Origin of the sequence: Roseibium aggregatum, from assembly GCF_017309185.1 — a bacterium.
Lineage (GTDB): Bacteria > Pseudomonadota > Alphaproteobacteria > Rhizobiales > Stappiaceae > Roseibium > Roseibium aggregatum_B.
In genome coordinates this window covers 1609694-1840379 of the sequence record NZ_JAEKJZ010000001.1, presented here as the reverse complement: position 1 = coordinate 1840379, position 230686 = coordinate 1609694, and the positions used below count along the sequence as shown (strand labels likewise).

207 protein-coding genes, 3 pseudogenes and 2 riboswitches (2 of these 212 cut by a window edge) are annotated in these 230686 nt (G+C 60.6%); of the genes and pseudogenes, 88 read left to right on the top strand and 122 right to left on the bottom strand.

Annotation, left to right across the window (positions count from 1 at the left end; genetic code table 11):
* A protein-coding gene (locus tag JF539_RS07955) for a sensor histidine kinase (protein ID WP_207139766.1) crosses the window boundary here: on the top strand, positions 1-249 show its end. The gene continues 1302 nt to the left of window position 1, outside the view; only the last 249 of its 1551 coding nucleotides appear in the window; the start codon falls outside the window, past its left edge; its stop codon occupies positions 247-249.
* A 17-nt stretch (positions 250-266) separates the two neighbouring features.
* On the opposite strand, the gene cobT is transcribed toward JF539_RS07955, so the two are convergent.
* On the bottom strand, positions 267-1292 hold the full coding sequence (cobT, locus tag JF539_RS07950; protein WP_207139765.1) for a nicotinate-nucleotide--dimethylbenzimidazole phosphoribosyltransferase: 1026 nt from the start codon (positions 1290-1292) through the stop codon (positions 267-269).
* Positions 1293-1458: 166 nt separating this feature from the next.
* On the opposite strand from cobT, the gene JF539_RS07945 reads away from it, so the two are divergent.
* The 4 genes from JF539_RS07945 (at position 1459) to JF539_RS07930 (ending at position 4457) form a co-directional block, all read left to right on the top strand.
* Positions 1459-2271 carry an adenosylcobinamide-GDP ribazoletransferase gene (locus JF539_RS07945; RefSeq protein WP_209017042.1) on the top strand — a complete coding sequence of 271 codons (813 nt, stop codon included), beginning with the start codon at positions 1459-1461 and terminating at the stop codon, positions 2269-2271.
* A gap of 28 nt (positions 2272-2299) precedes the next feature.
* Positions 2300-3493 (top strand): alpha/beta hydrolase, encoded by a 1194-nt coding sequence (locus JF539_RS07940; RefSeq protein WP_207139763.1) that lies wholly within the window; start codon positions 2300-2302, stop codon positions 3491-3493.
* Between the two features lie 86 nt (positions 3494-3579).
* Positions 3580-3747 carry a DUF1289 domain-containing protein gene (locus tag JF539_RS07935; RefSeq protein WP_328809212.1) on the top strand — a complete coding sequence of 56 codons (168 nt, stop codon included), beginning with the start codon at positions 3580-3582 and terminating at the stop codon, positions 3745-3747.
* A gap of 14 nt (positions 3748-3761) precedes the next feature.
* Positions 3762-4457, top strand: coding sequence for a retropepsin-like aspartic protease family protein (locus JF539_RS07930; RefSeq protein ID WP_207139761.1), 696 nt, complete (start codon positions 3762-3764; stop codon positions 4455-4457).
* 17 nt (positions 4458-4474) lie between these two features.
* Here JF539_RS07930 and dusA read toward each other — a convergent pair whose 3' ends face one another.
* Positions 4475-5497 (bottom strand): tRNA dihydrouridine(20/20a) synthase DusA, encoded by a 1023-nt coding sequence (dusA, locus tag JF539_RS07925; RefSeq protein ID WP_419247666.1) that lies wholly within the window; start codon positions 5495-5497, stop codon positions 4475-4477.
* Between the two features lie 120 nt (positions 5498-5617).
* On the opposite strand from dusA, the gene JF539_RS07920 reads away from it, so the two are divergent.
* Positions 5618-6688: a site-specific integrase gene (locus JF539_RS07920; protein ID WP_209017041.1), complete on the top strand. Its 1071-nt coding sequence runs from the start codon at positions 5618-5620 to the stop codon at positions 6686-6688.
* A gap of 425 nt (positions 6689-7113) precedes the next feature.
* On the opposite strand, the gene JF539_RS07915 is transcribed toward JF539_RS07920, so the two are convergent.
* The 6 genes from JF539_RS07915 to JF539_RS07890 all read right to left on the bottom strand — a co-directional run bounded on the left by JF539_RS07915 (position 7114) and on the right by JF539_RS07890 (position 12641).
* A complete protein-coding gene (locus JF539_RS07915; protein WP_207139759.1) occupies positions 7114-8844 on the bottom strand; it encodes a SulP family inorganic anion transporter in 1731 nt (576 codons plus the stop codon).
* A 94-nt stretch (positions 8845-8938) separates the two neighbouring features.
* Positions 8939-10618 carry a bifunctional protein tyrosine phosphatase family protein/NAD(P)/FAD-dependent oxidoreductase gene (locus tag JF539_RS07910; RefSeq protein WP_207139758.1) on the bottom strand — a complete coding sequence of 560 codons (1680 nt, stop codon included), beginning with the start codon at positions 10616-10618 and terminating at the stop codon, positions 8939-8941.
* A gap of 27 nt (positions 10619-10645) precedes the next feature.
* Positions 10646-11527 (bottom strand): MBL fold metallo-hydrolase, encoded by an 882-nt coding sequence (locus tag JF539_RS07905; RefSeq protein WP_207139757.1) that lies wholly within the window; start codon positions 11525-11527, stop codon positions 10646-10648.
* 29 nt (positions 11528-11556) lie between these two features.
* Positions 11557-11988, bottom strand: coding sequence for a DUF6691 family protein (locus JF539_RS07900; RefSeq protein ID WP_207139756.1), 432 nt, complete (start codon positions 11986-11988; stop codon positions 11557-11559).
* Positions 11989-11991: 3 nt separating this feature from the next.
* Complete coding sequence (locus tag JF539_RS07895) at positions 11992-12423, bottom strand: YeeE/YedE family protein (protein WP_207139755.1); 432 nt, start codon at positions 12421-12423, stop codon at positions 11992-11994.
* Positions 12424-12425: 2 nt separating this feature from the next.
* Positions 12426-12641 (bottom strand): YgaP family membrane protein, encoded by a 216-nt coding sequence (locus tag JF539_RS07890; RefSeq protein ID WP_207139754.1) that lies wholly within the window; start codon positions 12639-12641, stop codon positions 12426-12428.
* Positions 12642-12896: 255 nt separating this feature from the next.
* Between JF539_RS07890 and istA the strand changes: the two genes are divergently transcribed.
* From istA to JF539_RS07875, 3 genes and pseudogenes are all read left to right on the top strand, one after another.
* Positions 12897-14423, top strand: coding sequence for an IS21 family transposase (gene istA / locus JF539_RS07885; protein WP_207140887.1), 1527 nt, complete (start codon positions 12897-12899; stop codon positions 14421-14423).
* Positions 14413-15225, top strand: coding sequence for an IS21-like element helper ATPase IstB (istB, locus tag JF539_RS07880; protein WP_207139753.1), 813 nt, complete (start codon positions 14413-14415; stop codon positions 15223-15225). The genes istA and istB overlap by 11 nt, the downstream gene beginning before the upstream one ends.
* Before the next feature lie 52 nt (positions 15226-15277).
* A pseudogene (locus JF539_RS07875) lies at positions 15278-15571 on the top strand (transposase); the annotation flags it as partial.
* A gap of 460 nt (positions 15572-16031) precedes the next feature.
* On the opposite strand, the gene JF539_RS07870 reads toward JF539_RS07875, so the two are convergent.
* On the bottom strand, positions 16032-16994 hold the full coding sequence (locus tag JF539_RS07870) for a phosphonate dehydrogenase (protein ID WP_207139752.1): 963 nt from the start codon (positions 16992-16994) through the stop codon (positions 16032-16034).
* A 38-nt stretch (positions 16995-17032) separates the two neighbouring features.
* Complete coding sequence (locus JF539_RS28110; protein ID WP_207139751.1) at positions 17033-17923, bottom strand: LysR family transcriptional regulator; 891 nt, start codon at positions 17921-17923, stop codon at positions 17033-17035.
* A 715-nt stretch (positions 17924-18638) separates the two neighbouring features.
* Between JF539_RS28110 and JF539_RS07860 the strand changes: the two genes are divergently transcribed.
* From JF539_RS07860 to JF539_RS07815, 10 genes are all read left to right on the top strand, one after another.
* Positions 18639-19520: a phosphate/phosphite/phosphonate ABC transporter substrate-binding protein gene (locus tag JF539_RS07860; protein ID WP_207139750.1), complete on the top strand. Its 882-nt coding sequence runs from the start codon at positions 18639-18641 to the stop codon at positions 19518-19520.
* 102 nt (positions 19521-19622) lie between these two features.
* A complete protein-coding gene (gene phnE, locus JF539_RS07855; protein WP_207139749.1) occupies positions 19623-20531 on the top strand; it encodes a phosphonate ABC transporter, permease protein PhnE in 909 nt (302 codons plus the stop codon).
* A complete protein-coding gene (gene phnC / locus JF539_RS07850; RefSeq protein WP_207139748.1) occupies positions 20528-21334 on the top strand; it encodes a phosphonate ABC transporter ATP-binding protein in 807 nt (268 codons plus the stop codon). The genes phnE and phnC overlap by 4 nt, the downstream gene beginning before the upstream one ends.
* Positions 21335-21416: 82 nt before the next feature.
* Positions 21417-22811: an NADH-ubiquinone oxidoreductase-F iron-sulfur binding region domain-containing protein gene (locus JF539_RS07845; RefSeq protein ID WP_207139747.1), complete on the top strand. Its 1395-nt coding sequence runs from the start codon at positions 21417-21419 to the stop codon at positions 22809-22811.
* Complete coding sequence (locus JF539_RS07840) at positions 22808-25540, top strand: molybdopterin-dependent oxidoreductase (protein ID WP_207139746.1); 2733 nt, start codon at positions 22808-22810, stop codon at positions 25538-25540. Before JF539_RS07845 ends, JF539_RS07840 begins: the two co-directional genes overlap by 4 nt.
* A 707-nt stretch (positions 25541-26247) precedes the next feature.
* The gene (locus JF539_RS07835; protein ID WP_207139745.1) at positions 26248-27816 is read left to right on the top strand and encodes a cbb3-type cytochrome c oxidase subunit I; all 1569 of its coding nucleotides are present in this window, start codon (positions 26248-26250) and stop codon (positions 27814-27816) included.
* A complete protein-coding gene (locus tag JF539_RS07830) occupies positions 27813-28433 on the top strand; it encodes a cbb3-type cytochrome c oxidase subunit II (RefSeq protein WP_207139744.1) in 621 nt (206 codons plus the stop codon). Before JF539_RS07835 ends, JF539_RS07830 begins: the two co-directional genes overlap by 4 nt.
* Positions 28430-29674 (top strand): c-type cytochrome, encoded by a 1245-nt coding sequence (locus tag JF539_RS07825; RefSeq protein ID WP_207139743.1) that lies wholly within the window; start codon positions 28430-28432, stop codon positions 29672-29674. The genes JF539_RS07830 and JF539_RS07825 overlap by 4 nt, the downstream gene beginning before the upstream one ends.
* Positions 29671-30699, top strand: a complete 1029-nt coding sequence (locus JF539_RS07820) for a c-type cytochrome (RefSeq protein ID WP_207139742.1) — start codon at positions 29671-29673, stop codon at positions 30697-30699. Before JF539_RS07825 ends, JF539_RS07820 begins: the two co-directional genes overlap by 4 nt.
* 7 nt (positions 30700-30706) lie before the next feature.
* Positions 30707-32839 carry a heavy metal translocating P-type ATPase gene (locus JF539_RS07815; protein ID WP_207139741.1) on the top strand — a complete coding sequence of 711 codons (2133 nt, stop codon included), beginning with the start codon at positions 30707-30709 and terminating at the stop codon, positions 32837-32839.
* A 324-nt stretch (positions 32840-33163) separates the two neighbouring features.
* Here the strand turns inward: JF539_RS07815 and JF539_RS07810 are convergent, their stop codons facing one another.
* The 5 genes from JF539_RS07810 to rsgA all read right to left on the bottom strand — a co-directional run bounded on the left by JF539_RS07810 (position 33164) and on the right by rsgA (position 37715).
* Positions 33164-33544 (bottom strand): GFA family protein, encoded by a 381-nt coding sequence (locus JF539_RS07810; protein WP_207139740.1) that lies wholly within the window; start codon positions 33542-33544, stop codon positions 33164-33166.
* Positions 33537-34106 carry a DUF2087 domain-containing protein gene (locus JF539_RS07805; protein ID WP_207139739.1) on the bottom strand — a complete coding sequence of 190 codons (570 nt, stop codon included), beginning with the start codon at positions 34104-34106 and terminating at the stop codon, positions 33537-33539. The genes JF539_RS07810 and JF539_RS07805 overlap by 8 nt, the downstream gene beginning before the upstream one ends.
* Positions 34107-34653: 547 nt before the next feature.
* Positions 34654-35574, bottom strand: coding sequence for a serine hydrolase domain-containing protein (locus JF539_RS07800; RefSeq protein WP_207139738.1), 921 nt, complete (start codon positions 35572-35574; stop codon positions 34654-34656).
* A gap of 384 nt (positions 35575-35958) precedes the next feature.
* Positions 35959-36456 carry a GNAT family N-acetyltransferase gene (locus JF539_RS07795; RefSeq protein ID WP_207139737.1) on the bottom strand — a complete coding sequence of 166 codons (498 nt, stop codon included), beginning with the start codon at positions 36454-36456 and terminating at the stop codon, positions 35959-35961.
* A gap of 176 nt (positions 36457-36632) precedes the next feature.
* Entirely contained in the window at positions 36633-37715 is a 1083-nt protein-coding gene (rsgA, locus tag JF539_RS07790) for a ribosome small subunit-dependent GTPase A (protein WP_207139736.1), read from the bottom strand.
* A gap of 466 nt (positions 37716-38181) precedes the next feature.
* Between rsgA and JF539_RS07785 the strand changes: the two genes are divergently transcribed.
* A complete protein-coding gene (locus JF539_RS07785; protein ID WP_419247665.1) occupies positions 38182-38649 on the top strand; it encodes a transposase in 468 nt (155 codons plus the stop codon).
* Between the two features lie 107 nt (positions 38650-38756).
* On the opposite strand, the gene JF539_RS07780 is transcribed toward JF539_RS07785, so the two are convergent.
* The 5 genes from JF539_RS07780 to dsbD form a co-directional block, all read right to left on the bottom strand.
* Positions 38757-39368 (bottom strand): L,D-transpeptidase, encoded by a 612-nt coding sequence (locus tag JF539_RS07780; RefSeq protein WP_207139735.1) that lies wholly within the window; start codon positions 39366-39368, stop codon positions 38757-38759.
* A gap of 4 nt (positions 39369-39372) precedes the next feature.
* Positions 39373-39924: a L,D-transpeptidase gene (locus JF539_RS07775; RefSeq protein ID WP_207139734.1), complete on the bottom strand. Its 552-nt coding sequence runs from the start codon at positions 39922-39924 to the stop codon at positions 39373-39375.
* 69 nt (positions 39925-39993) lie between these two features.
* Positions 39994-40617, bottom strand: a complete 624-nt coding sequence (locus JF539_RS07770) for a DsbA family protein (protein WP_207139733.1) — start codon at positions 40615-40617, stop codon at positions 39994-39996.
* Positions 40617-41489, bottom strand: a complete 873-nt coding sequence (locus JF539_RS07765; protein WP_207139732.1) for a TlpA disulfide reductase family protein — start codon at positions 41487-41489, stop codon at positions 40617-40619. Before JF539_RS07765 ends, JF539_RS07770 begins: the two co-directional genes overlap by 1 nt.
* A complete protein-coding gene (gene dsbD, locus JF539_RS07760) occupies positions 41486-43285 on the bottom strand; it encodes a protein-disulfide reductase DsbD (protein WP_209017039.1) in 1800 nt (599 codons plus the stop codon). Before dsbD ends, JF539_RS07765 begins: the two co-directional genes overlap by 4 nt.
* Before the next feature lie 75 nt (positions 43286-43360).
* Here dsbD and JF539_RS07755 point away from each other — a divergent pair, with 75 nt between their 5' ends.
* From JF539_RS07755 to JF539_RS07745, 3 genes are all read left to right on the top strand, one after another.
* Positions 43361-44044 (top strand): response regulator transcription factor, encoded by a 684-nt coding sequence (locus JF539_RS07755; protein WP_207140885.1) that lies wholly within the window; start codon positions 43361-43363, stop codon positions 44042-44044.
* A 17-nt stretch (positions 44045-44061) separates the two neighbouring features.
* Positions 44062-45366 (top strand): ATP-binding protein, encoded by a 1305-nt coding sequence (locus JF539_RS07750; protein ID WP_207139731.1) that lies wholly within the window; start codon positions 44062-44064, stop codon positions 45364-45366.
* 210 nt (positions 45367-45576) lie between these two features.
* Positions 45577-46542 carry a LysR family transcriptional regulator gene (locus tag JF539_RS07745; protein ID WP_207139730.1) on the top strand — a complete coding sequence of 322 codons (966 nt, stop codon included), beginning with the start codon at positions 45577-45579 and terminating at the stop codon, positions 46540-46542.
* Here JF539_RS07745 and JF539_RS07740 read toward each other — a convergent pair.
* From JF539_RS07740 to tnpA, 14 genes are all read right to left on the bottom strand, one after another.
* A complete protein-coding gene (locus JF539_RS07740) occupies positions 46475-46714 on the bottom strand; it encodes a DUF2274 domain-containing protein (RefSeq protein WP_207139729.1) in 240 nt (79 codons plus the stop codon). The two genes, JF539_RS07745 and JF539_RS07740, sit on opposite strands and share 68 nt — an antisense overlap.
* Before the next feature lie 2 nt (positions 46715-46716).
* Positions 46717-47838 carry a TrbI/VirB10 family protein gene (locus JF539_RS07735; protein ID WP_207139728.1) on the bottom strand — a complete coding sequence of 374 codons (1122 nt, stop codon included), beginning with the start codon at positions 47836-47838 and terminating at the stop codon, positions 46717-46719.
* Positions 47835-48845 carry a P-type conjugative transfer protein TrbG gene (gene trbG, locus JF539_RS07730; RefSeq protein ID WP_207139727.1) on the bottom strand — a complete coding sequence of 337 codons (1011 nt, stop codon included), beginning with the start codon at positions 48843-48845 and terminating at the stop codon, positions 47835-47837. Before trbG ends, JF539_RS07735 begins: the two co-directional genes overlap by 4 nt.
* Complete coding sequence (gene trbF, locus JF539_RS07725) at positions 48842-49531, bottom strand: conjugal transfer protein TrbF (RefSeq protein WP_207139726.1); 690 nt, start codon at positions 49529-49531, stop codon at positions 48842-48844. The genes trbG and trbF overlap by 4 nt, the downstream gene beginning before the upstream one ends.
* Positions 49528-50877, bottom strand: coding sequence for a P-type conjugative transfer protein TrbL (gene trbL, locus JF539_RS07720; protein ID WP_207139725.1), 1350 nt, complete (start codon positions 50875-50877; stop codon positions 49528-49530). The genes trbF and trbL overlap by 4 nt, the downstream gene beginning before the upstream one ends.
* Before the next feature lie 3 nt (positions 50878-50880).
* Entirely contained in the window at positions 50881-51168 is a 288-nt protein-coding gene (trbK-alt, locus tag JF539_RS07715) for a putative entry exclusion protein TrbK-alt (RefSeq protein WP_207139724.1), read from the bottom strand.
* 18 nt (positions 51169-51186) lie between these two features.
* The gene (gene trbJ / locus JF539_RS07710) at positions 51187-51963 is read right to left on the bottom strand and encodes a P-type conjugative transfer protein TrbJ (protein WP_207139723.1); all 777 of its coding nucleotides are present in this window, start codon (positions 51961-51963) and stop codon (positions 51187-51189) included.
* Positions 51960-54470, bottom strand: a complete 2511-nt coding sequence (gene trbE / locus JF539_RS07705) for a conjugal transfer protein TrbE (protein ID WP_207139722.1) — start codon at positions 54468-54470, stop codon at positions 51960-51962. The genes trbJ and trbE overlap by 4 nt, the downstream gene beginning before the upstream one ends.
* A 6-nt stretch (positions 54471-54476) precedes the next feature.
* Entirely contained in the window at positions 54477-54770 is a 294-nt protein-coding gene (locus JF539_RS07700; protein WP_207139721.1) for a VirB3 family type IV secretion system protein, read from the bottom strand.
* Between the two features lie 66 nt (positions 54771-54836).
* Positions 54837-55169 carry a TrbC/VirB2 family protein gene (locus JF539_RS07695; RefSeq protein ID WP_207139720.1) on the bottom strand — a complete coding sequence of 111 codons (333 nt, stop codon included), beginning with the start codon at positions 55167-55169 and terminating at the stop codon, positions 54837-54839.
* Positions 55166-56164 (bottom strand): P-type conjugative transfer ATPase TrbB, encoded by a 999-nt coding sequence (gene trbB, locus JF539_RS07690; protein ID WP_207139719.1) that lies wholly within the window; start codon positions 56162-56164, stop codon positions 55166-55168. Before trbB ends, JF539_RS07695 begins: the two co-directional genes overlap by 4 nt.
* A gap of 855 nt (positions 56165-57019) precedes the next feature.
* Positions 57020-58570, bottom strand: a complete 1551-nt coding sequence (gene tnpC, locus JF539_RS07685) for an IS66 family transposase (protein ID WP_207139718.1) — start codon at positions 58568-58570, stop codon at positions 57020-57022.
* Positions 58571-58624: 54 nt separating this feature from the next.
* Positions 58625-58978, bottom strand: a complete 354-nt coding sequence (gene tnpB / locus JF539_RS07680) for an IS66 family insertion sequence element accessory protein TnpB (RefSeq protein WP_023001579.1) — start codon at positions 58976-58978, stop codon at positions 58625-58627.
* A complete protein-coding gene (gene tnpA, locus JF539_RS07675) occupies positions 58975-59358 on the bottom strand; it encodes an IS66-like element accessory protein TnpA (RefSeq protein WP_209017038.1) in 384 nt (127 codons plus the stop codon). Before tnpA ends, tnpB begins: the two co-directional genes overlap by 4 nt.
* Before the next feature lie 12 nt (positions 59359-59370).
* Between tnpA and JF539_RS07670 the strand changes: the two genes are divergently transcribed.
* Entirely contained in the window at positions 59371-60192 is an 822-nt protein-coding gene (locus JF539_RS07670) for a methyltransferase (RefSeq protein ID WP_207139717.1), read from the top strand.
* A gap of 344 nt (positions 60193-60536) precedes the next feature.
* On the opposite strand, the gene JF539_RS07665 is transcribed toward JF539_RS07670, so the two are convergent.
* The 18 genes and pseudogenes from JF539_RS07665 to JF539_RS07585 all read right to left on the bottom strand — a co-directional run bounded on the left by JF539_RS07665 (position 60537) and on the right by JF539_RS07585 (position 74086).
* Positions 60537-60992 (bottom strand): CopG family transcriptional regulator, encoded by a 456-nt coding sequence (locus JF539_RS07665; protein ID WP_207139716.1) that lies wholly within the window; start codon positions 60990-60992, stop codon positions 60537-60539.
* A gap of 2 nt (positions 60993-60994) precedes the next feature.
* Positions 60995-62980: a conjugal transfer protein TraG gene (locus JF539_RS07660; protein ID WP_207140883.1), complete on the bottom strand. Its 1986-nt coding sequence runs from the start codon at positions 62978-62980 to the stop codon at positions 60995-60997.
* 26 nt (positions 62981-63006) lie between these two features.
* Positions 63007-64761 carry a relaxase/mobilization nuclease domain-containing protein gene (locus JF539_RS07655; protein WP_207139715.1) on the bottom strand — a complete coding sequence of 585 codons (1755 nt, stop codon included), beginning with the start codon at positions 64759-64761 and terminating at the stop codon, positions 63007-63009.
* A gap of 243 nt (positions 64762-65004) precedes the next feature.
* A complete protein-coding gene (locus JF539_RS07650; RefSeq protein ID WP_419247664.1) occupies positions 65005-65715 on the bottom strand; it encodes a lytic transglycosylase domain-containing protein in 711 nt (236 codons plus the stop codon).
* A 56-nt stretch (positions 65716-65771) separates the two neighbouring features.
* Positions 65772-66107 (bottom strand): DUF736 domain-containing protein, encoded by a 336-nt coding sequence (locus tag JF539_RS07645; RefSeq protein WP_207139713.1) that lies wholly within the window; start codon positions 66105-66107, stop codon positions 65772-65774.
* A gap of 67 nt (positions 66108-66174) precedes the next feature.
* Positions 66175-66717 (bottom strand): S26 family signal peptidase, encoded by a 543-nt coding sequence (locus JF539_RS07640; protein ID WP_207139712.1) that lies wholly within the window; start codon positions 66715-66717, stop codon positions 66175-66177.
* A complete protein-coding gene (locus JF539_RS07635) occupies positions 66714-67235 on the bottom strand; it encodes a DUF2840 domain-containing protein (protein WP_207139711.1) in 522 nt (173 codons plus the stop codon). Before JF539_RS07635 ends, JF539_RS07640 begins: the two co-directional genes overlap by 4 nt.
* Complete coding sequence (locus tag JF539_RS07630; protein ID WP_207139710.1) at positions 67232-67486, bottom strand: hypothetical protein; 255 nt, start codon at positions 67484-67486, stop codon at positions 67232-67234. The genes JF539_RS07635 and JF539_RS07630 overlap by 4 nt, the downstream gene beginning before the upstream one ends.
* Positions 67483-67614, bottom strand: a pseudogene (locus tag JF539_RS07625) (cobyrinic acid a,c-diamide synthase); the annotation flags it as partial. The pseudogene JF539_RS07625 and the gene JF539_RS07630, both read right to left, overlap by 4 nt.
* A gap of 29 nt (positions 67615-67643) precedes the next feature.
* A complete protein-coding gene (locus JF539_RS07620; RefSeq protein WP_207139708.1) occupies positions 67644-68816 on the bottom strand; it encodes a replication initiator protein A in 1173 nt (390 codons plus the stop codon).
* A gap of 19 nt (positions 68817-68835) precedes the next feature.
* A complete protein-coding gene (locus JF539_RS07615) occupies positions 68836-69117 on the bottom strand; it encodes a helix-turn-helix transcriptional regulator (RefSeq protein ID WP_207139707.1) in 282 nt (93 codons plus the stop codon).
* Positions 69118-69254: 137 nt separating this feature from the next.
* Entirely contained in the window at positions 69255-69764 is a 510-nt protein-coding gene (locus tag JF539_RS27625) for a DUF2285 domain-containing protein (protein ID WP_209017037.1), read from the bottom strand.
* A complete protein-coding gene (locus JF539_RS28105) occupies positions 69721-70029 on the bottom strand; it encodes a transcriptional regulator domain-containing protein (protein ID WP_419247663.1) in 309 nt (102 codons plus the stop codon). The genes JF539_RS27625 and JF539_RS28105 overlap by 44 nt, the downstream gene beginning before the upstream one ends.
* Before the next feature lie 107 nt (positions 70030-70136).
* A complete protein-coding gene (locus tag JF539_RS07605; RefSeq protein WP_207139706.1) occupies positions 70137-70412 on the bottom strand; it encodes a DNA -binding domain-containing protein in 276 nt (91 codons plus the stop codon).
* Positions 70413-70505: 93 nt separating this feature from the next.
* Positions 70506-70754, bottom strand: coding sequence for a helix-turn-helix domain-containing protein (locus JF539_RS07600; RefSeq protein WP_207139705.1), 249 nt, complete (start codon positions 70752-70754; stop codon positions 70506-70508).
* Positions 70755-70948: 194 nt separating this feature from the next.
* Positions 70949-71272 carry a DUF736 domain-containing protein gene (locus JF539_RS07595; protein ID WP_207140881.1) on the bottom strand — a complete coding sequence of 108 codons (324 nt, stop codon included), beginning with the start codon at positions 71270-71272 and terminating at the stop codon, positions 70949-70951.
* A 557-nt stretch (positions 71273-71829) separates the two neighbouring features.
* The gene (locus JF539_RS07590; protein WP_328809210.1) at positions 71830-72222 is read right to left on the bottom strand and encodes a hypothetical protein; all 393 of its coding nucleotides are present in this window, start codon (positions 72220-72222) and stop codon (positions 71830-71832) included.
* A gap of 451 nt (positions 72223-72673) precedes the next feature.
* Positions 72674-74086 carry an MFS transporter gene (locus JF539_RS07585; RefSeq protein WP_207139704.1) on the bottom strand — a complete coding sequence of 471 codons (1413 nt, stop codon included), beginning with the start codon at positions 74084-74086 and terminating at the stop codon, positions 72674-72676.
* 68 nt (positions 74087-74154) lie between these two features.
* On the opposite strand from JF539_RS07585, the gene JF539_RS07580 reads away from it, so the two are divergent.
* The gene (locus tag JF539_RS07580; RefSeq protein WP_207139703.1) at positions 74155-74565 is read left to right on the top strand and encodes a helix-turn-helix domain-containing protein; all 411 of its coding nucleotides are present in this window, start codon (positions 74155-74157) and stop codon (positions 74563-74565) included.
* 38 nt (positions 74566-74603) lie between these two features.
* Positions 74604-75584, top strand: coding sequence for an alpha/beta hydrolase family protein (locus JF539_RS07575; protein WP_207139702.1), 981 nt, complete (start codon positions 74604-74606; stop codon positions 75582-75584).
* Positions 75585-75827: 243 nt separating this feature from the next.
* Here JF539_RS07575 and JF539_RS07570 read toward each other — a convergent pair whose 3' ends face one another.
* The 5 genes from JF539_RS07570 to JF539_RS07550 all read right to left on the bottom strand — a co-directional run bounded on the left by JF539_RS07570 (position 75828) and on the right by JF539_RS07550 (position 83635).
* Positions 75828-76754: a DUF2493 domain-containing protein gene (locus JF539_RS07570; RefSeq protein ID WP_207139701.1), complete on the bottom strand. Its 927-nt coding sequence runs from the start codon at positions 76752-76754 to the stop codon at positions 75828-75830.
* Between the two features lie 309 nt (positions 76755-77063).
* Positions 77064-78110: a DUF7146 domain-containing protein gene (locus JF539_RS07565; RefSeq protein WP_207139700.1), complete on the bottom strand. Its 1047-nt coding sequence runs from the start codon at positions 78108-78110 to the stop codon at positions 77064-77066.
* Positions 78110-82432 (bottom strand): strawberry notch family protein, encoded by a 4323-nt coding sequence (locus tag JF539_RS07560; protein WP_207139699.1) that lies wholly within the window; start codon positions 82430-82432, stop codon positions 78110-78112. The genes JF539_RS07565 and JF539_RS07560 overlap by 1 nt, the downstream gene beginning before the upstream one ends.
* Before the next feature lie 149 nt (positions 82433-82581).
* Positions 82582-83226: an antitoxin of toxin-antitoxin stability system gene (locus tag JF539_RS07555; protein ID WP_207139698.1), complete on the bottom strand. Its 645-nt coding sequence runs from the start codon at positions 83224-83226 to the stop codon at positions 82582-82584.
* The gene (locus JF539_RS07550; protein ID WP_207139697.1) at positions 83219-83635 is read right to left on the bottom strand and encodes a hypothetical protein; all 417 of its coding nucleotides are present in this window, start codon (positions 83633-83635) and stop codon (positions 83219-83221) included. The genes JF539_RS07555 and JF539_RS07550 overlap by 8 nt, the downstream gene beginning before the upstream one ends.
* A gap of 1148 nt (positions 83636-84783) precedes the next feature.
* Here JF539_RS07550 and JF539_RS07545 point away from each other — a divergent pair.
* Positions 84784-85920 (top strand): MFS transporter, encoded by a 1137-nt coding sequence (locus JF539_RS07545; RefSeq protein WP_207139696.1) that lies wholly within the window; start codon positions 84784-84786, stop codon positions 85918-85920.
* Positions 85921-86531: 611 nt separating this feature from the next.
* Here JF539_RS07545 and JF539_RS07540 read toward each other — a convergent pair.
* The 4 genes from JF539_RS07540 to JF539_RS07525 all read right to left on the bottom strand — a co-directional run bounded on the left by JF539_RS07540 (position 86532) and on the right by JF539_RS07525 (position 90718).
* Entirely contained in the window at positions 86532-88637 is a 2106-nt protein-coding gene (locus tag JF539_RS07540) for a ParB/RepB/Spo0J family partition protein (RefSeq protein WP_207139695.1), read from the bottom strand.
* A gap of 116 nt (positions 88638-88753) precedes the next feature.
* Positions 88754-89242 (bottom strand): RadC family protein, encoded by a 489-nt coding sequence (gene radC, locus JF539_RS07535; protein WP_207139694.1) that lies wholly within the window; start codon positions 89240-89242, stop codon positions 88754-88756.
* A gap of 121 nt (positions 89243-89363) precedes the next feature.
* Entirely contained in the window at positions 89364-89759 is a 396-nt protein-coding gene (locus tag JF539_RS07530) for a DUF2958 domain-containing protein (RefSeq protein WP_207139693.1), read from the bottom strand.
* Positions 89756-90718 (bottom strand): ArdC family protein, encoded by a 963-nt coding sequence (locus JF539_RS07525; protein WP_207139692.1) that lies wholly within the window; start codon positions 90716-90718, stop codon positions 89756-89758. The genes JF539_RS07530 and JF539_RS07525 overlap by 4 nt, the downstream gene beginning before the upstream one ends.
* 361 nt (positions 90719-91079) lie before the next feature.
* Between JF539_RS07525 and JF539_RS07520 the strand changes: the two genes are divergently transcribed.
* The 11 genes from JF539_RS07520 to JF539_RS07470 all read left to right on the top strand — a co-directional run bounded on the left by JF539_RS07520 (position 91080) and on the right by JF539_RS07470 (position 105342).
* Complete coding sequence (locus JF539_RS07520; protein ID WP_207139691.1) at positions 91080-91397, top strand: H-NS family nucleoid-associated regulatory protein; 318 nt, start codon at positions 91080-91082, stop codon at positions 91395-91397.
* Between the two features lie 14 nt (positions 91398-91411).
* A complete protein-coding gene (locus JF539_RS07515; RefSeq protein WP_207139690.1) occupies positions 91412-92029 on the top strand; it encodes a plasmid pRiA4b ORF-3 family protein in 618 nt (205 codons plus the stop codon).
* Positions 92030-92358: 329 nt separating this feature from the next.
* On the top strand, positions 92359-92622 hold the full coding sequence (locus JF539_RS07510) for a pyocin activator PrtN family protein (protein WP_076695323.1): 264 nt from the start codon (positions 92359-92361) through the stop codon (positions 92620-92622).
* A 135-nt stretch (positions 92623-92757) separates the two neighbouring features.
* On the top strand, positions 92758-93351 hold the full coding sequence (locus JF539_RS07505; RefSeq protein WP_118138266.1) for a DUF6088 family protein: 594 nt from the start codon (positions 92758-92760) through the stop codon (positions 93349-93351).
* Entirely contained in the window at positions 93344-94387 is a 1044-nt protein-coding gene (locus tag JF539_RS07500) for a nucleotidyl transferase AbiEii/AbiGii toxin family protein (RefSeq protein ID WP_207139689.1), read from the top strand. Before JF539_RS07505 ends, JF539_RS07500 begins: the two co-directional genes overlap by 8 nt.
* Positions 94388-94726: 339 nt before the next feature.
* Positions 94727-97030, top strand: a complete 2304-nt coding sequence (locus JF539_RS07495) for an AAA family ATPase (protein ID WP_207139688.1) — start codon at positions 94727-94729, stop codon at positions 97028-97030.
* On the top strand, positions 97017-98939 hold the full coding sequence (locus JF539_RS07490) for a UvrD-helicase domain-containing protein (RefSeq protein WP_207139687.1): 1923 nt from the start codon (positions 97017-97019) through the stop codon (positions 98937-98939). Before JF539_RS07495 ends, JF539_RS07490 begins: the two co-directional genes overlap by 14 nt.
* Before the next feature lie 377 nt (positions 98940-99316).
* The gene (locus JF539_RS07485) at positions 99317-100477 is read left to right on the top strand and encodes a DUF2235 domain-containing protein (protein WP_207139686.1); all 1161 of its coding nucleotides are present in this window, start codon (positions 99317-99319) and stop codon (positions 100475-100477) included.
* A 67-nt stretch (positions 100478-100544) separates the two neighbouring features.
* On the top strand, positions 100545-102413 hold the full coding sequence (locus JF539_RS07480) for a hypothetical protein (RefSeq protein WP_207139685.1): 1869 nt from the start codon (positions 100545-100547) through the stop codon (positions 102411-102413).
* 93 nt (positions 102414-102506) lie between these two features.
* Positions 102507-104048 carry a nucleotidyltransferase gene (locus JF539_RS07475; RefSeq protein WP_207139684.1) on the top strand — a complete coding sequence of 514 codons (1542 nt, stop codon included), beginning with the start codon at positions 102507-102509 and terminating at the stop codon, positions 104046-104048.
* A 163-nt stretch (positions 104049-104211) separates the two neighbouring features.
* Entirely contained in the window at positions 104212-105342 is a 1131-nt protein-coding gene (locus JF539_RS07470; protein WP_207139683.1) for an SAVED domain-containing protein, read from the top strand.
* 260 nt (positions 105343-105602) lie between these two features.
* Here JF539_RS07470 and nrdF read toward each other — a convergent pair whose 3' ends face one another.
* From nrdF to JF539_RS07425, 9 genes are all read right to left on the bottom strand, one after another.
* Positions 105603-106592 carry a class 1b ribonucleoside-diphosphate reductase subunit beta gene (gene nrdF / locus JF539_RS07465; protein WP_207139682.1) on the bottom strand — a complete coding sequence of 330 codons (990 nt, stop codon included), beginning with the start codon at positions 106590-106592 and terminating at the stop codon, positions 105603-105605.
* Between the two features lie 12 nt (positions 106593-106604).
* Positions 106605-108755, bottom strand: a complete 2151-nt coding sequence (gene nrdE / locus JF539_RS07460) for a class 1b ribonucleoside-diphosphate reductase subunit alpha (protein ID WP_207139681.1) — start codon at positions 108753-108755, stop codon at positions 106605-106607.
* Complete coding sequence (nrdI, locus tag JF539_RS07455; RefSeq protein ID WP_207139680.1) at positions 108737-109141, bottom strand: class Ib ribonucleoside-diphosphate reductase assembly flavoprotein NrdI; 405 nt, start codon at positions 109139-109141, stop codon at positions 108737-108739. The genes nrdE and nrdI overlap by 19 nt, the downstream gene beginning before the upstream one ends.
* Positions 109142-109162: 21 nt before the next feature.
* A complete protein-coding gene (nrdH, locus tag JF539_RS07450) occupies positions 109163-109384 on the bottom strand; it encodes a glutaredoxin-like protein NrdH (protein ID WP_207139679.1) in 222 nt (73 codons plus the stop codon).
* A 105-nt stretch (positions 109385-109489) separates the two neighbouring features.
* Positions 109490-109698, bottom strand: a riboswitch (cobalamin riboswitch).
* A 123-nt stretch (positions 109699-109821) separates the two neighbouring features.
* Positions 109822-110478 (bottom strand): energy-coupling factor ABC transporter ATP-binding protein, encoded by a 657-nt coding sequence (locus JF539_RS07445; RefSeq protein ID WP_207140950.1) that lies wholly within the window; start codon positions 110476-110478, stop codon positions 109822-109824.
* A complete protein-coding gene (cbiQ, locus tag JF539_RS07440; protein WP_207139678.1) occupies positions 110462-111259 on the bottom strand; it encodes a cobalt ECF transporter T component CbiQ in 798 nt (265 codons plus the stop codon). Before cbiQ ends, JF539_RS07445 begins: the two co-directional genes overlap by 17 nt.
* Positions 111260-111262: 3 nt before the next feature.
* On the bottom strand, positions 111263-111913 hold the full coding sequence (locus JF539_RS07435; protein ID WP_207139677.1) for a cobalt ABC transporter permease: 651 nt from the start codon (positions 111911-111913) through the stop codon (positions 111263-111265).
* A complete protein-coding gene (gene cbiM / locus JF539_RS07430; RefSeq protein WP_207139676.1) occupies positions 111910-112536 on the bottom strand; it encodes a cobalt transporter CbiM in 627 nt (208 codons plus the stop codon). The genes JF539_RS07435 and cbiM overlap by 4 nt, the downstream gene beginning before the upstream one ends.
* Before the next feature lie 26 nt (positions 112537-112562).
* Positions 112563-113360: a DUF4198 domain-containing protein gene (locus JF539_RS07425; RefSeq protein ID WP_207139675.1), complete on the bottom strand. Its 798-nt coding sequence runs from the start codon at positions 113358-113360 to the stop codon at positions 112563-112565.
* A 158-nt stretch (positions 113361-113518) separates the two neighbouring features.
* Positions 113519-113737, bottom strand: a riboswitch (cobalamin riboswitch).
* Positions 113738-114020: 283 nt separating this feature from the next.
* Here JF539_RS07425 and JF539_RS07420 point away from each other — a divergent pair.
* From JF539_RS07420 to JF539_RS07390, 7 genes are all read left to right on the top strand, one after another.
* Positions 114021-114938, top strand: coding sequence for a DMT family transporter (locus tag JF539_RS07420; RefSeq protein WP_207139674.1), 918 nt, complete (start codon positions 114021-114023; stop codon positions 114936-114938).
* A gap of 257 nt (positions 114939-115195) precedes the next feature.
* Positions 115196-116281, top strand: coding sequence for a TRAP transporter substrate-binding protein (locus tag JF539_RS07415; RefSeq protein ID WP_207139673.1), 1086 nt, complete (start codon positions 115196-115198; stop codon positions 116279-116281).
* The gene (locus tag JF539_RS07410; RefSeq protein WP_207139672.1) at positions 116278-116814 is read left to right on the top strand and encodes a TRAP transporter small permease subunit; all 537 of its coding nucleotides are present in this window, start codon (positions 116278-116280) and stop codon (positions 116812-116814) included. The genes JF539_RS07415 and JF539_RS07410 overlap by 4 nt, the downstream gene beginning before the upstream one ends.
* Positions 116815-116819: 5 nt before the next feature.
* Complete coding sequence (locus JF539_RS07405) at positions 116820-118145, top strand: TRAP transporter large permease (protein WP_207139671.1); 1326 nt, start codon at positions 116820-116822, stop codon at positions 118143-118145.
* Between the two features lie 14 nt (positions 118146-118159).
* The gene (locus JF539_RS07400) at positions 118160-119746 is read left to right on the top strand and encodes a gamma-glutamyltransferase family protein (protein WP_207139670.1); all 1587 of its coding nucleotides are present in this window, start codon (positions 118160-118162) and stop codon (positions 119744-119746) included.
* 27 nt (positions 119747-119773) lie between these two features.
* Positions 119774-120517, top strand: a complete 744-nt coding sequence (locus JF539_RS07395) for a GntR family transcriptional regulator (RefSeq protein WP_207139669.1) — start codon at positions 119774-119776, stop codon at positions 120515-120517.
* 63 nt (positions 120518-120580) lie between these two features.
* Positions 120581-121564 (top strand): bile acid:sodium symporter family protein, encoded by a 984-nt coding sequence (locus JF539_RS07390; protein ID WP_207139668.1) that lies wholly within the window; start codon positions 120581-120583, stop codon positions 121562-121564.
* 62 nt (positions 121565-121626) lie between these two features.
* On the opposite strand, the gene JF539_RS07385 is transcribed toward JF539_RS07390, so the two are convergent.
* The 3 genes from JF539_RS07385 to JF539_RS07375 are packed head-to-tail and all read right to left on the bottom strand — an operon-like array spanning position 121627 to position 124741.
* Positions 121627-122691 carry a TRAP transporter substrate-binding protein gene (locus JF539_RS07385; RefSeq protein ID WP_207139667.1) on the bottom strand — a complete coding sequence of 355 codons (1065 nt, stop codon included), beginning with the start codon at positions 122689-122691 and terminating at the stop codon, positions 121627-121629.
* A 23-nt stretch (positions 122692-122714) separates the two neighbouring features.
* Positions 122715-124271, bottom strand: a complete 1557-nt coding sequence (locus JF539_RS07380) for a TRAP transporter large permease (RefSeq protein ID WP_207139666.1) — start codon at positions 124269-124271, stop codon at positions 122715-122717.
* Positions 124268-124741: a TRAP transporter small permease subunit gene (locus JF539_RS07375; protein WP_209017035.1), complete on the bottom strand. Its 474-nt coding sequence runs from the start codon at positions 124739-124741 to the stop codon at positions 124268-124270. The genes JF539_RS07380 and JF539_RS07375 overlap by 4 nt, the downstream gene beginning before the upstream one ends.
* Before the next feature lie 34 nt (positions 124742-124775).
* On the opposite strand from JF539_RS07375, the gene JF539_RS07370 reads away from it, so the two are divergent.
* Both JF539_RS07370 and JF539_RS07365 read left to right on the top strand, forming a co-directional pair.
* On the top strand, positions 124776-125159 hold the full coding sequence (locus JF539_RS07370) for a hypothetical protein (protein ID WP_207139665.1): 384 nt from the start codon (positions 124776-124778) through the stop codon (positions 125157-125159).
* Positions 125160-125230: 71 nt separating this feature from the next.
* Complete coding sequence (locus tag JF539_RS07365; RefSeq protein WP_207139664.1) at positions 125231-125773, top strand: peroxiredoxin; 543 nt, start codon at positions 125231-125233, stop codon at positions 125771-125773.
* Positions 125774-125866: 93 nt separating this feature from the next.
* Here JF539_RS07365 and cydX read toward each other — a convergent pair whose 3' ends face one another.
* The 7 genes from cydX to JF539_RS07330 form a co-directional block, all read right to left on the bottom strand.
* Positions 125867-125986: a cytochrome bd-I oxidase subunit CydX gene (cydX, locus tag JF539_RS07360; RefSeq protein WP_207139663.1), complete on the bottom strand. Its 120-nt coding sequence runs from the start codon at positions 125984-125986 to the stop codon at positions 125867-125869.
* Positions 125987-125998: 12 nt separating this feature from the next.
* The gene (gene cydB, locus JF539_RS07355) at positions 125999-127156 is read right to left on the bottom strand and encodes a cytochrome d ubiquinol oxidase subunit II (protein ID WP_207139662.1); all 1158 of its coding nucleotides are present in this window, start codon (positions 127154-127156) and stop codon (positions 125999-126001) included.
* 5 nt (positions 127157-127161) lie between these two features.
* Entirely contained in the window at positions 127162-128766 is a 1605-nt protein-coding gene (locus JF539_RS07350; protein ID WP_207139661.1) for a cytochrome ubiquinol oxidase subunit I, read from the bottom strand.
* 263 nt (positions 128767-129029) lie between these two features.
* Positions 129030-129395 carry a hypothetical protein gene (locus JF539_RS07345; RefSeq protein ID WP_207139660.1) on the bottom strand — a complete coding sequence of 122 codons (366 nt, stop codon included), beginning with the start codon at positions 129393-129395 and terminating at the stop codon, positions 129030-129032.
* Between the two features lie 26 nt (positions 129396-129421).
* On the bottom strand, positions 129422-131071 hold the full coding sequence (gene cydC, locus JF539_RS07340; RefSeq protein WP_207139659.1) for a thiol reductant ABC exporter subunit CydC: 1650 nt from the start codon (positions 131069-131071) through the stop codon (positions 129422-129424).
* Positions 131068-132852, bottom strand: coding sequence for a thiol reductant ABC exporter subunit CydD (cydD, locus tag JF539_RS07335; RefSeq protein ID WP_207139658.1), 1785 nt, complete (start codon positions 132850-132852; stop codon positions 131068-131070). Before cydD ends, cydC begins: the two co-directional genes overlap by 4 nt.
* Positions 132853-133029: 177 nt before the next feature.
* Positions 133030-134529, bottom strand: coding sequence for a CoA-acylating methylmalonate-semialdehyde dehydrogenase (locus JF539_RS07330; protein ID WP_207139657.1), 1500 nt, complete (start codon positions 134527-134529; stop codon positions 133030-133032).
* A 321-nt stretch (positions 134530-134850) separates the two neighbouring features.
* Between JF539_RS07330 and JF539_RS07325 the strand changes: the two genes are divergently transcribed.
* Positions 134851-135732 (top strand): LysR family transcriptional regulator, encoded by an 882-nt coding sequence (locus JF539_RS07325; RefSeq protein WP_207139656.1) that lies wholly within the window; start codon positions 134851-134853, stop codon positions 135730-135732.
* Positions 135733-135748: 16 nt separating this feature from the next.
* Here JF539_RS07325 and JF539_RS07320 read toward each other — a convergent pair whose 3' ends face one another.
* Both JF539_RS07320 and JF539_RS07315 read right to left on the bottom strand, forming a co-directional pair.
* Positions 135749-136354: a thiamine phosphate synthase gene (locus JF539_RS07320; protein ID WP_207139655.1), complete on the bottom strand. Its 606-nt coding sequence runs from the start codon at positions 136352-136354 to the stop codon at positions 135749-135751.
* Positions 136355-136370: 16 nt separating this feature from the next.
* Positions 136371-136925: a DNA topology modulation protein FlaR gene (locus JF539_RS07315; RefSeq protein WP_207139654.1), complete on the bottom strand. Its 555-nt coding sequence runs from the start codon at positions 136923-136925 to the stop codon at positions 136371-136373.
* Between the two features lie 145 nt (positions 136926-137070).
* Between JF539_RS07315 and JF539_RS07310 the strand changes: the two genes are divergently transcribed.
* From JF539_RS07310 to JF539_RS07300, 3 genes are all read left to right on the top strand, one after another.
* Complete coding sequence (locus JF539_RS07310) at positions 137071-138006, top strand: pirin family protein (protein WP_207139653.1); 936 nt, start codon at positions 137071-137073, stop codon at positions 138004-138006.
* Between the two features lie 173 nt (positions 138007-138179).
* Positions 138180-138887, top strand: coding sequence for a class II aldolase/adducin family protein (locus JF539_RS07305; RefSeq protein ID WP_207139652.1), 708 nt, complete (start codon positions 138180-138182; stop codon positions 138885-138887).
* A 1-nt stretch (position 138888) separates the two neighbouring features.
* On the top strand, positions 138889-139782 hold the full coding sequence (locus tag JF539_RS07300; protein ID WP_207139651.1) for an ROK family protein: 894 nt from the start codon (positions 138889-138891) through the stop codon (positions 139780-139782).
* Between the two features lie 9 nt (positions 139783-139791).
* Here JF539_RS07300 and JF539_RS07295 read toward each other — a convergent pair whose 3' ends face one another.
* Positions 139792-140772 (bottom strand): DMT family transporter, encoded by a 981-nt coding sequence (locus tag JF539_RS07295; protein WP_207139650.1) that lies wholly within the window; start codon positions 140770-140772, stop codon positions 139792-139794.
* Positions 140773-141015: 243 nt separating this feature from the next.
* On the opposite strand from JF539_RS07295, the gene JF539_RS07290 reads away from it, so the two are divergent.
* The 3 genes and pseudogenes from JF539_RS07290 to JF539_RS28100 all read left to right on the top strand — a co-directional run.
* Positions 141016-141522 (top strand): MarR family winged helix-turn-helix transcriptional regulator, encoded by a 507-nt coding sequence (locus tag JF539_RS07290; protein WP_209017203.1) that lies wholly within the window; start codon positions 141016-141018, stop codon positions 141520-141522.
* A 152-nt stretch (positions 141523-141674) separates the two neighbouring features.
* Entirely contained in the window at positions 141675-142439 is a 765-nt protein-coding gene (locus JF539_RS07285; protein ID WP_207139648.1) for an FKBP-type peptidyl-prolyl cis-trans isomerase, read from the top strand.
* Between the two features lie 814 nt (positions 142440-143253).
* Positions 143254-143454 (top strand): annotated as a pseudogene (locus JF539_RS28100) (SH3 domain-containing protein); the annotation flags it as partial.
* Positions 143455-143496: 42 nt separating this feature from the next.
* Here the strand turns inward: JF539_RS28100 and JF539_RS27620 are convergent.
* The 3 genes from JF539_RS27620 to sthA form a co-directional block, all read right to left on the bottom strand.
* Positions 143497-143994 carry a hypothetical protein gene (locus tag JF539_RS27620; protein WP_236042353.1) on the bottom strand — a complete coding sequence of 166 codons (498 nt, stop codon included), beginning with the start codon at positions 143992-143994 and terminating at the stop codon, positions 143497-143499.
* 266 nt (positions 143995-144260) lie between these two features.
* Complete coding sequence (locus tag JF539_RS07275) at positions 144261-145682, bottom strand: 8-oxoguanine deaminase (protein WP_207139646.1); 1422 nt, start codon at positions 145680-145682, stop codon at positions 144261-144263.
* Between the two features lie 27 nt (positions 145683-145709).
* Positions 145710-147110: a Si-specific NAD(P)(+) transhydrogenase gene (sthA, locus tag JF539_RS07270; protein WP_207139645.1), complete on the bottom strand. Its 1401-nt coding sequence runs from the start codon at positions 147108-147110 to the stop codon at positions 145710-145712.
* A gap of 286 nt (positions 147111-147396) precedes the next feature.
* Here sthA and JF539_RS07265 point away from each other — a divergent pair, with 286 nt between their 5' ends.
* The 3 genes from JF539_RS07265 to JF539_RS07255 all read left to right on the top strand — a co-directional run bounded on the left by JF539_RS07265 (position 147397) and on the right by JF539_RS07255 (position 151788).
* The gene (locus JF539_RS07265; RefSeq protein WP_207139644.1) at positions 147397-148248 is read left to right on the top strand and encodes a substrate-binding periplasmic protein; all 852 of its coding nucleotides are present in this window, start codon (positions 147397-147399) and stop codon (positions 148246-148248) included.
* A 226-nt stretch (positions 148249-148474) separates the two neighbouring features.
* The gene (locus JF539_RS07260) at positions 148475-150661 is read left to right on the top strand and encodes an anthranilate synthase component I (protein WP_207139643.1); all 2187 of its coding nucleotides are present in this window, start codon (positions 148475-148477) and stop codon (positions 150659-150661) included.
* Positions 150662-150858: 197 nt separating this feature from the next.
* Complete coding sequence (locus JF539_RS07255; protein ID WP_209017034.1) at positions 150859-151788, top strand: hypothetical protein; 930 nt, start codon at positions 150859-150861, stop codon at positions 151786-151788.
* Between the two features lie 293 nt (positions 151789-152081).
* On the opposite strand, the gene amt is transcribed toward JF539_RS07255, so the two are convergent.
* The 5 genes from amt to JF539_RS07230 form a co-directional block, all read right to left on the bottom strand.
* On the bottom strand, positions 152082-155279 hold the full coding sequence (gene amt / locus JF539_RS07250; protein WP_207139642.1) for an ammonium transporter: 3198 nt from the start codon (positions 155277-155279) through the stop codon (positions 152082-152084).
* A 366-nt stretch (positions 155280-155645) separates the two neighbouring features.
* A complete protein-coding gene (ilvD, locus tag JF539_RS07245; RefSeq protein WP_207139641.1) occupies positions 155646-157490 on the bottom strand; it encodes a dihydroxy-acid dehydratase in 1845 nt (614 codons plus the stop codon).
* Positions 157491-157792: 302 nt separating this feature from the next.
* Positions 157793-158899 carry an alkene reductase gene (locus JF539_RS07240; protein ID WP_207139640.1) on the bottom strand — a complete coding sequence of 369 codons (1107 nt, stop codon included), beginning with the start codon at positions 158897-158899 and terminating at the stop codon, positions 157793-157795.
* Between the two features lie 112 nt (positions 158900-159011).
* Positions 159012-159611, bottom strand: coding sequence for a TetR/AcrR family transcriptional regulator (locus JF539_RS07235; protein WP_207139639.1), 600 nt, complete (start codon positions 159609-159611; stop codon positions 159012-159014).
* Positions 159612-159704: 93 nt separating this feature from the next.
* On the bottom strand, positions 159705-160892 hold the full coding sequence (locus tag JF539_RS07230) for an ABC transporter substrate-binding protein (RefSeq protein WP_207139638.1): 1188 nt from the start codon (positions 160890-160892) through the stop codon (positions 159705-159707).
* A 681-nt stretch (positions 160893-161573) separates the two neighbouring features.
* Between JF539_RS07230 and JF539_RS07225 the strand changes: the two genes are divergently transcribed.
* The 3 genes from JF539_RS07225 (at position 161574) to JF539_RS07215 (ending at position 164367) form a co-directional block, all read left to right on the top strand.
* The gene (locus JF539_RS07225; RefSeq protein ID WP_207139637.1) at positions 161574-162398 is read left to right on the top strand and encodes an SH3 domain-containing protein; all 825 of its coding nucleotides are present in this window, start codon (positions 161574-161576) and stop codon (positions 162396-162398) included.
* 156 nt (positions 162399-162554) lie between these two features.
* On the top strand, positions 162555-163028 hold the full coding sequence (locus JF539_RS07220) for a hypothetical protein (protein WP_209017033.1): 474 nt from the start codon (positions 162555-162557) through the stop codon (positions 163026-163028).
* 142 nt (positions 163029-163170) lie between these two features.
* The gene (locus JF539_RS07215) at positions 163171-164367 is read left to right on the top strand and encodes a lytic murein transglycosylase (protein WP_207139636.1); all 1197 of its coding nucleotides are present in this window, start codon (positions 163171-163173) and stop codon (positions 164365-164367) included.
* Between the two features lie 146 nt (positions 164368-164513).
* Here the strand turns inward: JF539_RS07215 and JF539_RS07210 are convergent, their stop codons facing one another.
* Entirely contained in the window at positions 164514-165059 is a 546-nt protein-coding gene (locus JF539_RS07210) for a cupin domain-containing protein (protein ID WP_207139635.1), read from the bottom strand.
* A gap of 77 nt (positions 165060-165136) precedes the next feature.
* On the bottom strand, positions 165137-165841 hold the full coding sequence (locus tag JF539_RS07205; RefSeq protein ID WP_207139634.1) for a metal-dependent hydrolase: 705 nt from the start codon (positions 165839-165841) through the stop codon (positions 165137-165139).
* A 231-nt stretch (positions 165842-166072) separates the two neighbouring features.
* On the opposite strand from JF539_RS07205, the gene ruvX reads away from it, so the two are divergent.
* The 12 genes from ruvX (at position 166073) to rpmG (ending at position 179594) form a co-directional block, all read left to right on the top strand.
* On the top strand, positions 166073-166558 hold the full coding sequence (gene ruvX, locus JF539_RS07200; protein WP_207139633.1) for a Holliday junction resolvase RuvX: 486 nt from the start codon (positions 166073-166075) through the stop codon (positions 166556-166558).
* A 93-nt stretch (positions 166559-166651) separates the two neighbouring features.
* A complete protein-coding gene (locus JF539_RS07195) occupies positions 166652-167578 on the top strand; it encodes an AEC family transporter (RefSeq protein WP_207139632.1) in 927 nt (308 codons plus the stop codon).
* 121 nt (positions 167579-167699) lie between these two features.
* Positions 167700-168656, top strand: coding sequence for an aspartate carbamoyltransferase catalytic subunit (locus JF539_RS07190; protein WP_209017032.1), 957 nt, complete (start codon positions 167700-167702; stop codon positions 168654-168656).
* 13 nt (positions 168657-168669) lie between these two features.
* Positions 168670-169971 (top strand): dihydroorotase, encoded by a 1302-nt coding sequence (locus JF539_RS07185; RefSeq protein ID WP_207139630.1) that lies wholly within the window; start codon positions 168670-168672, stop codon positions 169969-169971.
* A gap of 87 nt (positions 169972-170058) precedes the next feature.
* Positions 170059-170838, top strand: coding sequence for a DUF3108 domain-containing protein (locus tag JF539_RS07180; protein ID WP_207139629.1), 780 nt, complete (start codon positions 170059-170061; stop codon positions 170836-170838).
* 129 nt (positions 170839-170967) lie between these two features.
* Complete coding sequence (gene plsY, locus JF539_RS07175) at positions 170968-171633, top strand: glycerol-3-phosphate 1-O-acyltransferase PlsY (protein ID WP_207139628.1); 666 nt, start codon at positions 170968-170970, stop codon at positions 171631-171633.
* Positions 171630-172766, top strand: coding sequence for a DNA-processing protein DprA (dprA, locus tag JF539_RS07170; protein WP_207139627.1), 1137 nt, complete (start codon positions 171630-171632; stop codon positions 172764-172766). Before plsY ends, dprA begins: the two co-directional genes overlap by 4 nt.
* A 176-nt stretch (positions 172767-172942) precedes the next feature.
* Complete coding sequence (topA, locus tag JF539_RS07165; protein WP_207139626.1) at positions 172943-175621, top strand: type I DNA topoisomerase; 2679 nt, start codon at positions 172943-172945, stop codon at positions 175619-175621.
* A gap of 62 nt (positions 175622-175683) precedes the next feature.
* A complete protein-coding gene (rnr, locus tag JF539_RS07160) occupies positions 175684-177939 on the top strand; it encodes a ribonuclease R (protein WP_207140878.1) in 2256 nt (751 codons plus the stop codon).
* Complete coding sequence (locus JF539_RS07155; protein ID WP_419247662.1) at positions 177936-178406, top strand: DUF983 domain-containing protein; 471 nt, start codon at positions 177936-177938, stop codon at positions 178404-178406. The genes rnr and JF539_RS07155 overlap by 4 nt, the downstream gene beginning before the upstream one ends.
* Positions 178403-179149: an NUDIX hydrolase gene (locus JF539_RS07150; RefSeq protein ID WP_207139625.1), complete on the top strand. Its 747-nt coding sequence runs from the start codon at positions 178403-178405 to the stop codon at positions 179147-179149. Before JF539_RS07155 ends, JF539_RS07150 begins: the two co-directional genes overlap by 4 nt.
* A gap of 277 nt (positions 179150-179426) precedes the next feature.
* Positions 179427-179594: a 50S ribosomal protein L33 gene (gene rpmG, locus JF539_RS07145; protein ID WP_094070346.1), complete on the top strand. Its 168-nt coding sequence runs from the start codon at positions 179427-179429 to the stop codon at positions 179592-179594.
* Positions 179595-180133: 539 nt separating this feature from the next.
* Here rpmG and JF539_RS07140 read toward each other — a convergent pair.
* The gene (locus JF539_RS07140; protein WP_207139624.1) at positions 180134-180505 is read right to left on the bottom strand and encodes a response regulator; all 372 of its coding nucleotides are present in this window, start codon (positions 180503-180505) and stop codon (positions 180134-180136) included.
* Positions 180506-180668: 163 nt separating this feature from the next.
* Between JF539_RS07140 and JF539_RS07135 the strand changes: the two genes are divergently transcribed.
* Genes JF539_RS07135 through JF539_RS07125 form a run of 3 tightly spaced genes read left to right on the top strand, consistent with a single transcriptional unit; the run spans position 180669 to position 182950 of the window.
* The gene (locus JF539_RS07135) at positions 180669-180941 is read left to right on the top strand and encodes a DUF3572 domain-containing protein (RefSeq protein ID WP_209017031.1); all 273 of its coding nucleotides are present in this window, start codon (positions 180669-180671) and stop codon (positions 180939-180941) included.
* Positions 180934-181602 (top strand): hypothetical protein, encoded by a 669-nt coding sequence (locus JF539_RS07130; protein ID WP_207139622.1) that lies wholly within the window; start codon positions 180934-180936, stop codon positions 181600-181602. The genes JF539_RS07135 and JF539_RS07130 overlap by 8 nt, the downstream gene beginning before the upstream one ends.
* 52 nt (positions 181603-181654) lie before the next feature.
* On the top strand, positions 181655-182950 hold the full coding sequence (locus tag JF539_RS07125) for a DNA polymerase IV (protein ID WP_207139621.1): 1296 nt from the start codon (positions 181655-181657) through the stop codon (positions 182948-182950).
* 14 nt (positions 182951-182964) lie between these two features.
* Here the strand turns inward: JF539_RS07125 and JF539_RS07120 are convergent, their stop codons facing one another.
* The gene (locus tag JF539_RS07120; protein WP_209017030.1) at positions 182965-183843 is read right to left on the bottom strand and encodes a cell envelope integrity EipB family protein; all 879 of its coding nucleotides are present in this window, start codon (positions 183841-183843) and stop codon (positions 182965-182967) included.
* Positions 183844-184158: 315 nt separating this feature from the next.
* Between JF539_RS07120 and JF539_RS07115 the strand changes: the two genes are divergently transcribed.
* From JF539_RS07115 to JF539_RS07105, 3 genes are all read left to right on the top strand, one after another.
* On the top strand, positions 184159-184626 hold the full coding sequence (locus JF539_RS07115) for a RidA family protein (RefSeq protein ID WP_207139620.1): 468 nt from the start codon (positions 184159-184161) through the stop codon (positions 184624-184626).
* 54 nt (positions 184627-184680) lie between these two features.
* The gene (locus JF539_RS07110; RefSeq protein WP_207139619.1) at positions 184681-185460 is read left to right on the top strand and encodes a glycerophosphodiester phosphodiesterase family protein; all 780 of its coding nucleotides are present in this window, start codon (positions 184681-184683) and stop codon (positions 185458-185460) included.
* An 80-nt stretch (positions 185461-185540) separates the two neighbouring features.
* Positions 185541-186857 carry a GNAT family N-acetyltransferase gene (locus JF539_RS07105; RefSeq protein ID WP_207139618.1) on the top strand — a complete coding sequence of 439 codons (1317 nt, stop codon included), beginning with the start codon at positions 185541-185543 and terminating at the stop codon, positions 186855-186857.
* 22 nt (positions 186858-186879) lie between these two features.
* On the opposite strand, the gene JF539_RS07100 is transcribed toward JF539_RS07105, so the two are convergent.
* The 13 genes from JF539_RS07100 to JF539_RS07040 form a co-directional block, all read right to left on the bottom strand.
* Positions 186880-187734 (bottom strand): GNAT family N-acetyltransferase, encoded by an 855-nt coding sequence (locus JF539_RS07100; protein WP_207139617.1) that lies wholly within the window; start codon positions 187732-187734, stop codon positions 186880-186882.
* Positions 187735-187790: 56 nt separating this feature from the next.
* The gene (locus tag JF539_RS07095) at positions 187791-188111 is read right to left on the bottom strand and encodes an antibiotic biosynthesis monooxygenase family protein (RefSeq protein ID WP_207139616.1); all 321 of its coding nucleotides are present in this window, start codon (positions 188109-188111) and stop codon (positions 187791-187793) included.
* A gap of 131 nt (positions 188112-188242) precedes the next feature.
* Entirely contained in the window at positions 188243-189718 is a 1476-nt protein-coding gene (locus tag JF539_RS07090; RefSeq protein WP_207140875.1) for a succinate-semialdehyde dehydrogenase, read from the bottom strand.
* Between the two features lie 83 nt (positions 189719-189801).
* Complete coding sequence (locus tag JF539_RS07085) at positions 189802-190746, bottom strand: cyclase family protein (RefSeq protein WP_209017028.1); 945 nt, start codon at positions 190744-190746, stop codon at positions 189802-189804.
* 81 nt (positions 190747-190827) lie between these two features.
* The gene (locus tag JF539_RS07080; protein WP_207139614.1) at positions 190828-192000 is read right to left on the bottom strand and encodes an iron-containing alcohol dehydrogenase; all 1173 of its coding nucleotides are present in this window, start codon (positions 191998-192000) and stop codon (positions 190828-190830) included.
* An 8-nt stretch (positions 192001-192008) separates the two neighbouring features.
* Positions 192009-192665, bottom strand: coding sequence for an ABC transporter ATP-binding protein (locus tag JF539_RS07075; protein WP_207139613.1), 657 nt, complete (start codon positions 192663-192665; stop codon positions 192009-192011).
* Positions 192665-193465: an ABC transporter ATP-binding protein gene (locus tag JF539_RS07070; protein WP_207139612.1), complete on the bottom strand. Its 801-nt coding sequence runs from the start codon at positions 193463-193465 to the stop codon at positions 192665-192667. Before JF539_RS07070 ends, JF539_RS07075 begins: the two co-directional genes overlap by 1 nt.
* Position 193466: 1 nt before the next feature.
* Positions 193467-194447: a branched-chain amino acid ABC transporter permease gene (locus JF539_RS07065; RefSeq protein ID WP_207139611.1), complete on the bottom strand. Its 981-nt coding sequence runs from the start codon at positions 194445-194447 to the stop codon at positions 193467-193469.
* The gene (locus JF539_RS07060) at positions 194444-195340 is read right to left on the bottom strand and encodes a branched-chain amino acid ABC transporter permease (RefSeq protein WP_207139610.1); all 897 of its coding nucleotides are present in this window, start codon (positions 195338-195340) and stop codon (positions 194444-194446) included. The genes JF539_RS07065 and JF539_RS07060 overlap by 4 nt, the downstream gene beginning before the upstream one ends.
* 151 nt (positions 195341-195491) lie before the next feature.
* The gene (locus tag JF539_RS07055) at positions 195492-196817 is read right to left on the bottom strand and encodes an ABC transporter substrate-binding protein (RefSeq protein WP_207139609.1); all 1326 of its coding nucleotides are present in this window, start codon (positions 196815-196817) and stop codon (positions 195492-195494) included.
* 232 nt (positions 196818-197049) lie between these two features.
* The gene (locus JF539_RS07050; RefSeq protein ID WP_207139608.1) at positions 197050-198285 is read right to left on the bottom strand and encodes an ABC transporter substrate-binding protein; all 1236 of its coding nucleotides are present in this window, start codon (positions 198283-198285) and stop codon (positions 197050-197052) included.
* A complete protein-coding gene (locus tag JF539_RS07045; protein ID WP_207139607.1) occupies positions 198282-199616 on the bottom strand; it encodes a sigma-54-dependent transcriptional regulator in 1335 nt (444 codons plus the stop codon). The genes JF539_RS07050 and JF539_RS07045 overlap by 4 nt, the downstream gene beginning before the upstream one ends.
* On the bottom strand, positions 199613-201286 hold the full coding sequence (locus JF539_RS07040) for a sensor histidine kinase (RefSeq protein ID WP_207139606.1): 1674 nt from the start codon (positions 201284-201286) through the stop codon (positions 199613-199615). Before JF539_RS07040 ends, JF539_RS07045 begins: the two co-directional genes overlap by 4 nt.
* A gap of 237 nt (positions 201287-201523) precedes the next feature.
* Here JF539_RS07040 and JF539_RS07035 point away from each other — a divergent pair, with 237 nt between their 5' ends.
* Genes JF539_RS07035 through JF539_RS07025 form a run of 3 tightly spaced genes read left to right on the top strand, consistent with a single transcriptional unit; the run spans position 201524 to position 207614 of the window.
* Positions 201524-203140, top strand: a complete 1617-nt coding sequence (locus JF539_RS07035; protein WP_207139605.1) for an SEL1-like repeat protein — start codon at positions 201524-201526, stop codon at positions 203138-203140.
* Entirely contained in the window at positions 203140-205356 is a 2217-nt protein-coding gene (locus JF539_RS07030) for a hypothetical protein (protein WP_207139604.1), read from the top strand. The genes JF539_RS07035 and JF539_RS07030 overlap by 1 nt, the downstream gene beginning before the upstream one ends.
* Positions 205353-207614 (top strand): PAN domain-containing protein, encoded by a 2262-nt coding sequence (locus JF539_RS07025; RefSeq protein WP_207139603.1) that lies wholly within the window; start codon positions 205353-205355, stop codon positions 207612-207614. Before JF539_RS07030 ends, JF539_RS07025 begins: the two co-directional genes overlap by 4 nt.
* Before the next feature lie 37 nt (positions 207615-207651).
* On the opposite strand, the gene JF539_RS07020 is transcribed toward JF539_RS07025, so the two are convergent.
* The 5 genes from JF539_RS07020 to JF539_RS07000 form a co-directional block, all read right to left on the bottom strand.
* Positions 207652-208401, bottom strand: a complete 750-nt coding sequence (locus JF539_RS07020) for a DUF6969 family protein (RefSeq protein WP_207139602.1) — start codon at positions 208399-208401, stop codon at positions 207652-207654.
* A 160-nt stretch (positions 208402-208561) separates the two neighbouring features.
* Positions 208562-209278, bottom strand: coding sequence for a fused DSP-PTPase phosphatase/NAD kinase-like protein (locus JF539_RS07015; RefSeq protein WP_207139601.1), 717 nt, complete (start codon positions 209276-209278; stop codon positions 208562-208564).
* Positions 209275-209931 (bottom strand): DUF6691 family protein, encoded by a 657-nt coding sequence (locus tag JF539_RS07010; protein WP_207139600.1) that lies wholly within the window; start codon positions 209929-209931, stop codon positions 209275-209277. Before JF539_RS07010 ends, JF539_RS07015 begins: the two co-directional genes overlap by 4 nt.
* Positions 209928-210443, bottom strand: coding sequence for a YeeE/YedE thiosulfate transporter family protein (locus tag JF539_RS07005; protein WP_207139599.1), 516 nt, complete (start codon positions 210441-210443; stop codon positions 209928-209930). The genes JF539_RS07010 and JF539_RS07005 overlap by 4 nt, the downstream gene beginning before the upstream one ends.
* Before the next feature lie 311 nt (positions 210444-210754).
* A complete protein-coding gene (locus tag JF539_RS07000) occupies positions 210755-211690 on the bottom strand; it encodes a LysR substrate-binding domain-containing protein (RefSeq protein WP_207139598.1) in 936 nt (311 codons plus the stop codon).
* Positions 211691-211812: 122 nt separating this feature from the next.
* Between JF539_RS07000 and JF539_RS06995 the strand changes: the two genes are divergently transcribed.
* From JF539_RS06995 to JF539_RS06980, 4 genes are all read left to right on the top strand, one after another.
* Positions 211813-211998, top strand: a complete 186-nt coding sequence (locus tag JF539_RS06995) for a YdcH family protein (RefSeq protein ID WP_207139597.1) — start codon at positions 211813-211815, stop codon at positions 211996-211998.
* Positions 211999-212039: 41 nt separating this feature from the next.
* Positions 212040-212240 (top strand): hypothetical protein, encoded by a 201-nt coding sequence (locus tag JF539_RS06990; RefSeq protein ID WP_207139596.1) that lies wholly within the window; start codon positions 212040-212042, stop codon positions 212238-212240.
* 224 nt (positions 212241-212464) lie between these two features.
* Positions 212465-213289 (top strand): bifunctional allantoicase/(S)-ureidoglycine aminohydrolase, encoded by an 825-nt coding sequence (locus JF539_RS06985; protein ID WP_207139595.1) that lies wholly within the window; start codon positions 212465-212467, stop codon positions 213287-213289.
* A complete protein-coding gene (locus tag JF539_RS06980) occupies positions 213286-213783 on the top strand; it encodes an ureidoglycolate lyase (protein ID WP_207139594.1) in 498 nt (165 codons plus the stop codon). The genes JF539_RS06985 and JF539_RS06980 overlap by 4 nt, the downstream gene beginning before the upstream one ends.
* A gap of 91 nt (positions 213784-213874) precedes the next feature.
* On the opposite strand, the gene JF539_RS06975 is transcribed toward JF539_RS06980, so the two are convergent.
* From JF539_RS06975 to JF539_RS06960, 4 genes are all read right to left on the bottom strand, one after another.
* The gene (locus JF539_RS06975) at positions 213875-216991 is read right to left on the bottom strand and encodes an efflux RND transporter permease subunit (RefSeq protein WP_328809209.1); all 3117 of its coding nucleotides are present in this window, start codon (positions 216989-216991) and stop codon (positions 213875-213877) included.
* Between the two features lie 34 nt (positions 216992-217025).
* Positions 217026-218144 carry an efflux RND transporter periplasmic adaptor subunit gene (locus JF539_RS06970; RefSeq protein ID WP_207139593.1) on the bottom strand — a complete coding sequence of 373 codons (1119 nt, stop codon included), beginning with the start codon at positions 218142-218144 and terminating at the stop codon, positions 217026-217028.
* Positions 218145-218157: 13 nt separating this feature from the next.
* The gene (locus JF539_RS06965) at positions 218158-218721 is read right to left on the bottom strand and encodes a TetR/AcrR family transcriptional regulator (RefSeq protein WP_207139592.1); all 564 of its coding nucleotides are present in this window, start codon (positions 218719-218721) and stop codon (positions 218158-218160) included.
* 188 nt (positions 218722-218909) lie between these two features.
* Positions 218910-220553, bottom strand: a complete 1644-nt coding sequence (locus JF539_RS06960) for an EAL domain-containing protein (RefSeq protein WP_207139591.1) — start codon at positions 220551-220553, stop codon at positions 218910-218912.
* Positions 220554-220707: 154 nt separating this feature from the next.
* Between JF539_RS06960 and JF539_RS06955 the strand changes: the two genes are divergently transcribed.
* Both JF539_RS06955 and JF539_RS06950 read left to right on the top strand, forming a co-directional pair.
* Positions 220708-221607, top strand: a complete 900-nt coding sequence (locus tag JF539_RS06955; RefSeq protein ID WP_207139590.1) for a sugar kinase — start codon at positions 220708-220710, stop codon at positions 221605-221607.
* 107 nt (positions 221608-221714) lie between these two features.
* On the top strand, positions 221715-222890 hold the full coding sequence (locus JF539_RS06950; protein ID WP_207139589.1) for a hypothetical protein: 1176 nt from the start codon (positions 221715-221717) through the stop codon (positions 222888-222890).
* Between the two features lie 328 nt (positions 222891-223218).
* On the opposite strand, the gene JF539_RS06945 is transcribed toward JF539_RS06950, so the two are convergent.
* The 3 genes from JF539_RS06945 to JF539_RS06935 all read right to left on the bottom strand — a co-directional run bounded on the left by JF539_RS06945 (position 223219) and on the right by JF539_RS06935 (position 227737).
* Positions 223219-225006, bottom strand: coding sequence for an ABC transporter ATP-binding protein (locus tag JF539_RS06945; protein ID WP_207139588.1), 1788 nt, complete (start codon positions 225004-225006; stop codon positions 223219-223221).
* A 105-nt stretch (positions 225007-225111) separates the two neighbouring features.
* Positions 225112-226893 carry an aspartate--tRNA ligase gene (aspS, locus tag JF539_RS06940; RefSeq protein ID WP_207139587.1) on the bottom strand — a complete coding sequence of 594 codons (1782 nt, stop codon included), beginning with the start codon at positions 226891-226893 and terminating at the stop codon, positions 225112-225114.
* A 220-nt stretch (positions 226894-227113) separates the two neighbouring features.
* Positions 227114-227737 carry a ParA family protein gene (locus JF539_RS06935; RefSeq protein WP_207139586.1) on the bottom strand — a complete coding sequence of 208 codons (624 nt, stop codon included), beginning with the start codon at positions 227735-227737 and terminating at the stop codon, positions 227114-227116.
* Positions 227738-227883: 146 nt separating this feature from the next.
* Here JF539_RS06935 and rnd point away from each other — a divergent pair, with 146 nt between their 5' ends.
* Complete coding sequence (rnd, locus tag JF539_RS06930) at positions 227884-229068, top strand: ribonuclease D (RefSeq protein WP_207139585.1); 1185 nt, start codon at positions 227884-227886, stop codon at positions 229066-229068.
* A gap of 81 nt (positions 229069-229149) precedes the next feature.
* Here the strand turns inward: rnd and JF539_RS06925 are convergent, their stop codons facing one another.
* On the bottom strand, positions 229150-230670 hold the full coding sequence (locus JF539_RS06925) for a Ppx/GppA phosphatase family protein (RefSeq protein ID WP_207139584.1): 1521 nt from the start codon (positions 230668-230670) through the stop codon (positions 229150-229152).
* A 2-nt stretch (positions 230671-230672) separates the two neighbouring features.
* A protein-coding gene (locus JF539_RS06920; RefSeq protein ID WP_207139583.1) for an RNA degradosome polyphosphate kinase crosses the window boundary here: on the bottom strand, positions 230673-230686 show its end. The gene runs 2209 nt beyond the window's last position; 14 of the gene's 2223 nt are visible here — the last part of the coding sequence; its start codon lies off the right edge, out of view — the gene reads right to left on this strand; it ends in the stop codon at positions 230673-230675.

The window sequence follows — 230686 nt, the reverse complement described above, 5'->3', positions numbered from 1 at the left end:
CTCGAGGCGTTCGGGCAGGGATCTCATGCCATCAAGAGCGCGGAACCGGGAACCGGGCTGGGACTGTCCATCGTGCAGGCGCTCATCGGCATGCATGACGGGCGGTTCTCGCTGAAGTCCACCCTCGGTGAAGGCACGGAAGTCACCGTCTCCCTCCCCGCCTCCCGGAACATGAATTACTCGGAAGGTGTGACGACCGGTTTCGGCAGCAAGGACATGCCGAAGTCAGAGCAGACCCGCTCCGCCTGACCGGCGGAACAAGGGTTTCAGGCCGGCTTTTCCGCAACGCCCGCATCCGCGAATGTCGCCATGCCGGAGTGCATCTCCGCGGCCGCCTTGACGACGCCCGCCGCAAGCGCGGCGCCCGATCCTTCCCCAAGACGCATTCCGAAGTCGAACAGCGCTTTTTTGCCCATGTGCTCCAGAACCCGCGCATGCGCCTGTTCGGCGGAAACGTGAGAGAACAGGCAGTGGTCCAGGCCCGCCGGGTCCATGGCGTAGACGACAGCCGCGGCCGCGGTGGTGACGAACCCGTCCACGACGACCGGCACCCGCTGCAGCCGCGCGGCAACGATCAGTCCTGCCATCGCCGCGATTTCCCGGCCTCCGACCTTCCGCAAGACTTCCAGGGGATCTTTTTCGCCGTTCAGGCGGGCGACGGCCTTTTCGACCGCCTCGCGTTTGCGTGCGAGACCGTCTTCATCGACACCGGTTCCCCGTCCGACCCAGTCTTCGGCCCTGCCGCCGAAGAGGCCGTTGACCACGGCGGCGGCCACCGTCGTGTTGCCGATCCCCATTTCGCCAAGACAGGCCAGATCGATCCCGCCTGCCAGCGCCTCCATCCCGTAGGCCATGGTCGCAGCGCAATTCGCCTCGTCCATCGCATCTTCCACGGTAATACTCGGTGTCGGCATGTCCACGGCAAGATCGAACACCTTGAGACCGATGTCGTAGGCGCGGCAAAGCTGATTGATCGCGGCTCCGCCGGCGGCGAAATTTTCGACCATCTGCCGGTTCACGGCGCTCGGAAATGCCGAAACACCTTCGTCGGCAACGCCATGGGCCGTCGCGAAGATGGCGACCAGAGGCCGTCTGACTTTCGGCGGCGCGTTGCCGGACCAGGCGGCCAGCCATTCGGCGATCTCTTCCAGCCGCCCGAGCGACCCCGCGGGCTTGGTCAATTCGGCATCCCTGGCCCTGACCCTGCCTACAGCTTCCTCGTCCGGCCCCGGCATGGACTTGATCAGATTTCGGATATCGTCGAAAGGAAGCGCGGTCTCGGATAGGGACATGGAATTCAGGTTCCCGGTTTGCCGGACATCTTCGCCGGCGGCTTGGTCTTGATCAGCCGCCGATCTATAACGGGGCCTGGCAAAACTCAAGCGCGGGACCGGCCATATGAGCTCCGAAACGGACCAATCCTTTGAAAACGAAAGAGACTCCGGACCGGACAAAACTTTGGATCAGTTTTCACGGCTGCGTGAAGGCCTGGTTCGGCTTGCGGCGGACACCGCGGCCTGCGTGCGATTCTTCTCTCGCCTGCCCCTGCCGAAAGTCAACCCGGCCGACGATCCCGCAGCCGCACCGGACTTCAATACAGTCGCGCGCGCCACGCCATTGGCAGGTTTCGCGATCGCGCTTCCGGCGGCGGGGATCGGCATGGCGCTCGGGTTTACGCATCTGCCGGCTCTCGCCGTTGCCGCATTGACCGCGGCCACTTTGGCGGCCACCACCGGCGCTCTGCACGAAGACGGCCTGAGCGACGTCGCCGACGGTTTTTTCGGGGGCGGCACCCCTGAGAGGCGGCTCGAGATCATGAAGGACAGCCGTATCGGGGCCTTCGGTGCCCTAGCAGTGGTCCTGACAACGATTTTGCGGGTCGGCCTGCTTGCCGCGCTCTGGCAGCGCTTCGGCCCGGCGGACGCGGCCTTGCTGTTTCTCCTCGGCGAGGCCTTCAGCCGACTGCTTGTCGTCTGGCAATGGCAGCGGCTGCCACTCGCGCGCCCCGACGGACTGGCCGCCCGCTTCGGCAAGCCCGGCGCCGGTACCCTTCGACAGGCGACGCTCCTATCCCTCCCCTTCCTGGTTCCAGCTCTTCTTCTTCTTTCCTTCGGCGCACTTTGCCTGGCCCTGCTGATTGCCGTAGCGGCCGCAAACTTTTGCGGGCGACTGGCCCTGGACAAGACAGGAGGTGTCACCGGCGACGTTCTTGGCGCGATTCAGCAAATCAGCGGACTTGGATTCCTGCTCGGGATGCTTATGGTGCCGTGAGAGGGAAAGACTTGAGGTTGCGTATCACATGGCCGGACACAATTCAGCCGAGGACAGGTTTCGTCTCCGGGTCGGGGCCTTAAGACTGGTAGTTCTGGCCCTGTTTTGCATCGGTGTCAGCGGTTGCGCGAGCCGGCCGGAGTTCGGAACGCTGGCGCTCAGCGACGTTCAGGTCGAAGGCGCAGAAACGCACGACATCATGATCGTGACGACGCGCGCCCGCGATGACCATCCGGACACTTTCTTCAGTGGCGAACGCGCTCCCCAGGTGAACTTTGCCCAGGCTTCCATATCGGTGCCACCTTCCCACAAGGCAGGAGAAATCGAATGGCCTGACAGTCTCCCGGGCGATCCGAAAACCGACTTCGTGGCAAGACGTGCCGGGTATGTTCAGGACAGGGCCGCATTCACGCGGGAGATTAACCAGCGCCTGGCCAAGCTGCCAAAGGGCAAACGGAATATCTTCCTGTTCATTCACGGCTATAACACCCGTTTTCCGGAGGGCCTCTACCGGTTCACCCAGATGGTGCACGACGGAAAACTCGACACGGTGCCGGTCCTCTTCACCTGGGCATCGCGCGGCAAGCTTCAGGACTATCTTTACGATCTGAACAGCGCCGCGATTGCGCGCGGCGCGCTTGAGGAAACCTTCAAGCAGCTCAGCCAGACGAATGCGGACAACATAACCATTCTCGCGCATTCGATGGGAACATGGCTGCTCATGGAAACCGCCAGCCGTTCGGACCGGGCGGATCTGGCCAGTGTGACGCGCAAGATCGACAAGGTCATTCTGGCGGCGCCGGATATCGATATCGACCTGTTCAAGGCACAATTGCGGCGCATCGGCCGGCCGAAAAAACCGTTTATCGTCATTGTGTCGAAAGACGACCGCGCCTTGCGTCTGTCGCGCCGCATTGCCGGCGGGAAGGAGCGCGTCGGCGCCTATTCCAATGACCTGGAACTTGCTGAACTCGGCGCCATCGTTGTCGATGTCACGGACCTGGAATCCCTCGATGGCTCGCATCACTCCAAATTCGCGCAACTTGCGGAGTTCAATTCCGAATTCCGGGACACGCTCGGCCGGTCGAACCTCACCTCGATCGCCGACATGAGCGGGGCTCCGGACCAGGGCAACGATCTGGCCGGCTTCATCGGCAACACGGTCGCCTTGCCCATCAGGATCATCACCGCACCGGTCACACTTGCGACAGGCGGTTCCTGACCGTCCTTGCAGCCCGGTAAACCGCCACTTTCAGTCTTGGCAAAGCCACAATCAACCGCCATATCGACACTATGAAATCACCCTGTGTGAACATCTGTCAGATCGAGCAGACATCCGGACTTTGCACCGGCTGCCTGCGCACGCTCGACGAGATCGCGGGCTGGTCCGGTTTCAGCGACGCAAAGCGCAACGAGGTGCTGGCGGACCTGAACAGACGCCGCGCCGAAACACGCACGAAGGAGAACCGCGTTTGAAGGGAGGCCGGCAAATGCGCGGCCTGATGGCGGTCGTGCTCGTGATCGTCATGGCCGTCATGGCCTTCTATGCCTTTTTCGGCGACCCGACCGACCCGGAGAACGCCAACTTCGACGACAGCGGCCCGCGCATCGTCGCCCTCTCCGCCTTGGCGTTCGTGTTTCTGGCTTCGTTCATCTTCGGTCAACCCAAGATCCGGGAAATCGTCCAGGGAACGTTCTTCTGGGGCGGGCTGGCTCTGCTTCTGGTCGCCGGCTACACCTATCGGGCCGACATCGTGCAGGCCGGCTATCGCGTGCTCGGCGCGCTGGCTCCGGGACTTGCCGTCACCCAGCCGGACGGCACCATCCTGATCGTACGCGACGCCAGTGGCCATTTCGTGCTGGATGGACGCACCAACGGCGCTCAGACGCATTTTCTCCTCGATACCGGCGCCAGCGCGGTGGTGCTGACCCACCGGGACGCCAGCCGGGCGGGATACCGGGACGAGGACCTCTCCTTCACGGTCCCGGTTTCGACCGCGAACGGCCGTGCACTTGTCGCCCCGGTCCGGATCGACACGCTCGCCATCGGTGATCACACGTTGCGCGATGTCCGCGGGTTCGTCGCCCGGGAGGGCAGTCTGGAGTCAAGTCTTTTCGGCATGTCCGCCCTCGACCGGCTGCAAGGCTGGCGCATCGAAGGCGACAAGTTGATCATGTCGCCTTAGGAACGGACTTACGCCCGTTACTCGGCCGCGGCCAGTTCGGCCCCTGACGGGCTCACGGCCGCCAGAGCCCTTTCCACCACTTCGAGCCCGGCACCGGGCTTTATCGCCTCGACGGTGAGGATGCGGCGCCAGGTGCGCGCACCCGGACGGCCATGGAAAAGCCCGAGCATGTGCCGGGTCATGCGGGCAAGCTTGACGCCCTTGCCGAGTTGCTCGTCCAGATAGCTCATATGCGCCCGGACCGCCTGCCAGGGCGTGACATCCGCGGTGTCCTGGCCGTAGAGCCGCCGATCGACCTCCCCCAGGATCTGGGGCGTGTGATAGGCGGCTCGGCCGAACATGACGCCATCAAGCGTTTCAAGATAGGGCTCGGCCTGATCGAGCGTCTCGAGACCGCCGTTGAGGCCAATGAATTTCTCCGGCAGACGGGCTTTCAGACGCAACACCCGGTCATAGTCCAGCGGCGGCACGTCCCGGTTCTCCTTCGGGCTCAAACCCTGTAGCCAGGCCTTGCGCGCATGGACCCAGAGCGCATCCGCGCCCGCTCCGAATGCGGCGTCCGCCATCCGGTCGAGAGCCTCTTCCGGGTTCTGGTCGTCCACACCGATCCGGCATTTCACCGTGACCGGCACGGATATCGCTGCCTTCATCGCTTCCACACAGGCCGCGACCGTCTCCGGTTCCCGCATGAGGCAGGCACCGAACCGCCCGGACTGCACACGGTCGGACGGGCAACCGACATTGATATTGACCTCGTCGTAGCCGAAACCCTCGACGATCCGCGCCGCCTCGGCCATGTCCTGCGGCTCCGATCCGCCAAGCTGACAGGCAATCGGATGCTCCGGTTCCGAGAAGCCGAGCAGATGCTCCCGGTCGCCGTGGATCACGGCACCGGTGGTGACCATCTCCGTGTAAAGCAGCGCCTGACTGGAGAGCTGCCGGTGGAAAGCACGGCAGTGACGGTCTGTCCACTCCATCATGGGCGCCACGGACAGGCGGGAAGCCAATGATAAATCTTGTTTTTTAATTTTATCAGTCACTTGTATGCGCCTCACCTTCGTCTCGTTCCGGCCTATTCTGTACCAAATACGCCGATTTCGACGCTGGACTTGGTACAATGTACCAAGTAGGATTCCCATGTACCAAGTCAGGAGGCCATCATGGGCTCGATCAGTATACGCAAGCGAAAGGATGGCAGCAGCAGCTACCTTGCGCGCGTGCGAGTGATGCGAGAAGGAACCTCCTATCATGAGACGAAGACCTTTGACAGACGCCCTGCCGCAACCGCCTGGATAAAGAAGCGCGAGAAAGAGCTAGCAAAACCTGGTGCCTTGGAGGAGTTGAACGTATATGATCCCCCGTTGTCCAAAGCGATTGAGCGCTACACCGAAGAATCGGTGAAGGACATCGGTCGCACAAAGGCGCAGGTCCTCAGGACCATCGCCACCTACCCGATCGCCGATCTGCCCTGTTCCACCATCAAATCGAAGGATATCATCGAGTTCCTTCAGTCACTGCCCGGGCAACCGCAAACCGTCGGGAACTACGCGAGCCATCTCGCCTCCATATTCGCGATAGCTCGACCGATGTGGGACTTCCGACTGGATGACCGGGAGATGAGAGACGCGATCACCGTCGCGCGCCGTATGGGGATCATCTCCCGTTCGGCGCAGCGGAACCGCAGACCTACCCTCGATGAACTCGACCGACTGCTGGCTCATTTCATTGATCGGCGTCAGAGAATCCCTCAGGCCATGCCTATGCACAAGGTGATCATTTTCGCTCTTTTCTCAACCCGCCGCCAGGCAGAGATCACCCGTCTCACCTGGGATGATTTCCAGAAGAAGCACAAACGCATTCTAGTCCGTGACATGAAGCATCCCGGCGAAAAGCTCGGCAACGACACCTGGGTCGATCTGCCCGAGGAGGCCATTCGGATCATCGGCAGCATGCGCAAGAGCAAGGCTGAGATCTTCCCTTACTCACCGGACGCAATCACGGCCAACTTCACCCGCGCTTGCAAGCTGCTTGGAATCGAGGATCTGCACTTTCACGATCTGCGCCACGAAGGAATTTCTCGGTTGTTCGAGATGGCTTGGAGTATTCCCCATGTCGCAGCAGTCAGCGGACACAGGTCGTGGGTAAGCCTGAAACGCTATACGCACATCCGGGAAACAGGTGACAAATTTGCAGACTGGCCGGGCCTGCAACTTACGATCGACGGAGACTGAGCCGGCCAGCCCTGCTCGGAGTTTGCCGGCCCAACCTTTTGAAAAAGAATAAAATAAGCCAAACCCCAAGCGAGCTGTTTTCTGATCGTCAATGTATCGTCTCTTACTGGAGCGTGCAAACAACGATGCTTCAGATTGGTCGACCGCCAAATTTCCAAACTCGCTGTTTAACGTAACTCATTTGCGCCTTTTTCACGCAGTCGTCGGCCTTAGTCAAAACGCGGACGCGGGTCAGGCTGAAGTCGAGAACCAAGTCTATCAGCGCACATTTCTTCGTCCCTAGGTCGAAGACGATATTCCCTGGGTCGAAGACGATATATTGGCAGCTCCTTGAAGCTACATCGTAGAAACCAAAGACATCCGGGCATCCGGGTCCACGGGATGCGCTTTTTGAATGTACGATAGTTACCTAGTCCGTTTTTCGATCATTCTATTGCTTTGACCGGTTTGGCAAGCGCGTTCCAGGCGTCATACTGGGACAGGAAAACTCCTCCGTTGAGATGGCTGAGGAAGTGCGTGGTCTTAAGGCGATCCATCAACGGCCCCTTCACTTCCGAGAGGTGCAGCCCGACACCCAGGTCCGTGAGCCTGTGATTGATCGCCTCCAGGCTCTCGAGAGCCGAGTAATCGATCTCGTTCACCGCGGAACACATGAGGATCACGTGACGCAGCGTGGCGCCGTCGATCACGCGGTCCTGGATCAGATCCTCTAGGAACCGGGCGTTCACGAAGTAGAGGCTCTCGTCCACGCGCAGAGCAAGTACCTCGGGATCAATCTCGACGCTGTGCCGATTGATATTGCGGAAATGGTTGGTGCCCGGAACGAGACCGACCTCGGCCACATGGGGCTTCGACGTCTTGTAAAGGTGTAGCGCGATGGAAAGGATCACACCGGAGGCGACCCCAATCTCAACGCCCAAGGTCAGCGTCAAGAGAATCGTAGCGGCGACCGCGGTGAAGTCGGCGCGCGAATAGGACCACGTCTTCCGCAGGATCGAGAAATCGACAAGGCTGAGAACGGCGACGACGATGGTGGCGGCCAGCGTCGCGTTGGGCAGATAGTAGACCAGCGGCGTCAACGCGAGCGCGGCAATGGCAAGGCCGAAGGCCGTGAAAGCGCCCGCCGCAGGTGTCTCGGCGCCAGCATCGAAGTTCACAACCGAGCGCGCGAAACCGCCGGTGACCGGATAGCCGCCGGTGAAGGCCGCGCCGAGATTGGCGGCGCCGAGGCCGATGAGCTCCTGGTTCGGATCGATGCGCTGACGCTTCTTGGCGGCGAGCGTCTGCGCGACGGAAATGGATTCCACGAAGCCGATGATGGAAATCAGGATTGCCGGGATCGCCAATTGGCGGATCAGGTCCGGCGCGAAACCCGGAAGAGTCAGCGGCGTCAGGGCCTGCGGCACCTCGCCCACGATGGAGACGCCGCGGCCTTCGAGACCAAAGGCCCATACCGCGAGCGTCGTCACCACGACCGCTGCCACCGGCCCAGCCTTGGTGACAATGTCGGCTAGAAGGAGACCTGCGCCCATCCTGCGCAGGAGTGGCTTCAGGCCCTTGCGCACCCAGAACAGAAATGCAGTCGCCGCGACGCCGATGACCACCGTTATCGGATTGATCTGCCCCAGGTTTGAAACAAGCGCACCGACCATCTCGATCAGCGTGTGGCCGCTCGCCTCGATCCCGAGGATATGCTTGAGCTGGCTCGTCGCGATCAGAATGCCGGAGGCCGTGACGAACCCCGCGATCACCGGATGGCTCAGGAAATTTGCCAGAAACCCCAGACGGAAGACGCCGAGCAGCAACAGGAAGCTCCCGGAAAGACCCGCGAGCGTCAGCGCGGCGACGGCATAGCCCGCTGTGCCCTGCTCGGCGACCTGACCGACGGCGGAGGCTGTCAGAAGCGAGACCACTGCCACAGGCCCCACCGCGAGCGCGCGGGAGGTGCCGAAAACCGCGTAGAGGAGGATAGGTGCTATAGAGGCGTAGATCCCCGCCTCTGGCGGCAAGCCTGCCAGAAGCGCATAGGCAAGCGACTGCGGAATCAGCATTATGGTCACGATCACCGCCGCGACGAGATCTTTCGTCAGCGCCGATCGATCATACTGCCGGCCCCATGTAAGGATCGGCAGATAACGCGCAAATCGTGGCTTCATTGAGTTCTCTCAGCATTGTGGGAGCGGGGCGCAGCCTGTGCGCCCCGCTCGCGAACGCGCGGTCGGCGGGAGGAGATGCCTGCGCGCCGTTCGTTTATTCTGCCGCGGTTTCGAGCTTTTCGGGCTTTGCCATCCATTCGCGCCCGCGAAGCATCGCTTGCCAGTAGATCGGCGGCAGCATCTTTTCCTTCAGGAACCACGCGGCCCGGCTTGGCTGCGTTCCGTCGAGCATGAAGGCCGGGAAGCTTGGCTTCACCGCCCCTCCGTAGCCGAACTCCGCGAGCACGATCTTGCCGCGCTCGACCGTCAGAGGGCACGAGCCGTAGCCGTCGTATTGTGCCACGGCCGAGCGTCCGGCGATGTCGGCGACGATGTTGTCTGCCACCGTGGGCGCCTGTTTGCGCGCCGCCGCCGCCGTTTTTGCGTTGGGCGCGTTCATCACGTCGCCAAGAGCCCAGATATTGTCGAAGCTCTTGTGGCGCAGCGTCGCCTGGTCAACGTCGACCCAGCCCGCCGGATCGGAGAGCGGCGAGACGCGAATGAAGTCCGGCGCCGTCTGCGGCGGGCAGACATGCATCATGTCGAACTCCATCTCAACACGCCGTGGTTCCTTCTCGGGTTCTTTGACCTCGAAGGTGGCCGTCTTCGCTGGCCCGTCGACCGCCACGAGATTGTGGAAGAAATCAAGCGTCGCATCATATTTCTTTACGTATTCCATCAATGCTGGCACGTAGTCCTTCACGCCGAAAAGCACGCCGCCCGCGTTGCAGAAGTGGATGTCGATGTCCTTCAGGCGACCGGACCGATTCCAGTGGTCGGCCGAGAGATACATCGCCTTCTGCGGTGCGCCGGCGCATTTGATCGGCATCGGCGGCTGGGTAAAGAGCGCGGTCCCGCCGCGCATCTCCTGCACCAGTTGCCAGGTATAGGGCGCAAGGTCGTAGCGATAGTTCGAGGTCACCCCGTTCCAGCCGAGCGTGTCGACAAGACCGTCGATCTTGCGCCAGTCGAGCTTGAGACCAGGACAGACGATGAGGCGATCATATTTCACGACGCGGCAACCATCGAGAATGACCGCGTTGTTCTGCGGCTCGAAGGCCGCGACTGCGGCCTTGATCCACTTGATCCCTTTCGGGATCAGGCTGCCCATTGTTTTGGCGGTTTCTTGTGCCTCGAATATTCCACCCCCGACCATCGTCCAGCCGGGCTGGTAATAGTGAATTTCGGCGGGATCGATGATCGCGATCTCGAGGCCTGGCTTGCGCGACTTGAGGCTTGCCGCGACCGCGATGCCACCAGCACCCGCGCCGACGATGACCACCTTGTAGTGAGCATCGCCAGTGTTGGTCGGGGTCTTGCCGCCGTTGGCTATCCGGCGCGCAACGCCGTTCATGTCGTAGCCTGCCGCCTTCGTCATGGAGAGGATCTCAGGCACGGGCCGCTTTTTCGACTCGTGCAGCGACCAGAGTGTCGCCGAGCGTGTCCCAGTCCGGCAATAGGCCAGCACAGGGCGTTGCACCTCGGTCAGTGCCTGGCCAAAGTCGGCAACGTCCTCATCGGTCACCATACCCGACGCAACCGGGACATAGCGTGTCTCGATCCCTTCGGCCTTGGCAGCGACCTCGATCTCTTCGTAGCTCGGTTGATCCGCGCCCTCCCCATCGGGGCGGTTGCAGATGATCGCGCGATAGCCTGCCGCCTTGATTGCGGCCATGTCCATGGCTTCGATCTGCGGGGACACCGTGACCTTCGGTGAGATTTTCTTCAGTTCCATCGTTGCATTCCTCCCGGTTGGTTTCGATCAAAGGCCGTTGATAGGCACTTTGAGCGTAGGATTGCCGTCCTTGTCTGTCGGCACCTCACCCGCGCGCATGTTCACTTGCAGCGACGGAATGATAAGCCGGGGCATTGCCAAGATCGCATCCCGCTCGGTGCGAAACTTGACGAAATCCTCTTTCGTCTTGCCGCCGCCAACATGGATGTTGTGGGCCTTCTCGTTGCCGACCGTGGTCTCCCACTGTATGTCGCGCCCGTTGGGCCCGTAATCGTGGCACATGAGCAGCCGCATCTCATCAGGCAGGGCCAGGACTTTCTGGATTGAATCGTAGAGTGTCGCCGCATCGCCGCCTGGAAAATCCGCACGCGCCGAGCCCCCGTCGGGCATGAACAGCGTGTCGCCCACGAAAGCCGCATTGCCCATCACATGCACCATGCAGGCCGGGGTGTGGCCGGGCGTGTAGATGGCGAATGCCGGCAGGTTGCCGATCATGTAGCTGTCGCCGTCCTCGAACAGACGGTCGAACTGGCTGCCGTCGCGCTGGAATTCGGTGCCTTCGTTGAAGACCTTTCCGAACGTGTCCTGCACGACCATGATTTTCGATCCGATGCCGATCTTCCCGCCCAGCTTCTGCTGTATGTATGGGGCTGCCGACAGGTGATCGGCATGGACATGCGTCTCGATGATCCACTCGAGTTTGAGGCTCTGCGCCTTGATCTGTCGGATCAGTTCGTCCGCGTGATCGTAGGTGATCCGGCCGGCCGCGTAGTCGATGTCCATGACGCTATCGACGATGGCGCAAGCCGACGAGGATGGGTCCTTGACGATGTAGCTGATCGTGTTCGTGGCCCCGTCAAAGAAGGCCTGAACCTCGGGTTTGATAGTCATGTCCACGGGATAGGTCATGGTTTTCTCTCCTGCAGTGGTGCGGTGGATCAGGATGCTGCGCGCGGTTGCCCGAGTGGCGCGACGACGCGGCGAAGCCAAAAGCCGAGGATGACGGCGGCCAGGAACAAGGCGACTTCCCAGCGTCCGGTACCGAGGGCCGGAATGGCCGCGCCGGGACAGAAGCCAGCGATGCCCCAGCCGATGCCGAACAAGGCCGACCCACCGACGAGCTTCATGTCGATGTCGGTTCCGGTGGGAACCTGGAAACGTCCGCCGAAGAGCGGGGCATTGCGCCGCCATGCCAGTCGGTAGCCGATCGTCGCCACGACCAGCGCGCCGCCCATGACGAAAGCTAGGCTCGGGTCCCAGCTGCCCGCGACGTCGAAGAAGTTGAGAACTTTGGCCGGGTCCATCATGCCCGAGAGGGCGATGCCGGTGCCAAAGACGATACCCGAGAAAAGTGCAAAGATGAGTTTCATGGATCAGCCTCCGAACACGTGACGGACGAGGAAGACGGTGATTGTGGCCGTTGCCATGAAGACGGGCACAGCGACCAGCGAACGGACGGACAGACGCGATAGCCCGCAGACCCCGTGTCCCGACGTGCAGCCGGAGCTGAGACTGGCGCCTAGCCCCACGATGACACCGCCTACGGCGATCATGGCCGGATTGACTGGAACCGTCAGCGCCGGCATGGTGCCGGAAACAGTGAAGATCAGGACTGGGGCCAGAACCATTCCAAGGAGGAGAGCCACCCGCCAGCTCACTTCCTCCCGGCTCTCCGCAAAGATCGCCCCCGACAACACACCGGTCGCGCCGAAGATCCGGCCGAGCCCGAGCATCAGAAGGACCACGCCTAGACCTATAAGCAGTCCGCCACCGAAGGATGTGGCGGGCGTAAACGCCGTATCCATCCTCAACACTCCCGGCATGTCTTGACGCCGAAAATCGCGTAGAGAGGGCATAACCTCGTCACCGACGTCACGAACATGACGATGCCGATGACGGTTGCACCAAACTTGCTCAGCGGCCCGGCGAAGAATTGGATACCGCTGAGGAAGGCGAGATAGAGCAAGGCCAGTCCGAGCGCGGCGCGCAGGATCCGGTCAAGGGTTCCGACATTGGTTGTCACGGCGTTCTCCTGACTTGGAAGTTCACCATGACGTATAACTTTGACGACATCGCTTCAGTGATATTGTCACCGAGCGCCAATTTTCTTCAGCGATCCTCTATGCCCTGTCGGTAAGCGCCCCCAGCGCCGGCTTGTCGGTAACCTGTTGATTTCCACTGAGAAGTGACCCGGCTTGGCCTGATATTTCCATTGAGAATTGACCCATGTTTGAACCTTCCCTCGCGTGTTTTCAGCGGGGGCTATGGAGTGATCGACATGGCGTTATTGAGCGTGATCCGGCGCTGGCATTTTCGAGAGCATTTATCGATCCGGGAGATCTGCCGCAGGACTGGCCTGTCCCGGAATACCATTCGCAAATATCTTCGTTCTGGCGGTGTTGAGCCGAAGTTCAAGTTACCCGAACGGCCGAGCAAGCTTGACCCGTTCGCGGACCGGTTATCGGCCTGGCTGAAGACGGAAGCCAAAAAGAGCCGCAAGCAGAAGCGAACGATGAAGCAGTTGCATGCCGATCTGGTCAGCCTCGGCTATGAGGGGTCCTACAATCGCGTGGCGGCGTTCGCCCGGGAATGGCGTGAAGACCGGCAGAGAGAATTGCAGACGACCGGCCGCGGCACGTTTGTCCCCTTGGCATTCGAACCAGGCGAAGCCTTCCAGTTCGATTGGTCGGAGGATTGGGCGATAATCGGCAACGAGCGCACCAAGCTGCAAGTTGCTCATACGAAGCTGAGCTACAGCCGCGCATTCGTCGTCCGGGCCTACCTCCTACAGACGCACGAGATGCTGTTTGACGCCCACAATCATGCCTTCCGCGTCTTCGGCGGCGTGCCGGGGCGCGGCATCTACGACAACATGAAGACGGCGATTGATAAGGTCGGACGCGGCAAGGAGCGTGATGTGAATATCCGTTTCCAGGCGATGGCCAGCCACTACCTGTTCGAGCCGGAATTCTGCAATCCTGCTTCTGGCTGGGAAAAGGGGCAAGTCGAGAAGAACGTTCAGGACGCCCGGCACCGGCTTTGGCAGCCCACGCCCCGCTTTCCATCACTGGAAGCCTTGAACGATTGGCTGGAGCAGCGCTGCAAGGAATTCTGGGCACAGACCCCGCACGGTCAGATGAGAGGCACTATCGCCGACCTCCTGGCGGAGGAAGCTCCAGCACTGATGCCTGTTTCCAGGTCGTTCGACGGGTTTGTCGAATACACCAAGCGCGTCTCTCCGACGTGCCTGGTGCATCTGGAGCGCAACCGCTACAGCGTCCCGGCATCCTTCGCCAATCGGCCAGTCAGCTTGCGTGTCTACCCGGATCGTATCGTTGTCGCGGCGGAAGGTCAGATCATCTGCGAACACCGTCGCGTCATCGATCGATCCCATGACCGGCCTGGGCACACCATCTATGATTGGCGGCATTATCTGGCGGTCGTGCAACGCAAGCCCGGTGCTCTTCGCAACGGCGCACCATTCACCGAGCTTCCCGACGCATTCAGGACCTTGCAGCAGTATCTGCTCAAGAAGCCGGGCGGGGATCGCGAGATGGCCGATATCCTGGCACTTGTCCTCCAGCACGACGAACAGGCTGTCCTGTCGGCTGTCGATATGGCGCTGAAGTCGGGTGTTCCAACCAAGACCCACATCCTGAACCTGCTGCATCGCCTGGTCGATGGCAAATCCCTCACGCCTCCAACCGTGAATGCACCTCAGGCCCTGACGCTTGCCAACGAGCCCAGGGCCAATGTCGAGCGCTACGATGCCCTGAGAAAGACGGAGGCTCGCCATGCGTCATAATCCAGCAAGCGGCGCGATCGTCATCATGCTGAGAAGCCTCAAGATGCACGGTATGGCACAGGCTGTCGGCGAATTGACCGATCAGGGATCGCCGGCATTCGAGGCAGCCATTCCGATCCTGTCACAGCTTCTCAAGGCGGAGACGGCGGAACGAGAGGTTCGATCCGTTGCCTATCAGCTCAAGGTCGCACGCTTTCCAGCCTACCGCGACCTGAACGGCTTCGACTTCACCAGCAGCGAGATCAACGAGGCGCTCGTGCGCCAACTCCATCGCTGCGAGTTCCTCGACGAAGCCAACAACATCGTCCTGGTCGGGGGGCCCGGCACCGGCAAGACGCACATCGCCACCGCAATCGGCATCCAGGCCATCGAGCATCACCACAAGCGGGTGCGGTTCTTCTCAACCGTTGAACTGGTCAATGCACTGGAACAGGAGAAAGCCCAGGGCAAGGCGGGGCAGATCGCCAACCGGCTCGTCCATTCCGATCTCGTGATCCTCGACGAGCTCGGATATCTGCCGTTCAGCGCGTCCGGGGGCGCTCTGCTCTTCCACTTGCTGAGCAAGCTCTATGAGAGAACCAGCGTCATCATCACCACCAACCTGAGCTTCAGCGAATGGGCCAGCGTCTTCGGCGACGCCAAGATGACAACCGCGCTGCTCGACCGGCTAACCCACCACTGCCACATCCTTGAAACCGGAAACGACAGCTTCCGCTTCAAGAACAGCTCCGCACATGAGCCCAAAACGAAGAAGGAGAAAGCTAAGAACTTGACCGAACCCACAGACCCGAAACATACCTAAAGGGCGGGTCAATTCTCGGTGGAAATGCCGGGTCACTTCTCAATGGAAATCAACAGTCATCCCGCCCCGCGAGAACGCGAAGTACTGGGGGACCATCACCGCTGGAGCGGTGGCGCGCAACGAGGCCCTCCGCGCCTCGAAATACCTCGGCCGCGCGATCTGGCGGAAGTGGAGCGGATACCACCGCCGAAGCCGCACCGAGACGAAGATGCATTGGCTGAAGCTGCTGGGACAGAGTCTCATGGCACGCGACTTCGATCGCCATGTCGCAGAACTCCAGATCCGCGCCTCCGTCTTGAACGGCTACGCCGCGCTCGGCATCCCGATTACCGAGCCCGTGGGATAAGTGTGTCCGGGGAAAGGGGAAGTCCGAGCTTCACCCTCTTTGCGCAACAAAGTCGATTGGCGATCAAGTGTGGTCCTTGTAAGGAGACTAAGTGCACCGTGACCTGGCGCTTTGGACGACCCTTGCACCGGCTTAGGGCCCCGGGACACCCCAGTCGCGTCGCGATCCGAGGCGAGCACCGGCATAACACCCGCCGCAGTCAGATCATCGTCGACACGTCATCCGTCTCCTGCATCTTGTCTCTCCGCAGATCGTCCGTCCGCGGAAGCGTCATTGTTTCGTCATGGGACATCGAGGCCTCCTCTCGATCGCGAAGAGGACCAGGTTCTCATTTCGTCAGAGGGCTAGTCTGTCCTGTTGCGAGACAGCAAGCGCGGGCTCCGTCCGCCTGTAATCGCGCTAGTATCCGTCGATTGATGGCGAGGCAGTTAATCGCAATAGATCGAGACAGTTTCCAGAGTCAGCGGCACTCAGAACGGTAAGTCACTATCTCCCTTGCAGCCGCCAATGCAATGTCCCGCCTGACCCGGTCAACTGCTGAGCCGATATGAGGTGTCAAGACAGTACGCGGATTGGCAAGTAAGCGTGAATTGACACCGGAAGGTCGATCTGGATGTGCCCAATCTTCGGTTTCAAATACATCTGCGGCATAACCGCCAAGCCGACCTGACTCCAGCGCATTGGCAACTGCGGCCTCGTCTACGAGTGATCCTCGAGCCGGATTGATCAAGAATGCTCCAGATTTTACTTTCGAGAGCGCCACGGCATCAATTAAATGTTTTGTCGTTGAAGTAAGAGGTAATGCGAGAACCAGAAAGTCACTTCGGGCTATCAACTCGGGGAAATCACAACGCAGGAGGCCAAGCATATCCTCTCTATCTGGCGGTGCAGGAGAGCTATCGCAATACAACAATCGACAGCGGAATGACCGCAGCCTGTGAGCAATAGCCTGACCCACCGCCCCCATTCCTATGATACCAACATCCGCACCATCCAAACCGCTCCCATATAGGACTGGCCTCCAGCCTTCGTAGGGTTGCTTCCGTATGGTATTGTCACCAATCAGAATGTTGCGTCCAAGCGCAATCATTAAGCCAATTGCGAGTTCGGCCGTTGGTACAGTCAACAGATCTGGAACTATAGTTAACTTGATCCCTCGAGCTTTGCAGGCGTCTGCGTCGAAGTTGTCAGCGCCTTTAAGCGCGCACGCAATTATTCTCAATTTCGGACAGGCATCCAGAAATTGGGCATCAATGTAATCCGTCATAAATGCCAATATCGCCTCAGCGTCCTTTGCTCTTCGCAGAAGGTCATCCCGAGGCCATGGTTCTCTCCGCTCATTTGCGTCTACCGGCCCTAGAGTGGCCAGTAAGTCGAGCACCTCGGAGTGTACCCAGTTTGTAACAAGAGTCTTGCCTGACATGATAATCCCTTGAGTGTATGAATTTTGCTGATGGGGAGCTAAGTTCTTTCGCCGTAGAGCTTGGAGTTCGCGCAGTAACTTGCGAAGTCTCGCGCTAGCGAAGATTGTGGGCATTCTCGGTGAATTCCAACATATAGTCGCTTGAAAATATCTGCTTCCTCCAGCCCTAGAGTGACTAGTGTGCCCGCACGTACTTCGTCGGCAACAGCGCACTCGAAGACAATCGAGATGCCTAGGTTGGCCTTTACCGCCTCCTTGACCGCAGCTGTGCTTCCAAGATTCCGGCTTATGTTAAGCCGACTCAAATTGTCCCCGAAAACACTCGAAAGCGCTCGTCCGGTGCCTGTTCCAGGCTCACCGCCAATCATGGAATAACCGACGAGCATTTCACATGTCGCAAGTTCAAAAGAAGCAAGCGGATGAGTTGGAGCAGCGATCACAACCAGCTTCTCGCGGCGCCACGACGTCCACTCAATCGCTGGATCATCTTCATGCCATTCTGTGAGAGCTACATCAGCTTGCCCCGCTGAAAGTGCGTCGATGGCGCCTCTGTTCGTGCTTATAACGAGGTCTACGCCTCCCCCCTCACAGGCTACATCCCTCTCAAAGCCCGCGGCGATCCGTGGAGCAAGAAACACCCCTACATTCCCGCTCGCGTAGACACTTAACCGTCGGCTTGAGAACGCAGTTGTTGCACTACGCGCTGCCTCAATTAGTGCACGTGCTTTCGGCACAAACAATGCGCCCTCTTTTGTCGGAACTGATCTTGTTCGATTTCGCAACACTAGTGAGACGCCAAGGAACTCCTCCAGCTTACTCAACTGTCGCGACACAGCGGGTTGGGAGCAAGCAAGTCGCGAGGCTGCAAGTTGAATGCCACCTTCATCAACGACTGCAAGAAAAGTATGTACGTGCGACAAGTTGAGCATCGTAACCTCCAGCCTCCACTAATCTTGATCGACGATTTCTCGTATACCTAATATGCATTGAAATAAGTCGTACATGCTCAATCATCATGATGCAAGGGCCGATCCGTGGACCAACCGCAGCAGACGCCTGACGCGTGAGTCTGCAGGACACAAGACCGCAGGCGGCTACACCGCCACATAAGCGGCCCCAACACAGCCGAACTCTCCGCAATCATCTGGCATAGGTCGTGGGCACTGGCTTCCCCTTGCCGCTTCGGTCTGCCTGCGAGGCTTCTGGCCCTATTCTTTAGCTAGCCCGCCGAAGCTCTCGATTATCCTACCAACCTGGTCATCTTCAGTGCCGCGTTCGAAACTTGCGATCCCCGCACTGCCGCTCCGGTGGCGTGTGTGGTGGTGGCGCGACCATCACGGGCATGTCCCATCGCACCTCCTTCGAATCCAACAGATGGATCGCAACACCCAACCATTGGATCAAACACATCAGTCCTGCGCGCAAGCTCCACGATGCGCGTGCTTGGGGCACCCGAAGCACCCGCCAGACAAAAGACTTCAAACCAGCGCCACCACACCGGCAGAGCTTCATGCCATTGTCATAAAAGCGTGGCACGACTCACATGCGATCTCGTCATCTTATCTGCCCATACCCTTACTATGGTTATGTTTAAAGCTCGAGATATGAGAAGCGCTGATATTTGGTCTAACGAAAGAGGTCCTCATGATTACTCGCCGCCGTTTTGGGGCTATCGCGACATCAGCTTTAGCCCTTCCCTTCGTCGCCAGCCCTGCAATGAGTCAGCAGACACGAAATGGCAAGTTGCACTTGAGATTCGCAATCGCCCCGGTTCGCCCCACACCTGCAATAACGATCGAAGAGTTCGAACCTGTCTTCAAACATCTCGCCGATGAATTAGAGGCAACCTATGAATTGATCAGTCCAGAAAGCTGGGCGGCAATTTCTGTTGCCATGAGCAACGGTCATGTCGATGTCGGTTGGTTGGGGCCGTGGGGGTACGTTCTAGCGAACAAGCAGGCTGGAACGGAAGTGATTGCCACTGTGAAGTATCAAGGCAAGCCATCGTATCACGCCATAATTGAGGGGCGCCCCGGGCTCGACATCAAGGAGTTTCCAAAAGATGCAAAGGGTATGAAATTATCGCTTAGCGATCGAGGTAACACCTCAGGATGGCTGATCCCTTATGCATTCTTTCTGAAGAGCGGAATCGATCCCAACGAATTCTTTGAGCTTCGCGAGGGCGCAACTTTTGGCAACAACGTCTCAATGATTCAGCAAGAGCTCATTGACCTAGGTTCAAACATGGATCGGGGTAGAAATGGTATGATCGAGGCGGGCGAAATGGATCCGTCAAAGGTAGTTGTTTACTGGACATCCGAGCCACTACCCAATGACGCGATCTGTGTCCCGAAGGACTTCGAACCTCAGCTGAAGGCGAGAATCCGTGAGGTTCTAACGGGTCTTCCAGAAGACAAAGCGCAGATGCTTATGGGGAGCGGCTACAACGGCTTTGTTCCCTCATCCCATGGCGATTACGGTCTCGTCGAGGAAGCAGGACGGCTGGTGGGCATACTCCCTTCATGATCCTCGCAGGCTTAGCGTCAGTGGGCGCGGCAGTTGCCGGGCCCACTTTTTCAACATCTTCACTGTCAATCGAGTTTTCCTGATCTTCACGAAAGTGACCTTATGATTGTCGAGAGCCTCAACCAAAGTAGATATGACGAGCCAACTCTACCTCTCATTTCTACGAAGCGCGTGAAGCGCGCCCTCATTTTTTTGCTCGTAATTATTTTTGTCGGTGCTTGTTTTTCAGCAGCCAAAGTCGATTTCTCGAAGCTCATCGACGGGCTTCCCAGGATCGCGTCCTGGTTCACTCAAATGTTTCCACCTGATCTGGAGAACATTGATCGTGTCTTGCGCGACGCCTTTCAAACCCTAGCAATGGCAACCATTGGCACCATAGGCGCGCTGATCATTTGTATACCGTTGGCACCCCTGGCGGCACGCAACACCACCCCTAACATGTTTGTTTATCGCATGGTCCGGGCAGTCTTTGCGGCTTTGCGGGGAACCGAAATTCTTGTTTTCGCACTCATCTTCGTTGCGGCAGTTGGATTTGGGCCGTTTACCGGCGTCCTTGCGATTATGTTCAATATGGTGGGGGCGCTAGGAAAGTTGCTGACAGAAGTCATTGAGCCGGCTGACCCCGGCCCGGTCGAGGCAGTAGAACTCACGGGAGCGAGCAGCTTGCGGGCGTACCGATATGCACTCGTTCCAGACGTGTGGCCCAACATAGTGGCAGTAACCCTCTACATTTGGGAGTTTAATGTGCGCGCGTCTACAGTGTTGGGCATTGTCGGAGCGGGTGGCATTGGCCAGACCTTGAAAGACTCCATCGATTTGCTCGACTTCCCAAAGATGGCGACCGTTCTCGGAGTGATTCTGATCATGGTAATCACGATCGATACCTTAAGTGGTTTTCTTCGCCGCCGCGTGTTGAATCCTGAAACTGCTTCAGTTCGAGAAGGCGTCCCAAAGAGACTTTCGCAAACCTATGGCGAAGCCCTGGAAAGTGGCAGGAACAAACAAAAATGAGCATTGCATTCTCGACCGAAACGGCCGCTAAAGGTAGCTACCGCCGGAATGAAACCGCTTGTGCTATTGAAGTTCGTGATCTTAGCAAGACATTCAATGGTCGAAAAGTACTCCATCGGATTTCCTGCAAGGTACCTGCTGGCCAGTTTGTGGTTCTGCTTGGGCCTTCAGGCTGTGGGAAATCGACTCTCTTTCGTTGCCTTACGCGGCTTATCGAACCCGATAGTGGCACCATCTCCATTCGAGGAACTGACGTTACAGCGTTGAAACAGGCCGAGCTAAAGGCTTTGCGTCGAAAGGTCGGTTTCGTTTTCCAGCAGTTCAATTTGGTAAAGCGCTTTAGTTCGATTGATAATGTGCTTGCTGCGCGGTTGGCACGTGTGCCGTTTTGGCGGGCGATGCTTTGCCAATTTGAAAGCCAAGACCGACAACTCGCCCTGGCATGCCTCGACAGCGTCGGACTTCTCGATCAGGCATACCAGCGTGCGGATCGACTTTCTGGCGGACAACAGCAGCGCGTGGCAATCGCACGCGCATTTGCTCAACAAACTGACCTTATTTTAGCAGACGAACCGATTTCCAGCTTGGACCCAGAATCTTCGGAAAATGTACTGAACATCCTTCAAATGGCAGCACGCGAGAAGGGTATTTCGGTGCTTTGCAGTCTGCACCAGTTCGATCTCGCGGTCCGGTACGCCGATCAGATTATCGCTTTACGCGACGGTCAGGTTTTCTTCGAAGGACCGCCAAGTTCGTTCACCCCTGATCTGCGAAGGAAACTCTATCGTGCGCAACCCACCTGAACTAGTAGATGAGCGCGAAAGAAGGGCCATTCAGGACGCCCTCGCAAGTGGTAGACAACGGGACCGGCTTCTAGAAATACTGTTGGATGTTCGCGACGCTAAAGGCGGGATCGGCATATCGAAGAGCGGTTTAATGTTTCTTGCGGAACAATTGCGACTCTATCCAGCTGAAGTTTATGAGGTGGCGACAACATACCCTTCTACGAAGTTCGTTTCTCCGACACCTGCTGTCGAAAAAGCAGCCACGGACCTGGATTCCGAGTGGCGGGTTGCCCCCGCTAAGAGCGCCAGCTTCTTCGGAGGCTTGGTTGATGGTTCAAATGGGTCCACACCGCCACGCAGTCTTGCCGATTACCGTGAAAGTGGCGGGTACGAGATACTGCACATACTCAAGTCCGATCCAACGGCAGCAGATGACCTGATGCAAAAGGTTGCAGCTCTCAACTTGAAAGGGCGCGCTGGAGCGGGATTTCCGGTAGCAAGGAAATGGAAACAAGCCAAAAGATCAGCAGGCACGCCTGTCGTTGTGGTCAACGGAAACGAAGGAGAATTGGGTGTATTCAAAGATCGCTTCATACTTGAGAACGAACCCCATGCTATAATCGAAGCGGCTTTGGTCGTAGCCCATGTTACTGGTGCAGACCACGTGTTCATTTATCTGCAAGATGAATACAAGTTTGCTCAGTCAATTTTCGCCAAAGCTGTTGCTGAGACCATGCAGGCTGGCCTCGCCGAAACGGTGACGTTGGACCTACGTCGCAGCGGCGGGGCCTACATCTGCGGTGAAGAAACTACCTTGATTGCCAGTTTGGAAGGCCGGGCAGGACGACCGACGGAACGACCGCCTTATCCTTCAGAGATGGGCTATAAGGGGCGGCCGACGATTGTACACAATGTCGAGACCTTTTTCCGCTTGCGGCGCGCCTGGGGGGCTCAGTCTGATGTCGAAATTCCTGTCTCGCGTTTGCTCGACCCAAACACGTCGCTTTTCAGCGTAACGGGTCGAGTAAGGAACCCAGGGCCGAAGTTGATGAGCAACTTACTAAGGCTTGTGGATCTTTTGGATCTCGCAGGAGGACTTTCACGTGGCGTAGAGTTAGGAGGGATGGTCGTAGGGGGCTCCTGTGGAACTCTGATCTCAGCGGTCGATTGTGAGCGGCCACTGCCTGACTTAGTCCAGAATGGGCTTACGTTAGGAACCGGCGGAGTCTTTGTTTTTTCATCAAAAGACGATCGTCGAGCTATCGCGTTCGAGATGGCTGCCTTCGCCGCTCGCGAAAGCTGCGGCAAGTGCGGACCCTGTAGAATTGGATCAAAGAAGGCAATGGAAACATTAGTGAGCAATGGTCCCCTCGACACCGTCTTGATCGACGAGCTCTCCACTGTAATGGCTGAAGCTTCACTTTGCGGGCTAGGACGAAATGCAGGTCGTTTCCTGAAAACCCTCCCTTCATATTTTGGCGATCCCCAACCATGAACGAATACACGATAGAGATAGATGGTTTAAAAATTGATGTAGAATCAGGGCAGACTCTACTAAATGCTGCGGCAGCGGCCGGCATCAAACTACCACATTTATGTGCGTCGAACCGTATGGGTTATCCTGCTATTGGAAGCTGTCGTACATGTCTCGTAGAAGTAGTTGGAGAAACAGAACTGGTAGCTGCATGCAATCAGCAAGTTTTTCCCGGCCTTTCCGTCTTGACGAATACTGATCGTGTGAGCCGGGTCCGACGGCTTGCTTTGGAGCTCCTGGAGGCGGAAACATCCGCAGAACCGACCAGCGGTCATCGATACAGCGAGTTCTCGCAACTTCTCGATGGCAATGATGCTAGACTCAATCACTTTAGCAGGACAGAGCAGCGGCCCGAAGTTGACGCAAGCCACTCGGCCTTTGTCTTCGATCCCGGAGCGTGCATTCGCTGCGGAAAATGTCAGACAGCATGTCGAGATGTCCAATCAAATGGCGTTATTGGCTTCGCAGGACGAGGCGACGCAGCGCGGGTGACTTTTGACGCAGATGTCAAGATGGGTGACAGTTCCTGCGTGTCATGCGGAGAGTGCGCCCAAATCTGTCCAACTGGCGCGATTGCGATCAAACAGTCGGCCAATTCGCGAGATCGAAGTAAGATTGATCGGGTAGGTGAAACTGTCTGTCCGTTTTGCAGTGTTGGCTGCCGTGTTGAGCTTCAATCGTCCGATGGACGATTGACGCACGTTGATGGCGCAGACGGCCCCGCGAACCACGGTCGTTTGTGTGTCAAAGGGAGATTCGGCTTTAGCTTCCTAAATCATCCGGAACGTCTTACCACGCCCCTCGTTAGGCGAGAAGGCATCGCGAAATCAGAAGGACAATCAATTCAAGGCAAAAACATTCTAGATCTTTTCCGGCCAGCAAGTTGGGACGAAGCTCTGGAACTGGCTGCAAAAGGTTTTGAACGAGTAAGCCAGAATTTTGGCGGCACTGCCATCGGTGTTCTCGGTTCTGCTAAGAACACGAATGAAGATGCTTACATGCTTCAAAAACTAGCACGCGTCGGGTTCAGAACTCCACACATTGACCATTGTACTCGTCTTTGCGCTTCAGTTCCGCCCTTAGCAGAGGCCACTGGCCTTGCAGCGGTCACTGCTCCCATCGATGAGATTGCAAATTCCGATGTGGTACTGATGGTCGGCTCCAACCCAGACACGAACCATCCCGTTGCGTCTTCCGTGATGAAAAATGCATTCCGAAACGGCACCAAGCTGATCCTGATAGATCCTCACATCCAGCCGCTGTCGCGCTACGCCCACCATCACTTTCGTATCGCCCATGGGACCGACGTCGCTTTTTTTTCAGCAATGACTCATTACGTTATACGAGAGGAACTTTTTGATAAAGCATTTGTTGAATCGCGCGTTGAAGGTTTCGAAGCGCTCCGCGATAGAGTTGCTCCTTATACTCTCGAAGTTGCTGCAAAACTCTGTAGAGTTAATGCGGAAGATATAAGGTCGGCGGCCGAACTATTTGCCGGCGCGCGCGGCGCCATGAGTTTTTGGGGCATGGGTGCCTCGCAACATGTCTTTGGCGCAGACAACATTAGAGCTATCATCGCTCTTGCTTTGGTGTGTGGTCAAGTTGGAAAACCTGGCGCTGGGCTACATCCGCTACGGGGACAGAACAATGTGCAGGGCTCCTGTGATGCCGGGTTGTTGCCGGACTATTTACCCGGCTACCTTGATCCTAGGAACGCTTTCGATCGCTCCAAATGTAACTTGTTGTGGAATGCAACAATACCGCCCGATCGAGGGCTATCTATTGTTGAGATGTTCGATGCGATAATTGATGGCAGCATTCACGGGCTTTATGTTGTCGGTGGCAACCCTTCTCTTTCCAATCCCAATCTGAATAAATCAAACGAAGCGCTGTCCAAGCTCGAGCACCTGGTTGTTCAGGACATCTTCCCTACCGAAACGGCTATGTTTGCCGACGTCATACTTCCAGCTGCTGCACTGGCTGAAAGGGAAGGAACAGTTACGAATACAGACCGCATAGTGCAATACATAGCGCCTGCCATCGAGCCACCTGGAGACGCTCGACCTGACTGGGAAATTGTTCGCGATTTGGCAGTGAAGTATGGCTTGCATTGGCAAGATCGCAACGTCGAAAACATCTTCGCAGAGATGTCGAGCTTGGTACCGTGCCTGGAAGGTTTTTTCTGGCGGGATCTCGTTTCAAAAGGTTACATGCGATACCCGCTTGAATCCAGCAATAAAAGCAGCAATCTGTTTGCGAAAGCTTTCTATCGAGGCAAAAAAGCATTAATCGCACCGCTTGATGGAGGACAAATTAGCGAACAGACTGATGCCAATTACCCATTCGTTCTGGTTACTGGTAGAGTGCGAGAGCATTGGCATACTGGTTCGATGACTCGCAAGGCCAGTGTGCTAGACTCTCTAAGTCCTTCACCAAGTGCTCACCTTAATCCGAGGGACTTTGCGAAAATGCAGTTCTTTGAAGGAAACTTCGTGGAGGTGAAAACGCGCCGGGGAAAGATACAACTTGCGGCGGTGCGGGATCCCGATGTGATGCCGGGCGTAATTTGGGTAGCTATGTCCTTCTTCGAAGCTGCAGCAAATAAACTTACAAATGATCGGATCGATCCTACCACCCGTGTGCCTGAGTACAAGTTTTGCGCCGCGTCAGTTCGACCAATCAGAAAATAGATAAGGAGCAGTCCTGTTGAACACAGAAACTGCCCGGCGAGAGTTTCGATCTATCCAAGCAAACGAAGAGATTCTTCACTTAGATGACTATTGCCCCGAAACCCAACTTTGTACCGCCCGTGTTGCGCCCCGTAAGAACTGGATCGTTTGGAGCTGAAGTTTTCGGCCAATCTTTCCTGGCTAGGAGTGGAGGGGAAACGCATGACGGCATCGAAGTTCACGAGAGCTCGGGAGGCCCTTATCATGAAGCGGGGAGAGCAAGGAACGCCGGTCGCAGAAATCTGCCGCAAGGCCGGTATCGGCCAAGCGACCTATTTCAGCTGCAAGAAAAATACGGTAGGTTCCCGCCGGATGAGATGCGCCGACCAAACGCGCTTAGGGACGAGAGCGCCCGGCTGAAGAAAATCGTGGCGGTCTCTACCGTTGCAAGCTCGTCATATCACCTCGCATTTCCTTGAAGGGCCGCGCGGCAAGTATACTATCGCTGAGTTTTTTGGCGCGATTCGAGGGAGACGATGGTCGGCAAACCGAAACGGCTTGTCAGCGAAGGATGAGTGCACCACATCGCCGGCAACCAAGTACGGGTTCGTCGGGAAGAGTTTCATCGACTGCGATGCCCGTTAGTGGCCTTAAGGTTGTCTTAAGTTTGGGCGGCTTCTGCTTCCGCAACTCTGCATTGAATGGAGTTGCGAGGGGAGGACGGGCACATGGTGACGATGGGGCTGTTGCTGGCGCTGAGTTTTGTGGTGTCGTTGCTCGCCCTCGGGTTCCTGATCTGGGCGATCAGCAACAAGCAGGTTGCGCCCGACCAACATGATGCCCGCGTGATCTTCGATCCCGGCGATGAAGGCCACGTCGAAAGCGGCGAGACGGCGACCTCCAGGCCGTATAATTTCGACACGGTTCGTAGCGGCATCGACGCGATTTCCGCTCGGCCCGTAGCGGTCCTTCTGATCGCCGCCACGGTCTGGCTGGTCGTCGGCTCCGGTTTCGGTCTCGTCTCCTCGCTCAAGCTGCACTTGCCCGACTGGCTCTCCGACCACGCCCCGCTAACCTTTGGACGCGTTCGCACGCTCCATCTCAACTTGGTCATCTATGGCTGGCTGTCGCAGGTCGGCATCGCGGCGATGATCTGGATCCTGCCGCGCATCTTCCATACCCCGCTGCGCGCGCCGCGCATGCCGCTGATCGGAGCCGCACTCTGGAACCTCGCGGTCCTTCTAGGCGCGCTCGCCATCGCAAACGGCTGGACCGATGGTGAGGAATGGCTGGAGATTCCCTGGCAGCTCGACCTCATGCTTGCGCTCGCTGGCTTCTTCTTCATGGTGCCACTGGTCAAAACGACGCTGGCCCGGCAGGTCCACCACATCTACGTCACCGGCTGGTATTTCCTCGCCGGCATCCTGTGGTTTCCCTGCCTCTTCGTCATCGCCAACCTGCCCTACGTGCACTCCGGCGTTGAGGAAGCGACCGTCAACTGGTGGTTCGCCCATAACGTACTCGGCCTTTGGCTGACTCCGCTCGGCGTCGGCACGGCCTACTATTTCATTCCCAAGATCATCGGCAAACCGATCTTCTCCTATTCGGTCTCGCTGCTCGGCTTCTGGGGGCTGGCGCTGTTCTACAGCCAGGTCGGCATCCATCACCTGATCGGCGGCCCGGTGCCGACCTGGGTCGCCACGCTTTCGGTGGTTCACTCGGTGATGATGTTCATCCCAGTCATCGCGGTCGCGATCAACCAGCACATCACCGTCGGCCGAAACCTATGGGCGCTGAAGGAATCGCTGCCGCTGCGCTTCATCGCCTTCGGCGCGCTCATGTACACTATGGCGTCGTTCCAGGGCTCGATCGAGGCGCTGCGCTCGGTCAACTCGGTCACGCATTTCACGCATTACACGGTCGGCCACGCCCATCTCGGTGCCTACGCCTTCGTGACGATCACCATGTTCGGTGCGGCCTATCACATGCTGCCGCGGATGACCGGCCGCGCCTTCCGCTGGCCGGCGCTGATCAACGCCCATTTCTGGCTTATCGTCGTCGGCTTCGCGATCTACTTCTTCGGGCTCTCCATCGGCGGCTGGCTGCAAGGGCTCGCCATGCTCGACGGGACGCGGCCGTTTTCCGAGAGCGTCATCCTTACCAAGCCCTATCTCGAGGCCCGTAGTGTCGGCGGAGCGTTGATGACGCTCGGCCATATCCTCTTCGCCTTCAATGTCGCCAGCATTCTCCTGCCGCAGCGCGCACCGGAAACCGTCCGCACGGTGCCAGCCGAATGAACAACTATCTTCCCCTTTCCATCATCTCGCTCGGCATCCTCGCCTTCGCCACCCTCATGCTTGTGATCGCGCCCGGTATCGAAATGGCGAGGCCGGAACCGCCCGCCGGGCTTCAGCCCTACACCGTCGAGGAGCAGCGCGGTCGCGACGCCTACGTCTCGATGGGCTGTCTCTACTGTCATAGCCAGCAGCCGCGCGCGCCCGAGCAGGCGCCGGACGGCGAGCGCGGCTGGGGCCGTCCGTCGGTCTCGGCCGACTATTTCTACGACTCTCCTCATCAGCTCGGCACGATGCGGACCGGTCCCGACCTTCTCAATGTCGGTGCGCGCCTACCGTCTGAAAGCTGGCATCTGACCCATCTCTACCAGCCGCGCGCGATCTTCGAATGGAGCATCATGCCCGCCTATCCCTTCCTCTTCGAAGTGAAGGCCGAGGCGGAGGAAGGTGACGTCGTCGTCGCTCTGCCGCCCGAATTCGCTCCCGCCGAGGGCGTGGTGGTGGCGAGCCAGGAAGCCCTGGACCTCACGGCCTATCTGCTCTCGCTCGACCGGACCTATCCGGCGCCGCAGGACGGCATCCGCGACGATGGCTACCGCCCGCGGGGGGATGCCGAATGACCGCCGACCGTCGACCCGAGCAAGACCCGCGCCATCCCGACGAGCATTTCGAGCCCTACGAACTCGATGCCTCGATCCCCTGGCCGCTTCTCGGCATCTCCATCGCGCTCGGCGTCTGGGGTGCCGCCACGTTGTTCGACACGCGCCGGCACGAGGAGCGGGCGCAGGTCGAGCGAGTCGAGGACACCCAACTCGCGACCGGGCAGGCAGTCGAGCCTGGGCACGCGCTGTTCGAAGCCAGTTGCGCGACCTGCCACCAGCCGGACGGTCTCGGCATTCGTGGCGCGGTTCCGCCGCTCGCGGGCTCGCCCTTCGTTCGCAACGGCCCCGAACTGGTTGCAAACATCATGCTGCGCGGGATCGACGGCCCGATCCGGGTTAACGACTCGCTCTATGACGGCCACATGCCGAGCTTCGCCAGCGTCTTCACCGATGTCGAGGTCGCCGAACTGGCATCCTACGTGACGTCGCGCTGGGGTGAGAGCAACCGGGCTCTGGAAGCCGCTGAGGTTGCCGAACTGCGAGGCCGCGTCGCCGACCTTGGAAGCTTTCGAGGTGGGGCAGGCGTCGCCGAGGATACAGGTTTCGCGCTCGACGAGCAGCCGACATTTGCCAGCGGCACGAGCCAACCCGTCTCGCCAGAAATCTCCGCGCTGATCTTCGAGGGACGCGGCGGCCAATGGTCATGCGCGAGCTGTCATGGCGATCTCGGCCAGGGCCGCGAAAACACGCCGCGACTGGCCGGTCTGCCGACGGACTACATCGTCAAGCAGCTTGGGGATTTCGCAGCGGGACGGCGCATCAACGAATCCATGGCCGTTGTGGTCGCCGAACTCTCCAACGAGGAGAAGCGGGCGCTCGGCGTCTACTATGCCGGTCTGCGGGTGCCCTCCAATGCGCGGCCCGACCTCGGCGGCGATCTGGAACGAGGTGAGCAACTGGCGCGTGAAGGCGACTGGAGCCTGACCGTCCCGTCCTGCTTCTCCTGCCATGGTCCATCCGGTTTCGGCGTTGCGACGGAGTTTCCGCCACTGGCGGCCCAGCACGCGCCCTATACGGCAAGCCAACTCGCAGCCTGGGCGGGCGGACAGCGCACCAATTCTTCGCTCGACCTTATGGAGCACATCTCGAGCGCGCTCAGCGCGGCCGATCGCCGGGCCGTTGCCGATTATCTTGCCTCGCTCCCGCCCGTCCCGGCCGGATCGGGCGACATGCTCGCCGAACAGGGAGAAGGACAATGAGCTCCGAAACAGAACAGGACGTGCCTGCCAAGCCTGCGAGCCCACGCAAGGGGCGTCTCGTCAAAAGCCTGATCTTCGCGGGCGGGGGAACGCTCATCATTGCCGCCCTGGGTGCGCTTCTTTACGAGTCCGGCTTGATTCCCGGCCTTCAACGGGGCGATCAGACGGTCGCGTCGGGATATTTCCAGCCACCAAGCAATGACGAGATGCCGGATGGCGCGTTCGGCGATTCCGTCCGTCGCGGCCAGGCGATCTTCATGAACACCGCCACCAATGCCTCGCAGCATGTCGGCAACGGGCTGTCCTGCGCCAACTGCCATCTCGGCGAGGGCCGTCAGCCCTATTCGGCGCCCATGTGGGCCGCCTGGGGCCGCTACCCGCAATACCGGGCGAAGAACGACCAGATCAACACGATGGAAGACCGGGTGATGGGCTGCTTCACCTTCTCCATGAACGCGCAGCATTCGGTCTCCGGAGAGCCGCCGCCGCATGGCGACGACATCTACCGCGACCTCCAGAGCTATTTCTACTGGCTGGCGAGCGGCGCGCCCAACAACACGCAGATGGAAGGTGGCGGCTTTGGGACCGTCCCCAAGACCGAGCTCGGCTATTCGCCCGAGCGTGGGCAGGAGGTCTTCGCCGCCAATTGCGCCGTCTGCCATGCCGGCGATGGACAGGGCCAAAAGGACATCAACGGCCGCTACGTTTTCCCGCCGCTCTGGGGGCCGGGTTCTTACAACTGGGGAGCCGGCATGGCGCGTATCAACACGGCCGCGGCGTTTATCCAGAACAACATGCCGCTTTCCAGGCCCGGGACACTGACCGATCAGGAGGCGTGGGACGTCGCCGCCTATATCAACAGCTTCGAACGGCCCAAGGATGCGCGTCAGGGCGACATGACCGTCGAGGAGACCCGCCGCCTGTTCCATGACGGCGACGACATCTACTACGGGCAGGAGGTGAACGGCGTACTGCTCGGCGTCGGCACGCCCGACCCGGTCCGCCCGGTCGGCGCGCCAGAATGACGACGGCATGCGGCGGCTCTTTGCCATCGAGGGTCTGGCTTGCGGCGGCTGCGCGCGAGGGCTGGAGCGGCATCTAAGCCGTCTTCCGGCCGTCCGCTCAGTCGGCGTCCATCATCTCACCGCTTCGGCCCTGGTGGATTGGGACGAAACGCGGCTAAGCGTCGAAGGGATCGGACGCGCCGTCGCGGTCGCCGGCTACCGGCTCATCGAACGTCATCATGCCGAGGAACTGGCGTCGCGGCTCGATGCCGACATTCGCCGCCTGTCTCTTCGGCTCGCCGTCGCGGTGATGGCCGGCATGTGGTCGATGGCGCTCTCTATCGTCCTTTACGTCTCCGCGGTCGATGAAGCGACCGGCTGGTGGATCGCGCTTGGCGCAGGGGGGCTTGCCTTGCCGGTCCTTTGGGCCGGGCGCGGTATCTTCTGGATGGCCGCCCGGTCGCTGCGACTGCGCACCCCAGGCATGGATCTCCTGATCGCCGTTGGCTCGCTCGGCGCGGTCACCATCTCTATTGCTGCCCTCGTGCACGGCTCGTCGCATGTCTATTTCGACACGGCAACGATGCTTGTCACCTTGTTGCTGGTCGGCCGGCTGCTCGATGCGATCACGCGGCGCAGCACCATAGAAGCGCTGACCGCCCTTCAATCCTCCACTCCCGAAACCGCGATGCTTGTGACGGGTGGAGCGACGACAGAAACGCCGCTGGCGATGATCGCGCGCGGCGCACGGGTGCGGGTGGATGCCGGCGACGCCATCAGCGTGGACGGCATCGTCGTTTCTGGTACGAGCGCCGTCGATCGATCCGTCCTGACCGGGGAATCCATGCCCATCCCCGTCTGTGCAGGAGCCCGCGTCGAGGCCGGCGCCGTCAATCTCGAACGGCGGATGTTCGTCGAGGTTGACCGTGACCACGGAGATCGCGACATCGACCGTATGGGCGGCGCGATTGCACTCGAGATCGCCCGCCGCGGCACCCTCGCGAATGCCGCGGACCGCATCGCAGGCCAACTCTCATGGGAGATCCCGGGACTTGCCCTTTCGATCTTGATCGTCACGCCAATCTTTGGCGTGTCCATGATCGACGCGGCGTTGCGAGCGCTTGCCATCCTGGCCGGTGCCTGTCCTTGCGCCCTGTCACTCGCCGCACCGCTGGTCCAGGCGCGCGCGGCGGGGATCGCGGCGGCGCGCGGCATCCGCATCCGCGAGCCTAACGCCTTCGAGACATTGGCGCGTGTCCGGACCGCCATTTTCGACAAGACGGGAACGCTGACGGAAGGCAGGCCCCGCGTAACCGGCGTCCTGCCGGAACCGGGCTGGACCAGCGACGAGGTTCTCGGCCTGGCGGCGCGGGCCGAAACCGGAATCCTCCATCCTCTCGCGCAGGCAATTGTCGCACGGCACGGATCGGAGATTGGAGAGGGCGGTTTGCGCCAGCCGCGCGGTGCCGTCGCACAGGACGAATCAGGACGCGTTATCTCGGTCGTTGGTAGCTCGACCGACGCCGGGCTGACACGCCTCATCGTCGCGCTCGACGGCAAGCCGATCGGAGCGCTCGATCTCGCTGACCAGCTTCGTCCCGACGCCGCTGGACTGCTGGCGTCGCTTGGACGCGACGGCGTTTCGATTCAGATTGCGACGGGCGACAGTCAAGGGCCTGCACGGGCGGTCGGCGCGAAGCTCGGACTCGATGAAGCCGACATTCATTTCGCCTGCACCGCGCAGGACAAGGCCGTCCTGGTGGCGCGGTCGAAAGGCCCCGTCCTGTTCGTCGGCGACGGCGTCAACGATGCGCCCGCGCTAGCAAGCGCCGGCTGCGGTATCTCGGTCGCAGAGGCGCACAGTGCAGCCGCGCAGACCGCGGACGTTGCAATCCTGCACGGCGGGATCGAGCAGGTCGTGACCGCGATCTCCATCGCTCGGCGCAGCGTACGCATTGGTCGGCAAAACATCGGCCTCGCCCTCGTCTACAATGCCCTGATTGTCCCCTTCGCCTTAACCGGTCACCTCTCGCCGACAATGGCGGCCCTCGCTATGCTCGCAAGCTCGCTGTCGGTGTCGCTGAACAGCCTAAGGCTCGCAGGTCCCACACGACTGGCGACCGACCCGAGCGCCGTTGTTTCAAACAGGGAACCTGCCTAGATAAGCTAATGTGGAAAAATTGCTATGATCGATCCGACTATGTGTTCGGTGCCGATCCCAAACGTTTTCTCAAATCGTACGGACTGCTTCTCTAGCCAGGCCAGGCTGCACTTGTCCTCGCGGACGGTGAGGGACGCAACAGCGTCTGGTTGACTGAGCAGCGGTTGTAGGTGACGCCAGCCGACGTCTCATCGATCTGCATCGGGAACCCTCGAGGCTATCGCGAACGGACATCCCCAAAGCCAGTTCGACGACCTGCTGCCAAAGAATTTCCGGCCGTCAAGTTGATCAGGCCGAGGGTCTCGGGCGGCGCTTACGTTTTTCTCAGCGATCGTTCTGCGGCAGACCGTCAGCAATTTCGTAGTAATCGCCTTTCTCTGATACGAATATATGCATGGAGAGTTTTGTGCCTGTCGATCCGTCGAAGGCACCCATCGCAATTGCAGTCCAGTTATGATGAACAGGATCCCAGAACAGGGTTGACCCACAGGTCCCGCAGAATCCGCGCCGAACCTTCTCTGACGAAAGATACCATTTCACGTTCTCCTCACCCTCGATGCGAACCGCTGCTCTAGGCACGTCCAGCGAGGCGCCGAAGTGGCCGGTTTGCTTTCTGCAGGCGTTGCAATGGCAGGCGTTCGGCTGCGGGAGGTCGCCTTCGACAGTGATGCGGACTGCGCCGCACAAGCATGAGCCCTTATGCATGACGAAGCTCCTCTTTGGGGTCTGGCCGCACTTTCCGCCGACTGGAAATCAAATGAATTAGCGCTTTGGCTTCGGGTGGCGGCTCCTTCTCGCGGCGCCGATAGTCTGTCCCGTCAGCCTTGCGGCTGAGCAGCCCGGTGGGAATCAACGTGCGCCGCAGCGTTGCCGGGTCTTCGAAGAGATGCTCCGCAGCGAGGCACGCATTGACATCACGTTCCGACATCCTTTTCTCAGCCGGAAACGCCAACCAAAGCACCCAGAGCGCGACGTTCTGCGTCTGTCGCTTGGCCGGCCAGCGTCGCAGTCGACCTGCGGCATCGAACTGGTTCAGCGCTCGTTCGACAATACGACCGTCATAGTCGGTATCCTCCACCGCGCTGAGAACACGACGCGTCGCGGCCCGGGATGCGCGCAGGTGTTGCAGGTTTTCGAACCCTGCGGCGCGTGCCAGCATGTTCATCAGCTGAAGGTGGCTTGGGCTGGTGTTGCCGAGCTGCTTTGACAGGGCACTTGCGAAGAGCGTCAAATCCTCGACATGCACCGAAACGGGGACTTTGGGCATAACACATCCATATCCGGCGCTGGCCAATGTCGTTGGTCGCTGTCTTGACGACGGGCGCCGGGATGAATGCGGAACCGATCGAGAGTTTGGCAGGTTTAGCACCCCGAAGCGGGGCAGCGACGCCTTGGTGTCTGCCGACCGACCTCTGAGTACCAAGTCAATATCGGATTTCCAAGCGCCAAATGATTACATCGGTGATCGAATCACGGCCGATTTGACATCCGGACGCAACCATCGTGGAGGAACGGTTTGTTTAGCATACCGAAATTCGAATTGATCGGCTCAGGGCACGAACTCGATGCAGACCCATTTCTGTGGCGTGCTTGCGGCTTGCAGATTAGATTAAACATACTGGCCTGAACATTTGACCCCCTCAAGAAAGCTCCTAACGTAAATGTGGATGCTCTCTCGGTGTCGACCTCTCAGGGCTGTGCTCCGGATTGTGTGTCAGATGATGCTACCGAAGAGCACGTTCGATCTCGCCCGAAGAATTCTTCGAGCCGGACGACCGCAACGCGGGACGGAGCGTACTTTCGCTGCGGTTCCGCTATTTGCCCGGTTTCTTGGATTTGCTTGGATCTGGTCTAAATCGGCGCAGCAAACTTCGGACAACCCACTCGGCTCGGCCTTCATCAGACCCGGTCATGAAGAAACAAGCGGTGCGGGCAGCGTCCGAGCCTTCCGTCCGGTAGAGCGCCGAGACCGAGAACGGCCCCGCGCCGGAATGTCCGACGACCGATCCGATGTCTGGCATCGTCCCACACATCAAACCCAGCCCATACGACGACGTCTCCCACGGTCGACCTTCCATGGGTCCCAATTCGATCCGCCTCAGCATCAAGTCTTTCGTGTCGGCATTCAGGAAGTTGGTGCCGAACACACCGTCAAGAAAGCGGATGGCGTCTGATGCGGAGCCACAGATCAGACCATGATAAACCCAGCCCGGATGATAGCCTTCGCGATCGAGTTTTTCGCCTCCAGCATCTCCGGGGGCGAGGACCACTTGGGTAGCCTCCAGCTCCAGAGGATCGAGAACCAGTCGGCGAAGCGCCCGATCAATCGGTTCGCCCGCCGCGTCTTCGATCATCCGACGCACGAAGGTGTAGCCTGTGTTGGAGTAGACGAGCCCGCGGCCGGACGGAAAGTCCGGCTCGTCAAGGCGTATCCTGGCGATCATCTCTTCGAAGGTCCAAGGCTCGCCCCGAAGCGCAACCGCCTTTGTGTAAGCGTCGAGCCGCGTATAGGACGGCACGCCGCCCGTGTGCCTCAACAACTCGAAAAGTGTCGTCGGGAAGAGTGGTGATGCAGTGTCTAAGGCCAGTCTGTCTTGCTCGCAAAGCCGCAGAGCCGCCACGGCGAGGACCGTCTTGGTGATGCTCCACCACGGCCACGGCACATCGCTGTCGGTTTGAAGCTCACCCTCGCTGCGAAAGGCGTAAGCGCCAGGTTGGGAATGGCCGTGGATCATTTCGTTCTCCGGTTCCCGAAACCAACACATTTTAGCTCAATCCAAGGACGATAGGGACACTATACAGCGGCCACAAGGTCTACCTACGATGCCGACATTCGTTCTCGCCATAACACTCGCTACTTTGAACTCATTGCCACCATTGAACATTCGCCGGAGCCCCCCGGGCACGAATCTGGGCCCGAGGTTTCTCGATCAACATTCTCCTGAGGGGCATGTCGGTGACTAGCCGACAGCATCACATGTAACACTGTAGACAGCGGTTACCCTCCCTAGCGATAGCATTGGGCTAAAGCTGCTCAAATTTATCACAATCAAACCGAAACAGTTCCGACACGGCCGGGCGACATTCCCCATCGTGCAATGCCGCCCCGCCACATTGAACTATTCCCGCTCCAAGGCAAATGCCTTATGATGATATACTTCCCCATGTGGCTCTGTTTCATCAAAAGGCAGCGCTTGTACGACTTCGGGGGGGCAACCAGCCACAGTCATGTTCGGGAACGCTCTAAAACCGAATCGAGAATAATAACTCGGCTCACCAACCAACACCACTCCGCGCCTTGTTTTACGAAGACGATTAAGAGCATCATTCATCAAGAGCGTTCCGATGCCTTGAAGTCGCCTGGAAGGCAAAACACCAAGCGGACCAATTAGGCTCCAACCTCCCTGCTCTCCGATACGCGCATCTGAAGCAGCAAGATATCCGATTACCTTACTGTTTTCGACCGCCACCAGAGACAGGTCCAAGGCGCTTTGGGCCCGCAGAGCCTCAACGATTTTTGCTTCTGTACCGGTAGATTGCGGAATGATTGCCAGTGATTCAGTGACTAATGAGCTGATCGCCGCAATGTCCTGTTCGTGTTCGGTACGTATCAGCATGTGACGTTCTCCAGGTCAGCTTGCAAGAGGTGGTTTTGTAGGTGATTGAAGTGTTTTGGCGTTATGTGCCGGTGATTTCCATTTGGAGTAGAGTGAGGCTGCATCGTAGAATTATCACTCTCCACCGGATTCAGCGCCCAAGGGGTATTCAATTTTCGCTCATGCATGGCAGTCATCTATTTCCGCTTGTCATTCTGTTTCTTAAAATTTCGAACCATTTTTCCAAAGGCCTTATCTTTCTCCTTTCTCTCGAGAAGACTTGTGGAGTTGAAGGCATCCTCAGCCTTTAGCTTTCGCCATCGTGCGAGCCGGGCTGGATTAAGGTCTCCAGTTTCGATCGCTTTCAAAACGCCACACCCTGGTTCTGTTTCGTGCTTGCAGTTCCTAAAGCGACAGCTTTCCGAAAGCTCACCAATATCGGCAAAGAGGTCTTCAATGCCCGCCGCTGCATCCGTGAGTTGAAGTTCACGCATGCCCGGAGTATCTAGAATCAGACAACGATTGGGCATGGTGTGCAGTTGTCGCCGTGTCGTCGTGTGTCGACCTTTAGCGTCATCCTCGCGAATGGACTGCGTTGCGATGGAATGCGTCTCGAGCAGCGCATTTGCCAATGTAGATTTACCCACACCAGATGACCCCAGAAACGCGACTGTTGCACCCGGCTTGCACCATTCAGCGAGCTTTAGCTTTGGTTCATTGCTCTTCGCATCAAGCGCGACGACATCTATGAGCTCGGACACTGTTTCAGCTGCTTCAATATAGCCTTGCGGGTCAGAGATCATATCCGTTTTAGTCAGAACAATGACCGGAGTAATATTGGCCTCGAATGCCACGGCAGCATAGCGCTCAAGGCGAGCCACTTTGAAATCCTGATTACAGGACGACACAATGAATGCTGTATCAATGTTTGCAGCAATAAACTGCTCTTGCCGATCAGTGCCAGGCGCGCGCCTTTTCATCAAGCTTTTACGAGCGAGTACACGGCTAGACTTCAAGTTATCTCGGTCAAGCAACAGCCAATCACCTACTGTTGCGTCGTGGCGTGGAGGTAACATTTCGTCAATACCGTCGCCATGAACATGAAGCGCATTGCGGTGCACCTCAACGACACGAACGGGCGGTGTTAATACTAGCTCGTTTATATCGATTTGTTGAGAGAAGTAAGGCTGCCAGCCAAGAGCGTTTAGAACGCTAAGTTCTTGTCGTGAGGCGTAAACCCCTGATTGAGCGGGGAATAATTGGGAGTAGTCACGTGTCATCGTGGATTGTCTTTCATGTCGCGAACTTGAGCGTGGCTCAGCTCATCCGGTAAGGTACAACTAGGCAAAACAAAGAAAGCCGCTTCTGTTTACCAGCAGCGCTTTTTGCGTTTCAGTTTTGCATCGGGAGGACTTCAGCCTCCCCACTTTACCGGGACATCAAATCTCCATCGTGATCGCAGCTATGTTAGCTCCAAGAGCCTATGTTTTCAACACCTTTTCGGCTCTGTTGCACAAAGCCGGTGCAGGGATTCATCTCGTGAGCCAGCGTGGCACCTGAGCTGCACGAGCCCCCCGCCCCGCCTACAAGAACAGAAACTGGCCGACCTACAACGAAGCGCGCAAGCGCGAGGGTTCGCTGACGATCAGGTTCATTCGGAGATGAGCTTGGATGCGCGACCGACAGGCAGACGTGGCCGCGAGGAGACCTACAGCGACACAGCAGTCCGGCTAGACGTTCTTGACAATGAAGGAACTATTCGTCACCGCGCTGCGGCAGACGACCGGCTTTGTCGAAAGCCTGTTGCGGCTTGTCGGCCTTGACGGGTCCGTGCTCGACCTCAGCACGCTGTCCCGCCTACAGAAGGCCTTGGGCAGTTTTCATCCCGTATCGCGGCTCCAAGGGCCCGCTGAACCTCCTGATCGACGGAACTGGGATCAAGGTCGAGGGGTAAGGCGAATGGCAATGCGGTCACAAGCAGCGGGTCTGGCGCAAGATCAATCTCGGAATCGACGATCAAACGCTGGTGGTTCCGGGCGTCGAGATCAGCGGTTACACCACGTCTGTGACGCTCCTGTGCCACCTGAACTTCTCGACCACTTCCCGTCGGATCAGCGCCGCGCTCGAAGCGTACGATCGCTGTATTGCTGCTCGCATCGCGCGCGCGGTACTGGTGCGTCCGTGAAGAGTTTGTTCCACAGTGCGTCTTTTTGACGGTCACAGACTGGTAGATTTTCACACACTGAGACGAAGGACCCAAGGATCGTTGAACGCTAGCTTATTGGCCAACTGCCACAACAAGTCCCAAAACCTAATAACAGCTACTCAAGGTCATGCGTGAATCCGCCGTCATCTGGTTTCGGGTGGAGAAACACTTTCGCGTCCAGCGGCACGCGGTCGTAAAGGTCGACCATGTGCTCGTTGGTCAGGCCAGCGCAACCATTTGATACTGCTCGTCCGATAGTGCTAGAGTCATCCGTTCCATGGATACGCAGGAAGGTGTCACCTCTTTCTACGGTGAAAAGGTAGAGGGCACGTGCACCCAGCGGGTTCCCTACGCCACCGGCCATGCCAGTTTCCGCGTACTGAGCGTACTTTTCCGGCTCGCGTTTAACCATGTCGGGCGTCGGAACCCAGGATGGCCATTCTTTTTTGGCACCGATGAAGTATTCACCGGCCTCGTACAGGTCGCCGCGCCCGATGCGAACCGGGTAAACAATCGCGCGCCCCGCCGGAAGGGTCCAATAGAGTCGGAACGGTCCGGGCATGACATGGACCTCGCCAGCAGGTGGAAAGGGCTCCGCCAGTTCGATGATATGCGGTGCCCAAACACTCGACGTGTCCTGTCCCTGTTCCTGTGCCAGCGCGCCTCCGAGAGTGGGCAGCCCCGCACAAGCGAGACCCCCAATGATCAATTTTCTTCGGTGCACCATGGCCTCAGATGATCCTGACCTGTGTCCCGATTGGGCATAGCCCGTAAAGCTCTTCTATCATGTGGTTATAGAGGCCGACGCAGCCGTCTGAAGAGGGTCGGCCAATCTTGCGGGTGTCGTGGGTGCCGTGAATGATGTAGGCGGGCCAACTGAGATACATGGCATGGGTGCCAAGCGGATTGTCTGGGCCCGGAGGTACATATTCCCAGCCGAAGCGCTCGACCTGGCTCGGCGTCGGGGTCCAGTCGGGCCCTACCTTCTTGCGCACGATGCTGGTGTAACCCCGCTTGGTCAGTTCCTCGGTCATCGGCACAGAGGTCGGATAGATCCTGTAGTCGGTGCCGTCGTGGTTCCAGAAATGCAAGGCGCGGGAAGCGGTGTCGGCTACGATCGTCGCCTTACCGAGATCGTCGAAGTGGTCGCGCCAATCCTGCATGGTAAAGCTTGAGGTATTGCGACGGGCGCTCTCGGCCCACAGCATCGAAGGTGCGGCAAGGCTCGCTCCACCGGCCAAACCGACGGAAAGCGCCCTGCGGCGTGTGAAGGATCTCTTCATGTGTAGTCTCCTGTTTTACTGTTTTGGAAGGGTTTCGCTGTCCCGTTCGAAGGCTGGCTGTGACCTGCTTCAACTCGCGGCGCGAGCTTTTCTGATGGCCTCCTCCAACGTCGCGCGATCCAGGGCACCGCTGTAGAGAGTCTTCTCGATGGCGAAAGCGGGGGTTCCTCGGAAGCCCAGCGACACGGCCTGGTGATCGTTTCGTTCCAGAAGCCCGTCCCATTTCGCGCGATCGGCGCGATAGGCTTCCATGGCATCGTCGATCTTGAGAACAGAGCCGACCGCAAGTTCTACATCAGCGTTGCTCAGCTTGGCCTGGGTTGCCATAAGCGCATCGGTGACCTCCTCGTAGGCATCGAGCGATACGGCTCCGAGGGCGAGTTGGCTGGCGCGTACCGAAGGCGCTCCGAATATTGGCCAATCCTTCAATATCAGGCGCACGTTGCCGTCATCCTTGACGACGTCCTTCAATGTCGGGTGCATGCGCTTGCAGAATGGGCACTGGTAGTCGAAGTACTCGACAATAGTGACATCGCCGTTCGGGTTGCCCATCACGGGAGCATCGGGATCGCGCAGGACCGCTTCGACGGTGAGTTCCTGCGCGCGGCCAGCGCCGGGCAGAAGGCCAAGCGCACCGGTACCGAGCAGCATAGCACCTCCCGTCGCAAAAAGTCGGCGTCTGGTTAGAGGCATCAAAAATCTCCTTGGTTAGTGGGTTGAGACGCGCGGTCGGCGTCGGCCTGCGGGGCCGCGCTTTGAAGCGTCGCGATCTGAGACAAGAGTTCGGCGCGGGAAATCTCGCCAAAGTGCGCATCCCGGAGTGTACCGGAAGCATCGAAAAACAGCGTGGTGGGCAGGCCCATCGCGTTGAAACGGGTCATCAGGCTGGAGGTCGGATCAAGCGACACATGCTCCCCGTCTTCATCGAGGTTCTTTAGAAACGTCGCGATCCGTTGCTCGGTCTCGCCCTGATTCGCGAAGACAAGTTCGGCCCCCTCGATCCGGTCCGCGACATCCATCATCATTGGCATTTCGCGCCGGCAGGGCGGGCACCAGCTGGCCCAGAGGTTCAGCACCAGCGGCGTACCCTGCCGCTCGTCGAGCCGAACAGGTTCGCCTGCCATGTGCGGAAAGGCGGTCTCAGGCAAAGTCGTTTGCGCGCCCGCTTGTTGTTCTTGCGATCGCAGCACGAGTTCACCCGCCAGCCAGCCAACAAAAGCCGCGCCCATGATCGGCGCAACAACAGCCTCGCGCCGGACGAGGAGGAAGAGGGTGAGAACTCCTAGTCCCAGAAAGCCTGCGCCGACAGAAATGCCTCCCTGCCACAGTTTGAGCATGTCGAGCGGATGTTCGAGAAAGACCGCCCAGTGCTGCAACACGAAGCCCGTCCGTGCCGCCACAAGCCAACTCAGTGCGGCCGGAATGGCCCAGCGGCGCAGGTCGATGCCGCGCCGCGCCTGTGGAATTGTCATGACGTGGAAGACAGACATGAAGATCAACGCCGCGACTACAAACGCGAAGCGCTCAATGTCAAAGGCGATCGGTCCGATGGAAATGCCGTTCATTGCGACACCATGCGGAGTGAGCGCAGCATGTCTTCGCTCTCGGTGTCACCCACGATGCGACTGCCCGGAGCCTCGGAGACGCTCTCGTCGAAGAACACCATCGTAGGCGGACCGGCCGCGCCCAGCATGTCGAGCAGAATCTGGCTATCGGGACCGAAATCAGTCACATCGACCTTAACGAGCGAAAGCTCGCTCATGGCCGCCCGCACCTCGGGATCAGAGAGTGGTCCACGCTCAATGCTACGGCACGTAGTACACCAATCTGCTGTGACATAGGCCATAGTCGAGCCGCCCGCGTCAGTCAGCGCGGCCTCGAATTCCGCCGCTGTGAAGACAGTGGCGAAGCCGTCGCCTTCCGGTTGCGCAACACTCTGCGACGCGCCGGTGGCAAGCGGCGCCAATGGACGCAGAGGATCTTTTCCTCCGACGGCAGAGCCTACGCCCTGGAGCGTGCCAGCGAAAAGCACGATCGCCCCGAGCGCGACGCCGAGCTGACCGGCTTTGACGTCGCGCGGCATCTGGGCGAGGATTGCTCCTACTCCGATCAGAAGTGCTGACCACAACGCCAGTGTCGCGGGACCCGGCAAGATACGGCCTGCCAACCAGATCGCGAAACCGAGAAACAGGACACCAAATACCCATTTGGTCGCCTCCATCCACGCACCGGAGCGTGGTAGAATACGGGGCCCAAAGGCACCGATGAGAAGCAGAGGGACACCTTGCCCAAGCCCCAACGCGAAGAGCGCAAGCGCGCCTAGCACCACATCCCCGGTCTGGGCTATATAAAGCAGCGCACCCGCCAGCGGTGCCGTCACGCAGGGGCCGACAACGAGAGCAGAAGTAAAGCCTAGCAACGCAGCGCCGCCGATGGAGCCGCGACGTCTTTCAATCCGCTCCAGGCGGTTTGCGACGAAACGCGGCATCTGGAGATTGAAGAGGCCAAACATCGACAAGGCGAGGAGCACAAATATCGTTGCCGCAACTGAAATCGCCACAGGAGATTGCAGCGCAACCTGAAGATTCTGCCCCGACCAAGCGGCACCGACACCAAGCCCGGCGAACGCGACAGCCATTGCCAGTACATAGGCGGCCGAGAGGGTCATACCTTGACGGAGGCTCGGCGGCTGGCGCTGCCCCATGACGAGGCCCGCCACGATCGGGAACATTGGAAAGACGCAAGGCGTAAGGGCCAGTAGGAGGCCGAGACCGAAGAAGCCGGCCACCACAAGCGCTGCGCCACCGCGCGCCGAGAGGCCGTCGAGCAGACCGGGCTCATTGGCGAGCTTCAGGCCTTCCGTGCCGTCGACGGCAGCCGGTGCGGGCGCGGCAAGTTGCACTGGAGACATGCTGGTTCCCGACCCGGTGTCGGGTAACGTCGGCCCAACACCCTTCTCAAAGGAGATTTGGCGGGTCTGTGGCGGATAGCAGATGCTGTCTTCCATGCAGCCCTGCCAAGTCAGCAATATGTCAGAACCTGTAGGGACCATCTGAATGGAAAGCGCGTCGTGATAGACCTCGACCACACCAAAATTCGGGTCGTCCTTTAACTCGCCATCTGGAGTTTGAATGGCCAGTTCGGTGCCATCCGCCGTCGTCGCGGCGATGTAGTCGCGATAGAGGTAGTAGCCCTCCTCGATTTCCCATGACAGCGTGACCGCGCCGCTCTCCGATGTCACGGTTAGAGCGAAGGCCTCATCCGCCGGAAGCGGTTGAGATGGAACTTGAGCGGAGGCCGCGCTGGCTCCGACAAAAACAACTGCCGTCAGCGCGGCAAGCAAGAATCGTCGCATCATCATGATACTCCAAGTCCTTTTCCATTCTTAAGCGAGCCTTAAGCTTGACAAGTAACGTCGGAAGAGGAAGGAGCGATGATGCGGATACTGATTGTGGAAGACGACGACATTTTGGCCGACGGTCTCACCGTAGGGCTGCGCCTGACCGGGTTCACTCCCGATCATGTAGCGACAATCGCCGATGCCAGGGCGGCAATCGAGACCGTCGATTTCGATGGCATCGTGCTTGACATCATGTTGCCGGACGGTCTCGGGCTGGACCTACTCGAGGAGATCCGTTCGCAGGGGGTGCGACTTCCGGTGTTACTGCTAACGTCGCGGGATCGCGTTCGCGACCGGGTCCGGGGTCTCGATGCGGGCGCTGATGACTACCTTGGCAAACCATTTGACTTGGACGAGCTTTCCGCACGTCTTCGTGCGATGCTCAGGCGGCGTGTCGGTCGGGCTAGTAGCATTCTAAGCTATAACGGACTCTCTATTGACACCTCTTCACTGACTGGTCGTTACGGCGACAAGCCCATCTCCTTCTCCAAGAGAGAATTCGCGATACTGTCCGCGCTCATCGAACACCCCCGGCATATACTGTCGCGGGATATGCTGGAGGAAAAGCTCTACGGCTGGCAGGAAGACATCGAAAGCAACGCGGTCGAAGTGCATATTCACAAGCTTCGCACCAAAATCGGTCGATCCTATATCGAAACTGTGCGTGGGCTGGGCTATCGACTGGCCGAAGAGGAGACCAAGCCATCTCCATCCGACTGAAGCTCTTTTTCATTCTCATGGTGGCCACCAGCGCCGTCTGGCTGTTCGCGGTCATCTGGATACAGACTTCGACACGCGCGGAGGTCGAGCGCGTGCTTGACGCCAGGTTGTATGAGGCGGCTCACATGGTTTCGTCCCTTCTTGCGGATCGCCAGATTGAGGTCGGTCAAGCCGAAACGAGTCCAAACGCGATCCCGCTCCAGTCAGAATCGAGTTTTTCCCGGCAACTGTCCTGTCAAATCTGGACGCTTGATGGGGGCATAGTCGGCCAGTCTGGTGGTGCTCCGGATGTCCAACTGACCGATCGAGTCTCCGAAGGTTATTCGCAGTCAGTCGTAAATGGCGAGCCTTGGCGCGTCTATACGTTGATCAATAAAGAGTTAGGTGTCCGCGTGATGGTGGGCGACAGTCTTGGCGTTCGCCACCGTCTGGTCTGGGACGTTCTGGAAGGGCTTTTGCTTCCGGGAGCGTTAGCGCTTCCTATTCTGGGAGCTATTTTGTGGTTAAGTGTTGCGAAAGGGATGGCGCCCCTAGAGCGACTAGCCTTTGCTTTACGAGGCCGGGCACCAGATGATCTGAGCGCCATTCCCGATGGCGTCTCTCCTCCAGAAATCGAATCCGTCCGCCAGGCCTTGAACACTCTTTTTTCAAGAGTAGCGGCCGCACGAAATATTGAACGCGATTTTACGACTTATGCGGCGCACGAACTCAAAACTCCACTTGCAGGACTACGCACTCAGACTCAGATCCTACGATTATCAGATGATCCCAAGATTAGAAAGAATGCGCTCGATGCGCTGGAGCGATCGGTTGATAGAACAGATAGGATGGTACGGCAGCTTCTCGAGTTGTCGTTTGTCGAGAAATCAGAACTGGCTTTCGAGGACACGGACCTTCATCAATTGGCCATCGAACTCGTCACAGATCTTCTGCCATTTGCGAAAGAGAAATCTGTTACTCTCGAGACGCAAAGGTCGGCAGAGAATTTAGTTCGGTCAACAAACCCGTTCCTATTTGAAACTGCACTGCGAAACATTATCGAAAACGCCATCCATGCCTCACCTGAGTGCGGCGAAGTCTTGGTTGTCCTCGAGGGCAACGCTGTATCCGTAAAGGATCAGGGTCCGGGCATGAGCGATGAGGAGCTAGAAATGATGAACACTCGTTTCAAGAGAGGGCACGAAGGAAGCCCGAATGGAAGTGGGCTTGGTTTAACGATTGTGGCAAGCGCAATGGAGAGATTAGACGGAAGAGTCGTCTTCGAACGCATGAAAAACGGGGGCCAATGCGTGAGCTTGCATTTGATTAACGGCGTTGTGTAACCGGTGCAATCAGAAATTCATCGGCCTACTGATGAGAATATCGGGGCAAACAGAAAAACGAAATAAAATACTTGGACCCGGAAGAACCGCTTAACACAAGTCTCTCCCGTTCTTGAGAGGCATTGTCCGATCCGAAAACCTGTTAATCGTGAGTGCTGTCTATTTCCTCGAAGGGGACAAAATCACCATCTGCCTATAAGGAATCCTGGTTTGAAAGAGGGTCCAAAGCGACAAGAAATCGAGTTACGCCATATTCGCCACTTCATCGCAGCGGTCGAGCAGGGCAGCTTTCGCAAGGCGGGTGTTGTGCTTGGATTGTCACAATCGACGATCAGCCGATGTATCGCGGAACTCGAAGACCGTATCGGTGCTTCATTGTTTCATCGACACTCGTGGGGTATCTCCGAGACTTTTGCAGGGCAGCGCTTTTTGACGACAGCCCGCAAGACGCTCGAGACAGTTGACGCAGGTACCCATGATGTTGCAGCGGTCGGTCGAGGCGAGCACGGGTTTGTGAGAATAGGAATCTATTCCTCCATTGCCTGGGGATTTCTCGCAAGACTTTTAAGGGAATATTGTGCGCTCCACCAGGATGTTCAGATAGAGATGATTGACGGGCCTGCAGAAGAGCTTGCCTCAGAGATCCGACGCTTGCGCCTCGACGTCGCCTTTCTGGCCGGGACGCCGGAATTGCGCGACTGCGAGCACTCACAACTATGGTCAGAACGTGTCTTCGTAGCCTTGCCAAATTATCATTCACTTGCAGACCACGATACTCTGGTTTGGCGCAACTTGGTCGGGGAAACCTTCATCGTAAGTGCCTCCGCATCGGGAGACGAAGTTCGCGCGCACCTTGTTCGCGAACTAGTAGGCCTTGGTGGATGCCCCTACATTGAAGTTCAAGAAGTCGGGTTGGACAACTTACTGCCTTTGGTCGCACTTGGCCGTGGACTTACACTGGTGTGTGAGGCAATGACCGTGGCGCAGTTCCCCGGTGTCACTTACCGCCCAATTTCGGGAGAGTTGGTTCCTTTCTCCGCAGTTTGGTCGGCGAGAAATGACAACCCTGCATTTCGTCGGCTGCTCAGTCTCGCGAAATCGATGGCCGTCAGGTCTCAGCCTTCGGCACCTGAACAGAGCGCCGCGCCTTCGCAAACCCACGATCCGTTGTCATGAATCTTTCGAGCATCGGCACGACCAACCGAACAGGATCACTTATAGGCTGCCCAGTCTCCCGCCCCAGCACCTCGGCATAGGCGATCAAATCGCGGTGAAGCGGCGCGGGCAGTTCCAATGTCACCTTCACCGGCTTGTCATCGGGCAACGGCCCAAGCTTCAGTTTAGTCATGATCAACCTCCTGCGGGTTCGAATACCAGATCGCGGGTGACGATGATCCTGACCGGGAACCCCGGACGGATGGTCAGCGTCGGCGCGACCTGCAACTGACGCTGGACGATCTGCTGACCGGCCTGGTTGATCGTGTCCACAGCACCATCGCGGATCGCCTGGACCAGGCGGTCTTCGTCATCGGTGGCGAGGTCCGCGCCGATCGCGAGCAGCGTGGACAGACCCGCTGCGCGCATAAGAGCCCACCAGTGGTAGTCAACGCCATCCTCGAGGCCGGCATAGCCGCTCACATCCGCCCCCGGCAAACGTTCGAGAACAATGGATTGACCGCCGGGAAGGATCAGGCGGTTCCAGACCAGCAGCACGCGGCGTTGGCCGAACGTCAAACCGTCATCGTATTGGCCGATGATGCGGGTTCCTTGTGGGATCAGCAGCAGCGATCCGGTCGGGCTGTCATAGACATTCTCGGTGACCTGCGCGGTGATCTGGCCGGGGAGATCGGAGCGAATGCCGGTGATGAGCGCGGCCGGGATCACCGCTCCGGCCTGAAGGATGTACGGCGAGGCTGGCGGCTGAATGCGATCCGATGCGACGGTTTGCCGGTCCACCGGACCGTTGAGGAAAGCCGTATGCCGGCTGCCCTCGGGTTGTTCGGTGCCGCCCAGGCCCGGAAGGTTCACGCCGACCCCGGCCGTCGTTTCCCTGCCAGACGCCGTCTGGAAAAAGACACCGCTCAGACGCGCTGTTTCCTCCTCTGCCCTGCGGCGCTCCGCGTCCGGATCGACATTCGGGCCCACAATCGGCGGAGGGCCCACGGGCACTCCCCGCTCCTGCGCATCGAGGATCGGCCGCCCGAGGTCACCGGGCAGTGCGGGTCCCAGAACCGGTCCGGAATAGTCGGACGGCAACCCTTCCAGGCCGTCCGCTGCCGGTCGGTTGTCGATGGAATAGAGTTCTCCACCTCCCGGCCCAGCCTCATGGGTCTGGAGCGCATAGATCAGCGCGCCTCCAATGCCGAACAGAGCGACCGCCCCGACGCCGGCCAGAACCTTGCGCGACAGCCTCGTCACGCGCGGCGGATCGGGGCGCAGACGCATCGGAGCTGCAGGATCGGTGTCACTCATGACGCCCCTCCCCTTCGCGCATCCGCCTCGCCCTCCTCCATGCGCACGATACGGACCGCCTGCTGGCGGTCTCCGGCCCCCAGCCGGAGCTCGGCGGCGCCGAAGAGGCGATCCACGATCAGCACGTTCCGGTGGATACGGCTGTTGACGATCTGCGGCTCTCCATCGGCGCCGAGAACGAAGAGCGGCGGCATTTCGCCCTGGGCGATGCCAGCCGGGAAGACGACATAGACGCGACGGCCATCGTCAAAGACCGAGACCGGGCGCCAGGGCGGCATTTCACCCTGGATCTGCAAGCCGTAACGATGATTACGGGCCGACGGCGCCGGGATGGTCGGCGCGGTCGCCACAGCCTGTCGCCCACCACGGGGCGCAGCCGGATAAGCCCAGGCGACGGAGGGCATGTAGAGCGCCTCGCGCGCACGCAACTCGATCGTATACACCCGCCTGTCAGTGCTGATCACCAGATTGGTCGAGATGTCGTCCCGCGTCGGTTTGACGAGGATGTGGACGCGGGCGGTTGATCCGGACCCGCTCTCCGTGTCGCCGATGATCCAGCGCGTGGTATCCCCTGCGGCGATCGGCCCCGCGCCGGTCAGACGCTCGCCCGGCTCGAGTGCAATATTGGTGATCTGACCCGGTGCGGCATAGACCTGATAGAGCGCGCCTTCCGACCAGGGATAGATCTGGATGGCGTTGTAATAGCCCTCGCGGCGCGGCTCGACCCGGGCGGCGGCATTGGCGTTTTCGATACGGCCGGTCGGTGTGCCCGCCGCCGCTCCGCCATGCGCCACTGTCCAGACTGGCGGCGTGTGCAAGGGCCGAGGGTGTTCCTCGGCAGCCGAGGCGGGCGGAGTGGGCAGCGGCGGCACGGACTCGTCGTAGCTGAATTCCGGCACCCGGTTAGTGGCACACCCCGTCAGCACGGACGCGGACAGCAGCAAGGCCACCAAGGTGGGCTTATTGACACCCGGAGACCTGATTGCATGAAGATGCTGTTCAGTCATTGGCTCATCTCCCGCGACCAGGAGATCGCATTGACGTAGATACCGAGGGGATTGGCGCGCAGGCGCTCGGCGCTGCGCGGGGTCTGGATCACGACGGTCAGGATCGCGGTCCAACGCTCGGTCGTGGAAAGCTGACCGTTCTCGTAGTGGCGCTCGGTCCAGGCAACGCGGAACGATCCCGGTGAGGCCCGGATGACGGAGGACACCTCGACGGCGATCTGTTGACGGCCGACGCGGGTGAACGGGTCGTTGGCGCGGGCATAGTCGTTCAGCGCGGCCGCCCCACGATCCGTGGTGAACTCATAGGCGCGCAGCCAGTTCTGCCGCACGATGATCGGGTCGGCCGGAATCGACCGGACCTGTTCGATGAAGCGGCCGAGATGGAAGGCGATCTGCGGATCGGTCGGCTCGTAATCGGCGGAAGCCGGAGCGACGGTCTGGGCCTCACCGAGCGCGTCGACCTGAACGACCCAGGGCACGACCGTGCCACGCGCGGACTGCCAGACCAGGGCACCAGCAAACCCCGCCGCGAGGATCAGGCTGCCGAAGGCCATGTAGCGCCAGTTGCGGGCCTGAACGCGGGCGGAGCCGATACGCTCGTCCCAGACCTGCGCGGCCTTCTGGTAAGGCGTCTCTGGCTGAGGTGTCTTGCCATAATGAGTGGCTGAGCGCCTGAAGAGGTTCATGAGCGATCCCTTTCGGAGAGATTGACGGAGGTGCCCGAGCCGTGGCTGTCACCAGACCGGACGGCATGGGCGGCAGCGCGCACGCCGTGGCTCACGGCCTGGCTATGGCGCATGCGCTTCGCCCAGGCTGGCGGGCCATCGGAGGCGGACGGGCTGGAAGAAGGCACGGGCGCCGCTCCGCCGACCGTGCCCATCGAGGTGGTTCCGCCCGTCGCCGCAACACCGCCCTTGACGCCCTCGGCGTAGCTGGACTGGATGCCGCCAGCCGCGCGAGAGGACGCCTTCTTGAGCGGTGATGCCGAGGCGGCGGCCCCGGCGCGCGCTACACCAGCCATCCCGCCCGCGAGACCTCCTCCGCCCATCGAACCGAACGTGTAGGCGCTCGAGGCAGCGCCCGCCGCGGCCGCGCCGCCGCGTGCGAGGGCGGCGCCTCCGGAGAGTGCAGATCCGGCTCCGCGTGCTGCGAGCATGGTTGCCCCTCCGGCCCCGATCGCAGCGCCACCAACGGCAAGGCCGGTACCTATGGCCGCCCCCGCGCTGAGTTGCGGCCCGCCGGACACCAGACCCGAGGCGATGCCGGGGCCGAAGATACCGAGGCCCAGCAGAGACAGGGCAGCCAGCACAATCGCCATGGCGTCATCGATGGTCGGCGTCACGCCCCCGAAACCCATGGTGAACTGGCCGAAGAGCGTCGATCCGATGCCGATGATCACGGCGAGGACCAGGACCTTGATGCCGGAAGAGATGACGTTGCCCAGCACGCGCTCGGCCATGAAAGCGGTCTTGCCGAAGAGGCCGAAGGGGATCAGCACGAAGCCCGCAAGGGTCGTGAGCTTGAACTCGATCAGGGTGACGAAGAGCTGCACCGCGAGGATGAAGAAGGCGAGGATCACCAGCGCCCAGGCGAAGAACAGGCAGAGGATCTGAACGAGGTTCTCGAAGACCGCGACCCAGCCCATCAGATCGGAGATGCTCTCGAGAAGCGGTCGTCCGGCCTCGAGCCCGGTCTGGGCGACGCGGCCGGGGCGCAGAAGATCGGCGGCGGAAAATCCGGTGCCCGAGGCCATCAGACCAAGGCCCGCGAAGCTCTCGAAGACGATCCGGGCGAGGTTGTTCCAGTTGGAGATGATATAGGCGAAGACCCCGACAAAGAGTGTCTTCTTCACCAGTCGGGCGATGATGTCGTCATCGGCGCCCCAGGCCCAGAACAGGGCCGCCAGCGTCACGTCGATGACGATCAGCGTGGTGGCGATGAAGGCCACCTCACCCCCGAGCAGCCCAAACCCGCTGTCGATGTAGCTGGTGAAGATGCCCAGGAAGTTGTCGATGACGCCGGTTCCACCCATGGCTCATTGGTCTCCCGAATGCTGCGGCGTTTCAGATGCAGGCGTCCGGCCGAGGAACCGGTCGCGGTTCTCTGCCCAGGCGGCGAGGCAATCCGCATTGCTGGCGGCGGCCTCGCCGAGTTGCTGGCAATGGCGAAGCGTCGCGCGCAACGGGTCGGCCGGCGGCTGGAGCGCGGGCGCGGTGCTGGCCGGCACGGGATCTTCTTCGCGTGTCATCTCGATCACCGTGGCGGTGATCGCGATCGCCACAAACACGATGGCCGCGATCCGGGCCAGCACCTTCCCCTCCATCGTCTCCCCCTCCCGGCCTTAGTTGAACATCTGCGCGTTGCCGGGTTGGTAACCCGCGCCCGGCGTCAGGAAGCGCTCGCGCTGGATGCGGCCCTGTTCTGCAGCGGTGGCGCGCTCGGCCTCGGACAGCGCATTGGCGCGACCGTTTGCCGAGATCACCGCGATCAGGTCCGAGAGCTGCTGCGATTGCAGTGCGAGGAGTTGGTTGCCCGCCTGCGTGGCCTGCAGAGCACCGACCGCGTTCTGGCTCTGCCCCACGAGCGCGGACATCTCTGCGCGGTTGGCATCGATGTTGCCGACGACACCGGCCTGCACGCGCATGGCATCCTGCAGGCCGCCGACGGTGTTTTCCCAACGGGACCGGGCCTCGGCAATCAGTTGCTGGTCGGTCGCCGTCAGGGAAAGGTTGCCATAGTCCTGCTGGAACATCTGGTCGATGCTCTGCACATCGAAGGCGATGTTCTGCGCCTGCGCCAGGAGCTGCTGCGTGCGGCTGACGTTCTGCTGGATCTGCTGAAGCGCGGAATACGGCAGGTTGGCGAGATTGCGCGCCTGGTTGATCAGCATCTGCGCTTCATTCTGGAGCTGTGCGATCTGGTTGTTGATCTGCTCCAGAGCGCGCGCCGCGGTCAGGAGATTTTCCGCGTGGTTGGTCGGGTCGTAGACGATGAACGGACCGCCGCCGATGCCGAAGAGCGCATGGGCGGGCGGCGCTGCGATGGGCGCCATGGGCATCGCCAGCGCGAGGGCGAGCAACGACGGGCCGGCCAACCGGGGCGTGATCTTGCGTGTCATGGTGTAACTTCCTCTTCTTCAGTGTCGATGTCGGCGTCCTCAACAACAGCGGCGGCCGGAGAGACCCCCTCTGCGTCGATGGCGAGATTGGTGAGGACGGGGATCAGCTCGGCAGCCCAATCGAGGCCATGCGCCGTCAGCCAAGCGGCGAGGAAGCCGTCTCGGCCGTGCTCGGAACAGATCTCGGCAATCAGAGCCTGATCCGATTTGGCGGAAGCCGCGCAGAGTGCGAGCCCGACCTCGCTGAGGCCCAGTTCGAACAGCCGGTTGCCACGCCGCGACTGACAGTAGTAGTCGCGCTTGGGCGTGGCCCGCGCGAGGATCTCGATCTGCCGGTCATTGAGGCCAAAGCGACGATAGATGGCCGTGATCTGCGGCTCGATGGCCCGCTCGTTGGGCAACAGGAGCCGTGTCGGGCAACTTTCGATGATCGCAGGCGCGATGGTGCTGCCATCAATGTCGCTAAGGCTTTGCGTCGCGAAGATCACCGAGGCGTTCTTCTTCCTCAGCGTCTTCAGCCATTCGCGGAGTTGCTCCGCGAAGGCATCGTCATCGAGCGCGAGCCAACCCTCGTCGATGATGAGCAGCGTGGGGCGTCCATCGAGCCGATCACCGATCCGGTGGAACAGGTAAGAGAGGACGGCGGGCGCCGCGCCGGTTCCCACCAGCCCCTCGATCTCGAAGGCCTGCACATCCGCCGATCCCAGCTGTTCGGCCTCGGCATCGAGCAGCCGACCATAGGGTCCACCCACGCAGTATGCGCGGAGCGCCTGCTTCAAGTCGTTGGATTGCAGCAGGACCGCAAGGCCTGTCATAGTCCGTTCCCCGACAGGCGCCGAGGCCAGCGAGGTCAGTGCCGTCCAGATATGTTCCTTCACATCCGGGGTGATCTGGATGTTCTCGCGTGTCAGGATGGCGACGATCCAGTCGGCCGCCCAGGCGCGCTCCGACGTCTCGTGAATGCGGGCCAGCGGTTGCAGCGAGACGGAGTTCTCGTCCGCGTCGGTCAGCTCTCCGCCGAGGTCATGCCAGTCGCCGCCCATGGCGAGCGAGGCGGCGCGGATCGAGCCGCCGAAGTCGAAGGCGAAGACCTGGCTGCGCGGATACCGCCGGAACTGCAGCGCCATCAGCGCCAGCAATACGGATTTGCCCGCGCCGGTCGGGCCGACGACCAGGGTGTGCCCGACATCCCCCACATGCAGAGAAAACCGGAACGGGGTGGAGCCTTCGGTCCTGCCGTAGAGCAACGGAGCGTCGCCGAAATGCTCGTCCTGCGCCTCGCCCGCCCAGATCGCCGAGAGCGGGATCATATGGGCGAGATTCAATGTGCTGATGGGAGGCTGGCGAACATTGGCATAGGCATGCCCGGGCAAACTTCCGAGCCAAGCATCGACCGCATTGACCGTCTCGACCATGACGGTGAAATCGCGGGACTGGACGATCTTCTCGACCATCCGCAGCTTCTCGTCAGCGCGGCGGACATCCTCGTCCCAGACCGTGATCGTCGCGGTGACATAGGCCATGCCGGCCACATCAGCGCCGAGTTCCTGCAGAGCCATGTCCGCATCAGCGGCCTTGTTCGCCGCGTCGGTATCGACCAGTGCAGATTGCTCGTTGGTCATCACTTCCTTGAGGATCGCGGCGATGCTCTTGCGTTTGGCAAACCACTGACGACGTATCCGGGTCAGCAGCTTGGTTGCATCCAGCTTGTCCATGATGATGGCCCGGGTCGACCAGCGATAGGGAAAGGCCAGCCGGTTCAACTCGTCGAGCAGGCCCGGGGTCGTGGCGCCGGGAAAGCCTGTGATCGTCAGCACGCGGAGATGATGATTGCCCAGGCGCGGCTCCAGCCCGCCTGCCAGCGGCTGGTCGGGCAAGAGCGCGTCGAGATAGACCGGCACCTCGGGTACGCGCACGCGGTGCCGGTTGGTCGAAATCGTCGAATGCAGATAGGTCAGCGTAGCTGCGTCATCGAGCCAGTGGCAGTCCGGCAGGAAGCCGTCGAGCAGCGCCAACACGCGATCGGTACGATCGATGAAGCCGCGCACCTGTTCCCAAGGGTTCACACCCGAGGTTTCGCGGCCCTCGTAGAGCCAGGATTCTGAGCGTGCCGCGTCCTCCGCAGGTGGAAGCCAGAGAAGCGTCAGGAGGTAGTCGGAAACGAAGTGGCTCTCGTCCTCTTCGAATTCGGCTCTGCGCTCGGCATCGACCAGCGCGGAAGCTGCATCCGGGAAGTTGCTTACCGGATAGGTCGCGGCCTCAGAGCGCTGTGCTTCAACAAAGATCGCCCAACCCGAACCGAGGCGGCGGAAGGCGTTGTTCAGCCGTCCTGCCACCGCGACCAGTTCTGCCGCAACGGCGCTGTCGAGATCGGGACCCCGAAAGTTAGCCGTTCTCTGGAACGAGCCGTCCTTGTTGAGGACCACGCCCTCCCCGACCAGCGCCACCCAGGGCAGGTAATCGGCAAGGCGCGAGGCGGTGCTGCGGTATTCTGAGAGATTCATCATGGGAGTTCACACCGAGAGATGACCAGGAATGCGCAGATGGCGACGGGCGGCCTCGACGAAGAGCGGATCGCGTCTGGCCGCCCAGACGGCGGCGATGTGGCCGACGGCCCAAATCAGGATCCCGACGAGCCAGAGCTGAAGCCCGAGGCCGACCGCACCTGCGAGCGTGCCATTCAGAATGGCAATGGAACGCGGGGCTCCGCCGAGCAGGATCGGCTCGGTCAGCGCGCGGTGAACCGGCACGCTGAATCCCGGCACCGCGTCGAGGGCTTCGAAGCTTTGCCATTCGCTACCGCTCATGGCGTTCCTCCCTCGAAACGCTCCCACGGAGCCTTTCGTGTCCCTGCGGGCCAACGGTCGTCACCATCAAATCAGCGCCCCGCCACCGAAGCTGAAGAAGCTGAGGAAGAAGGACGAGGCCGCAAAGGCGATGGAAATTCCGAAGACGATCTGGATCAGCCGCCGGAAGCCACCCCCGGTATCGCCGAAAGCCAGCGTCAGACCGGTGACGATAATGATGATCACCGCCACGATCTTGGCGACCGGCCCCTCGACGGATTCGAGAATTGATTGCAGCGGCGCTTCCCAGGGCATGGAAGACCCGGAGGCATGAGCAGCCGGGGCGAAGAATAGGCTGACGTAGGTGGCGGCAACCGCAGTGGCGATGTGTCGGCGGATGTGCTGATCGTGACGGATCATTCGGGATCTCCTGGTTCGTGAGTGATGGCGGGTACTGAAATGACAGGCGAAATCCGGTAGTCGCCGTCCGGCCCGAGGCCCTCGACGCGGGCAAGCTCGGCCAGACGGCGCGCGGAGCCGCGTCCGGCCAGGACGGCAACGAGGTCGATGGTCTCCGCGATCATGGCGCGGGGCACGGTAACGACGGCTTCCTGGATGAGTTGCTCGAGACGGCGCAGCGCGCCGATCCCGGAACCGGCATGGATGGTGCCGATGCCGCCCGGATGTCCGGTGCCCCAGGCTTTGAGCAGGTCCAGCGCCTCGGCGCCGCGCACCTCACCGATCGGAATTCGATCGGGGCGCAGACGCAACGAGGACCGCACCAGATCGGAAAGGCTTGCAACACCGTCCTTGGTGCGCATGGCCACGAGGTTCAGCGCGGCGCATTGCAGTTCTCGGGTGTCCTCGATGATCACGACGCGATCCGAGGTCTTGGCCACTTCGGCGAGCAACGCATTCGTCAGCGTCGTCTTGCCGGTCGAAGTGCCCCCCGCCACCAAGATATTGTCACGGGTCGCAACCGCCTGCCGCAGCGCATCAGCCTGCATCGGGCCCATGATCCCGGCGGCCACGTAGTCTTCGAGTGTGAACACCGCGACGGCTGGCTTTCGAATGGCGAAGGCCGGGGCTGCTACGACGGGCGGCAAAAGCCCTTCGAAACGTTCGCCTGTTTCCGGGAGTTCCGCGGAGACGCGCGGGGACAGGGCATGAACTTCTACACCAACATGGTGCGCGACCAGCCGAACGATCCGCTCGCCATCGGCTCCAGTCAGCGTCTTACCGCTGTCGACCAGCCCCTCGGAAAGTCGGTCGACCCAGAGCCGCCCATCGGGGTTGAGCATCACCTCGACGGTCATGGGGTCGTCCAGAAACTGGGCGATCGCTGGCCCGAGCGCGGTGCGCAGCATCCGCGCGCCTCTCCGGATCACCTCTGGTCTCTGATCGGTCTTCGCCATGCCGGCCCCGCTCCTTTACAGGCGCCTCCAACAGGCCGCCCTGGATCGAGGTCGATTAAGAAAGCCGGAAATCCCTACGGCTCAACAGGTTTCCGAGGGGCGTAGTACCATAGCGTGTGAAGACAGGTAAGCGGCGGAAGATCCCGTGCTCACTGCCAAAGGAACGTTTCGTGTCAACCTAGATGACTAGGTCTCCGCGGTGTCGGTCCACTCAGCCGGGAACGATGGGTCCCGACATCCGGCGCGGCTAACGAACGGGGCCATTTCGGTGGCGTTGCAAGGCGGTGCCGAGCCCACTTTGGGCAATGCGGCAAAGGAAATGAATGCCCGCATCTGCCTTCTGGCACAGCGCGCGGAGCGTCATCCAAAGCGATATGGCCAAGAAACTGCATTGACGCTTTCCTGGCCTTGAATTAGGTAACGGTGAGCAGGGGCGACCTGCTACAACAAAGGAATGTTGCCAATCCGGCCGTGCCAAAAGTGCGCAGGCTGGAGCCTGAAAAAAATCTAAGACATACGTAATCACACATTTTCGCGGAAGACGCCTGCACAGTCGGTATCTTCCTAAAACATCATCGCGCCTGAAAAGTGGCGTGACGGTTGGAATGTGTCTTGGTGCGTTTGTTCGGGTTGTTTTCAGGATCGACGCATTCAATGACGCTCTGCCGCCTCAAATCCTTACAAATCCTCAAGACCATGCCGCCTACATTTAAATGGAGGCCGACATGTATGTCGCGCGAAACCAAAAGATCGCCCTATGCGGATTGGGTGAGGAGCTGGGCTTTGTCGTTCCTGAAAACAAGAGCCGTCAGGACAAGCAAAAAAAGGTAAGCGCCGTCTGCGGCCCATCGGTTTTCAGCTTGACGGGGTGAAGTTCCACGGCAGGAGTTCGTCGATCCTGCTTTTCGGATGGCCGGCGGCGATGGCTTCGAGGGTGGCCTTGAGATAGGCGAAGGGCTCGACGCTGTTGATTTTCGCGGTCTCGATGAGGGATGCGATGCGGCCCCAGGTGCGGCCGCCCTCGTCATGACCGGCGAACAATGCATTTTTCCTGTTCAGTGCAATTGGCCTGATTAGATTCTCGACACTGTTGCTATCAATCTCGACACGGCCATCGTGCAGGAAGGTCTGCAAACCGTCCCAGTGGCGATGGATGTAGGCAAGCTTCTCACCGAGGCGGGATTTGGCGGAGACCCGGCGACGTTGCTCTTGCAGCCATTCCCCGAAGGCGGCGACCAGAGGCGCGGTGCGGGCCTGCCGGGCCGAGTGCCGCTGCCCTGGCGCCGTGCCGCGGATATCGGCCTCGACCCTGTAGAACTCAGCGATCCGGCGCAGGCCCTCGGCGGCGATTTCGGAGCCGTCGCGGTCGAAGACCTCCTTCAGCTTCCGCCGTGCGTGGGCCCAGCAATGGGCCACGCGGATCGGATCGCCGCCCTTGCGGGACGAGCGCGTCAGGCAGTTGTAGCCCTGGTAGCCGTCGAGTTGCAGGATCCCGTCAAAGCCACGAAGGATTTTCTCCGCGTTCTCTCCGCGGCGGTCAGGCGCATAGAAGAAGACCACGCCGGGTGGATCGTCCCCACCCCAGGCGCGGTCGTCTCGGGCCAAGGCCCATAGATACCCGGTTTTCGTCTTGCCGCGGCCCGGATCCAGCACCGGCGCCGTGGTCTCGTCCATGAACAGCTTGGTCGACACCTTCAGATGCTTGGCCAGCCGGTCAACGACGGGTGCGAGGTGGAACGCGGCGGTGCCGACCCAATCCGCCAGCGTGCTCCGATGGATATCGATGCCCGACCGGGCAAGGATCTGGCTCTGCCGGTGCAAGGGCAAATGGTCCGCGTACTTGGCAACCAGAACATGCGCAATGGCGCCTTCCGTCGGCAGACCGCCTTCGATGAGATGCGCCGGTGCCGGCATCTGGGTGACGCCGTCGGTACAGGCGCGGCAGGCGTATTTGGGGCGGACGGTGACGATCACGCGCAGCTGTGCGGGCACGATGTCGAGCCGCTCCGTGCGATCCTCGCCGATCTTGTGCATCACCCCGCAACCGCAGGGACACTCAAGACTGTCAGGCTCGATCAAACGCTCGATGCGGGGAAGGTCCTTCGGCAGGTTGCCCCGATTGCGACGGGCAGGACGGCGGGTTCTGCCCTCGGAAGGGCGCTGCTCGTCCTGGCTCTCTTCGACCTCGGCGATGGCAGTCTCGAGGTCTTCGAAAGCCAATTGCCGTTCATCTTCGCTGAGCTTTTCCGACCTTTTGCCGTGAACCGCGTGGTTCAACTCCGCGACCAGGTGCTCCAGGCGCCTGTTGATCTCCTTGAGCGCATCCCTTTCGCGCAGGAGCGCGGCGACAGCCTCACGCTGGTCAGCGGGGATCGCGGAAAGATCGATGGCGACAGTGGAAGGCATGGGCCGAGAATAACCCGGGACCGCTCCGGATGCCCGCCATTTCCGGCACCTGATTCATTCTGCCGCAGCCGGAGAACGAGCCTCCAATGCCTTCACCTTGCGCCAGTCCAGGCCCGAGAACAGCGCCTCGAACTGGGCATGGTTCAACGACATCATACCATCCCGAACGGCGGGCCAGGTGAAGGTCGTATCTTCCAGCCGCTTGTAAGCCATGACCAGGCCGGTGCCGTCAAAATACAGGAGCTTCAAGCGGTCGGCTCGCCTGGACCGGAACACAAAAACCGTGCCGGTGAACGGGTCCTTGCGCAAAACGGACTGGACCAGGGCGCTTAGCCCATCATGTCCTTTTCTGAAGTCGACTGGCTTTGTCGCCACCAGGATACGCACACGGTTCGAGGGGAAAATCATGATCCACGCCCAAGAGCGCGCACGATCCCAGCAATCCTGTCCGGGCTCACGGAAGCTTCCAGCCGGATTATGGTTCCGCCGTAAATGATCTCCACCGTGGCCAGCGGCTTCGCATCCTCTTCAACGGGCGCCGGAGACGGTTCCAGAACGGCTGGTACAAACTCCGCTCCCGGAAGATCCGGCACCACAAGTTTGCCCTCCCGCGCCAAACGACGCCATGCCGAGAGATGGTTGGGCTTCATGCCGACACGCCGGGCGACCTCGTTCACTGTCACCCCGGGAAGATAGGTCTCCGCGACAAGCTGCCCCTTCACTTCATTGGGCCAACGGCGCATTCCCGTGTCGCGCGGCAAAATCTCATAACCGCATACGGACTCCATATGGAGCTCTCTATGGACTCCCAAACCTGCCTCCATCCCCAAATCGACAATGGGTATGGATTCCAGCATCACGACGGGAGCGAACAGGTGGGATCCAGCCGCCGTTTACAAAAAAAGGTTGAACAGATTCTCGCATTTGTTGAGCAGATCGCAGCCGTCTCAAATCGCTACTCAGCGAGCAAGTCACTTCAATTTGTCGATGGTGCTGCGGGGAGTTGTGCTCTCAGTTTCTTTGTCTACCAATACTATCATTCCCTGTTAGGACGCTCTGTTGAGATCAAGTCCATCGACACAAATTCGGCCCTTATGGACAAGGCCGCCAATATGGCGAACAATCTGGGTTTCTCAGGAATGCAATTCCGCGATGCGGACATTCTGGACGTTGAGTTGAGTATCAGGCCAGATGTTGTCTATGCGCTTCATGCCTGTGATCTTGCAACGGACAAAGCCATCGCTCTCGGCATCCAATCTAGAGCGCGCAACATACTTTCGGTCTCTTGTTGTCAGCACAGCTTTCGCAGAAGAATGAGAGCGGGTTTGGTAGATAAATTATTGATGAAGCACCAGATTTACCGGGACCGCATGACGTACGTTGTCGCTGACACTATGCGCGCTTTGCTTCTGGAAATGGTCGGATACAAGACAAGCATCGTGGAGTTCGTTTCGTCGCGCGCAACCGATAAGAACACGATGGTGCGGGCGACGCTCACTAACCTACCCGCATCCCGGTCATCAATTGAGAGCTACTTGCGTTTGGTTGAAGCATATGGAGCAGCACCGCGTCTTGAGGGCTATCTTCAAGAGTACGGGTTGTTGCCATCTAGTCTTAGGTGATGAAGGCATATTCAATCACCGTGACAAGCTTCCAGGGCTTTGGTGGCATTCCAGCGCTGTATAGCTGTATATATGTGCAGTAAACTTTCCATGTTGGCTGGCCCGGAACATCACCCGTGCCTTTGCACTCGCTTTTGAAAGTGGCCTTTGGAGCAGCCGCAGCGAATTCGCACTTCGTCCCGCAAAGGGTGAGTTCTCCTGTGCCTCGGAGTCGCCACCTGGGCGAATGGCCGGTCATGGGAAGCTAAGCCGCGGCGGGTCACGATAGAGCGGATGTCAGGAGAGGACCGTTCAAGCCAACGACAATGACACTACCGGCGGTAACCCATTTGCGTCACCAGAAATCAATGTTCCTTCGACGTACCTTTTGGATGCTTTGCGCCCTCATGCACATCCTCGGATACTTCCTGTCGCAGTTTCGGCCCCTGTGCGAGGCGCCGGCCAAGAGCTGCGACAAACGCCTCGTATCGCTCACCTGCTTTCGCCCGTGCTGCCTTGGCCGCGGGTTCCGGTAGAGCCGGTGTTGTCGCAAGCCAAAAACGGATGAACACAGCCAGGCTTTCGACGGAAATCCCCACATCCCGTTCCAGCCGGGTGATCCGTCTGTCGATCTGATCCAAGCGTCTGGCCAGAACCGCCTCGCGCCACTCCGCGTCATCCGGAGAAAGGAAGGAAGCGATCGCTGCCTCGGCCACCATCGATTGGGATCTGTCGCGCCGGGCGGCAAACTCCGCCAACATCTGCAAGACCTCAGGATCGAGATAGACCGAGATCTTTGTCTTCTTGCGCCTCAAGGCCATGCTCAAAGCTCCATGCCGTCGTCGGGATTGAGGGAGACCTGACGCGCGACACCGCGCATCTGGTGCAGGATACGTCGAATGCGGATTGCGCCATCCTCCTCATCCTCGGGTGGATCGAATTCAAACTCGTTCTCGAGAGATGTCTGCCTGTCGCGCGATTGAGCCTGAGCCAGTTCCGGCTGAAGACGACGCTCGGACGCTGTCGGTTCCTCATCCTCCGATCCCGTCTCGGATGCTCGCTCAGGCTCGTCGTCCTGCTTTGGGACTGACAGACCGCTCCAGTCATTCTCCTCTGAAACGCCAACATCCACCAAATCGGGGGGCGGCAGGACACGCTCTTTGAACCGCTCATCTTCGTAATACCGTGCTTTCGTCGCCCGGATCGGGGGCGTGCCGGCCACCATCACGATCTCATCGGTTGGCGGCAATTGCATGATTTCGCCGGGGGTGAGCAACGCCCGCGCAGTTTCTGATCGCGACACCATGAGATGGCTGAGCCAGGGCGCCAGACGATGCCCCGCATAGTTCTTCATCGCTTTCATTTCAGTGGCGGTACCGAGAGCATCAGAAACCCGCTTGGCCGTGCGCTCATCGTTGGTCGCGAAGCTCACCCGGACGTGGCAATTGTCGAGGATCGAGTTGTTCGGACCGTAAGCCTTCTCGATCTGGTTCAGCGACTGGGCGATGAGGAAACTCTTCAGGCCGTAACCCGCCATGAAGGCGAGTGCGCTTTCGAAGAAGTCGAGGCGGCCGAGCGCCGGAAACTCATCAAGCATCAAGAGCAGCCGATGACGATCATCCTTGCCCTGCAGATCCTCGGTCAGACGTCGTCCGACCTGGTTGAGGATCAGGCGGATAAGCGGCTTAGTGCGGTTGATATCCGAAGGGGGCACCACGAGATACAGCGTAATGGGGCGCGCTCCGCCGACAATATCGCTGATCCGCCAGTCGCATTTGCGCGTAACCTGCGCGACGACAGGGTCACGATAGAGCCCAAGGAAGGACATCGCCGTCGAAAGCACGCCGGAACGTTCATTCTCGGATTTGTTGAGCAATTCGCGGGCGGCACTGGCAACCACGCGATGCGGTCCCGCCTCGCCTAGGTGCGGCGTCCGCATCATGGCACGCAGCGTCGCCTCTACGGGACGCCGCGGATCGGACAGGAAGTTTGCGACACCAGCCAGGGTCTTGTCCTTCTCGGCATAGAGCACATGCAAGATCGCACCGACGAGCAGGCTGTGGCTGGTCTTCTCCCAGTGATTCCGCCGCTCCAGGCTCCCCTCGGGGTCCACGAGGATATCGGCGATGTTCTGGACGTCGCGAACCTCCCATTCCCCACGGCGGACTTCGAGCAGGGGGTTGTAGGCCGAGGAGTCTGGATTGGTTGGATCGAAGAGCAGGACCCGACCGTGCCGGGCCCGGAACCCTGCGGTCAGCTGCCAGTTCTCGCCCTTGATGTCATGAACGATGGCCGAGCCGGGCCAGGTGAGAAGAGAGGGCACGACGAGCCCTACCCCCTTACCGGATCGCGTCGGCGCGAAGCAGAGTACATGCTCCGGCCCATCGTGGCGCAGATATTCCCGCTGATAGCGACCGAGGACCACGCCATCCGGGTCAAGAAGTCCGGCCGCCTTCACCTCGCCCTTCTCGGCCCATCGGGCAGAACCGTAAGTCGCGACGTTGGGCGCCTCGCGGGCGCGCCAGACCGACATGGCGATGGCTACGCCGATGGCGATGAAGCCCCCAGAGGCGGCGATGATCCCACCGGTCGCGAAGATCGGCGGCGCATAGGCCTCGTAGAAATACCACCACCAGAAGATGGCCGGTGGATAGTAGACGGGCGTCTCGAACAGCACGAACCAGGGCGGGCCCAGCTGTGCCTGATAGCCGAGGCTCGCGGCCACGTATTGCGTCGCGCCCCAGGTGGTGCCCAGAATGATGAGGAAGACGATGGAGATCTGTCCCCAGAGGATCTTCGTCGCTGAAATGACTGTCGCTCCTTTCCGGTGTTTGTTCAGAGGCCGAGGCCGCGCTTGCGGCCGAAGTCCCAATTAACCCCGCCGTCCCCGCGCGCGATGCCGGTGACATCCCGGCCGAGGTGCTTTTCGAGGGAGGGGGACCAGGGCACGAGTTGGAAGCCGAGCGCGCCGTCAGCTCCATAGCCCTCGATCATCGCAAAGCGCCCCGAAGCCAGCGCGAGACGCTGGCGATAGATACCGTTGACGTAGTCACCCGGGTCCGCCTTGTTGAACGGCAACCCGGTTTCCCCTGAGAGCTGCTCGCCAACCGCCTGCAGCTCCCGGTCGCGCAAGGTTCCGAGCAGGCGCCGGGCAAAGACCACCCTGCCGCCCCGCCGCTCGGCGAGCCCCTCCGCGGTCAGATGATCGGCCCGGGCTTGCAGGGCCTCCCGGACCTCGGCACCGAAGCCCTGGTCCGACAAGGCGAGCGGGTCGCGCGCGATGGCCTGCCGGTCGAGCCAGGTGGCCCCGGATGCGGTCACTTGCGCTGCAAGGTCCAGGTCGGACCGAGCCGCCAGTGCGACGCGACGCTGGCCGCGCGCATCGTCATAGGTGCGGAGCTCCACGATCGAGCCCGGAGCGCTGTCGCCGGCGGCGTCGAGATGGGGCAGACGGATATGGTGGCTCCGGCCATCGACACCATCGACGACGGCATAGGCTGTCCCCTTCAGCTCGTCATCGAGACCGCGCTCGACCAGACGACCGATGACGGGAACATTGAGGCTCTCCGCGGCAAGCACGTAACTCGAGGACCCGCGCTCGATCCCCCGGTCCGTGAGAGCGCGATGCATTCGCTTGATGATGTCGCCACGCTCCCCCATCTCGCGCAGGACCGCCTCGACATCGTCCCTGATATACCATTGCGACTGTCCGATCTGGTCGGCGACGCCGAGAACTTCGAGCCGGCGCAGCCGCCCGACCTTCAGTGTGTGAAACGCATCGGGCTGCCGATCCGCATCCGGCGCCATGTTGAGGATGCGCGAACGCCCCGCATCCCGCAGCAACTGACGATCGATCTGCGTCCAGCGCTCAGCCCCGATCTGGCGTTCAAGTGTGCGGCGGATGTCGAGATCGCTGCGTGGGCCCAGTTCAAGGGTGATGAGATCCCGTGCCCTGTCGCGCATCCCCTCCTTGATGTAGTCCCGCGAGATCACGAGATCCTGGCCGTCGTCGCGCGTACCCCGAACGATAAGATGGACATGCGGATGGGCGGTGTTCCAGTGATCGACGCCGACCCAGTCAAGAGATGTGCCGAGATCCTGCTCCATCCGCCCGACGAGATCGCGGGTGAAGGATTGAAGGTCAGACATGTCCGGCGCGTCGTCGGGTGAGACTATGAAACGGAAATGATGACGGTCATCGCGGCACCGCTCGGCAAAGGCCCGGCCATCGGCATCCTCCGTTCCCGGCCCGAAGAGCCTGGCCTTCTCCCCGTCCCGGGTCACGCCGTCCCGGCGCAGGTAATCGAGGTGGGCTCCGAGAGGCGCGGACGTCCCGCTGTGCCGCACCACACGCGCCTTGACCACCGCGCCGCGCGTGCGGGCGGTGATGAGGCGGTTGGCCTGAATGCTGGCACGCTGACCGCGCCCGAAGCTGGACCGATTGCCCGGGGTGACACGTCCGGCCCGCGAGACGCCACCACCGACCTTCTTCGCCGCAGCCAGGGCCTGTGCGACAAAGGGCCGGGCCTGCTGCGCCCGTGTCGAACGGATACGCCCCGGGCGGATGCGGAACTCGCGGTCATCGGGCATGGAAGTTCCCCACACGGTGCGAAACAACGCAAAAGATCAGAGTGTTAGGGACATCTCGCACGGTGCGAACAAGTGCCACACGGTGCGGCACGCGGCGAAAACATGAACAAAAACAACCGCCCAACCGCCGCGCACCGTGCGCCCTTTTATCCTGCCATCCTTCGGTCGTGGTGCCTGCCGCCGCCCCTCGCGCCCTCCAAGACACGCCAGAGTACGACAGAATGCGAAGCGTGATCTTTCGGGTCATGGCCTGGCCTCACCAGTCTTCCGCTGGACAAAGAGGCCCTCAGGCTGCGGGGCTATGCGCGCATGTGGCACCGCCGGGACGGGTGAAGGAGCGCCGCCGACCGTCCGGTGAGGCGACACGGGATCGATCGCAGACGCGCCATTGTCGCGGCTGATGAAGAGCGCCGCCTCACGCCAATCGAGCAGCCGGGCTGCAGTGATAGCGGTGCCCGATGGCCGCTCGCCAAGCAGCGCGGGCGCAAGCGCAGCGACATAGGCACGCGTCTCGGCCGGCAACGGACGATCCGCAAGTCGGTATTCGTCGTAGCGGGCGGGGCCCGCGTTATAGGCCGCCAGCATCGCCGCGACATTGCCATAGCGATCCCACATCTCGCGCAGATAGGCCGTGCCCGCGAGGATGTTGTCACACGGCTCGAAGGGATTATGGCCGAGGCCATAACGGATGCGCAGCCCGGCCCAGGTCTCGGGCATGACCTGCATCAGCCCCATCGCGCCAGCGGAAGAGACAGCATGCAGATCGCCCGCGCTCTCTGTCCGCATCACTGCCATGATCCAGGTCGTCGGAATGCCGAAGCGCTGCGACGCCTCAGTGACTTGGGCGGCGTAGGGATGCGCGGCGACTGCGTGTTCGGGCACATCGTTTTGGGCCATAAGCGGTTGCGTGGCGGTGACCGGGAGGAAGAGGCCGGAAAGAAGAAGGAGGAGCATGCGGCGGCAGGCGCCGCATCTCCCCAGAGCGGGAGGGGTGCAGGACGCGATCATCGTCAGTGCTGCTCATCGCGTTTCTTCGGGCGGGTCCAGTGCAACCCCCACGCCCTGCCCTCCTCATCCGACTGGAACAGGCGGGTGCGGATCGGATGCCGGAAAACCGGATCATCGAGCAGGACCGAAACGAACGCCCCTGCGGTTTCGCCTGTGTGTTTCCAGCCCGCGCCAACCTCCGGGCCGTCCTCGTCACCGAGGTGGATGCGATACGCAGGAGCCTTCTCGGAATCGACGTGGTTGGTGTGAACCAAGGTCAGCTCCAGGTCGAGCGAGAGCGTGCGAATCTGTCCGGAATAGCCGGACGGGGTGCGGGTGAATTGGCCGATCTGTGGCATTGGAGGTTCCTTCTTCATACGGTTGTTAGGAGGCAGGCCGCTTTCGCGCCCCGCCACGGACGCGCCGTCACCGCTCCGGCGCGCGCCAGACGAGGTGGTCATCGCCACCCTCGTCTGTGAACAGTGGACTGGCCTTGCCGATCACCGCCGAGGTCGGGAACGGGCCGAAATAACGACCATCGAAGCTGTCCTCGACCGCCGGGTTCATCAGGAAGACCTCGCCCTCCGCGATGGTGCGGCAGCCCTGCCAGACAGGAAGATCGCGGCCATGGCTGTCACGCTCTCGCGCCTCCCCCAGGTAACTGCCATCGACGGTGACCTCAGCACCGTCACGGCAAACCCGTTGTCCGGGCAGCCCGATGACATGCTTCAGGATCGGCACATCGCGACCGATATAGCCGCGAGCGACCATGAAACCCGCAAGGGGTTCGGGCGGCATGACCGCGACCAGATCTGGCACCTTGAGCCGATCCGCTGACGCGATGGTGTAGAAATCAATCGGCACGCTGGCCGAGGCGTTCCAGACCAGCCGTGGCGCAGTCGGAACGCTGCTGGCGATGACGGTGGCGAGCGCCGCGACCGAAGCCATGATGTAGCAGGCGCGGGTCATTGCCCGATTTCCCGACGCCGGATCCATGCATCATGGCGTTCCGCCGTATAGGGTCGCGGCGCTTCGCCCGCCTTCATCCAGTGTGCGACATGCCGCCAGTGGTCGGGATCGGCCTCGGCGGCGTCGATGCCGAGAACCTCGATGGCATCGACATGACGCAAGACCTCTTCGACCTTGGGCCAGCCTTCGATCTTCAACAAAATCTCGCCACCGGGACGCACGAAGGGCAGCGTCTGGTAGGCGTTGCCAGGCGCGATCGCGCGGAGAATGTCGATGCGCGAGACAATGGTTCCATAGTCATTCGCCGCCCAGCGGACGACGGCGAACACGGAGCCGGGACGGAAGAAGACAATGCGGCGGCTGCGGTCAAGGATCTGCGTACCGGCCTCCTGGCCGAACCGGATCCAGACCTCAATCCGCTTCTCCACCCAGGTTAGTTCCACGCGCGTCAGCTCGCCGCGGGAATGTGCGTCGAAAGGTCCGTCTACGATCACGCCAGGGATCACAAAGCCGGTCATCGAGGTTCTCCTTCGGTTTTCGGGTATTCGCGCCCAAGCAACTCGCGCAGCATGCCAGCGACAGTGACACCGCAGCCGAAAGCTGCGACCTTGATGCGACCGCGCAGGTCCGGGGTGATGTCGATGGTGAGCCGGGCCGTGGAGATCGCCGCTACGCGACCGTGTACGGATGGCGCCTCGCCAGCCTTGATCCAGGTCTCGACATCGACCGGCCGCGCGGCGAAACCACGCTCGTCATTGCGCCCCGTCATACCGCCACCTTCCCGAGACTGAAGCGCCCGATCACAGACGTCAGCGCCGCGATCTCGCGGGCAGCGGGCGATTGGCGGTCGATTTCACTGGCGAGGTGACCAGACTGCGCCGCATCTGCAAAGACAACGCCGCCTTTCTGATTGAGCAAAGCAATGATCATTCGCGACCCCCCGGCAATTCGAGAGTAAGGCGGGGCGTATCTGGACCATCGGAGGCTGCTACGACACGATCAGAGGCAGTTCGCGGCACCGATGGGGTGACATCTGCCTTTGTCTTGCCGGCTAGTCTGAGGCCTTTTGCAGTGGCAAGGATGAGATTTTCCACATCACGCGCGCGCTCTTCAAAGTTAGACTCTTTGTTAGACTCTAAGTTAAGGGCGGGATTTCCGATTTCGTTTCCGTGCGTTACCCCCTGTTTGGGTTCCTGATAGCACGCCCCCCCGGTTCCTGATGGCACGATAGTCCGGGTTCCCGATAGCACGAGCGCATTCACAGGTCTTCCACAGCCCGGTGCGGGCTCGAAGGCCAACAGCTTGCGGCCACCAACCTCAGTCTCGAGAAAGAGCGTGTAGCCCGGCAGCGGCTGTCGCCGAATGATGTCGCGAAGCTCAAAGGCGAAGCGCTTGAAGGGGGACAGCGCCCCGGACTTTTGATGAAGATGATGGAAGTCGAAACGCCAGCCATCGCGCTGTCGGCCACCGTGCTTGCGCACCAGGCGATACAGCCAGCGGTCAAGCCCGCCGGTCAGGTTGAAATAAGCCCGGTCGATCGTGAGGATGAGTGCGTTGTCGAGCACCGCTTGGTAAAACCAGTCGGGAACGATCAGCTCAATGCCGTCCGGGCAGCCGTCCCTGTCGCTGCGCTCCTGCCATTCGTTGATCCAGGAGAAGCGATGGCGGCGGCCTTCCGCCGGCTGCCGGATCGAGGTGGAGATCGTCGTCGACTGCAGACGATCCAGCGCCGCCTTCAGGCGCCGATAATCCCGCGAACTGGTTCCGCGACCGACATAGGTGAGGATCTCATATGGGGTGGCGGCCATCAGCCGGGAGGTGCGCAGACCCGCGTCACGCGCCTCGACGATCTGGCTCGCGGCCCAGATCAGGATGTCGGCATCCCAGATCGTGGCCATGCCATGATCGGGAACCGCCTCGACCCGGATACTGACGCTGCCAGCGGCAAAGTCGATTGGCGCAACACGCTTCGACTTGGCGAGGGAGAAGAAAGGATAGGCCATAAGATCCTGCGCATCCCTGGGAGCGAAGTCGCCGGGCAGCGCGCGGAAGAGATCGAGCTGTCCGCGCTCGGAACGGGATTTTCGTGCACCAGTCATGAAAGCGTCGGCTCCCTCGTCAGCGCACGAAGCGGCCAGGCTGCGGGAGGTTGATGAGCTGATGGCGTTTCGCCGGAAGCACTTGTCCGCGCGGGTCGGATGTCGAAGTGACCGCGCCCCGCCCAACCCAGGCCTGGAGGTCCTCGATTGCATAGACCACACGCCCGCCAAGCTTGTGGTAGGCGGGACCGGTGCCGTATGTCCTGTGCTTTTCCAGTGTGCGCGCGGACAGGCTGAGGAACTGGGCGGCTTCCTTGGTGCGCAGATAGCGCGGGGGAAGTTCGGTTGAGATGGCGGACATCGGGCGTCTCCCTTCTGTGTGTGACCAGTGCCGCGAAACAACGGCTGATGTCGGTCACGATGGCGAAGCGCGTCCGGTCAGATGCAGTGGGAAGGTGGGTGGGGTAAATCCGCACACCACGGCGCGGGATCGCGGATCTAGAGACGGCGCTGGTGACGAAGAAGCTTGCGATAGCCTCCGGCGATCAGATTACGCCCCTCGCGAAGGAGGCTGGAGACGGCAAAACGGGCCGAGGAGACCTGCCATTCATCGCGGTCCAGGCGACCGGTGCGGAACAGCACTTCAGCGATCTGCTTTTGGGTCGCGCCATGGAAGGCGGCGTCGGAGGCCTGGAGGACACGGCGCAGCCGCGCTTTCTGCTGCGCGGTCAGACGGGTGTCGCGCGGGATTGAACGACGTCGATGCTGGTCCGCCAGCAGCCGCTGGATCGCCTCGATGCGATCAAGGCCCTCAGGGCCGAGAGGAACAGTGGCCACAAGCCGACCACCGTCTTTCAGGGGAGCGACGAGATGCAGGTAGGTCCCGTCCGGCAGCCTGTGGCGCAGGTGTTTGCCAATGGGGGACGCCCTGCCCTCGGGGGCAACGATCTCACCGACGGGGGCGTCAGTTTCTCCAGAGAGCGCCTCGGGGTCGACCGCGAAGACCACGGCGCTGGTATCGATCTCCGGACGCCAGAATATCTCTGCAACAGTCGCGGTCAGACCGGGCCGGATCGGGAAAGCACAGACCCCATCGACGGCCGATCTGATCCCTCAGGTCAGCCCTCTCAGGTGGTCCCCCTGCAAGCTCTGCATAGTCATGTTGATATTCGGGATTGCGGCGCAGGCATTCCCAGCCGAGTTCCGGTGCGGCCAGATCATCAAGATAATCATAAGCCGCCTGGTCACGCCAATTCGAACGGTCGGGTTGCATGACATAGTCTCTCCCCTGGGTTGAACTCCCCAAAAGGATTCCGATAGATCAATAACTTGGGAAGTCCGCTGCAAAGCAACAGGTGATGCGTGCGACGCATCACCTTCTCAGCTGGTGCGCCCCGCCGCCAATTGTCGATAGCCCTCGGAACTTAGCCAGCGCGCACGTTCAAGATGGGCGTCGTGGACCAGGCGCGCCCGCTCCGGCTCTTTCTGCGTATCGAGCCCCAGGATGATCTGCGCGGCCTCCTGCCAGCTCGCGCCCTCGCCTGCAGCGTCGAGCAAACGCATGTACTGAGTTATGTGACGACGATCATAATCCGTCACCACGGCTCCCTGCGGCGGCACATCCTGCAATTTGCTGATCGTCACGCCAAATCCCATTGTGGTTTGCGAGCATAGTTACCACATTTGCTTAATGTTCTCGTGAGCATGGCGACAGCGAGCATCCCAGTTCGGGCAGACGTGCCGAAAAACTCAGCCCTTCGAGATGTTCTTCGCCTGAACATGCATCACTCCAATACCCTGGTCGGAGTTCAGGAGAAGAATGCCATTCGCTTCGAAAGCTCGTCGAACCTGATCGCGCGTGGTTTCGTAGACCTCGAGCCCGCTTTCGGATTCGAGGCGCTTTAGCGCGGTCAAAGATACCCGGGCCTCATCCGCGAGCTGCTCCTGTGTCCAGCCAAGAAGCGCTCGCGCGGCCCGCGATTGTCGGGCGGTGATCATGCAGATCACCTCCCATCCGGCCCGGCGCGCACGCCAGAACTACGACTATTATAGTCGCTTTTGTAAGTATCTCCACCGAAATTATTCGGTGTTTTTATCGCGTTTTCGCATTAGCACTGCAAATTCAGGGAACTGATTCGGTTGTCCGAGATGGAGATCAGCCCCGGCCTTTCGGCCGGGGCCTTATGGCGCTGCTACTCGCTGCGGCGACCGTTCGGGCGGGACCAGATCAGCGCGTAGCTCTCGCCGTCTTCTTCATCGAACAGATTGGCGTAGATCGGAGCGGTGAAGCTCGGATCGTCGAGCTTGAGGCCCAGATAGTCGCGGCCCTCGCCCGAGCGCTTGGACCAGGCGGCGCCGATCTCCGCGCGGCCGACCAGGACCCGGTGGCTGGGGGCGTTCTCGCCGGTGGTGCGGGTGTCTGGAACGATACGCACGCCCTTGGCCTGGACGCTGAGGGTGACGATTTCACCGGTGAATTCGTTGCCGGTCTTCTTGAAGGTGCCGATGGTGGCCATTGTTAGTCTCCTTTTTCTGTTTCCGGATCCGCACCATTGCGGCCCGATGGCGATCGACAGGCCGGAGACGACAGGCGGCGCACCCTCGGCTTGCCGGGGGCAGGACAGCAAAGGCATAACTTTCTTGTCTCGCGCGGAATGGGCTCAGCCCAGGGGAAGAAAGTTGTGGCGACGCTGTTGCGCCAAGCCGGTCGAGGCACAGCCGGTCTTCGGCCAGATCAGGCCATTGAAAGGGCCGTATGGAGTGGACATGAAACGGGCATGTAACGGAGACGATGGCGACCGCGGATGCTCGTCAGCCTGACCGGCCTTTTCACCGGCGGGTTCGCTCACCCGCGCCAGGTTATGCGCATCGTTCTCCGGACGCCCCGACCGACGTGCTCCCCGCAATCGCAGGAGCGATTTGCCGCTTGAACGGTCCGCCATTCCCACCGCACGGTCACGGGTCGCGACGCGAGCCTCATGCCGATCGGCACACCGCCCCGTACCGGCATCCTGATGATTGGAAGGGCGTTCCATCATTGATCAGATCCTGCTTGATGGAACCACCGGCAGTGTCAGGCGCTCACAGTAGACCGATCCGAAGGCGCGGCGGCCGAACCGGCAATGCAGAGAAAGGCGGAAATGCGCATTGCACCAGCACCGATGACCGCGAAGACTACCTGCCATGTCTCCGAAGGCATCATCGCCCTGGTGATCCCAAGGGTGGCATTGAAGCCGGCGAGCACCGCCACCACTACGGAGATCAGGGCGATGGAAAGCGCGCTCAGGGCGGCCGGACGAGCATCATCTACGCCCGACCGATGGCAAGCGTCAGGCCGGCGGCAAAGCCACCAGCGAGGACTGCACCGAGCCAGATTGCTCAACTGCCGTAAGCCCCAGGTGCCGACACGAAGTCCGACGAGGAACGGCAATGCGAAGACGGCCAGGTTGAACAAAAACCAACACATGGCCGCGATCCTGGCCAAAGATGCAAAGAGTCCGGTAGCGAGAACGGTGGTGCCTCCCGTCCAACGTGGAACGCTCTCGGCTACCACCACCGTGGCGCGAACTGAAAGTTAAACGAACTCTCGGCTTCGGGCCATTGGAAAGGCGTTCCACAGGTCATCAGTGCGGACAAACCTGCCGGTCAAACGTCGAGATTCAATTTCCGCTTTCGGACATTGGCCGCAAATAGGTTGGAACTCCTCATGGACTTTTTTGCGCCATTTCCCGGGCCTCAATTGAGGTTCGACCGCTATGGTGCGTGGTTCGAGACTTGCGCGCCGAATTCGGCCCGTGCAGAACAGGTCGAGCTCGCTCCACTATCCAGCGACCTTTTTCGAGGCCTATGACCCGATCCGCGCGATAGCGGAGCAAACGGGCCAAGCCACAAAACACCCGACTTGCGATTGATCTTCACTACTGATCCGGCGCCGCCTGCCCGCACCCGTAATTGCTCCAGATCGCAACCCCCAAGGCGGTCATGGCCAGGGCGGCAGCGATGAAAAACGTCATCGTAAAGGCGTGCGAGACGTCGGCGATCAGCGCTTCCGCCGGATCACCTGTTCCCATAAAGACGACGAACAGGGTGGACATCGCGGAGGCGCCGGTCATCAGGCCCAAGTTTCGCGACAGGCCGAGCAGACCGGAAAGGCGCCCTCGTTCCTCCCTCGAAGCCCCGGCCATGACAGCCGTGTTATTGGCCGCCAGGAACATCTGAAAAGCTGGAGTCAGGATGATCAGCGCGGCGACATACCCGCCGACTCCAAAATAACGCGGCAGAAAAGCAAGAATGATCAAACCAAGCGTGGTCTGCATGAGCCCGGCAAACATCACGCGCCGCGCACCGAAACGATCCGTCAATCGCCCCGCGGGCATCCCGGAAAACGCGGCAACGACCGGCCCAACGGCAAGAACCAAACCGACAATCGACTCTTTCAGCCCGAGGGAAAATGTCAGGAAGAACGGGCCAACGACCAGAGTCGCCATCATTACGGCTCCAATCAATATGTTCATGGCGAATCCCGCACCAGTCATCCTGTCCGTGAGGACGGCCATCGGCACCAGTGGCGTGGTCACGCGGGTTTCCACCGCCACGAAGATCACGATCGCGAACAGCGCACCAGCCATAAGCACGGCCGGCGAAACTGGAATGCCTGATGCGCCACCGCTCGTACCAAGCGAATAGGCCGCAAGCGCAACTATCAGCACAATGGTCCCTGGCAGGTCCAGCGACATCAACGATTTCGGGCCGTGAAAACTGTCGCGCCGGATTGCGAAAACAGCGAGACCCAGTGTCAGTGCGGCGACCCCCGCTAGGAGCCAGAAGGCCGTCCGCCAGTCGCTCCAAGCCAGAACGAGCCCGCCGAGTGAGGGCCCGAGCGCGGTTCCGGCAGCGGACGTGGTTCCCAACAGGCCCATGACACTGCCGAGTTGTCCGGCCGGCACCATATCGCGTGCAATCGACATCGGAAGCGCGATCAGTATTGCCCCACTCACTCCCTGAAGCGCACGCCCGAGGATCAATAGGTCGAGACTCGGCGCCAAAGCGCACAGGATGGAAGCGGCAAGAAAAGCGACCAGGCCGGAGACCATCACCCGTCGGTGGCCGAACAGATCACCAAGCCGTCCTGCCGAGACGATGGTGACCGTCACTGCCACGAGATAGGCAAGCACGACCCATTGGGCCTGTGAAACGGTTGTCCCAAAGCTGCGTGTCAAAGTGGGCAGCAGCACCGAGGCGATGCTGATCCCAAGCGAAGCAGTCAGGGAGGCGGCGGCTAGCGCAATCAGGGTAGAAAGCGGCGCACGCGCCTCGTTCGTTCGTGTCATGGTCAGTTCTCTTGCGTTGACGATTGGCGGAGGCTACCTTGCCACTTCAAGTAAACTTGAGGTCAACCATGAAACTGCTCGATATCGGTGTGCTTTCGGAACAGAGTGGTGTCTCCCCGTCGACGCTGCGCTACTACGAGGAAATTGGACTGATCCAATCGGCCGGGCGGCATGGATTGAGGCGGCAGTTCGACGCACAAACGGCCTGGCAACTTACGCTGATTGCGCTCGGGAAGATGGCCGGGTTCTCGCTGGACGACATTAAAGGGATTTTCGCCAGGGACGGTACGCCGCAATTGCCACGCACCGAGTTGCATCTGCGCGCCGATGCACTTGACGAACAGATCCGGGGCCTCACTCGGCTCCGCGACGCCCTGCGTCACGTAGCGGATTGCCCTGCCGAAAGCCACATGGACTGTCCAAAGTTCAGACGCCTGTTGAACTTCGCTTCCCGCACCGCCGCCAAGCACCGGGCATAAATGCCGCCGCTGATGAGCTCATCGAACAGAAAGACCCCATGCTGAAATCCGCTTTAACCCTTCTGATGAGCTGTCTTTGTGCCGGACCCGGTTTCGCGGAGCCCCATATCGGGGTTCAGACAATTATCACTCGTGGCGATGACGATCCGCGCCACCTGTCGCTTTCGGTCTGGTATCCCGCGCAGGAAGGCGGATCGTTTGAAGTTGTCGGAGGCAACGCCGTCTTCGTCGGGCAGCCCGCGTATCGTGATGCAGCGATGGCACCGGGAAAGTATCCCCTTGTCTTGCTTTCGCACGGCGGATTGAGATCAGCGGCGGATTCTGGTGCCTGGTTGAGTGGCCGACTTGCAGAGGAGGGTTTCGTAGTCGTGGAAGTGAACGGACCGCGCCCGAATAGTGCAGAGGATGCCGTAAACGATATCTGGCGGCGGCCGCAGGATGTCTCACGTGCGCTTGATCAGCTTCTTCGAGACCCGGTCTGGTCGACTGTCGTCGATCCAAGCCGTATTGCCGTGGCGGGATACGCGCTTGGCGGCACTGCGGCCCTAGCCCTTGCGGGCGGCAGGTTCGACGCCGACGCATTCGTGACCGCCTGCGAAGAAATCGAAAACGGCCTGGACTGCGCTTGGTACGCGGCGCAGGGCGTGTCTTTGGCCGCCGTTGATCGAGAGATGCTCGAACGCGCGCATCGGGATCTTCGGATCGGCACTTCTATTGCTATCGACCCGGAATATGAGGGTATTTTCCTTGCCCCGAGCTTAACGGGGCAAGGCGCCGACCTTAGGGTGTTCCGGCTGGGCGCAGCAGATCATGCCAAGTTTGACACCATCGGCCTCGCGCAGGCAGTGATCGAGACTGCGACACGCTACGACGCATTCCCGCTTTGCACGCCGAAGGGCAGGTTTATTCTGGCGGAGGACGGCGGTGATGCCGCATTGTGTGAAGGAGATCCAGTTGAACGCGCGCGCATCCACGACGAAATCGCGGATCGTCTCGGCCGAAAGAGCGTTTCAGACTAAGCTTGGGACCGAGAGAAAGCGAACCGCAGGGCGGCATCTGGGCGGTACGCATTTGCGAGAAAGCACTGTAATACGGGCGTTTCTCGAAACGCTTCAGGAATGTCGGTATGGCTGACCTCAATCCACAGGGTGCCGGAACTGAACATCCGTTGTCACTGACGCATTCCAACCTGCGGACATTGGAATTGGCCGCAGCATTCGTCAATTTAAGATCGAAGCTGCGATTTCGAGGATAGGCAGCGCTCACGCGCTGCCCTCCGCCAGACGATAGACCGGAATACCCATTTTGCGGGCCTTGTCAGCGAGGTTTTCCTGGATGCCAGTACCGGGAAAGACGATGATGCCAATGGGCATGGCGTCAAGCATTCGGTCGTTGCGCCTGAAGGGCGCGGCCTTCGAGTGTTTCGCCCAGTCCGGCTTGAAGGCAACCTGCGGCACCTTGCGATTGTCGGCCCAAGTGGCGGCGATGCGTTCCGCTCCTTTCGGCGACCCGCCATGCAGGAGGACCATGTCAGGATGTTTCGCATGAACCTGATCGAGCTTGTCCCAGATCGTACGGTGATCGGTGGTGTCACCGCCAGAGAAGGCAATCTTCGGTCCGGCGGGTAGCAGTACCTCGTTGTCGGCCCGGCGCTTGGCGGCGACGAAGTCGCGGCTGTCGATCATGGCCGAGGTCATCTGGCGATGGTTGACCCGTGATCCGGAGCGCGGCGACCAGGGGGTGCCGGTGCTGCGCAGGTAGAGGTCGGCGGCAGTGTCGCGGAAAGTCTCCATGCTATCGCGGCGCTCGATCAGGTTTTGGCCGATGCCGATGAGGGTTTCGAGTTGGACGGATTTGACCTCGCTGCCGTCCTGTTCGCGCTGAAGGCGCTTCTGGGCCTGCTCGTTATCGTCGAGTTTGCGTTCGATCCGCTCTACGGCGCGGTGGAAAGTGTTGACGGTGGACCACATTATCTCGTCGAGGTCGAAATCGAGGCTGGTGTCGGCCATGGTGGAAATCAGGGCATCGAAGATGTCGGCAACCGCGCCCCGGATGGCGATGTCCTCGGGCGTGATCCGGGGATCGGCCTCGCCCTGGGCGGGACGGTAGCCATAGAGTTCCAGCGCTTCGATGACATTGCCGGTGGAAGACGTGCTGTGATCGGGTTCGAATTCGTCATGGGCATACATGGGATGTGTCCTTCGGCTGGACCGCGACCGTCGCGGCCTTCATGGCGACGACAAGCCCACGGGCGCTCCGGCCTGGCAGCCCGGGCCCTTTGGCTTAGGGCCTTGATGGCAAAGCCCGGCTGATTTGCTTCGCGCTGTAAAGGCGGGCATGCCCGCCGACGGAAATCAGTCGGGCGCCGCCATTGCCGGGCCGGAGCGCTTGTGGGCCGCTCGCCCTCTCAAGAAGGCCAAGGCGCGGTCCTCTTGCCGAGGTGCTACTATCCCTTGCCCATGTCGGGATCGTTTGTCCCAGACCACGGCCCTCTCTGGCTATGGTGCGCAAGACATGAAACGGCTGACGTCCTCAGGGGTAATCTGCACCCGGATCTGCGCCCGAAGCGCCTCCAAGCCGAAGCTGACGAGATCTTCGTTGAAATCCCCCAGCATGGGAGAGAGCGTGATCGCCTCGATCCCGGCCTCTATGGCACGGTCCACCAGGCTATCCCGCGCGCCGTCGCCTGCCGGATCATTGTCGCGTACGATATAGAGCCTGCGCAGATGCGGCGGGAACAGGATGGCGGCGAGATGCCCGGCGGAAAGTGCCGAGACCATCGGCATCGCGCCCAATCCCTGGCGGAGCGACAGAATGGTCTCGATGCCTTCGCCTGCGGCGAGCACATCCTGCACCTCCCCCAACCGGACGGCGTTTCCGAGCAGGTCTCCCATCGCCTTTCTCGGCGGATAGACCGGCGCTTTACCGGAGCCATCACGTTGAATCCAGGTGCGATGCGCACCGGTGATCCTGCCGTCGAGGTCGGTGACGGCGGCGATCATGGCCGGCCAGGATTCGGTTGGGCCGTCGCCCTCCGCACGCCAGTAGCAGGTCGGGTGGAACCGCAGATTTGCGGTTCCGCGTAAATCCGCAATGCCGCGTTGCCGTAAGTACGCCTCTGCGACGCTACCGATCAGAGGCCGTGACATGCGCCAGAGGCGGCGGGCGGCTTCGGACGATCCCGATGGTGCTGGCTGTGTTCGGGATCGGCGGCACTGCGGGTCCGGTTCAGGATGTGGCAGGCTGAGAAAGCGGCGCGCTTCTTCGGCAATGTCTGCGAAGTCGATGAGGCCAAGGGCTTCGCCGATCACGTCGAGCAGATCGCCGTGCTCGCCGGTCGATGCGTCGGTCCATTTGCCGGCAGCCCCTTTCCCGGATTCCGGCCCGGTCAGACGGACGAACATAGAGCGGCCTGGCGTATTCCGCACATCCCCGACCTGCCAGTACTTGCCCTGCTTGCGCCCGTTCGAGAGATAGTGGCGGCACACCGCCTCGGCCTGTCGAGCGAGACGGTGTGCCAGTTCGGAAGCGTTGAGACGTGCCATCACGCAGCCACCCGCTCACCAATGCGCTCAACCGGGAAGCGGTCGAGCAGTTTGCCGATAATCTCCGGCCCCGATGCGCCCACCGGCACGAAGAATCGTAGCTTCCAGCAGATGATCTCGCTGAAGAGCCCATAGGCCCGCCGGCGTTCGCGCATCGTGTCGGTGAAGCCGGTGAGCTCGATCCGGTTAGCGCCCATGACCCGGACGCGACGCAGTTGCAGCCCCTCGGTGAGATCAAGGATCGTTCGGCCTTCGATCAACGCGGCATAGGCGGCATCCGGCGTCAGGCTGCTGGTGACGCCGCTGGTCGAGGCATTGGCGGCCCATGCGGGCGAAACCCGTCGACCGATGATGCGTTCCCCCTCATCGGTCTGGAGCCGGTAGACCCGGGAGGGCTCCTGCGGCAGTCGTTTCCAGATCGGCAGCAGGAGCCCGGTCACCATGTGCATGATGTTGTCCGTGAACTCTGGCACCTCGGTCAGTTCCGCCTCCCAGGATGAGGCGAAGGCAGCGTGGTCGGCCTCGACCCAGTGAGTCTCGCCCATCATGCGCACTGGCACGTTCTGGGCTTCCATCGGCCGGATCAGGCGGACGCGCCGCTCGATCTCGCCATCGTCGAGCATGACGCTGGTCGTCGGGACCTGCACCGCAGCCCGTCCGGACCGCTCGTTGACGAGCAGCTTCGCTCGCAGATCACCGAGGTCCGCCAGGGCTGCATCCAGCGTGACCGGCTGATTGCGCTTGCGCTCGGTCAGGGTCAACAGCCGGCTTTCCGCACCGGTACCCGGATGGGTGTGGATCACCTGCCGGTCGGTGACGATGAAGCTTTCGGCACGCAGCGTCTCCAGCCCCATGTCATAGGTGCCGGAGGCAATTGCCCCGTTGATCCGGGCTTGCAAAAGCTGCTCGAAGGCCGAGAACAGGATGCCCTGCAACTCGATGGTCAGCGCCAGAAGACGGTTCAGGAAGGTGGTGATCGGCGGCAGGTCGTCCTTGATGCCGTTCGCGTCCATCAGCTTCAGGCCGGTGGCGGATTCAAACCTCTCCAGCGAGCAGCCCTCGACCTTGCCGCGCACGATCAAAAGGTAGAGCTGGCGCAACGCATCGCGGGCATAGGCGGATTCCAAGTTATCCTCGGGCCGGAACAGGCCCTGACCGCCGGTCTGGCGCTGGCCGCGGGTGATCGCGCCCAACGTGTCGAGACGGCGGGCGATCGTGCTGAGGAACCGTTTCTCGGCTTTCACATCCGTGGCGATGGGCCGGAAGAGCGGCGGCTGGGCTTGATTGGTGCGGTTGGTGCGGCCCAGCCCCTGAATGGCGGCATCCGCCTTCCAGCCCGGCTCCAGCAGGTAGTGCACCCGCAGCCGCTGGTTCCGCGCCAAAAGGTCCGCGTGATAGCTGCGCCCCGTGCCCCCGGCATCCGAAAAGACCAGAATGCGCTTCTGGTCATCCATGAAGGCCGAGGTCTCCGCAAGGTTCGCGGAAGGCGCGCGGCTCTCGACAGCAAGGCGCGCCGATGCACCATCGCCCTTGCGCACGATGCGGCGGGACCGCCCCGTGACCTCCGCCACCACATCCGTGCCGAAACGTTGCACGATCTGGTCCAGCGCGCCCGGAACCGGCGGAAGCGAACCCAGCTGCTCCAGCATCGCATCGCGTCGGGCTACGGCTTCGCGGCTTTCGACCGGCTGGCCGTCCCGGAACACCGGCCGCGACGAAAGATTGCCCTCGCTGTCGGTGAATGGTTCATAGAGCTGCACCGGGAAGGAATGCTGCAAATATGAGCCGACATATTCCCGTGGCGTGACGTCGACGGAAATGTCGTTCCATTCGTCGGTGGGTATCTCGGCTAGTCGCCGTTCCATCAGCGTCTCGCCGGTGGAGACGATCTGGATGACGGCCGCATGGCCCGCCTCGAGATCGGCGTCGATCGAACGGATCAGCGTCGGGGTTTTCATCGAGGTCAGCAGATGGCCGAAGAAGCGCTGCTTGGTGCTCTCGAAGGCTGAGCGCGCGGCGGATTTGGCCTGCCGGTTTAGCGTGCCTTCACTGCCGGTGATATTCGCGGCTTCCATGGCCGCATCAAGATTGTTGTGAATGACGGCAAAAGCTTCCGCATAGGCATCATAAATGCGCCTCTGCTCATCCGTGAGCTGGTGCTCAACCAACTCATATTCCACCCCATCGTAGGAGAGCGAGCGAGCCGTATAGAGGCCAAGGGAGCGCAGGTCGCGGGCCAGCACCTCCATCGCCGCCACACCCCCGGCCTCGATCGCCTCGACGAACTCGGCGCGGGTCTGAAACGGAAAATCTTCGCCGCCCCAGAGGCCAAGGCGCAGCGCGTAGGCGAGATTGTGAACTGTCGTGGCGCCAGTCGCCGAGACATAGACCACACGGGCGTCGGGCAGTGCGTGCTGGAGCCGCAAGCCTGCGCGTCCCTGCTTGCTGGCGGCGATATCGCCGCGGTCTCCCTTGCCGCCTCCGGCATTCTGCATGGCATGGCTTTCGTCGAAAATGATGACCCCGTTGAAATCGGAGCCCAACCATTCAACGATCTGCTTGACGCGCGAAACCTTTTCGCCCCGGTCGTCGGAGCGCAGCGTGGCATAGGTGGTAAACAGGATGCCTTCCGAGAGCGTGATCTTTGCGCCTTGAGGGAAGCGCGAGAGCGGTGTGACCAGCAGTCGTTCCATGCCGAGCGCCGACCAGTCGCGTTGCGCGTCCTCGATCAGCTTGTCGGACTTGCTGATCCAGACCGCCTTGCGGCGACCGCGCAGCCAGTTGTCGAGGATGATCCCAGCCGACTGACGGCCCTTGCCGGCGCCGGTGCCGTCACCGAGCATGAAGCCGCGGCGGAAACGGACAGCGCCGGCAGCATCCTCGGCGGCGGCGCTCACCTTGTCGAAATGCTCGTCCACGGTCCAGGCACCCGCGAGGTGATCGACATGGGCTTCCCCGGCGTAGATCACCGTCTCCAACTGCGCGTCGGAGAGCCGGGTACAGATGTCGGCGGGCAATATTGGCCGGTAGGACGGCTTTGGCGGCGCAACCGAGGCCATGGCCGCGGATTGCACCAGCCTGGTCGGATGCGGCTCAGCGCCCGGAATGCGCAACGATTGCAGCGAATATTCCTCGTAGATCGCATCGGACAGGCGCGCGCCCTCAGGGGGCGTCCAGACCACGGTCTCATAGTCGAGTTCCACGCCCTCGGGATCGGACGCCGGTGCGGCAACAGGCCGGGAGGCGGCAGTGCGAGCGAGATAGCTCCGCATGGTTTTCGGCGCGGCGGTCGGAGCGGGTGCCACCATCTTCGGCAATGAGACGGGCGAACGCTGCGGGACCTGCGCCTCGATCCATCCGAGCAGCGTGGTAACATCAGGCGCGATCCCCGGTGAAACCGGGAAGCGGGCCGGATCGTCGGCGGGCAGCTTGTCGATCACCGTCAGCCGCGTGTCGATGCCGGTGCCGTGCTTAGCAAAGACCGCGCCATTGACCGCGGCGGTGAACACCACTTGTCCGCGTTCCTGCAGGCGCATGAAGGATTCGCGCCAGGAAGGAGATTCCGGTCCGAAATTGGCCCCGGTGATCGTGACCAGCCGTCCGCCGGGGGCGAGCCGGGCCAGTGCCGAAGCGGCATGACGATAGGCAGCGTCCGCCATCTTTCCCTCGACATTGGCCATGACCGAGAATGGCGGATTCATCAGCACAACGGATGGCACGGCCTCCGGGGCCAGATGATCGTCGATCTGGGCGGCGTCAAACCGGGTGACGGGAAAAGCTGGAAAGAGGGAAGAGAGAAGATCGGCGCGGGTCTCGGCGAGTTCGTTGAGGATCAGCGAACCGCCGGCGCTCTGGGCCAGGATCGCCATCAGGCCGGTGCCGGCCGAAGGCTCCAGCACCACATCGTCCGGCGTGACCCCGGCCGCCGCCAGCGCGGCGAGGCCGAGAGGCAGAGGCGTGCTGAACTGCTGGAAGCTCTGGCTTTCTTCGGAGCGGCGGGTCTGCGTCGGCAGTAGGCCCGCGATCTTCGCTAGCGGAGCGAGCCGGGACACCGGAGAGGCGGCTTTACCGAAGAGCGTCTTTCCGTATTTACGCAGGAACAGAACCGTGGCGCCTTCGCAGGCTTCATAGGCGAGCTTCCAGTCCCAGGCGCCAGTGGCGTCGGACGCACCGAAAGCTGCTTCCATTGCATCGCGCAGGATCGCGGCATCGACGCGTTGACCGCGTTCGAGATGGGCAAGAATGAGATGGGCGGCGGCCAGGATCGCGGGTGCGGCGCCGAGCGGCGTGACCGGATCGGTCACGGGAGACGAGATGTTCATGTCGGGGATCCTCGGAGAGCGGGAGGGACATGCCCGGACGGCGCTCTCTCTCGACCACCCGGACTCAACCCGTCCTGGCACCTCTCTGACTCTGGAAACGACGACATGAACAAAGCGCCCCGACCGGATGGTGAGGGCGCTTGTCAGGATCAGCCGGACCTGCGTCCGGCTTCGGTGAAGGTGTAACCGTTGGCGATGATGGCCTCATCGACGACCTCATCCGAGGACAGATAGTCGTATTCACGCTCGAGCTGGCGGTAGAGCCAGCAGGCCAGATCACGCAGCGCCTCGATGATCGTCTCCTCGGCATCGGCGGTCATGTCCTGCCCGGTCGGACTGTCACGCTCGACCGATATCGCCATGCAGTACTCATGGTAATAATGGCCGCGATGGCCGGCCTCGGCGCGAAGCTGATAGAAATTACGCCGCTGGACCGCCTGCAGGGCATCGGCGATGCGGTGCAGTTCGGTGTCCTGCGGGGCGTATTCCCTGATCCGGCGCGGCGCATGTTTCTGGTAGGAATACCAGGTTTCAAAGCAAGCGCCGTCCCCCTGCGAGGAGAAGCCCCGGAACCAGATGCATGGGTCTTGCCGCAAGCCGCCACTCATCAACCGGACGGATTGGGTCTTGAGGTTCAGCCCGAGGATTTCCGCGATGCCCTGGAAATCCTCATAGACGGCATCGTACCAATCATGATCAAAGCCACCCTCCCGATACCAGGCGCGGGCCCTGTCCCGTGCCGTTTCGGAAAGTTCATCAAACCAATTGACGATAGTTTCGATAGTATCAGGCATTGTGGTCGCCTCCGTCGAGAACGATGGCAAGCCAGCCGTCAGTGTAGATCCAGTCCAAAGTCTCGCCGGTGGCGAGATCGAGGACATGAGCACCGCCACCGAACCCGTCCACATGCGGTTTCGAGCAGGTTTTGGCGTATTGCATCCCCCAAAGGCCGGTCAGTCCGAACTCCTTCGCGCAGCGTTTGACGAACTGGATGACGTGTTCGGGATCGCCGGTGCCATCGTCGCGCATCCAGAGTTGCGTGCCGCCATGCTCAAGCTGAACGGAAAGCAGAAACCCGTCCGAAGGTGGATCTTCAGCGGCGTTCTCATTCGAGAGCGCAGTGAAGAGATCGAGCGCGCGGACGGCGTGTTCAGGGTAGCCTACGTCGAGCAGACAGGAGAAATGGTTAGAATAGTCGGCCATATCAGGGTCCTGAAAAGAGAAAGCCCTGCGCGAGGCTGGGCGAAGGGATAAGGAAGGCTGATGAGGGATCAGGCGGCTCGAAGCCGCCCGATCTGCAGGGCATCCCGCCAGGCCGGGTCGACCAAACAGACATCAAGGGCGGTGGCACAGCACTGCAGATCACGCGCTGCCTCGTACTCGCCCCGATCCAGGGCTGCCATCGCCTGCCCCCGCAGCGGACAGGCCTTCTGCACCACACGCCGCGCTTCCGCCTCGGAGGCGACAGGTGCGCGCCAGTTCAGGCCGGCAGATGTGATCTGTCCAGCTAGGCACAGCCGTTGCTGGTGGTCCTGAAGCACCAACAGGTTCGGCGTGAAACCTTGCAGGTATTCCGCGCGAAGCCCGCCGGGTCGGCCCCAGCGCGCGGCACAACCAATGGCCTTTTTAAGCTCTCGAAACCGGCCCAGTAGGAAGGTGGTCTGGACTGGACAGGAGCCGAGGTCGGGTCGTGAGCCACGGTTTCGCCGAAGCAGATCAGGCTGAAAGGGCCGGCGTCGGCGAGCATTGGCGACAAAGTAATTGCCGGGGAACAGGAAGTAAGTGCGTTCATCGGGACATCTCCGCGACGGGCGCCGGTGGCCCCTCTCCCGGCTTTCAATCCGTCACGGAAACCCCTTTCCGCCTCTCCCTCTAACCCGAACCGGTGGGCCGTGCGGCGAACGGATCGACATCCGCCTCAATCTGCGACCCTCCGAAAGATCGGAGGAGAGTCGAGGCTCAGGTCGGCTTTAGGTGCCAAACTTGGATTAACCTTGCGTCATCGCTCATCAACGAGGATCCCAACTCCGAGTTTACTTTGCCAGTGCAGAATACTAAGGTCTAAGCTGAAACGATTGATGAGAAACTGACAAATAATGGCCGTGACAAGCTACATCTTCGCTGTTTCCCCTCCGCCGCTCGCCTAAAGGCGTTCTTTGCTGCACGCACGGGCGTGTGGGACTGACGCTTGCGCGAGTCGTCGCATAAGTCGTGACACTCCTGCTTTGCACGCAGGATGAATGTTACGTGCGCCTTTTCGCCTCCAAATCTTGAAACTTCCAATCGTGATGTGACCGTCTTTTCGACGGTAAAGGCATCGTGCTCGTCTGGCTGTCTGGAGGCCAACTCGAATGAAAAAACCTACTCCACTCTTCATCCTCAGTTTGTCAGCGACACTGCTGATGATTGGTGTCGGCATGATTGTCGCACTTCTTCCGCAACGGGTTCACGCTATGACGAGATCGCTGGAAAGCGTCGGTCTCGTCGCCTCTGTTTTTGCCTTCGCCTATCTACTCGCACAGTTGCCGATCAGCGCTTTGTCAGACCGCCTAGGCGCAAAACGTTTTCTGGTCGTTGGTTATTTTCTCTGTGCGGTGTCCGGCGTTGTCTATGTTTCCACCGAAACAGCAACAGGCCTATTTCTAGGCCGAGCCATTCAAGGCCTTGGCGAAGCTCCGATTTGGGCACTTGGGCCCGCTATTCTTTCGCTGGTCTATCCGGCAACCAAAGGGCGTGTGACTGGTATTTATAACGCGGCAATTCATATCGGCCTGACGGCGGGACCATTATTGGGGCTGCTCGTCGTGCCGAGCGGCCAAGGTAGTCTCCCGTTTTTGATCTTTGCTGTGTTGTGTCTAATGGCTGGGCTTTGCGTACTAGTCTTTATCAAACCTGTGTCCGTTACCGTTGCGGCTTCCCGACCAAGCTATACGCAATTCATCACCCTGTTGCGCCGAAAGCAGACGTCAATCTTGCTGTTAGGTGTATTACTCTATGGCGCAGGGTACGGTGTGTTCGTCACGGTACTGCCCGTATCGCTTGCGCTCACCCATGGCTTCGGAACGACCGCTATCAGCCTACTGTTCGTCGTCTTTTATGCGGCCATCAGCTTTTCTCAGATCGTGTCAGGAACACTTTCAGATCATTTTGGACGGAAGGTTTTTTCGATCTGGGGTATGGCGGTGGCGGCCGTGGGGCTAGCGACATTCCCATTTTTTGGCGGGTTATGGGTGTACATTCCACTTGGGTCTGCAAGTGTCGGATTGGGAATGTTTTGCGTCGCATCAATCACTGATTTGAATGAAAAAGCGCCTGACACACTCAAAGGGGCCATATCAGGAGGTTACTACTTCTTCTGGGCAGCGGGCTACGTGTTGGGCCCGCTGGTAATTGGCGCAATCGCTGGAAACGCCCCCCTACTTGGATTCGGAATCCTCGCCACCTTGTTTGGCATTCAAGCATTAGCCCTCAGGCGATTTCAAGGCTGATACACTTTCAGCATGCAGGCGTCCTCTTTCTTCTAATGAGATGCCTGCATCGACACTTACTGCTCAGCCTTTACCTGTTTATTTGGCCATGAGGGGCCTTGGAAAGCGGTGTTTGGGGCTAGCCGAGGAATGATCGGATCTGTGGTCACAAAGTATCTTGCCACCCGTCACAACTGTTCGGCCATCCGAACGGTAGAAGGGCATTCGCGGCTGAGCATAATCGGGGATAACGCCAAAGACATGCGTAATGTTTCAAGCGAAGCAGGTCGCCGCGACATCATTGCCTTCGAAGTTTCCAAAGCCAGCCTGACGGTTCATTGCCAGCCAAATGATCGACAGGTCGCGGTCCCGGACACTGACGCCGCGACCACGAAGGTCCTGAAGGTGAGGTCCAGAAGCTGTCCGCCGCGTGTCATCTGCGAAGTTTCCGTTGGGGAACTGGATCAACCGTTCCCGCGCCTAACAAGCTGCGAAGACAGTCCGCCTCCTCGCTGCGGATGTGGACCGGTGTGAACCAACCGGTGCGCGCAAGCTATGCCAGACCTTCGGCGCCGGCAGCATCCGACTGCGCCACGGGGAGGTGGGGCAGCGAACGCCGCCCCGCCTGAGGATCATTCGGCAGCGACCATCGATTGCTGGTCGTCCTCCGTGGCCTCTTCTTCCTCGCCGTGCCCGGCGAGGAACTCGGGCAGGTCCTCCGCGTCTCCGTCGATCCCCGCATCGCGATCCACCATACGCAACGGCTCCGGAAGCCAGCCGGTTTCGGCGAGCAGCCGCTCGGCCTCCTTGGCCATATCGCCTTTCTTAAGATGGTCGATGAGCTGGGCGGCCAGTTCGCCGGCGCCTTCACGCACCGCCTCGATGATCCGCGGCTTGGTCACGCGGCCGAGATAGTTGCAGACGGTCGGCCGCCACCCCACGGCCACCATGTCGAGGCCCGTTGCCGACGCCAGCCGGTCGGCCTGGGACAGGCGCACGTCGAGCGCGTGCTGGCTGACGCCCATGCCGCCATAGGGGTTGGGCTTCTCGTGCAACGCGTTGACGCCGAAGCTGACGCAATGGGCGAGCAACTCCATCCGGGTGTCGTCGTCCTGATCGGCCAGCCAGTCCCAGAGCGCGGCATCGTCAGCCGGGATATGATCGCCCCAGCGTTCGTGCCGGTCGGCGATGGCGCGCGCCGAGGCGCTTTCGCCCAGGTCGTCGGCCTGTGCCGGGAAGTGAACCTCCCGGACATGGGACTCAAGGCACCCCCTGGTGGAGTGCGGCAGGAAGCAATCGGTAACCAGCCGATGCAGCAGCGCCGTCATCGCCACATGCGGGTTGGACGCCACGGCATCGCGGAGCGCCAGCGTGCGATGCGCAGTCAGCTCGCTGACGAGGCGGTCGGGCAGCGGCCGGATGGTTTCGGTCTCCTCCTCCTCGGGTTCGGCCACCGCACCGCCCACCGTGATGACACCGTGCTGCGGACCACCTGCGTCGCCACCCTCTGGAGAACACCCATCGGCACCCTGCCCTTCCTGACCTTCCATCGCCTCGTCGTCGGCACGGACATAGCCGGGCTCGATGGCGAGCTGGCCGTCGTGGCGGATGCTGACGAAGACACCGGCCCTCGCCATCTGGTCCGCGTCATAGCGCATCGGCCGGGCCTCGAAGGCCTCCAGCGCGTCCTCGATCTCGCCGAGCCGCGCATCCACCTCGTCGGGGAACTCATCGGCCTCGGCATATTCCGCCTCCAGCGCGTCGAACTCGTCCCGCAGCTTCTCACGCTCGGCATGCTCCTGATCGGTCAGGTCGATGGTGGTGCCCGCCAGACGGCGCATGCCGCTGGTATGGCCATAGGGGAAGTCCACGGCGATCTCGATCCACTTCCAGCCTTCGGCGGCGATGGTCTCCGCTTCGGCCATCAGCTTCTCGCCGGCCAGCCGGTCGAGCAGCACCGGGTCCTGCAGCCAGCCGCCATCGTCCTGCTGGAAAAGATCGCGCAGCACATAGCCGCCCGCCGCCTCGTAAGCCTCGATGCCGACGAAGAGCGCCCGCTTGTCGGAAGCGCGCACCGTGGTCTCGGTCAGCATACGACGAATGGTGTATGGCTCCTTCTGCCAACCATCCTTGATCGCCTCCCAGACCTGTTCCTGCCGGGCATGGTCGTCGGAGATTGTGAAGGCCATGAGCTGCTCCAGCGTCATACCTTCCTCGGCATAGGTCTCGAGTAGCGCCGGCGAGACCGAGACCAGGCGCAGACGCTGTTTCACCACCTTGGCGTCGACGAAGAAGGCCGCCGCGATTTCCTCCTCGGTCATGCCCTTCTCGCGCAGCACCTGGAATGCGCGGAACTGGTCGAGCGGGTGCAGCGGCGCGCGCTCGATATTCTCGGCCAGCGAGACCTCGTCGATCAGGATGTCGTCACTGGCCTCCGAGACGATACAGGGCACGGGCGCGGTCTTGTTGAGGCGTTTCTGTTTGACCAGAAATTCCAGCGCACGGTAGCGGCGGCCGCCAGCCGGCACCTCGAAGAGGCCGGTTTCCTGCCCTTCGGCGTCGAGCTCGGGACGGACATGCAGCGATTGGATCAGCCCGCGACGGGCGATGGACTCGGCCAGTTCCTCGACCGAGATACCGGCTTTCACGCGCCGGACGTTGGACTGGCTGAGCACCAGCTTGTTGAAAGGGATGTCGCGCGAGGACGAAAGGGTGATTTTCTGAGTGGCAGTGGCCATGTCAGGGTCTCCATGACGGACGCCGGGGAGCCTCTCTCTCCGGCAACCAGCCCGTCACGAAACTCCCCCACTCCTTTCCCTCTCATGACCAAGCCGCGGATGGACGCGCAAACCCATCAGAGCTCACCGCGGGCGCGCAGACTGGTCTCCCGGCCGGCGCCGGTGATGATGTGGTCGTGCAGTATCACCCCAAGAGACCCACAGGCGTTCCGGATTTCCTTCGTCATGGCGAGGTCGGTGGCCGAGGGCTCGGGATCGCCGGCCGGATGGTTGTGCACGATGATCAGCGCGGAGGCGTTGAGCGCCAGGCAGCGCCGCAGCACCTCCCGAGGATAGACCGGGACATGATCGACTGTGCCGGTGGCGAGGCATTCGTCTGAGATCAGCCGGTTCCTGCGGTCGAGATAGAGAACATGGAAGCGCTCCACATCGCCCCTGATGGTGAGGGCGCAGTAGTCGAGCACCGCCTGCCAGGATGTCAGGACAGGGTTCTGATTGAGGTGGCGCAGCAGGATCTGCCGGGCCTCGTAGACCACGGCCTGCTCCTGGGCGGAGAACCGGAGCGGCTGTGCTTCGATGGCGGATGTTCTCATGTTTCGTGTCATGGTGCTGTTCTCCGACGGGCAGCCGGCCGGGCGCCGAACTTTCACCGCGTCACGAGGAGAAGCACCGCCCTCTTCCTGCGAAGAGAGCGGCGCGGACGCCGGAAAGCTGGAAATCAGGAAATCATGAACGCCGAGTCTCCGTATCGGAGGATGTCCCGGACGACACGCGGCCCGAGCGATAAAGCAGGCGCTCGGCATCGCGAATGCTGCCAGCCTCGCGGGCGGTCTCGGCCCAGACCGAGATCGGGAAATCGCCCGTGAACAGAAGATCCCGCTCGATCCCCATGCCGAAGGGCAGCCGGATCGAGCGCAGTTCGTTGAGGCTCCAGGAGCCGAGCTCGGGACAGCCAATGTCGGCCAGTCCAAACATGATGTCGCCGTCCTCGTCGAGCTCGGTCGCGAGCCAGACACCGGCGCCAAAGGGATTGAAGAACTTCACGACCGGAATGTGATCCTGATCGCGATCGCGGCCATTCGCCAGCAAACGGTCACGCTGTGTGTCGGTCAGGAGGATCATGCCGCGGCCCTCCCGTCCGTCGAGGTTTGCCGATCAACATCGGTGCTGTCGTCGGGCAGATGGGCCAGCAGCCAGTCGGCCGCCTTGCTGGCCTGCGAGGCTGCACGCACAATGGCGCGGGAATCCCCGCGCATCACCTCCAGCCACGCGCCCACGTAATCGGCGTGGCGCACCGTCGGGATAATCCCGAGCGAGGCGCAACAGAAGGCGCTCGAAATCTCGGCGATCAGTTCCTCGAAGGCGTATTTCTTCGTGCCGAAACCGCCCGAGAAGTCCCGCCCCAACCGTGAGGCATGTCCTGTCGCGTGCCCCATCTCGTGCAGGGCGGTCCTGTGCCAATTGATCGGCTCGAAATAGGCCTGCGGCGGTGGGACCTGCACGTAGTCGAGGCGCGGTACATAGAAGGCGCGATTGCCGCCGATCCGGAAATCGATTCCGGTCGCCTCGATTAGCGCTTCAACCCGCGGCTCGATCATGCCGGGCGGCGGTGGCGGCGCCTCGACGGCGATGTCGTCGGGCAGACCCTCGCATTGCGCCGCGTTGAACACGGTAAAGCGCTTCAGGAACGGGATGCTACTGGCGTCTTCTCCGGTCTCTCTCGCCCGACGCTGTTCATCCTCCGGGGTGAAGCGATCGGCGTAGACGACGGTGGTGCCGCGCGCGCCCTTTCTGACATTGCCGCCGAGCGACAGCGCCTGGCGAAAGGTAAGCCAATGCTGGCTCGGATAGCCATGCTGGACCACGGCGCCCCAGAGGATCAGGACATTGATCCCGGAATATTGCCGACCCGTGCTGACGTTGCGCGGCATGGCGAGCGGCGCCTGCACCGCCGCCGTTCCCCAGGGTTGGACCCAGGGCAGCCGGCCTTCCTCCAGCTCGGCGATGATCTTGTCGGTGATGTCGTCATAAAGGTTCGTGCGCGGGCCGCTCTTGCGGGCTGCGCGATGCTCTCTGGTCATCGGAATGATCTCCGCGACGGGCGCCGGAAGCCTCTCCTCCGGCCTTCAACCCGTCACGGAAAACCCGCCCGCACTTTCACTCTGAAGGGGGCGTTGCGGGGTCTCCCCGCTGATGGGGGTGTGTCGGTAACGCAGTGCCGACCAAGGGGAAGGCTTTCCCCCAGACAATCCTCGTATTCAGCCGAGGCAAGCATGAAAAGGCAAAAGCCACCAACCGCGAGCCGCCAATCCCCGACGTGTTGTAATCCCCAGGATATCTGCGCTTATCTGACACGCAATCGCGGTGCCTGCTTTCCAGCGCCAGACGCGTTTCTTCCCCAAGGCTCGGGCTCAAATCCACCGGGCAAGACAAGAGGACCAGATGGCGGATATCGATCTTAACGCCTTGTCGCTCCGCGAGTTGAAGCAGTTGCAAAAGAATGTTGCGAAGGCCATCGCCAGTTTCGAGGACCCTCGCAAGGCCGAGGCCCGCGCCAAGGTTGAAGACTTGGCCCGCGAACTCGGTTTCAGCTTCGACGAGCTTGCGGAATCCGCTCCCACCCGGAAACGCGCGGCGTCTGCGCCCAAGTACCGCCATCCGGAAAACGCCGAAATCACCTGGTCGGGCCGTGGGCGCAAACCGGCATGGATCGCCGAGGCGCTGGCTTCGGGAAAATCGCTCGAGGATTTTGCGATCTGACGGGGGGACCTGTCTTGTACCAGCCCGCGAATGCCGTCCGCCTGCATGTCTCTCTGGCGGAGATTGACCCGCCGATCTGGCGGCGACTTGTCGTGCCGTCGGACTGGACGCTCGACAGGCTGCATCTGGTGCTGCAGGCCGCGTTCAGCTGGACCGACAGCCATCTGCATGAGTTCCGGATCGGCGGGCTGCGCTATGGTGACCCCGATCAGCTTGAGGATGGCTTCGGCGGGCCGCAGACCTTTGACTACACCGGGGTCAGGCTGGCGGATTTCTCCGACCAGGATCTGACCTTCACTTACCTCTACGACTTTGGGGATGACTGGACCCATGTGATCCGGATCGAGGAGTGGCTATCCCTCGATCCCCTGCCCCGCCACGCGGAATGCACCGAAGGTGCCCGTGCCCGGCCGCCCGAGGACGTCGGCGGCCCTTGGTCCTATGCCGATTTCCTCGAGACCATCCGCGATCCGAACCACGAGGACCACAGCTCCAACCTTCGCTGGGCCGGCGGGCATTTCGATCCGGACTGGTTCGACATCGACCTGATCAACAAGGATCTGCGCAACACCTTCCGCAAGAACACCAGCCGACGCCTGCATCAGCCCAAGCCAAAGCCTTCTGGTCGGTGAGCGCAGAGGGCTCGGCCCTCAGGGCGGTGTCCCGGGCCTGGATGACCCTCCTCCTGCCGACATCGTCAGAGTGGTAGCGCCTCCAGCGGGATATCGGGCTGTCTGCACCGCAAATGGTGCACTGATGTCGCGTCCTTCCCAATAGCGTTGCTTGGCGCCGAGGCTCCCGAGCGACTTAGTCAGGCACGGGTTCCCTACCCCTTCACACGCTTCAGATAATCTCCGCGATCCAACGCTCCCGTCCGATTTGCGCTCTATGCTATCCGCTACCCCGCCAACCCGCTGCGCGCCCTTCTCCCAACTATGCCATCGTGCTTCACTCCGGGATCATGAACACGGCGTTTCTCTTGATAGCAATGTATTCCGGGCGACCGATCATTCCCGCTGAGGATGTCGCCAAGGATTTTTTCGGCCTGAGTACCGACAAGTTCATCCGCAAAGTCTCGGCTGGTTCCATCGCCCTCCCCCTCGTCCGCATGGAAGCGTCCCAGAAATGCGCCAAAGGCGTCCATATCGATGATCTGGCCGAGTACCTGGACAAGAGGCGGGCTGCAGCCGTCAAGGAATGCCTGCAACTGCAGGGTCTTCGGTAAGCGTGTTCCCCTCTGAAAATCGCCGAAGGCCAGCCTGCTACCCACGGTACGAAGCCACCACCCTCTTCATCTCGCTCAACAGCACGGATTGAAATCTGTCAGAAAACTGCGTATATTTCTGACAGGAGAAAGATCATGCAGCACCTTGCAGAACAGATATTGACCCATGCAGAGGGACTTCCGGAAGGAGCACCACTTGCCGCAAAGGGCCTGCTGCACCTCGGCAGCCGTGCCGGTGTGGATCAGGCCTTGTCGCGCCTTGCCGAGCGCGGCCAATTGATCCGCGCCGGACGCGGCGTTTACCTGCGACCGATCAAAAGCCGGTTTGGAACGCGCGCTCCGTCCGTGGAACAGGCCGTCGAGGCCCTCGCGGCGCAACGTGGCGAAGTCATCGTTCCAACCGGCGCCGCCGAAGCGAATGCGCTCGGGTTGACAACGCAAGTGCCTGTTCGCTCCGTGTATCTGACCTCGGGTCGCAGCCGCACGCTCTCCTTGGGCAAACAACTCGTCGAACTGCGCCACGCCCCCCGATGGCAGCTTGCCCTTGGGAAGCGGCCGGCAGGCAGTGCCGTTCGCGCCCTGGCCTGGCTCGGGCCGGAACAGGCGGAATCCGCGCTCAGATCGCTGAAGCAAAAACTGCCCGCAGCGGCGTTTGACGAATTGGTAACCGCCGCACCGCAGTTCCCGACCTGGCTTGCACGCAGTGTCGGAAAGGCGGCGCATGTCTGAGCCCTTCCTGTCGTTGTCGTCTGCAGACCGCAAGGAGGCCCTGGCCGTAGCTGCAGATCGCTCCGGGCCGCCCGCGCACCTGCTCGAAAAGGACGTCTGGGTTGTCTGGGCCCTTCAGACCCTCTTCAGTTCCGAGCTTGGTGAGCACCTCGTTTTCAAGGGCGGAACATCCCTTTCCAAAGCCTATGGGGTGATCCAGCGCTTCTCTGAAGATGTCGATCTGACCTATGACATACGGGCAATCGCACCTGATCTGGTGGGAGAACGCGCCGAAGCCCTGCCAACCACACGCAGTGAGGAAAAGCGCTGGTCGAAAGCTGTTCGGGATAGATTGCCGAAATGGGTCGTCGAAACGACGCAGCCCTTGATTCGAGACGCCATTGCCGCGCAGGGGCTCCCCGCCTCGACACGGGCAGACGGCGACAAGCTTTTCATCGATTACGAGGCCGCCTCTTCTGGCTCCGGCTATGTCGCCCCGAGCGTAATGTTGGAGTTCGGCGCGAGATCGACGGGCGAACCGGCGAGCCTGCGTGACGTCGCCTGCGACGCGAACGGGCTGATCGAGGGCGTGACCTTTCCGACCACGACCCCGCGCGTGATGCATGCCGAGCGGACCTTTTGGGAGAAAGCCACGGCGATCCATGTCTTCTGCGTACAGGGACGGCTCCGCGGGGAGCGCTTCGCGCGCCATTGGCATGACCTGGTACGCCTCGACGATGCAGGCATCGCGGAAGTGGCTATTTCCGACCGCGACCTCGCGTCAGCAGTGGCGCGCCACAAGCGTATGTTCTTTCCGGAGAAGACAGCAGACGGAACACCCGTGGACTATGAAGCCGCGGTTCACGGCAATCTGCAACTGGTCCCAAACGGAGGGGCTCGCACCGCGCTCGCGGCTGACTACGCGCATATGGTCGACGACGGCCTCCTGCTTGAAGGCGCTGAGCGTTTCGACGAGCTAATCGAACGTTGCTCAGCGATTGCCGAGTGCGCAAAGCTCGCAGCAAACAATCAGCACATCCGTACGCCTCATATATGACCTCACAGGCGCATCCGGCTCCTTCCCAACCGATCACCTTGTCGATCAATGCTGCACCGAAGTTCGTCGAACCTGACGTTCGATCTTGGCCGCAACATGTCGATCGAGTAATTGGGGCCTGCGGACAAACGCTGCCATCTGTCCCGCCCGAGGCAATGACGGCTTCGGCCGGTGGTGGACTGGCTGGTTCCGACCTACCGCCGGCCGAAGCGGACGTTCGTCGGCGTGTGAACGGGGCATGGCCGCCAATCGATCCAACGCAAAGAAACGTCCGCATGGCGCGAAATACTGTCGATAGATCATCCTCTGGATGCTACGCTGAAATGAGGAGGCAGCATCATGCGGATCAAGTTTATTGAGATCTCTAATTTTCGAAAGCTGAAAACAACCCATCTAAATTTCGACAAAAAGACAACAATTCTGGTCGGCGCCAACAATAGCGGCAAGACTTCTGCGATGGTCGCTCTACGCATCTTTCTCCTCTCGCCAAGCCGTCTTGCGCTACGCGACGTGACCATCGCCAACTGGATCAAGATCGACCTCTTGGGCGAACAGTGGGAAACGAATGCTGAATCGACGGTCGATTTTGATGCGCTCCTTCCTTCGCTCGACGTTTGGCTCGACGTGCCGCTCAGCGAGATTCAGCACGTTGTTCACATATTGCCAACGCTGGATTGGTCCGGCGGATTGCTCGGCGTGCGACTAAAATACCGTGCTAAAGATCTGGAGAATCTAAAGGCCGAATATATCGCGCAGCGGAGTGCTGCCCGGGATGCGTCAACTACCGGCCCGAATGGAGAAGCGATCAAGATAGCGGTGTGGCCTCGCAGCCTGACCGACTTCCTCGAACGGCGATTGCGAGCGCATGTTGAACTTTCGGCTTACCCGCTTGATCCGACTGCGGTCACGCCACCGGGCGGGAACGGTCGGGCAATACCTCAATCCTTGCCGGCCAGTGCTCTTGCATTCGATCAGCCTCCTTTCAAGAATCTCATTAAGATTGACGAGATTGCGGCACAACGTGACTTCGCCGATGCGGGCGGCAACGACGGCGGAGAAGACAAGGGTGATGCGCCCAGCCGTCGCTTCAAGCGCCGTTTGTCCGACCAATTGCGCTCCTACTATGATCGCCACCTCGACCCATCCAAGACTCCATCTGACAAGGACTACGAGGCGCTCGGGGCGATCCAAGCCGCCGAACGCAGCTTTGACGCGCGACTTGAGGCAGGGTTCGCGACTGCCTTTGAAGAGTTAGAAGACCTTGGATATCCAGGGATGAGCAACCCCAAACTCAAAATCTCCACGCTCCTTCGCGCGACGGATGGGCTAAAACATGGCTCCTCGGTACAGTATCAAGTCGCTGATCCTTCCGGCGATGGCACCAAGACGCTCAAGCTCCCGGAAGACTATTCGGGCCTAGGCTATCAGAACCTAATCGCAATGGTGTTCATGCTGATGGGCTTTCGCGACGAGTGGATGCGTGTAGAAAAGGCGGGCCTCCTCGACGGCGTGGATGTGTCACACGAGATTCAACCTCTCCATTTGGTGCTTGTCGAGGAGCCGGAAGCCCATCTGCATGCCCAGGTGCAGCAGGTCTTCATCAACAAGGCCTACAACCTTCTCAGAAAGCATCCTGATCTAGGTGCTGAGGACAGCTACTGCACCCAGCTCGTCGTCAGCACCCATTCCAGCCATGTTGCGCACGAGGCCGATTTCGCGAGCCTGCGATATTTTCGGCGCCGACCCGCTGCGAGCACAGGAGAAACGCCAACCACAACGGTCGCGAACCTCTCTCACATTTTTGGCGAGGGCGACGATACAACGCGCTTCGTAAAGCGTTATCTCAAGGCGACGCATTGTGACCTGTTCTTTGCGGATGGGGTCATCTTCGTGGAAGGCCAGGCCGAGCGCATCCTTGTACCACACTTCATCCGCCATCATTTTCCGGAGCTTTCACGTCGCTATGTCTCATTGCTCGAACTCGGCGGCAGCCATGTGCATAGTTTTCGGGATCTGATCGATGCACTCGGGATAGCAACCCTGATCATCGGCGACCTCGATGCGACTGCGGCCGTCAAAATTACAGACAAGAACGGCCACGAAACGACCCGCTGGAAGTCCGCGCGTCCCGAAAAGGGGAAAGGGCAGCAGACAGCCAACTCCGTTCTCAAGGAATGGCATCCGAAAAAGAAGCTGATCGACGAATTGGTGACACTTGCGCCTGAAGGGCACGTATCGGACGGGGGAGAAGACTACGACCTCTACGTTGCCTATCAGAAGCCGGTCAAAATCAATTCCAGCAGTCAGGACGATGTCATCGTCATTCCTCGAACATTCGAGGATGCCCTGATCCTGGAGAACCTCACTGTTGTCGAAAATGTTCAAGGCTCTGTGACATCGGGAAAGATCCGAGCGATCGTTGCACAAAGTCTTTCTGGAGATGATCTTGAAGACGAGCTGTTCGAGCTACTGAAGACTGCCGAGAAAGCAGCATTCGCACTCGATTGTCTGATGCTTGAAGATCCCAAGATTTTGACGCCACCGAGCTATATCGCGGCCGGACTTAAATGGTTTGAACGCGCTGTGAGTAAGGACATTGCGGAAAGCGAAATCAAAGCGGGGAAAGCCGATGGCGGACATTGAGACTGCGCCGGCTGACTTCGATGATAGCGCTGACGCCCAGATAAGAGACTGCCTGAACCCCGCCAATCCGCAGAGCTTCTTCCTGTACGCGGGCGCCGGCTCGGGGAAGACGCGCTCACTTAAGAACGCGCTGGATACTTTCGGCGAAGATCACGGCACAGCTTTCAGGCGTAGCGGCAAGAAGATCGCGGTGATCACCTATACGAATGCAGCGGCCGATGAGATCGCAGAACGCGTAGGTGAGGATCCCTTGTTTCCGATCTCGACGATCCACAGTTTCTGCTGGAAGCATATTGGAACCTACCATAGCGATATCCAGGCATGGCTGCTCGCGACACTCCCCGCCGATCTGGTCGAACTGCACGAGAAGCAAGCAAAGGGGCGCGCCGGCACGAAGGCCGCCCTTGATCGCGAGCGCGCAATCGCCTCAATCACGCGACGCCTTGAATGGCTCAGCACTCCTCGGCGGTTCACTTACAATCCGAACGGAGACAATTTCGGCCAAGACTCGCTGTCCCATTCCGAGGTACTGAAGATCACGGCGGCCTTCATCGAAACCAAACCTTCGATGCAGGCCGTTCTTGTCAACAAATATCCCTTCCTGCTCATCGATGAGAGTCAGGACACAAACAAGGGACTACTCGAGGCCTTCTTCGCACTCGCCGCGGCGAACAAGGGCAGGTTCGCTGTAGGTCTGTTCGGGGATATGATGCAGAGGATTTTTCTCGACGGTCATCCGGAGCTAGAGCGCCTCGTTCCCCAAGATTGGGCGCGTCCCGTGAAGCGAATGAACCACCGGTCACCTCAGCGCGTGATCGCGCTTGGCAATGTACTTCGCGCTCCAATTGATCACCGAAGCCAGGTAGCCCGCGAAGATAGCGATGTCGGCCTTGTTCGATTGTTTGTCGCCTCAAGCAGCACGCCCGACAAGCCAGCGTTCGAGCGGCAGGTTCAGGATCGAATGGCTGAATTTTGCGGCGATCCTGATTGGCGGGACCAAGCAGGAGTGAAGGCGCTCACGCTCGAACACCATATGGCGGCGTCAAGGTACGGGTTCCTTGAAATGTTCCAGGCGCTTGACCGGGACTCGCGCCTTTCGACCGGGCTTCGGACAGGAGAGCTGGCGGGCCTAAGGCTTTTTACCGAACGCGTCGCTCCGTTAGTCGCGGCTGCACAGGCGAACAATGCCTTCGCGGTCATGGCTCACCTCCGCGCAACTTCTCCCCTTCTGAAGCGATCAGCGATTGCTGAGAGATCGATAGCCGCCGACGATCCATTGCAGCCAATTCGCGCAGGTGTAGATGCGCTTCTGGACCTCGACACAGAAAGCCCAAAAGCAACTTTTCTCACCGTTCTCCAATGCGTGGCGGAACATGGACTGTTCGAGATTCCTGCTGCCCTGCAGCCGTTTGTCGCTGATGAACCGAAGGCCGATGTGGCCGCGCCTGAGCCAACTAGTGAAGACGCAGAATCGAACGAGGAGGAGGCTGTCGCGGAGGCATCTCCCGAGAGTCTGGAGGCTTGGAGGGCATTTCTTGAGACACCGTACCACCAAACGGTCCCTTTCGCAGAATATGTCAGCGATCGTGGTTCCTTCGGAACCCACCAGGGCGTAAAGGGTCTTGAATTCGACCGCGTATTGGTAATTCTTGACGACAGCGACGCGCGTGGTTTTCTGTTTTCTTACGATAAGTTGTTCGAAGCCAAACCGCTGTCGGACACTGACCGGAAGCATCTTGCCGATGGCACTGAAGGCGGCATCACGCGCACGCGGCGCCTCCTCTACGTCACATGTACACGAGCGCAGAAAAGCTTGGCGCTAGTCGCCTATTCCGAAGATCCCGACACTCTCGTCGCTTCCGCACTTCGTAACGGTTGGTTCGAAATTCATGAGATCGAACGACTTTGACCACGGGTTACGCAGAATACGATCGTTGATCTGACAATTAGTGCAGCACCCCGCGAAAGGACCGTGGGCCAGAGAACCGCCGTTGGTCCCCTCTGTTGTGAAGTTCGACTTCAGTGATCCGGATCACTCCATGACAGGCGCCGCCGAACCTCTCCCCAGCCGGTTCTGAGCAAGCTTGGTATCCGCATCCCGCTTCCGCGGGCCTTTCCTTTCGTCGACTGATCCATGACCCGATCCTCCTTTCCCAATGACCTGCCCCCCGGTCTCCTCCTCTTTGGTCTGACGTAGCTCCGCGATCGCGTTTGATGATGCACGATTGAGTTGAAGCCCTTCCATCCTGTGGTAGGTTCTCTATCCATTGCTAGAGGAGATACTTGATGCCGAAGAACATTGTCGTTTGCTGTGACGGAACGGGCAATGAAATCGGCGTCAATATGTCGAATGTTCTCAAGCTTTATCGTATTTTAGAGAAGAATGAAAATCAGGTTGTGTATTATGACCCCGGAGTCGGGACCTTGGGCCAAAGAAAGACTTGGGGAAGATTTAGCCAGAACGTTAGAGGTATCCTGGGCTTGGCCACCGGCTATGGGCTGGACGACGATGTCCTCGGCGCTTATCGGTTCCTAGCCAACAACTACGACGATGGCGACCAAATCTTTCTCTTCGGGTTCAGTCGAGGGGCCTACAGCGTCCGCGTCCTTGCCGGCTTCATGCATCTCCTCGGACTGCTGCGCCCGGACCAATTGAATTACGTCGGCTACGCATTTGCGGCCTACAAGCGCGCCGCGATGGATGGGGAGGATCTGTCTGTCGCCTGGCATTTCCGTAGAATCGTAGGCGGGCGAACGATACCGATCAAATTTCTTGGCGTATGGGATACGGTTGCATCGGTCATCGTGCCACGCCCAGACCGCTTCTATTTCCCTAGCCTGGAGACGCTGCCCTACACGCTGCAGAACCCCAGCGTTGAAGTTTTTCGTCAAGCGATCGCTATCGACGAATTTCGCCGGATGTTCCGTTTGCGGCCTTGGAAAGATGAACAGGAGTTCAAACCCAACCGCTTCTCGACGTCAGAGCCTCGAAAGCAAGACAGCCGGCAGGTTTGGTTCTCGGGTTGCCATTCCGACATCGGAGGTGGCTATCCCGAAGCTGAGAGCGGCTTGTCAAAGTTTCCACTCCATTGGATGATCCGACAAGCACAGGCACACGGGTTGAATGCGAACACGTCGATGTTCAATCATCTTGTGGAAGGTAAGGCGAGACGTGGAAGCCAACATGAATACGTAGAACCTAGCGCGGGTGCGGAGTTGCATAAATCTGCAACCGGTGCCTGGCGGATCCTCGAGTGGCTACCCAAGAAGGTAAAATGGCGAGAGTGGCCAGCACGCAAAGCCAAGTTCGGATTGTATCTGCCGCACTACGAGCCGCGCGTGATTCCGGAAAATTCTCTTATCCACGATTCGGCGTTTCAGCGGAAAAACACCTTTCCATCCTACCAGCCGCAGAATCTACCAAAATCATTTGAGATAGAGACGTGAGCGCGCAGAGAAACTGATCAGACCCCTACTGGTCACCCACCGAAGACCAGCAAGCTGAGAGATCCCAATGGCAATATCCAGCGATCAATGCACACCGTATCTGTCTGTTGCGCTTTACCGTGCAACAAATAATCAGGCGATTGACCCGAGCGATTTGATCGCTGCGATCCGCGATCTTATCAAGGAAAATGCGGAAAAGAAGGACAAGGAAAAACCTAGATTTCCGACTGTTCTGGACCCCTGGATCGAAGTTGAGGGAACGACGATCGCCCTAGCGCACTATGTCGAAAAGAGAGTTCCGAGTTGGTTCGTTGGAGAAGGTATTACAGACACACTAAATCAGCTGATCATCGCCGCCAGACGCGGAAGTCTGTACGCCTTAGTGTTCTCCGACAATGGCCTTCGAAGCTCGGTTTCAAAGAAGGTCCTACGAGCCGCCGACGGACCCTTTGCGAGCATCACGCGGCTCAACTCGAGCCAGATCAACAAGGCATTTGTCGAGAGCGAGGTTCGGACGCTTTGGCTCAGCGGGACACACCGTCGAACCGCAATCAAGCCTGACTCCAAGATTCTCTCGGGACTCGAATTGGAGACCTCCCTCGATCCGCTTGGGGACCAGACCTATTACTTCAGCTCGGTCCGCAGTACGATGTCGCTATCAGACGACTTGACGGGTGCGATCGTCGGTGCAAGCCCGTCGGGAGGCCGTATCTGGATTGGCCCCACCCGGTCCTGGAACGAATTCACCAGATCCATCGGCATCATTCTCGACCGAGCGGCGACGTGCATGAACGATGCTACGCGGCCGGACAAACCTCTCCCAATTCTCGCCTCGACGATCTCTACTCTAGACGGAATTGAGCAGCCCTACGACCTCGCGTTCATTGCACCCGAACAGGTGCACGATGGCGACGGCGAGGCAGATGAGGGCGAACTTCGATGGCTCCAGCAGTTTGGCGATGCAGCTCGGTTTGAGGTCACAGCCGTCGCCGGAAGCGCAAACTTTGAGGCTGACGTATACTGGGCAACAGACAGGCTTGGGCGACTGGCCTACGACTTCGAGCAATCCACAGGCGCAGATTTCCGACTCAAAATTCGGCAGGTCGACGGTTTCAACAACAATGACCGGGATCCTGAAATTCTTACGATCTGCCGGGACCAAGGAAACCTCACGGTCTATTACGACACGGGCCATACTTTCTCGCGCGGTCATTTCTACGAAACCCGCTTCAGAGACGCCAGGTTCTCCGACTGGCAATGGGTTTCGATGGCGCAGGATGATACCGCCTTCTGGCAAGAAAAGCCATTGGACGGCAAACGGTTTGCGGTTGAGAACACCGGCAATGCCGACGACAAATCCCTTTTTGGCATGGTTGCAAGACACTGGCCAAATCTGGCGGAACGAGGTCCGCAGACCGGCTGGCTCGTTTGCGACGACGGAGCCATGGAGTCGGCCGACTTCATTCACATTAACGACGTAAGCGATCCTCCTGAACTCACGCTGATCCACGTGAAGGGAAGCGGGTCAGACAATAGCAATCGCGGACTTTCCGTTTCCGACTATGAGGTTGTCGTCGGGCAGGCGGTCAAGAACCTCCGCCACATCGACCGCGGGCTGCTGCGAGAGAAGCTGCCGGCGAACGCTAACGGCGCTCTGCAGAATGCAGTCTGGCATGAAGGCCAACGACAAGAGAACCGAGACGCGTTGCTCGCCATGCTTGATGAGCTGGGCTCAAACATGAAAACGACTGTGGTTGTGTTCCAACCGCGGGCGCGCCGCTCTGTTCTTAACAGCATTCGAGAAAGGATGGATGATGGTGACCTGAACCGATCAGATGTCCGTCGCATGCAGCAACTGGATGCTCTTCTTCTCGGAGCGCGGGCTGATTGTTTTTCGCTGGGAGCGGAGTTCTGTGTGATTGCGGATGATGGCTAGCCAGGATTGTCGGCCATCCACAATTGCACCCCCGCAGGCCCCTCGGGAGCTCATGTACCATTTGTCGCTTTGATTAAAAGGAGGCCCTTTGCCATGGCGTTTACGCTGCCAAATACCCGTCCCCTCGACGATCTGCTCGAAGATCTCGTCGAGGAACTGCAGGTACCGCCAGGCCGCTACGAGCAGGCCGAGAGAAGCTACAAGGCGCTTGGTGAGTGGTTGCACAGGCCGGAGTCAACCGTCCGCGAGAGCGATCCGGACGTTTATGTGCAGGGCTCATTTCGCTTGGGGACGGCAATCAAGCCCGCGTCGGACGAGGAAGACTATGACATCGATATGGTCTGCCGTCTCGGCTACGAGAAGTCTTCCCTGAGCCAGGCGGAGCTCAAACGGCGGGTTGGCGTCGAAATCAGGGCCTATGCAAAGCGCCACGGCATGAGCAAGCCGGATCACGGTCGGCGGTGCTGGACACTGGTCTACGCCGACGGTGCCCAGTTTCATATGGACGTTCTGCCGGCCGTGCCGGATTCCGAGAAGAGGCGATACCTCAGGGAAGCAGGTCCGGTCCTTGCCCGTCTCGGGGCCACCGCCCTCGCCATCACGGATAATGAACACCCTGATTTCCAGCGGATCGCCGGAGACTGGCCGCGCAGCAATCCGAAAGGCTACGCTCTGTGGTTCAGGGATCGCATGGGCCAAGCCTTCCGAACCCGTGCCCTGAACGAGGCCCACAAGATGCGGGCCAGCGTCGAGGAAGTGCCAACCTACCGCGTGCGTACGCCTTTGCAAGGGACCATCCAGATCCTCAAGCGTCATCGTGATATGATGTTCAGCGACCGAACTGACGAGAAACCGATCTCAATCCTGATTACGACGCTTTCCGCCCACGCCTACAATCAAGAAGATGATCTCTCAGGTTCACTCTTTTCCATCCTCCGCAACATGGACAGGTACATCACGCAGCGCGAAGGTGTTGACTGGGTCGAGAACCCGGCCGACCCTGCGGAGAACTTCGCGGACAAATGGGGAGAATATCCGGAGCGGCGGGATGCATTTCACGAATGGCTCGCGCAGGCCCGTGCCGATTTCGCGTCCGCTCACCGGGCCGCCACGGCCGATGTCGCGGGAACCATCCTGAACGAGCACATGGGCACGGCACTGGTCAATCGGGCCCTCGGGCGGCGCAATCCGGTCCAGAAATCGGGATACGTAGCGCCGCTTGTGCGCGCCGCCAACCTTATCCTAGCGCCGGCCTATATGCGCAAACCGCGCTGGCCCCATAAGCCGGAAGGCAGAGTCTCCATCGACACCGCGACATTCACGCAAAAGGGGTTTCGTCCCCAGCCTTTCATCAGTGGCGGCGCTGCGTTGCCGAAGCACAGCTCACTGAGCTTCAAGGCCGAAACGACCCTGACGGGCCGGTTCAAGGTTTATTGGCAGGTGGTGAACACCGGGCACGAAGCGGAGGTGGCAGATTGTCTACGCGGCGGATTCAATCTGGATTCAGCGGTGCGGGGCGGGCTGACCCATACCGAAAGCACACTCTATCGCGGTCAGCACAGTATCGAGTGTTTCATCGTCAAGAACGGTAAGCTGGCGGCGCGCAGCGGCCAGTTCATCGTCAACATCGCCTGATGCGGAATGCTGGCAAGATGAAGCGACGGAGGTCTCGTCATTGGTAAGACCCTCCCGGGTGAATTCGACTGTCCGCCAAGTATGAAGATGGCAACCACCCCGACCCGATCTAATATGACATCGTTCGCCACTCCGAGGGCGGCCTGAATTTGGAGGATGACCCTTGTCCAGTTCCTATATCCCGAAGGCGACGCAGATTTCCCTTTGGACACTCGCGGCCGGACGGTGTGAATTCGTTGGTTGCAACCGCTTGCTGATCGGCGACCTTATCGCCGGAAAGGAAGACGGCAAGTTCGGCTTTATCGCCCATATCGTGGCCGACAGCGAAAACGGCCCGCGTGGCGACAAGGTCAGGTCCCCTTTGCTGAAACAGGACATCAGCAACCTGATGTTGATGTGCCCGATCCATCACAAGCTCATCGATGTGGATCATGTGGACGACTATCCGGAGGCCATGCTCATCGCGATGAAACAGGAACATGAGAGCCGGATCGAGATCGTGACCGACATGGATGCCGACCGCGCGGCCCACGTGCTGCGGTTCGCCGCCAATATCGGACAGCTCGAATCGCTTGTCTCCACCAAGGCGATATTCGCAGCCATGCCGCCCGACCGGCATCCGGCGGAGCGACGCACGATCGACATCGAGCTCAACGCAGAGGTGCGAGACGGTGAGCCGACCTTTTGGGCTATGCAAAGCGAACACCTACGCAGGCAGTTCACGCGTAAGGTCAAGGAACGGGTCGAACAGAGAGAAATCCAGCAACTGAGCGTCTTCGCGCTTGCGCCGCAGCCGCTTCTGATCGAACTCGGCACGCTGCTCGGAGACATCATGCCGGTTACGGTTCATCAGAAGTATCGGGAACCGGCGACCTGGAAATGGCAGTCACAGCAACCTGCCATTACTTTCCGGACCCAAGACCATTCCGGTGCGAAGGAGCTGCCAGTCGCCCTGAAACTGGGTGTGAGCGCCACGATTGATGACGACCGGATCTTTTCAATCCTGGGAGAGAATGCTGCCGTCTGGTCGATTACCGCGGAGAACCCTCATAACGACATCATGAGGCGGCAAGACGATCTATCGGTCTACAAACGACATCTTCGCGGCATGTTTGATCGGATCAAGGCGCACCATGGCGAAAACGCTATCATCAATGTCTTCCCTGCCGTTCCGGTGTCCCTGGCCGTGGAAACGGGACGCGCCTGGATGCCCAAAGCCGATCTGCCCATGCGCATCTTCGACCAGAGCCGAGAGGCCAAGGCGTTCGTAGCGACAATCACTATCGGTGGGTAGCCGCAGTTCATGCCTAATGAGAATTTGGTACTTGGTACAGACGACGCACGACTTACGAATTGTTTTCATAGCATTATTTACGATCTACCCGTCCAATCCATCATGGGCGCGACGGAAAATTTGTGCTGCTTGTAGGTCACCTTTTCCCTGGGGTCTCGTTGTCAAGGCAATGGGCACGGTTATTCCGGTCCCCCTATACACTCAGGTGGAAACAGAACCAACTGTTTCGACGAGCTCGACCAGTTTGCCTTTGATGCCTTTTAGAAATCCCAGTCCTCGTCCTCCGTCGCGACCGCCTTGCCAATGACATAGGACGATCCGGAGCCGGAGAAGAAATCGTGGTTCTCGTCAGCGTTGGGGGACAAGGCCGCCATGATCGCCGGATTGACCTGGCACACGCTGTCGGGGAACAGCGGCTCGTAGCCGAGGTTCATCAGGGCCTTGTTGGCATTGTAGTGGAGGAAGTGCTTGACGTCCTCGGTCAGGCCGACACAGTCGTAAAGGCTTTCGGTATATTTGCTTTCGATGTCATAGAGATCGAACATGAGAGCGAAGGTAAAGTCCTTGATTTCCTGCTGCTCGGCCTCCGGCAACGTTTCCAGCATGCGCTGGAACTTGTAGCCGATGTAATAGCCGTGCACCGCCTCGTCGCGGATGATCAGGCGAATGAGGTCGGCGGTGTTGGTGAGCTTGGCCCGGCTGGACCAGTGCATCGGCAGGTAGAAGCCTGAATAGAACAGGAAGCTCTCCAGAAAAACGCTGGCGACCTTCTTCTTCAGCGGTGACGACGTGGCATCGTATTCGTTCAGGATCAGGCGGGACTTCGCCTGCAGAAACTCGTTTTCCTCCGACCAGCGGAAGGCCTCGTCGACATCCGCCGTGCGGCAGAGCGTGGAAAAGACGGAAGAATAGCTGCGCGCATGCACCGCCTCCATGAAGGCGATGTTGGTCAGCACCGCCTCTTCATGCGGCGTCAGCGCGTCGGCCATCAGGGTGGGCGCGCCGACCGTGTTCTGGATCGTGTCGAGAAGGGTCAGACCGGTGAAGACCCGGATGGTCAATTGCTGCTCGTCCTCGTGCAACGTCGCCCAGCTCTGGATGTCATTGGACAGCGGCACCTTTTCCGGCAGCCAGAAATTGACGGTCAGGCGGTTCCAGATTTCCAGGTCCTTGTCGTCCTGAAGCCGGTTCCAGTTGACGGCCTTCGGCACCTTGCGAGCCGAAGCGGAAACGGAAGTATGGATGTTCATCGAATTGTTTCCCTAGAGCGAACAGGACACGCAGCCCTGCACTTCGGTCCCTTCCAGGGCCATCTGGCGCAGGCGGATGTAGTAGATGGTCTTGATGCCCTTCTTCCAGGCATAGATCTGGGCGCGGTTGACATCCCGCGTCGTCGAGCTGTCGCGGAAGAACAGGGTCAGCGACAGGCCCTGGTCGACATGCTCGGTGGCGGCCGCATAGGTGTCGATGATCTTTTCCGGACCGATCTCGTAGGCATCCCGGTAGTAGTCGAGATTGTCGTTGGTCATGAACGGGGCCGGGTAATACACGCGGCCGATCTTGCCTTCCTTGCGGATCTCGATCTTCGAGACGATCGGATGGATCGAGGAGGTCGCGTTGTTGATGTAGCTGATCGATCCGGTCGGCGGGACGGCCTGAAGGTTCCTGTTGTAGAGCCCACCGGACATGACGGCCTCCTTCAGCGCCTGCCAGTCCTGTTGCGTCGGCAGAGATATCCCGACCTCTTCGAAAAGCTGCCTTACCCGTTCTGTTTTCGGCTCCCACGCCCGTTCGGTGTATTTGTCGAAGAAGGTACCATCCGCGTAGCGGCTGTTCTCGAAGCCCCTGAAACTCCTGCCGCGTTCCCGGGCGAGCTTGTTCGATGCGCGAATACAGTGATAGGCGACGGCGCAGAAATAAACGCTTGTGAAGTCGACGCCTTCCTCCGAGCCATAGTGGATGCGTTCGCGGGCAAGATAGCCGTGCAGGTTCATCTGCCCCAGACCGATCGCGTGGCTTTCGTCGTTGCCCCGGCGTACGGATGGCACGCTGTCGATGGCGCTCATGTCGGAGACGGCGGTCAGCGCCCTGACGGCGGTCTCCACGGTTCCACCCAGGTCGCCGCCGTCCATGGCCCTGGCAATGTTGAGCGAACCGAGATTGCAGGAAATGTCCGTGCCCAGGTGGCTGTAGGAGAGATCCTCGTTGAACTCCGACGCCTCGTTGACCTGGAGGATTTCGGAACACAGGTTCGACATGTTGATGCGGCCGTCAACCGGGTTGGCGCGGTTGGCCGTATCCTCGAACAGGATGTAGGGATAACCGCTTTCGAACTGGATCTCGGCGATGGTCTGGAAAAAGCCCCGCGCGCGGATCTTCTTCTTGCGGATCCGCGGGTCGTCGACCATTTCGCGGTATTTTTCCGTAACAGAAATCTGCGAGAACGGCAGACCGTAGACCTTCTCAACATCGTGGGGCGAGAACAGATACATGTCCTCGTCGTCCTTGGCGAGTTCGAAGGTAATGTCCGGGATCACGACGCCCAGCGACAAGGTCTTGATGCGGATCTTTTCATCGGCGTTTTCCCGTTTGGTATCGAGAAATCGCAGAATGTCCGGGTGATGGGCGTTGAGGTAGACCGCGCCGGCGCCCTGGCGCGCGCCGAGCTGGTTGGCGTAGGAGAAGCTGTCTTCCAGCAGCTTCATCACGGGTATAACGCCGGAGGACTGGTTCTCGATCCCCTTGATCGGCGCCCCGGCCTCCCGGATGTTGGTCAAAAGCAGCGCGACCCCGCCGCCGCGCTTGGACAGCTGCAGGGCGGAATTGATGCCCCGGCCGATGGATTCCATGTTGTCTTCCAGACGCAGTAGGAAACAGGAAATCAGCTCGCCGCGCTGCTTCTTGCCCGCATTGAGAAAGGTCGGCGTCGCCGGCTGGAACCGGGCGGAGACGATCTCGTCCATCAGCCGCATGGCGAGGTCCTCGTCCCCCGCGGCCAGGGCAAGCGCCACCATCACCACCCGATCTTCGTAGCGCTCCAGATACCGCTTCCCGTCGAAGGTCTTCAGCGTGTAGCTGGTGTAGTACTTAAAAGCGCCGAGAAAGGTCGGAAAACGGAACTTGCGGGCATAGGCAGCCTCGAAGATGGCCTTGACGAAGGCCGGATCGTATTGGTCCAGCACCTCGTTCTCATAGTAGCCTTCGCGCACCAGGTAGCCGAGCTTCTCCTCCAGTGAATGAAAGAAAACCGTGTTCTGGTTGACGTGCTGGAGGAAGTACTGGCGCGCGGCCTGCCGGTCGGCGTCAAACTGGATCCTGCCGTCCTCGTCATAGAGGTTCAGCATCGCGTTGAGCGCGTGATAGTCGAGCTCCGCTGCCGGAGTGACCGGGCGCTCTAGGACTGTCGTTTCCAAAGTTCTGTCATCCCGTGTTCGACGCGGAAAAGATCGGTGTCGGTTCCCGAAAGCTCAAAACGGTAGAGCAAGGGAACACCGCATTTGCGGGACACCACGTCTCCGGCATAGGCAAAATAGGCCCCGAAATTGCGGTTGCCTGAGGCAATCACGCCCTTCAGGAGCGATCGTGTCGGCGCATCGTTCAAGAACCGGATCACCTGGCTTGCGACCGCCCCCCGGCCTTCTCCATCCGCATAGGTCGGCACAATCAGGACGAAAGGATCCCCGATCCGGGGAAGCGCCTCCGACTTGTTGCGCGGTATACGGAGCGCCGGGGCTCCAAGCTTTTCGATGAAACGGTGCGTGTTTCCGGATGCGCTGGAGAAATAGACGATTTGGCCCACTTCAACAGACCCGCAACCGGCTCAGGCCAGCGCCGCAATCTTGTCCGGCCGGAAGCCGGCCCAATGCTCGCCCTTGGTCTCGACGACGGGTACCTGCCGGTAGCCAAGCGACTGGACATGCTCGAAGGCTTCCGTGTCTTCGCTCAGGTCAATCACGGTATAGTCGACGCCACGCTGGTCGAGCGCGCGATAGGTTGCGTTGCATTGGACGCAGGCAGGTTTGCTGTAAACGGTGACGGTCATGTCTCTTGCACCCCGAAGAACTTGTTTTGAGAGTTGGACGGCAGGAAGCACAAGAGGGCGTGAGGCTGTTTCACGCCATCAAGCGTCGCCCGGACCCGCCGTCCGCTGACGTTGTTCGTTCAAGGCAGGTCTCCTGGCTCACGGGTCCAAGCCGTGTCATCCACCTTCCCGGTTTTCCCAGTGGTTTCCGGATGACGGCTCGCCGTTCACAGTTGCGGGGGCAGCGCCGGACTTGCCTTTTCAGCAAGGCTCACCGGCTTCCCTCTTAGCCGGCAACTCAAAAGAATCGCCAGACCTTGAATACTAGATAGAGTATGTTAAGTGTAATTTTAGTCAATATATCGATTGTGCCTGACGCGTTTTTCGATGGGGAAAACCCGGAGGCGAAACGGAATTCGCAGCCTGCGGCAGGTGCGGCTTGGCTCTGCGAACCACAGTCAGCTTCGTGAAACCAGAACGCCGTCTTCCAGGCGCAATGCGCGGGTACCGAGACGCTCCCGGAAATCGGCGTCATGGGAAACGATGATCATCGCCTGAGGCAGGCTCAGGAGAATGTCGATGAGACGGCCTTCGTTCTTTTCGTCAAGCGCGTTTGTGGGTTCGTCCAGAAGCAGTACATCCGGCTCCATGGCCAGAACCGTCGCCAGGCTGACCAGGCGTTTTTCTCCGCCGGACAGTTTGTAGGTGACCCTGTCCCTGAAAGCAAAGATATCGAGCTGCATAAGAACCCGGTCGACGATCCGGGCGGCTTCTTCCCGGGTCTTGCCCAGGTTGAGAGGCCCGAAGGCGATATCCTCGGCCACCGTCGGGCAAAAGAGCTGGTCGTCCGGATCCTGAAAAACGAACCCGGCTCTGCGACGAACGGCTTGAAAATCGCTTTCAGAACGGCAATCGATGCCAAAGGCGCGGACCCCGCCGCGGTGCGGCTTCAAAAGTCCGACCACCATACGCAGGAGTGTGCTTTTCCCGGCACCGTTGTGACCACTGACACAAAGCCGCTCGCCTTCGGCAAGACTGAGTGACGCGCCTTTGAGAACCGGCTCATGGCCCGGATAACCGAAATGGAGATCGGTCAGTTCAATAAGCGGCGCCAATCTTCCACTCCAAAACGACAAGGGTGACGGCCAGCAGTGCTGAGACAACCGTAAAGACCGCGTCACGGGCCGAAAAACGCATCGCGCCGAGCAACGGGATGGCCCCATTGAAGCCACGGCACTTCATGGCGGCGAGGATCCGCTCGGACCGGTCAACTGAACGAACCAGCATCATGCCGACGAGATAGCCTATGGACTTGTAGGTATGCAGGGAATTGCGCAGCCGGAAGGAGCGTACTTTCATTGCCGCGCGCAGACGCTGGTACTCCTGGTGGAGCACACTTATGTAGCGCACCGTGAACATCAAGAGGTGGACCAGCGTTTCCGGTGTCTTCAGCCGGTGAAGCGCGTGCCCCAAGGTAACCGGCTCGAGCGTTCCGACCAGTACCATCAGCATCAGAATGACGGCATTGGCCTTCAGACCGATTTCCACGGCCCGCAGCAGACCTTCGAAGGTGAAGGGAAACCCAAAGAGGAAAAACAGCGCTTCACCGGGAACAGTGAACGGCAACAGCACAAGCATGAAGACAATGAAGCTATCCATAGCCGCCATCCTGCGGAGTGTCGCCTTCACCGGCAGGCGCGTAGCGAGCAGCGTGGCGACCGACAGACCGAAACCGAGCGCCAGCACCGTCAGGCTTTTCAGACTGACGATCAGAATCGCGAAGGCAAGAGCTGCCGCAATGCGGCTTCTCGGATCCAATCCGTCAAGCACGCTGTTCGCGCTCACCGTATCGGCACTCACAAGGACTTTCGGTCCGGAGGAGACGAGGTGTCCCATGCCTTACCCCTGCCCCTGCGCCAGTTTGCGCCGCGCGGCGAGGTAGAAGACCACACCGAACAAGCCGGCGATATAGCCGATACCGCCCAGGATCGTCTGAAAGTCGTTTTTCTCCTTGTAGGCGGCGATTTCCCGGCGCAGCGGGGTGATCTCCCGGTGGATCATTTCGCGTATCAGCTCCCGGTTCTCCTTGAGTGCCGCAGCGCTGATCTGCCCACCGGGCCCGCTGTCCGGATTTCCAGCCGCAATCGTCGCGGACGAGCCTATTTCCGTTGCCTGAGCAGCTCCCAAATCGTTCGAAGCATTTTCAGAGGGCGCGCTTCCGGCGATATCCGGAAGATCCTCGAGTTCCATCCTGACTTCGGCCACATGCCCGGAGCCCAGGTTCGCCTTGAATACATGGACAACACGTTTGGTAGGATTGAAGGTAAAGAAGCCGTCGCTGTCGGTCGTGACCTCGCCGAGCTTGTTGCCCTCATCGTCGAACACCTCGACCAGCGTCCCGGCCGCCATGTCGCCATTGGAAAACCCGATTTCGCCTTCAATAGACCCGCCGCTGGCAAAGACGGAGGCGATGACCTTGTGGGCAAGAGCCGGTTCCCCGACCGATCCGAGGAAAAGGAGTGTCAACGCAAAGACGGTCACCTGTTTCATTGAACGCCTCCAGCGGTAGCTTCAACACCCGCGAAAAGGTCGGGCTTGACCTTGCGGGCCAGATAGACGGCAAAGCCCGTCAGCACTGCCTCGACCGCCATCACCGGGATATGGGTCACCAGAACAAGCTTGGCGGCAGGGATAAATTCATCGCCACTGAAGGCAAGCGCGGCACCCACCAGTATCGTTGTCAGGACAATCGAGAGCGCTCCGCCGACCCCGCCCCAGATCGCGGCGACAACGGGCGAGTGCGAGGCAATGCCGTGCCGGCAAAGATAAAACACGGCGACGGCCGGCAGGGCGATGTTCAGCGTGTTGATGCCGAGGACCGTCACGCCTCCAAAACCGAAAAAGACGGCTTGCAGCAGCAGCCCGACGAAGAGCGCCGGGAAAGCGGCCCAGCCGAGGACAAGCCCGGCAAGGCCGTTCAGGATCAGATGGACACTGGAGGGGCCGATGGGCACATGGATCAGCGACGCAACGAAAAAGGTCGCGCTGAGCACGCCGGCTACCGGGATCTTCTCCATCGGCAGCTTTTTGAGGCCAAGCGCAATACCGCCGGCCGCCAGCACCGTTCCGGCGATCAGGACTTCGGTCGACAAGGCGCCGTCGACGATATGCATCGGCTTTCCCTCCGTTCCGTTACGCGTTATTCGACGTCATAGGCGCGCACCCAGATGACCGCGTCCTGGCTGAGTTCCTTGCCTTCGTGCTCCTTGACCGGGCCGGAACCGAGCGCGGCGAAGCCCCAGAACCCGGCCTTCGGAATACCGAAGGTAAAGTAGCCGTTTTCATCGGAGATCGCGACGACGGCACCACCCGGCATCGGCGACGCCTTCGGGGCCAGTGGCTTGTTGGCGGCCATGTCCGGTTCGGCGGCCATGTATTCGATCTCGATCTCCGCACCCGCCACCGGCTTGCCCTCGGCAAGGACCCGGCCTGTGAACGTCGAGCCGGCAACGATGTTGGTCGGGCGGTTCAGAGGCAGGATTTCGGTGGCGAGGCCCTGCGCCTCCATCCAGTCGGTCGGGATCTCGTTCCGGTTCAGATAGGATTTCGTGATCTGCTGAATATAGATGTCTTCGCTTTCCTCGTAATAAGGAGCCGGCTCCACCACGAGGACATAGTCGCCACTGCGCTTGACCGGCAGGGACGCGTCATAGGCGGCGGCCTCGTTTTCCGTGCCGGTGAAGGTGATCGGCTTGAGACTGTCCTTCAGGTCGATCTTCTCGCCGCGGTGCACGGCATAGAACTCGAGCGGTTCGGCCATGTCCATGACATGACCGTTCTCGAACGGATGCCAGAAGATGAGTTTCAGAGGCGTGTCGCCGGCTTTTTGCAGGTTGACGTCGGGAGTGTAGACGAGCTGAAAATGGGCCTGTGCGGCTATTGGAGTAAACAGTGTCGCCGCGCAAAGGGCAGCAAAACCAAGCTTGCGAAGTGTCATTTGACGTCTCTCTCAATGGGCCACCGGACTTGAAGAACCGGTTCGGTCGACTGAAAGGACGGTCGGGGAAGGATGCGGATAGCAGAAAGGGGTGTCCCTGGTGCCAGACCGCGTGACGCTCACCCCGGCGTCCGGTTGCGGTGTCCGTCTCCCGAAAACGGGTCAGGACGATCTGCGGCAGGTCTCCTGGCTTGCGGGTCATCGCCTGATCCGGCCTTCCCGGCACTCATCGCGCCAGTGGCATTGTCGGATCCGGCTCTCCGCTTACAGTTGCGGGGGCAGCCACGGATTTGGTCCCTGTTGGGTACGCCTCACCGTGTTCCCTTTTAATCCCGGGGCCAGACTTGGTCCCGGAAACCGAAGATGCATGTAGATGCACTCAGTCTGCGACCATTGTCAATTGCCGTGTTGCGGTACACGGAAAATCCATGTTTGCCGTTTTGGCCCGACGTGACCCGTCAGGCAGCACTCGACAACCCGCATGCGACATGCGACGGTTCGCATCTCAGGCTCCTTGTTCTCTTTGCTTGCGCATTGGAAGATGCGGTCTTTCCTTAACCTCGCACCCTCATTCGCTTCCTCGAGCGGTCGTCCGTGACCGGAGAGGACGGAACACCGATTCCAGCTCCCTGCACGGCAGGAAACCAAGAGGAACACATCATGACACCGGCAGCGGCGGCTCCGAGATCTCAGGCAATGGCCGGTATCGTCATGATGTGCGTGGCGGTGGCCCTTCTTTGTGTCAACGATGCATTCGGCAAGACGCTGGCAGCCGACTACTCGCCATTTCAGATCCTCTTCCTGCGCAACCTCATCGCTTTGCCTTTCGCGGTTCTGATCGCCCTGAAGATGGGCGGCCCCAGCGCGCTGGTCTCCCGCCGTCCGGCAGCGCATCTTGTGCGCGGACTGATCTGGGTTGCGGCAGCGGCCACCTTTTTCACCAGTCTGACATTCCTCGGACTTGCCGAAGCGACCGCGCTTGTCTTTGCAGCGCCGGTATTCGTCACCGCCCTTTCGGCTCTGGTCCTGAAAGAACAGGTCGGCTGGCGGCGCTGGAGCGCCGTTCTCGTCGGTTTTGCGGGAGTGGTGATCGTGGTGCGTCCCGGCAGCGGAACGTTTCAACTGGCGTCGCTTCTCCCGGTGGCGACCGCGTTTCTCTATGCGTCGCTGATGATCAGCGCCCGCTGGGTCGACCCAAGGGAAAGCGTCTGGACGCTCATGCTCTATCTTGTCGGTGCCGGAGCGATGCTCTGCGCTCCGGTCCTGCCCTTTGTCTGGGTCGAAATCCGGGCTCAGGATATTTGGCTCTTTGCCGGCATCGCTCTTTTCGGGACCGCCGGCGTTACCCTGATGACCCAGGCCGTGCGGCTTGTCCCGGCGGTCGTCGTGGCGCCCTTCGACTATACCGCTCTGATCTGGGCGACGGCTCTTGGCTGGCTCGTCTGGAATGAGATACCCGATCTTGCGACCTATATCGGAGCGGCCGTCATCATCCTGAGCGGACTTTTCATCGTGTTTCGGGAACGGCAACTGGAAACCGCCGAACCTGATGACCAAGGAGTTTCGCCCGGAAGCTGATTTTTGGCAGCTGCCGGTCGCCGCATTTCCCCCTGCCCGTCCCCTCAAGGATTCCTCGCACCCTGCCGCGCGAGCCTCGCTTGCTGCACTGCCGCATCAATGGGCAGCATTTGCCAGTTTTGTATACAAAATTTGATTTCTTGATATTTTTGCATACTAGATTTCCCTATTTTTCTGTTTGGCATACGTTTTGCTGACGTTGATCCGAGTGTGTCGACCGACAAACATTCACGATCAACGTCCAAAGGAGATCCACCTTGCAACGCCGCCAATTCCTCACCGGCTCAGCCATCGCCGCCACGGCCACCCTCGCAGCGCCGTCCGTGGTGCGGGCTCAGACGAGCTTTTCCTGGAAAATGACGAACGCCTACGGTCCCGGTTCGCCCTACTATGTCGAAGGCCCCGGCAGCCCGACCGATTTCTGCAAGAAGGTCGAAGCGCTCAGCGGCGGCCGGCTGAAAATCCAGCACTTCGCTGCCGGCGAACTGATCCCGGCCCTGGAAGGCTTCGATGCGGTTCAAAACGGCATCGTGGAGATGAATGCCGCCAACGCCTATTTCTGGGCCGGGAAAATCCCTGCGGCGCAATATTTCACCACGGTTCCCTTCGGCATGGACGTGAAGGGCACCAACGCCTGGATGTACGAAGGCGGCGGCATCGAACTCTGGCACGAGCTCTACGAGCCGCTCGGAATGCTGGCCTTCCCGATGGGCAATACCGGCGTTCAGATGACAGGCTGGTTCCGCAAGGAAATCAATACGGTCGAAGACTTCTCCGGTCTGAAGATGCGCATTCCGGGTCTGGCCGGCAAGGTCTATGCGAAGCTCGGCGTGAACGTCCAGCTCCTGCCGGGCGGCGAGATCTTCCCGGCGCTGGAACGCGGCGTCATCGACGCGGCCGAATTCGTCGGCCCCTATCAGGACCGCCGGCTGGGTCTTCAGAAGGCAGCCAAATACTACTACACCACCGGCTGGCATGAGCCGAACAACGTGACCGAACTCCTGATCAACAAACAGGCCTGGGAAACTCTTCCCGCCGACCTTCAGGAAATCGTCAAGATCGCCGCCATGGCCTGCAACATCGAGAGCAACGCCTGGTGCGATGCCACCAACGCGGCCGCCATGCAGGACCTCGTCGACAACTTCGGCGTTATCGCCAAGGCACTGCCGGACGACGTCGTCGCAAAACTGCGGGAAGTCACCGCCGAAACGCTTGAGGAAGGCGCTGCCGCCGATCCGAAGACCCGCAAGGTTCATGACGCCTACATGGCCTTCAAGAAACAATACGGCGACTGGGCCGGGCAGTCCGCGGAACCCCTCCTGCCGGTTCTCTACAAATCATGATGTCGATGCTCAATCGGCTGGCGGACGGGGTCGATGGCTCCGTCCGCCGCATTGGCGAAATCATGGCCTGGACGGGGCTGGCCCTGGTTCTCGTCATCGCCTTCAACGTCTGCGCCCGCTACCTGGTCTCGTTCGGCGCGGTCGCGCTCCAGGAAACAGAGTGGCACCTGATGGCGGTCGGCGCCCTGTTCGGCGTGCCCTATGCGCTCAATCGTGGCGAGGAAGTCCGGGTGGACGTGTTCTACGGGCATTTTTCTCCCGGTGCCCGGCGGATCGTGAACGCCACCGGCGCTCTGCTCCTTGCGCTGGCGTCCCTCGTGATCGCCTATCTGTCGCTCACCTTTGTCCAACAGTCGTTCATGCTCGGCGAAGGGTCGGCAGATCCGGGTGGGCTCCCCGCCCGCTGGCTGCTCAAGGCGGCCATCCCGATCTCCTTCCTGCTGCTCGCCCTGCAGTCGCTGAGCGCATTCATTCGCCAGCTCACAGGCGCGACGGCCCCGCATGAAAAGAAAAAGAAACCAGGGGAATACTGAACCCGATGCCGGTTAATGAAATTCTCGCGCTCGTGATGATCGGAGCGTTCTTTCTGCTTTTGCTCGGCGGCCTGCCCGTTCCCGTTTGTCTTGCCGCCTGCGGCTTCGTGTTCGGGTACATCGGCTTCGGCGATCTCCTGTTCGGTCTGCTGCCGGCGCGCATTTTCGGCGTCGTGACCAATTACACGCTGCTGGCCCTGCCGCTTTTCATCTTCATGGGGATCATGCTCGAACGCTCCAAGATGGCGGAGGATCTGCTCGATGTGATCGGGCTGGCCATGGGCGGCCTGCGTGGAGGCATGGCTCTCGCCATCGTTCTGGTTGGCGTGCTGATGGGCGCCGCTTCGGGCGTTGTCGGCGCGACCGTCGTGACGGTCGGCCTGATCGCCCTGAACCCGCTGATCCGGCGCGGTTACGACAAGGGCCTGACCGCCGGTGTGATTTGCGCCTCCGGCACGCTCGGCCAGATCATACCGCCAAGCCTTGTCCTCATTCTCCTGGCGGACATCATGGGGGAATCCGTCGGCACGCTCTTCGCCGCCGCCCTCCTCCCGGGTCTGCTCCTGTCCGGTCTGTTCATCGTCTACATCATTTCGCTTGGCTTCTTCCTGCCGGAGGCAGTTCCGGCCCTGCCTCTCGAAGAGCGCCGGCAGGTTTCCAGAGGAGAGCTGGCGAAGCGCATGCTGACGGTCGTGCTGCCTCCCCTTGCCCTGATCTTTCTTGTGCTCGGTTCGATCATCGGTGGCGTCGCCGCCCCGACGGAGGCGGCCGGAATGGGTGCGTTCGGATCCATCCTGCTGGCGCTTTTCACCGGCCGACTGAACGCGAGGGTGATGACCGAGGTCGTGCGCGACAGTTTCGTCACAAGCGCGATGGTGTTCTTTATCCTGATCTTCGCGCAGGTGTTTTCCCTGGCCTTTCGCGGCCTGGGCGGAGAAAGGCTGGTTCAGGACGCCTTTGCCTTCGTGCCGGGCGGCCTCGACGGCCAGCTCATCTTCCTGATGGTCCTGCTGTTCGTCCTGGGCTTTTTCCTGGAATGGATCGAAATCTCCTATATCGCCCTGCCTCTGGTCCTTCCCGTGCTGCATCAATCCGGTGTCGACATGGCCTGGGTCGCCATCCTGGTTGCCGTCAACCTGCAAACCTCCTTCCTGACCCCTCCTTTTGGCTGGGCCTTGTTCTTCCTCAAGGGCGTCGCACCGCCGGAACTGAAGACCAGTCATATCTACCGCGGAGTGATCCCTTTCATTTTCCTGCAGATTATCGGTCTCGTTCTGGTTTACACCTTTCCCGAAATGGCGCTTTGGCTGCCGGACGCCATCGGCTGGTAGGAGGAGAAAACAAAATGCTGCATTCCGCAACGGGCCGGAACGGCTGCATCAGTGCACCGCACCAGGCCGCGGCACTTGCCGGACGCGACATCCTGGCAAAGGGCGGTACGGCCATCGAAGCGATGGTTGCGGCCGCCGCGACGATTGCCGTCGTCTACCCGCACATGAACTCCATTGGCGGCGACGGTTTCTGGATCGTTCAGGAGCCGGGCAAATCTCCGGTAGGGATTTCGGCCTGCGGCAGAGCCGCGGAACTGGCAACACCCGACTTCTACGCAAGGAACGGTTTTCAAGACACCATTCCGGCAAGGGGACCGCTTGCCGCGCTCACCGTGCCCGGCACGATTTCGGGTTGGTCCAGGGCTCTTGAACTGGTCCCTGCCGCCGAACGCCTGCCGCTTGGCGACCTTCTGGCCGCAGCTCAGGCCTATGCACGGGACGGCGTGGTCGTCACCGGCAACCAGGCGGATTGCATGGCAGCCAAGCTGGAGGGTCTCAAGGATGTGCCCGGTTTCGAGGACACCTACCTTCCCGGCGGCCGGGCGCCGCTCGCCCTCGACCTCTTCAAGCAGCCCGCGCTTGCCGAAACATTTTCGACCCTCGCAAGCGAAGGGCTGGACAGCTACTACCGGGGCAGCCTGGCGCGTACCCATGCGCGTTTCCTCGAAGATTCCGGCTCGCCGCTCAGACTGTCCGATTTCGAGCGCTTCGAAGCCGAATTTGTCGAACCTCTCAAGGTGGACACGTCGGCAGGCACCCTTTTCAACATGACACCGCCCACCCAGGGAGTAGCGTCCCTGATCATCCTGGCGCTCTTCGACAGGCTGAAAGTGAAACAGGCGGAAGGCTTCGACCATATACACGGTCTGGTCGAGGCGACCAAGCAAGCCTTCATCCTGCGAAACGAAGGCCTGGGCGATCCCGAGCGCATGGAAACGCCTGCCGAGGACTGGCTGAAGAGCGAAACTCTGGATGCACTTGCTGCCCGGATCGACCGGCAAAGGGCCTTGCCCTGGCCGCATGAGGCAAAACAGGGCGACACGATCTGGATGGGAGCCGCCGACAGGAACGGCTGCGTCGTCAGCTTCATCCAGAGCATCTACTGGGAATTCGGCTCCGGTCTGACCTGCCCGCGAACCGGTGTCGTGTTTCAGAACCGGGGCGCCGGCTTTTCGCTTGAACCGGGACCGAATGAACTCGGCCCCTTCCGACGTCCCTTCCATACGTTGAACCCGGCTCTCGCGCATCTCACCGACGGCCGCGTGATGGCCTATGGCACGATGGGAGGCGAAGGCCAGCCGCAGACCCAGGCCGCGATCTTTTCGCGCTATGCGATGTTCGGCCAGGGTCTTCAGGAGGCCGTAACAGCGCCCCGGTGGTTGCTCGGCCGGACCTGGGGCGATGCCACAACCTCATTAAAGCTTGAAAGCCGGTTCGCAACTGAGCTAGCCCAGTCCCTGCAATCGCACGGCCATGATATCGAAACGATCGCGCCGTTCTCCGACCTTGCCGGCCATGCGGGTGCGGTCGTGCGTCATCCGGACGGAACGCTGGAGGGAGCCAGCGATCCGCGCGCCGACGGTGCCGCGATTTCGTTTTGAGAACAAAGTGTTGGGGGGACCAGAGCGATGACGACGGAAACGAAGAACAAACGGGCAATCCACAGCGAGCTGATCGCGGAGCAGATCGAGAAGGAAATCGTCGACGGAATATTGTGCGCCGGCGCGAAACTCGACGAGGCCGCGATTGCCGCGCGTTTCGGCGTTTCCCGGACGCCGGTGCGCGAAGCCTTCATGATTCTCGTGTCGCGCGCGCTTGCCGAACGTGTGCCTTACAAGGGGGTGATCGTGTGCAATCTCTCCTTCGAGCGGATTGAAGGCATGTTCGAAGCAATGAGCGAAATCGACGGCCTGTGCGGCCGTCTTGCCGCGGGACGGATGACGGCGGGCGAGCAGGCTGTGCTGCAAGATCTGCATCTCTCCATGGCGGCCCTCGCCAAAGCAGGCCACTTTGAAGCCTATCAGAGCGCGAACTGGGAGCTCCACGACCTGATTCACCAGGGCACGCACAACAGCGACCTGATCGAGATCGCCCGCGGTATGGGCGTCAAGCTGGCGCCCTTCCGCCGCGCCCAGCTCCTCAATCGCGAGCGCGTCGAACAATCGCACGAGGAACACGAAGAGATCGTCCAGGCCCTGATTGAACGAAACTCCGTCACCGCCGAGCGTCTGCTGCGCATGCATCTGCTCAGCTCCGCCCGCAGCTATCTGACCGCATTCGCGGCCCGGTCCAAGACCGCAGCAACCGGGAGCGACGCGTTCGAGGGACGGCGGCGCGCGCGCGGACGGAACAGAAAACTGGGCGCCAATTGATACGATGGCGCGTTCCCCTCACCTTCGAAACCGCTCCGGGCCCGAAAACAAAGGCAGACATCCATGACGCTTCCCAAGGTCGACAAGTTCGTCATTGCCCTGGCGAGCGTCGTGGCGCTGGCGGTACTGTGGCCCGAGCCCGGTCGCACGGGCGGTCCGCTGCAGTGGCAGTATGTGACCACTTACGGCATTTGCGGGGTCTTCTTCCTCTACGGCCTGACCTTGGCGCCCGAACGCATGATGCGTGGCATGACCCGCTGGAAGGCGCATCTGGCAATCGCGCTGACAACCTTCGCGCTTTTTCCGGTCATTGTGCTTGCCGGCGAGAGGCTTTTTCCCAATCTGCTGCCGGAAGCCGCCGATATCGGTTTCTTCTACATCGCCGCCCTGCCCTCGACCGTGTCGTCGTCCGTGGCCATGGTGTCGCTCGCGCGCGGCGATATTCCCGTCGCCATCTTCAACGCGACGCTCTCCAGTCTGCTCGCTGTCGTTTTAACTCCGGCGTTGATGGCCTGGTACATGCAGTCGAGCGGCGTGACGGTGCCGCTTGGGCCCACCGTACTGAAAGTGATGTTGCTCGTCGTATTGCCAATCGTCCTCGGTCAAATAGCGAGGCGCTGGCTGTCCGTCTGGGCGGAGCGCAACATCAAGGCAATCAAGATCGCCGACCGGGCGATCATTCTGGCAATTGTCTACGGTGCATTCTCCGACTCGGTCTCCGAGGGCGTCTGGCAAAGCCATGACGTCTTTCTCGTTGTGGAGATCGCCATCCTCGCGATTGCCCTGTTCGCGATCGTCTATCTCATCGTCGCTCTGGCATTGAAGATTACGCGGATGCCTCGGGAAGAACGGATCGCGGTCCTGTTCTGCGGTTCGAAGAAGTCGCTTGCGACCGGAATCCCGCTGGCGCCGATCATCTTTTCGGGACGCGGCGATGTCGGGCTTATCATTCTCCCGATCATGCTGTTTCACTTCTTCCAGCTGCTCATCGTCAGCTTCCTGGCGACCGAGTACCAGAAACAGGCGGAAGGCGAAGCCGCCGCCTGAGAGAAGCGCAAGCGGCCGGCTCAAAAGCATCCCGCCGGCGGTCGCCGGCGGGACCGTTGCTGTCAGACCCGTTGAGTGTAGGTCGCCGCCTTCATCAAAACGGCATAGTCCTTTGCCAGTTCGAGGAAGGCATCGTAGCTCTTCTGAACTTCGGCGAAGGCCGGGTTGGCTTCGGCGTTCTCGGCCATGACCTCTGCCACGGCCTTCTTGAGCGCCACCTGAACGTCTTCCGGAAAGGCCGCGAAGGTCACACCATCCGATTTCAGTTTCTGCATCGCGACCGCATTGAAATAGTCGAACTGAGAGGTGGTCTCGACCGATGCGGCTTCCGCTGCGTTGGCGATGATAGCCTGAAGATGGGCCGGAAGACTGTCGTAGGCTTCCTTGTTGACGACGATCTCAAGAGCGGCCGACGGCTCGTGGAATGCCGGCACATAACAGTATTTGGCGACCTTCTGCAGACCGAAGGCCTGATCCAGCATCGGCCCGACCCATTCGGCGGCATCGATCGCCCCCGACTGGAACGCCGGAAAGATTTCCGGAGGCGGCAACAGAACCGCGTTGACGCCAAGCTTGCGCATCGCCTCGCCGCCGAGACCGGCAATCCGCATATTCAAGCCAGCCAGACCATCCAGGTTTTCGACCGGTTTCTTGAACCAGCCCGCGGCCTGGACGCCCGAACTTCCGGAATAAAACGGCTTCAAGCCGCGCTCTTCGTAGATCTTGTCCCAAAGGTCCTGCCCGCCGCCGTAGCGCAGCCATGCGGTCGTTTCGACGGAGGCCATGCCGAACGGAACGGCCGAGAAAAAGTGCAGAGCGGAATTTTTCGACGCGGCGTAGTAGGGCGTCGAGTGTCCGATCTCCGCGGTGCCCTGCTCAACTGCCTCTTCGACACCAAACGGCGGCACGAGTTCACCGCTGGAAAAGACCTTGAACGTCAGTTGACCGTCGGACATCGCGGCCACCCGATCGGCGAAGGTCGTCACATTGGTTCCGACACCAGGGGCTTTTGCGGGAAAGGAGGTGGGCAGCTTCCATTCAATCTTGCCCTGCGCCACGGCCGGTGCGGCCAGCAGGCTTGCGGGCGCGGCAGCAGCACCCACCTTCAGAAAATCGCGTCTTTTCATTTTAATCCTCGCCTAGTGGGGTTCTAAAACAATGTCCCGGGCAGCCAGGTCGCCAGAGCCGGGAACAGGGCGACAAGCGCCAGCGCCAATACCTGGATCGCGACGAATGGAATGACCGAAACGTAGATCTCCGTGGTTCTGATATCCGCAGGCGCGACAGAGCGGAAGTAGAATAGCGCGAAACCGAAAGGAGGCGTCAAAAAGGACGTCTGCAGATTAAGCGCGATAAGGACGGCGAACCAGACGGGGCTGATGTCGGATTGCAGAATGATCGGACCGACAATCGGCACGACGATGAAAATGATCTCGACGAACTCCAGGATGAACCCGAGCAGGAAGATCACGAGCATCGTCAGGATCAGCATTCCGTAAGCGCCCCCCGGCAGCGACCGGAGAAGTTCGGCGACATGCTCGTCGCCGTTGAAACCGCGAAAAACCAGCGAAAGGATACCGGCTGCGATCACGATGCCGAAAATCATCCCCGTGATCGTCACGGTTTCCTTGAGAGCGGGAAGAAGAACGCCCGAGCGGAGCAGCGTTGAAGCGCTGGCAAGGAGCAAGGCCAGCGCGGCTGCGGTCAACGCCACAGAGAGCAGCGTCATGCCAGTCCAGTAGATCCGCCCCCCGGAGAAATCAACACCGAAAAGACCGGACTGGCGGAGGATCAGAAGACCTGCCATCAACACCGTGCATATCATCGCGGTTCGCGCCATCGGCCCTCCCTGCCCGCCCGCGGCAATGAGAATGGCGCCGGCGACACCAACCCCGGCCGCCTCGGTCGGCGTGGCGATACCGACAAGAATACTGCCGAGGACCGCGACGATCAGCCCCAGTGTCGGAGCGATGTTTTTCAGAAGGTCCAGCGCCGTGACACGGTCTTCCTGCGACTGCGGCCGGTCTTCACCGGGCGCGGAGCGCAGACGAACCAGCACATAGACCGCGTAGAGCGCCACAAGCAGCAGACCGGGAAACAACGCACCGGCGAACAGGTCTCCGACGGTGACCGGATCCGGGGCGAAATTGCCCGCTTCCTGCTGCGCCTCGAAATAGGCGTTGGAGACCTGGTCGCCCAGCAGAATGAGAACGATGGACGGCGGAATGATCTGGCCGAGCGTCCCGCTGGCACAGATCAGGCCGCTGCTCATCTTCCGGTCGACCCCGGCCGACAGAAGCGCCGGAAGCGTGATCGTGCCGAGCATGACGATGGTCGCGCCGATAATGCCCGTCGAGGCCGCAATCAGCGCGCTGACGAGCACCACGGATAATGCAAGCGCCGACCGCTGGCCGCCCAGAACGGCGGTCAGGCTTTTCAGCATGAGTTCCGCCTGCCTGGACTTTTCCAAAAGAAGGCCCATCAGCACGAAAAGAGGCACCGCCAGCAGCAGCGGATTGGTCATGACCCCGAACACCCGCTGCGGTACGGCCTGGAAAAAAACGAGATCGAAATCGCCAAAGCACGCGGCCAGAAGCGCGATAAGCGTAGGCGCTCCGGCAATGGCCAGGAGCACCGGAACGCCGGTCAGAATGCAGGCGAAGACGGCAAGCGCCATCAGGACAAGCCACAGGATATCGGCGCTCATGAGTACGCCCGCCGGAAGAAATCGACGAGCCGCTTGACCGTGAGGACAACCACCAGCAGGGGCAGCAGAACCAGACAGGTCTTGACGAGAAACAGGCCCGGCAAGCCGCCGGTTTCGGGAGACCCTTCCAGGATCGCCCAGGAACTGCGCACGAGGGGTATCGCCGTCCAGAGCATCAGCGCGAAAACGGGTAGCGCCAGCGCCAGATTGCCGAACCAGTCGATCCAGCGGTTGGTCCGGTCCCGCCAGTTCTGGCGAAAGACATCGACGCGAACATGTTTGTCGGCCTCGAAGGAAACGGCGACGGACAAGGCGACGAGCGCCGCGAAGGCGTAATTGACCGCATCCTGAATTTCCAGAAAGCCGATGCCGAGCAGATAGCGCATCAGGACCATGACCAGCTGACCGAAGAAGACGATCGCGGCAAAGCCCATGCAGAGCCAACGCACGGCGCGAAACAGATTTCCCATCGAAATTTCACATTTGCCCGTTTGAGATCCCGGCGTGTCCGTAGCGCCGTGGGAAGCCAACGCACGCCGGACGCCCTTAATGGGCAAAATGCGGCCTGCTTACAAGTCCGCGCCGGCCAAATTCGTTAACATTTTTGCTCCAGGGGCGGGCTCCATCCCGATGCTCGAGCAAGCCGCCCGCACAAAAACCGCATCGCAACATAAAAACCCGGCAAACCGAATTATCGATATTGCCATGTCAACGCCAGTCGAAAGAGCCTCGAATTTTTCCTATATTTTTTATACCCTTAGAAAATTCCTCTTGTTCAAAAGGGGTTTTTCCGGGTTTTCAAAGCGCCTGCCCTCTTGCCGCATCGCACCATTTTCGATACCGATGAAGCTGAAATGTCGTTTAGATATCGCCTCAGGCGGGTCCTAACCTCCCGGGACCATGGCCACACCTCCCAAGACAACCGGCGTGTCTCGCATTTGAAAACCAGGAGATAAGCAATGCTCGGAAAAAAAGTTCCGTTTGTTACCTTCCGCACCCGTGTGCGTGACGAAAGCATCGAAGGCCCGAACCCGTTCCGCTGGGAAGACATGACCAGCGACGATTACTTCAAGGGCAAGAAGGTTGTCCTGTTTTCCCTGCCCGGCGCCTTCACCCCGACCTGCTCCACTTTCCAGCTGCCGGACTTTGAAAAACTGTCCGACGAATTCAAGGCCGAAGGGGTCGATGAGATCTATTGCATTTCCGTCAACGACGCCTTTGTCATGAACGCATGGGCCAAGGCTCAGAATGTCGACAAGGTCAAGGTCATTCCGGACGGGTCCGGCGAGTTCACCCGCAAGATGGGCATGCTCGTCTGCAAGGACAATCTGGGTTTCGGCATGCGGTCCTGGCGTTACGGCGCAGTCGTGAACGACGGCGTGGTTGAACAGTGGTTCGAGGAAGAAGGCTTTTCGGACAACTGCGAGACCGACCCCTATGGCGTTTCCTCGCCGCAAAACATCCTGGAAAAGCTGCGCGAGTCGAAAACCGCAGCCGCCTGAGTATCGCCGGGAGACCTTTCTCCCCGGGGCTTCCAGCCAACAGAAAAACCCCGGATCACGCGTCCGGGGTTTTTCTTTGAGATCAAAAACGGATCAGCTTCCGCCGTCCTGCTGCCTGCGCTCGTCGTCCGAACGCATCTCAAGCCACATGGCGTTCAAGATGGCCAGACAACAGGCCAGGGGCATTCCGAGGATCCAGGCAAAATACCACATCGCTCTCTCTCCTCAGTAGGCCGTGTGATTGTCTTTTTCGATGGTTTCCTCATCCACCTTGCCCCAAAGCACTTTGTAGACCCAGGCCGTGTAGGCAAGGATCAAAGGCAGGAAGATGATTGTCGCCACCAGCATGTTGAACAGGGTCCGGTGGCTGGACGAGGCATCCCAGACCGTCAGGCTCGCGTCCGGTTGCGCGGTGGACGGCAAGATGAAGGGAAACATCGAAACACCCACCGTCGAGATAATGCCGAAGACCGCCATCTTGGAGAACGCGAAGACCAGCGCGTCCATCCGGCTTTGCAACAGCACCAGCGCGCCCAGAAGCCCGATGAAACCAAGCGCCGGCGCAAGCCAGAGAACCGGATGCACCGAATAGTTCCGCATCCAGGCTGTGCCTTCGACGACGGCCTGTTTGGCCAGGGGATCGGCGGGCATGTCCGGAGTGATGGCGGAGGTAATCCGGAACCCTTCGACATAACCGCTCGCGACCAGATAACCGCCCAGAGCGAACAGCGCGATTGCAAGGATCGCTGCGATTGACCCGAACCGACGCGCCCTGACGACGACGTCCCCGCGAGCGCGCATGCTCAGCCAGGCGGAGCCGTGCACGACCAGCATGGAAACCGACAGCAGTCCGCACAGTAGCGAGAATGGGGAGAACAGACCGAAGAAGGACCCCTCGTAGGTCATGCGCAGATCGCTGTCGAGCGTGAAAGGCACGCCGAGCAACACATTGCCGACCGCCACGCCGAAGACGAGCGCCGGCACGAAGGACCCGACGAACAACGCCCAGTCCCATGCCGTCCGCCAGGCGGGGTCCGGTCGCTTGGAGCGGTATTTGAAGGCCACGGGCCGCAGGATCATGGCGGCAAGCACCACGAACATGGCAAGGTAAAAGCCCGAGAAACTGATCGCGTAGAGCGGCGGCCAGGCGGCGAAAATCGCGCCGCCACCCAGAATGAACCAGACCTGGTTGCCTTCCCAGGTCGGGCCGATGGTGTTGATGACGACGCGCCGCTCGATATCGGTCTCCGCGACGAAGGGCAGCAACGCGCCGACCCCCATGTCGAAGCCGTCGGTGGCCGCGAAACCGATCAGAAGCACACCAAGCAGCAGCCACCAGATCATCTTCAGCGTGCCGTAGTCGATTAATTCATGCAGGATCATCGCTGTTACTCCGCTGGCATCGTCATTGCGCCGGGAACCGTGCGCGCCGCGGCGAGCGGTGGCACCTCTTCCGCCTCGCCGTCGTCCGGACCGATCTTGATGTATTTGATCATCAGGGTGATCTCGACCACCAGAAGAGTGCTGTAGAGCGCGACAAATCCCGCCAGGGTCAGCAATACTTCCGTCACGGTGAGGCTCGATACAGCCGCGCTTGTCGGCAGCATGCTCTCGATGATCCATGGCTGCCGTCCGTATTCGGCGACAAACCAGCCCATTTCGCACGCGAGCCAGGGCAAGGGTATCGACCAGACGGCGATATGCAGAAGCCAGCGACGCTTTTGCCGCAGGACATCGAGCTGACCCGACGAGGAATAATAAAAGAACACCGTGGTCATCAGGATGAAGAAGAACCCGCAGGCAACCATGATCCGGAAGGCATAAAACATCGGCAAGACTTCCGGCACGGTGGACCATGCGGCCGCGTCGATCTGCTCTTCCGTCGCCTCCTTCGGAGTGTCGGTATAGGGCAAAAGCAGATAGCCGTAGCCGAGGGAGTCGGCGTTCTGACGGAAGGTTTCGCGCACGTCCTCACCGACGGCTTCGGGATTGGCCCGGATTTTCTGCAACGCGTCCCAGGCAACCGCCCCCTGCCGTATACGGTCTTTCGAATGCTCGACCAGTTCCTTGATGCCCGGAATGACCGTGTCGAGCGACCGGGTCGCGATCAGTCCCATGACGTAGGGCACCTCGATCGCAAAAACGTTTTCCCGTTTCGCCATGTCCGGCAAGGCGATCAGATTGAAGGACGCCGGCGCAGGCTCCGTGTCCCACATGGCCTCGATGGTCGCGAGTTTCATTTTCTGGTTCAGATTGGCCTCATAGCCGCTCTCGTCCCCAAGCACGACGACGGAGAGAGCCGAAGCGAAGCCGAAAGCGGAGGCAATCGCCATGGACCGTTTGGCAATCTGCAGATGCCGCCCCTGCAGCATGTACCAGGCGGAAATCCCCAGCATGAACATGGCGGCGGTGACATAACCGGCGGAGACCGTGTGAACGAACTTGGCCTGCGCCACCGGGTTGAACAGAACATCGAAGAAGCTCGAAACTTCCATGCGCATGGTGTCCGGATTGAAAACCGCGCCGACGGGATGCTGCATCCAGCCATTGGCGATCAGGATCCAGAGCGCGGAGAAGTTCGTTCCTATGGCGACCATCCAGGTGGCGGCCAGATGGCCACGGCGGGAAAGCTTGTCCCAACCGAAAAAGAACAGTCCGACAAAGGTTGCTTCCAGGAAGAACGCCATCAGGCCTTCGATCGCAAGAGGCGCGCCGAAGACATCGCCGACATACTGGCTGAAATAGGCCCAGTTCATGCCGAACTGGAACTCCATGGTCAGTCCGGTCGCGACACCCAGCACGAAGTTGATCCCGAACAGCGTGCCCCAGAACTTGACCATGCGCTTCCAGATCTCGCGACCGGTCATCACGTAGACCGTTTCCATTGTCGCGAGAAGTATAGAAAGCCCGAGCGTCAAAGGCACGAACAGGAAGTGATAGAGCGCTGTCATGGCAAATTGCAGCCGCGACAGGTCAACGATGTCCAGTTCCATCCTCTTTCCCCTTTTCAAGCCGGACGAGGCTTGAGTACTGAGCCGGCTTACAGGAGACCGGCGAAAACATCAGTCCGCAATCACTTGGCAGCCTACACGATTGTTATTAAGGGACTTTTAAGCCAACGAGCTTGTCGGCTCATGAGCTTGGGAAGCGTATCCAACCGTCAAGGATGGTGACGGAAGCTCCGCGCCGGGTCAATCACACAGATCGCGGCCGGACGGTCCAAGACCACGCCCCCGGCTGCCGGCACGAGGTTTCTTCAAAGGCCGGGCTTAACGCGCGTTTCGGGAAATCTTTCAAGGAGTTCGGCATATCTCCGCTCGGCGGCTTCGCCATCTCCGAAAAACAACCCCACAGCCATCCGGTAATAAGCCCACAGGTAAATAAATAGAGGCACCATCAGAAATACCGACGGAATAAAAAATAGTATAAGCGCAAAACCTAAATCTACTTGGGCTAACAACAAAAAAATTATTGAAAACGGAATACAGATCACAAACCACCAAACAAGAATCCACGCGCCAATAAAGAGCATTGCTATCAGTGGAAATCGAATCGCAGGCTTCAACGACCACATTTCGTGGCGTGCATGCAGCTCTCTAAGCCAGAAAAACAACCTTTTCATTTATTGTCGCGACGGCGCCCGCTTCGTCAACCTTTGGCCATCATGATAATGCGGTTTGCTACTTCAAGTTCAAGCTTTTTATGAGCGATCATCAGGACCGCCTTATCGCCCTTGTGCTGAAAAAAGCGGGACAAGACGTCCGAAGAAGTCCGGGCATCGAGACCTTCCGTCATCTCATCCAGAATAAAAAGCGCCGGCCGGGTCAGAAAGGCACGCGCGAGTGCCAGGCGGCGCTGCTCGCCCCCCGACAAGCCGAGACCGCCTTCGCCCAACACGGTTTGCAGACCGTCCGGGCTCCTGGAGATCCGCTCCGACAGGGCTGCATGTTCCAGCGCGGTCCAAAGCGCGTCATCGGTCGCCCGGGGATCGGCCAGACGCAGATTTTCCGCTACGGTCTCGTTGAAGAGATATGGACGCTGGCTGAGAACCGTCACGGACCGGCGAAACCTGTCCTCGTCAATGTCCTGGATGTCGGTCCCGTTTAAAAGGATGCGTCCGTCTTGCGGCCGGCGCAGGCGGGAACACAAGGCTGCAACCGTGCTCTTGCCGCACCCGCTGCGTCCGGCAATCGCCACCACCTCGCCCGGACCGACCTCAAATCCGAGGCCTTCGAGCACAGTGCGCTCGGCGCCCGGATAGCGGAAGGACACGTTTTCGACGATCAGGACGGAAGCGTTCTGCGGGTTCACGTCCGCGGTTTCCGGCACCTCCGGGCGCGCGCCGTTTTCCGACTGAATTCCATCGGTGCGCCGCGCAGCCAGCGCCGTGCGCGGCAGTTTCGCCAGGCCGGGCAGCGCCATGGCCACAAGCTCAGGCAGCGCGATCACCACCAGGACCAGCCCCACTCCAAGCGCCGGCGAGAGATGTCCGGACGCCGCCCCCCAAACCACGACGGCGAGCGACGCGGCCAGAAACAATTGCCCGATCGCCGTGGAGATGCCGGCCAGCCGGGTCGCGCGCAGATCCTCGGCCTCTTCGGCCTTTGTCAGGCGCTCACCGGCCGCCAGGATCGCCTGTGCGGCTTCCTCCAACCCGCCGTAAACCGCGAGATCCCGCCGTCCGGCGGCAAGGTCGGCGGCCCGCAGGCGCATGGCGTCGGAGGCTGCGTCGGCGCGCCGGGCGGTCTTTCTGTCTGACCGGGCATAGGCTGTCCAGGCCAGTGCCGCCCAGGCCGCGAAAAAGATCAATCCGGTCAGGAACATCGCCGCGGAGACCGAAGCCCAAACCGCAAGCAGGCAAAGCGCTGCGACGCCGGCCACCACGATCGGTACGGCGAGACGCAGATAGACCGTATCCAGTGCCGTGACATCGCGTGTCAGACGGTTGAGAACGGTGCCGGAGCGCTGGCCGTAGGTTCCCCGGGTCGCGAAGGCACCGAACAGGCGGTTCCGCAAATCGGCGAGAAAGCGGAAGGTGGCGTCATGGGTCAGGACCCGTTCGCCATAGCGCCCGGCGGTTCTTGCGATCGCCAGGCCCCGAATGATCGCGCTTGGCATGAAGATATTGAGAAAAACGCCGGTCAGCCCGGCGACGGCGGCCGCGGTGATGAACCAGCCGGACACGCCGAGCAGGAGAATACCGGCGGCGGCAGGCAGCAGGGCCATGCCGATCCCGAGCCAGAAATGAAGCCGGTCGTAACGATGCTGAGCCGAAATAACGCGCCAGACCGCTCTCATATGGCCGCCTCCAGCGGAAGTTCGGATGCACGCGCATTCAGATCGACGCGCCGGCCCGGCATCGCCAGCACCTCCGGATCGTGCGTTGCAATAACGGCCGTGCGTCCCGCCGCAAGCGTCTTGAGTCCCTCGATGACATCGCGTGCGGTTTCGTCGTCCAGCCCTGCCGTCGGTTCGTCGGCAAGGAAAAGCACCGCGTCCTGCCGCAAGGCCGCGCGGGCCAGGGCAACACGGCGGATTTCCCCGACAGACAGGCCGAATCCTTCCTCCCCGAGAAGTGTCGCAAGACCGTTGGGAAGGCGCCTGACCAACTCGTCCGCTCCGGCCAGGCGAAGTGCCGTCCAGATATCTTCGTCGGTGACCCGGCCAGGTTCCTGGGCGCCTTTCAGGAGGTTCGCCTTCAAGCTTCCGTGGAACAATCGCGGCGCCTGCCCCAGCCAGATGGCGTGACCGCGCAGCCTTTCGGAAACGGACACGGGATCCGCTCCACCGATCCGGATCGTTCCACCGTCAGGCCCGTGATAGCCAAACAGACAGTCCAGGATCGTGGTCTTGCCGCTGCCGCTCGGGCCTTCGAGCAAGATGGTTTCCCCGGCCTCGATGGACAGGTCGAAGTCTTTCAGCACCTCGTGTCCGCCAAGGGACAGGCTGACTGTGTCGAACCGGATGGCGGGAGGCGATGCCAGAGGCGCCTCGGCCTGCGTGCCGGCAGGCGCATCGGTGCGGTCGATCCGGATTTCCTCAAACAGCACCCCCAGCTTTTCCTGCGCCGCCAGACCGGCTGCCCGGTCGTGATAAGCTGCGGCGTAGGCTCTCAGGGGCGCGAAGAACTCCGGCGCCAGCAACAAAATGAACAGGCCGGTGGAATAACCAAGCGGTGGTCCCCAGGTTCCGGTGTTGATCTCTCCCAGCAGCGAGAAGCCGACAAACACGGCGCAAAAGGCAACGCCAAGCGCCGAGAAAAGCTCCAGCACCGTGGAGGACAAAAACGCGATCTTCAAAACGCGCATTGTCCCGATCCGGAAGGTCTCGCCCGCCCGTTCGATATCGTCCTTCGACCGATTCAGCGCTCCGAACAGGGTCAGGGTTTCAAGTCCCTTGATGCGGTCCATCAGGATCCCGCTCAGGCGTGTCAGTTCTTCCTGCTGCCGGGCGCTCGCGGATTTCGCCCGCATGCCGATCAGGGCCATGAAAAGCGGTATCACGGGGCCGCAGATCAGCAGGATCAGCGCCGCCAGCCAGCTGAACCAAAGCGTTGCAAGCACGATCCCGATGGGCACCAGCTTCAAACGCATCATCTGGGGCACGAAATTGCGGAAATAAGGTCCAAGCAGATCAATCTGCTCGGTAACATGGGCCGCGAAGGCGCCGGAGGATGGAAAGCTCGCCGCCGGAGATCGGCTGGTGGCCGCCGACAGCAGCTCCGTTCTTGCCCGGACCTGGATCGCGGATGCGGTTCTGCGGGCCAGATTCGCCGCGCGAAACTGCAGGCCCACGCGGAGTGCCGCCAACAGGGCAATCCCGAGGACCGCAAGCGCAACCGGTCCGAAGAAAAGGCTAGTGGGTGTCGCATCGTCCTGCGGAGCGTAGATCGCCGCAAGCAGTGTCCCGAGCGCAACGGCGATCAGTCCGGCCTGCGGAATCCACAAGAGGTCGGCAACAGCAAGCAGCCTCCCCGAGCGGCGAAGCGCGCTGTTTTCCGCGTCAAGCGGCCGACCAATTTCCCCAGTTTTGCCCGCGTCCCCTTTACGGGCGCTTTTTGAGCAGTCGCCTTGTTGCATCGGAGTGTGATGTCACGGTGTCCTCAGGAATTCAAGTAGGGGATTGCCGCAGTCAGGTCTTCAAGGGAAACGGTTGTGAGACCGGCCCGCGTCTCGCGCGGCATCACGTTTGCGCTCCAAAACGCAAAAAAGGCGGCGCCGAAGCACCGCCCTTTTCCGGATTGCAAGGTCCTCAGATCACTTCATGGTCGGGATCGAGAACTCGGCGCCGTCCTTCACGCCCGACGGCCAGCGGGAGGTTACGGTCTTCGTGCGGGTGTAGAACTTGAACCCGTCCGGACCGTGCTGGTTCAGATCGCCGAAACCGGATTTCTTCCAGCCGCCGAAGGTGTGATAGGCGAGCGGCACCGGGATCGGCACGTTGATGCCGACCATGCCGATGTTGATGCGCGACGCAAAGTCGCGTGCCGTATCGCCGTCGCGAGTGAAGATCGCGGTGCCATTGCCGTATTCGTGGCTCAGCGGCAGCTCGAGGGCTTCCTCGTAGGTCTGTGCGCGAACGACCGACAAGACGGGTCCGAAGATCTCGGTCTTGTAGATTTCCATGTCCCTGGTGACATTATCGAACAGGCAGCCCCCCATGAAGAAGCCGTTTTCGTAGCCCTGCATGGAGAAGTCCCGGCCGTCCACGACGAGCTTCGCGCCTTCCTTGACACCCTGGTCGACAAGACCTTTCACACGGGCAAGCGCTTCCTTGGTGACCAGCGGGCCGAAGTCGACGTCGTCACCGGCGGTGTACGGTCCGATCTTCAGCGCCTCGACCTTCGGCGTCAGCTTCTCGATCAGTGCGTTCGCAGTCGCCTCTCCCACCGGCACGGCCACGGAAACGGCCATGCAGCGCTCGCCGGCGGCACCGTAGCCCGCGCCGATGAGCGCGTCGGCAGCCTGATCGAGATCGGCGTCCGGCATGATGATCATGTGGTTCTTGGCACCGCCGAAGCACTGGGCCCGCTTGCCGTTCGCCGTGGCGCGCGCATAGACATATTGCGCGATCGGAGTGGAACCGACGAAGCCGACCGCCTGGATGGTGTCATGATCCAGGATCGCATCCACCGCGCTCTTGTCGCCGTTGACGACGTTCAGGACACCGGCCGGAAGACCGGCTTCCATCATCAGCTCGGCGAGCATGATTGGCACGGAGGGGTCGCGCTCGGACGGTTTCAGGATGAAGGAATTGCCGGAAGCGATCGCCGGGCAGAACTTCCACATCGGGATCATGGCCGGGAAGTTGAACGGCGTGATGCCGGCCACCACGCCCAGAGGCTGGCGCATGGAGTACATGTCGATGCCCGGGCCGGCGCCTTCGGTGAACTCACCCTTCAGCAGATGCGGCGCGCCGATGCAGAATTCAGCCACTTCGAGCCCGCGGATCACGTCGCCCTTGGCGTCCGGGAAGGTCTTGCCATGCTCGCGCGACAGCGCTTCGGCCAGCTTGTCCATGTCCCGGTTGAGCAGATCGACGAATTTCATCATGACGCGTGCGCGCCGCTGCGGGTTGGTCGCTGCCCAGCCCACCTGAGCCGCTGCGGCATTGGCGACCGCCGCGTCGATTTCTTCCTGGGACGCCAGAGCGACCTGCGCCTGAACTTCTCCCGTGGCCGGATTGAAGACATCCGAATACCGGCCGGAAGTGCCCTCTACCTGTTTGCCATCAATGAAATGACCGATTTTCTGCATCGCGCGCTTCTCCCATCTGATCCGGGTCTTCCGGCAGAATGGCCGTCCCGGTTGAATATTCCGCTTTTGTCGCTTTTATTTTTGTCACATACAAGAACCAGATTTCCGGATCTGTTGTGCATTTTTTATAGTTATGGCACATAGCAACAGCGATCTTGCAGGACACAATAGCCTCGCAAAGAGAAAAGGCTACAGCAACCGCGAGCTCCGGAGCTTAAACCGGGAGTTTTCCAGTCTTCGCACCAGGGCGGCCCGGGATCCATGCGTGGCGGTGCGGAGATCTTTTCGCGCGACATCAAATCAGGCCGGTGGGAACAGAAAATGAACTGGGACGATATCCGCGTATTCCTCGCCATTTCCCGGACGGGACAAATTCTCGCGGCCGCCAGGCGCCTCGGGCTGAACCATGCCACGGTAGCGCGCAGGCTCTCGGCGCTTGAAGACAGCCTTGGAGCCCGTCTCTTCGACCGGTCCACATCTGGCTGCGTGCTGACGGACGCCGGTAGCCGCTTCTATGAGCGGGCCGAGCGCATGGAGGCGGAAGCGGTTGCCGCCGAAGCGGACCTTGGCGGCGACACGCCCGAGATATCGGGGACCGTGCGGATCGGAGCGCCGGACGGGTTCGGCGTGGCCTATCTGGCACCGCGGCTCGGCCGGCTGACCCAGAAACACCCTGGCCTCACCCTTCAGCTCGTGCCGGTGCCACGATCGTTTTCCCTGTCCCGGCGGGAAGCGGATATCGCGGTCACAATCGACCGGCCGGAAACCGGCCGCCTCCGGGCGTCGAAGCTGGTCGATTACGCGCTCGGACTTTATGCCTCGAAATCCTACATTCGCGACCGCGGCGCACCTTCCTCTTCAAGCGATTTAAGCGCACACGACCTTATCGGCTATGTCGAGGACCTGCTTTACTCGCCTTCGCTCAATTACGGAACCGAAATCACCAAGGACTGGATCGCGCGGTTCGAAATCGCCTCCGCCCTCGGCCAGACGGAGGCGGTTCGCGGCGGTGCGGGGATCGGCATCCTGCACGATTTTATCGCGCGCGGGCAATCTGAACTGGCGCCGGTCCTGCCCGAGCTCAAACTGCGCCGGTCCTACTGGATGGTGACGCATGAAAGCTCCCGCCCCCTGCGCCATGTCGCAGCTGCCCAGGAGTTCCTGCGCGATCAGGTTGCGCGCGACAGAGCCATGTTCGGGTGACCGTTCAAAAGACCGGTCAGCGTCTCGCCTGCGTCGCGACCAGCCATGCCTGCACCCGCGCTTCCGGATCGTTGTGCCTCAGGACGTCGCCGATCACCGCGATGCTGTCCGCCCCATTTTCGTAGACCCCCGCGCTCCGTTCCAGGGTGATGCCGCCGATCGCCACGAGCGGCAGATCGCCGACCTGCCTTTTCCATCCCGCGATTTTCTCAAGCCCCTGCGGTGTCCATTTCAGATCCTTGGAGCCGGTGGGGAAAACCGGTCCGAGCGCGACATAATCGGGATCGACTGAAAGCGCCTTTTCAAGCTCGTCACCGTCGTGGGTGGAAACGCCGAGCTGCATTCCGGCCTTTCGGATGGCGGCGAGGTCCGCGTCCGCAAGGTCTTCCTGACCGAGGTGAACGAAGCCGCATCCTTCCGCGATAGCTTCCTGCCAATGGTCGTTAACAATCAGCCGGCAATCGTGCCGCCTGCAAATCTCCTGGGACCGGGAGATCTCACCGCAAAGGTCTTCCGGCAACCGGTCCTTGATACGTAGCTGTACCAGCCTGACTCCCAGTGGAACAAGGCGCTCAACCCAGGCGGAGCTGTCGACGAGCGGATAGAACGGATCGAGTTTCATTGAGATTGCCGGACTGTCAGAGGAACTTCCCGCTTTTTCCGACAGCGACGCCTTCTCCGTCAAGACCGGACAGGAACGCTCGCACGTCCCCCAACGTACGGAAGCGATGACAGGTCAGATGCCGCGGCGGCGCCTGGAATACTGCTTCCAGTTTCGACCTGGACGTCTTCCTCGTGCGCCAGATGAACCGGAGAAATTCGACCGTTTGCCGATTGAACCGCTCCGGACATCCCTCGGGAAGATCCGGGCGGGTCCTGCCATGGAATTTGACTGTCCGTCTCAACACCCGGAGCGTCCGGCGCATGACCGGAACATCCAGCCAGATGAAGGTATCGGCCCGCGCAATCCGTTCGGAATAGGTACTGGAATGTCCACCTTCGAAGATCCAGCGCTCCTGGACATGGACCTCGTGGGTCAACCGGTCCTTTTCCTCCCGGGATCGCTCGACCCAGCCCGGCCGGTAATGGATCCTGTCCATGTGAAAGACGGGTAGCCCCGTCTTCTCACCGAGCGCAACGGCCAGCATGCTTTTGCCCGAGCCGGGTCCACCGGCAATCATGACGCGTTTCATGGGACACCTGGAAGGTCATGGGAGGGCCAGTGGTTATATACGTTCCGCGTAAGATGGAAAGGCAGAAACAGACTGTTCAATAGACACCCTGGACGCTGCCGCCCTATCTATCCGCCAGACGCCCACGCGAACATAGGAGAGGCCGATGAGCTGGCTGAATTGTCCCGATCCCATTCCCGGTGACAGCGTAAGCAGTGATCCGATCGAAACGATCATCATGCCGCGCACATCGGACCTCGGCGGGTTCTCCGTGCGCCGCGCCTTGCCGTCCGCGCGCCGTCGCATGGTCGGCCCGTTCATCTTTTTCGATCAGATGGGGCCGGCGGAGCTTCTGGTCGGCGGCGGCATCGACGTGCGGCCGCATCCCCATATCGGTCTCGCCACCGTTACCTATCTGTTTGAGGGTGAAATGTATCACCGCGACAGTCTCGGAACGGAAATCGCCATATCGCCCGGCGCCCTGAACTGGATGAGCGCCGGCAAGGGGATTGTCCATTCGGAACGCGAGCGCCCGGAGCGTCTTGCGGAAAACCGGCCTCTCTTCGGATTGCAAAGTTGGGTCGCCCTGCCGAAGCATCTGGAGGAAGGTGAACCGACTTTTCAGCATCACGGCGCCGGAGAACAGCCGGAATTCGCCGACCGGGGCGCATCGGTCAAACTGATCGCCGGAGCGCTTTACGGACAAAGGGCTCCGGTCGAAACCGCATCGGAGATGTTTTACGCCGACATCCGCCTGGACCCCGGCGCTAAGGTGCCGCTCGATGCCGGCTGGGAGGAACGCGGGCTCTACACGATCTCCGGACAGGTCACGATTGCCGGTCAGAGCTTCGATCCGGCGCAATTGCTCGTCTTCAAGCCGGGCGATCACGTGGTGATTGAAAACGCGACTCCCATTCCCGCCCGTTTCGTCGTTCTGGGCGGCGAGCCGATGGACGGCAGGCGCTATATCTGGTGGAACTTCGTGTCCTCGTCGAAGGAGCGGATCGAACAGGCCAAGGAAGACTGGCGCCAGGGCCGTTTCGACACCGTTCCCGGCGACGCAGAGGAATTCATCCCCCTGCCCGACCGATCGGGGCCATAGCCAAACGGGTTGAGGCGCACCGCTCCAAAACCCGTGATCCGATCTGAAACTGCAGGTTTTTTTGTTTCGCCTCCTTGAAAACAGCATCCGAAGCCTGCCATCTTGAGGAAGGCGCAAGTCTTTGAATAAAGTCCGCGCCGTCCTCTCTTTCCGCCGAAGCGCCGCGACCCGCCATGACCTCTTTTCCAGACGACACCGCCGACCTGCGTCTCGAAATCATCGAGACCGCCCGGGCCCTGCCCCGCCTCGGCCTGACCAAGGGAACCTCCGGCAATATCAGCGCCCGAACCAAAACCGGGTTTCTGGTGACCCCTTCGGGAACACCTTACGAGGACCTGAGCGTAGACAAGATCGTCGCCATGGATCTGGAAGGCTGCTACCGTGGCGATGTGCTGCCCTCGTCCGAATGGCGCATGCATCTCGATTTTTATCGCGCGAAACCGTCCTGCGGCGCGGTGGTTCATTGCCACAGCCCGCGCGCGACCGCCCTCTCCTGCCACCGCAAGGGCATTCCGGCCTTCCACTACATGGTTGCGCTTGCCGGCGGCGACAGGATCGAGTGTTCCGACTATGCGCGTTTCGGGACCCGGGCACTCTCTGTCGCCATGATCGCCGCGCTCGGTGACCGCAATGCCTGCCTGCTCGCCAATCACGGCCAGGTTGCCGGAGGTCCGAATCTCAGTAAAGCTCTGTCGGTCGCTGAAGGAGTGGAGGATCTGGCGGACCAGTATCTCTCCGCCCTTACCCTCGGCGAACCGATTCATTTGAGCACCAAGGAAATGATCGCCATTTTGAAAAAATTCAAAAGCTACGGCAAACAGACGGACGAGCTGGAGCCCGGCCAGGAAGCCGCTTTCGAATTGCCGACCCGGGTAGGCTGAAATGCGGTTGGGGATCGACTGGGGCGGCACCAAGATCGAGATCGTCGCGCTGTCCGGCGATGGCCATGAGCTGTTCCGGAAACGGGTCGACACGCCGCGCGACGATTACCAGGGCTGTCTCGACGCGGTGAAGCACCTGGTTCAGGCGGCAGAAGAGGCAACGCATGCGACCGGCACGCTCGGTCTTGGCATACCGGGTTCCCTGTCGCCGAAAACGGGCCTCGTGAAGAACGCCAACTCCACATGGATGAACGGCAAACCGCTCGACAAGGATCTCGAAGAGGTACTTGGGCGGCCGGTACGCATTCAAAACGATGCGAATTGCCTGGCCGTCTCGGAAGCAACCGACGGCGCGGGCGCCGGCGCGCATGTGGTCCATGCCATCATTGTCGGAACGGGCAGCGGCTCGGGGATCGCCATCGACGGCAAGGCACATCTCGGCGCCAACGGTATCGGCGGCGAATGGGGAGCCATCACCGTTCCCTGGCTCAAGCCAGACGAATTTCCGGGCCCCGACAGCTGGATCGGGCACAAGGGCGTCATCGACAGATGGTGTTCGGGCACCGGCTTCCAGCTCGACTACAAGGACAGAACCGGGACCCTTCTGAAGGGGCACGAGATCATGGACCTGAAACGGGCCGGAGATCCAGTCGCCGTCAGAGTCTATGAGGACTACGTCAGCCGGCTCGCCCGCGCGCTGGCCATGTCGGCCAATCTCCTGGATCCGGATGTCTTCGTCCTCGGCGGCGGCATGTCGAATATCGACGAGCTCTACCAGGACCTTCCACCGGTCATGCTGCCCTATATTTTTTCCGATACATTCGACACGCCCATCCGCAAGGCCATGCATGGCGACAGTTCCGGTGTTCGCGGTGCGGCATGGCTCTGGGAATAGGGTCCGCACTCAAAGCCGCCGCCGTCCGAGCGTGACGAGGACAATGCCGGCGCCGACCGCCAGAACGGCCATAAGTTGCCCCAGGCCCGGCACTTCGGAAAACACCAGATACCCAAGCCCCAGTCCGGTGACCGCGGCCACCGACCCGATCTGGCTCAAGTAGACGGGTCCGGCGGTTTTCTGCAGCCGGAAATAGAGGCCATATTGCAGGGTGAAGACCACTATTTGCGCAGCCAGCAGGCCGACGGCTTCCCGGTTCCAGACCAGCGGCCTCTCGGGAATCCCCATAAGGCCGTTAAAGACGGCAAGTCCCAGGAAACCGACAAGCATCATCCCCAGAGCGAGATCGACCGGCCTCGCGTTCTCCGGCCATTGTACGGTCCGATAGATGTTGCCCACCGCCAGAAACACGGGGATCGCCATCGCGATCAACGACCAGAGGGAGGCCTCGCCGGAGAGCTTCGCGCCGGACAGCGCCAGCAAGAGGCCGCCCGCAAGTCCGAACACCACCCCTGCCGCCCTGACAATCTGAAACCGCTCCAACCTCAAAAAAACGGCGAAGCCGTACGTCAGGACAAGCGGAAAGGCGTAACTCAGCGCGACAAAGCCCGCACCGACCTTTGACGCCGCGACAACCGCGATCATGTTTGGCGCGATAAACAGCAGGCCGCTGACCGTGAGATAGAGCATCATGCGCCCTTTCCATCCCGGAGCTGACTTCCGGTCTTCCGTGTCCTTGCGCGCACCGAACATGCTTGTAACGGCGAACAGAGCGCCCGCGCCGCCGAGGACCGACCATTGCAGCAACGCAAGCGGATGCCACCCCACCGCCGGCGCGGCCTTGGCGAAAACCGTGGCAACCGCGAGAAGCCCTCCGACGACCATCAGCAATACGAATGGGTTTTCTAAAAGCTTCGCGGCATCCGATCCGAGCGAACGATCGTTCTCTCGCTTGAAGATGGCTAACGGATTGAATTCGGTCCTGGGCATAACTGTCACCGGTCGGTTCGTGGTTCCGCTGCAAGCGGCGTTTCGTAACAGATAGCCATTTTTATCTTTATATCAAGATTCTTTTTTTCAAGTTTCTTGATTATCTTGACAAATGCCGTTCCGATGGGGACAGTCCGGTCTGCATCGGAGCCACCGTGAACGAGACCCGCCGAGATGACCGAGCCCAAAGACACCGGACAGCCACCCGTCAGACATCTCTTCGGAGATCCCGAGGAATTGCTCATGGACAGGGCCGAGCGGGCCAGAAAGCAATGGCAACAGGAAGTTCCGCAGGTCGCGCAACGGCTCACCCCCATGGTGCTCATTGGACGCCTGAACGAAGCCGCCCAGATTCTCGGTAGAGATTTTCTCGCTCCGGCCTACGCCGAAATCGGCCTGAAGAGCGGTGAGTTCGACGTACTTGCGACCCTCGTACGCTCCGGCCCGCCCTACAAGCTCACTCCAACCGAGCTCTACCGGACAACCATGATGAGTTCCGGCGGAATGACCGCGCGGCTGGACAAGCTCGAGAAGGCCGGGCTCGTTGAACGCTCTCCCCATCCGGAAGACCGGCGGGCCCTCAGTGTCTGCCTGACGCCCAAGGGGCGCGAGCTGATCAAGAGCATGATCCCAGGCTACGTCGAAACCCAGCACCGGGCGGTGGATGGGCTGACCGAAACCGAGCAGGAGCAACTCTCCTCTCTCCTGGAAAAACTCATCCGTTCCGTGAACGAGAAAATGACCGGCTGAAGTCCGAACACCATTGCGGGATGCGTCAATTTCCCCCGATGGAATTCCAGGCGCGTCCAGTTAAAAGCCATACAAGCAACGGTGATTTGCCTCGCTTCCAACAAAAAGAGAGGCTACGCCCCGACCTGAGTTTTATCAACGGAACCGGTACTATGAAAAAGTGGCTCTCCAGCATCCTGACCGCGGCGTTTCTGGTTCTGCCGGCAACAGCCCAGGAAACCCTGCAAATCAAGGACATAGAAAAAGGCACTGGCGAAGAGGCCAATGTCGGCGAGACCGTGGTGGTGCATTACACCGGCTGGCTCATGGACGGCACGAAATTCGATTCCAGCGTTGATCGCGGCACGCCGTTTTCCTTCACGCTCGGCGAGCGCCGCGTCATCCCCGGTTGGGAAAAAGGCGTCGAAGGCATGCAGGTCGGCGGCAAGCGCGAATTGATCATTCCACCGGACATGGCTTACGGCGCTCAGGGCGCCGGCGGCGTGATCCCTCCGAACGCAACCTTGAAATTCGAGATCGAGCTTCTCGACGTCAAGGGCAAGAAGTTTTCCGACATTGGCAACGACGGTCTGAAGTCGAAACTGGCGTCCGGTGCGACGGTGATCGATATCCGCCGTCCCGAAGAATGGAAGCAGACCGGTGTCATTCCCGGCAGCCATCTGGTCACGTTCTTCGATACTCAGGGAAAGGTGAATCCGGAATTCGGCACGGAACTGCAGAAACTGATCTCCGGTCCTGCCGACGAGGTGATCTTCATTTGCCGAACGGGTAACCGCAGCAAGGTTCTGTCGGAATATCTGTCCGGGCAGGCCGGGTTCACAAATGTGGTCAATGTCGAAAAGGGCATTACCGACTGGATCGCCAAAGGCGGCGACGTGACCGAAGCAACCATGCCGGAAAGCTGCTGGCTCTGCTAGGACCGACCACACTTCACAGCCGCCCCTCTGACCGGGTCTGGAGCCTAACCGGTCATGAAGGTGCAGGGCGATACGCTATTGATTCCAGGGTGCGCGACGTCATTGAAAAGGCTCCGGACGCCACCTCTGGTGGCTTGATATGGCCCGCCCGACGGCGCTGAACAGCTTTTCCAGCCGGGAATCGAAACCACACGGACGGTCAAGACGATGCGTGCGAGACCGGCGCAAAGGAACCCGTGGCGAGCGATCGCCATGGCATTCCGCCCCCCCTTTCCGATACCCATATGTGTGCGCTTGCGGCCACCGCTCTTGCGCCTGTAGACGGTACGTGACTGGCGTCATGGTTTTGTTGCCGCCATGCGGGCGTTGAGAGCATTGGATAACTTTCCATCGGGCCAACGCAGATTTCCTTGTCGCCGGATCTTTAACGGAACCGGGCAAGCCCTCTCCTTCTGAATGCCTGCAACACCGCTCCGCCTCTCCATTGGCTTGCGGGAGTCCGTCAACGCAGAAAAAAATCGTTAAGAAGCGGACACTGCGCTCAGCCTTTTTCGGCCTGCTCCGTTAACCATCACCCCCATCTTCGTTTTACCGACCGCGGCGGAGCTGAGCGCGCAGTTGCGACCGGATGGATCGGCAATTGATACATTGGTTTTTTAGCGTTTTTCCCGGTTTCCGGTGCTGTTCTCTGGTCCGACGGCAACATTCATTCAAGTGATTCACATCACCGGCGCGGCACGCGGCAGCCGCCATATGACCAGCGGGGGCCACGAAACCTCTGCAGGCAGAGGGCCTTTTTTAATGGAGAACAATAATGAAATACTTAAAAACAATGCCAGTTGTGGCCGCGTCGTTTGTCATGATGGGCGTTGCGGCGCTGACACCGAACCAGGCGTCCGCCAAGTCGGCGGTCACAGTCAGCGGCCTGAACATGCGTGCGGGTCCCGGTACCAAGTACCCGGTTATCGGCAGTCTGCCGACCAACACCTCAGTGAACATCTATCGCTGCGCGTCCAGCTGGTGCGACGTCCGTTTTGGAAACGAGCGCGGCTGGGTTTCAGCGAACTATCTGGAAGTTGAAGAAAACGGTCGGCAAGCCGGAAGGCCAGATCGCGGAAGACCCTTCTGGAATTTCGGCAACGGCATTCGCGGCGGTGAAGACAGTCGTCCTGACGTCGCCCAGAACGGCGGTCAAAACGGTGGTCAAAACGGTGGTCAAAACGGTGGCCAGAGCGGTGAGGATGACGGCGATAATGGCGGAGGCTATGGCGGCGGTCATGGCGGCGGTCATGGCGGTGGCCACGGCGGCGGTCATGGTGGAGGCCACGGCGGCGGCCATGGCGGCGGTCACGGTGGTGGTCATGGCGGTGGCCACGGCGGCGGTCATGGTGGAGGCCACGGCGGCGGCCATGGCGGTGGCCACGGCGGCGGTCATGGTGGAGGTCACGGCGGCGGCCACGGTGGTGGTCATGGCGGTGGCCACGGCGGCGGTCATGGCGGCGGTCACGGTGGTGGCCACGGCGGTGGTCATGGCGGAGGCCACGGTGGTGGTCATGGCGGTGGCCACGGTGGCGGCTTTGGCGGCTAGGTCACTTCCAACCCCTGACGCTTTCCAGCATGAGGTCAGACAGCTCCGGTCGGCGGCGCAGGCAATTCCGCGGTGTCGCCAATACCGGCCGATCATGGACCAAACGCGACCAATGGGACCGTGTTAACGTCCCAACCCCAACGATGCCCGACGCCACCCGCGCCGGGCATCGTGCCATTCGGAAAAGAGCTTTCAGGTTATCCGGATCCGAAGAACCTGCTGCCCGGACCAGCTTAGGTCCGCAATGCCAACTCAAGGGAATAGCGGTTGTGGTCCCGGACGACGGGTTCCATATCCATCGTGGCGATCCGGCCGTCCTCCACGACCACCCTGCCCTGGATCACGGTCGTTTTCACAGTCTGCGGCGCGCAGAACACCACGGCTGCGACCGGATCATGCAATGCTCCGGCAAATTGGATCGTATTCAGATCGAGCGTGAAGAAATCCGCGCATTTTCCCACCTCCAGAGATCCGACATCGTCTCGGCCGAGCACGGACGCGCCGCCAAGCGTGGCCAGTTCCAACGCTTCGCGGGCGGTCATCCATTCTCCTGCCCGCAAGGGGTGGGAGGCCGGCAGCAAGGCATGTTTGCGCGGGCCTTCCGGTGGCTGGAGGCCGAGCTGCAAGCGCGCCAAAAGCATCGCCTGACGCACTTCCGCCAGCATGTTGGAACCGTCGTTGGAGGCCGAACCATCCACGCCCAGACCAACCTTCACTCCGCCAGCCATGTATTTCTTCACCGGTGCGATGCCTGATGCCAGACGCATGTTGGAGCACGGGCAATGCGCCGCGCCGCAGCCCGTGTCGGCAAACAGCCGGATCTCGTCATCGTCCACATGAATGGCATGGGCAAACCAGACATCCGGCCCGGTCCAGTCGAGTCCTTCCATCCACTCCACCGGACGTTTGCCGAACCGCTCGAGCGTGTAGCGTTCTTCGTCGAGCGTTTCACACAAATGGGTGTGCAGCATCACCCCCTTGTCGCGCGCCAGACGCGCGCTTTCGCGCAGGAGATCCTCGGAAACAGAAAACGGTGAACAGGGGGCAACGACGACCCGTGTCATCGCTCCGGGCGAAGCATCGTGATACCGGTCGATGACCCGCACGCTGTCCTTGAGGATCCCGTCTTCATCCTCGACACAGTCATCGGGCGGCAGACCGCCTTTGCTTTCCCCCAAAGACATGGAGCCTCGGCTGGCATGAAACCGGACACCGAGTTCACGGGCCGCCTCGATCTGATAGTCGACCTTGTTTCCACTTTGAAAAAGATAGGTATGGTCGAAGACCGTCGTACAGCCGGAGAGCGCCAGTTCCGCGAGGCCGACCAGCGTGCTGGTTCTTGACGCCTCCGGGCCGGTCCGTGCCCAGATCCGGTAATGAGCCTGCAACCAGGGAAAAAGATTGTTGTTTTGCGCCGCCGGCAGATTGCGCGTCAGCGTCTGGTTCAGGTGGTGGTGGGTGTTCACGAAGCCCGGCAGCACGATCTGTCCGGTTGCGTCGATCACCCTGTCCGCCGTCTCCGGCAACGTCCCGGACTCCCCGACCTGCCTGATAAATCCGTTTTCCGCGTAAAGCCCCCCGCCCGCGATCTCCCGGCGGTCCTCGTCCATGGTGACGAGCATGTCTGCGTTTTTCACGAGTAGAGTGTCAGGCATGGGGCAATATCCGTTTCCCGGCAGGTTTCAGCTTTCCAGGGGCGGCATCCGGTTCCAGGCGTCAAGCGCCGCGATCTTGTAGGCTTCGGCCAGGGTCGGGTAGTTGAAGGTGTTTTCGACGAAATATTCCAGCGTGCCGCGCAGGTTCAGCACGGCCTGACCGATATGCACGAGTTCCGTCGCCCCTTCGCCGACGATGTGACAACCGAGCAGGCGGCGGGTCTTCAGCGAGAAGATCAGTTTCAACATGCCGGTATCGAGCCCCATGATGTGCCCCCGCGAGGTTTCCCGAAAGCGGGCAATCCCGCATTCGTAGGGAATGCCGCGCTCCCTGGTTTCTTCCTCCGTCATGCCGACCGTGGAGATTTCCGGTACCGCGTAAATCCCGTAGGGAAAATATTCCGGCGGGTCGTAGGCCTTCTCCTCGAGCGCCTGGCAGGCGGCGATACGCCCCTGCTCCATGGAGGTGGAGGCAAGGCTCGGGAAGCCGATCACGTCTCCGGCCGCGTAAATATGCGGAACACCGGTCTGGAAGGTCATCTTGTCGACCGTGAGGCGTCCTCGGTGATCGACTTCAAGACCGCAATTTTCAAGGTTGAGCGCTGGCGTCGCCCCCATGCGGCCAGCGGCGAACAAAACGACATTGGAGCGTACGCAGCGTCCACCCTCCAGGGTGGTTTCGCAGTCGCCGGGACCGTGTTTTTCAATCTTTTCGACCTTGGTGCCGAAGCGGAGCGCGATTCCGTTGTCCCGAAGCTGGTGGGTGAAATCCGCGACCAGTTCCTTGTCGAGGAAATCCAGCATGCTGTCCCGCGGTTCGACGAGGGTGACATGCGTATCGAGGGCCGCAAAAATCGAGGCGTATTCGACGCCGATCACACCTGCGCCGATCACCGTGATCGAACGGGGCAGCTCTTTCAGCTCCAGGATCTCGTCGCTGTCGAGAACGAACTCGCCGTCGAATGGTACATAATCCGGCCGAAACGGTTTGGTGCCCACGGCGATGATGTACTTGTCCGAAGTGAAATTGTGGATTTCTCCCGCTTCACCCGCAACCTCGATCTTTCGCGGGTCGAGAAAGCGCGCCTCGCCCTTGATCGTATCGACCTTGTTGCGCGCAAACTGATGCTCAAGCACTTCCACCTCGTGATTGAGCGTGATGTGCAGTCGCGCCCGGAGGTCGGCCGCCGTAAGATCCTCCTTCACCCGGTAAGACCGGCCATAAAACCCCCGTTCCCTCCAGCCGGTCAGATTGAGCACGGTTTCGCGCAGGGTCTTGGACGGAATGGTGCCGGTGTGAACGGAGACGCCCCCGACCCGGCGGCCGCGTTCCACAACCAGTACGTTCCTGCCGAATTTCGCTGCCTGGATCGCAGCGCGCCTTCCTGCCGGCCCGCTGCCGATTACGATAAGGTCGTAGTGTTCCATAAGCCCCTCACAATCGTCTTTGCGTAACCCATTAACCGTTTGAAATTACCATTTTCTCAATAATCGTTGCGCTGCAAAAACAGCATCCTGGGTAAAGGGTCAAGACGGGATTGCGAAAAGACAGTGACTCCCGACCATTTTGGAATTCCATTTCAAACACTGCGGGTTTAGCGTCTGGAAGGTTGACACAGCCTGCCGCCAAGACTTGAAAAATCTCTTTTAGGGGAAGGGAGCAAACACGAGTATGAGAAATTGCAGTTCTGGAAAGGCAAACCAGCCGGCAGGCATGCCTTGTTTTTTCAGGTTTTTCGCGCGGTTTCTCGCAGCCGCGGTTCTCTTCGCAGGCTCGGCAGGCGCGAGCACGGCCGGGCAGCCGCCGCTTTGCCCGATCAGCGATGAGATTGTCATCGCCGCGGAAGACGCCTTTTTTCCTTACTCGGGTCTCTACAAGGGCAAGCTTCGGGGCTTTGCCGTCGACATCGTCTCGGCGGCATTCGGCGCGGCTGGCTGCCCGGTGGTTTTCGACGTCATGCCCTATTCCAGATGCTTGCGGGAGGTGGAGCATGGTAGGCAGCTCGGGTGCTTTAACACGACGGGATCGGCGGAAAACCGACGGAACTTCGTTTTCCACCGAACGCCGCTGTTCAAAGGAAAGATCCTGATCTTCGCGCACCCGGACACTCCGGCCGGGTTTCGGCAGGAATACTTCAGGCGGAAAACCTTTTCCGTCGTTCGCGGATATACCTACACCGACACCTTCGACGCCGATCCGCAGATAACCAAGATCGAGGTCGATTCCGATCTGCAAACCCTCGCCCTGGCGGCCAGGAAACGCGCGGATTATGCCGTTGTCTACGAGAAGGTCGCCGCCTACCACATCAGCAACAGTCCCGAAATCATCTCGCCTGTTCCCAAGCCGGTTCGGGAACTGGTCCGGTTCGATCTGTACGTTTCCTTTTCCAGAAAAACGCCGAGACGTGCGAAAGCCGTCGTCGGCGTGCTCGATCAAGGTCTGGACGCGATCCGGGCAGACGGAACCTATGCCCGGATCGAAACGGCCTGGGACGACTGGCTGGCAACCGGGCTTAAAGATGGCACTCCCGCGCCTTTCTGGGGGGCCGTGAGTGTCGGCGACTAGTGTTTTTTCATTGCCAAGAGTTTCGACATATTCTATCGGTCTGTCATGAACACGATCCGGAAATCAGCTTGGTGGTGGCGTCGCGCGACATAGGCGGCCAGCGATCGACCATGCTTTGAACGGATCGACAAACTCACCAAGGCCGCCGCGGGATATCCCCGGCGGCCTTGGTGCTTTATAAGGCCGCCAGCTCACAGGCAGCCACCAGAACGGGACACTTGAAACCATGCCGGCACTGGCAGACCAGACCTTTCAGACCAAGGGTGGCATCACCATCCACCGCTCCTCGCGTCCGTACGACTATGAGACCGGAACCTCGGAGTGGATCGACCGGCTGGACTCCGAACTCGGTGCGGTTCTGTCCTCTTCCTACGAGTATCCGGGCCGCTACACCAGGTGGGACATGGCGCTTGCCAATCCGCCTCTGGTCATGGAGGCCGCCGACCGCGACGTGGAGATCCGGGCCCTCAACCCGCGCGGAGAACTCCTTCTTCCCGCCATTGCGGACATGCTGAAATCCCATCCGGACGTTGACACGTTCGAGGCCTCGACGAAGACAATCAAGCTGACGGTCACAAAACCGGACCGGCTTTTCAACGAGGAGGAACGGTCCCGTCAGCCGTCCACATTCTCAATCGTCCGGGCGCTGAAGGACTTTTTTGCCTGCGACGACGATCAGCTCGGTCTCTATGGTGCGTTCGGCTACGACGTGGCTTTCCAGTTCGAACCGATCGACCTGAAACGTGAGCGGCCAAGCGACCAGCGCGACGTGGTCCTGTTCCTGCCGGACGAAATCCTGATCGTCGACCACCACGGCAAGCGGGCCTATGTTCTGGAATACGACTTCGTCGTGAACGGCAAAACCACCAAGGGTCTCGCACGGAGCGGGGAGAAACACCCATATGTCCCGGCCAACCGGGATCCGGGCCGCGGCGATCACGAACCGGGCGAATATGCCCGTCTGGTGGAGAAGGCGAAGGATTACTTCAGGCGTGGCGATCTCTTCGAAACCGTGCCGGGCCAGATCTTCTACGAGCCCTGTGCGAACCCGCCTTCCGCGGTCTCCAGGCGTCTCGCACAGATCAACCCCTCCCCCTACTCCTTCTTTTTCAATCTCGGAAACAGCGAATATCTCGTTGGCGCGTCACCAGAGATGTACGTCCGCGTGACCGGCGGGCGGCGCGTCGAAACCTGCCCGATTTCCGGCACGATCCGGCGCGGCAAGAACGCGATCGAGGACGAAGCACAGATCCGCAAGCTCTTGAACTCCGCCAAGGACGAAGCCGAACTCACCATGTGCTCCGACGTCGACCGCAACGACAAGAGCCGGGTCTGCGTTCCAGGCTCCGTCAAGGTCATCGGCCGCCGGCAGATCGAGATGTATTCCCGTCTGATCCACACCGTCGATCATATCGAAGGCATCCTGCGCGAAGACATGGACGCGCTCGACGCGTTCCTGTCCCACACCTGGGCGGTCACCGTGACGGGCGCGCCCAAGCGCTGGGCGATGCAGTTCATCGAGGATCACGAAAAATCGCCGCGGGCCTGGTATGGCGGCGCGATCGGCGCGGTTCTGTTCAACGGCGACATGAACACCGGCCTGACCCTCAGAACGGTACGTATCAAGGACGGGGTCGCCCAGATCCGGGCGGGCGCGACGCTTCTTTACGACAGTGTACCCGAAGACGAGGAAGCGGAGACGGAACTCAAGGCCGAAGCCATGCGGGCAGCGGTGCGCGAGGCCGGACTGGCGGCGCAGGCCCTGGAGAAGCGCGACGAGAAAAAACCCGGAAAGGGTCTGAAAATCCTGCTCGTCGATCACGAGGACAGCTTCGTCCATACGCTTGCAAACTACTTCCGGCAGACCGGCGCCGATGTCGTGACCTACAGGACGCCGGTTGCCGATCACGTGTTTCACGATGTCGATCCGGACCTTGTCGTGTTGTCTCCTGGGCCCGGCAACCCGAAGGATTTCGACTGCGCGGCGACCATCGGCCGGGCGCGGTCGCGCGCGCTTCCGATATTCGGCGTCTGCCTGGGACTGCAGGCCCTGTCGGAGTATTTCGGCGCCGAACTGGGTCAGCTCGACATCCCAATGCACGGCAAACCGTCACCGATCACCGTGACCGGCAACTCCACTCTGTTCGAGGGGCTGAAAGCGCCGGTTGTCGTCGGCCGCTATCATTCCCTTTTTGCCAGGCGGGACACCCTTCCCGGCGACATTCGCGTTACCGCGGAAACGCAAGACGGTGTCGTCATGGCGATAGAACACGAAAAGGAAGCGATTGCCGCGGTTCAGTTTCATCCGGAATCGATCATGTCTCTCGATCAGGATGCCGGGCACAAGATCATCGAAAATGTCGTCACCCGTCTGGTTGCCTCCAGGAGAGACAAGGTCGCGGCCGCATCGTGAATCCACCGGAAGCGATCTGCGCCAGCATCGGTTTTGCCGCGATCGGTCCCGGCCTTTTCAAATTTCAAGAGCGCAGGCTCTAAGGAAAACGGAAAAGCCCACCGACCGCGCCAAATAAACAGGCTGCGTGCCTCTCTTTGTCCGCAAAAATTCGATATACAGCAACAAACCGCCAAAACAATTCTCAGGGAGACAATATGAACGGCAGTGCCCACTGGCTTGGCGCGCGGCTTCCGCAGCCTTTTATACGTTTGTCCGGTGCCCTGCTCGCCTCCGGTTTGCTCGCCGTTGCCATGCTTGCTTCTCCCGCGCTGGCCCGTCCGCCGCTCAAGAACAATCTTCTGGCCATCGGCAATTGCCCACCCTGGAACCCGCAATCCGTCGAAGTCTGCAAGCACAGCCTAGAGAAAGTAGTTTCGGCCCTGTCCCCCAGGATCGATGCCGGGCCGGACGCGACGCATCTGCTTATCAACGAGGGGGCGAACGCTACCGCGCTCAAGCTGAAGGCCACCGAGCTTGCGAACAAGCTCGGCAAGGAAGACAGGCTGGTCATCTACGCCAATCTTCCCCTCGCCCCTGCCGAAGAGACACAGCAAAACGAGACAACCGGCTACGCCCTCGAACTCTGGGCAGATGAAAAGCCGGTCTCCACCAACGAGGCCATTGCCGAGGGGACGTGGGTTTCCGCTTCCGCCTTCGCGGCCATGATCCACACGATACCGGCGGGCGAAGTCATCCTCATCCTGGATACCAACAACTCCCACGCCATCAACATGCATCTTCTGGAACAGCACAGCGTTGATTTGAAGGAGCGCCCCGAAGCGCTGATTTCCTCTGCGGGCCAGGGCCAGGCCGCAAATTATTCCGAGGACCGGACAATATCGCTCTTCGCAAAACACCTGGCAGCGGCTCTCGACGAAACGGAAGGCTCTCTGCTGGATGTTCTGACCGTTGCCGCGAGCGGCACCCGACAGGCGGCGATACCGATTTGCGCGAGCCTGAAGGAACACAACGGTCAAGCGGAGGACAAGCCCGCCGACTGCACCCAGGTGCCTGAGGTTCACGATCCCGGAGATATTTTGGGACGAACCGTTCTTGCCCCCCTGGAAGTGACGGAGCTGAATTAGCGCTTCGGGCCCATGGCCCGGACCGCTAGAGCCTTTCACGGCTAGATTGAAGCATTCTGTTTGTCGTCCGGCGAGTCGCGCTGCGCGGAGGGACGTGAAGCCCATAGCGGGCTATGGGCAAGCGGCGCGACAAAGCAGGCGGCCGCCGGACGCGAACCCGAAGGGTCGGGCCGATTAGGCCCAATGCCGTCGGGTTTTGCCTCGACCGTGCAGCCAGCACGGCCTTCGTCAAAGCCCTTGGGCTTGAACCAAATCTGCTCCGGCAGAATGCTTCAATCTAACCGTGAAAGGCTCTAGCTTGCGATCTCTTTCGGAGTTTCGCTCTCGAACATCTTCACACCACCGAACCGCAAGGTATCGAGAGCGTCCCGGACCTCCGTCGGCACCGACCTCGCGAGTTTGTCGACCGGGGCCGGCATACCGATCAGGTAGCCCTGGGCCTCATGACAGCCACGCTGGGCCAGCAGGCACAGGATTTCCGAGTCCTCGACGCCCTCCGCGACCACGCGCATATCGAGCGCCTTGCCGAGCCGGACAACGGTCTCGATAATGGCGAGGGATCCGTAGTTCGGCCGGCTCTCGCGCACAAAGGACCTGTCGATCTTGATGCAATCGAACGGGAAACGGCTCAGATAGCTCAGGGAAGAATAGCCGACACCAAAATCATCCAGAGCAATCTTGACCCCGATCTCCTTCAGCCGCGTCAAAATGGTGAGCGCTCTGGCGTCATCCTCGATCAGCGTGTTTTCGGTAATCTCGAGCTCAATCCGTTCCGGCGGAACGCTGGATTGTTCGATCGCGCGCTTGACGTCGTCGACAAAGTCCTTGTCGCGGAACTGCACGGGACTGACATTGATGCTGATGTTGGCCGAAAGAATGCTTGTGGACGCGACTTTCAGGGCTTCGTCCAGCACGTATTTGCCGATCGCGACGATCTGACCGGAGGCTTCCGCTACCGGAATAAAATCCGTCGGGTTGACCAGGCCGTGTTCGGGATGCTGCCAGCGGATAAGCGCCTCGTAGCTGTCGATGCCTGCGGTCACCAGATTGAGACGTGGCTGGAAATGGAGCACGAACTGGCGCTCCGACAAGGCCGCGGTCAGGTCTTTTTCCAAGGCGCGCCGTTGGCGGACTTCGTCGCCCATGCCTTCCAGAAACACGCAGTATGTGTGCCGGCCGCCGTTCTTGGCGTTGTAAAGCGCGATGTCTGCATTGGAAATCACCGTGTCCTCGGCATCCTGTCCGGCCATCAGGGCGATACCGATGCTGGCGCTGGGTTTCAGCACCAACCCGTGTCCGCAATCGATCGGTTGCGACAGCGCCTGAACCAGGCGCACCGCCATATCTTCCGCCTGATTTGAAAACTGAATGTCGTTTTGGACGATCGCGAATTCGTCTCCGCCCAACCGGGACACGATGTCGCCGCTTCGGCTGCAGTTCCGCAGACGCTGCGCGGTCACGCGGATCACCGTGTCGCCCACCGGATGGCCGTGGAGATCGTTGATGTCCTTGAACCGGTCCAGATCGATGAGCAGCAGCGCGGCCGCATGTCCGTTCCGTTCGCATTTCCTCAGGGTCTGTTTCAGCTCCGCGTTGAATACCGCCCTGTTGGGCAGATCCGTAAGCGGATCATGTTGCGCAAGGTGCAGGATCTGGGCTTCCGCCTTCTTGCGTTCGCGCAGATCGACAAGCGCCGAGACGCGTGTCGGTATGCCCCGATAAGAGATAACGCGGGTCCGGATCTCGACAGGCACACGCTCACCGCTCCGGCTGATCAGGGTGACCTCACGCGGTTCCTTTTCGGCCTTGATCAGATGTTCTTCCAGAGTGCCGGCCAGCCTGGTGTCGACAAATTCGTACAGACCGCGCATTTCAAGCTCGCCGATGCTGTAGCCGATCAGGTCCTCGAAGGTCTTGTTTCCGTCCAGGATACGGCCGTCGACCGAGATAACAATGGCGTCGAAGGTTGCGTTCGCCAGGGCGGACAGTCGTTCGGCCTCCTCCTGGGACCGCTTGGCGTCGGCGGCCCGCAGATGCGCCTGCTCCTCACTTTGAACCGTATCCATCAGCGCGTTGAACAGACGGGTCAGCCGCTCTGAATCCTCGCCCTTGGAAACGTCGAGGCGCATGGACAGATCCGCCTTTCCGGCAATCAGCCGGTCAAGCGCGTCCTCGACATGCCCGATGCCAAGGCGCGTGCCATGCTCAGCTTCATTGAGGCCGAGGTCCTCGGCCGCGGCGTCCAGCCTGATCGGCTGCAGCAGGTTGACCGCCGAGAGCGTCAGCCAGCCCATGCCGAAAGACCAGATGAAACAGGCGGCCACGCCAGCGAACTGGATCGCAACCTGCGGCAGGCGCGCGCCCATGGGCAAAAGCTCGACCGGCGCGAGCAAAGCCAGGCCGAGGGTCCCGACGACACCGGCAAAACCGTGGACGCTGATGGCCCCGACCGGATCGTCGATCCTGAACACCCGCTCAAGCAACCATGCGCCGGCGATCGCCACGGCACCTCCGGCCATTCCGACGACCATCGCGCCAGCCGGCGTCAGGACATGGCAGCCCGCGGTAATGGCAACGAGCCCGCCGAGCAGACCCGATATCGAGTTTTCCGGCAGGATGACCTTGTCTCTCCAGCGGCCGACAAAATAGCCGGCACCGGTGCCCGCGGCGGCAGCCAGAACGGTATTCGCCAGAATTTTCGGGACGTCCCACGAGGCCGCCAGCGTGGACCCGCCGTTGAAACCGAGCCAGCCGACAAAAAGGATCAGGGCGCCTGCGGTCGCCAGAACCGAGCTGTGCCCCTGTATGCGAAAGGGACGCCCGTCCGTGCCGAAACGCCCGATCCTCGGCCCGAGCAGCACACAGGCGGCAAAGGCGATCCAGGCACCCGTGCCATGAACGACGGTGGACCCCGCGAAATCCACGAAACCGGCATCGCCCAGAAACGCGGTCGCTTCGGAAAACAGAGCCGAGCCCCAGGCCCAATGCGCAAAGACCGGATAGATGAGCCCCGCGGTCAGAACGGAACACCAGATATACGCGGAAAGCCGCATTCGTTCGGCAACGGCGCCGGAAATGATGGTGGCGGCGGTTCCGCAAAACATGACCTGAAAGGCAAAAATCGTCAGGACCCAGGGGTCCATGTGGGACAGCCCCAAAAGACGCGTATCAAAACCGGCAAACCAGTTCCCGCCCGCACCGAAAGCAATGGCGAACCCGAAGGTAGCGAAGATCAGAACCGAAACCGCAAGATCAAGAAGATTTTTCTGGGCGACGTTGATGGAATTCTTCGAACGTACGAGACCTGCTTCGAGCAGCATGAAGCCGACCTGCATCAGAAGCACCAGCCCGGCCGCGACCAGCACCCAGACCATATCGAGACTTTTTTGAAGCGACAGGACATCGCCCGCTACGGCGGCCTGAACCCCACCGGCGTCAAGTACTCCAGCCAAGCCCAGAACGGTTCCTGTGACGACCGTCCCTGTTTTCATGCGTCTGCCCCGTGGATTCACAACAGCCGCAATGATTAAGTTGAGAAGTTAATTCTCTCTTGCAAAAAATACCACCTATGCCACCTGTCAGGAGTTGCTTATTTACTCACCACTCAACCCAGACCGAAATCAAAAGACTAAATCCTCATAAATTATTGTTTTTTTTCGTGTATTTAACATTACGTAACGGAAATTCGCTACTTGACCCGCCAGAGAGCACAAAGGCTCTCCGCCTAAAATTTGCGCAAGTCCAAATGCATCTTTTCAGATGCCTTCGCGAGTTTCGAACCCGCCTTTCAGGCGAGCCCGAACGTTTCGTTCCAACACAAGTGACCGATGGAAAGTCCGGAAAGCTCTTCCAAAGATCTAATCGACTTCTCTCACCGCCCCCTTGGACGCACTCGTCGTAAGTTTGGCATAAGCACGCAACGCCTTGGAGACCTTTCGCTTGCGCTGTTCCAAAGGCTTCCAGGCCTTGGCACCTCGTGCCTCCATCGAGGCCCTGCGTTCACCCAATTCCGCGTCGGAAAGGTCGACTTTCAGAACCCGGTTCGGAATATCGATGACGATCATGTCGCCTTCTTCGACAAGGCCGATTGCCCCGCCTTCCGCCGCTTCCGGCGAGATGTGCCCGATGGATAGCCCCGAGGACCCGCCGGAAAACCGGCCGTCGGTGATCAGGGCGCAGGTCTTCCCAAGCCCCTTGGACTTCAGATAGCTGGTCGGATAGAGCATTTCCTGCATGCCCGGCCCGCCGCGCGGTCCCTCGTAGCGGATCAGGACCACATCGCCTTCCTTGACCTTGTTGGTCAGGATCGCCGAGACGGCGCTGTCCTGGCTCTCGAAAATACGGGCCGGTCCGGAGAAGGTCAGGATGCTTTCGTCGACGCCCGCCGTTTTCACCACACATCCGTCTTCGGCAATGTTGCCATAGAGCACGGCAAGTCCGCCGTCCTTGCTGTAGGCATGATCCATTTCACGGATCACGCCGGATGCGCGATCGAGATCGAGATCGTCCCAGCGCCGCTCCTGGCTGAAGGCAACCTGGGTCGGGACACCGCCGGGCGCTGCCTTGAAGAAGGTATGGACGCTCTCGGAGTTCGTCTGGCGGATATCCCAGCGTGCCAGCGCCTCTTTCATGGTGGCGGCATGGACGGTCGGCAGATCCGAATGCAGAAGTCCGGCCCGGTCCAACTCGCCCAGAATGCCCATGATCCCGCCAGCCCGGTGCACATCCTCCATGTGGATGTTCTCAACCGCCGGCGCGACCTTGCACAGGACGGGGACTTTCCTGGACAGGCGGTCGATGTCGTCCATCGTGAAGCCGACCTCGCCTTCATAGGACGCCGCCAGAAGGTGCAGGATCGTGTTGGTGGACCCGCCCATGGAGATATCGAGGCTCATGGCGTTTTCGAACGCCTTGAAGCTTGCAATGCTGCGCGGCAGAACGCTCTCGTCATCCTGCTCATAATAGCGTTTCGCCAGATCGACGATCAGATGGCCGGCCTCGACGAATAGGCGTTCCCTGTCCGCGTGGGTGGCGAGCGTGGAGCCGTTTCCGGGAAGTGCAAGACCGAGGGCCTCCGTCAGGCAGTTCATGGAATTGGCGGTGAACATGCCGGAGCACGAGCCGCACGTCGGACAAGCGTTCTGTTCCATGGCCAGCACGTCGGCATCGGACATGCGGTCGTCAGCGGCCGCAACCATCGCATCGACGAGATCGATGGCCTTGGCAACACCGTTTTCCAGAACCACCTTGCCGGCCTCCATCGGGCCGCCGGAAACAAACACGACCGGGATGTTAAGCCGCATGGCGGCGTTCAGCATGCCCGGCGTGATCTTGTCGCAGTTGGAGATGCAGACCAGCGCGTCCGCGCAGTGGCCGTTGACCATATATTCGACCGCGTCGGCAATGACCTCACGCGACGGCAGGGAATAGAGCATGCCGTCATGGCCCATGGCGATGCCGTCATCAACCGCGATCGTGTTGAATTCCTTGGCAACGCCGCCGGCCTTTTCGACTTCCCTTGCAACGAGCTGGCCGAGATCCTTCAAATGCACGTGCCCGGGCACGAACTGGGTGAAGGAATTGGCGATGGCGATGATCGGTTTGCCGAAATCGTCGTCCTTCATACCGGTCGCGCGCCAAAGACCGCGGGCACCGGCCATGTTGCGGCCATGGGTCGAGGTTCTGGAACGATATGGGGGCATCTTGTCTCTCCCTACGATACTACAGGGCGATGGGTTTGTTCCGGCGGCTTCGCACGCCAGACCACGTCAGTTCGCCGCGCCCTTTCGATTTGGTAGGGGTGTGACAGGTTTTTGACAAGACCGAAAGGGCGGATTGCGCAAAAAGTGTACGCTCCGGTACGGTTCATAATTCTCCCCCCCCCCCCGCGGATCGGCATGCCGCTCAAAAAGAAAGCCGGTGCAGGCGAATTACATCGCTCTGCACCGGCCCGCTATCAGACTGCCCTGGTTGGGGGTATGGATGTCGGGCAGCCTGAAACCGGTTATTCGGCCGCCGCCGACGCCTGCTCCAGGGTCGGGTAATCGGTGTAACCTTTCGCTCCGCCGCCGTAGAAGGTGTCCCTGTCCGGCTCATTAAGAGGGGCGTTTCTCTTCAGGCGTTCCACAAGATCGGGATTGGCTATGAACGGCCGTCCGAAGGCAACGAGGTCGACGGCTCCGCTTTCGACTGCCTCGATGGCGCTCTCGCGACTGTAGCCGTTGTTGCCCATAGTGGTGCCGTCGAACAGCGCATAAAGCGCCGCCAGATCGCCGCCTTCCGGAATGTCGCGGGCCCCGCCCGTCTGGCCTTCGACGAGGTGCAGATAGGCCAGGCCGTAACCGTTGAGAAGCTTGATCGCGTGGGAAAAAGTCGCCTGCGGATCGCTGTCGGCGATATCGTTGGCGTTCGAAAACGGACTGAGACGGATCCCGACACGGTCGCCGCCCCACACGCCGACAACCGCGTCCATTACCTCCTTCAGGAAGCGCGCGCGGTTCTCGATCGGACCGCCATACTCATCCTGCCGCGTGTTCGAACCGTCGCGCAGGAACTGGTCGATCAGATAACCGTTGGCCGCATGAACTTCTACGCCGTCAAAACCAGCCTTCTTGGCGTTTTCCGCAGCTTTCCGGTAGTCCTCGACAATTCCGGGAATCTCATTCCTTTCCAGGGCACGCGGCATCGGGGTATCTATGAACTGTTCGCCATCGAAGGTCTTGGAAGCCGCTGCAATCGCCGACGGGGCAACCGGGTCGGCCGCTCCGGGCTGCAACACCGGATGCGAGATCCTGCCTACATGCCAAAGTTGAATAACAACCTTGCCGCCCTTGGCGTGGATGGCGTCGGTGACATTTTTCCAGCCCTCGACCTGTGCATCGGAATAGATCCCGGGTGTCCAGGCGTAGCCCTTGCCCTGCGGCGAGATCTGCGAAGCTTCGGTGATGATCAGACCCGCCGTGGCGCGCTGCTCATAATATTCGACGTTGAGTTCAACAGGGACATCGTCCTCCGGCCGCGCCCGGTTGCGGGTGAGCGGTGCCATCACCACGCGGTTCTTCAATTCGATGGCGCCAGCCTGGGCCGGCGTAAACAGTTTCGCATCGGACATCGTCGCATTTTCCTTCGGTGCTGTTTCGATTGATTTGGCAGTTTTTGGACTATTCAGTCCTAAATTGTGCAGACTTTTTCAGGGCCTTTGAAACTTGAACGACCGACCCTCCCTATCCTGTCAGGATCGTTTTGGCTTGCTTGAGGGTTTCCTGAATGCGATCTGCGGATATGCCGCTTTTCCGCAAAGTCAGCGTGCCGATCGCCAGGGAAGCATACGCCCTTGCCGCATCACGCACGCTGTCGGGGTTCCCGGGATTCAGCGCGGCGGCAAAAATCTCCTCTATGGCTTCCAGATGGCGCCGGCCGATTTCCGCAACCTTGTCGTCATGAGGAGCCAGTTCGGTGATGCAATTGATCAGCAGGCACCCTTTGGGACTACCTTCCGGGTCAGAAAGAGCCAGCATCATGGCGTCGACAGGATTGTCTTGGGCCGTGCCGGCCACTTCTCGAAGACCCCGCAGGCCATTCCTCGAATAATGCTCCAGCGCCCGTATGAATAATGCCTGCTTGCTGTCGAACGCCCCGTAGAAGCTTGACCGGCTGAGCCCCATGGCCCTTGTCAGATCGTCCAGAGACGTCGCTTCATAGCCCTTTTGCCAAAACACATTCATCGCGGCTTCGAGAGCCGTGGCCTCGTCGAAACTGCGCGGCCGCCCCGGCCCGGGAGCCTTGGCGATGGAAACGGAGCTTTGAGAACGAGCCTCGGTCATACCCCGGATATGGATCGCTCGGTCCAGAATACAAGACCGCCACATAACTTTCCGGACCGGACAGTCTTGAATTAATGGCGCGCCTGAAGCGACCTACATGCGGCAGGAGCCGGAATACGCATCTCCGACATCGTCGAAGACCCGTGCCACGGCTTCCATTTCAAAAAGCCTTTTTGTGCGCTGGACGCCTTCGACCAGATAAAAGTCCTGAACGGGAAACTGGTTCGAATTGAAGCGGAAGTCGCCTCGAACGCTTTCGAAGGGCGCCGACTGAAGTATGGACAGCATTGCTTCCGCGTCCTTGCTCCCGCCCGTCAGTTCAAGCGCGAAGTGAATGAGTCTGCCTGCATCATAGCCCTGGGCGGCATAGACCGAGGGCGAATACTTGTATTTCCGGCTGAACTCCATGACGAAACGTTTATTGGCCGGATTGTCCAGATTTGGCGCCCAGGAGGATGCGGAAAAAAGGCCCTCGGCCGTTTCCTTCGTGTATGGCAGGCTGACCGCATCGATCGTCTGAGCGGAGAGGAACGGCACGGCCCCCTTCATGCCCGACGTGTGGAACTGCTTCACCAGCGCCACTCCCATTCCTCCCGGCATATAGGCATAAATCGCGTCCGGCTCGATTTCGGAGATCTGGGAAAACTCCTCGGAGAAATCGGTCTTTCCGAGTTTGGGATAAATTTCCCGGGCAAGCTGGCCACTATAATGCCTGCGGAATGCGGCGACCGCATTCCGCGCGGCTTCGAAGTCGGGCGCAATTGTCACAACACGCCGAAAGCCTTTCACGCTCGCATAGCGGCCCATCGTTTCGTGGACCTGGTCGTCCTGCTCCGCCGTTGAGAAAAAGTACCGGCTGCATCCACGGCCCGCGACGGGCGCCGGACCCGAATGGGTTCCGATGAAAGGGGTCTTGGTCCGCACGACAGGATCGTGCACGGCGAGCATCACCTTGGAAAAATTCACGCCGACGAAAAAATCGACGCCGTTCTCCTCGATAAGCTTGGTTGCCTGTTTCAAGGCATAGTCCGGGTCGAGCTTATCGTCGACAACGATGACGCGCGTTTCGAGGCCGCCGAGTGCGCCATTGGCCTGGTCCACGGCCAGCAGAAAACCGTCGCGCATGTGCTCTCCATAGACGGCGGCCGGTCCGGACAACGTCGCCATCAGTCCGATCCTCACAACCGGCGGCTCTTGCGCCTGGGTCGTCTGACCGAAGGTGGCGACGATTACCGCCAGGGCCACTGCGTTCGCTGCTAACTGCCTGATCCAGCGTTTCATGTTTGTTTCTGCCCGTCGTCTGTCTCTGCTGCGCGAACCGCCGCTTGGGTTGCGCGGCGGGTTTCCTTTCCCGCAAGATCATTGCAAACACTGGTTAGGTATTTGCAAACGGACGCCAGCGTGGGCCGGATGCGGCCGCGACCGCGCCAAGTTTCCCGAAAAACTCCTTGGAGACGCCGCAATCCTGCCCGCCTTCCGACGCATTGACAAAGATTAATGCCTCACTCGAAAAGGCCGTTTCCGCCATCCGCCATATCGAACGCCCGAAGAGGCAGCCGCTCGGGCGCGGTGGATACTCAAAATGCGGAAACGTAAAACCTGGAGGGCCAAATGTATTCTGTTTCCGCGCCAGCCATATCTTATGAACCTGAGACCAACCGCCAGACGAAAGCCTCTCCCCGGCCGCAAGACGGGAATGACCTGAAGGTCGTCGAAAGGCCGGTTTCCGCAAACGAGGGAGACCGGGGCCAATCCGAGGTATCTCAAAGCGAAATCGCCGCAAAAATCCTGGAATTGCATGCCGCCTCAAACGATGACCCTTCCGATGAACCATGCGCTCGCGGCCGGCCCGACTTGAGGAAGGAGCCTCCCCTTCAAACGCCCGGCGTGTTTCCGGGGACCGGCGCCGGACGAAGACGAACCGGTGACAGCGCGACCGTATCTCGGCTGCGCAGGAGCGGTATGCCAGCCTCGAACCCGACCGGACCAAGTTTCAGGGCACTCTTCGCAACGACCTTCCTGATCGTGGCCGCCGGAGGCGCGGCAATGGCGTTTGGCCTTCCCGACCTGCTCACAGCCAATGACACCTCAACGCGAACCGTGGAGACCGAGTTCATCTCGGTCGGACCTTCGGCAGAGACACAGGCTGCGGCCACCCGGAGTGTTGCGGCCTCCGGAGGTTTCGACGCACGAGGCCTGAACGACAGCTCTGAACAATTTGCAACGGCTGCGCAAATCGCCGATGCGAAAGCACGCATGCGCAGGGCACTTACGGTCGGAAGCACCGGCGGCACAGCCGCCTTGACTGCCCCCGCACAAGTTGCAGCGCCTGCTCCCGTCGAAGCCGTCGCGCCCCGTCCGGCGCAAGCGCCGTTCATTGTAAGGGAGGTTCCCCCGGCATCCGAAGAGGCAACGCGTTCCGCGCCAATCGACAGGACGACGCCGACTGCCGCCGCGGTGCCGGCCGCCGTGGCCGTTGCCCGGGCGGACACCGTCCAGCAGGAGCCTCCCTTTTCTCTTGTGCATGATCCCGCACCCAAAGCCGAGCCGCTGTTCGAGCAAGAAAGCGCTCCCGCCACGGCACAGGCCTTGAACGACGCTGATCAGAGCACCGGAAAAATCGTCTCCGCCGTAAATTTGAGGCAGAGCGGGCAAAATGGCGCCGCGGTCATTGGTGTTATTCCGCAAGGCGCCAGCGTGTCGTTCCGACACTGCGACGACTGGTGGTGCGAAGTCACTTACGAAGGCAGGAGCGGCTTCATCGCCGAAAAATATCTCCAGCGGTAACGCAAAACAGCTTGGACATTCGGGAGAACCGCGCAGCAGCTTGTTAAGGTCCTGTCGTTATCCTGTCTGGTGAATTCCCTGCCGATCGCCGCTCGTATCATCGCGGCACCAAATGACGCGGCACGGCGTTTCTGGCATCGACCGCGGGAGACAAACATGAACGCACGGCACCCGAACATCTTGAACTCGGTCCTTTTTGCAGCCTGTTGTCTCACCACCTTTTCCGCTTCTGCCCAAGACACCGACTGCGTGGTCTATGCGACCGACTATGCCAATGCGCGCATGGGAAGCGGTGACGTCGTTGGCGACGCCGTTTCCGGCGGCATGACGGGAGCCGTCGCCGGCGGTGCATGGGCTGGCCCCGGTGGCGCAATCCGCGGCGCCCGCGCCGGAGGCGCGCTCGGCGTCCTGGACAATCTCGGCTCGATGCCCGGCGGCTGGCAGGCTCTTTACGACACGGCCTATCAGATGTGCCAGCAGCAATCGGCCAACGCCGGGGTCGCGCCGGCCTATGGTTCGCCTCATTATCCAAACTCGGACTGCCGGTCTTCCGCAACCGTGACAGAGACCTTGAATGGCGCTCCGAAGAACTCGTTTGGCGTCGGCTCGAGTTTCGGCACTTGCCGCTGACCCCGTTTTTCCAAAGGGTCCTGGGTAAAGTCTCGCCAGAGCGGTTGACCTGACTGTCCTACACAAGTCAATGATGGTCGCCAGAATTCCGGTTTCTGCAAGGGACATCCTTCTCCCGCCCATACTGACGACAGGACTTTTCATGACCCGCCGTTCCAACCGCGCCACAAAATTCACGATTACGCTCCTTGCCGGCCTCGCCTTTACCGGCGCATCCGCCTCTGCCCAGCAATGCGGCGGCGATTTCCGGCAGTTTTTGGCCGGTGTCAAACAGGAAGCCGTTTCCAAGGGCTTGTCCGCCCGCGCCGCGGATCAGACGCTTGCCGGTGCGCAGATCGACCGCAAGGTTCTTTCCCGCGACAGGGCCCAGGGCGTCTTCAAAATGACCTTTCTGGATTTCTCCAAGCGGGTGATTTCGGGCTACCGGATGAAGAACGGCGCGGCGAACATGCAGAAATACGCGAGCATCTTCGACCGCACCGAACGAGAATATGGCGTTCCGGCCCCGGTCATCACAGCTTTCTGGGCACTTGAGACCGACTTCGGCGCCGTTCAGGGCGATTTCAATACGGTCAACGCTCTCGCCACCCTCGCCCATGACTGCCGCCGGCCGGAACTGTTCCGGCCGCAGCTGATTGCGGCGATCGAAATGGTCCAGCATGGCGATCTCAACCCGAGGACCACGACGGGCGCCTGGGCCGGTGAGATCGGTATGGTTCAGATGCTGCCCGAAGACATCATCAAATTCGGCCGGGACGGCGATGGAGACGGCCACGTGCGCCTGAAGAAGAGCGCACCGGACGCGATTCTCACCGCCGGCGCCTTCATCAATCACCTCGGCTGGCGCGCGGGCGAACCGTGGCTGCAGGAAGTCACGGTGCCTCAGAACCTCAACTGGGCGGACACGGGTCTCGGCAAGTCCAAGACGGGTGCGCAGTGGGCGGCTTTGGGCGTCCAACCGCGCTGGGGACAGATTTCCTCCAACCTGCCGGCTTCGCTGCTTCTGCCGCAGGGACGTAAAGGTCCGGCGTTCCTCGCCTATCCGAACTACAACATCTATCTGGAATGGAACCAGTCCTTCGTCTACACGACGTCGGCGGCCTATTTCGCCACCCGCCTGGCCGGCGCGCCCCGATACAACGCCGGGAACCCGGAGCCGGGCCTGAACGACGCCCAGATGAAACAACTCCAGACCAAGCTCTCCAACATGGGGTACGACGTCGGCAAGGTCGACGGTATTCTCGGAGCCGGAACCCGTTCCGCCGTTCAGCAGGTTCAGCAGAAACTCGGCATGCCCGCCGACGCCTGGCCGACACCGGCACTCCTGAGCAGGCTTTGAAGGGGTAACACCACCGAAACGGAGCTGCCGTTTTCAGGACAGGCGCCGGATAAGCTGGTTTAACTCGGTCCGGCGGCCTCCGTCCTCGCGGTGCCCACTCGTCGTTTCCAAGACCGCCGCTAACCGGCCTTCCGGTCGGTTGCGCGCTACTCGACCTTTTCCATTTCGGCACCCGGCGCGTCTTCTTCGACCACGGGAACGCCATCATCGCCAAGCATATATACGCTCAGAACTCTAGCCGGCCCCTCCCCGGTATTCACCCCCCGATGGGTCACATCCATGGCTTCGAGAAACCCGTCGCCGGCGCGATAGATCTTTTTGCCGAGTTCTTCATAGATAACAGTGATTTCACCTTCCAGCAGATAGGCGAACATCGGCGCATGATGCTGATGCCATTCGGTTTCCTCTCCCGGCAGCATGGTGACGACCAGCGCCTTCACCGAAGGATTTGTCTGCGGAAACGCAACCTTCTCACCCGCCACGGTCGTATCGCCGGAAAAGACTTCCTGCACTTTTCGATAGGCCTTGTCAGCCGCTTCCGCGTCCTGAGCCGCTTTTGAGCCAGGCTTGGCATGGGGTTGGGAAGGCGCCGGCTTGCCGCCGGGCGTGACCGACTTGTCGGCGGCCAGCGAAGGCGTGCCAGCCAGAAACAAGGCAATGCACAGGCTCAAGGGCAATCTGGACAGGAGCATCTTTTTCTCACATTCGCGCGTGTGTCTTTGACAGACGCCGGCGGGTTACCCTCCGGCGTCTGTCTGCTTCAATTCAATTATAGGTCGATACTGCTGCCCGGCGCCATCGATTTGACGAGACCGGCGCTGCTACCCATCTCCTCGACAAATGTCTCGGCCGTCTGATCGAGGATCGGGAACGTCCCGTAGTGGCAGGGTACGACGGCATCGAACTGAAAATACCGCGTGCAGGCCAGAGCCGCGGCCTTGCCGCCCATGGTGAAGCGGTCGCCGACCGGCACAATGCCGACCTTCGGCTGGTAGAGTTCGTTGATCAGAGCCATGTCGGAGAAAATATCGGTGTCGCCCATGTGGTAGACGACTTTCTCGCCGGGGGCCTCGATGATCACGCCGTGCGGATTGCCGAGATAGATCGCTTCGCCTTCCCCCTGCAGGGAGGACGAATGGTCGGCTCTGGTCATCGCAACGCTAAACGGCCCCGTATCGACCTTGCCGCCGGAATTCATCGGATTGATGTTGTCTATGCCCTGCCGGTTCGCCCACATGCAGATCTCGAAATTGGCGGTCAGTTGCGCGCCGGTCTTTTTCAAAATATCCACCGAGTCGCCGACATGATCGTTGTGGCCGTGGGTTAGGATCACATGCGTGACGCCTTCCGATACCGAATCGGCGCTCAGGCTTTCCGGGAAGGACGGATTACCGGTCAGGAACGGATCGATCAGGATCGATGCTTCTCCGGTCTCAATCTTGAAACTGGAGTGGCCATACCAGGTGAGTTTCATCAAAATCGCTCCTAAATCAAAATGTCTGCCAGCCATGGCTCGAGTGTACGCCACGGACAGCAACTGCTTTTTACGTTACGGACATTCTTTCGCCATTGAGACAATATCGTGACCGACTTTTTTGAACCCAGCAGAGGAGACAAAATCGAGTTGCGGCCAAAAAGCACGGCTGGGAATGGAACCGCCCCGGTTTTGCTGGCCTCTGCGGGAAAGCCCTGATAAAGCCCTGACATGGCGAACGATCCAGCTCTTGCTCTAGACGATTTCATTGCGGCTCTGCCACCGGGCCGCAGGCTCATCGGCCTCGACCTCGGCACCAAGACCATCGGACTCGCGCTTTCCGACCTTGGCCGGGGCATTGCAACGCCGATGGAGACAATCCGTCGGAAAAAGTTCACGCCGGACGCGGAAAAGCTGCTGGAAATCTGCGCCAAACAGGACGTGGGCGGAATCGTGCTCGGGCTCCCGCTCAATATGGACGGCAGCGAAGGGCCGCGCGCCCAGGCGACCCGGGCCTTCGCGCGCAACCTGTCGCAAATGACGGAGCTTCCGATCACCTACTGGGACGAACGTCTCTCGACCGCCGCCGTGACGCGAACCTTGCTGGAAGCCGATTCCAGCCGTGCCAAACGCGCCGAGGCCGTGGACAAGATGGCGGCCGCCTTCATCCTTCAAGGGTTTCTGGACCGTCTCGGGTTCATGGGACTGGATAGTTGAGGTGATTTTCTCGTCGCCCGCCAAAGGGGTGCGCTCGCACACGCTTGAACCAGAACGTCCACCGCAGGGCCTCGACACCGACCGGAACACTTCATGCTGACGACACTTGCCGCCCTGATGCCGGTCATCCTCGTGATCGCCTCCGGCTATCTGATCGCCCGAACCGGTCTGATCACCGGAGACCAATGGCGCGGCATCGAGAAACTGGCCTATTTCGTGCTGTTTCCGATGGTGCTTTTCAGAACGATCTCTCAAGCGGATTTCACCAGTTTCCATGCGCTGAACATGGGCGGCGCCCTGTTGATGTCGATTTTCCTCATGACGGCCCTTTTGCTTGGCGCCCGCAAGACAATCGAGAGGATCTGGGGCATCCCGGCGGTACGGTTCACCTCGATCTTTCAGGGAACGCTGCGCTGGAATGCGATGATCGCGCTGGCGATCGCCGACAATGTCGCGGGCAAGACCGGGCTGGCGACGCTGGCTGTCGCCATGGTGTTCGTTATCCCGGTCGTGAACATTCTCAGCATTCTGGTTCTGTCCCATTTTGCCAGCGGTTCGGCGCCGAGTGCCCAGAAGATCCTGAAAGACCTCTTCTCCAATCCCTTCATTCTCTCCATAGGACTAGGCGTTCTCTTCAATCTCAGCGGACTGACCCTGCCAGGCGTCGTCGGCGACACCGTGGAGATTTTTTCAAGGGCGGCCCTGCCGATCGGCATCATTTGCGTCGGCGCCGGTCTCGACCTGAGCGCGCTTCGCCGGCCAGGCCCCGCCCTCACCATGGGTACTTTCCTGCGGCCGGCCTTCATGCCGCTCCTGGCATTCGGATGCGCGATGCTCTTCGGAGTAAGTGGTCCGGCGCTGGTCGCGGTGGTCATTGCCAGCTCCGTGCCCTGCGCCAGCAATTCCTACCTGCTTTCCCGGCAGATGAACGGTGACGCCAAACTGATGGCGGAAATCATAACGTTACAGACACTCGCGGCCACGGTTACGACGCCGCTCGCACTCTTTCTTCTCACGTGAACAGACGGTGCGCCGGGCACCAGACCAGGCCCGGTCGGATGCCGCACATGTGTGGACAGCGGGTACGGGTTGATTTCTGGTCTTGTTCCGTGCGCCGATTCCCCGTAAAGCAATGATCTCGATGACCGCGACAGACACCCATCGAGACACGCCTTATCCCCATCGCCATCTGCTGGGTATCGAGGGCCTTCACCCCCACGAAATACTGGGTCTTCTGGACCGTGCCGAAGAAGCCGTCGAGGTTTCGCGGCAGGTGCACAAGCGCAAACTGGTTCTGCAGGGCCGGACCCAGATCAATCTCTTCTTCGAAAACTCCACCCGCACCCAAAGCTCCTTCGAGCTGGCCGGCAAACGGCTCGGCGCGGATGTGATGAACATGGCGGTGTCCCAGTCCTCGGTCAAAAAGGGCGAAACGCTGATCGACACCGCGGCGACCCTGAACGCCATGCATCCCGACCTGCTCGTGGTGCGCCATCACGCGGCCGGCGCGGTGCATCTTCTGGCGCGCAAGGTCGGCTGTTCCGTGGTCAATGCCGGCGACGGGCCGCACGAACATCCGACCCAGGCCCTTCTCGACGCTCTGACCATCCGCAGGCACAAGGGCAAGATCGCCCGGCTGACGGTGGCCATTTGCGGCGACATCGCCCATTCCCGCGTCGCCCGCTCCAACATCATCCTGCTTAACGCCCTGGGTGCCCGAGTGCGTGTCGTGGCGCCTTCGACTTTGCTTCCCTCCGGAATCGCGAAAATGGGGGTCGAGGTCTTCACCGACATGCGCGAAGGCCTCAAGGGAGCCGATATCGTGATGATGCTGCGCCTGCAGCGCGAGCGCATGAGCGGCGCCTTCATCCCCTCCGTGCGCGAGTATTACCGGTACTACGGCCTCGACGCGGAAAAGCTCGCCTACGCCCGGGAGGACGCTCTCGTGATGCACCCAGGACCGATGAACCGCGGCGTCGAGATCGACGCCTCCATCGCCGACGGCGCGCAAAGCCTGATCCGGGAGCAGGTCGAAATGGGGGTCGCGGTGCGCATGGCCGTGCTGGAAGCGCTCGCCGCGAACCTGCCGAATAACTAGAGGACCTGAAAAAGTGGCAGCCGACGCACCCAAACCCCTGGTTCTCTCCAATGCCAGGGTCATCGATCCGGCGCGCGGCCTGGACGCTCCGGGCTCGGTGATCATCGCCGACGGGACCATCCTGGCCGCCGGGCCGGAAGCGGCCAATCAGGGCACGCCATACGGCGCCGAGGTTTACGACTGCAAGGGCGCGATCGCCTGTCCCGGCCTGATAGACCTGTGCGTTTCTGTCGGCGAACCGGGCGCGGAGCACCGGGAAACGCTGGCCAGCGCCTCGAAAGCGGCCGCGGCGGGCGGCGTGACCACCATCTGCACGATGCCCGACACGGACCCGGTGATCGACGATCCGGCCCTGGTCGATTTCATCCTGCGCCGGGCGCGCGACACAGCCATCGTCAACGTGCTCCCTCTTGCGGCCCTGACCAAAGGCCTTGAGGGCAAGGAAATGGCTGAGATCGGTCTCCTGCAGGAAGCTGGCGCCGCTGCCTTTACCAACGGCAACAGGTCCGTCAAGAATGCCCAGGTCATGCGGCGCATGATGACTTACGCCCGCGATTTCGGCGCGTTGGTGATCCATCACACGGAAGATCCGGACCTTGCCGGCGGTGTCATGAATGCCGGCCTGAACGCAAGCTGGAAGGGTCTTTCCGGGGTGCCGCGCGAGGCCGAGATCATCATGCTGGAACGGGACCTGCGCCTCGTCGGCATGTCCAAGAGCAAGTACCACGCGAACCTGATATCCACCTCCGACAGCGCCGACGTCATACGCCTCGGCAAGAGCCGCGGGCTGGACATCACCGCAGGCGTCTCGATCAATCACCTCACCCACAACGAGAACGATATCGGGGCCTACCGGACCTTCTTCAAAATGTCGCCTCCCTTGCGCGACGAGGACGACCGGCAGGCGATGATTGCCGCGGTCGCCGACGGTACGATCGACATTATCTGTTCCAACCACGATCCGCAGGACGTGGAGACCAAGCGTCATCCCTGGGCAGAGGCGGAAGATGGCGCGATCGGCCTTGAAACCCTCCTTGCGGCCGCGCTTCGTCTCCATCACTCCGGTCAGGTCGACCTGGTTACCCTGCTCGGTGCCATGACCAGCCGCCCAGCGGACCGGCTGGGCCTTGAGACCGGACGCCTGTCGAAAGGGGCTCCCGCAGACGTCATCGTATTCGACCCGGACCGGCCGTGGGTCCTGGAAAAGAGCGCGATCCGGTCCCGGTCGAAGAACTCCCCCTTCGAGGATGCTCGCTTTTCGGGGCGAACCCTGCGCACCGTCGTCAGCGGGAAAACGGTGTTTGAATACGCTTGAGCTGAGTCATCGCGCTGAAACATCCCATTTCACGCCACAATTCTCTTTATAAATGCGCGCAAAGTCGTTTTATTCTGGATGTAACTGATGCGCCAATTTGTTGTTTTTCTTGCTTTCCTTGTGTCTTTTACCGGTGCCGCTCCGGCAGATAGCCTCTATGTCAAATACAAACTCTACGCCGTGGGGCTGCCTATCGGTTCCGGTGTACTCAACCTCGGCCTGTCAAAGGACAGCTACACGTTGAGCGGCAGTGGCGAGACGTCCGCGTTCGGCCGCCTCGTTTCCGACGGCAAGGGCACCGTCAAGGTGAAAGGCGGCATCGGCGACGGCCGTTTCACCCCGGAAAGCTACAACTTCAAAATGACCAGTTCCGACGACTCCGGCAAAATTTCAATGAAGATGAACGGCGGTAAGATCGATGAGGTTTCGGTGAACCCGCCGCAGGACAGGATGAAGCAGCGGGTCAAGGTCACCCAGGATCACCTCACGGATGTCCTCGACCCCCTGAGTGCAGCCGTCCTACCGGCCCCCAAGGGCCTCAATCCGGAAAGCTGCAATCGAACCTTGCAGCTCTTCGACGGCAAGGAGCGCTACAACGTCCATCTTTCCTACAAGAAGCGCGACACGGCCAAGACCGCCGATGGCCGGTTCAATGGCAAGGTGCTGGTTTGCGGCGCCCGCTACGAGCCTGTGGCCGGACACCGGCGGAACCGGAAGTCCATCGAGGAACTGGCCGCCAACAAGTCTCTCGAACTCTGGCTCGCGCCGGTCGGGAAGTCGGGGTATCTCTTTCCGCTCAAGGCCAGCATCAAGGTGCCGTTCGGCGCCCTTGTGGTCGAGGCGGAAAAGTTCAAATTCTCCAAGTAAGCCACGCCTGGTGTCGTTCCAGACATTCGGGCCTTTACAGACCGGGCGCAAATCCCCTACCAAGCACCTTAAGTTGCGCCTTTCAGGGCACCGGCCTGAAAGGCGACCGATCTAGGGAGGAGTATCCGGGTGCCGGATCCGATCAGCTGGGGCCTTGCCTGGCCTTATTATCTCGCAGCTCTTGCCTTCGGCTATCTGCTCGGGTCGGTCATGTTCGGCCTGATCCTGACCCGGATGGCCGGTCTTGGAGACATCCGCAAGATCGGCTCGGGCAATCTCGGCACCACCAACGTGCTGCGCACGGGCAGGAAGTCCCTGGCCGCGGCGACACTTCTTGGCGACGCCCTCAAGGGGACCGTTGCCGTTTTAATCGTTCGGCACTTCTACGGTCAGGAAATGGCGATCGTCGCAGGCTTCGGCGCCTTTTTGGGTCACCTTTATCCGGTTTGGCTGAAATTCAGCGGCGGCAAGGGTGTCGCCACCTATCTCGGTATCGTTCTCGCGCTCTTCTGGCCGGCCGGACTGGCGTTTGCCGTGGTCTGGCTCGCGATGGCTTTCAGCTTCCGCTTCTCGTCCCTGTCGGCGCTGGCCGCGAGCCTTGTTACGCCCGTCCTGCTGTATCTGGTGTTTAACCAGGCTCAACTGGCGGAGATGACGTCGCTCATGACCGTTTTCCTATGGCTGAAACACCATGAGAATATCGGCCGTCTGCTCCGGGGCGAAGAAAGCAGGATCGGGGCGAAAACCAAACCGGTTGCGGAGCCTGGCACGGAACCGGATGGCGGAGGCGCGTGACCGGCCTGGACGAGGATAAAACTGTCCGCCTCTCGGAGGCCGAGCGGCTTGCCTGGCTGCGCCTTATACGATCGGAGAACATCGGCCCGGCGACTTTCCGCGACCTGCTGAGCCACGCCGGCTCCGCGGAAGACGCGCTGGAACTGCTGCCGGAACTTTCGAGGCGCGGAGGCCGCAAAAGCTACCAGCTTTGCAGCGAGGATGACGCCCAGGCGGAAATGGAAGCGCACCGCAAGCACGGAGCCCGGCTCGTGGCGCTCGGCGAAGCGGATTACCCGCCCCACCTCCGGCACATTGACGGGCCGCCGCCACTGCTGTCGGTCAAAGGCGGCGACACCCTGGCCCGGCCCAAAATGCTGGCTGTCGTCGGCGCCCGAAACGCTTCGCTTTCCGGGCGCAAGCTTTCCGGGATGTTCGCGCGCGACCTCGGCGCCCATGGCTTCGCGATTGCCTCCGGCCTGGCACGCGGCATCGATGCCGCGGCCCATGAAGCAGCACTTTCGACCGGAACGGTCGCGGTTTTCGCCGGCGGCATCGATAGGCTTTATCCACCGGAACACGCCCGGCTGCTGGATGCGATCCTGGAAACGGGCGGCAGTGCCATCAGCGAAATGCCACTCGGCTGGAAACCGCGCGGACGCGATTTTCCGCGCAGGAACCGCCTGATTTCCGGCACTTCTCTCGGCGTTATCGTGATCGAAGCGGCCAAGGCTTCCGGCTCCCTGCACACCGCGCGCTTTGCCCTGGAGCAGAACCGCGATATTTTCGCGGTGCCCGGCTCGCCCCTGGACCCGCGATCCGAAGGCGCCAACGGCCTGATCCGGCAGGGCGCGGCCCTTGTGACCTCCGCGGAAGACATACTGGAGAGCCTGGCCGGACGGCTGGAGCCGGAACTGCCTCTCGGCACAGGCCTGCTGGAACCGGATCGCGCGCGACCGTCAGGTCAGCGAAGCCCGAACGAGGCTGTGCGCGACAGAGTCATCACGGCACTTGGCCCCGCTCCGCTCGATCTGGACGAACTCATCCGGTACGCGGACGCGGAGGCAAGGACCGTGCATGTCATTTTGCTGGAACTGGAACTTGCCGGGCGGCTGGAACGCCACCGCGGAAACAAAATTTCACTACTGATGTGAAACAAGGATTTGTTTTTAAACTCAGTGGATAACCCCTCCCCGGACCGGACGGGTTGACCGGAATTCCTCAAAGGTCCATTTGACACATGGCGTCCGATCCCTGATCGTCAGCACCAAATCAGGCAACTTCTTCACCGGGCGGGGGCTCCGTTTCGGGACAATATTATTGGGTAAGAATGAACGTCGTCATTGTGGAATCGCCGGCTAAAGCCAAGACGATCAATAAGTATCTTGGCTCCGACTATACGGTGCTCGCCTCCTACGGCCATGTGCGCGATCTGCCGCCGAAGGATGGATCGGTGCAGCCGGACGATAATTTCGCCATGAGCTGGCAAGTGGATTCAAAGTCCCAGAAGCGCCTGTCCGAGATCGCAAATGCCGTCAAGGAAGCCGACCGCCTCATTCTGGCGACCGACCCCGACCGCGAAGGCGAAGCCATTTCCTGGCACGTTCTGGAAGTCCTGCAGAAAAAGCGTGTCCTGAAAGACAAGCGCGTCGAGCGTGTGGTGTTCAACGCCATCACAAAATCGGCGATCCTGGAGGCGATGGACAATCCACGTGAACTGGACGCGCCGCTCGTCGATGCCTATCTGGCGCGCCGGGCACTTGATTATCTGGTGGGGTTCACCCTCTCCCCCGTTCTCTGGCGCAAACTGCCGGGCGCGCGCTCCGCGGGCCGCGTGCAATCGGTCGCTCTGCGCCTCATCTGCGACCGGGAAATGGAGATCGAAACCTTCGACCCCCAGGAATACTGGACGATCCTCGCCAACATGAAGACGCCCGGCGGCGACATGTTCCAGGCAGGGCTCACGGGATTCGACGGCACGAAGATCGGCCGCCTCGATATCAAGACGGAAGCGGACGCGACCGCGATCAAGACGATGCTGGAAAGCGCCAGCTTCAAGGTCGACAGCGTCGCCTCGAAACCGGCCAAGCGGAACCCGGCAGCGCCGTTCACGACATCGACGCTGCAGCAGGAAGCTTCGCGCAAATTCGGCTTCGCCGCCTCCCGGACGATGCAAGTGGCCCAAAAGCTCTACGAAGGGGTGGCCATGGGTGGCGAGACCTCGGGTCTGATCACCTACATGCGTACCGACGGCGTTCAGATCGCAGGCGAAGCCATTGCCGCCGCACGCTCGGTGATCGGACAAGACTTCGGCGACAAATACGTGCCGGAAAAACCACGTGTCTACTCCTCGAAGGCGAAAAACGCCCAGGAGGCCCACGAAGCCATCCGCCCGACTGACCTGTCGCGACGCCCCAAGGATGTCGCGCGTTTTCTCGATCCGGACCAGGCCAAGCTTTATGAGCTGATCTGGAAACGGACCATGGCGTCGCAGATGGAATCGGCCGTTCTGGAACGCACCACCATCGAGATCCTGGCCGACGGTTCCGGCAAGCGCGCCAACCTGCGCGCCACCGGTTCCGTTATTCGCTTCGACGGTTTCCTGGCGCTCTATCAGGAAGGCCGGGACGACGACGAGGACGAGAACTCCAAACGCCTGCCGGCGGTCGACCAGGGCGCGTCCCTGACCGCGGCCTCGGTCGACGGCAAGACCGACGCCATCGACGCCTCGCAGCACTTCACCACGCCGCCGCCGCGCTATACGGAAGCAAGCCTGGTGAAGAAGATGGAAGAGCTGGGCATCGGCCGGCCATCCACCTACGCCTCGACGCTGCAGACCCTGCGCGACCGCGACTATGTCGAACTCGACAAGAAGCAGCTCGTTCCCATGGACAAGGGGCGCATCGTCACGGCGTTTCTGGAAAGCTTCTTCCGCCGTTATGTCGAGTTCGACTTCACTGCCAGCCTGGAAGAACAGCTCGACAAGATTTCGGCCGGCGAATTGTCCTGGCTCGACGTTCTGCGCGATTTCTGGACCGGATTCTCCGGAACGGTGGACGAGATCAAGGACCTGCGCGTCGCCGAAGTGATCGACGCACTCAACGAATTGCTCGGCCCGCATATCTTCCCGCCCAAGGAAGACGGCTCCGATCCGCGCAAATGCCCGTCTTGCGACTCGGGCCAATTGTCCCTGAAGGTCAGCCGCTGGGGCGCATTCATCGGCTGTTCCAACTATCCCGAATGCGGCTATACCCGCCAGCTCGGCAAGCCGAACGGAGAAAACGGCGACGCCGACGAGGGGCCGAAGGTTCTCGGAACGGACCCGGAAACCGGACTGGACGTTTCCCTGCGCACCGGCCGGTTCGGTCCCTATGTGCAGCTCGGCGAAGAAGCCAAGCCGAAACGCTCCTCGCTGCCGAAGGGCTGGTCCGCCGCCGATCTGGACCTCGAAAAGGCCTTGCAGTTGCTGTCCCTGCCCAGAGAGGTCGGACCGCATCCGGAAGACGGCAAGATGATCTCCGCCGGGATCGGCCGCTACGGCCCCTTTGTTCTGCACGAGGGAACCTACGCGAACCTCTCGACACCCGATGAAGTGTTTTCGGTCGGCATCAACCGGGCGGTCGATGCACTGGCGGAAAAACGGGCCAAGGGCGGCGGGCGCGGCCGGGCGGCGGCAACCCCGCTGAAGGAACTCGGCGAGCATCCGGAAGAAGGCGGACCGGTCAATGTCTATGACGGCCGCTACGGGCCCTACGTCAAGCACGGCAAGATCAATGCGACCCTGCCGAAGGACACGGACCCCACGTCGGTCACGCTTGAAAAGGCGCTCGAGCTGATTGCCGCCAAGGCGGAAAAGAGCGGCACCAAGAAAAAGACAGCGGCGAAGAAACCGGCCGCGAAGAAAACCGCTGCGAAGAAGACGACGGCCAAGAAGCCGGCGACCAAGAAAAGCGCCAAGGCCAAGGTCGATGCGGCATCAGAGGATGTGCCCTGGGATGATGCGACTTGAGCCCAAAACGGATCAACACGCGCAAACATACCCATCGCAAACACGCCAAGATCCCTGGCGAGATGCCTTCGAAGGAAGATATTCTCGCCTTTGTCGCGGATAATCCGGGCCGGGCCGGCAAACGGGAGATCGCCCGCCATTTCGGCATCATCGGCGGTGCGCGCATCCATCTGAAGAAGATGCTCAGGGACCTTTCCGACGAGGGGCTTCTTGAAAAACGCAACAAGCGCATGATCCGTCCGGGTGACCTGCCGCCCGTGTTCGTGGCCAACCTGGTTGCCCGCGACAGCGACGGCGATCTTCTGGGCACGCCTCTCGACTGGGATGACGAGGAAGGCGATCCGCCGAAGATCCTCATTTTGACGGGCAAGACCAAGACCACGCAGCCCGGCCTGGGCGACCGGGCCCTGATTCGTTTAACGGAGGCGGAAACCGGTCCGGAAGCCGAGTACGCTGCGCGCGTCATCCGGGTTCTGGAAAAACGCCAGGGCGCGATCCTCGGCATTTTGCGCCAGCGCGACGGCAACCGTCCGCCCTATCTGGAGCCCATCGACCGCAAGCAACGTGAGCTCGATGTAGATCCCACCGACCTGAAGGACGCCGAAGACGGCGATCTTGTCAGCGTCCAGGTCAGCCGATCCGGACGCTACGGCCACCCGCGAGCCTCCATTGTGGAGCGGTTCGGTTCGATGCATTCGGAAAAGGCCGTCTCCGAAATCGCGCTCCAGTCCCATGGCATTCCCCATGTCTTTCCCGCCGCCGTGGTTGACCAGGCAGAGGCCGCCAGACCGGTCGAAACGCTCGGGAAACGCGAGGACTGGCGCCAAATCCCGTTGATCACCATCGACCCGCCCGACGCCAAGGATCACGACGACGCGGTCTATGCGGAGCCGGATCCGGATGAAGACAACAAAGGCGGCCAGATCGTTTATGTCGCCATCGCGGATGTCGCCCACTACGTGACACCCGGGTCTCCCATGGACCGGGAAGCGAACCTGCGCGGCAACTCGGTCTATTTTCCGGACCGGGTCATCCCGATGTTGCCGGAACGGATTTCCAACCAGCTGTGCTCCTTACGCGAGAAGGAAGACAAGCCGGCGATGGCCGTGCGCATGGTCTTCGACAGGAACGGCCGCAAGATCAGCCACAGTTTTCATCGCGTCCTGATGCGCTCCGCCGCCAAGCTCTCCTACATTCAGGCACAGAAGGCGATCGACGGCGCCACCGACGAAGCGACCGAAACGCTTCTCGACGGTGTTCTGAAGCCGCTCTGGGCCGCCTATGATGTCCTGAACAAGGGCCGGGAGGCACGCGAGCCCCTGGACCTTGATCTGCCCGAGCGCAAGATCAAGCTGAAGGACGACGGAACGGTCGATCATGTCTATGTGCCGGAGCGTCTCGACGCCCACAAGCTGATCGAGGAATTCATGATCCAGGCCAATGTCTCGGCCGCCGAAACGCTGGAAAAGAAAAAGAGCCCCCTGCTCTACCGCATTCACGACGCCTCCACTCCGGAAAAGCTGGAGAGCCTCAAGGACTTTCTGTCGACGCTTGACATGAAGCTGCCGTCGACCGGCGGGCTGAGACCTTCGGTCTTCAACGCCATCCTGGCGAAAGTGAAAGACACGCCCCAGGCACATCTTGTCAACGAAGTGGTACTGCGCAGCCAGGCGCAGGCGGAGTACGCTCCGCAGAACATCGGGCACTTCGGCCTCAACCTTCGCCGCTACGCCCATTTCACCTCACCGATCCGGCGCTACGCCGACCTGATCGTTCATCGCGGCCTGATATCGGCACTCGGTCTTGGCGGTGACGGGCTGCCGGAAGGCATCGAAAGCAAGCTGGAAGCCATCGGCGCGGAGATTTCATCGGCGGAACGCCGCGCCATGCTGGCGGAACGGGACACGATCGACCGGTTGATCGCGCTCTGGATGACAGACCGGATCGGGGCGACCTTTCAGGGCCGGATCGCAGGCGTGGTCAAATCCGGGATGTTTATCCGCCTGGAAGAAAGCGGCGCGGACGGCTTTGTGCCGGCCTCCACGATCGGGCTCGACTATTACCGGTATGACGAAGCGTCGCACGCCCTGATAGGTGACAAGACCGGCGAAACCTACCAGCTTGGCGATCAGGTGGAGGTCCGGCTGGTGGAGGCGGCTCCTTTCGCCGGAGCACTGACATTCGAAGTGGTCAGCCACGGGCGGATTGCCGGAAAGAAGATCCGCAAGGCGTCCGCCCCGAAGGCGCGGCGTGGTCCGCCCAAGGGCGCGCGCGCGAAGAAATCCGCAGGAAAAGGAAACCGCAGGAGGAGTTCGTGACGGTCCGCTATCGCTCAAGCGACGAATTCCAGGCCGCTCGGGAAGAGGCCCCGAAACCTCATCGCCCCGTACTCAAGGCCATGCTGCGCGGCGCATGCAATTCCTGCATGCAGTGCGGTCGCGGCAGTGTCTTCAACGGCTTTCTGGCGGTCAGTCATGCCTGTGCCGAATGCGGCGAGGAATTTCATCACCACCGGGCAGACGACGCACCGCCCTATTTCACCATCACCATCGTCGGCCATATCGTCATTCCCGCGCTTCTGCTGGTGGAGGTCCTCTACCGCCCGGCCCTGTGGATTCACATGTCCGTCTGGCCTCTGCTGACCGTCCTGCTGTCCCTGAGTTTGATGCGCCCGATCAAGGGTGCGCTGATCGGACTGCAATGGGCGCTTTACATGCACGGCTTCGACCCCGACGCGGATGACGATATCCCTGCCATCCCCGAGCCATCCGAAAAGACCTCATGAACAGTTCCTTCGAAGCACAATTGGCGAAAGACGAACGCGCCGGCAATCATCCCTACATCCGGCCGAAAGACGCCGCGACGCTCCTCATTCTCGATCGCGAGGACGACGGGACGGTCAGACTTCTGATGGGACGCCGGCATAAGCGCCACACATTCATGCCGGGAAAGTTCGTCTTTCCCGGCGGACGGGTGGACCCGGCGGACTCAAGGATCGCAAATGTGCTTCCCTACGATCCGGATGTGGAGCGCAAACTTTCCAAGGAACTGAAAAGGGTCAAGACCGCGTCCCGCGTGCGCGCATTCGCGCTTGCGGCAATCCGCGAGACTTATGAGGAAGCCGGACTGTTTATCGGCAGGAAGGCGGACGACGGGTCTCTGCGCCTCGGAACCGGCTTCGAGGCCTTTGCCGAAAGAGGCATCCGGCCGGACCTGGGCGGCCTTCGCATGATCGCCCGCGCCGTTACCCCCACACAGCGGCCAAGACGCTACGACACGCGTTTTCTGGCGGTCTGGGCGGACGCGATCGCGGATCGCCTGCCGGAAGGCACTGGTCCCTCCGGTGAGCTGGAAGACTGTGCCTGGCTCACCTTGGCGGAAGCGCGGGAAAAGGAACTGCCGATGATCACCAACAAGATCCTGACCGATCTGGAACACCGTCTTGAAACGGATCCGGAGCTGTCTCCGAAAACGGCGGTACCTTATTACTTCGTCCGCAACGGGTTGTTCGTGCGCGAGTTGATTTAGGGTCTGTGGGAACGCTCCGGACCGGTCAACCGGTTCAAACTCATCGCCAGGTGCACCAGGGTTCCGCGCTCGCCTTGGTGCTCCCAAACCTGGCCGGACCGGGCAAACCAAACGGCCTAGCACCCAGCAAAATGTCTCGTGAAGCATATGGAGCGCTTGACTTTCGCGCTCTCTTGAGTAGTTTGCGCGCTGATTTCAGACATTGGGGCAGATTCACCGCCAGCCAATCTGGCCACGAGAACCCTTTGCCCGACAACCGAGAACAGGATCCAAGGCCATGGCCAAGGCGACAACAATCAAAATCAAGCTTCTCTCCACGGCGGACACCGGTTTCTTCTATGTCACCAAGAAGAACTCCCGCACGATGACCGAAAAAATGGTCAAAAAGAAATACGACCCGATTGCCAAGAAGCACGTCGAGTTCAAGGAAGCCAAGATCAAGTAATTCGGTCTTCCCGATCAATGACAAAGCCCGCCGTTTACGGCGGGTTTTTTGTTCGTCGGCCGGGATGGGAACAGGAAACCGACGGCGCAAGCTTTGCGGTCACGGATCACCTGTTTTCCGGATTTGGCCGGATCGATCTGTCCGGAAAAATAGTGGTCGGCGGGAACACGGCATTCGAGGAGGCCACTCATCGGCCGGTTCCCTGCCGACCTGCCCCACGGACCCAGGAGATGCGGCGGACCTGAGCACTCCGAGGGGAACTTTAGCTGCTGAACGATCGCAGCAGAAAAATCTGTTAATCAAACGATCAGGAAATTTCCTTACGCGTCGCCACCCTACCTTATTGTTGCCCGAATGCAATATTTTCTGCGAAATATTCACAGAAGATACACTTCTTAGTAAATCTGTAACCTTAATATGATGCCCGTTCACAAGCGTGACAACGTGATACGTTGGTCATGTCCGGATGTGGGAACTGTTCGCTTTCCTGAAACCTTGTCCAATTCTTTGCCCGGCAGGGCCGTCAAGAAATGAAAAGGTCAGGCTTCTCCCAAATAGGCACGTACTGTTTCCAGAAACTTCGCCACTGAAATCGGTTTGGATATATAAGCCTCGCAACCGCCCTGCCGGATGCGTTCTTCATCGCCTTTCATGGCGAAAGCGGTCACCGCGATAACGGGAATGGAGGAAATGCTTTCGTCTTCCTTGATCCATTTCGTCACCTCCAGTCCCGAAACTTCCGGCAACTGGATGTCCATCAAAATGAGATCCGGATGGTGGTCCCTGGCAAGTCGAAGCGCCTCAATTCCGGTGCGTGTCTGCAAGGTCTGATAGCCGTGCGCTTCGAGCAGATCATGAAACAGTTTCATGTTCAGCTCGTTATCTTCCACGATCAGCACGGTTTTCGCCATCTTGTCCGGCCCTTTACCCGGCCATCCGCCGGTCCCACTAGTCTCGACCTTGCGATTTGTTCTCCGCGGTGGAACCCCTCTCCAGCCCGCATTAGGGTTGTTCTAACCCGGAATCGTTTCAGAAAGGCAAAAAAACACAATGCAAAATACACCCGGAAAGTCATTGTCCATTGAAGAAGCTCAAGGAATCGCTACCGAAGCGCTTCTGCATCTCAGCCGTGACCCCGAACAAATCGGCCGGTTTCTGGCGTTTTCCGGTATTGGCCCTGAAATGATTCGGGAGGCCGCGGGAGAACCCGGATTTTTAGCCGGCGTACTCGAGTTCTACATGATGGACGAGCCCCTGCTGCTTGCCTTCTGCGAGAACGCCGGAGTCCGGCCAACCATGATGGCCGCCGCGCGTTTCGCGCTTTCGGGAGGGATGGAAAATGCCTAAACCTACGCCCGTCCAACCGGAGGTTCTGGCGCAAATCCGGCAGCTTGAGGTTTCGGGAAGGCCTTTGATCATCTGCGACGTCGACGAGGTAATCCTGCATATGATCAGCCACCTTGAGGACTACCTCGACACATACGGGCTGATGTTCTTGAACGACGAGTTCCGCCTGACTGGAAACATCGCACCGAAAGACAGCCGAACGCCCTTATCGTCCGTGACAGTGCGCAATCATCTGCTTTTGTTTTTCGAAGAATATTGCGACCGGCAGGATATGGTTCCCGGTGCCAACGAGGCCCTTGCCAAGCTTGCCGGCGATTGGGACATCGTTCTTCTCACAAACCTGCCAGGCTCGCATAACAAACCCGTGCGCGAGAAACTGCTGGCCGGTTTCGACATCTCCTATCCGCTCGTGACGAATTCCGGTCCCAAGGGCGGCGCTGTCGCAGCACTTGCTGCCAGACGGCCCTCACCCGTGGTCTTCATCGACGACAGTCCGGCCAATCATTCTTCCGTGAGCGCCTCGTTTCCCTCAGCGGTGCAGATCCAGTTCATCGCCGATCCCCGGTTTCGCAACGCCATGAAGAAAGAAAGCCATATCGATCTCCTGACCGGAAATTGGCAGGAGACCGAAACCTATATCAGCGCTATTTTAGACGGCTAGAAACCCCGCCCCCCTTCCGCGGAAGCCCAGGACCGTGAGAACCGTGACACCAATGGCTTCGGAAAATCGAGCGCTCTGCCGGGATTGTGGCGCCCGGTTCGCAGTCGTGTCACCGCGTTGTCCGTCCTGCGGCAGTCCGCGTGCCGTTTCGCATCTGGAGCTGGACGGTCTCGCGATTGCCCATATCGACTGCGACGCCTTCTACGCAGCGATCGAAAAGCGCGACAATCCGGAGCTTCAGGACCGGCCGGTGATCGTTGGCGGCGGTCAAAGGGGCGTTGTATCCACATGCTGCTACATCGCGCGGATCTACGGTGTGCGCTCCGCAATGCCCATGTTCAAGGCCCTGGAGGCTTGTCCCGACGCGGTGGTCATCCGTCCGGATATGGAAAAATACGCCCGGGTCGGAAAGGACATCCGCGAGCGCATGCGCTCCCTCACACCGCTGGTGGAACCGCTGTCCATCGATGAAGCCTTTCTCGACCTGACCGGCACCGAGCGCCTGCACCGGGCGACGCCGGCCGAAACGCTCGCAAAGTTCGTTCGCGATCTGGAAACCGACATCGGCATCACCGCGTCGGTCGGCCTCGCGCCCAACAAATTCCTGGCGAAACTGGCGTCGGATCTGGAAAAACCGCGCGGCTTTTCGGTCATCGGAGCCGCGGAAGCGAAAGCGGTGCTGGCCGCGATGCCGGTCGGCCGCATCTGGGGCGTTGGCAAGGTCTTTCAGAAAAAGCTGGAACGGGACGGGATCAGGACCATCGGCCAGTTGCAGGACATGGAAGCGAACGATCTCGCGCGCCGCTACGGCTCCATCGGACTGCGCCTCGCCCAGCTCTCTCATGGCGAAGACAGCCGTCTCGTGAAACCGGAGCGCGGGGCGAAGAGCGTGTCAACCGAAACAACCTTCAGAACGGACATTTCCAGTTTCGACACCCTCCGGCCCATCCTTCGAGACCTTTCGGAAAAGGTATCCGCAAGGCTCAAGAAATCCGGACTTTCCGGGCGTGGCGTCACCTTGAAGCTGAAGACCGCGGACTTCAAGACGGTCACGAGAGCCCGCCATCTCACCGACCCGACACAGCTTGCAGACAGAATTTTCGCGGCCGGCGTCGCCCTGCTTGAGAACGAGGCGGACGGCCGCCGCTTCAGGTTGATCGGAATCGGCGTGAGCGACCTTGAAAGCGAGGACCGCGCCGACCCTCAGGATCTCGTCGATCAATCGGCCGAACGGCGCAAACACGCGGAACACGCCATGGACAAGCTTCGGGACAAGTTTGGAAAATCCGCCGTGGAACTCGGCCTGGTCCACGCGGCCCGAACGGTGGAAACTCCGAAGAAATCGTAATTCGAGAAGGGCCACTACGGCAAAGGACAGGCCGTCTCGTCCAGAAACTCCAGAGACGCCATTCTGCCCTGAATGATGAAATCGCCATAGTCCAGCTTCAGATGGGAGCTTATGCCGTTCTGATAAAGCCAGAAGGAAAGCTGGTAGACGGGAAGAAGTTCCCCGGAGGCGTTTTCTTCGCCCGGATCGAAATAGGCAACCGTCACCGGCCAATAGGGTTGCCCGGCCAGCGGCGCGTCCGGGCCGTCCTTCACGGTGCTTGCCGGAGTGACGGACCTGGCGCCGATGACACTGGTGGTGGCATACACCTTTTCGCCGGTCTCGGCCCCGTCGTAAATGTCCGCCGGCAGAAAAGACCGTCCCTCCCCGGCGGCCTTCAGGATCGCCAACAGGTGTTCCGTCGGAAACAGAACTTCGCGCTTGATCTGAAGCGATTTCTCGGAAGGCACCTTGAGTTCCACGGTCCTGCTGCCATTGTCGACACGAGCGGTGCCGCGGGTTTCTTCGACCAGTTCCTGATCGACATAGGTTTTTGACAAGAACTGATAGCTCGCCGTCTTCGGCTCCTCAAAGGAGGTGGTTTGCAGATCCGTGATCTGCGATCCGCCGTCTACGTCCTGGAATTCCGTGACAAACCGGAAGTTGACGCTGTAGCCCTCGCAGGCATTCCCGGAAAAATCGTAGACCATGCGCCCGTTCAAGGCCGTTATCCCGGATTTCTCTTCCTTTTCGGCGAGTTCCATGTCGTAAACCACCCTGTGGGGAACGAGTTTGACACCCGCTGCTCCACCGACGGTTCCCGCGAAGCTGCCGGTCCCGGACAGGACACCCGACATGCACGCCAAGGTGACCATGAGGCAGAACGGGGACAGGGACTTGCGATCGCAGTGCATTTAACGAACCTCTTACTCGCCAGGCGCTTAAAGGATCTCGGAGAACTCGTGAACTCCATGCCTTGAACCGCTGGATCATTGCCTTGCCATTATGCGGCAATCGGTTTTTTCCGTCACCGGGAATATTCAGGCTGGCGGCATTATCGATACCTGAACGCCTTATTTCACAGTTTTCAAAGGAATGAAGAGCTTTCCGCCAACCCGGCCTTCAGTCCTCCACAGGTTCGTCTCCCGCGCACCGGTGAATTTCTGCCTTGTCACCACCGTTGAATTGCGCCAAGACACGAAAAAGTCAGTCCGCCAAGGAGTCGTCGCATGAGCAACACAATCGAGAACCGGCTCGCGAGCCTGGGGATCAATCTGCCGGAAGCCGCCGCTCCCGCGGCGAACTATGTGCCCTTCGTCCGGACCGGAAACCAGCTTTTCGTTTCCGGACAATTGCCCATGGAAGACGGCAAGCTGCAGGTGACCGGCAAACTCGGAGCGGATCTTTCCGTCGACAGCGGCAAGGCGGCCGCGAAACTCTGCGCAATCAACCTGCTGGCTCAGGCAAAGGCCGCGACCGGCGACCTCGAAAAGGTGGCGCGGCTTGTCAAAATCGTCGGCTTCGTGAATTCGACAGCCGACTTCGGCGATCAGCCGCAGGTGATCAACGGAGCGTCCGATTTTCTGGTCGAAGCGATGGGCGACAAGGGGCGTCACGCCCGCTCGGCGGTCAGCGCCGCCTCCCTGCCCTTCGGCGCGGCCGTCGAAATCGAGGCCATCTTCGAAATCGTGGACTGACTGCCGCCCCGCGCGCAATCGCTCGACAGGCCCGCTACCGCAAAGACCCGTTTCATGCCGCCAGACCTTCAGGCCCTATTCGCCCGCCCGATCGCCCATCGCGGCTATCACGACGCGGACAACGGCATCATCGAAAACACGCCCACGGCCATCCAGCACGCGATGGACCGGCGCTTCGGCATAGAGGTCGATGTTCAGGAAACCTCGGATGGCGAAGCCCTGGTCTTTCACGACTACACGCTCGACCGGCTGGCGGAAGGTACGGGCAAGGTCATCGATCGCGATTCGACGGAGCTCGTTCAAATCCACATGAAGACCGGCACCGACACGCTCTGGCTGCTGCCGGATCTTTTCGAGCTTGTCGGCGGCAAGGTGCCGCTCGTGATCGAGATCAAGTCGCTGCTGCGCCGGGACGCGCAGGGTGACTTCGTGCGACGCGTCGTGGACCAGGTCGCGGCCTACAAGGGCCCGGTCTGCATCAAGAGCTTCGACCCGGACATGCTCTCGATCGCAAGACGGCACAATCCGTCCGTGCTGCGGGGCATCGTGGCCGACAGCGCCCGCCCAGGCCCGGACTATGCCGGATGCAGCCGCACGGACCGGTTCATTCTCAGGCATATTCTGCATGCGCCGCGCACGCGGCCGCATTTCATCTCCTACGGCGTCAACGATCTGCCGGCGATCGGGCCGAGCGTCTTCCGGACAATATTCAAGACCCCGCTCATGTGCTGGACCGTCCGCACCCGGGATCAGCGTGAAATCGCAGCCCGCCACGCCGATCAGATCGTCTTCGAAGGCTTCGACCCGGACAAAACCGACCGAGCAATCGCATAGGCACGGAGTCTTGCCTCTTGCACTGCAAAATGGCAGCTCTACATTCCTGATATGGCTCCGTACTCTGGTTTTTTCGACGCATGACCTTCACCGGTGCAAAGGGCGGCAAGACCCCGGAAGCCGCCCGGCCTCAGCCGACATACTCCCTGCGGATCGTGACCTCCCTCAAGGATGTCGCGGCGGCGGACTGGGATCGGGTGGCCAATCCGGGCTGGCGTCTTACGGGTCGCGGACTGCTGGAAAAGGACCCGCACTGTACGCCTCTCGGCGAGCTGGCCGGTCTGGTGGAAGACAATCTTCATCCACTTTCTCAAGAAAAGTCATTCAACCCTTTCCTTTCTTACGATTTTCTCGAGGCACTTGAAGCCTCCGGCTGCGCAACGAACGAAACCGGCTGGTACGCCCGGCATACGCTTTTGATGGATGACGAAGGGTTGGTGCTCGGGGCGGTCCCCGCTTATCTGAAAAGCCATTCGAAGGGCGAATACGTGTTCGACCACGGCTGGGCAGACGCATTCTACCGGGCCGGTGGCGACTATTATCCGAAGCTGCAGATTTCCGTGCCGTTCACGCCGGCGACGGGACGCCGGTTTCTCACCGGGCCGGGCATCAACCGGGAGGCCGGACTGCAGGCGCTTGCCGCCGGGCTTGTTCAGGTGTGCCAGCGCCACAACGCCTCGTCGGTCCATGCCACCTTCCTGACAAAGCCGGAATGGGACGCACTGGGAGAACTCGGTTACCTGCAGCGCACAGACCAGCAGTTTCATTGGGAAAACAAGGGTTACGAGAGCTTCGAGGATTTCCTGGCCGATCTCGCCTCGCGCAAACGCAAGGCCATCAAGAAGGAACGCAGGGAGGCGCTGAGCACGGAAGGCCTGGAGGTGGAGTGGGTTACCGGCTCCGACCTGACGGAGGCCCACTGGGATGCCTTTTATTCCTTCTATATGGACACCGGTTCCAGGAAGTGGGGACGCCCCTATCTCAACCGCGAGTTCTTCTCGCTCATCAACGAAAGGCTCGCGGAGCGCACGCTACTGGTGCTGGCCAAACGGGATGGGCGTTACGTCGCCGGCGCGCTGAATTTCATTGGATCGGAAACGCTGTTCGGCCGCCACTGGGGCTGTACGGAACATCACCCGTTCCTGCATTTCGAGCTCTGCTACTACCAGGCCATCGATTTTGCCATCGCCAAAGGCCTGCAGCGCGTGGAGGCAGGCGCGCAAGGCGCGCACAAGCTTGCGCGCGGCTACCTGCCGACCACCACCTATTCCGCGCACTGGATCGCCCACGAAGGGCTTCATGAAGCGGTTGCGGATTATCTGGAGCACGAACGCCGCGCCGTTGAGCGCGAGAACGAGGCACTCGCCGAAAACGCGCCCTTCAAGAAGGGCGACTGAGCGGCCCCGCCAAGGCGCGACTTCAAAAGACCAGGCGCATATCGTACTGTCGCAAGATGTCCTGCGCTCCTGCCCGGTCCAAAAAGGCATTGAGCGCCGTGGCGTTCCGGTCGACATTGACCAGCCTGAAGGTCACGGCTTGCATTCTCCGGCTGACCTCACGCAGCAGCGCGCTTCCGATGCCCTGCCTCCGGCGTCCCTTTTTGACGGCTAGCTGCGCCACCGAGAAATCCTCGTAGACCGCAATCCAGCCAAGCATCTCTTCATCCGTGCGGGCCACGACGATGACGACACGCTCTGTCAGGCCTTCAAGCGCCGTTCGAGCGTTCTGTGGGGTGGGATCCGTGTCGAAGAACGGCGTTTCGTCCACCGGAAGGTCCTCGACGCGCGCAGTTTCGAATGTCAGACCTTCCAGACACGCGGAAGATCCGGCGTTGGCCGGAACTTCGCAGATACGCAAATCGCGGCAGGTCCGGAAGCCGAAGGTCTCATAGGCTGATATGGCGTGCCGATTTGTGGTTATCACTTCCAGCTGCAGACCTTGCCCCGCTGCCTGCTTCTGCTTGTTCACCACCGCCTGAAAAAGCCGTCGGGACAATCCTTTGCGCCGATGGGCTGGGTCGGTGCCGACGGAAAGCGTATAGGCCCTGTTTCCATAGGCGGGAAGCGGAGCGCTGGAAAACCAGAATGCCGCGATGTCTCCATCCGCAAGTACGGCGAAGGAGTGTTCGGCGGAGAAACCCCGCTGAAGCCGAAAAGTCGTAAACGTCTCCGCTGTCATGGTTACGGGAACGACATAGTCGGAAAACGCCGCATTCATGGCGGCACACAGTCTGTCATCGGTCAAGGCCCGGCAATCGACAATCTCGTCAGTCATGCAAGTGCTCGTAACTCCGGAGAACAAGCGGCAAACCTTCGCGACCCGGGCCTTGTCTAACCGAAACTCTCCGCCACGTCATACATGACCGGCTCGAAGCTTTTGCACAGCGCGCTGATGCGCCTGTTCCGCTCGCGCATTTCCGGAGAGCGCAGCATGGCCAGGAAATCCTCCCGCTTGCGCCACTGCGAATAATTGGCGATCCGGGTCTGGGCGTCGTTCACGTGAAGTCCCGCGCCGATAAATCCCGGCTGGTGACGAATGAAGCTCTCGTAGGCGTCCTTCAGTTCGTCAAGAAGATCGAAACATGTGCCCGGGGTCATCTCGAAGGTCGTGATGACGGTCTGGCAATCGCGGTCGCTGGAAATCTCCGGCATGGCTCTCCTCCTCCAAGGCTATGGAGAAGGCTGTCACGATTTGAGAGGCCGGGCAATATCCGCAGTCACACGGACCGGCGTACGGGACGCCGGTTTCTCCGGCGCCCCGTGAAGTCAGAAGACAGTCGCTCCTAGATCCCGCCGAAGCAGAGATACTTCATCTCGGTGAAGTCGTCCGTGCCGTATTTGGACCCTTCCCGGCCGAGACCGGACTGCTTGATGCCGCCGAAGGGCGCCACTTCGGTAGAGATCAGACCGGTGTTGATGCCGACCATGCCGTATTCCAGCGCCTCGGCAACGCGCCAGACGCGCGACAGATCCCTGGCATAGAAATAGGACGCCAGACCGAAGATCGTGTCGTTCGCCTGCTCGATGACATCGTCCACGGTGTCGAACTTGAAGAGCGGCGCGACCGGACCGAAGGTCTCTTCGGTGGATACCTTCATGTCCTTGGTGACGCCGGTCAGGACGGTCGGCTGAAAGAACGTGCCGCCCTTGTCGTGGCGCTTGCCTCCCGTCACGAGCTGCGCGCCCTTGGACAGCGCGTCGGCAACGTGGTCCTCGACCTTTTGAAGGGCTTTTTCATCGATCAGGGGGCCGGCAACAACGCCGTCCTCGAATCCGTCGCCGACCTTCATCTTTTCAACCGCCTCCGCAAGCTTTTCGGCGAAAGCGTCATAGACGCCCGCCTGGACGTAGATGCGGTTGGCGCAGACGCAGGTCTGGCCGTTGTTGCGGTATTTGGAGATCATGGCCCCTTCCACGGCGGCGTCGAGATCCGCGTCGTCAAAGACGATGAACGGCGCGTTACCACCCAGTTCCATGGACGCCTTGAGCACCTTGTCGGCCGCCTGGCGCAGCAGGATCCGGCCAACCTCGGTGGAGCCCGTGAAGGTGATCTTGCGGACCTTGTCGTTGCCGCAGAACTCCTTGCCGATATCCGAGGACCTGCTCGAGGTGATCACCGAAAACAGCCCCTTGGGCAACCCGGCCTCTTCGGCAAGCTTCGCCATGGCGAGCGCCGACAGAGGGGTTTCACCGGCAGGCTTCGCCACGAAGGCACAGCCAACGGCTAGCGCCGGCCCGACCTTGCGGGCGATCATGGCATTGGGGAAGTTCCACGGCGTGATGGAAGCGACCACCCCGACCGGCTGTTTCAGGACCACAATCCTCTTGTCGCCCTGGTGCCCCGGAATGACGTCGCCATAGACGCGCTTTGCTTCTTCGGCAAACCATTCGATGAAGCTCGCTCCATACAGGATCTCACCCTTGGCCTCGGCAAGCGGCTTGCCCATTTCGGCGGTCAGGATGGCGCCGAGATCGTCGGCATTTGCCACCATGAGATCGTACCACTTGCGCAGGACAGCGGAGCGTTCCTTGCCGGTTTTCGCGGCCCAGTCCTTCTGCGCAACATAGGCCGCGTCGATCGCCGCCCTGGTTTCCTCCACGCCCAGATCCGGGAGGTTGACGATAAGTTCCCCCGTCGCCGGGTTCGTCACGCCGAATTCTTCGCCGGAACCGCCGCTTCCAACCCATTCACCTCCCAGGAACGCTTGGGTGCAGAGCAAATCCGGGCGCTGCAGCCGCTGGGTCAGGCTTTCATACATGGTTGGCATCGGAAACTTCCTTTTCACAGTTGACGGCCCCGTGTCCTGCATGAACGCGGGGCCGGGCCGAATGTTCCGAACGGTCAGCGGATGGCCGTCGGATTGATCATCATCTGGACGGCCCCCTTCATGCGGGTGACGCCCAGAACGAACATGAACTCGTACGCCTTGTCTTTGGCAAGTTCACGGGTATCCATGTTTTCGAGAATGTAAATACCATTTTGCGGAATTAGTATCTGATGAACGGCGAAGACACCATCGGATCCTTTCTCGAAAGGAACAGCTTCAAGGCCCCAGGTGTCGGCCCCCGCCGCCACGACGCCAACCTCGGCGAGATATTCCGCGCCGGAGATACCCAGTCCCGGTTCCACCTTCACATAGCGCTCATGGTCCGGGTTCTCGCCGTCGAGCAGGTTCAGCCAGCCCGAGTGAAACAGAACGACATCTCCCTTTTTCAGCTCGACTCCCTGCGCCTCGGCGGCTGAGATGATATCTTCCCTCGTATAGGGCGTGCCTTCCTCGACAATGTCCTGCCCATAGAAAGCGGCCATGTCGAGCAACACGCCACGTGTCACGATCGGCGGCAGCTTTTCCAGTCCCAGCTTGGCAAGCCCGTCCGCCTTGGCGACCTCCGCGCCGGCAAATCCGTTATAGTAGGTATGCTTGATGCCGATATGACCGAGACCGTCGATCTGCGGTCCGATGCCGAGCCACCCCATGAAGATATCATCGTTGTAGGTCATGCCGTTCGTGCCGAGGCCCTCAGTCGTGATCTGGTTGGGCTGCAGCACGGTTATGCTCATGGATCGCGGGGAAAAGGCCGGCGTCGTTTTACTGACCTCGATGCCGAGATTGTATGTCTTGCCTGTCTTGACGAGCTTCGATGCCGCCAGCACGCTTTCCGGCGTGATGAGATTGGCCGCACCGAGTTCGTCTTCCGGCCCCCACGGGGACGTATGCCAGCCCTCGGCCAGGGCAGCGCCCGTCAGCCCGCAGCAGAACGCCGCGGTCAGAAAAATGGATTTCATCGTATTTACCTCCCAACATGCGGTCTTTTCCATCGCGTCACGGCAACCGACCGCGATATTGCCGCGCCAAAGCACTCCCCGTCAGAGAGAGGCTTCATAGATCCGCGCCGCGTCCTCCTCCCGGACTTCGCGCGGATTGTTCACCAGGAGCCTGGTCTGGTTCATCGCGTCGGACGCCAGCTTTGGGATATCCGACTTCGTTATGCCGACATGGCTCAGCCCCGGCTCGAGACCCAGATCGCGGTTGAGTGAAACGAGCCTTTCGATGAAGTCCAACGTTACCGCCTGACTTGACCGGCCCGTGTCGATATCGGGAAAGACATGCGGGGCGAGTTCGGCGTATTCGGCCCCGCAGTCGGCCGCGTTGAAGCGCATGACCTCGGCAAGCACGAGCGCGTTGGACAGACCGTGCGGGACATGGAAGAGACTGCCCACCGGATAGGCCAGAGCATGCACCGCCGCGACCGGAGAATTGGCGAAGGCCTGACCGGCCAGCATGGAGCCGAGCAGCATGTTGACTCTCGCCTCCCTGTTGCTACCGTTCGCGACCGCTTCGCGTATATTGGCGGCGAGCAGGTCGAGTGCCTGCTTGGCGAGGGTTCGTGAGATCGGATTGTTGTTGGCGCTTCGCGAGGTGAAGGCCTCGATCGCGTGAACCATGGCGTCAACGCCCGTTGCGGCCGTTATGTGCGGAGGCAGGCCGATGGTCAGATCGGGGTCGAGCAATGCGATATCGGGCAGGATGATCGGGGTGACGACCCCCTTCTTTTCCTCCGTTCCCGTCGTCAGGATGGAGACGGCGGTGACCTCCGACCCCGTGCCAGCGGTGGTCGGCACAAGCACCAACGGCAGTCTCTTTCCCTTCGCCAGATTGACGCCGTAAAGCGCGTCCAGCGGCTGGTCGGCCCCGCACAGGAGCGCAACGACCTTCGCCACGTCCATGGAACTGCCGCCGCCGAAGCCGATTATACAGCCGATCCCGGCATCCTTCGCGATGGCAGTCGCCTCAAGCACGGTTTCCGCCTTGGGATCGGCTTCCACCTTGTCGAACACCAATGTCTTGATCTTTCGCGCCTCAAGGCTCTCCAGGGCCGCGTCGGCAAGCCCGAGCTTCATGATGCCCGGGTCGGTAACCAGCATTGCACCGCGCTCCTGCGCGGCGATCGGCATATCCGCGAGAATATCGCCGAGTTCAGCCGCGCCGCCGCTCTTCAGGCGAATAGAAGCCGTTGTATTGAAGATAAAGTCGTTCATGGCTCGCCTCATGCTGCAAGCGCGTTCATCAGACTGATCTGACCGCGCTCGATGGAATAGACCTTGTCGACCACATTTTCCGAATGGGTGTAGTCGGACTCGGAAATCAGGACCGTCAGATGTTCCGACTTCAGGTCGGAAATCACTTCCATCAATCGCTTCGCCAGAGCCGGCGCGACCCCTTCGAAGGGTTCATCCAAAAGCAGGAGATTCGAGCCGGCCACGAGCGCCCGGCCCAAAGCCACCAGTTTCTGCTGTCCACCGCTGAGCGTCATCGCCTTGCGCGAGGCGAAGCGGCCGATCTCCGGCATCAGCTCGTAGACCCAGCTCACGCGGGATCGGTCAGGGTTGCCGGTGGCCCAGAGCGACACGAGAATGTTCTCCTCGACGGTGAAATGCGGCACCAGACGCCGGTCCTCCGGCAGGTAACCGATGCCGAGCTTCGCCCGCTCGTGCGCCCTGGCTTCGTCGAGGGAGGCATGATTGAACCGGATGGTTCCGCTTTCGATCGGCAGAAGCCCCATGATGGCGCGCATCAAGGTGGTCTTGCCCGCGCCATTGCGGCCGATCAGCCCGCAGGTTGTACCCGTATCGATCTCCAGATCGACGTCCCTCAAAATCGGCACGCGCTGGATGGACAAGTTGATGTCGGTTACGGTCAGCATCAGGCGGCTCCCTTTCCGGTGGCTGTCTCCACGCTTTCGTCGGGCTTGCGGTGGAACTCGCTGCCGATGACGAACTCACGCACTTTCGCGTCCTTGAGCACGTCCCCAGTCGGTCCATCGGCCAGAATCGTGCCCTCGTAAAAGGCCACGCACCGCGGCGAGAATTCCTCGACGATCTCCATATCGTGCTCGATGAACAAAACGGCCGTGTCGGTCGATTTGAGGGCGTCGATCAGGACGCGCATGAAGTCCATCTTCTCGTCCGCGCTCACGCCGCTTGTCGGCTCGTCCAGGAACAGGAGCGCGGGATCGGAGACCGTGGCCATGGCAATATCGACCAGCTTGCGAACGCCCTGCGGCAGGGTCTGGATTTCCTGATGGGCGTAACGTTCGATCCTGAAACGTGTCAGCAGCGCGATGGCTTCATCCTCGACGACACGGTCGATGGCCGGCCGGAACAGAACCGGCTTTTGCTGTTTCGCGATCGTCAGGGCGATCAGCATGTTATCGAGGACGCCCATTTCGGGAAAGAGTTGCGGGATCTGGAAAGACCGGCAGATGCCGAGCCGCATGATCTCGCGCGTCGGCTTCCCCGTGATCGGCGCTCCGCGATAGAGTATCTCGCCGGAACTCGGCGGCAGATAGCCGGTCACCATGTTGACGAAGGTGGTCTTGCCGGCCCCGTTGGACCCGATAACGCCCAGCACCTCGCCGGCGTCGATCCGGATATTGATGTCCTTTGCCGCGACGACGGCGCCGAAGGTGCGTTCCAGGTTTTTGGTTTCAAGAATGGTCGTCATGTCATTCTCCCGCAACGGCTTCCGCAGCCGGGACCGTGCCGGTTTTCTTCTTTGCGGTATTCATCAGAGACCAGAGCCCCTTGGGAAGGAAGACGATGGTAAGCAGCATCAAGGTGCCGAGAATCATCTGCCAGGTATTGGGAGAGACCTCGACCGCGTAGACGCGGACAATTTCCAGTATGAAGGTCCCGATCAGAGGGGCGACGATGTTTCCGGTTCCGGCAAGGATCGAAACGAACACGAACTGTCCGGACGTGGTCCAGTTCGTCATTTCCGGGTCGACATGGCCCAGCGCCATGGCCCACAGAACCCCGCCGGTTGCCGAGACGGCCGCGGCGATCACATAGGTGACGTGAACAGCCTGGCGCGCCGAGGTGCCGAGATATTCCACGCGCAATTCGTTCTCGCGAATGGCTTCGTTGATGTATCCCAGCGGGCTGCGCAGGATCCTGTTGAGCGCGATTGCCCAAATCACCGTGACGACGCACGTTACGGCGTAGAGCATCGTTTTGCCCGTGTCGCCCTCCGGCGCCCAGCCGAAATAGGTCGCCTGAGGCAGGTTGAAACCGTCCGTGCTGCCGAGTTCCTCGGTGCTGGACAACAGACCGAACAAGATCATGGAGACCGCCAGGCTGAGCATGGCGAAGAAGATCTCCCGATAGCGGCGCAGAAGGAAACCGAGCACGAAGGAAATCAGGATACCGGAGACCAACCCCAGGACCAGAAGCAGGAAAACATCCGAAATGCCGAGGAATTTCCCGGCAAGCCCCGCCGAGTAACCGCCGACGCAGAAGAAGAGCCCCTGCCCGAAGGAAACGAGCCCGGCGCGCATTTGAATCGTGACACCCAGGGCGACCAGACCGGTGCCGAGCGACACCTGAACATAATTGACCACCCAGGCCGGCAGGACGAAAATCAGGCAGATGAGAACGGGAAGCGCGACCATGAGCCCCCATTCCGTTTTGTCGAAGGACTTGGTCATATCTTTCTGCTCTCCGCGAGTGCAAACAATCCGTAAGGCTTCACGGCCAGCACGGCGGCCATGACGAGATAGATCGAGAAGAGTTCGGCCGGCGGGTATAGGTGAACGAAGGCGGCTCTCGAAAAGCCGACGATCAGGGCACCGAGCATCGCGCCCCCGATAGACCCCATGCCACCGATGACGATCACGGCGAAGGCCATGACAATGATTTCCGCGCCGATCCCGGGGACAACGGAAATCTCGGGCGCGGTCAGAGCGCCGCCGAGCGCGCCGAGCGTCGCCCCGATGACGAAGGTCACCGTGAAGAACAGGGTCACGTTGATGCCGAGCGCCTTGCTGACCTCCCGATCCTCGATCACGACCAGCAGGAGCTTGCCGACCCTCGTGTGATTGAGCGTGACATAGAGCGCCGCTCCGACCGCGATGGCGACGGCGATGATGAGAAACTTGTAGACCGTGTAAGGCAGGCCGAAAACGTCGATCGTCCCGAGCCAGTAAGCCGGCTGATAGGAGACATAGGAGTCGGTTCCCCAGATGAGTTTGGTCACGTCCTCCAAAATCAGGAAAATCGCATAGGTCACGAGAACCATCAGGACCTCGTCCCGGCCATACATGAAGCGCAGGATGCCGCGCTCGACCAGCAGACCGGAGACGACGCCGGCAACCAGGGCCGCGAGCGGAATGATCAGATAGGTCAGCGCGATCGTGCTGCCGGTCTGTGTGTAGAGACCGACCGCCCAGGCTGCCGTGTAGGCGCCAAGAGCATAGAAACCGCCATGGGCGATGTTGAGGATCCGCATCACGCCGTAGATAAGCGTGAGGCCGACCGAAGACAGGAAGAGCCACGCGGCAAAGCCGAGCCCATCCACTGCTATCGCGACAGCGGTAAGCATTTGAAACTCCATAACAGTCAGAAATCGAACGGTGCCGGGCGGCGGCACCGCCGGGAAAGGGCCGGGTCCCGGAGGCATTGCCTTCGGAGACCCGGCGATGCGTCAGACGGAACGTCCCGGGAGGAAGCCCCTGACAGGCAAGTTTTCGGCGTTACTCACACTTGGCGCCTTCGAAGCCGCTTTCGATCCAGTCGATGGAATTCATGCCGGCGGGCGGGTTCACGCATTCGGCATCGTAGCGAACGACGTCGACCAGCGCGGCCTTGCCGGTCTCCTTGTCGAACTTGTAGGTGCCGTAAGCCGTTCCCTGAATGGCCTGGTGGCCATTGGCTAGCGCCATGGAAACCTTGCCGCTCGGACCTTCCCACTCAAGCCCCTTCAAGGCCCCGATAACGGCATCCTGATCGGCGCTTCCGGCCTTGTCGGCGGCCGCTTTCACGCCAAGCAGAGCCTGTGCCATCTTGTAGGAGGGATAGGTCGGCAAGGTGCCGAAACGGTCGAAATAAGCCTTGCGGAACCAGTCGTTGAGGTCGGACTCCGGGGCGAGATCGCCGTGGGGGCCGCGCGCGCCGATCACCGTGCCATCCGGCATCTGGGCGCCCAGCCGGTGCATGGCGGTCTCGCCCGTGGTCAACACGACTTTCGAGCGCTCAAACACGCCGCGAGCGGAACCCTGGATCACGAATGCCTCCATGTCGCCCCCCCAGAAACTGGAATGAATGACATCCGGCTTGGAGGTCAGCAGCGCCGAAATCTCGGAGCCGTACTGTCCGGCATAGATTTTCGGAAACTGTTCCGTGGCAATGGTCGCCTCGCCGTCGACCTGGGCCATGGACGCGGAAAAGTCGCGCCAGGAGTCCTGACCGAAGGCGTAATTCTGATTGATGCCCGCATAGGAGCCGGTCTTGACGCCGGTGTCGACAAGGTAACGGGCCGCGGCAACGTTATCCATGGTCGCATGAGCGCCGGTCCGGAAGGTGTATTTGGGATCCGTGACGATCTCTTCAAAAATCTGCGGTGTGCCGCAGTCGAACAGGATCGTCAGCTTTTCAGCCTTCTCCGCCTCGGGTGCGATCGCCTTGCAACTGCTTGAGGAGATATAGCCGAGCACCATGTCGACACCGTCTTTTTCGACGAGTTTCTGGAAATCGGCGTTCTTCTGCTTGGAGTTCTCGTCGACGAAGATGGTCTCGATCTGCCTGCCGGCAAAACCCGCGCTGTCGTAGGGCGCGGGAAGCGACCCGGCATTGATTGCACCGATCACCAGTTCGGCGGCATTTCGCGCCGGAACGCCGAACGGCCCCGCGGCTCCACCGGACAGGAAGGTCACCAGTCCGATCTTGACCGGCTCTTCCTGCGCCTGGGCGCTGCCTGCAGCGACGAAAGACGCAGCCAGGCCGAGCGCCGTTGCCGCCATGAGAATGTTTCTTGAGCTTCTAGCCGCGCGTGCGCGCGCCCCCTTGTTGGCTGATGCCATGATCAGTCCTCCTCCAATGGTCTGTCGAGGGGAAGGCACCCGCAAGGGTCGGCGCGCGTCGACATGTGCGGCCGGTTTACGTGTTGCGATGCGGATTTCCTCCCCGTGCGCCTTGCCGGTGCACTGCGATCAGTTTTCGCGAAACGGGGGGCCGGAGCCATTCGGAGAGAGAAGGAAAATGAGCGGTTGGCGCTCATTCGGCTTCATTCCTGCGCGGAGAGCGCTCAAACCGTCAACTGCCGTTTTTGAAGGTCGGCCAGCTTTCCGGAGGATAGTAGATCCGCCAATCGCCCAGCATGACCTTGGCCGGAGCGAAACTGTTGTTGAAGATGGTCTTGCCGATGGCCTGGACCTGCAGGATCTGATGGTTGACCGGGTCCATTTTCGAGCGGAACCCGTCCGGATCCTCCGGCAGGCTCAAGGTCAGGTGTTCCAGGCTCTCGCGGATCCTGTCCTTGTCTCCGGTCCCGCCGGCGTTCCGCACGGCTTCCGCCATGGCCAGTATTCCGGCATAGGCTCCTTGCGCGGCATAGCTCGGGTAGCGCCCGGCCTCCTCCCGGAACTCCTCGACAAAAGCGCGGTTGCGCTCCGTCGGCGGCCAATTGACATGATGGCGCGCCGACAGGACGAGCCCGAGCGGCATGTCGTTTTCCAGTTCGGCCAAAAGCTCGTAGTTGCCGCCGGCATCGAAGTTCATGAACTGCAGGCGATCGAAGAGACCGAGTTGTGCGGCCTGCTTGACGAAGGTGACGAAGTCGAGCCCCCACTGGCCGTTGACGACAATATCCGCGTCGGTGCGAAGCAACGACTGGATATAGGGTGAGAAGTCCGTCTCAAAAACCTTCGGCCAGTATTCACCGGCGATCTCGAATTCCGTGCCTTGCTGTTGCAAAAATCTGCGCAGGTCGTCCCAGGCCTGATAGCCGTATTCGTAATCCGGACCGATGAAAGCGATCTTCACCGGCTCGCTCCGGTTTCCATAGGTTTCGCGAATATACTTGGCGCCGGCGCGCATCGACAGGCGGGTGCCGTTGTTCACGCGGAAGTAGTAGGGATGCAGGTCCTCGGAGGTCAGCGCCGGTGAGGCATGATCTGTTCCGATGAAAAACACCTCCTCGTCCCGCGCGAGACCGGAAACGGCCCGTGCGACGCTGGAGTTGACGACGCCACAGAGAAAATCGACCCGGTCTTCGTCGATCAGCCGCCGCGCGATCTGAAGCGAGCGAAGGGACTTTGACCGCGTATCCTCGACGATGACGTCGACCTGCGGATAACCGAAAGGTTCGAGGCTTTCTAGGTGCTTCTGGGCAAGCTTGATCGCAACCGTGCTGTCGCGCCCGTAAAGAGCTCCCGGTCCGGTCAGGGGGAAAAGGCACCCCGCCTTGATGCGCAGGCTTTCGCCCGCGACAGGCAGTGTCGCCAGAAGGATGCAAAAAAAGGCAAGGAATGCCCGGCACATCGTCGTCATGCCAGCCCCAGCCGCTGCATCTTGCGTTTCAAGGCATGGCGGGAAATACCAAGCCGGTCCGCGGCGAGCCCCTTTTTACCCTTGCTGCGCATGAGGGCCTCTCGAATGAGGTCGCGTTCGACATTTTCCATCGACTGTTCGATCGAGAGTGCCCGTTTGGGTTCCACCGATTTGATTTCAGGCGGCAACCTGTCCGCCGTGATCGTCTGGCCGGGGTAGAGAATCGAAAGCCGCTCGACCAGGTTCTTCAGTTCGCGGACATTGCCGGGCCAGTCGTAACTCAGGAAGAACTCGCGCGTGGTCTTGTCGAATCCGATCGGGGCGGACACGGACGACTGCGCGTGTTTGACCGCGAAGTGTACCGCCAGAAGTTCGATATCCTTTTCCCGCTCCCTCAACGGAGGAATGGCGATGGGAACCACGTTCAGCCGGAAAAACAGGTCCCGGCGGAAATCTCCCGCGTCGACCGAGGCGGCGAGATCCTTGTTGGTCGCCGCGATCACCCGAACATCGGCATGATACTCCCGATTGCTGCCGGCGACCCTGTAGGATCTCGTTTCCAGAAAGTTCAGCAATTTCGCCTGAACCTCGAGCGGCATTTCCCCGATTTCATCAAGAAAGAGCGTGCCGCCATTGGCGATCTCCACCAGTCCGCGCGGCCTTGACGGCGAACCGTGCCCTCCGCCTCTCTCGGCTCCGAACAGTTCCGTGTCGATCTGCCTGACGGGCAAAGTGGCGCAATTGACCTCGACGAAGGACGCGTCGAGGCCGCTGCCCTGCCGGTGAAGTTCGCGCGCGACCACCGCTTTGCCGACACCGGTTTCTCCGGTCAGAAAAACCGTCTGCGCCTGGCTCGCCGCGATCCGTTCGATATCGCGGCGGAGCTGAGCGATCCCCGCACTGCCTCCGATGAAGTCGAACTCTATGGACCGTTCCCTCAGGTAGCGGACCTCAGACGCCAGTTGCCGTCTCGTCTCCGTTTCGTTGAGCAGGTGGATCAGTTCGTCAACGTCGAACGGTTTCGAGACATAGTCGACCGCGCCCATCTTGATGGCGGAAACCGCATCCTGCGTGTCGTCGAGGGCCGACATCATGATCACCGGAACGCCGGGCAGCTCCTCGTTGAACCAGCCGAGCACCTCCAGTCCGCCCATGCCGGGCATGCGGACATCGAGAAGGACGATATCGGGCGTCTCCCGTTGCGCGATCTTGCAGCCGATATGACCGTTATGCGCTTCCTTGCAGTCCATGCCCGCCTGGCGCAGCGTGAAGGCCAGCGAGCGGGTCAGATTGATTTCGTCATCGATGATGAGGACATTCGGACTGGTCATTGTTGCCCCCCACTCCCCCTTGGAAATACGAGCGTAACCGTGGTTCCGTGACCGGCCTCGCTCTCGATGAAGAACTCGCCGCCATTGGTCTCCACAAGCTGCTTCGTGACCGGCAGGCCAAGCCCCGATCCCTTGGCGCGCGTGGTGAAGAACGGCCGGAGCACCCTTTCCCTGGTCGCGTCATCCATTCCCGAACCGTCGTCGGACACGGTGACGTGAATGCTGCCGCCGTCCCGGTAGGCACGCAGTTTCAGGTGGCCGCCGTCCGGCATGGCGTCGAAACCGTTGAGCGCCAGGTTCAAAAGGATCTGGCTGAAGTGCGCCGGGTCGATTTCGATTTGAAGACTGGAATCCCCGGAGAGATCGATGACGATGTTCTTTTCGTGCGCGCTGGTTGCCAGCAGCGTCCGGATCGACCGGAACGCGTCCCGGATCAGCACCGGTTCCCGGACCGGCGGGCTGGGTTTGGCGTAGTTGAGGAATTCGCCGATCGTCTTGTCGACGCGCGTGATCTCCGAGGAGATAACGTCGAACATCTGCCGGCGTTCGGGGTCGTTCTCGTTCCGTTTCAGGCCGTGCACGGTGGTGACGACGGTCGCCAGAGGATTGCGGATTTCATGGGCGATGCCTGCCGCCATGCCACCGAGCGCCGCGCGGCGTTCGACCTCCACCCGGGAGGCGATCAGGGTTTCCAGTTGCTCGCGCATCCGATTGTAGGACCGCGCAAGCGTGCCCAGTTCGCCCGGCCCGTCCTCGGAAACAGGCACATTGAAATTGCCGTCGGCGATGGCTTTCGCGCCTTCGTTCAGCGGAACGAGATAGCTGGACAGCCTTTGAGACATCTTGAGGAACAGGGCCACAAGCACAAGCGCCGACACAACGGCGGCGAAGAGCAGGACAAAGCGTATCCGTTCGCGCGGCTCTTCCAGATCGCCGCCGCCTTCGACAAGATGGATGCGCCAACCGGGCAGGAACTGGCGCGAGCGCGCCAGTTCCTTGGTTGAGAAGGCTTCGGTTCCGACCGGGGTCATGCGTACCCGCTCGAAGACGACGATCTGCGGTTGGTACACATCCGGCTCGACAAGTTGTGCCGCGAGTTCCGTCAGCGACGACAGCCGCATGCGCAGCGAGACGACGCCAATCTTTTGCTGATTGAGGAAAACGGGCATGCGGATCAGGAACCAGCCCGGCCGTCCCTGTCCGGGCAGAACCGGCCCGAGAATTTCAACGGCGCCGTGCTGGACAAGCGGCAACGTATTGAGACCGGCCGGGTCTTCGCGGGTGCGGTTGGCCGGAACCGTCGCGACCGTTTCCCCGGACACCCTGGAAAGCTCAATCGCGTAAACGTCCGGACTTTCGACTTCCAACAGGAGAAAATCCCTGAGGAGCGGTGAAATCGCGCTGCCTTCTTCTTCCAGGAAAAAGTCCGTCGTGTCCGGCAGGTCGACGATGCTTTCCAGCTTGTTGACCTGCACGGCCATGAAATTGCTCATGCGAACCGCCGCCGCTTCCAGATTGGCGTTGACGCGGTTGGTCACGAGATTGTCGACGAGGTCGGCGCTGTAACGGTCGTAGAGGGCGGCGATGAAAACAAGCGGAATCAGGGCGGCAACAAGTGCCCCCCAGAGATACCTCCTGGCGAGATTGAGCCTGTTGGCCCGCAATGGCATCAAGTTGCCGTTCCTCCCGGCAGCACACTATGCCAACGCCCTGTTCCAGCAAACTCCCCGGACGTCTTTTTTGAGCGGAAACCGCTCATAATTTTTCCCGCGTCCTGGCGGTCGCCCTCTAGGGAAACCGTCCCTCTTGCGCGGCAGTCTACAGAAAAACTTGGAAATGATTTGCATCAAAACCACGGGAAACCCTTTGTGTAAAAATCCAGGCGGGGAGTGAATTGGGGGGTAAAGATGCACCGGTTAGGCGCTTTTCTTGTCGGACTTCTTTTGGTGGGAGGCGTTCCTCTTTCCGCGGTCGCGCAATCCGGCTCCGGGGAGATCACTTTTTGGGAAAGCGTACGCGACAGCAGCGACCGGGCTGAGCTGGAAGCTTACCTGAGCGCCTATCCGAACGGCCAGTTCGCACCGCTCGCGCGTCTCAGATTGAACAAGTTGCAAGGGTCGGCCGCCGGACAGCTCTCCGGACAGTCACCCGGTACAGTGCCGTCCTCCTCCGGTTTGACGACTGCCGCCGCGCCGGGTTCGAAGAAAACAGCACCCGTTCAGGACTGCGACAGGCTTGCAACGCATCCGCTCGATGCAAAAAGGGTGACCGTGGGGGTCGACTACGACTGGATCGATACTGCCCGTGCGGTTCCAGCCTGCCGTACAGCCGTGGCAGCTTTTCCGGAAGAACTCCGGTTCCGCTATCAGCTCGGGCGGGCACTGGAAAAAGCAGGGTCAAGCGAAGCATCGGAGCATCTTCTGGCTGCGGCGAATGGCGGCTATCCGGCAGCCATGACCAGAATCGGGCAGCGTTACCTGACCGGTGTCGAATTTCCGCTCGACACGGGCAAGGGAATTGACTGGCTCACAAAGGCAGCCGCGCGTGGTTCCGCACAGGCAATGACACTCCTCGGCATCGCGTTCATGGAAGACAAGGAGGTTCCAAAGGATCCCGATCGCGGAGCCGGATGGCTCCTCAAGGGAGCTGAAAACGGCGATGTCGACGCCATGTATCTTCTCGCGTTTGCGTATCTGGAAGGCGACGGCGTTCAGCAAAGCACGTCCAGTGCGATCCGGTGGTTGGAAAAGGCATCCAAAAAAGGTGACTGGGAAGCCGCTCTGGAACTTGCCCTCATTCACGAAAAGGGCCGAGGCGTACGAAAAGACCTGCAGAAAGCCTTTCACTGGTACCGGAAGGCAGCCGATCACGGCAGCGCCTACGCCCATTACCGTCTCGCCCAGATTTACCGGAAGAGCCTCGTTGTCGAGCGTGACGATCGCGCGTCCGCCGAGCATCTGTTCCGGGCCATACAGGATGGCTACCGGATCAGCCCGGCCCAACTGGCCTCCGAAACACGCCCCTGGGGTGCGCGCTTCCGTTCGGATTTCCAACAGATATTGAAGGAGGAAGGCTTTTACGACGGAGCGATCGACGGAAGTTTCGGTTCGCAAACGAAAAAGGCGATGGAAGCTCTTTCCTGGGCGCTTGAAGACAGCGATGCAAGAGTATCTGACAACGACACCGAGAACCGGGAGATGCGGGTCAACATTCCCGAACTCAATGTCTTTCCCCGCGCAAGCGTCCGGAGCCAACGGCTCGGGTCGGTGATCATGGACGATACAGTTGTTGTCCGGCAACGGCAAACCGACCACAACGGCGACCAGTGGGCACGCGTTTGCACCCATCGTTATTGCGGTTGGGTCGCGGCGGAATTTCTCGCCGAGCCTCCCGCCTCCTCCGTTGAAACCGGGCTCGACCGGACTGAGACCGTCGAAGCTCCCGTTGCCGTGGAGCCGCAGACGGCTGCACCGTCATCGGAGACATTGCCCTCTATAGAGGAAGGCCTGGGAGAGTTGGACTGATGAAAACGATCCGGTTGCCTTTCGACCGCCTGGTCGCGTGCGCTGTGATAATCTTGCTCTCAGCCGTGCCGGCCAAAGCCACCAGCCCTTTCGGCATTCCCTACACCTATCTGACGGTCGACCAACTGAACGCCGCAATGACACAAGCGGCGGAAGCGCCGGATAACCTGCGCCCGGACCTAGGGCCCCGGCCCGACGTCGGAGGCGTCTGCCCGACGATGCTGGACGCCTTCTGGAAATTTCCCTCGGCATTGGTCGAGCAGTGCATTTCGCCTTCGGTCGCGGAGACCTTGAAGAAGTGCAAGGTGGCTACCGACGGAAAGATCGGTCCCGGCGTCATGACCGGCGCGGCCGACTGCTTTGAAAATCTGACCGAGCAGCTCGATTTTTCCGAACCTGTCGATCGGATAACCGGCGCGTTGCAGGGATCCATTGCCTGCATGGCGAAAAGCGTCGTCCAGTCCACCAATCTGTCGCCGCAGGAACAACGCACGGCAATGGGGGTCATCGACGGCGTCAAGGCGACCTATGACGAATACCAGAAACTGGCGAAACTCGCCGGCAAACTGGCGACCGGCGGCCCCGATGTCATACCGGAATTCCTGGTGATCGATTTCAGCGGCAACGACGGCGACAACACCTCGCTCAGCATCGGTGACTGGCTGATGGAAGCGGACAAGGTCGCCGCGGACCCGGCTGCCTATGCGCGTTCCGTCTCGACGGACAAGATCAAAACCGGTCTGACGGCCGCCGTCGCCAACGCGGTGATGAACCCGACCGAGACCATCGAGCAGTTGCAGACCTACTGGGATCCGGACCGGCCGCTCGGCGGAACGGATGAGCTTCTGCGGCAATGCAATCTGGGCGACGCACAAGTCATCTGGGCCACGCGCCGGGCGTCTCTGACGACCGCCGTCGCCGACGCCAGGATCTCCATGGAGCATTACCGTCACCTGACTTACTGCCAGATCACGGCCGGCTCGCAGTCTTTCGATACGATGTCGATCCGCGACAAGACCTATCTGCTGGAAGGCCACGACATGGCCGGCCAACGCAAGTCCCACGTCACCCATTTCCAGAAATGGGCGCGTTTTCAACGCGACTACGAGCGCGCGCATTTGGCCTATTCCGACTTTCTGAAGAAGGAGGCCGCGTTCAAGGAGAAGTTCCAGGCCCGTGCAAGGGAGCTCGCACCGTTTCTGAAACGGGCCAAAGAGCTTGAGGCACTGGCCCGCGCCAATATCCGGAAGTGCGGAATACTGCTTGCTCCCAATGCGCTGATCAGCCCGCTGTCCGACAGTCCGGCCGAAGAGATGAACCATCGGATCCGCGACCTGAAAGCAAGCCTTCTGGGACAGGGCTGTTCCATACCCGTGGCCAATTCCGTGGTGTCCGGGATCCAGTTCGAAGTCGACTACCCTTACCGGAAATGGTCCGATTTCCTGTCCTGGGCCCAATACACGTTACGCTCCGGACGCGCCTGTTCCTCACATGGCTTCCGCCAGTTGCACGAGAGATACCAAACAGCCGTCAGAGAGAGCTTCGGCACCGCCGCGAACATGATGTCCTGCCTAAGCGGTGAACGCGAAAGGCAGATTATCGCGGATATCGATAATTTCTCCGGCGCTTTGGCCGACCTGGACGACGTTATCGGCGTTCTGGGCAAGGAGGTTGCGGCCTGCGACAAGCCCAAGGCGACCGATACCCTGTGGAAAGCGCATGCCCTACTCTCCGATCTGCCTTGCGCTTCCCTGAAAGGTGTCAGCAGCCGGAACGACCTTCTGCTCGCGCTTTCGCGTAAACTGCAGCGCCCCGAATGCGGCGTCGCTCCCGCCGCGCGGCCCGCGTCGCAAAACCTTCAGGTCGTCTATCGTGTCACCGGAAGCGGTTTCATCCCGCATTACGGCGGCGCCAGCAATTTCACCAAGGGCCATCACGATGTGCTCGTGACGCTAAAGGAGCCGCCGACCGAAGCCTCCTTGAACGAACTTCTCGCCAATGTGAAGGACGCTCTCACCAGAGACCCTTGCGAAGCCCAGATACCGGCCATACCGGGTCAGGCGAAGCTGCCGACATTCTGGGCCAGCGGCCCCCGGATCGAGTTTGTCCTGGGACCGGCTCCGGAAATCGACCGGGCGCGGCTTGAGGATACCTGGAGACGCGATGAGCAAAGGGGGCCTTCCTTCATGGAACTGAAAAAGGCGGCTTGCCGTTGAAACCGATCCTACGCCTCCTCTTCGTCCTCGGGCTGCTGGTTTGCAGCCCGTCCGCCCTGGCGCAAAGCCTTTCCGGCGTCGTGATATCGGCCGGCTCCGGTCAGGCGCAGATCCTCATAGCGGAGGAACCTGTGCCCGGCACGAATGCCCGGCTGACCGTAGCGCAAAACGAGATCCTCGGCGCATCGACCGCTTCCGGCCTTGCCACCGTGACCGCCACCGACGGTTCGGTCATCACAATTGAGACCGAAAGTCCCCTCAAAGCCGGTCCGGTTATCGTCCAGATCATCGAAGACGGCGACACCGCGACCGGCGGCGGGGTCGGCCTGGACGGGGCGGTCGGAATGTCGGTTGGCGACCTGAAACCCAATTTCACGCTCCCCGGTGCCGATGGCGTTGCGCAGGCGGATGGCGCAGGGGACCTCGGCCGGATCCTGCCGCTGGTCCGGGAATGGATTGCCCTTGCAGAGCCGCCGGACAACGCCAAACCCGGCTATCGGCTGAAGTACTCGAACTGGGCGCAGATCTACGGGTCAACGCCGACCGGGACCATCACCCTCAACGCCAAGCCGGACAACACCGGTGGGCTCGACTACGACATGTATCTCTGGACCCGGTACCCCGACCTGCCATCGTTGAACCACTGTTCGTTGCGCGACTTCGTCACGGCGAAGCTGGCCGGGACCGCCATCGATGGCTGCCGGGGCCGTTCTCCGGCCCTTGAGACGGTTGTCCTGGCCGACTTCACCGGTCAAACCTTAGGCATTGCGCGCCGCGCTCTAGGCGAAAAGCAGTTGAAGGTGGCGATCAGACCGGGCGATCCGGCGCCTTCCGGCGCGCTGGAGAAGACAGTCCTGACACAAGCGCCCCGCCCGGGCACGGCGGTCGAGCCGGGGCAAACGGTCACGCTGACCGTCTATAGCGACTACGTCGTGCCCGCGGGCACGCGCGCGCAGATCGAAGCAGCGCTCGGCAGCTGCCGGTTCGAGCAGGCCAACAGCCTGATCGCCGCCATCGACACCGACACGGCGCGTGCACCGTTTACACGTCTCTACGGCAGCGCTTTTCAGCGTGAGGAGAAGACCAGGGACCTGTTCAACAGGGCCAACGCACTTTACCGCGCCTGCGACTTCAGCGGCGCACAGGCAAAGCTCTCGGAGGCTGCCCGCAACACCGGCTGCGAGCGGTACCGCACGAAAATCGCGGACTCCCTGCAAAAGATCGCGGCCGCATCGAGCCACGCGGCAAGAACGGCCACTCTTCTCAGCGATGCCGACCGGCTGATCGGCATGTGCGACTTTAAAGAAGCCCAGGCCCGGCTCGACGACGCAAGGCGAAACAGCCAGTGCCCCGATCACAAAGACAGCGTCAAATCCCTCGCTGCAAAAATCGGTGCCGCAAGCACGCGGGAAGCCCGGACCAAAATTCTCTTTTCGGAAGCCAACCGGCTGTTCGGCCAAAAGGATTTCAGCACAGCACTTACCAGATTGGAGGCCGCGAAAGCCAATACCCGCTGCGAGCGTTACGTAACGAGGATCAATGAAGCGCTTGCAAAGGTTCAAGGCCACACCGAACAAGCGGGCGCAGGCACATTCGAGGTCGGGGTTGACCGGATGGGGGGCGACTACCGGAGCTTCTGGCTGCCGCGGCCCGAACCGGCCCTTTGCCAGAAGCAGTGTGAGCAGGAGGAGCAATGCCGCGCCTGGACCTATGTCGTCCCCGGTCACCAGGGAAGCCAGGCGAAATGCTGGCTCAAGTCGCGCGTTCCAAATCCACGTAACGCGCAATGTTGCGTCTCGGGCGTGAAAACGGGGGCAAAAGACACCAGACCCTCGGCCGATGGGGCATCCGCTCCAGAAACGCCGTCCGGCCCCGTCGACCCCTCCTATTTCGCCGGAACCTGGGGGCTTTCGCGAAATGCCTGCACCGGCTCTCTGCCACCTCCCGAAACCGGCCCCTCTGACATTGCTCCCGGATCGGTCGGCGACGCGGTTGCGGAAGGCATCGGCAAAGCCGTGGAAACCATTATTTCCGTTGCTAGAATGAGATTTGCCGACACGGGCGAGCTTTACATGGTGTTGCCTGGCGGCGAAGCACACCCGGTTGGAAACTGGCGTGTTGAGAACGGTTATCTGATCACGAGCGAAACGGGCAAAAGCAAAGTCAGCCGGGCCCGAGTTCTGGAACGGCGGCCCAATCAGGTTTCGTTGGTCGATCCAACCAGCGGCGACACCATGATCATGTACCGGTGCCGTTGACCTCTCAGCGGTCAAGACAGTTGATTCAAAACAGGCACTATATCCCGAGTGCCGCCTCGATCGCGGCGATCTGGCCGGCGTGATTGACGAAGACCTCGCCGGTGTTCTGCAAAGTCCGGTCTTCGAGAACGTCCTTGTCCGGATACTCGCTCATCCAGGTCTGCAGGGTCACGTCGCGTTGCCTCAATAGCGCTTCAAGCTGCGGACGATAGAGAATGACCAGATTGGTGAGCCAGTCGTTCAGAACCTGGCTGGGCTCGCCGGTCTCGACGCGGAAACGCTCAAGCAGGGGGATCACGTCTTCGGAGCGGTAAAGGGTTTCGTTGGTAACCCAGCGGTTTGTCGCGAAGATGCGGATCAGGCGGCCGTAACTATCGACGCTGATGGCTCCGATATGCACGAAGCGATCACCCGGCTCTTCGGGAACGGTCGCACCGGGAAGCCGCCACGGGTCCATCCGCCTGTTCACACCCGCCGGCCGGACGAAGAGGTGGAAATGCCCGTTCTCGTCCTCGGCCATCTCTTCCGGCGCATGAGCGTGATAGAAGTAGTGGCTGTGGTTTTCCAGATCGAATTGGTCGCCTTTCGGATAGCGTTCCCAGGTCAGAAAGTCCCCCTGCCCGCGCAGAACCTCCATGACGACGCTGGAGCCCGTCTCGGCGAGCTCCCGCTCGCTGGCCAGAACGGCCGCCGCCGCGTCGTGCATGGCCTCCAACCGCTCCACCGGCAGGTCGGCAAGGTCCGGAACGTCAGGCAAGCACGGGACCTTTTGCGTCGTTTTACTCATTGTCGCTCCTTTGCGCTCAGGACGACGGGTCACATGCCTTTCGTGCGGAGCCTAAGCCTGAATTCGCCTCTGCCTCAACGAAATGAAGAGCCGCCGCGAAGAATGGGCGGCACGCTCTCAACCGAGATGCACAAGCTGTCCGACCGGGACCTGTCGGATTTCAGAGCGGCTCCATGCCGAGCTGTTCGCGCACGGCCCCTTCGCGGCTGGTTTTCATTCCGACTGTTCGGCCTTCCTGAATGGCGATCTCTTTCGGAATGCCGGACGCGGCACGGTAAAGGGCCCACATCGCACCGACGCGGTTGGAGGATTCGCAATGCAGCAGGATCGGATAGTAAGCCGGATCCTCGGCAATCCTGGCAAATTCCGCCACCTGTTCGGCGTTCGGCGCCGTGGTCGGCACCTCGATGTTGATGTAGGTCATGCCGGCCTTCTCAACCATCGGACCTTCCGTGACCGAGCCTTCTTCGGCGGTGTTCAGATTCACGATCGTCTTGAAGCCGAGCCCCGCCAGGGTATCCAGCCCAGTCGGTTCCAGAACACCGCCAGTGCCGATGTAGGGCGTGGCGCGCAGATAATTCTTCACCAGATCAGGCATCTTGTTGCCGTATGGCGCCTGGGGAAACTTGGTCGTGGTGTCGAACATGTCCCTGGGCAGCGCCGCCTCATCTGCCTTAGCCTTCGCCGGAGCGGCCGCGGGGGCGCAAGGGTTGGCGGGCGCGGCGGCCGGGGCACAGGGATTGACGGGTGCGGCAACCGGCGCACACGGGTTTGCCGGCTGCGCCTTCACAGAGGAGGGCTGCGCGGCGCCGACGGCCACGGCGGCGGCTGGAACGAGCGCGGCCGTCAGAAGACTTTTGCGGAGAGATTTCTTCATGGGACGATTCCTGCCTCGGTGTTGAAGGTCGTGTTCTGGTTTTTGGCCTTGGACGTGTCTTCACCATTGACATCCTCGGCGGTGAACGGTCCGCCTCGGGCGCGCTCAAGTCTGCTGCCAAGCACAAACCCGGCAATCGCAACAACGATCAAGACGGCCAGAATGAGCCACTCCGGCAGGCCGAGCAGATCCGGCAACCGCTGGGCGTCAGGCCCTTTGGCCGCGAAATAAAATCCCTGGATCGGCTCATAGACCCCGGCGAAGGCCATCGTTCCGACGATCATGCCGACGACGAATACCACCGCGTCGACGCGCCCGGACACGATGCCGACCAGAGACGTGCCCGGGCAATAACCGCCCATGGCAAATCCGGCGCCGATCAACAGTCCGCCCGCGGCCATCGCCCAGAGGTAAAGGGTCGGGATGTAAACCGAATTGCCCGCGATCATCCCGCCCAGGCGGAGCAGATAAAGACCGACGGCGGCGACCAGAACCGCGGTGAACATCACCTTGAACACGGACCAGTCTTTCAGCGAGAACTGGCCGGTGAGTTTACGCGCGCTGCCGAACCCGGCCGCCTCGAGGACGTAACCGAACAAAATGCCGCTCAAAAGGCCGCTGGCAACGCCGGAATCGTAAAACGGTACGCTCATTGCCATGCCCTCCGGACCAATGCGCTGACGACGAAGCCGGCAATGAAGAAACCGGCGAGAAAGACGAAGCCGGCGACCGCAAGCGTCGCGCCGCCCGACAGGCCGAGTCCGCTGGTGCAGCCGCGGGCCAAACGCCCGCCGATCCCAACCAGGGCGCCGCCGATGAATGCGAACGCGAAGCGCTGGCCAACGGAAGCCTGGGGGCCGCGCTCGACCATGAGACGGGACCGGCCCGCCGTGCGGGCCCCGACATATCCGCCGATCAGGACACCGATGACTTCCCATGTGATCCAGGATGCAAGCGGTGCTCCGGCCGTCAGGAACGGCCCGAAATAGGCATTTGCCGTCGTCAGGTCCGGCGCGAGCCAACCGCTGATCTGCGCGCTCAGCCGGGTGACGAAGCCGGAAGCGCCAAGGCCATGTCCGGTGATCAGAAAGGAAATCAGCAGGGCGATCCCGAGTGCGGCCCCGGCAACGAGCGGTGGCCAGAACGGACGAGGACTTGAGGTCATCGGTTTGCTCCGGTATATGTAATTTCGAATTTATGAATATTATGAAATTACCGAGTCCGTCAATGGTGTTTTCAACGCCACCGCCCTTCCCGGCTCGCAGAGCTTGTCCCGTGTCAGGACATTGTGCCCTGTTCCCCCAAGGCCATGCGGAAAACCGTCGCTCACGCGCGCGTCGCCAAACTGCCGATGAGTGGCGTCGGTGTGATGGCCGCGCGTCTGCCAAACCGCGTCTATGCGTTGAGCGCCACGACGACAAGTGCCGCTTCATCGCTCCCGTTGCCAATCGATCCGCTCACGCGCGCCGTCCGGTCTCAGCCGTCCACTGCCTCCAGTCCTTCGACCTGCATGTCCGTCAGGGTCTGACGCGCGTGCACCAAAAGCTCCTCGAAGTGGTCCGAACGCGAGCTTCCCGCGCGCCAGACGAGATGAATCGTTCGCTTCATCGCGGCGCCTTCAACCCGCTTCAGGAGCAGGTCCGGTTCTTTCGGGAACTCCGAAGCGATATAAGCGGCGGGAAACAGGGCAAGGCCCATGCCGATGGAAGCCATCTGGCGCAAGGCGTCCAGGCTCGTTCCTTCGTAGTCCTGAAGAAACTCCGCCCCTGCCGCCCTGGCAAGCGCCTGCACGTCGTCGTGAAGGCGGAACCCCTGACTGAGCGACAGCAGCTTCTCCCCCTTGAGAAGAGAGACGGGGACGACGTCGAGACCGGCGAGCGGATGCGTTCTTGGAACCGCCAGCGAGACGTTTTCCCGGCACAGAATCCGATCCGTCAGATGACCGCTCGGTGGCATGTCCGGTGTGATGATACAGTCGAGCTTTCCAGACGACAGGCTCTCTTCCAACAGACTCGGCCGATCCTCGCGGATATAGAGCTCCAGCTCCGGAAACTCGCGTTTCAGGCGCGGCAGCAAAAACGGCATGAAATATGGCCCGAATGTGGGGGATACGCCCAGCCTGATCAAACCGCCCATATTTGACCTGCCCGCCTGCGCCAATGCCACAATTTCGTCAAGCTTCTCAAGCGTCTGCCGGGCGACCGGCAAAAGACGTTCACCTGCGGCGGTCAAACTGACGGCGCCGCTTCCCCGTTCCACCAGCGAACAGCCGAGTTGTTCCTCCAAGAGCCTGAATTGTGACGACAATGTCGGCTGGGACACGTGACATCGCTCCGCCGCCTTCCCGAAATGCAGCGTCTCCCCAAGGGTGACGAAATACTCCAATTGCCGCGGAGAGGGACGGAAACTCATGACCAGCACCTCATCGATAGTTTTTCACTATCAATATAATTCAAACAATATATTTCATCTATCCAATTTTCCTCACCATATCTGGGGTGTCAGAACCGCAGCCAACCCGAGAGGAGGAAACCATGCATCGACGTTTGATATCCTTGCGCAATCAGCACAACTCTTTGAACGACCTGATCCGCCGGGAACAAATGCACCCCTATCCGGATACCCAGCACCTCCGGACCCTCAAGAAACTCAAGCTCCGGCTGCGGGACGAGATTCATCGGATCGAAGGCACTCACGCCGCAAGCCGCCTCGCCTGGTGACGGGCGAAACTCCGGCAACACCTGTTACAGAAAGAACGATCATGATCCCGTTTTGGCCTTATCCGAGTTTACCTGCCTTGCGGCCGCGTTCCATCCGCCGGAAACGGCTGCAGGACATCGACTCCCGAATGACGGCGTTTTTGTCCCAGAAGCAGGCGTCGGGCACCCCTAGCCCCCGGGTGCTCGACAACATCAAGGCCGCGAAGGCCGACATCCAGCGTGAGATGGCAGGGGCTGACTAAGCGTCTTCCCGCTTTTCAATTCCGGTTGCAAAGCGCCCATCTACGTGGACCGACCCGCCCGTGCCCACCCCACGGGCGGGTTTTTCCTTCCGCGCCGCCAGCGGGCACACTCCGTGCCGTCGACCGTGTCTCATCTGACGGCCCAGAGGAATTTTCCGTTGCCTTCCCCTTGGGGCCGTTCGTAAAGTCGTTGCAAAATCAAAGCGGCAGTACAGGAACGCTCCATGACACCCCCTCCCTATTTCGCACCTGCCGGCGGACACCCGCCGCAAACGCAACTCCTGACGGACCGGGCCGTCTTCACGGACGCCTATGCGGTGATTCCCAAGGGCACGATGCGCGACATCGTTACAAGCTTCCTGCCGTTTTGGGAAAAGACACGCCTCTGGGTGCTGTCGCGGCCGCTTTCCGGTTTCGCCGAGACCTTTTCCCAATACATCATGGAGGTGCAGCCGGGAGGAGGCAGCAACCGTCCGGAAACCGATTCCGGCGCCGAAGCGGTGCTGTTCGTGGTCGAGGGATCCCTGGACCTGACGATCGACGGCAAACCTCACCGGATGGAAGAAGGCGGTTACGCCTATCTGCCCGCCGGATGCGATTGGACCCTGACGAACCAGGGCGGCAGTGCCACCCGGTTCCACTGGCTGCGCAAGGCTTATGAACCGGTCGAGGGTCTGGACAGCCCGGAAGCCTTCGTCACCAACGAGAAGGAAATCGCACCGACACCGATGCCGGGAACGGACGGCAAATGGGCGACCACACGCTTTGTCGACCCGCAGGACCTGCGCCACGACATGCATGTCACCATCGTTACCTTCGAGCCCGGCGCGGTCATTCCCTTCGCCGAGACGCATGTCATGGAACATGGCCTTTATGTTCTTGAAGGCAAAGCCGTCTACAGGCTCAATCAGGATTGGGTCGAGGTGGAAGCCGGCGACTACATGTGGCTGCGCGCCTTCTGTCCGCAGGCCTGTTACGCGGGCGGACCCGGCAAATTCCGGTATCTGCTTTACAAGGACGTCAATCGCCACATGAAGCTGCGCCGATGACAACCGATATCCTCATCGAACCGCTGACCGAGGACACCTTCGCCGTTTTCGGCGAGGTCCTGGAGGCCCGAGGCGAACCGGCGAAAATCATCAACCAGGGCAAATGCGGGCGCTACCACGATCTGGCTGCGCTCGACTTCGCCGGTGAGGAAGCCCGCGCAGGTATCAGCCTGTTCCTGTCGGAAAAGCGTACCCTGCCCTACCGGCTCGAAATGGTCGAACGTCATCCGCTCGGCAGTCAGGCTTTCCTGCCAATGACCCAAGAACCGTTTCTCGTCATCGTGTGTCCGGACGAGGCCGGAAAGCCCGGCCGGCCGCGCGCCTTCGTCACCGCGCCCGGTCAGGGGGTGAACTTTTACCGCAACACCTGGCACGGCGTTCTCACCCCCTTGAGCGATCCCGGTCTCTTTGCGGTCGTCGACCGGATCGGCGATGGAGACAACCTGGAAGAATTCTGGTTCGAGACGCCCTATCGAGTACTGAAGCGGACTTGAGAAAATGAATCCGGTTCTCCGCCCCAGGCATTGACCAGGAATAGCTTTCCAGGTCCCGGCAGCTGCTGAAACCGCCGGAACCTGAAAGCCGTCACTCTGCCGGAAGCGGCGTTGCCGTTCCGGAGCCTGCGGAAGCATCCTTGTTTTTGTCCCCGGCCTTTTTTACCGGACGTACACCGAAAAACAGGGCGTAGAGCACCGGGGCCGCGATCAGGGTCAAAATGGTGGCGAAGGCCAGACCGCCCATGATCGTAACGGCCATGCCCCGGAAAAACGCATCCGAGAGCAGCGGAGCCATGCCGAGAATGGTCGTGATCGCCGCCAGCATCACCGGCCGCATACGCGACACGCTGGCCTCGACGATCGCAGCGTATTTCTCCCTGCCCTCCCCGATCAGAAGATCGATCTCCTCGAGCAACACGATGGCGTTCTTGATCAGCATGCCCGACAGGGACAGAAACCCGAGAAGGGACATGAAGCCGAACGGCGTATCCGTGGCAAGGAGCGCGATCGCGACACCGTTGATCGACATCGGCACCATCAGCCAGATAATCAAGGGCTGGCGCACTGATCCGAAGAGCAGGATCGAGATGATCAGCATCACCAGAAAGCCGAGTGGCAACTGCGCCCCGAGCGAGGCCTGAGCATCGTTGGTGCTCTCATATTCGCCTCCCCATTCCAGCTCGTATCCCTGGGGAAGTTCCATCGCCTCGATCTGCGGACGGACGCGGGCAAGGGCCGCGGACGCGGTTTCACCGGCTGTCGTTTCGGCTTTCACCGTCAACGTGCGCACCCTGTCGCGCCGATGGATCAGCGTGTCCTGCGGTTCCATCAGGAACTCCTCGACCACCTGATCCACCGGCACATATTCGCGCTGGCTGGAACTCCAGACGAGTGAGTCCGCGACGCTTTCATTGACCGAAATACCTTCGACCCCCGCTTTGCGAGCCACAATCGGAATGCTCTCGTCCTGATCGCGGTAGGAACCGACATTCACGCCCTCGGTTGCGAAGCGCAGGGCAAGCGACAATTCCTCGCGGGTCACGCCGGAAATGCGCGCACGATCCTCGTCGAAGATCGGCCGCACGACCAGTTCGCGCTGGCGCCAGTCCGTGTTCACATCGGCCAGCTTGTTGTCCGGCAGGGAAAAGATCGCCTTGGCCTCGTCGCCAAGCCGCTTGAGCACATCGGCGTCGGGACCGGAGAAACGGGCTTCGATCTTCGCATTGCCGCCCGGTCCGAACACAAGCCGCTTCGTGATCACCTGGGCGGAGGGAAACCGGTCCGCGAACTGACGTCTGAGGTCGAGCGCCAGCATGTCGATCACGTCTCTGCTCTTTGTGCGGATGATCATGTGCCCATAGGCGGGATTGGCGTCCTCGGGCCCGTAGGTCAGCATGAATCGCGTGGCGCCACCGCCGGCAAAGCTGCTGACGGTCTCAACCCGCTCATCCGCCAGAACGACTTCTTCCATCTCCTTGAGATCGGCCGCCGTCTCACGGATATCCGTGCCCTGTGGCGTCCAGTAGTGGACATAGAAAATCGGTGTGTTGCTGTCGGGAAAGAAGGCCTGTTTCACATTTCCGAAGGCCATCACACAGGCAACCGTAATGCCGATGAGGGCAACGACCGTCAGCAGACGGACATGGAGCGCGCCGACCAGAAATCCGCGATAAATCGCATAGAGAAACCCCTTGTAGGGATCGTGCCCCTCCAGATCGCCCGTCGCGGTCCTGAAGAAATACTTGCCGAACAGAGGGGTGACGGTGACGGCAAAGACCCAGGACAAGAGCAGCGAGATGCCGATGACAGCGAACAGGGAGAAAAGGAACTCGCCGGTGGCATCCGGCGACAGACCGATCCCCGAAAAGGCCATGATGCCGATCACCGTGGCTCCCAGAAGCGGCCACATGGTTTGAGCGACCACCCGGCTTGCCGCCTCGATGGCCTTCTGGCCGCGCTGCATGTTGATCATCATGCCTTCGGCCACAACGATGGCGTTGTCCACCAGCATGCCCATGGCGATGATGAGGGCGCCGAGCGAAATTCGCTCCATTTCGATGGCGAAAAGGCGCATGAAGAGAACGGTCGCCATCACGGTCAGAAGCAGCACGGTGCCGACCACCACCGAGGCCCGCCACCCCATGAAAAGCGCAAGAACCGCGATGACGATAACCACCGAGGCGGCGAGATTGACGATGAACCCATTGACGGATTCGTCCACCACCACGTTCTGTTCGTAGATCGGATGAAGCTGCATTCCGACCGGCAGGCGTGCCTCGACCTCTGCGAGTTTCTCGATGACCCTTGCCCCGACCTCGACAATGTTGGTGCCGTCCACCTGGGAGACGCCGATCGTGACCGCTTCGTGACCGTCGTGGCGGATCAGGCGGGTGGGCCGCTCCGGTTCGCCCAGTTCCAGTGTGGCAATGTCGGACAGGCGGATCATCGCGGTCGAACCGGCCCGGCCGATAACGAGGTCCTGAATGCCGCGGTAGTCGTCGAAGGCGCTGGCCGTCATCAGACGGATGCGCTTCTTGCCGGAAATCCCAGAGCCATTTGTCTGAATGCGGTTTTCAGCGTCCAGCACGCCGATGACGTCATCGAATGAAATACCCAGGCCGGCCATCTTGTCCTGGTCGACATTCAGATAAATCACGTCCTCCGGTTCGCCGGCGATCTCGACCTTGCCGACGCCGGTGACGGTCAGCAGTTCGCGGCGGATCTGCTTGACCGTTTCGCGAATGTCCCTGTTGGTATAGCCGTCGGCCGTGAAGGCATAAAAAAGTCCGTAAACATCGCCGAAGTCGTCATAAACGAGCGGTGTCCCCGCACCGTCAGGAAGATTGCGGACCTGATCGTTCACCTTGCGGCGCAATTCGTCCCAGACCTGCGGCAATTCGGTTCCGTCATAGGTCGGTTTGATTTCAACGCCGATCCGCGACAGTCCGGGCTCCGAAACGGACTTGATGAGATCCAGTTGCGGCATCTGCTGGATCGCCGTCTCGAGAATCTCGGTGACCTCGTTTTCGACCTCGGCGGACGTTGCCCCCGCATAACTCGTGATGACCTGCGCTTCCTTGATGGTGAAAGCCGGATCCTCAAGCCGACCGACCGTGGAAAGCCCCCATAGCCCCCCCAGCAGGGACATGATGACGATCATCCAGGTGTTGACCGGTTTTTCGATGGAATAACGTGCTATGTCCACGGTCTCTGATCCTCTTGTGTGATCGTATCTGGGATCAATTCATACGACGCACGGTCTGGCCGTCGCTCAAGTATGCGGCACCGGCGGACACGATCTCATCGCCTGACTCCAGACCGGACGCGACGGGGATGAAATCTCCCATAACAGTGTCGATTTCGACCGGCTGCCTGGTGACCTTGCCGATGCCGGGGCCGCCCCCTTCTCCGGAGCCTTCCTCGTATTTCCAGACGAATGCCTTGCCGTTGCCGTCGGCGACCACTGCCGCGCTTGGCACCAGAAACCGCTCGCCGAGCGCGAGGCCGTGCGGCTGCAGCTTGACGATGACGGAGGCCGTCATGCCGGGGAAAAGCTGTTCGACCCCTTCCCGAGGCATTGCCAGCGTGATCCGATAGGTCTGGGTAACCTCATCCACCTGGCTTGAGTGTTCCCGATATTCGAGCGGAAAGAGCCGGTCGGCGTAGGCCGGAAACTTTGCCTCGATCGAGGCGACCTCGGAGGCGGTCACACGGCCGAAAAGCGCTTCGGCGACATTGATGTCGACCTGGACCTCGGACAGGTCATGTACCCGCACCACCGGCGTCGCGACGCTCACCGTGGTGAAGTTGTCGATCAGCCTGACAGAGACGATGCCGTCGAATGGCGCCCGCAATGTCGTGTATTCAAGGTTCTGCCTGGCTTCCTTCAGGCTCTCCGCCGCAAGGTCGTAAGTGTTTTTTTGCTCGTCGTAGGCCGACTGGGAAATCACCGACCGGTCGCGAAGGGTTTCGAGGCGGTCAAGTTCCCGCCTTGCCTGATCGAGATTGATCGTTGCCTGCCGGACCGCCCGATCGTAGTCGGTCGTATCGAGCCTGGCGATCACGTCCCCCTTCTTGACCTGCTGGCTTTCGAGCACCGGCAGTTCAAGCAGCTTTCCCGGCACCTGGAACGACAGGTCCACGGTCTGGACAGCGGCCACCCGCCCCGCGAAACGGCGCTCGATCATGCCGATCTGGTCGCTGACCTCAAAGATCTTCGCCGGCCTGGGCTCGGCATGAAGCTTGGCTTCCGCTTCCGCGAACGGGTCCGGTCCACTCTCCTGGCAGGCGGCCAAAAGCGACGCGGCCAGCAAAACCCCGGTCCAACGCGCAAACGGTGCGTTTCGAAATACCATCATCGGGTCATCCGTTCTAATTCTTGTCATTTTTCAGTCGCTGCCGGAGCTCGGCAAAGACCGAGGCGCGCTCTTGATCGGAAAAGAGCGAAATGCAGTGGGCTTCAGAAAAATGAAGGCCCTCCAGGCAGGACCATATTGCCCAGGCTTTGCCCAGACTGTCCGTTTCCGCCTCGATTGCTGCCTTCAGTCTCTGCTTGGCTTCCACGAAGGGCTCGCTCAGTTCCGGACGGTCGGCCTTGGTTGCAAGCACCGCCTGGGCAACGTCGCGATGCTCCCGGAGCCAGCCTTCGGTCACATCGACCATCGCGCTCAAGGTCGGGCACGAAGAGGCAAGATTACGCTCCCTCGCCGCCGCAATCTCAACCTCGAACTGGCCGGCGAGATGTTTCACCATCCCCTTGATGAGCGCGTCCTTGGTCGGAAAATTGTAAAGAACGCCGCCCTTGGAAAAGCCGCTTTCTTCCGCCACCGCGTCGATGGTCAGTCCGGGAGCGCCCGAGCGCCGGATGACTTCGACGGCGGCGTCGAGGATATCCGATTTCGAATCCCGAGAGTTTCGCGTGGTACGCGACGTCATCTTGTTTATACCGTCCAGTCAGTACAGATTTCGAGCTATATAAACCGTCCAGTCGGTACAGACAAGAACTAATACAAAACTGCATTCAAACTGTTTCGGATTACCGAACGCCACCTTGATGCAACGCAACATCCACCGTGAGAAACCCGGCGGCTCTCGAGGTGCTCAAATGGAAACAGGATGAGAAATCAGGCTGCGGCGTCAGCCAGCGCGGCTTCGGACGCCGCCTGTTCGGCCGCGGCCGCTTCGGCGGCCAGGCGCGCGCGCTCCTCGGCTTCTTCTTCCGTGCGTTCTGCGAAGGCGATGAATTCGTCCGCGGGCATGGGCGGTGCAAAGTAGTACCCCTGCGCCGCCGTCACGCCAAGCTCGAGCAGGCGTTCGATCTGTTCTTCCTGCTCCACCCCTTCGGCGATAATGCCCATGCCGAGGTTATCCGCGAGCTCGACCATGCTGTCGACGATTGTCGTTGAACTGTCGTCGGAGCTGATTGAATCGATGAACATCTTGTCGATCTTGATGATATCGACACCGAGCTTTTGCAGATAAGCCATGCCGCCATGGCCTGTTCCGACGTCGTCGAGCGCGACGCGAACGCCGAGAGCCTGAAGCTCGGCAATGATCTTCCTGGCCAGTTCCATATCCTGGAGCGGATGGCGTTCCGTCACCTCCACGACGATCTGCTGGAAGGAGATCTGCGACTTCTCGAAGATCGACTTGATATCGGAGATGACCTCCCGGTCCAGGAAGTGTCCGGCGAACAGGTTGATGGACAGCTTGAAATCCGGGTTTTCGCCATAGAGTTCCCCGACCTCGTCGCAGGAAACACGCATCATGTGCCGGGTCATATCGAAGATGTGACCATTGTTTTCCGCGTAGGCCATGAACTGGCCCGGCGATACGATCATGCCGTTCGGACGGCGCCAACGCATCAGCACTTCGCAGCCGCGCAACCGCAGGGTCTCGATGTCCATGACGGGCTGGTAAAACGGAATGAACTCCCCGTTGCGAATGGCGGCGACAAATTCGTCGTTCGCCTCGCTTTCCGGTCTCCAGGAGAACCAGATACCGACGGCGACAAACAACACCGCCCCCCCAGCACAGGCGGCCGCCGCGACGACCTTCAGTTCCTGCACGACATGCCCGGCGGCGGAGGCGGGCGAGGTCACCGTTGCCGCAAGCGGATAGAGTTCTGAAGACACCTCGACGGACAGCATGTTGCCGGGATCGTTGCCTTCGGAATTGTATCCGCCGACGCTGTACCAGAGCAGATTGTTGCCCAGCCGAAGCTCCGACCGCCGATAGGAGCGCAAATACTCCGGCCCCGGATCCAAAGCAATGACTGCGGGCGTTACTTCCGCGAAGAGCCTGGTCTGGTCTTTCAGGTCCCAGCTGATCACCGCGGCGCGCGCGCCGAGATAGTTGCGGTCCAGCATGCCGATGCCGACAAGCGGACCGTCGCTGCGCACAGGCGGCAAGATGATCTCGCCCGCGAGTTCCCGGTCGGGAATGATGCACATGCGCTGGCCGGATGCGTCCACCAGGCCGATGGCGTCGATCATGCCGCTTTCGATGATCAGCTTTTCATATATCGTACGGTCTTCCGCATTGCAGGTCTGGACGTCGTCCCGGTCCAGGCGCTGCAGCAGAGACACGGTGGAGCTGATCGCCTCCTCGGCACGACGGATCGATGCCTGCCCCATGGCCTCCATTTCGGTCATGGCGCGGCTCTCGGCATATTGGTTCAGGATCATATTGATCGCAAACAAAGGCGTTGTCGCCAGCACAAGGGCGATCAAAACCGTCTTCGCGAAACCAACATACTTGTCAGACAAATTGCAGGCCCGTTCGTGATTTCTCTCTTTCTGACCATGGCTTATCTGGGTAAACAAGGACTGAATGCACTGGCGTTTCGCAGATGCCGGAACATCAACCGGGCCGCTTCCAACAGGCTCGACGAACGTCAGAAATCGGATTGGAGAGATTGAGATGCAGGCATTGTTTATCGGTCAGGCCTATATCGACGTGACTTTTTTGACGGACCGCCTTCCGACGGGAGACGAAAAGACAATTGCGGAAGACTACGCGATCAGCTTCGGCGGCAACGCCGTCACCGCCGCTTTCTGCTGCGCCAAGCTGGGCGGCAAACCCGATCTTCTTTGCTCCCTGGCCGACGATTGGCTTGCGCGCATGTTTCTCGACATGGCCGCCGCTTACGGCATCTCCGTCCACGGCCGGAAGGTTCGCGAATCCTCTCTCTCCTTCATCATGCCGAAAGGCGGCAAACGCGCCATCGTCAGATGCCGGGACAACGATTTTCTCCATCCCTTTCCACCGCTGACGATCGCAGGCACGAAGGCGCTCCATGTGGATGGACACATGCCCGACGCAGCACTTCACTATGCGACGACCTGCAAGAGCCAGGGCATATTGACGTCGCTTGACGGAGGCGGGATCAGAGAAAACACGGACGAGTTGCTGAACTTCATCGATATCGCCGTCGTTTCGGAACGCTTCTGCGAGCAATTGGGGAAAACACCGGGTGGCACGCTGGAATATCTGCGTTCCAAGAACTGCCCCGTCGGAGCCGTCACGCTGGGTGAACACGGTATTCTCTGGTACGAAGCGGGCGGTCCGGAAAAGGTCATGCCTTCCCTGGACGTGCCGCTCGACAAGGTCATCGATTCAAACGGCGCCGGCGATGTTTTCCACGGCGCCTATATCGCGTCCTACCTCCGCTGGCCCGAAAAGAGCTGGGACATGCATTTCCGTTTTGCCCGCGGCGCTTCGACTCACGCCATTCAGCACCTTGGAAACGAGGCCAGCCTACCGACCGTGGAGAATATCGAACGGGCCATGGAAAGTTTTCCGGAGAAAGCCGAGGCGTGAGCGCATTCGTGCCGTCCCCGCCACAATGTTTCCTTACGTCAATCTCATCTTGCCCTTCAAACGAACATACCCCAGATTAAGCCAGCCTTTTCATGAGGAGACTTCAAATGCCATTTGCCCGCACGCCAAATCTGGCGGTCAGACTGTCGACAGCCGTCAGCCTGCTTGCGTTTCAAGCCGCCCCTGCCCTTGCCTTCGATCCGTCGGGAAATGACGTTGCGGATGCTTTTCTGACACTCCTGGAAGCCGACAAAGGTACCGTGGAAAGCTACGGGTCCGTCGACACTTCGGGAGACGACGTTACGATCACCGATCTCGTGCTCACCAACGAGGACAAGAAGGACAGCAAGGTCACGATCGGCTCATCCGTCCTGAGTGACGGCGAGGTCCTGGACAGCGGCCGCCTCCAGCTCTCCAGCCTGGAGCTTCAAAAGCTGACACTGGCCGCGGACGATGGCGGGCTCTCACTTGCGAACCTGAAAGTCACCGGTCTGTTGCTGCCAACTCCTGAGGAAGTTGCCGCCAAAACCGGGCCTGTCGGTCCGGCTTACAAGACGCTTGAAGTCAACAAGGTTCAGATCCGCAAGGAAAACGGCAAAGTCGCCGACATCGAGAAAATCGCCTCGTCCATCGACGCCCTTGACGGAGGCCTGCCGACCTCCGGGAAATTCGCGATAACCGGTGCGGCCCTCGAGGTCAAACAGCTCGACAGCAAGGAAGGCAAAAGCCTGTCGCAGCTTGGCTACGACACCCTGACGCTGAATGTGTCCGGCGCGTTGAATTGGGATCCGGAAACCGCAAAGTTCAACGTTCCCGAACTCAAAGTCGACGCCGAAGATGCCGCAAGCCTCTCCGTGTCGCTTTCCCTCGGCGGCGTGACGCGCGATGTGATCGCCAAGCTCAACAAGAAAACGAACAATCCCGAAGAGGCGATGGCACTCCTGCAAAACGTCACCATCGAAACCGCGAAAATCCGCCTCGACGATGCCTCTCTGACCGGTCGCATTCTCGACAAGGAGGCGCAGAACGCAGGGGTGGAAACCTCTGACTATGTTTCCCGGCTGACCGGCAGCCTCCCCATGATGCTGGGCATGCTGCAAAACAAGGAGCTGGAAGCAAAGGTTTCGACGGCCGTGACGGAATACCTGACCACTCCGGGCTCGCTGGAAGTGACCGCCACCCCCGGCGTTCCGGTACCCATTGCGCAAATCGTGGGTACGGCCATGCTGGCTCCCCAGATGATCCCGCAAATCCTGTCGGTTGGAATCACGGCCAATCAGTAGGCACGACCGGCCATACTCCAAAGAAAAAAGCCCGGACAAAGATCCGGGCTTTCAGGCTGCTGACAAACCCTCAGACGGTCATTCAGGACAAGTGCAGCGGACCTGCGCGCAGATCCGGAACCCGGAAATCTTCTGCGCCAAAGGCCCTCATCCCTCAAATTGCATCAGACAGATATGAGAGAAGGTGCTCGCTGCCGCTCGCGCTTGTCAGCAGGGTTCCGGCTCACGCGACACCGCTTCGCCGCGCGCGGGCCGGAATGACTACCTGAGGTTTGTCAGCAATCTGAAGCCCGGACAAAAATCCGGTTTTTTAGTATGTTTTGATCGATCAGGCTGCGGCGTTCTTGCGGCTTTGAAACTGCAACTCGCAGAGTTTGCGGTAGATGCCATCGTGATCGAACAATTCATCATGGGTGCCGCTTTCCACAACCCTGCCCTGATCCATGACATGGATCTGGTGGGCATGGCGGACCGTGCTGAGCCTGTGGGCGATAACCAGTGTGGTACGGCCCTCCATGAGATTGTCCAGAGCCTCCTGGATCTTGGCTTCCGACTCCGCGTCCAGAGCGGATGTCGCTTCGTCCAGCAGCAGGATCGGCGCATCGCGCAGGATCGCGCGGGCAATGGCGACACGCTGCCTCTGGCCACCGGACAGGCTGCTGCCACCCTGACCGACTTTCGTTCCATATCCTTCCGGCAGGTCCAAAATGAAGTCATGGGCATTGGCCGCTGCGGCCGCGGCTTCAATCTCGGCTTGCGTGGCATCGGGCCGGCCGACCGCGATGTTGTCCCGCACGCTCATGTTGAACAGAAATGCCTCCTGCCCGACAAAGGCCATGACCCCGCGCAGGGACGACTGCGTTACAGAGCCTATCTCCTGGCCGTCGATCGCGATACGGCCAGACTGAGGATCGTAAAACCGTTCCAGCAGGGCGAAGACCGTCGACTTTCCAGCCCCCGATGCCCCGACCAGCGCAGTCATCTTCCTGGGTTCCGCCGTGAAGCTCGTACCGTGAAGGGCCGGACGCTTGCCATAGGAGAACGCGACGTCCTCGAACTCCACCCTGCCTTCCTTCACGACAAGATCGGTTGCCCCTTCCGCGTCCTTCAGGTCCGGTTCCCGGTCGACCAGCTCGTACATGATGCGCAAACCGACAATCTGTTTGCCCAGATTGACGTTCAGGCGCGCCAGACGCCTTGCCGGATCGTAGGCCAGAAGCAAAGCGGTGATGAACGAAAACAGGGCGCCCGGATCCTTTCCGAGCTCGATCACGGAATAGCCGCCGTAAAAGATGACCAGAGCAATCGCGAAACCGCCCAGCGTATCCATCAGAGGCGATGTGCGCGCCGTCAGCGAGGCGATCTTGTTGGCCTGTTTTTGAACGTCCAGAACATCCGTTTCCATACGCGCGTGCATGGTGTCTTCCATGCCGAACGCCTTGACGATGCGTATTCCCAGGACCGATTCCTGCAGCGTCGCATTGACCTTTGCGTTCGACACCACCTGACGCTTCACATATCGCTTCACCCGGCGCACCAGGAAGGTAACCCCGGCAACCGCGGGCGGCATGGTGATCAGGGCAAACAGACTGAGAAGCGGGTTTTGCGCGATCATGACGAAGGTCAAGCCGATCAGCGTCAGCACATCCCGGCCGAGGGTGACGATGACGAGATCCAGAACCGAACGTGTGGAATTCACGCCCTGGTTGACCTGAACCCCGATTTCCGCCAGCGAATGCTTGTCGAAATAAGCCTGATCCTGCTGCAGCAGATGTGAGAACATCCGCCTCTTGAGGTCGGAGACGATCAGGTTGCCGACCCGCGACAGAACCACCATCTGTCCGAAGGTCGCAACACCCTTGACGCTGAAAATCACCAGAACCGCCGCCGCGATCACATAGACCATGGCTTCGTCCTTGTTGACGAAGACCTCGTTGATGACGTCGCGCATGATCCATGCACTGGCCGCCGTCGTCGCCGCGATCAGGCCCATGAAGACGAAGGCCAATGCGTATTTCGGAAAGTAGGTTTTGAAGTTCTCGCCGAACAGCCTCTTGACCAGTTGCACCGTTCCGTTGGGATCGGTCCACGTCTTGGATTTGAACGGATTTCGCACGCAGTTACGCCTTTCCGGAGGATCTTGCGCCCCAAGGTCCGCCAAACAGACGGACCTTTCTCAGGAGGGGTACTCCCAAATCCATGCCTTTCGCAAGGTCGGAGCTTACGCCTCCGGCAGGTTCAATCGCAAATGCAGCTCGCGCAGCTGGGCTGCGGTTGCCTCGTTCGGCGCGCCCATCATGAGGTCTTCCGCCTTCTGGTTCATGGGGAAGAGCATGACTTCGCGGATATTCGCCTCGTCGGCAAGCAGCATCACCATGCGGTCGATGCCGGCCGCGCAACCGCCGTGCGGAGGCGCGCCGTACTGGAACGCCGTGACCATGCCGCCGAAACGCTTGTCGACTTCCTCATTCGGATAGCCTGCGATCTCGAAAGCCTTGTACATGATTTCCGGCTTGTGGTTCCGGATCGCGCCGGAGACCAGTTCGTGGCCGTTGCAGGTCAGGTCGTACTGATAGCCGAGAACCTCCAGCGGGTCGCCTTCCAGGGCTTCCATGCCACCCTGAGGCATGGAGAACGGGTTGTGCTCGAAATCGATCTCGCCGGTTTCCTCGTCCTTCTCGTAGATCGGGAAGTCGACGATCCAGGCGAACTCGAACCGGTCCTTGTCGGTGTGGCCGAGTTCCTCGCCGATGATCACGCGGGCTTTCGCGGCCACCGGTGCGAACTGTTTCGGCTTGCCGCCAAGGAAGAAGGCGGCATCACCGACATCCAGGCCGAGCTGGGCGCGGATCGCCTCGGTCCGCTCCGGGCCGATGTTCTTGGCAAGCGGGCCGGCAGCTTCCGTGGACCCGTCCTCGGCCTTGCGCCAGAAGATATAGCCCATGCCCGGCAGGCCTTCGTCCTGCGCGAACTTGTTCATCCGGTCGCAGAACTTGCGGCTGCCGCCCTTGGGAGCGGGAATGGCGCGGATTTCCGTACCCGGCTGTTCCAGCAGCTTCGCGAAGATGGCGAAGCCGGAACCGGCGAAGTGCTCGGAAACGATCTGCATCTTGATCGGGTTGCGCAGGTCCGGCTTGTCGGTGCCATACCAAAGCGCGGAATCCTTGTAGGAAATCTGCGGCCAGTCGCGGTTGACCGGGCGGCCCTTGCCGAAGCGTTCGAAACAGCCCGCGATCACGGGTTCGATCGTGTCGAACACGTCCTGCTGGGTGACGAAAGACATTTCCATGTCGAGCTGATAGAAATCGGTCGGCGAGCGGTCGGCGCGCGGGTCCTCGTCGCGGAAGCAGGGCGCGATCTGGAAATACTTGTCGAAGCCGGACACCATCAGAAGCTGCTTGAACTGCTGCGGCGCCTGCGGCAGCGCGTAGAACCTGCCGGGATGAAGACGCGACGGCACCAGGAAGTCGCGCGCGCCTTCCGGCGACGACGCCGTGATGATCGGGGTCTGGAATTCGTTGAAGCCAATGTCCCACATACGGTCACGCAGATCGCGCACCACGTTGGAGCGCAGGATCATGTTGTCGTGCAGCTTTTCGCGACGCAGGTCGAGGAAGCGGTATTTCAGGCGCACTTCTTCCGGGTAATCCAGGTCGCCGAAGACCGGGAGCGGCAGTTCCTTCGCCGAACCGAGCACTTCCATCTCGCGGATGAAAACCTCGATCTCGCCGGTGGGCAGATCCGGATTGACGGTTTCGTCGGTGCGTTTCTTCACGTTGCCGTCGATGCGGATGCACCATTCGGAGCGCACCGTTTCCGCCAGTGCGAAGGCACCGGAATCCGGATCGACCACGCACTGGGTGACGCCGTAGTGATCGCGCAGATCGATGAACAGCACCCCGCCATGATCGCGGACCCTGTGGACCCAGCCGGAAAGACGGATGGTCTGCCCCTCATCGGACAGACGGAGATCACCGCATGTGTGACTACGGTAGGGGTGCATTCTCATTCCTCGACGACTTGTCTTTGAAAAAAACCATGACGGCCCACCGAAGGCGGGCCGCACCGGGCTGCACAAGCCATGTCGCGGGGCGAAAGTCAAGGGAGAGGCTCAAGCGATCTCCGTTGTTCCCCTTCTTGAAGGAAGCGGCGGAAGGATCTGATTGTTCGCCCAGCCTCACTGTGCGCCGGACGCTACCGCGCGCCCATGCGCTCCATGAGGCTCAGTCCACGGCCTGCAGCAGCGGATGCCACTGGCCGCGAATTTCGTGCGAGCGCGCATCGGAGTAGTCAAAGACCCCTGACCCCGCCGCCGCGTGTCTTGCATAGAGGACACGGTCCGAGATCCGGCACAACAACGGGTAGCCTTTGTCGGAAAAGGTGTGCTCCAGGTCCGCCACCTGTGTCGAGCGGCGGTTGATCCTGTTGGCGACCACATAGATATCCGCCTTGCCCTTGCGCACGCGCTTGATGTCGGAGATGCCATCGAGGAACTTGAGCGTCGCGTCCCAGTCGAACGCGGAGGCCAGCACGGGCACCACGATGTCTGTTGCCTCGGCGATCAGGTTCCTAGCCAGTTCCGACCGCAACCCTCCAGGACCGTCAATGACGATGGCATCCAGCTTCTTGTCCTTGTCACCGATGGAGTCTTCCTTGGTCCAGTTGAGCGCCTCGATCGGTGCCAGGCCTTTGGGACGCCTCTTCACCCAGGACAGGCTCGATTTCTGCCTGTCCGCATCAGCAAGTGCAACATCGTCTCCGCGCGAGGCAAGGGCAACGGCAAGGTTCGTGGCGACAGTGGTCTTGCCGCACCCGCCCTTCGAGTTCACCACCAGTATCTTGCGCATTTACACTCCCCCTGACGATCCGTCCCGCTGTTCGTTCTCGCCCCAACATAGGTGCACATTTTGCACCTTTTCAAGTGGCGTGGCGGGTAAAATTTTCCATTTCGTGGCGACAAAGCGGCAGAACTCGGGTATAGCTGACGATCACCATGCATGTGATTACAAAAACAAAAGATCTCGCCGCTGCCTGCCAACGTCTTGCCGCCAACGAGTATGTGACAGTGGACACGGAGTTTCTCCGTGAGACCACCTTCTGGCCCAAGCTCTGCGTCATCCAGATGGCCGGTCCGGACATGGCTTTCATTGTCGACGCCCTGTCGGAAGGGCTTGACCTGGAACCCTTTTTCGAACTGATGCGCGACGGCAATGTGACAAAGGTCTTTCATGCGGCCCGTCAGGACATTGAAATCATCTACCATCTGGGCGGACTGATCCCCGCCCCCCTGTTCGACACCCAGGTCGCCGCCATGGTTTGCGGGTTCGGCGATTCGATTTCCTACGATCAGCTCGTCTACAAGGTGACCGGCGCGCGAATCGACAAATCCTCCCGCTTCACCGACTGGGCCCGCCGCCCGCTGACGAACAAGCAGCTCGAATACGCGCTCGCCGACGTGACCCACCTGCGCGACGCTTATCAGTTCCTGAAGGCCAATCTCGCAGAACAGAACCGCAGCCACTGGGTGCGCGACGAGATGGAAGTTCTCACATCGGTGGGTACCTACAGAACCGATCCGGAGCAGGCCTGGAAACGGTTGAAACTCCGGGTTCGAAAGCCGATCGAGCTTGCCGTCATGATGGAGGTCGCCGCCTGGCGCGAAACGGAGGCACAGTCCCGCAACGTGCCACGCAGCCGGGTGATCAAGGACGACGCCATTTATGAGCTCGCTGCACAGCAACCCAAGGACACGGAGTCACTTGCACGGCTGCGCACATTTCCCCGCGGCTTTGAACGTTCCAAAACAGCCGACGAGATTCTGAAGGCCGTCAAGCGGGCGCTCGAACTTCCCAAGGAAAAGCTGCCGAGACTTCCGAAGGGCCGACAGGCGCCGGACGGGTCGGCGGCGGCCGTCGATCTGCTCAAGGTGCTCTTGAAACTGGTCAGCGAAGCCCACGGAGTTGCGGCCAAGGTCATTGCCACGGTTGACGATCTTGAGAAGATCGCCGCCGACGACGGCGCCGATGTCGCGGCTATGAAAGGCTGGCGGCGGGAGCTCTTCGGGGAGACGGCCCTGAAACTGAAGCGTGGCGAGGTCGCCCTGGCGTTTCGAAACAAGCAGATCGTGACGCTTCCGCAAACGCTGCCGTCCGAGGAAAAGACCCAGGCTGCGGAATAAGCCCCTTTTCCTGGAAAACGCATCCTCTTCGACCGAGCCAAGAACAGGGTGGTGGCTTCGTCCACGGCAGAACCTCGGGTTCTACTTGGCCAGAACGTCTATGTCCTTTTCAATCACTTTGCTGAGCTGAGCCACGCGTTTGCGCAGACGTTCGCCGTCAAGATCCGCGAGGACTTTGCCCAACTCGAGTTCCAGACCAGTTTCGGTCGCTCGGATTCCGACTTTTGGCAACAGCCCCGCCATTGAAGCGCTCAACAGCGATGCCACGCGCAAAGTTGCACCCAGAACCTTCGCCCGGTTGCGCAGGCGTTCGGTGAACAGATGACGGATGACCGGCGAAAGGCTCCCTTCCCTCAGCCCGTCATGGCGGTAGAAGACCGCCGCGGCCAGATACGCCCGGCCGGCATGATCGAGACCGACAAAGGATGCGTTGGAAATAATGTTGAGGCTCTGCTCTCCCCGATAATCCGGGTGCGCCCGCCAGCCGATGTCGGACAGCAGGCAGGCCGCGTGCCGCAGACGCCGCTCGTTTGCGGTCTCTTCGATCGACAGGACTGAGAAAAGCTCGTCCGTCCAGGCAATCAGCTCCTCTGCATGGTCGGGGGACCGCGCGCGCAGGATGCAAAGCTCGCGGGCTGCTTCGATCACCGGATCGTGCGCCTGCATCTCAGGAGTCAGTTTTTCATGCAGAAGGCCTTCACGCACGCCCGTGGCGGAGAAAATCAGCCGCTCCGCCTTCATGGCGGTCAGAACCTTCTCCATGACGACCGCCCCGATCGGCACAAGCGCACGCCGCTGTTTTGAAACGACTTCCGCCTTGTCGATACCCTCCAGGTTCGGAACCATGATCTTTCTGCAGAACTCGATCGCCTCGCCTGCGGGGATCTCGTAGTTATGCATGACGTGCAGCGGATAGTCGTTCTGGAACAGATGAAGACGTCCGAGGGAGCGCCACGTTCCGCCGACCGCGTAAAACGTCCGCTCGCCCGGAGGCAGATCCGGCCAGTCAAAGGACTTCAACGTCGCTTCGGCGATCTTCTGGGCCTTCGAGATCTTGCCGTCCGCCTCCTCGGACAGGCGCAGGCCGCCCAGCGGAAAGGTCGCCCCCTGACCGGGTTCGGTTCCGGCAATCTCGACAAGCTCCAGGCTGCCGCCGCCCATGTCGCCGACAATGCCGCGCGGCTGCCAGAAACCGGCGATCACGCCAAGCGCGGAATAATAGGCTTCCTCGCTGCCATCCAGAATACGCACAGGCGCCTCGAGAAAGGCCTCCACATGACGGACGAATTCCGGTCCGTTCTCGGCGTCGCGGGCCGCGGCGGTGGCCACGATGTAGATATCCTTGCAGCCGGTATGTCTGATAAGCGCCTTGAACCGTGCAAGTTCGCCCAACGCCATCTCAACGGAGTCGTCCGCCAAGCGGCCCGTCGCCGCAACGCCGCGTCCAAGCCCGGCCAACAGTTTCTCGTTGAAAAGCATCGTCGGTGTACGGGCTTTTCGTTCGTAGATCACGAGCCGGACCGAGTTGGATCCGATATCCACGACCGCGACCGGTCCGGCGCCGTTGAGCCGGCCACGGGACGGTTGAAACTGCCTTGCCATGATCAACCCCGCCTCT

Bases quoted from the DNA above. Each gene is read 5' to 3' on its own strand.
- JF539_RS07345 (WP_207139660.1), bottom strand. From the start codon at position 129,395: ATGAAAAGGTTGTTTTTCTGGCTTAGAGAGCTGCATGCACGCCACGAA.
- cbiM (WP_207139676.1), bottom strand. From the start codon at position 112,536: ATGCATATCGTCGACGGCGCCTTGTCGACCGAAGTCCTGATCGCCGGA.
- JF539_RS07530 (WP_207139693.1), bottom strand. From the start codon at position 89,759: ATGATCCTCCTGACCGACACACAGCGTGACCGTTTGCTGGCGAATGGC.
- JF539_RS07190 (WP_209017032.1), top strand. From the start codon at position 167,700: ATGACCGCGACAGACACCCATCGAGACACGCCTTATCCCCATCGCCAT.
- JF539_RS06985 (WP_207139595.1), top strand. From the start codon at position 212,465: ATGACACCCCCTCCCTATTTCGCACCTGCCGGCGGACACCCGCCGCAA.
- JF539_RS07230 (WP_207139638.1), bottom strand. From the start codon at position 160,892: ATGAAACGCTGGATCAGGCAGTTAGCAGCGAACGCAGTGGCCCTGGCG.
- istB (WP_207139753.1), top strand. From the start codon at position 14,413: ATGCGTCATAATCCAGCAAGCGGCGCGATCGTCATCATGCTGAGAAGC.
- JF539_RS07090 (WP_207140875.1), bottom strand. From the start codon at position 189,718: ATGTATGAAAGCCTGACCCAGCGGCTGCAGCGCCCGGATTTGCTCTGC.
- topA (WP_207139626.1), top strand. From the start codon at position 172,943: ATGAACGTCGTCATTGTGGAATCGCCGGCTAAAGCCAAGACGATCAAT.
- JF539_RS07390 (WP_207139668.1), top strand. From the start codon at position 120,581: ATGACGCTTCCCAAGGTCGACAAGTTCGTCATTGCCCTGGCGAGCGTC.
- JF539_RS07095 (WP_207139616.1), bottom strand. From the start codon at position 188,111: ATGCCGGAGATTTCCAGCGACCGCGATTGCCAGACCGTCATCACGACC.
- JF539_RS07805 (WP_207139739.1), bottom strand. From the start codon at position 34,106: ATGCCCAAAGTCCCCGTTTCGGTGCATGTCGAGGATTTGACGCTCTTC.
- JF539_RS06980 (WP_207139594.1), top strand. From the start codon at position 213,286: ATGACAACCGATATCCTCATCGAACCGCTGACCGAGGACACCTTCGCC.
- JF539_RS07525 (WP_207139692.1), bottom strand. From the start codon at position 90,718: ATGACCAGAGAGCATCGCGCAGCCCGCAAGAGCGGCCCGCGCACGAAC.
- trbJ (WP_207139723.1), bottom strand. From the start codon at position 51,963: ATGACACGCAAGATCACGCCCCGGTTGGCCGGCCCGTCGTTGCTCGCC.
- JF539_RS07650 (WP_419247664.1), bottom strand. From the start codon at position 65,715: ATGCTCCTCCTTCTTCTTTCCGGCCTCTTCCTCCCGGTCACCGCCACG.
- JF539_RS07210 (WP_207139635.1), bottom strand. From the start codon at position 165,059: ATGCTCCTGTCCAGATTGCCCTTGAGCCTGTGCATTGCCTTGTTTCTG.
- phnE (WP_207139749.1), top strand. From the start codon at position 19,623: ATGATTGTCGAGAGCCTCAACCAAAGTAGATATGACGAGCCAACTCTA.
- tnpC (WP_207139718.1), bottom strand. From the start codon at position 58,570: ATGCCTTCCACTGTCGCCATCGATCTTTCCGCGATCCCCGCTGACCAG.
- JF539_RS07000 (WP_207139598.1), bottom strand. From the start codon at position 211,690: ATGAGTTTCCGTCCCTCTCCGCGGCAATTGGAGTATTTCGTCACCCTT.
- JF539_RS07395 (WP_207139669.1), top strand. From the start codon at position 119,774: ATGACGACGGAAACGAAGAACAAACGGGCAATCCACAGCGAGCTGATC.
- JF539_RS07830 (WP_207139744.1), top strand. From the start codon at position 27,813: ATGAACAACTATCTTCCCCTTTCCATCATCTCGCTCGGCATCCTCGCC.
- JF539_RS07580 (WP_207139703.1), top strand. From the start codon at position 74,155: ATGAAACTGCTCGATATCGGTGTGCTTTCGGAACAGAGTGGTGTCTCC.
- cbiQ (WP_207139678.1), bottom strand. From the start codon at position 111,259: ATGGGACACCTCGTCTCCTCCGGACCGAAAGTCCTTGTGAGTGCCGAT.
- JF539_RS07050 (WP_207139608.1), bottom strand. From the start codon at position 198,285: ATGACGACGATGTGCCGGGCATTCCTTGCCTTTTTTTGCATCCTTCTG.
- JF539_RS07860 (WP_207139750.1), top strand. From the start codon at position 18,639: ATGATTACTCGCCGCCGTTTTGGGGCTATCGCGACATCAGCTTTAGCC.
- tnpB (WP_023001579.1), bottom strand. From the start codon at position 58,978: ATGATTTTCCCCTCGAACCGTGTGCGTATCCTGGTGGCGACAAAGCCA.
- JF539_RS07630 (WP_207139710.1), bottom strand. From the start codon at position 67,486: ATGACGGGGCGCAATGACGAGCGTGGTTTCGCCGCGCGGCCGGTCGAT.
- JF539_RS07595 (WP_207140881.1), bottom strand. From the start codon at position 71,272: ATGGCCACCATCGGCACCTTCAAGAAGACCGGCAACGAATTCACCGGT.
- JF539_RS07235 (WP_207139639.1), bottom strand. From the start codon at position 159,611: ATGACCGAGGCTCGTTCTCAAAGCTCCGTTTCCATCGCCAAGGCTCCC.
- JF539_RS07695 (WP_207139720.1), bottom strand. From the start codon at position 55,169: ATGATCCGTCACGATCAGCACATCCGCCGACACATCGCCACTGCGGTT.
- JF539_RS07505 (WP_118138266.1), top strand. From the start codon at position 92,758: ATGCAGCACCTTGCAGAACAGATATTGACCCATGCAGAGGGACTTCCG.
- JF539_RS07385 (WP_207139667.1), bottom strand. From the start codon at position 122,691: ATGAAAAGACGCGATTTTCTGAAGGTGGGTGCTGCTGCCGCGCCCGCA.
- trbF (WP_207139726.1), bottom strand. From the start codon at position 49,531: ATGAACCTCTTCAGGCGCTCAGCCACTCATTATGGCAAGACACCTCAG.
- nrdH (WP_207139679.1), bottom strand. From the start codon at position 109,384: ATGACCGTCACCGTTTACAGCAAACCTGCCTGCGTCCAATGCAACGCA.
- JF539_RS06925 (WP_207139584.1), bottom strand. From the start codon at position 230,670: ATGGCAAGGCAGTTTCAACCGTCCCGTGGCCGGCTCAACGGCGCCGGA.
- JF539_RS07775 (WP_207139734.1), bottom strand. From the start codon at position 39,924: ATGAAGAGATCCTTCACACGCCGCAGGGCGCTTTCCGTCGGTTTGGCC.
- JF539_RS07035 (WP_207139605.1), top strand. From the start codon at position 201,524: ATGCACCGGTTAGGCGCTTTTCTTGTCGGACTTCTTTTGGTGGGAGGC.
- JF539_RS07320 (WP_207139655.1), bottom strand. From the start codon at position 136,354: ATGAAACTCGATCCGTTCTATCCGCTCGTCGACAGCTCCGCCTGGGTT.
- JF539_RS07295 (WP_207139650.1), bottom strand. From the start codon at position 140,772: ATGCCCAGGACCGAATTCAATCCGTTAGCCATCTTCAAGCGAGAGAAC.
- JF539_RS07045 (WP_207139607.1), bottom strand. From the start codon at position 199,616: ATGACCAGTCCGAATGTCCTCATCATCGATGACGAAATCAATCTGACC.
- rnd (WP_207139585.1), top strand. From the start codon at position 227,884: ATGCATGTGATTACAAAAACAAAAGATCTCGCCGCTGCCTGCCAACGT.
- JF539_RS07315 (WP_207139654.1), bottom strand. From the start codon at position 136,925: ATGAAACGCGTCATGATTGCCGGTGGACCCGGCTCGGGCAAAAGCATG.
- JF539_RS07010 (WP_207139600.1), bottom strand. From the start codon at position 209,931: ATGAGCGTACCGTTTTACGATTCCGGCGTTGCCAGCGGCCTTTTGAGC.
- JF539_RS07895 (WP_207139755.1), bottom strand. From the start codon at position 12,423: ATGGATACGGCGTTTACGCCCGCCACATCCTTCGGTGGCGGACTGCTT.
- JF539_RS06955 (WP_207139590.1), top strand. From the start codon at position 220,708: ATGCAGGCATTGTTTATCGGTCAGGCCTATATCGACGTGACTTTTTTG.
- JF539_RS07080 (WP_207139614.1), bottom strand. From the start codon at position 192,000: ATGAACGACTTTATCTTCAATACAACGGCTTCTATTCGCCTGAAGAGC.
- JF539_RS07615 (WP_207139707.1), bottom strand. From the start codon at position 69,117: ATGTCCGCCATCTCAACCGAACTTCCCCCGCGCTATCTGCGCACCAAG.
- JF539_RS07670 (WP_207139717.1), top strand. From the start codon at position 59,371: ATGGACTCCCAAACCTGCCTCCATCCCCAAATCGACAATGGGTATGGA.
- JF539_RS07545 (WP_207139696.1), top strand. From the start codon at position 84,784: ATGAAAAAACCTACTCCACTCTTCATCCTCAGTTTGTCAGCGACACTG.
- cydD (WP_207139658.1), bottom strand. From the start codon at position 132,852: ATGCAACAAGGCGACTGCTCAAAAAGCGCCCGTAAAGGGGACGCGGGC.
- JF539_RS06935 (WP_207139586.1), bottom strand. From the start codon at position 227,737: ATGCGCAAGATACTGGTGGTGAACTCGAAGGGCGGGTGCGGCAAGACC.
- ilvD (WP_207139641.1), bottom strand. From the start codon at position 157,490: ATGCCCCCATATCGTTCCAGAACCTCGACCCATGGCCGCAACATGGCC.
- JF539_RS28105 (WP_419247663.1), bottom strand. From the start codon at position 70,029: ATGCAACCCGACCGTTCGAATTGGCGTGACCAGGCGGCTTATGATTAT.
- JF539_RS07365 (WP_207139664.1), top strand. From the start codon at position 125,231: ATGCTCGGAAAAAAAGTTCCGTTTGTTACCTTCCGCACCCGTGTGCGT.
- JF539_RS07030 (WP_207139604.1), top strand. From the start codon at position 203,140: ATGAAAACGATCCGGTTGCCTTTCGACCGCCTGGTCGCGTGCGCTGTG.
- JF539_RS07575 (WP_207139702.1), top strand. From the start codon at position 74,604: ATGCTGAAATCCGCTTTAACCCTTCTGATGAGCTGTCTTTGTGCCGGA.
- JF539_RS07920 (WP_209017041.1), top strand. From the start codon at position 5,618: ATGGGCTCGATCAGTATACGCAAGCGAAAGGATGGCAGCAGCAGCTAC.
- JF539_RS07100 (WP_207139617.1), bottom strand. From the start codon at position 187,734: ATGACTGACGAGATTGTCGATTGCCGGGCCTTGACCGATGACAGACTG.
- JF539_RS07105 (WP_207139618.1), top strand. From the start codon at position 185,541: ATGACCTTCACCGGTGCAAAGGGCGGCAAGACCCCGGAAGCCGCCCGG.
- JF539_RS07755 (WP_207140885.1), top strand. From the start codon at position 43,361: ATGCGGATACTGATTGTGGAAGACGACGACATTTTGGCCGACGGTCTC.
- JF539_RS07255 (WP_209017034.1), top strand. From the start codon at position 150,859: ATGAACGGCAGTGCCCACTGGCTTGGCGCGCGGCTTCCGCAGCCTTTT.
- JF539_RS07940 (WP_207139763.1), top strand. From the start codon at position 2,300: ATGGCCGGACACAATTCAGCCGAGGACAGGTTTCGTCTCCGGGTCGGG.
- JF539_RS07195 (WP_207139632.1), top strand. From the start codon at position 166,652: ATGCTGACGACACTTGCCGCCCTGATGCCGGTCATCCTCGTGATCGCC.
- JF539_RS28110 (WP_207139751.1), bottom strand. From the start codon at position 17,923: ATGCTCAACTTGTCGCACGTACATACTTTTCTTGCAGTCGTTGATGAA.
- cydX (WP_207139663.1), bottom strand. From the start codon at position 125,986: ATGTGGTATTTTGCCTGGATCCTCGGAATGCCCCTGGCCTGTTGTCTG.
- phnC (WP_207139748.1), top strand. From the start codon at position 20,528: ATGAGCATTGCATTCTCGACCGAAACGGCCGCTAAAGGTAGCTACCGC.
- JF539_RS07475 (WP_207139684.1), top strand. From the start codon at position 102,507: ATGGCGTTTACGCTGCCAAATACCCGTCCCCTCGACGATCTGCTCGAA.
- JF539_RS07215 (WP_207139636.1), top strand. From the start codon at position 163,171: ATGACCCGCCGTTCCAACCGCGCCACAAAATTCACGATTACGCTCCTT.
- JF539_RS07405 (WP_207139671.1), top strand. From the start codon at position 116,820: ATGCCGGTTAATGAAATTCTCGCGCTCGTGATGATCGGAGCGTTCTTT.
- cobT (WP_207139765.1), bottom strand. From the start codon at position 1,292: ATGTCCCTATCCGAGACCGCGCTTCCTTTCGACGATATCCGAAATCTG.
- radC (WP_207139694.1), bottom strand. From the start codon at position 89,242: ATGACACGAAACATGAGAACATCCGCCATCGAAGCACAGCCGCTCCGG.
- JF539_RS07640 (WP_207139712.1), bottom strand. From the start codon at position 66,717: ATGACCCGCGCCTGCTACATCATGGCTTCGGTCGCGGCGCTCGCCACC.
- JF539_RS07065 (WP_207139611.1), bottom strand. From the start codon at position 194,447: ATGACCAAGTCCTTCGACAAAACGGAATGGGGGCTCATGGTCGCGCTT.
- JF539_RS07020 (WP_207139602.1), bottom strand. From the start codon at position 208,401: ATGAGTAAAACGACGCAAAAGGTCCCGTGCTTGCCTGACGTTCCGGAC.
- JF539_RS07480 (WP_207139685.1), top strand. From the start codon at position 100,545: ATGGCAATATCCAGCGATCAATGCACACCGTATCTGTCTGTTGCGCTT.
- JF539_RS07285 (WP_207139648.1), top strand. From the start codon at position 141,675: ATGAAAAAGTGGCTCTCCAGCATCCTGACCGCGGCGTTTCTGGTTCTG.
- JF539_RS07055 (WP_207139609.1), bottom strand. From the start codon at position 196,817: ATGGCATCAGCCAACAAGGGGGCGCGCGCACGCGCGGCTAGAAGCTCA.
- JF539_RS07495 (WP_207139688.1), top strand. From the start codon at position 94,727: ATGCGGATCAAGTTTATTGAGATCTCTAATTTTCGAAAGCTGAAAACA.
- JF539_RS07800 (WP_207139738.1), bottom strand. From the start codon at position 35,574: ATGATCCACGGCCATTCCCAACCTGGCGCTTACGCCTTTCGCAGCGAG.
- JF539_RS07375 (WP_209017035.1), bottom strand. From the start codon at position 124,741: ATGGGAAATCTGTTTCGCGCCGTGCGTTGGCTCTGCATGGGCTTTGCC.
- JF539_RS07410 (WP_207139672.1), top strand. From the start codon at position 116,278: ATGATGTCGATGCTCAATCGGCTGGCGGACGGGGTCGATGGCTCCGTC.
- JF539_RS07815 (WP_207139741.1), top strand. From the start codon at position 30,707: ATGCGGCGGCTCTTTGCCATCGAGGGTCTGGCTTGCGGCGGCTGCGCG.
- JF539_RS07700 (WP_207139721.1), bottom strand. From the start codon at position 54,770: ATGAGCGGTAGCGAATGGCAAAGCTTCGAAGCCCTCGACGCGGTGCCG.
- JF539_RS07400 (WP_207139670.1), top strand. From the start codon at position 118,160: ATGCTGCATTCCGCAACGGGCCGGAACGGCTGCATCAGTGCACCGCAC.
- JF539_RS07820 (WP_207139742.1), top strand. From the start codon at position 29,671: ATGAGCTCCGAAACAGAACAGGACGTGCCTGCCAAGCCTGCGAGCCCA.
- JF539_RS07325 (WP_207139656.1), top strand. From the start codon at position 134,851: ATGAACTGGGACGATATCCGCGTATTCCTCGCCATTTCCCGGACGGGA.
- JF539_RS07645 (WP_207139713.1), bottom strand. From the start codon at position 66,107: ATGCCACAGATCGGCCAATTCACCCGCACCCCGTCCGGCTATTCCGGA.
- JF539_RS07015 (WP_207139601.1), bottom strand. From the start codon at position 209,278: ATGAAGAAATCTCTCCGCAAAAGTCTTCTGACGGCCGCGCTCGTTCCA.
- JF539_RS07540 (WP_207139695.1), bottom strand. From the start codon at position 88,637: ATGGCCACTGCCACTCAGAAAATCACCCTTTCGTCCTCGCGCGACATC.
- JF539_RS06990 (WP_207139596.1), top strand. From the start codon at position 212,040: ATGATCCCGTTTTGGCCTTATCCGAGTTTACCTGCCTTGCGGCCGCGT.
- JF539_RS07060 (WP_207139610.1), bottom strand. From the start codon at position 195,340: ATGCTTACCGCTGTCGCGATAGCAGTGGATGGGCTCGGCTTTGCCGCG.
- cydB (WP_207139662.1), bottom strand. From the start codon at position 127,156: ATGATCCTGCATGAATTAATCGACTACGGCACGCTGAAGATGATCTGG.
- JF539_RS07425 (WP_207139675.1), bottom strand. From the start codon at position 113,360: ATGACACTTCGCAAGCTTGGTTTTGCTGCCCTTTGCGCGGCGACACTG.
- JF539_RS07110 (WP_207139619.1), top strand. From the start codon at position 184,681: ATGCCGCCAGACCTTCAGGCCCTATTCGCCCGCCCGATCGCCCATCGC.
- JF539_RS07750 (WP_207139731.1), top strand. From the start codon at position 44,062: ATGGTGGCCACCAGCGCCGTCTGGCTGTTCGCGGTCATCTGGATACAG.
- JF539_RS07915 (WP_207139759.1), bottom strand. From the start codon at position 8,844: ATGAAGCCACGATTTGCGCGTTATCTGCCGATCCTTACATGGGGCCGG.
- JF539_RS07665 (WP_207139716.1), bottom strand. From the start codon at position 60,992: ATGGCCTTGAGGCGCAAGAAGACAAAGATCTCGGTCTATCTCGATCCT.
- JF539_RS06970 (WP_207139593.1), bottom strand. From the start codon at position 218,144: ATGATGGTATTTCGAAACGCACCGTTTGCGCGTTGGACCGGGGTTTTG.
- trbL (WP_207139725.1), bottom strand. From the start codon at position 50,877: ATGGGTGGAACCGGCGTCATCGACAACTTCCTGGGCATCTTCACCAGC.
- nrdF (WP_207139682.1), bottom strand. From the start codon at position 106,592: ATGAACATCCATACTTCCGTTTCCGCTTCGGCTCGCAAGGTGCCGAAG.
- JF539_RS07130 (WP_207139622.1), top strand. From the start codon at position 180,934: ATGCCTAAACCTACGCCCGTCCAACCGGAGGTTCTGGCGCAAATCCGG.
- JF539_RS07330 (WP_207139657.1), bottom strand. From the start codon at position 134,529: ATGCAGAAAATCGGTCATTTCATTGATGGCAAACAGGTAGAGGGCACT.
- JF539_RS07260 (WP_207139643.1), top strand. From the start codon at position 148,475: ATGCCGGCACTGGCAGACCAGACCTTTCAGACCAAGGGTGGCATCACC.
- JF539_RS07735 (WP_207139728.1), bottom strand. From the start codon at position 47,838: ATGAGTGACACCGATCCTGCAGCTCCGATGCGTCTGCGCCCCGATCCG.
- JF539_RS07140 (WP_207139624.1), bottom strand. From the start codon at position 180,505: ATGGCGAAAACCGTGCTGATCGTGGAAGATAACGAGCTGAACATGAAA.
- JF539_RS07380 (WP_207139666.1), bottom strand. From the start codon at position 124,271: ATGAGCGCCGATATCCTGTGGCTTGTCCTGATGGCGCTTGCCGTCTTC.
- JF539_RS07570 (WP_207139701.1), bottom strand. From the start codon at position 76,754: ATGTATGCCCATGACGAATTCGAACCCGATCACAGCACGTCTTCCACC.
- JF539_RS07835 (WP_207139745.1), top strand. From the start codon at position 26,248: ATGGTGACGATGGGGCTGTTGCTGGCGCTGAGTTTTGTGGTGTCGTTG.
- JF539_RS06995 (WP_207139597.1), top strand. From the start codon at position 211,813: ATGCATCGACGTTTGATATCCTTGCGCAATCAGCACAACTCTTTGAAC.
- JF539_RS07300 (WP_207139651.1), top strand. From the start codon at position 138,889: ATGCGGTTGGGGATCGACTGGGGCGGCACCAAGATCGAGATCGTCGCG.
- JF539_RS07265 (WP_207139644.1), top strand. From the start codon at position 147,397: ATGCCTTGTTTTTTCAGGTTTTTCGCGCGGTTTCTCGCAGCCGCGGTT.
- JF539_RS07585 (WP_207139704.1), bottom strand. From the start codon at position 74,086: ATGACACGAACGAACGAGGCGCGTGCGCCGCTTTCTACCCTGATTGCG.
- JF539_RS07240 (WP_207139640.1), bottom strand. From the start codon at position 158,899: ATGTCCGATGCGAAACTGTTTACGCCGGCCCAGGCTGGCGCCATCGAA.
- JF539_RS07150 (WP_207139625.1), top strand. From the start codon at position 178,403: ATGAACAGTTCCTTCGAAGCACAATTGGCGAAAGACGAACGCGCCGGC.
- JF539_RS07115 (WP_207139620.1), top strand. From the start codon at position 184,159: ATGAGCAACACAATCGAGAACCGGCTCGCGAGCCTGGGGATCAATCTG.
- JF539_RS06965 (WP_207139592.1), bottom strand. From the start codon at position 218,721: ATGACGTCGCGTACCACGCGAAACTCTCGGGATTCGAAATCGGATATC.
- trbE (WP_207139722.1), bottom strand. From the start codon at position 54,470: ATGATGAATCTCTCAGAATACCGCAGCACCGCCTCGCGCCTTGCCGAT.
- JF539_RS07225 (WP_207139637.1), top strand. From the start codon at position 161,574: ATGCCAGCCTCGAACCCGACCGGACCAAGTTTCAGGGCACTCTTCGCA.
- JF539_RS07635 (WP_207139711.1), bottom strand. From the start codon at position 67,235: ATGACCGGCTTTGTGATCCCTGGCGTGATCGTAGACGGACCTTTCGAC.
- JF539_RS07290 (WP_209017203.1), top strand. From the start codon at position 141,016: ATGGACAGGGCCGAGCGGGCCAGAAAGCAATGGCAACAGGAAGTTCCG.
- JF539_RS07590 (WP_328809210.1), bottom strand. From the start codon at position 72,222: ATGTGTTGGTTTTTGTTCAACCTGGCCGTCTTCGCATTGCCGTTCCTC.
- trbG (WP_207139727.1), bottom strand. From the start codon at position 48,845: ATGACTGAACAGCATCTTCATGCAATCAGGTCTCCGGGTGTCAATAAG.
- JF539_RS07900 (WP_207139756.1), bottom strand. From the start codon at position 11,988: ATGAAACTCATCTTTGCACTTTTCTCGGGTATCGTCTTTGGCACCGGC.
- JF539_RS07600 (WP_207139705.1), bottom strand. From the start codon at position 70,754: ATGATCACCGCCCGACAATCGCGGGCCGCGCGAGCGCTTCTTGGCTGG.
- JF539_RS27620 (WP_236042353.1), bottom strand. From the start codon at position 143,994: ATGACCACCACCGTGGCCTCCGCCATGACCACCGCCGTGGCCACCACC.
- JF539_RS07485 (WP_207139686.1), top strand. From the start codon at position 99,317: ATGCCGAAGAACATTGTCGTTTGCTGTGACGGAACGGGCAATGAAATC.
- JF539_RS07930 (WP_207139761.1), top strand. From the start codon at position 3,762: ATGCGCGGCCTGATGGCGGTCGTGCTCGTGATCGTCATGGCCGTCATG.
- JF539_RS07620 (WP_207139708.1), bottom strand. From the start codon at position 68,816: ATGACTGGTGCACGAAAATCCCGTTCCGAGCGCGGACAGCTCGATCTC.
- JF539_RS07560 (WP_207139699.1), bottom strand. From the start codon at position 82,432: ATGAACATCTCGTCTCCCGTGACCGATCCGGTCACGCCGCTCGGCGCC.
- JF539_RS07910 (WP_207139758.1), bottom strand. From the start codon at position 10,618: ATGGAACTGAAGAAAATCTCACCGAAGGTCACGGTGTCCCCGCAGATC.
- JF539_RS07870 (WP_207139752.1), bottom strand. From the start codon at position 16,994: ATGTCAGGCAAGACTCTTGTTACAAACTGGGTACACTCCGAGGTGCTC.
- JF539_RS07125 (WP_207139621.1), top strand. From the start codon at position 181,655: ATGGCTTCGGAAAATCGAGCGCTCTGCCGGGATTGTGGCGCCCGGTTC.
- JF539_RS07780 (WP_207139735.1), bottom strand. From the start codon at position 39,368: ATGGTGCACCGAAGAAAATTGATCATTGGGGGTCTCGCTTGTGCGGGG.
- JF539_RS07765 (WP_207139732.1), bottom strand. From the start codon at position 41,489: ATGAACGGCATTTCCATCGGACCGATCGCCTTTGACATTGAGCGCTTC.
- istA (WP_207140887.1), top strand. From the start codon at position 12,897: ATGGCGTTATTGAGCGTGATCCGGCGCTGGCATTTTCGAGAGCATTTA.
- JF539_RS07770 (WP_207139733.1), bottom strand. From the start codon at position 40,617: ATGCCTCTAACCAGACGCCGACTTTTTGCGACGGGAGGTGCTATGCTG.
- aspS (WP_207139587.1), bottom strand. From the start codon at position 226,893: ATGCACCCCTACCGTAGTCACACATGCGGTGATCTCCGTCTGTCCGAT.
- amt (WP_207139642.1), bottom strand. From the start codon at position 155,279: ATGAAAACAGGGACGGTCGTCACAGGAACCGTTCTGGGCTTGGCTGGA.
- JF539_RS07555 (WP_207139698.1), bottom strand. From the start codon at position 83,226: ATGCCTGATACTATCGAAACTATCGTCAATTGGTTTGATGAACTTTCC.
- JF539_RS07420 (WP_207139674.1), top strand. From the start codon at position 114,021: ATGACACCGGCAGCGGCGGCTCCGAGATCTCAGGCAATGGCCGGTATC.
- JF539_RS07840 (WP_207139746.1), top strand. From the start codon at position 22,808: ATGAACGAATACACGATAGAGATAGATGGTTTAAAAATTGATGTAGAA.
- JF539_RS07220 (WP_209017033.1), top strand. From the start codon at position 162,555: ATGAACGCACGGCACCCGAACATCTTGAACTCGGTCCTTTTTGCAGCC.
- JF539_RS07075 (WP_207139613.1), bottom strand. From the start codon at position 192,665: ATGCTGACCGTAACCGACATCAACTTGTCCATCCAGCGCGTGCCGATT.
- JF539_RS07040 (WP_207139606.1), bottom strand. From the start codon at position 201,286: ATGCCATTGCGGGCCAACAGGCTCAATCTCGCCAGGAGGTATCTCTGG.
- JF539_RS07180 (WP_207139629.1), top strand. From the start codon at position 170,059: ATGCGCCAATTTGTTGTTTTTCTTGCTTTCCTTGTGTCTTTTACCGGT.
- JF539_RS07605 (WP_207139706.1), bottom strand. From the start codon at position 70,412: ATGGGATTTGGCGTGACGATCAGCAAATTGCAGGATGTGCCGCCGCAG.
- JF539_RS07120 (WP_209017030.1), bottom strand. From the start codon at position 183,843: ATGCACTGCGATCGCAAGTCCCTGTCCCCGTTCTGCCTCATGGTCACC.
- JF539_RS06950 (WP_207139589.1), top strand. From the start codon at position 221,715: ATGCCATTTGCCCGCACGCCAAATCTGGCGGTCAGACTGTCGACAGCC.
- trbB (WP_207139719.1), bottom strand. From the start codon at position 56,164: ATGGCGAAGACCGATCAGAGACCAGAGGTGATCCGGAGAGGCGCGCGG.
- JF539_RS07905 (WP_207139757.1), bottom strand. From the start codon at position 11,527: ATGACCTATCCCGTGGACATGACTATCAAACCCGAGGTTCAGGCCTTC.
- JF539_RS07740 (WP_207139729.1), bottom strand. From the start codon at position 46,714: ATGACTAAACTGAAGCTTGGGCCGTTGCCCGATGACAAGCCGGTGAAG.
- tnpA (WP_209017038.1), bottom strand. From the start codon at position 59,358: ATGGAGTCCGTATGCGGTTATGAGATTTTGCCGCGCGACACGGGAATG.
- rpmG (WP_094070346.1), top strand. From the start codon at position 179,427: ATGGCCAAGGCGACAACAATCAAAATCAAGCTTCTCTCCACGGCGGAC.
- rsgA (WP_207139736.1), bottom strand. From the start codon at position 37,715: ATGACACGTGACTACTCCCAATTATTCCCCGCTCAATCAGGGGTTTAC.
- rnr (WP_207140878.1), top strand. From the start codon at position 175,684: ATGCCTTCGAAGGAAGATATTCTCGCCTTTGTCGCGGATAATCCGGGC.
- dsbD (WP_209017039.1), bottom strand. From the start codon at position 43,285: ATGATGATGCGACGATTCTTGCTTGCCGCGCTGACGGCAGTTGTTTTT.
- JF539_RS07205 (WP_207139634.1), bottom strand. From the start codon at position 165,841: ATGAAACTCACCTGGTATGGCCACTCCAGTTTCAAGATTGAGACCGGA.
- JF539_RS07275 (WP_207139646.1), bottom strand. From the start codon at position 145,682: ATGCCTGACACTCTACTCGTGAAAAACGCAGACATGCTCGTCACCATG.
- JF539_RS07435 (WP_207139677.1), bottom strand. From the start codon at position 111,913: ATGAAACAGGTGACCGTCTTTGCGTTGACACTCCTTTTCCTCGGATCG.
- JF539_RS07305 (WP_207139652.1), top strand. From the start codon at position 138,180: ATGACCTCTTTTCCAGACGACACCGCCGACCTGCGTCTCGAAATCATC.
- sthA (WP_207139645.1), bottom strand. From the start codon at position 147,110: ATGGAACACTACGACCTTATCGTAATCGGCAGCGGGCCGGCAGGAAGG.
- JF539_RS07565 (WP_207139700.1), bottom strand. From the start codon at position 78,110: ATGGCACGTCTCAACGCTTCCGAACTGGCACACCGTCTCGCTCGACAG.
- JF539_RS07005 (WP_207139599.1), bottom strand. From the start codon at position 210,443: ATGACCTCAAGTCCTCGTCCGTTCTGGCCACCGCTCGTTGCCGGGGCC.
- JF539_RS07070 (WP_207139612.1), bottom strand. From the start codon at position 193,465: ATGACGACCATTCTTGAAACCAAAAACCTGGAACGCACCTTCGGCGCC.
- JF539_RS07550 (WP_207139697.1), bottom strand. From the start codon at position 83,635: ATGGCCGACTATTCTAACCATTTCTCCTGTCTGCTCGACGTAGGCTAC.
- JF539_RS07500 (WP_207139689.1), top strand. From the start codon at position 93,344: ATGTCTGAGCCCTTCCTGTCGTTGTCGTCTGCAGACCGCAAGGAGGCC.
- JF539_RS07785 (WP_419247665.1), top strand. From the start codon at position 38,182: ATGAAGGAACTATTCGTCACCGCGCTGCGGCAGACGACCGGCTTTGTC.
- JF539_RS07085 (WP_209017028.1), bottom strand. From the start codon at position 190,746: ATGAAATCCATTTTTCTGACCGCGGCGTTCTGCTGCGGGCTGACGGGC.
- trbK-alt (WP_207139724.1), bottom strand. From the start codon at position 51,168: ATGGAGGGGAAGGTGCTGGCCCGGATCGCGGCCATCGTGTTTGTGGCG.
- JF539_RS07825 (WP_207139743.1), top strand. From the start codon at position 28,430: ATGACCGCCGACCGTCGACCCGAGCAAGACCCGCGCCATCCCGACGAG.
- JF539_RS07490 (WP_207139687.1), top strand. From the start codon at position 97,017: ATGGCGGACATTGAGACTGCGCCGGCTGACTTCGATGATAGCGCTGAC.
- JF539_RS07810 (WP_207139740.1), bottom strand. From the start codon at position 33,544: ATGCATAAGGGCTCATGCTTGTGCGGCGCAGTCCGCATCACTGTCGAA.
- JF539_RS07520 (WP_207139691.1), top strand. From the start codon at position 91,080: ATGGCGGATATCGATCTTAACGCCTTGTCGCTCCGCGAGTTGAAGCAG.
- cydC (WP_207139659.1), bottom strand. From the start codon at position 131,071: ATGAGAGCGGTCTGGCGCGTTATTTCGGCTCAGCATCGTTACGACCGG.
- JF539_RS07510 (WP_076695323.1), top strand. From the start codon at position 92,359: ATGAACACGGCGTTTCTCTTGATAGCAATGTATTCCGGGCGACCGATC.
- ruvX (WP_207139633.1), top strand. From the start codon at position 166,073: ATGGCGAACGATCCAGCTCTTGCTCTAGACGATTTCATTGCGGCTCTG.
- JF539_RS07350 (WP_207139661.1), bottom strand. From the start codon at position 128,766: ATGGAACTGGACATCGTTGACCTGTCGCGGCTGCAATTTGCCATGACA.
- JF539_RS07655 (WP_207139715.1), bottom strand. From the start codon at position 64,761: ATGCCCGATGACCGCGAGTTCCGCATCCGCCCGGGGCGTATCCGTTCG.
- JF539_RS07310 (WP_207139653.1), top strand. From the start codon at position 137,071: ATGAGCTGGCTGAATTGTCCCGATCCCATTCCCGGTGACAGCGTAAGC.
- JF539_RS07795 (WP_207139737.1), bottom strand. From the start codon at position 36,456: ATGCTGATACGTACCGAACACGAACAGGACATTGCGGCGATCAGCTCA.